Annotated in this window: 203 protein-coding genes, 1 other RNA gene and 1 riboswitch (2 of these 205 cut by a window edge); of the genes, 110 read left to right on the forward strand and 94 right to left on the reverse strand. The window is 69.9% G+C overall.

What is annotated here, in order from left to right:
• Nucleotides 1-168, reverse strand: partial view of a YbhB/YbcL family Raf kinase inhibitor-like protein gene (locus AC1HIL_RS08165; RefSeq protein ID WP_479671553.1) — the 5' portion only. 378 nt of this gene lie to the left of the window's left edge; 168 of the gene's 546 nt are visible here — the first part of the coding sequence; the start codon lies at nt 166-168; the stop codon falls past the left edge of the window.
• Between the two features lie 4 nt (nt 169-172).
• Nucleotides 173-964 (reverse strand): fumarylacetoacetate hydrolase family protein, encoded by a 792-nt coding sequence (locus AC1HIL_RS08170; RefSeq protein ID WP_057593206.1) that lies wholly within the window; start codon nt 962-964, stop codon nt 173-175.
• Nucleotides 965-1,121: 157 nt separating this feature from the next.
• Between AC1HIL_RS08170 and AC1HIL_RS08175 the strand changes: the two genes are divergently transcribed.
• Nucleotides 1,122-2,006, forward strand: a complete 885-nt coding sequence (locus AC1HIL_RS08175) for an AraC family transcriptional regulator (RefSeq protein WP_479672475.1) — start codon at nt 1,122-1,124, stop codon at nt 2,004-2,006.
• A 1-nt stretch (nt 2,007) separates the two neighbouring features.
• Here AC1HIL_RS08175 and nadE read toward each other — a convergent pair whose 3' ends face one another.
• Genes nadE through AC1HIL_RS08195 form a run of 4 tightly spaced genes read right to left on the reverse strand, consistent with a single transcriptional unit; the run spans nt 2,008 to nt 6,578 of the window.
• Complete coding sequence (nadE, locus tag AC1HIL_RS08180) at nt 2,008-2,853, reverse strand: ammonia-dependent NAD(+) synthetase (RefSeq protein WP_261216382.1); 846 nt, start codon at nt 2,851-2,853, stop codon at nt 2,008-2,010.
• 28 nt (nt 2,854-2,881) lie between these two features.
• The gene (locus tag AC1HIL_RS08185) at nt 2,882-4,051 is read right to left on the reverse strand and encodes a phospholipase A (protein WP_479671554.1); all 1,170 of its coding nucleotides are present in this window, start codon (nt 4,049-4,051) and stop codon (nt 2,882-2,884) included.
• Entirely contained in the window at nt 4,048-4,500 is a 453-nt protein-coding gene (locus AC1HIL_RS08190; protein WP_479671555.1) for a hypothetical protein, read from the reverse strand. Before AC1HIL_RS08190 ends, AC1HIL_RS08185 begins: the two co-directional genes overlap by 4 nt.
• Nucleotides 4,497-6,578: an ATP-dependent helicase gene (locus tag AC1HIL_RS08195; protein WP_057593203.1), complete on the reverse strand. Its 2,082-nt coding sequence runs from the start codon at nt 6,576-6,578 to the stop codon at nt 4,497-4,499. The genes AC1HIL_RS08190 and AC1HIL_RS08195 overlap by 4 nt, the downstream gene beginning before the upstream one ends.
• A 184-nt stretch (nt 6,579-6,762) precedes the next feature.
• On the opposite strand from AC1HIL_RS08195, the gene AC1HIL_RS08200 reads away from it, so the two are divergent.
• On the forward strand, nt 6,763-7,785 hold the full coding sequence (locus tag AC1HIL_RS08200) for an AEC family transporter (RefSeq protein WP_479671556.1): 1,023 nt from the start codon (nt 6,763-6,765) through the stop codon (nt 7,783-7,785).
• Nucleotides 7,786-7,791: 6 nt separating this feature from the next.
• Here AC1HIL_RS08200 and AC1HIL_RS08205 read toward each other — a convergent pair whose 3' ends face one another.
• Nucleotides 7,792-8,409 carry a hypothetical protein gene (locus AC1HIL_RS08205; RefSeq protein ID WP_261216379.1) on the reverse strand — a complete coding sequence of 206 codons (618 nt, stop codon included), beginning with the start codon at nt 8,407-8,409 and terminating at the stop codon, nt 7,792-7,794.
• 319 nt (nt 8,410-8,728) lie between these two features.
• Here AC1HIL_RS08205 and AC1HIL_RS08210 point away from each other — a divergent pair, with 319 nt between their 5' ends.
• Entirely contained in the window at nt 8,729-8,947 is a 219-nt protein-coding gene (locus AC1HIL_RS08210) for a hypothetical protein (protein ID WP_261216378.1), read from the forward strand.
• Nucleotides 8,948-8,970: 23 nt separating this feature from the next.
• Here the strand turns inward: AC1HIL_RS08210 and AC1HIL_RS08215 are convergent, their stop codons facing one another.
• From AC1HIL_RS08215 to AC1HIL_RS08240, 6 genes are all read right to left on the reverse strand, one after another.
• The gene (locus AC1HIL_RS08215) at nt 8,971-11,076 is read right to left on the reverse strand and encodes a primosomal protein N' (protein ID WP_479672476.1); all 2,106 of its coding nucleotides are present in this window, start codon (nt 11,074-11,076) and stop codon (nt 8,971-8,973) included.
• 485 nt (nt 11,077-11,561) lie between these two features.
• Nucleotides 11,562-12,677, reverse strand: a complete 1,116-nt coding sequence (hemE, locus tag AC1HIL_RS08220) for a uroporphyrinogen decarboxylase (RefSeq protein WP_479671557.1) — start codon at nt 12,675-12,677, stop codon at nt 11,562-11,564.
• A 35-nt stretch (nt 12,678-12,712) separates the two neighbouring features.
• Nucleotides 12,713-14,023: a tricarballylate/proton symporter TcuC gene (gene tcuC / locus AC1HIL_RS08225; protein WP_479671558.1), complete on the reverse strand. Its 1,311-nt coding sequence runs from the start codon at nt 14,021-14,023 to the stop codon at nt 12,713-12,715.
• A gap of 164 nt (nt 14,024-14,187) precedes the next feature.
• Nucleotides 14,188-14,892 (reverse strand): redoxin domain-containing protein, encoded by a 705-nt coding sequence (locus AC1HIL_RS08230; protein WP_261216376.1) that lies wholly within the window; start codon nt 14,890-14,892, stop codon nt 14,188-14,190.
• 95 nt (nt 14,893-14,987) lie between these two features.
• Nucleotides 14,988-17,228, reverse strand: a complete 2,241-nt coding sequence (locus AC1HIL_RS08235) for a protein-disulfide reductase DsbD family protein (RefSeq protein ID WP_479671559.1) — start codon at nt 17,226-17,228, stop codon at nt 14,988-14,990.
• Between the two features lie 17 nt (nt 17,229-17,245).
• The gene (locus AC1HIL_RS08240) at nt 17,246-18,031 is read right to left on the reverse strand and encodes an alanyl-tRNA editing protein (protein ID WP_479671560.1); all 786 of its coding nucleotides are present in this window, start codon (nt 18,029-18,031) and stop codon (nt 17,246-17,248) included.
• A gap of 143 nt (nt 18,032-18,174) precedes the next feature.
• Here AC1HIL_RS08240 and AC1HIL_RS08245 point away from each other — a divergent pair, with 143 nt between their 5' ends.
• Nucleotides 18,175-19,545: a PQQ-dependent sugar dehydrogenase gene (locus AC1HIL_RS08245; RefSeq protein ID WP_398496509.1), complete on the forward strand. Its 1,371-nt coding sequence runs from the start codon at nt 18,175-18,177 to the stop codon at nt 19,543-19,545.
• A gap of 6 nt (nt 19,546-19,551) precedes the next feature.
• On the opposite strand, the gene AC1HIL_RS08250 is transcribed toward AC1HIL_RS08245, so the two are convergent.
• The gene (locus AC1HIL_RS08250; protein WP_479671561.1) at nt 19,552-20,580 is read right to left on the reverse strand and encodes a substrate-binding domain-containing protein; all 1,029 of its coding nucleotides are present in this window, start codon (nt 20,578-20,580) and stop codon (nt 19,552-19,554) included.
• A 147-nt stretch (nt 20,581-20,727) separates the two neighbouring features.
• On the opposite strand from AC1HIL_RS08250, the gene AC1HIL_RS08255 reads away from it, so the two are divergent.
• Genes AC1HIL_RS08255 through AC1HIL_RS08265 form a run of 3 tightly spaced genes read left to right on the forward strand, consistent with a single transcriptional unit; the run spans nt 20,728 to nt 24,217 of the window.
• Nucleotides 20,728-22,068, forward strand: a complete 1,341-nt coding sequence (locus tag AC1HIL_RS08255; protein WP_479671562.1) for a uracil-xanthine permease family protein — start codon at nt 20,728-20,730, stop codon at nt 22,066-22,068.
• Nucleotides 22,069-22,106: 38 nt separating this feature from the next.
• Nucleotides 22,107-23,507 (forward strand): amidohydrolase family protein, encoded by a 1,401-nt coding sequence (locus AC1HIL_RS08260; RefSeq protein WP_479671563.1) that lies wholly within the window; start codon nt 22,107-22,109, stop codon nt 23,505-23,507.
• Nucleotides 23,504-24,217, forward strand: a complete 714-nt coding sequence (locus AC1HIL_RS08265; protein ID WP_057599064.1) for a sulfite exporter TauE/SafE family protein — start codon at nt 23,504-23,506, stop codon at nt 24,215-24,217. The genes AC1HIL_RS08260 and AC1HIL_RS08265 overlap by 4 nt, the downstream gene beginning before the upstream one ends.
• A 2-nt stretch (nt 24,218-24,219) precedes the next feature.
• Here AC1HIL_RS08265 and AC1HIL_RS08270 read toward each other — a convergent pair whose 3' ends face one another.
• On the reverse strand, nt 24,220-24,792 hold the full coding sequence (locus AC1HIL_RS08270) for a GNAT family N-acetyltransferase (RefSeq protein ID WP_479671564.1): 573 nt from the start codon (nt 24,790-24,792) through the stop codon (nt 24,220-24,222).
• Between the two features lie 100 nt (nt 24,793-24,892).
• Here AC1HIL_RS08270 and AC1HIL_RS08275 point away from each other — a divergent pair, with 100 nt between their 5' ends.
• Complete coding sequence (locus tag AC1HIL_RS08275) at nt 24,893-26,635, forward strand: chloride channel protein (protein ID WP_479671565.1); 1,743 nt, start codon at nt 24,893-24,895, stop codon at nt 26,633-26,635.
• A gap of 7 nt (nt 26,636-26,642) precedes the next feature.
• Here AC1HIL_RS08275 and AC1HIL_RS08280 read toward each other — a convergent pair whose 3' ends face one another.
• Nucleotides 26,643-27,653 carry a zinc-binding alcohol dehydrogenase family protein gene (locus AC1HIL_RS08280; protein ID WP_479671566.1) on the reverse strand — a complete coding sequence of 337 codons (1,011 nt, stop codon included), beginning with the start codon at nt 27,651-27,653 and terminating at the stop codon, nt 26,643-26,645.
• Nucleotides 27,654-27,744: 91 nt separating this feature from the next.
• On the opposite strand from AC1HIL_RS08280, the gene AC1HIL_RS08285 reads away from it, so the two are divergent.
• On the forward strand, nt 27,745-28,662 hold the full coding sequence (locus AC1HIL_RS08285) for a LysR family transcriptional regulator (RefSeq protein WP_057597833.1): 918 nt from the start codon (nt 27,745-27,747) through the stop codon (nt 28,660-28,662).
• 115 nt (nt 28,663-28,777) lie between these two features.
• Here AC1HIL_RS08285 and AC1HIL_RS08290 read toward each other — a convergent pair whose 3' ends face one another.
• Both AC1HIL_RS08290 and AC1HIL_RS08295 read right to left on the reverse strand, forming a co-directional pair.
• A complete protein-coding gene (locus AC1HIL_RS08290; RefSeq protein ID WP_413762712.1) occupies nt 28,778-29,908 on the reverse strand; it encodes an IS481 family transposase in 1,131 nt (376 codons plus the stop codon).
• 649 nt (nt 29,909-30,557) lie between these two features.
• A complete protein-coding gene (locus AC1HIL_RS08295; RefSeq protein ID WP_479671567.1) occupies nt 30,558-31,355 on the reverse strand; it encodes an SDR family oxidoreductase in 798 nt (265 codons plus the stop codon).
• Between the two features lie 64 nt (nt 31,356-31,419).
• On the opposite strand from AC1HIL_RS08295, the gene AC1HIL_RS08300 reads away from it, so the two are divergent.
• Entirely contained in the window at nt 31,420-32,247 is an 828-nt protein-coding gene (locus AC1HIL_RS08300; RefSeq protein ID WP_479671568.1) for a creatininase family protein, read from the forward strand.
• Nucleotides 32,248-32,275: 28 nt separating this feature from the next.
• Here the strand turns inward: AC1HIL_RS08300 and AC1HIL_RS08305 are convergent, their stop codons facing one another.
• The 10 genes from AC1HIL_RS08305 to AC1HIL_RS08350 form a co-directional block, all read right to left on the reverse strand.
• Nucleotides 32,276-33,241 (reverse strand): threonine dehydratase, encoded by a 966-nt coding sequence (locus AC1HIL_RS08305; protein ID WP_479671569.1) that lies wholly within the window; start codon nt 33,239-33,241, stop codon nt 32,276-32,278.
• Between the two features lie 5 nt (nt 33,242-33,246).
• Nucleotides 33,247-33,879, reverse strand: coding sequence for a LysE family translocator (locus tag AC1HIL_RS08310; RefSeq protein ID WP_057590900.1), 633 nt, complete (start codon nt 33,877-33,879; stop codon nt 33,247-33,249).
• Between the two features lies 1 nt (nt 33,880).
• The gene (locus AC1HIL_RS08315; RefSeq protein ID WP_479671570.1) at nt 33,881-34,573 is read right to left on the reverse strand and encodes a VOC family protein; all 693 of its coding nucleotides are present in this window, start codon (nt 34,571-34,573) and stop codon (nt 33,881-33,883) included.
• 17 nt (nt 34,574-34,590) lie between these two features.
• Nucleotides 34,591-35,514 carry a PhzF family phenazine biosynthesis protein gene (locus tag AC1HIL_RS08320; RefSeq protein WP_479671571.1) on the reverse strand — a complete coding sequence of 308 codons (924 nt, stop codon included), beginning with the start codon at nt 35,512-35,514 and terminating at the stop codon, nt 34,591-34,593.
• Between the two features lie 3 nt (nt 35,515-35,517).
• On the reverse strand, nt 35,518-36,159 hold the full coding sequence (locus tag AC1HIL_RS08325) for a glutathione S-transferase family protein (RefSeq protein WP_057590903.1): 642 nt from the start codon (nt 36,157-36,159) through the stop codon (nt 35,518-35,520).
• A gap of 40 nt (nt 36,160-36,199) precedes the next feature.
• The gene (locus AC1HIL_RS08330) at nt 36,200-37,033 is read right to left on the reverse strand and encodes a PhzF family phenazine biosynthesis protein (protein ID WP_479671572.1); all 834 of its coding nucleotides are present in this window, start codon (nt 37,031-37,033) and stop codon (nt 36,200-36,202) included.
• A gap of 10 nt (nt 37,034-37,043) precedes the next feature.
• Nucleotides 37,044-37,682, reverse strand: coding sequence for a LysE family translocator (locus AC1HIL_RS08335; RefSeq protein WP_296736204.1), 639 nt, complete (start codon nt 37,680-37,682; stop codon nt 37,044-37,046).
• Nucleotides 37,683-37,707: 25 nt separating this feature from the next.
• On the reverse strand, nt 37,708-38,910 hold the full coding sequence (locus AC1HIL_RS08340; RefSeq protein ID WP_057590906.1) for an aminotransferase-like domain-containing protein: 1,203 nt from the start codon (nt 38,908-38,910) through the stop codon (nt 37,708-37,710).
• Between the two features lie 76 nt (nt 38,911-38,986).
• Complete coding sequence (locus AC1HIL_RS08345; protein ID WP_057590907.1) at nt 38,987-39,931, reverse strand: DMT family transporter; 945 nt, start codon at nt 39,929-39,931, stop codon at nt 38,987-38,989.
• A 7-nt stretch (nt 39,932-39,938) separates the two neighbouring features.
• Nucleotides 39,939-40,538, reverse strand: a complete 600-nt coding sequence (locus tag AC1HIL_RS08350; protein ID WP_261214941.1) for a LysE family translocator — start codon at nt 40,536-40,538, stop codon at nt 39,939-39,941.
• A 100-nt stretch (nt 40,539-40,638) separates the two neighbouring features.
• On the opposite strand from AC1HIL_RS08350, the gene AC1HIL_RS08355 reads away from it, so the two are divergent.
• From AC1HIL_RS08355 to AC1HIL_RS08365, 3 genes are all read left to right on the forward strand, one after another.
• On the forward strand, nt 40,639-42,081 hold the full coding sequence (locus tag AC1HIL_RS08355) for an aminotransferase-like domain-containing protein (RefSeq protein WP_057590909.1): 1,443 nt from the start codon (nt 40,639-40,641) through the stop codon (nt 42,079-42,081).
• A gap of 70 nt (nt 42,082-42,151) precedes the next feature.
• Nucleotides 42,152-42,928 carry a PhaM family polyhydroxyalkanoate granule multifunctional regulatory protein gene (locus tag AC1HIL_RS08360; protein WP_057590910.1) on the forward strand — a complete coding sequence of 259 codons (777 nt, stop codon included), beginning with the start codon at nt 42,152-42,154 and terminating at the stop codon, nt 42,926-42,928.
• Nucleotides 42,929-42,968: 40 nt separating this feature from the next.
• The gene (locus AC1HIL_RS08365) at nt 42,969-44,249 is read left to right on the forward strand and encodes an FIST signal transduction protein (protein ID WP_261214948.1); all 1,281 of its coding nucleotides are present in this window, start codon (nt 42,969-42,971) and stop codon (nt 44,247-44,249) included.
• Nucleotides 44,250-44,271: 22 nt separating this feature from the next.
• On the opposite strand, the gene AC1HIL_RS08370 is transcribed toward AC1HIL_RS08365, so the two are convergent.
• The gene (locus tag AC1HIL_RS08370; protein ID WP_479671573.1) at nt 44,272-45,579 is read right to left on the reverse strand and encodes a D-amino acid dehydrogenase; all 1,308 of its coding nucleotides are present in this window, start codon (nt 45,577-45,579) and stop codon (nt 44,272-44,274) included.
• 88 nt (nt 45,580-45,667) lie between these two features.
• Nucleotides 45,668-45,785, reverse strand: a riboswitch (glycine riboswitch).
• 260 nt (nt 45,786-46,045) lie between these two features.
• On the opposite strand from AC1HIL_RS08370, the gene rfbB reads away from it, so the two are divergent.
• From rfbB to rfbC, 4 genes are read left to right on the forward strand one after another with little or no spacing between them, the layout of a single operon-like run.
• Complete coding sequence (rfbB, locus tag AC1HIL_RS08375; RefSeq protein ID WP_261214953.1) at nt 46,046-47,116, forward strand: dTDP-glucose 4,6-dehydratase; 1,071 nt, start codon at nt 46,046-46,048, stop codon at nt 47,114-47,116.
• The gene (gene rfbD, locus AC1HIL_RS08380) at nt 47,113-48,003 is read left to right on the forward strand and encodes a dTDP-4-dehydrorhamnose reductase (RefSeq protein ID WP_479671574.1); all 891 of its coding nucleotides are present in this window, start codon (nt 47,113-47,115) and stop codon (nt 48,001-48,003) included. The genes rfbB and rfbD overlap by 4 nt, the downstream gene beginning before the upstream one ends.
• Before the next feature lie 49 nt (nt 48,004-48,052).
• Nucleotides 48,053-48,952, forward strand: a complete 900-nt coding sequence (rfbA, locus tag AC1HIL_RS08385) for a glucose-1-phosphate thymidylyltransferase RfbA (RefSeq protein WP_479671575.1) — start codon at nt 48,053-48,055, stop codon at nt 48,950-48,952.
• A complete protein-coding gene (gene rfbC / locus AC1HIL_RS08390; protein ID WP_479671576.1) occupies nt 48,949-49,497 on the forward strand; it encodes a dTDP-4-dehydrorhamnose 3,5-epimerase in 549 nt (182 codons plus the stop codon). The genes rfbA and rfbC overlap by 4 nt, the downstream gene beginning before the upstream one ends.
• Nucleotides 49,498-49,515: 18 nt before the next feature.
• On the opposite strand, the gene AC1HIL_RS08395 is transcribed toward rfbC, so the two are convergent.
• The 3 genes from AC1HIL_RS08395 to gmd form a co-directional block, all read right to left on the reverse strand.
• The gene (locus AC1HIL_RS08395) at nt 49,516-50,970 is read right to left on the reverse strand and encodes a glycosyltransferase family 4 protein (RefSeq protein WP_479672752.1); all 1,455 of its coding nucleotides are present in this window, start codon (nt 50,968-50,970) and stop codon (nt 49,516-49,518) included.
• Nucleotides 50,957-52,192, reverse strand: a complete 1,236-nt coding sequence (locus tag AC1HIL_RS08400) for a glycosyltransferase (protein ID WP_479671578.1) — start codon at nt 52,190-52,192, stop codon at nt 50,957-50,959. Before AC1HIL_RS08400 ends, AC1HIL_RS08395 begins: the two co-directional genes overlap by 14 nt.
• A 118-nt stretch (nt 52,193-52,310) precedes the next feature.
• Nucleotides 52,311-53,351, reverse strand: a complete 1,041-nt coding sequence (gmd, locus tag AC1HIL_RS08405) for a GDP-mannose 4,6-dehydratase (protein WP_057590919.1) — start codon at nt 53,349-53,351, stop codon at nt 52,311-52,313.
• Nucleotides 53,352-53,494: 143 nt separating this feature from the next.
• Here gmd and AC1HIL_RS08410 point away from each other — a divergent pair, with 143 nt between their 5' ends.
• The 4 genes from AC1HIL_RS08410 to AC1HIL_RS08425 are packed head-to-tail and all read left to right on the forward strand — an operon-like array spanning nt 53,495 to nt 60,239.
• Nucleotides 53,495-55,948, forward strand: a complete 2,454-nt coding sequence (locus AC1HIL_RS08410; protein WP_479671579.1) for a glycosyltransferase — start codon at nt 53,495-53,497, stop codon at nt 55,946-55,948.
• A 5-nt stretch (nt 55,949-55,953) separates the two neighbouring features.
• Nucleotides 55,954-57,093: a glycosyltransferase gene (locus AC1HIL_RS08415; protein WP_057598495.1), complete on the forward strand. Its 1,140-nt coding sequence runs from the start codon at nt 55,954-55,956 to the stop codon at nt 57,091-57,093.
• Between the two features lie 58 nt (nt 57,094-57,151).
• The gene (locus AC1HIL_RS08420) at nt 57,152-58,108 is read left to right on the forward strand and encodes a GDP-L-fucose synthase family protein (protein ID WP_479671580.1); all 957 of its coding nucleotides are present in this window, start codon (nt 57,152-57,154) and stop codon (nt 58,106-58,108) included.
• Nucleotides 58,101-60,239 (forward strand): glycosyltransferase family 4 protein, encoded by a 2,139-nt coding sequence (locus AC1HIL_RS08425; RefSeq protein ID WP_479671581.1) that lies wholly within the window; start codon nt 58,101-58,103, stop codon nt 60,237-60,239. Before AC1HIL_RS08420 ends, AC1HIL_RS08425 begins: the two co-directional genes overlap by 8 nt.
• Nucleotides 60,240-60,275: 36 nt before the next feature.
• Here AC1HIL_RS08425 and AC1HIL_RS08430 read toward each other — a convergent pair whose 3' ends face one another.
• From AC1HIL_RS08430 to AC1HIL_RS08440, 3 genes are read right to left on the reverse strand one after another with little or no spacing between them, the layout of a single operon-like run.
• Nucleotides 60,276-60,998 (reverse strand): ABC transporter ATP-binding protein, encoded by a 723-nt coding sequence (locus AC1HIL_RS08430; protein WP_057590923.1) that lies wholly within the window; start codon nt 60,996-60,998, stop codon nt 60,276-60,278.
• 6 nt (nt 60,999-61,004) lie between these two features.
• Nucleotides 61,005-61,811, reverse strand: a complete 807-nt coding sequence (locus tag AC1HIL_RS08435; RefSeq protein ID WP_057590924.1) for an ABC transporter permease — start codon at nt 61,809-61,811, stop codon at nt 61,005-61,007.
• On the reverse strand, nt 61,808-63,226 hold the full coding sequence (locus AC1HIL_RS08440) for a mannose-1-phosphate guanylyltransferase/mannose-6-phosphate isomerase (RefSeq protein ID WP_057590925.1): 1,419 nt from the start codon (nt 63,224-63,226) through the stop codon (nt 61,808-61,810). Before AC1HIL_RS08440 ends, AC1HIL_RS08435 begins: the two co-directional genes overlap by 4 nt.
• Nucleotides 63,227-63,394: 168 nt before the next feature.
• Between AC1HIL_RS08440 and AC1HIL_RS08445 the strand changes: the two genes are divergently transcribed.
• Genes AC1HIL_RS08445 through AC1HIL_RS08460 form a run of 4 tightly spaced genes read left to right on the forward strand, consistent with a single transcriptional unit; the run spans nt 63,395 to nt 69,323 of the window.
• Nucleotides 63,395-65,338: a glycosyltransferase family 2 protein gene (locus tag AC1HIL_RS08445; RefSeq protein ID WP_479671582.1), complete on the forward strand. Its 1,944-nt coding sequence runs from the start codon at nt 63,395-63,397 to the stop codon at nt 65,336-65,338.
• A complete protein-coding gene (locus tag AC1HIL_RS08450; RefSeq protein WP_479671583.1) occupies nt 65,335-67,236 on the forward strand; it encodes a glycosyltransferase family 2 protein in 1,902 nt (633 codons plus the stop codon). Before AC1HIL_RS08445 ends, AC1HIL_RS08450 begins: the two co-directional genes overlap by 4 nt.
• The gene (locus AC1HIL_RS08455) at nt 67,233-68,261 is read left to right on the forward strand and encodes a glycosyltransferase family 2 protein (protein ID WP_479671584.1); all 1,029 of its coding nucleotides are present in this window, start codon (nt 67,233-67,235) and stop codon (nt 68,259-68,261) included. Before AC1HIL_RS08450 ends, AC1HIL_RS08455 begins: the two co-directional genes overlap by 4 nt.
• Before the next feature lie 18 nt (nt 68,262-68,279).
• A complete protein-coding gene (locus tag AC1HIL_RS08460; RefSeq protein WP_412179369.1) occupies nt 68,280-69,323 on the forward strand; it encodes a glycosyltransferase family 2 protein in 1,044 nt (347 codons plus the stop codon).
• 13 nt (nt 69,324-69,336) lie between these two features.
• Here the strand turns inward: AC1HIL_RS08460 and AC1HIL_RS08465 are convergent, their stop codons facing one another.
• Nucleotides 69,337-70,095 carry a glycosyltransferase family 2 protein gene (locus AC1HIL_RS08465; RefSeq protein ID WP_479671585.1) on the reverse strand — a complete coding sequence of 253 codons (759 nt, stop codon included), beginning with the start codon at nt 70,093-70,095 and terminating at the stop codon, nt 69,337-69,339.
• 43 nt (nt 70,096-70,138) lie between these two features.
• Between AC1HIL_RS08465 and AC1HIL_RS08470 the strand changes: the two genes are divergently transcribed.
• From AC1HIL_RS08470 to AC1HIL_RS08490, 5 genes are all read left to right on the forward strand, one after another.
• Complete coding sequence (locus tag AC1HIL_RS08470; protein ID WP_057590930.1) at nt 70,139-71,236, forward strand: glycosyltransferase family 4 protein; 1,098 nt, start codon at nt 70,139-70,141, stop codon at nt 71,234-71,236.
• A gap of 58 nt (nt 71,237-71,294) precedes the next feature.
• The gene (gene argB / locus AC1HIL_RS08475) at nt 71,295-72,188 is read left to right on the forward strand and encodes an acetylglutamate kinase (RefSeq protein ID WP_057590931.1); all 894 of its coding nucleotides are present in this window, start codon (nt 71,295-71,297) and stop codon (nt 72,186-72,188) included.
• Between the two features lie 14 nt (nt 72,189-72,202).
• Complete coding sequence (locus tag AC1HIL_RS08480) at nt 72,203-73,837, forward strand: hypothetical protein (protein ID WP_479671586.1); 1,635 nt, start codon at nt 72,203-72,205, stop codon at nt 73,835-73,837.
• 103 nt (nt 73,838-73,940) lie between these two features.
• Nucleotides 73,941-74,588 (forward strand): nucleoid occlusion factor SlmA, encoded by a 648-nt coding sequence (slmA, locus tag AC1HIL_RS08485; RefSeq protein ID WP_093353943.1) that lies wholly within the window; start codon nt 73,941-73,943, stop codon nt 74,586-74,588.
• A 121-nt stretch (nt 74,589-74,709) separates the two neighbouring features.
• Nucleotides 74,710-76,233 carry a catalase gene (locus AC1HIL_RS08490; RefSeq protein ID WP_057590934.1) on the forward strand — a complete coding sequence of 508 codons (1,524 nt, stop codon included), beginning with the start codon at nt 74,710-74,712 and terminating at the stop codon, nt 76,231-76,233.
• 5 nt (nt 76,234-76,238) lie between these two features.
• Here AC1HIL_RS08490 and AC1HIL_RS08495 read toward each other — a convergent pair whose 3' ends face one another.
• From AC1HIL_RS08495 to AC1HIL_RS08525, 7 genes are all read right to left on the reverse strand, one after another.
• Nucleotides 76,239-77,300, reverse strand: coding sequence for a malate/lactate/ureidoglycolate dehydrogenase (locus tag AC1HIL_RS08495; RefSeq protein WP_479671587.1), 1,062 nt, complete (start codon nt 77,298-77,300; stop codon nt 76,239-76,241).
• Nucleotides 77,301-77,303: 3 nt separating this feature from the next.
• The gene (locus tag AC1HIL_RS08500; RefSeq protein WP_479671588.1) at nt 77,304-78,236 is read right to left on the reverse strand and encodes an SMP-30/gluconolactonase/LRE family protein; all 933 of its coding nucleotides are present in this window, start codon (nt 78,234-78,236) and stop codon (nt 77,304-77,306) included.
• A gap of 13 nt (nt 78,237-78,249) precedes the next feature.
• A complete protein-coding gene (locus AC1HIL_RS08505; protein WP_479671589.1) occupies nt 78,250-79,776 on the reverse strand; it encodes a UxaA family hydrolase in 1,527 nt (508 codons plus the stop codon).
• Nucleotides 79,777-79,778: 2 nt separating this feature from the next.
• Entirely contained in the window at nt 79,779-81,176 is a 1,398-nt protein-coding gene (locus AC1HIL_RS08510) for a TRAP transporter large permease (RefSeq protein WP_261214998.1), read from the reverse strand.
• A gap of 27 nt (nt 81,177-81,203) precedes the next feature.
• On the reverse strand, nt 81,204-81,761 hold the full coding sequence (locus AC1HIL_RS08515) for a TRAP transporter small permease (protein WP_479671590.1): 558 nt from the start codon (nt 81,759-81,761) through the stop codon (nt 81,204-81,206).
• Nucleotides 81,762-81,854: 93 nt separating this feature from the next.
• The gene (locus tag AC1HIL_RS08520) at nt 81,855-82,865 is read right to left on the reverse strand and encodes a sialic acid TRAP transporter substrate-binding protein SiaP (RefSeq protein ID WP_479671591.1); all 1,011 of its coding nucleotides are present in this window, start codon (nt 82,863-82,865) and stop codon (nt 81,855-81,857) included.
• Between the two features lie 55 nt (nt 82,866-82,920).
• The gene (locus tag AC1HIL_RS08525; RefSeq protein ID WP_057590941.1) at nt 82,921-83,628 is read right to left on the reverse strand and encodes a FadR/GntR family transcriptional regulator; all 708 of its coding nucleotides are present in this window, start codon (nt 83,626-83,628) and stop codon (nt 82,921-82,923) included.
• Between the two features lie 119 nt (nt 83,629-83,747).
• Here AC1HIL_RS08525 and AC1HIL_RS08530 point away from each other — a divergent pair, with 119 nt between their 5' ends.
• The 19 genes from AC1HIL_RS08530 (at nt 83,748) to AC1HIL_RS08620 (ending at nt 103,377) form a co-directional block, all read left to right on the forward strand.
• Entirely contained in the window at nt 83,748-84,482 is a 735-nt protein-coding gene (locus tag AC1HIL_RS08530; RefSeq protein WP_057590942.1) for an SDR family oxidoreductase, read from the forward strand.
• Nucleotides 84,479-85,231, forward strand: coding sequence for an SDR family NAD(P)-dependent oxidoreductase (locus AC1HIL_RS08535; protein ID WP_261215006.1), 753 nt, complete (start codon nt 84,479-84,481; stop codon nt 85,229-85,231). The genes AC1HIL_RS08530 and AC1HIL_RS08535 overlap by 4 nt, the downstream gene beginning before the upstream one ends.
• 47 nt (nt 85,232-85,278) lie before the next feature.
• Nucleotides 85,279-86,127, forward strand: coding sequence for a fumarylacetoacetate hydrolase family protein (locus tag AC1HIL_RS08540; protein ID WP_057590944.1), 849 nt, complete (start codon nt 85,279-85,281; stop codon nt 86,125-86,127).
• 133 nt (nt 86,128-86,260) lie between these two features.
• Nucleotides 86,261-87,043, forward strand: coding sequence for a GntR family transcriptional regulator (locus AC1HIL_RS08545; RefSeq protein WP_479672477.1), 783 nt, complete (start codon nt 86,261-86,263; stop codon nt 87,041-87,043).
• Between the two features lie 23 nt (nt 87,044-87,066).
• Nucleotides 87,067-88,269: an ABC transporter substrate-binding protein gene (locus AC1HIL_RS08550; RefSeq protein WP_261215011.1), complete on the forward strand. Its 1,203-nt coding sequence runs from the start codon at nt 87,067-87,069 to the stop codon at nt 88,267-88,269.
• Nucleotides 88,270-88,330: 61 nt separating this feature from the next.
• Nucleotides 88,331-89,203, forward strand: a complete 873-nt coding sequence (locus tag AC1HIL_RS08555) for a branched-chain amino acid ABC transporter permease (RefSeq protein WP_203204273.1) — start codon at nt 88,331-88,333, stop codon at nt 89,201-89,203.
• Nucleotides 89,200-90,177 (forward strand): branched-chain amino acid ABC transporter permease, encoded by a 978-nt coding sequence (locus AC1HIL_RS08560; protein WP_479671592.1) that lies wholly within the window; start codon nt 89,200-89,202, stop codon nt 90,175-90,177. The genes AC1HIL_RS08555 and AC1HIL_RS08560 overlap by 4 nt, the downstream gene beginning before the upstream one ends.
• Nucleotides 90,170-90,934 (forward strand): ABC transporter ATP-binding protein, encoded by a 765-nt coding sequence (locus AC1HIL_RS08565; protein ID WP_057590948.1) that lies wholly within the window; start codon nt 90,170-90,172, stop codon nt 90,932-90,934. Before AC1HIL_RS08560 ends, AC1HIL_RS08565 begins: the two co-directional genes overlap by 8 nt.
• Entirely contained in the window at nt 90,931-91,641 is a 711-nt protein-coding gene (locus AC1HIL_RS08570; protein WP_261215021.1) for an ABC transporter ATP-binding protein, read from the forward strand. The genes AC1HIL_RS08565 and AC1HIL_RS08570 overlap by 4 nt, the downstream gene beginning before the upstream one ends.
• 38 nt (nt 91,642-91,679) lie before the next feature.
• Nucleotides 91,680-92,636 (forward strand): tripartite tricarboxylate transporter substrate binding protein, encoded by a 957-nt coding sequence (locus AC1HIL_RS08575; protein WP_479671593.1) that lies wholly within the window; start codon nt 91,680-91,682, stop codon nt 92,634-92,636.
• On the forward strand, nt 92,633-93,907 hold the full coding sequence (locus AC1HIL_RS08580) for a 3-isopropylmalate dehydratase large subunit (RefSeq protein ID WP_479671594.1): 1,275 nt from the start codon (nt 92,633-92,635) through the stop codon (nt 93,905-93,907). The genes AC1HIL_RS08575 and AC1HIL_RS08580 overlap by 4 nt, the downstream gene beginning before the upstream one ends.
• Nucleotides 93,904-94,425, forward strand: a complete 522-nt coding sequence (locus AC1HIL_RS08585; protein ID WP_479671595.1) for a LeuD/DmdB family oxidoreductase small subunit — start codon at nt 93,904-93,906, stop codon at nt 94,423-94,425. The genes AC1HIL_RS08580 and AC1HIL_RS08585 overlap by 4 nt, the downstream gene beginning before the upstream one ends.
• On the forward strand, nt 94,415-95,740 hold the full coding sequence (locus tag AC1HIL_RS08590; protein ID WP_479671596.1) for an MmgE/PrpD family protein: 1,326 nt from the start codon (nt 94,415-94,417) through the stop codon (nt 95,738-95,740). Before AC1HIL_RS08585 ends, AC1HIL_RS08590 begins: the two co-directional genes overlap by 11 nt.
• 37 nt (nt 95,741-95,777) lie before the next feature.
• Nucleotides 95,778-96,746, forward strand: a complete 969-nt coding sequence (locus tag AC1HIL_RS08595; RefSeq protein ID WP_057590954.1) for a Bug family tripartite tricarboxylate transporter substrate binding protein — start codon at nt 95,778-95,780, stop codon at nt 96,744-96,746.
• A gap of 2 nt (nt 96,747-96,748) precedes the next feature.
• Nucleotides 96,749-98,443 carry a hydantoinase B/oxoprolinase family protein gene (locus tag AC1HIL_RS08600; protein WP_479671597.1) on the forward strand — a complete coding sequence of 565 codons (1,695 nt, stop codon included), beginning with the start codon at nt 96,749-96,751 and terminating at the stop codon, nt 98,441-98,443.
• Nucleotides 98,440-100,494, forward strand: coding sequence for a hydantoinase/oxoprolinase family protein (locus tag AC1HIL_RS08605; protein ID WP_479671598.1), 2,055 nt, complete (start codon nt 98,440-98,442; stop codon nt 100,492-100,494). The genes AC1HIL_RS08600 and AC1HIL_RS08605 overlap by 4 nt, the downstream gene beginning before the upstream one ends.
• Nucleotides 100,491-101,105 carry a cysteine hydrolase family protein gene (locus AC1HIL_RS08610; RefSeq protein ID WP_479671599.1) on the forward strand — a complete coding sequence of 205 codons (615 nt, stop codon included), beginning with the start codon at nt 100,491-100,493 and terminating at the stop codon, nt 101,103-101,105. Before AC1HIL_RS08605 ends, AC1HIL_RS08610 begins: the two co-directional genes overlap by 4 nt.
• Complete coding sequence (locus AC1HIL_RS08615; protein WP_479671600.1) at nt 101,102-102,517, forward strand: FAD-dependent oxidoreductase; 1,416 nt, start codon at nt 101,102-101,104, stop codon at nt 102,515-102,517. Before AC1HIL_RS08610 ends, AC1HIL_RS08615 begins: the two co-directional genes overlap by 4 nt.
• The gene (locus AC1HIL_RS08620; protein WP_093354010.1) at nt 102,514-103,377 is read left to right on the forward strand and encodes an isocitrate lyase/PEP mutase family protein; all 864 of its coding nucleotides are present in this window, start codon (nt 102,514-102,516) and stop codon (nt 103,375-103,377) included. The genes AC1HIL_RS08615 and AC1HIL_RS08620 overlap by 4 nt, the downstream gene beginning before the upstream one ends.
• Before the next feature lie 3 nt (nt 103,378-103,380).
• On the opposite strand, the gene AC1HIL_RS08625 is transcribed toward AC1HIL_RS08620, so the two are convergent.
• Entirely contained in the window at nt 103,381-104,268 is an 888-nt protein-coding gene (locus AC1HIL_RS08625) for a LysR family transcriptional regulator (RefSeq protein WP_479671601.1), read from the reverse strand.
• Between the two features lie 128 nt (nt 104,269-104,396).
• Between AC1HIL_RS08625 and AC1HIL_RS08630 the strand changes: the two genes are divergently transcribed.
• The gene (locus AC1HIL_RS08630) at nt 104,397-105,155 is read left to right on the forward strand and encodes an SDR family oxidoreductase (protein WP_479671602.1); all 759 of its coding nucleotides are present in this window, start codon (nt 104,397-104,399) and stop codon (nt 105,153-105,155) included.
• A 28-nt stretch (nt 105,156-105,183) separates the two neighbouring features.
• Here AC1HIL_RS08630 and AC1HIL_RS08635 read toward each other — a convergent pair whose 3' ends face one another.
• The 3 genes from AC1HIL_RS08635 to AC1HIL_RS08645 form a co-directional block, all read right to left on the reverse strand.
• A complete protein-coding gene (locus AC1HIL_RS08635) occupies nt 105,184-107,565 on the reverse strand; it encodes a TonB-dependent siderophore receptor (RefSeq protein WP_479671603.1) in 2,382 nt (793 codons plus the stop codon).
• Between the two features lie 128 nt (nt 107,566-107,693).
• A complete protein-coding gene (locus AC1HIL_RS08640) occupies nt 107,694-108,701 on the reverse strand; it encodes a FecR family protein (RefSeq protein ID WP_479671604.1) in 1,008 nt (335 codons plus the stop codon).
• A 70-nt stretch (nt 108,702-108,771) separates the two neighbouring features.
• Nucleotides 108,772-109,284, reverse strand: a complete 513-nt coding sequence (locus AC1HIL_RS08645) for a sigma-70 family RNA polymerase sigma factor (RefSeq protein ID WP_422098097.1) — start codon at nt 109,282-109,284, stop codon at nt 108,772-108,774.
• 251 nt (nt 109,285-109,535) lie between these two features.
• On the opposite strand from AC1HIL_RS08645, the gene AC1HIL_RS08650 reads away from it, so the two are divergent.
• The 11 genes from AC1HIL_RS08650 (at nt 109,536) to AC1HIL_RS08700 (ending at nt 121,295) form a co-directional block, all read left to right on the forward strand.
• Nucleotides 109,536-110,228: a TetR/AcrR family transcriptional regulator gene (locus tag AC1HIL_RS08650; RefSeq protein ID WP_057590965.1), complete on the forward strand. Its 693-nt coding sequence runs from the start codon at nt 109,536-109,538 to the stop codon at nt 110,226-110,228.
• Between the two features lie 59 nt (nt 110,229-110,287).
• Entirely contained in the window at nt 110,288-112,084 is a 1,797-nt protein-coding gene (locus tag AC1HIL_RS08655) for an acyl-CoA dehydrogenase C-terminal domain-containing protein (RefSeq protein WP_057590966.1), read from the forward strand.
• Between the two features lie 41 nt (nt 112,085-112,125).
• Nucleotides 112,126-112,560 (forward strand): DUF2147 domain-containing protein, encoded by a 435-nt coding sequence (locus AC1HIL_RS08660; RefSeq protein WP_296729136.1) that lies wholly within the window; start codon nt 112,126-112,128, stop codon nt 112,558-112,560.
• A 37-nt stretch (nt 112,561-112,597) separates the two neighbouring features.
• The gene (locus tag AC1HIL_RS08665; RefSeq protein WP_479671605.1) at nt 112,598-114,997 is read left to right on the forward strand and encodes a 3-hydroxyacyl-CoA dehydrogenase/enoyl-CoA hydratase family protein; all 2,400 of its coding nucleotides are present in this window, start codon (nt 112,598-112,600) and stop codon (nt 114,995-114,997) included.
• A gap of 60 nt (nt 114,998-115,057) precedes the next feature.
• Nucleotides 115,058-115,474: an endonuclease domain-containing protein gene (locus AC1HIL_RS08670; RefSeq protein WP_479671606.1), complete on the forward strand. Its 417-nt coding sequence runs from the start codon at nt 115,058-115,060 to the stop codon at nt 115,472-115,474.
• Nucleotides 115,471-116,667 carry an acetyl-CoA C-acyltransferase gene (locus tag AC1HIL_RS08675; RefSeq protein WP_413761503.1) on the forward strand — a complete coding sequence of 399 codons (1,197 nt, stop codon included), beginning with the start codon at nt 115,471-115,473 and terminating at the stop codon, nt 116,665-116,667. Before AC1HIL_RS08670 ends, AC1HIL_RS08675 begins: the two co-directional genes overlap by 4 nt.
• 53 nt (nt 116,668-116,720) lie before the next feature.
• Nucleotides 116,721-117,617, forward strand: a complete 897-nt coding sequence (locus AC1HIL_RS08680; RefSeq protein WP_479671607.1) for an alpha/beta hydrolase family protein — start codon at nt 116,721-116,723, stop codon at nt 117,615-117,617.
• 27 nt (nt 117,618-117,644) lie between these two features.
• On the forward strand, nt 117,645-118,484 hold the full coding sequence (locus AC1HIL_RS08685; RefSeq protein WP_479671608.1) for an acyl-CoA thioesterase: 840 nt from the start codon (nt 117,645-117,647) through the stop codon (nt 118,482-118,484).
• 65 nt (nt 118,485-118,549) lie between these two features.
• Nucleotides 118,550-119,143, forward strand: coding sequence for a 2-hydroxychromene-2-carboxylate isomerase (locus AC1HIL_RS08690; RefSeq protein ID WP_057590972.1), 594 nt, complete (start codon nt 118,550-118,552; stop codon nt 119,141-119,143).
• 37 nt (nt 119,144-119,180) lie between these two features.
• The gene (locus AC1HIL_RS08695; RefSeq protein WP_208509310.1) at nt 119,181-119,945 is read left to right on the forward strand and encodes an enoyl-CoA hydratase; all 765 of its coding nucleotides are present in this window, start codon (nt 119,181-119,183) and stop codon (nt 119,943-119,945) included.
• 243 nt (nt 119,946-120,188) lie between these two features.
• Nucleotides 120,189-121,295 carry an ABC transporter substrate-binding protein gene (locus AC1HIL_RS08700; RefSeq protein WP_479672478.1) on the forward strand — a complete coding sequence of 369 codons (1,107 nt, stop codon included), beginning with the start codon at nt 120,189-120,191 and terminating at the stop codon, nt 121,293-121,295.
• A gap of 15 nt (nt 121,296-121,310) precedes the next feature.
• Here the strand turns inward: AC1HIL_RS08700 and AC1HIL_RS08705 are convergent, their stop codons facing one another.
• The gene (locus tag AC1HIL_RS08705; RefSeq protein ID WP_057590974.1) at nt 121,311-121,739 is read right to left on the reverse strand and encodes an acyl-CoA thioesterase; all 429 of its coding nucleotides are present in this window, start codon (nt 121,737-121,739) and stop codon (nt 121,311-121,313) included.
• A gap of 41 nt (nt 121,740-121,780) precedes the next feature.
• On the opposite strand from AC1HIL_RS08705, the gene AC1HIL_RS08710 reads away from it, so the two are divergent.
• Together AC1HIL_RS08710 and AC1HIL_RS08715 are read left to right on the forward strand one after the other, a co-directional pair.
• Nucleotides 121,781-123,625: an ABCB family ABC transporter ATP-binding protein/permease gene (locus tag AC1HIL_RS08710; RefSeq protein WP_057590975.1), complete on the forward strand. Its 1,845-nt coding sequence runs from the start codon at nt 121,781-121,783 to the stop codon at nt 123,623-123,625.
• 39 nt (nt 123,626-123,664) lie between these two features.
• Entirely contained in the window at nt 123,665-124,603 is a 939-nt protein-coding gene (locus AC1HIL_RS08715) for a 2-hydroxyacid dehydrogenase (RefSeq protein WP_479671609.1), read from the forward strand.
• Nucleotides 124,604-124,609: 6 nt separating this feature from the next.
• Here AC1HIL_RS08715 and AC1HIL_RS08720 read toward each other — a convergent pair whose 3' ends face one another.
• Nucleotides 124,610-126,052: an amidase gene (locus AC1HIL_RS08720; protein ID WP_479671610.1), complete on the reverse strand. Its 1,443-nt coding sequence runs from the start codon at nt 126,050-126,052 to the stop codon at nt 124,610-124,612.
• 109 nt (nt 126,053-126,161) lie between these two features.
• Between AC1HIL_RS08720 and AC1HIL_RS08725 the strand changes: the two genes are divergently transcribed.
• The 6 genes from AC1HIL_RS08725 to AC1HIL_RS08750 all read left to right on the forward strand — a co-directional run bounded on the left by AC1HIL_RS08725 (nt 126,162) and on the right by AC1HIL_RS08750 (nt 132,197).
• Nucleotides 126,162-127,148, forward strand: a complete 987-nt coding sequence (locus AC1HIL_RS08725) for a LysR substrate-binding domain-containing protein (protein WP_057590978.1) — start codon at nt 126,162-126,164, stop codon at nt 127,146-127,148.
• A 238-nt stretch (nt 127,149-127,386) separates the two neighbouring features.
• Nucleotides 127,387-128,841, forward strand: a complete 1,455-nt coding sequence (locus tag AC1HIL_RS08730) for an aspartate ammonia-lyase (RefSeq protein WP_057590979.1) — start codon at nt 127,387-127,389, stop codon at nt 128,839-128,841.
• Between the two features lie 168 nt (nt 128,842-129,009).
• Nucleotides 129,010-129,909, forward strand: a complete 900-nt coding sequence (locus AC1HIL_RS08735) for an amino acid ABC transporter substrate-binding protein (protein WP_057590980.1) — start codon at nt 129,010-129,012, stop codon at nt 129,907-129,909.
• A gap of 92 nt (nt 129,910-130,001) precedes the next feature.
• Complete coding sequence (locus tag AC1HIL_RS08740) at nt 130,002-130,730, forward strand: amino acid ABC transporter permease (protein WP_057590981.1); 729 nt, start codon at nt 130,002-130,004, stop codon at nt 130,728-130,730.
• Between the two features lies 1 nt (nt 130,731).
• Nucleotides 130,732-131,421 carry an amino acid ABC transporter permease gene (locus AC1HIL_RS08745; RefSeq protein WP_057590982.1) on the forward strand — a complete coding sequence of 230 codons (690 nt, stop codon included), beginning with the start codon at nt 130,732-130,734 and terminating at the stop codon, nt 131,419-131,421.
• A gap of 38 nt (nt 131,422-131,459) precedes the next feature.
• A complete protein-coding gene (locus AC1HIL_RS08750; RefSeq protein ID WP_057590997.1) occupies nt 131,460-132,197 on the forward strand; it encodes an amino acid ABC transporter ATP-binding protein in 738 nt (245 codons plus the stop codon).
• A 57-nt stretch (nt 132,198-132,254) separates the two neighbouring features.
• Here AC1HIL_RS08750 and AC1HIL_RS08755 read toward each other — a convergent pair whose 3' ends face one another.
• The gene (locus AC1HIL_RS08755; protein ID WP_479671611.1) at nt 132,255-133,316 is read right to left on the reverse strand and encodes an alpha/beta hydrolase family protein; all 1,062 of its coding nucleotides are present in this window, start codon (nt 133,314-133,316) and stop codon (nt 132,255-132,257) included.
• 179 nt (nt 133,317-133,495) lie between these two features.
• On the opposite strand from AC1HIL_RS08755, the gene AC1HIL_RS08760 reads away from it, so the two are divergent.
• Nucleotides 133,496-133,915, forward strand: a complete 420-nt coding sequence (locus tag AC1HIL_RS08760) for a surface-adhesin E family protein (protein ID WP_172705760.1) — start codon at nt 133,496-133,498, stop codon at nt 133,913-133,915.
• Nucleotides 133,916-133,947: 32 nt separating this feature from the next.
• On the opposite strand, the gene gstA is transcribed toward AC1HIL_RS08760, so the two are convergent.
• On the reverse strand, nt 133,948-134,580 hold the full coding sequence (gstA, locus tag AC1HIL_RS08765; protein ID WP_479671612.1) for a glutathione transferase GstA: 633 nt from the start codon (nt 134,578-134,580) through the stop codon (nt 133,948-133,950).
• 140 nt (nt 134,581-134,720) lie between these two features.
• Between gstA and AC1HIL_RS08770 the strand changes: the two genes are divergently transcribed.
• Entirely contained in the window at nt 134,721-135,044 is a 324-nt protein-coding gene (locus AC1HIL_RS08770) for a winged helix-turn-helix transcriptional regulator (protein ID WP_057590986.1), read from the forward strand.
• 30 nt (nt 135,045-135,074) lie between these two features.
• Here the strand turns inward: AC1HIL_RS08770 and AC1HIL_RS08775 are convergent, their stop codons facing one another.
• Entirely contained in the window at nt 135,075-136,052 is a 978-nt protein-coding gene (locus tag AC1HIL_RS08775; RefSeq protein ID WP_479671613.1) for a nucleoside hydrolase, read from the reverse strand.
• Between the two features lie 59 nt (nt 136,053-136,111).
• Nucleotides 136,112-136,942: a dienelactone hydrolase family protein gene (locus AC1HIL_RS08780; protein WP_479671614.1), complete on the reverse strand. Its 831-nt coding sequence runs from the start codon at nt 136,940-136,942 to the stop codon at nt 136,112-136,114.
• Between the two features lie 105 nt (nt 136,943-137,047).
• On the opposite strand from AC1HIL_RS08780, the gene AC1HIL_RS08785 reads away from it, so the two are divergent.
• On the forward strand, nt 137,048-138,013 hold the full coding sequence (locus tag AC1HIL_RS08785; RefSeq protein WP_395348941.1) for a GlxA family transcriptional regulator: 966 nt from the start codon (nt 137,048-137,050) through the stop codon (nt 138,011-138,013).
• A gap of 27 nt (nt 138,014-138,040) precedes the next feature.
• Here the strand turns inward: AC1HIL_RS08785 and AC1HIL_RS08790 are convergent, their stop codons facing one another.
• The 18 genes from AC1HIL_RS08790 to AC1HIL_RS08875 form a co-directional block, all read right to left on the reverse strand.
• Nucleotides 138,041-139,075 (reverse strand): DctP family TRAP transporter solute-binding subunit, encoded by a 1,035-nt coding sequence (locus tag AC1HIL_RS08790; protein ID WP_479671615.1) that lies wholly within the window; start codon nt 139,073-139,075, stop codon nt 138,041-138,043.
• 142 nt (nt 139,076-139,217) lie between these two features.
• Entirely contained in the window at nt 139,218-140,516 is a 1,299-nt protein-coding gene (locus AC1HIL_RS08795) for a TRAP transporter large permease (RefSeq protein ID WP_057590991.1), read from the reverse strand.
• Nucleotides 140,513-141,082: a TRAP transporter small permease gene (locus tag AC1HIL_RS08800; protein ID WP_057598344.1), complete on the reverse strand. Its 570-nt coding sequence runs from the start codon at nt 141,080-141,082 to the stop codon at nt 140,513-140,515. Before AC1HIL_RS08800 ends, AC1HIL_RS08795 begins: the two co-directional genes overlap by 4 nt.
• 745 nt (nt 141,083-141,827) lie before the next feature.
• A complete protein-coding gene (locus AC1HIL_RS08805; protein ID WP_479671616.1) occupies nt 141,828-144,437 on the reverse strand; it encodes a S8 family peptidase in 2,610 nt (869 codons plus the stop codon).
• Nucleotides 144,430-145,452, reverse strand: coding sequence for an AAA family ATPase (locus tag AC1HIL_RS08810; protein ID WP_479671617.1), 1,023 nt, complete (start codon nt 145,450-145,452; stop codon nt 144,430-144,432). The genes AC1HIL_RS08805 and AC1HIL_RS08810 overlap by 8 nt, the downstream gene beginning before the upstream one ends.
• Before the next feature lie 12 nt (nt 145,453-145,464).
• Nucleotides 145,465-145,785 (reverse strand): transcriptional regulator, encoded by a 321-nt coding sequence (locus tag AC1HIL_RS08815; RefSeq protein ID WP_479671618.1) that lies wholly within the window; start codon nt 145,783-145,785, stop codon nt 145,465-145,467.
• Between the two features lie 1,162 nt (nt 145,786-146,947).
• A complete protein-coding gene (locus AC1HIL_RS08820; protein WP_395348931.1) occupies nt 146,948-147,919 on the reverse strand; it encodes an NAD(P)H-dependent flavin oxidoreductase in 972 nt (323 codons plus the stop codon).
• Nucleotides 147,920-147,933: 14 nt separating this feature from the next.
• Entirely contained in the window at nt 147,934-148,866 is a 933-nt protein-coding gene (locus AC1HIL_RS08825; protein WP_479671620.1) for an electron transfer flavoprotein subunit alpha/FixB family protein, read from the reverse strand.
• 14 nt (nt 148,867-148,880) lie between these two features.
• Nucleotides 148,881-149,630: an electron transfer flavoprotein subunit beta/FixA family protein gene (locus AC1HIL_RS08830; RefSeq protein ID WP_208507727.1), complete on the reverse strand. Its 750-nt coding sequence runs from the start codon at nt 149,628-149,630 to the stop codon at nt 148,881-148,883.
• Nucleotides 149,631-149,661: 31 nt separating this feature from the next.
• Entirely contained in the window at nt 149,662-150,678 is a 1,017-nt protein-coding gene (locus tag AC1HIL_RS08835; RefSeq protein WP_261211456.1) for a Bug family tripartite tricarboxylate transporter substrate binding protein, read from the reverse strand.
• Between the two features lie 76 nt (nt 150,679-150,754).
• Nucleotides 150,755-152,716 carry an acyl-CoA synthetase gene (locus tag AC1HIL_RS08840; protein WP_479671621.1) on the reverse strand — a complete coding sequence of 654 codons (1,962 nt, stop codon included), beginning with the start codon at nt 152,714-152,716 and terminating at the stop codon, nt 150,755-150,757.
• 50 nt (nt 152,717-152,766) lie between these two features.
• Nucleotides 152,767-153,765: a Bug family tripartite tricarboxylate transporter substrate binding protein gene (locus AC1HIL_RS08845; RefSeq protein ID WP_057595483.1), complete on the reverse strand. Its 999-nt coding sequence runs from the start codon at nt 153,763-153,765 to the stop codon at nt 152,767-152,769.
• Nucleotides 153,766-153,798: 33 nt separating this feature from the next.
• Nucleotides 153,799-155,007, reverse strand: coding sequence for a CaiB/BaiF CoA transferase family protein (locus AC1HIL_RS08850; protein WP_479671622.1), 1,209 nt, complete (start codon nt 155,005-155,007; stop codon nt 153,799-153,801).
• Nucleotides 155,008-155,080: 73 nt separating this feature from the next.
• On the reverse strand, nt 155,081-155,890 hold the full coding sequence (locus tag AC1HIL_RS08855; RefSeq protein ID WP_479671623.1) for an oxepin-CoA hydrolase, alternative type: 810 nt from the start codon (nt 155,888-155,890) through the stop codon (nt 155,081-155,083).
• The gene (locus AC1HIL_RS08860) at nt 155,887-157,029 is read right to left on the reverse strand and encodes an acyl-CoA dehydrogenase family protein (protein WP_479671624.1); all 1,143 of its coding nucleotides are present in this window, start codon (nt 157,027-157,029) and stop codon (nt 155,887-155,889) included. Before AC1HIL_RS08860 ends, AC1HIL_RS08855 begins: the two co-directional genes overlap by 4 nt.
• Nucleotides 157,030-157,041: 12 nt before the next feature.
• Nucleotides 157,042-158,250 (reverse strand): acyl-CoA dehydrogenase family protein, encoded by a 1,209-nt coding sequence (locus tag AC1HIL_RS08865; protein WP_057595475.1) that lies wholly within the window; start codon nt 158,248-158,250, stop codon nt 157,042-157,044.
• A 10-nt stretch (nt 158,251-158,260) separates the two neighbouring features.
• Nucleotides 158,261-159,451 (reverse strand): acetyl-CoA C-acyltransferase, encoded by a 1,191-nt coding sequence (locus AC1HIL_RS08870; RefSeq protein ID WP_296737913.1) that lies wholly within the window; start codon nt 159,449-159,451, stop codon nt 158,261-158,263.
• A gap of 30 nt (nt 159,452-159,481) precedes the next feature.
• Entirely contained in the window at nt 159,482-161,617 is a 2,136-nt protein-coding gene (locus AC1HIL_RS08875; protein ID WP_479671625.1) for a 3-hydroxyacyl-CoA dehydrogenase NAD-binding domain-containing protein, read from the reverse strand.
• A gap of 144 nt (nt 161,618-161,761) precedes the next feature.
• Between AC1HIL_RS08875 and AC1HIL_RS08880 the strand changes: the two genes are divergently transcribed.
• Nucleotides 161,762-162,664 (forward strand): LysR family transcriptional regulator, encoded by a 903-nt coding sequence (locus AC1HIL_RS08880; RefSeq protein WP_057595471.1) that lies wholly within the window; start codon nt 161,762-161,764, stop codon nt 162,662-162,664.
• Here AC1HIL_RS08880 and AC1HIL_RS08885 read toward each other — a convergent pair.
• Nucleotides 162,648-163,376, reverse strand: coding sequence for a GntR family transcriptional regulator (locus AC1HIL_RS08885; protein ID WP_261211443.1), 729 nt, complete (start codon nt 163,374-163,376; stop codon nt 162,648-162,650). The genes AC1HIL_RS08880 and AC1HIL_RS08885 overlap by 17 nt on opposite strands.
• 113 nt (nt 163,377-163,489) lie before the next feature.
• Between AC1HIL_RS08885 and leuC the strand changes: the two genes are divergently transcribed.
• The 3 genes from leuC to AC1HIL_RS08900 are packed head-to-tail and all read left to right on the forward strand — an operon-like array spanning nt 163,490 to nt 166,589.
• Nucleotides 163,490-164,896 (forward strand): 3-isopropylmalate dehydratase large subunit, encoded by a 1,407-nt coding sequence (gene leuC, locus AC1HIL_RS08890; protein WP_479671626.1) that lies wholly within the window; start codon nt 163,490-163,492, stop codon nt 164,894-164,896.
• A complete protein-coding gene (gene leuD / locus AC1HIL_RS08895) occupies nt 164,893-165,570 on the forward strand; it encodes a 3-isopropylmalate dehydratase small subunit (protein ID WP_057595466.1) in 678 nt (225 codons plus the stop codon). Before leuC ends, leuD begins: the two co-directional genes overlap by 4 nt.
• The gene (locus tag AC1HIL_RS08900; protein ID WP_479671627.1) at nt 165,567-166,589 is read left to right on the forward strand and encodes a tripartite tricarboxylate transporter substrate binding protein; all 1,023 of its coding nucleotides are present in this window, start codon (nt 165,567-165,569) and stop codon (nt 166,587-166,589) included. The genes leuD and AC1HIL_RS08900 overlap by 4 nt, the downstream gene beginning before the upstream one ends.
• Here AC1HIL_RS08900 and AC1HIL_RS08905 read toward each other — a convergent pair whose 3' ends face one another.
• Nucleotides 166,590-167,363: an IclR family transcriptional regulator gene (locus AC1HIL_RS08905; protein ID WP_057595462.1), complete on the reverse strand. Its 774-nt coding sequence runs from the start codon at nt 167,361-167,363 to the stop codon at nt 166,590-166,592.
• A gap of 120 nt (nt 167,364-167,483) precedes the next feature.
• On the opposite strand from AC1HIL_RS08905, the gene AC1HIL_RS08910 reads away from it, so the two are divergent.
• The 5 genes from AC1HIL_RS08910 (at nt 167,484) to AC1HIL_RS08930 (ending at nt 173,051) form a co-directional block, all read left to right on the forward strand.
• A complete protein-coding gene (locus AC1HIL_RS08910; protein WP_057595460.1) occupies nt 167,484-168,467 on the forward strand; it encodes a Bug family tripartite tricarboxylate transporter substrate binding protein in 984 nt (327 codons plus the stop codon).
• A 16-nt stretch (nt 168,468-168,483) separates the two neighbouring features.
• Nucleotides 168,484-169,554 (forward strand): amidohydrolase family protein, encoded by a 1,071-nt coding sequence (locus AC1HIL_RS08915; protein WP_413761475.1) that lies wholly within the window; start codon nt 168,484-168,486, stop codon nt 169,552-169,554.
• The gene (gene ligK, locus AC1HIL_RS08920; protein WP_479671628.1) at nt 169,547-170,230 is read left to right on the forward strand and encodes a 4-carboxy-4-hydroxy-2-oxoadipate aldolase/oxaloacetate decarboxylase; all 684 of its coding nucleotides are present in this window, start codon (nt 169,547-169,549) and stop codon (nt 170,228-170,230) included. Before AC1HIL_RS08915 ends, ligK begins: the two co-directional genes overlap by 8 nt.
• 113 nt (nt 170,231-170,343) lie before the next feature.
• Nucleotides 170,344-171,597 carry a putative DNA modification/repair radical SAM protein gene (locus AC1HIL_RS08925; protein ID WP_261211434.1) on the forward strand — a complete coding sequence of 418 codons (1,254 nt, stop codon included), beginning with the start codon at nt 170,344-170,346 and terminating at the stop codon, nt 171,595-171,597.
• 11 nt (nt 171,598-171,608) lie between these two features.
• Complete coding sequence (locus tag AC1HIL_RS08930) at nt 171,609-173,051, forward strand: UdgX family uracil-DNA binding protein (RefSeq protein ID WP_479671629.1); 1,443 nt, start codon at nt 171,609-171,611, stop codon at nt 173,049-173,051.
• A gap of 6 nt (nt 173,052-173,057) precedes the next feature.
• Here AC1HIL_RS08930 and AC1HIL_RS08935 read toward each other — a convergent pair whose 3' ends face one another.
• A complete protein-coding gene (locus AC1HIL_RS08935) occupies nt 173,058-174,884 on the reverse strand; it encodes an ATP-binding response regulator (protein ID WP_479671630.1) in 1,827 nt (608 codons plus the stop codon).
• A 200-nt stretch (nt 174,885-175,084) separates the two neighbouring features.
• On the opposite strand from AC1HIL_RS08935, the gene pyrC reads away from it, so the two are divergent.
• The 5 genes from pyrC to AC1HIL_RS08960 all read left to right on the forward strand — a co-directional run bounded on the left by pyrC (nt 175,085) and on the right by AC1HIL_RS08960 (nt 179,339).
• Complete coding sequence (gene pyrC, locus AC1HIL_RS08940) at nt 175,085-176,116, forward strand: dihydroorotase (protein WP_479671631.1); 1,032 nt, start codon at nt 175,085-175,087, stop codon at nt 176,114-176,116.
• A complete protein-coding gene (locus AC1HIL_RS08945) occupies nt 176,113-176,949 on the forward strand; it encodes an NYN domain-containing protein (RefSeq protein WP_057593943.1) in 837 nt (278 codons plus the stop codon). The genes pyrC and AC1HIL_RS08945 overlap by 4 nt, the downstream gene beginning before the upstream one ends.
• 11 nt (nt 176,950-176,960) lie before the next feature.
• Nucleotides 176,961-177,713: a DUF3025 domain-containing protein gene (locus tag AC1HIL_RS08950; protein WP_479671632.1), complete on the forward strand. Its 753-nt coding sequence runs from the start codon at nt 176,961-176,963 to the stop codon at nt 177,711-177,713.
• Nucleotides 177,714-177,895: 182 nt separating this feature from the next.
• Nucleotides 177,896-178,768 carry a protease HtpX gene (htpX, locus tag AC1HIL_RS08955; protein WP_057593941.1) on the forward strand — a complete coding sequence of 291 codons (873 nt, stop codon included), beginning with the start codon at nt 177,896-177,898 and terminating at the stop codon, nt 178,766-178,768.
• A 109-nt stretch (nt 178,769-178,877) separates the two neighbouring features.
• Nucleotides 178,878-179,339, forward strand: a complete 462-nt coding sequence (locus tag AC1HIL_RS08960) for a DUF4304 domain-containing protein (RefSeq protein ID WP_296737957.1) — start codon at nt 178,878-178,880, stop codon at nt 179,337-179,339.
• A 10-nt stretch (nt 179,340-179,349) separates the two neighbouring features.
• On the opposite strand, the gene AC1HIL_RS08965 is transcribed toward AC1HIL_RS08960, so the two are convergent.
• The 6 genes from AC1HIL_RS08965 to tehA form a co-directional block, all read right to left on the reverse strand.
• Nucleotides 179,350-180,336 carry a ProQ/FinO family protein gene (locus tag AC1HIL_RS08965; RefSeq protein WP_479671633.1) on the reverse strand — a complete coding sequence of 329 codons (987 nt, stop codon included), beginning with the start codon at nt 180,334-180,336 and terminating at the stop codon, nt 179,350-179,352.
• Between the two features lie 71 nt (nt 180,337-180,407).
• On the reverse strand, nt 180,408-181,034 hold the full coding sequence (locus AC1HIL_RS08970) for a flavin reductase family protein (RefSeq protein ID WP_057593938.1): 627 nt from the start codon (nt 181,032-181,034) through the stop codon (nt 180,408-180,410).
• Nucleotides 181,035-181,057: 23 nt separating this feature from the next.
• Entirely contained in the window at nt 181,058-181,627 is a 570-nt protein-coding gene (locus AC1HIL_RS08975) for a VUT family protein (RefSeq protein ID WP_422098061.1), read from the reverse strand.
• A gap of 7 nt (nt 181,628-181,634) precedes the next feature.
• Nucleotides 181,635-183,281 (reverse strand): NAD(P)/FAD-dependent oxidoreductase, encoded by a 1,647-nt coding sequence (locus AC1HIL_RS08980; RefSeq protein WP_479671634.1) that lies wholly within the window; start codon nt 183,279-183,281, stop codon nt 181,635-181,637.
• A gap of 95 nt (nt 183,282-183,376) precedes the next feature.
• On the reverse strand, nt 183,377-184,297 hold the full coding sequence (gene cysK, locus AC1HIL_RS08985) for a cysteine synthase A (protein WP_057593936.1): 921 nt from the start codon (nt 184,295-184,297) through the stop codon (nt 183,377-183,379).
• 80 nt (nt 184,298-184,377) lie between these two features.
• Nucleotides 184,378-185,379, reverse strand: coding sequence for a dicarboxylate transporter/tellurite-resistance protein TehA (tehA, locus tag AC1HIL_RS08990; protein WP_479671635.1), 1,002 nt, complete (start codon nt 185,377-185,379; stop codon nt 184,378-184,380).
• A gap of 99 nt (nt 185,380-185,478) precedes the next feature.
• Between tehA and AC1HIL_RS08995 the strand changes: the two genes are divergently transcribed.
• On the forward strand, nt 185,479-186,429 hold the full coding sequence (locus tag AC1HIL_RS08995) for a cupin domain-containing protein (RefSeq protein WP_479671636.1): 951 nt from the start codon (nt 185,479-185,481) through the stop codon (nt 186,427-186,429).
• Between the two features lie 6 nt (nt 186,430-186,435).
• Here AC1HIL_RS08995 and AC1HIL_RS09000 read toward each other — a convergent pair whose 3' ends face one another.
• Complete coding sequence (locus AC1HIL_RS09000; protein ID WP_261211412.1) at nt 186,436-187,332, reverse strand: DMT family transporter; 897 nt, start codon at nt 187,330-187,332, stop codon at nt 186,436-186,438.
• Nucleotides 187,333-187,450: 118 nt separating this feature from the next.
• Here AC1HIL_RS09000 and AC1HIL_RS09005 point away from each other — a divergent pair, with 118 nt between their 5' ends.
• From AC1HIL_RS09005 to AC1HIL_RS09040, 8 genes are all read left to right on the forward strand, one after another.
• A complete protein-coding gene (locus AC1HIL_RS09005; protein ID WP_479671637.1) occupies nt 187,451-188,248 on the forward strand; it encodes an AraC family transcriptional regulator in 798 nt (265 codons plus the stop codon).
• Between the two features lie 33 nt (nt 188,249-188,281).
• An RNA gene (gene rnpB, locus AC1HIL_RS09010) (RNase P RNA component class A) lies at nt 188,282-188,639 on the forward strand.
• A 131-nt stretch (nt 188,640-188,770) separates the two neighbouring features.
• Nucleotides 188,771-189,274, forward strand: a complete 504-nt coding sequence (locus tag AC1HIL_RS09015) for a MarR family winged helix-turn-helix transcriptional regulator (RefSeq protein ID WP_479671638.1) — start codon at nt 188,771-188,773, stop codon at nt 189,272-189,274.
• Complete coding sequence (locus AC1HIL_RS09020; RefSeq protein WP_479671639.1) at nt 189,275-191,437, forward strand: FUSC family protein; 2,163 nt, start codon at nt 189,275-189,277, stop codon at nt 191,435-191,437.
• On the forward strand, nt 191,434-191,640 hold the full coding sequence (locus tag AC1HIL_RS09025) for a DUF1656 domain-containing protein (RefSeq protein WP_057593930.1): 207 nt from the start codon (nt 191,434-191,436) through the stop codon (nt 191,638-191,640). Before AC1HIL_RS09020 ends, AC1HIL_RS09025 begins: the two co-directional genes overlap by 4 nt.
• A 7-nt stretch (nt 191,641-191,647) precedes the next feature.
• On the forward strand, nt 191,648-192,619 hold the full coding sequence (locus AC1HIL_RS09030; RefSeq protein ID WP_479671640.1) for an efflux RND transporter periplasmic adaptor subunit: 972 nt from the start codon (nt 191,648-191,650) through the stop codon (nt 192,617-192,619).
• Complete coding sequence (locus AC1HIL_RS09035) at nt 192,619-194,106, forward strand: efflux transporter outer membrane subunit (RefSeq protein ID WP_479671641.1); 1,488 nt, start codon at nt 192,619-192,621, stop codon at nt 194,104-194,106. Before AC1HIL_RS09030 ends, AC1HIL_RS09035 begins: the two co-directional genes overlap by 1 nt.
• Entirely contained in the window at nt 194,103-195,329 is a 1,227-nt protein-coding gene (locus tag AC1HIL_RS09040) for a multidrug effflux MFS transporter (RefSeq protein WP_261211407.1), read from the forward strand. Before AC1HIL_RS09035 ends, AC1HIL_RS09040 begins: the two co-directional genes overlap by 4 nt.
• A gap of 79 nt (nt 195,330-195,408) precedes the next feature.
• Here AC1HIL_RS09040 and AC1HIL_RS09045 read toward each other — a convergent pair whose 3' ends face one another.
• The 3 genes from AC1HIL_RS09045 to AC1HIL_RS09055 all read right to left on the reverse strand — a co-directional run bounded on the left by AC1HIL_RS09045 (nt 195,409) and on the right by AC1HIL_RS09055 (nt 198,493).
• Nucleotides 195,409-195,993, reverse strand: coding sequence for a hypothetical protein (locus AC1HIL_RS09045; protein WP_057593928.1), 585 nt, complete (start codon nt 195,991-195,993; stop codon nt 195,409-195,411).
• 119 nt (nt 195,994-196,112) lie between these two features.
• Entirely contained in the window at nt 196,113-196,829 is a 717-nt protein-coding gene (locus AC1HIL_RS09050) for an RNA pseudouridine synthase (protein WP_479671642.1), read from the reverse strand.
• Nucleotides 196,826-198,493: an MBL fold metallo-hydrolase gene (locus AC1HIL_RS09055; RefSeq protein WP_261211404.1), complete on the reverse strand. Its 1,668-nt coding sequence runs from the start codon at nt 198,491-198,493 to the stop codon at nt 196,826-196,828. The genes AC1HIL_RS09050 and AC1HIL_RS09055 overlap by 4 nt, the downstream gene beginning before the upstream one ends.
• A gap of 118 nt (nt 198,494-198,611) precedes the next feature.
• On the opposite strand from AC1HIL_RS09055, the gene AC1HIL_RS09060 reads away from it, so the two are divergent.
• Nucleotides 198,612-199,619, forward strand: a complete 1,008-nt coding sequence (locus AC1HIL_RS09060) for a Bug family tripartite tricarboxylate transporter substrate binding protein (RefSeq protein WP_057593925.1) — start codon at nt 198,612-198,614, stop codon at nt 199,617-199,619.
• A gap of 24 nt (nt 199,620-199,643) precedes the next feature.
• Here the strand turns inward: AC1HIL_RS09060 and AC1HIL_RS09065 are convergent, their stop codons facing one another.
• Entirely contained in the window at nt 199,644-200,522 is an 879-nt protein-coding gene (locus tag AC1HIL_RS09065; protein WP_479671643.1) for a TorF family putative porin, read from the reverse strand.
• A gap of 155 nt (nt 200,523-200,677) precedes the next feature.
• Here AC1HIL_RS09065 and AC1HIL_RS09070 point away from each other — a divergent pair, with 155 nt between their 5' ends.
• The 4 genes from AC1HIL_RS09070 to AC1HIL_RS09085 all read left to right on the forward strand — a co-directional run bounded on the left by AC1HIL_RS09070 (nt 200,678) and on the right by AC1HIL_RS09085 (nt 204,380).
• Nucleotides 200,678-201,628: a LysR family transcriptional regulator gene (locus AC1HIL_RS09070; RefSeq protein ID WP_479671644.1), complete on the forward strand. Its 951-nt coding sequence runs from the start codon at nt 200,678-200,680 to the stop codon at nt 201,626-201,628.
• Between the two features lie 71 nt (nt 201,629-201,699).
• Nucleotides 201,700-202,779, forward strand: coding sequence for an adenosine deaminase (gene add / locus AC1HIL_RS09075; protein WP_479671645.1), 1,080 nt, complete (start codon nt 201,700-201,702; stop codon nt 202,777-202,779).
• A gap of 11 nt (nt 202,780-202,790) precedes the next feature.
• Nucleotides 202,791-203,780 carry a Bug family tripartite tricarboxylate transporter substrate binding protein gene (locus tag AC1HIL_RS09080; RefSeq protein ID WP_479671646.1) on the forward strand — a complete coding sequence of 330 codons (990 nt, stop codon included), beginning with the start codon at nt 202,791-202,793 and terminating at the stop codon, nt 203,778-203,780.
• Nucleotides 203,781-203,831: 51 nt separating this feature from the next.
• Nucleotides 203,832-204,380 carry a shikimate kinase gene (locus tag AC1HIL_RS09085; protein ID WP_479671647.1) on the forward strand — a complete coding sequence of 183 codons (549 nt, stop codon included), beginning with the start codon at nt 203,832-203,834 and terminating at the stop codon, nt 204,378-204,380.
• On the opposite strand, the gene AC1HIL_RS09090 is transcribed toward AC1HIL_RS09085, so the two are convergent.
• The 3 genes from AC1HIL_RS09090 to AC1HIL_RS09100 form a co-directional block, all read right to left on the reverse strand.
• On the reverse strand, nt 204,377-204,688 hold the full coding sequence (locus AC1HIL_RS09090; RefSeq protein WP_479671648.1) for a DUF1272 domain-containing protein: 312 nt from the start codon (nt 204,686-204,688) through the stop codon (nt 204,377-204,379). The two genes, AC1HIL_RS09085 and AC1HIL_RS09090, sit on opposite strands and share 4 nt — an antisense overlap.
• Before the next feature lie 4 nt (nt 204,689-204,692).
• Nucleotides 204,693-205,634 (reverse strand): DMT family transporter, encoded by a 942-nt coding sequence (locus AC1HIL_RS09095; RefSeq protein WP_479671649.1) that lies wholly within the window; start codon nt 205,632-205,634, stop codon nt 204,693-204,695.
• A gap of 63 nt (nt 205,635-205,697) precedes the next feature.
• Nucleotides 205,698-206,462: a GntR family transcriptional regulator gene (locus tag AC1HIL_RS09100; RefSeq protein WP_479671650.1), complete on the reverse strand. Its 765-nt coding sequence runs from the start codon at nt 206,460-206,462 to the stop codon at nt 205,698-205,700.
• 166 nt (nt 206,463-206,628) lie between these two features.
• On the opposite strand from AC1HIL_RS09100, the gene AC1HIL_RS09105 reads away from it, so the two are divergent.
• The 7 genes from AC1HIL_RS09105 to AC1HIL_RS09135 all read left to right on the forward strand — a co-directional run bounded on the left by AC1HIL_RS09105 (nt 206,629) and on the right by AC1HIL_RS09135 (nt 215,784).
• Complete coding sequence (locus AC1HIL_RS09105) at nt 206,629-206,841, forward strand: DUF3311 domain-containing protein (protein ID WP_057593917.1); 213 nt, start codon at nt 206,629-206,631, stop codon at nt 206,839-206,841.
• Nucleotides 206,838-208,313: a sodium:solute symporter family protein gene (locus AC1HIL_RS09110; RefSeq protein WP_479671651.1), complete on the forward strand. Its 1,476-nt coding sequence runs from the start codon at nt 206,838-206,840 to the stop codon at nt 208,311-208,313. The genes AC1HIL_RS09105 and AC1HIL_RS09110 overlap by 4 nt, the downstream gene beginning before the upstream one ends.
• A gap of 26 nt (nt 208,314-208,339) precedes the next feature.
• Entirely contained in the window at nt 208,340-209,551 is a 1,212-nt protein-coding gene (locus AC1HIL_RS09115) for an amidohydrolase family protein (RefSeq protein WP_479671652.1), read from the forward strand.
• Nucleotides 209,548-210,819: a cyanate transporter gene (locus tag AC1HIL_RS09120; RefSeq protein WP_479671653.1), complete on the forward strand. Its 1,272-nt coding sequence runs from the start codon at nt 209,548-209,550 to the stop codon at nt 210,817-210,819. Before AC1HIL_RS09115 ends, AC1HIL_RS09120 begins: the two co-directional genes overlap by 4 nt.
• A 5-nt stretch (nt 210,820-210,824) precedes the next feature.
• Nucleotides 210,825-211,313, forward strand: a complete 489-nt coding sequence (locus AC1HIL_RS09125) for a nucleoside deaminase (protein WP_057593913.1) — start codon at nt 210,825-210,827, stop codon at nt 211,311-211,313.
• A 282-nt stretch (nt 211,314-211,595) separates the two neighbouring features.
• Nucleotides 211,596-215,399 (forward strand): autotransporter outer membrane beta-barrel domain-containing protein, encoded by a 3,804-nt coding sequence (locus AC1HIL_RS09130; RefSeq protein ID WP_479671654.1) that lies wholly within the window; start codon nt 211,596-211,598, stop codon nt 215,397-215,399.
• Nucleotides 215,400-215,526: 127 nt separating this feature from the next.
• Entirely contained in the window at nt 215,527-215,784 is a 258-nt protein-coding gene (locus tag AC1HIL_RS09135; RefSeq protein ID WP_409976535.1) for a hypothetical protein, read from the forward strand.
• Nucleotides 215,785-215,815: 31 nt separating this feature from the next.
• Here AC1HIL_RS09135 and AC1HIL_RS09140 read toward each other — a convergent pair whose 3' ends face one another.
• From AC1HIL_RS09140 to AC1HIL_RS09150, 3 genes are all read right to left on the reverse strand, one after another.
• Entirely contained in the window at nt 215,816-216,058 is a 243-nt protein-coding gene (locus AC1HIL_RS09140) for a tautomerase family protein (RefSeq protein WP_057593911.1), read from the reverse strand.
• An 11-nt stretch (nt 216,059-216,069) separates the two neighbouring features.
• Nucleotides 216,070-216,831, reverse strand: coding sequence for an SDR family NAD(P)-dependent oxidoreductase (locus AC1HIL_RS09145; protein ID WP_479671655.1), 762 nt, complete (start codon nt 216,829-216,831; stop codon nt 216,070-216,072).
• 125 nt (nt 216,832-216,956) lie between these two features.
• The gene (locus tag AC1HIL_RS09150; RefSeq protein WP_296738080.1) at nt 216,957-217,928 is read right to left on the reverse strand and encodes a LysR family transcriptional regulator; all 972 of its coding nucleotides are present in this window, start codon (nt 217,926-217,928) and stop codon (nt 216,957-216,959) included.
• A gap of 100 nt (nt 217,929-218,028) precedes the next feature.
• Between AC1HIL_RS09150 and AC1HIL_RS09155 the strand changes: the two genes are divergently transcribed.
• Nucleotides 218,029-219,255 (forward strand): YbfB/YjiJ family MFS transporter, encoded by a 1,227-nt coding sequence (locus AC1HIL_RS09155; protein ID WP_479671656.1) that lies wholly within the window; start codon nt 218,029-218,031, stop codon nt 219,253-219,255.
• A 38-nt stretch (nt 219,256-219,293) separates the two neighbouring features.
• A complete protein-coding gene (locus AC1HIL_RS09160) occupies nt 219,294-219,647 on the forward strand; it encodes a hypothetical protein (protein ID WP_057593908.1) in 354 nt (117 codons plus the stop codon).
• Nucleotides 219,648-219,673: 26 nt separating this feature from the next.
• Here AC1HIL_RS09160 and AC1HIL_RS09165 read toward each other — a convergent pair whose 3' ends face one another.
• A complete protein-coding gene (locus AC1HIL_RS09165; protein WP_479672753.1) occupies nt 219,674-220,048 on the reverse strand; it encodes a RidA family protein in 375 nt (124 codons plus the stop codon).
• A 258-nt stretch (nt 220,049-220,306) separates the two neighbouring features.
• On the opposite strand from AC1HIL_RS09165, the gene AC1HIL_RS09170 reads away from it, so the two are divergent.
• A complete protein-coding gene (locus AC1HIL_RS09170) occupies nt 220,307-220,687 on the forward strand; it encodes a hypothetical protein (protein WP_057597225.1) in 381 nt (126 codons plus the stop codon).
• A 96-nt stretch (nt 220,688-220,783) separates the two neighbouring features.
• On the opposite strand, the gene dkgB is transcribed toward AC1HIL_RS09170, so the two are convergent.
• Both dkgB and AC1HIL_RS09180 read right to left on the reverse strand, forming a co-directional pair.
• On the reverse strand, nt 220,784-221,608 hold the full coding sequence (gene dkgB, locus AC1HIL_RS09175; protein WP_479671657.1) for a 2,5-didehydrogluconate reductase DkgB: 825 nt from the start codon (nt 221,606-221,608) through the stop codon (nt 220,784-220,786).
• Nucleotides 221,609-221,734: 126 nt separating this feature from the next.
• Nucleotides 221,735-222,217, reverse strand: the 3' end of a protein-coding gene (locus AC1HIL_RS09180) for an MFS transporter (RefSeq protein ID WP_203204371.1). Its footprint extends 720 nt past the window's final position; 483 of the gene's 1,203 nt are visible here — the last part of the coding sequence; the start codon falls outside the window, past its right edge — the gene reads right to left on this strand; its stop codon occupies nt 221,735-221,737.

Below are 222,217 nucleotides of genomic sequence, written 5' to 3' on the forward strand. Positions count from 1 at the left end.
CGGCGACACGCCCTGGCCGCCGCAGCCCGGCGCGTCGCCCGCATGGATCTTCGGCATGGTCGCGCCGTCGGCGAAGGCGCTCGACGTGACCTTCATGCCCGCGGCCTGGGCGCCGAGCGCGAGGCCGGCCAGCAGGGCCGTGCAGAGGATGCGTGTCGTGTTCCTCATGGCCTCAGACCACCTTGACCGACAGGTTCGGCAGCCCGTCGATGTGGATCTCGATCAGGTCGCCGCGCACCACCGGGCCCACGTTCTCGGGCGTGCCCGCGTAGATGATGTCGCCGGGCTGCAGCTCGAAGGCCTGCGACAGCCGGCTGATCTGCTCGGCCACCGACCAGATCATGTGCTTGAGCGTGGCGCTCTGCTTCGTCTCGCCGTTGACCTTGAGCCAGATCGCGCCGTCGCTGAAATGGCCGACCTGCGCCACCGGATGGATCGGGCCCACGGGCGCCGAATGGTCGAAGCTCTTGCCGATCTCCCAGGGCTTCTTCTGGTCGCCCATGCCGCGCTGCAGGTCGCGCCGCGTCATGTCCAGGCCCAGCGAGTAGCCGTAGACCAGGCCCAGTGCATCGTCGATCGAGACGTCGCGTCCGCCCTTGCCGAGCGCCACCACGAGCTCGGCCTCGTAGTGGTAGTTCTTCGTCAGCGTGGGATAGGGGTGGTCGGCCACGGTGCCGGGCAGCACCACCTGCACCGCGTCGGCCGGCTTCTGGAAGAAGAAGGGCGGTTCGCGCGTCGGGTCGGAGCCCATCTCGCGCGCATGCGCGGCGTAGTTGCGGCCGATGCAGTAGATGCGGCGCACCGGGAACACCTGGTCGCTGCCGGCGATCGGGATGGTCGCGGCTGGCACGTCGAACGGCGTCTTCGCATTGCGCGCGGCGCCCGCGGGCAGCGCGCAGCCGGCGATGGCGCCCGTGGCCATGGCGGCGCCGGCCAGCAGGCCGCGGCGGGAGGAATTGCTCATACGGTGGTCTCCTTCGGTAGTAGCCGGACGATTCTGGGAGCCCGGGTGCGCGCGCTTGCGCACGCATCTACGCAAAAGCAGGACGCAGGCAACACCCGGGGCCCGGGCGTACCATCGCGCGATGCCCGCTTCGAGCTCGAGCCATCGCCTCTACGGCATGCAGGAGCGCGCCGACCACCTCGATTTCGACATCCGCTTCGAGGGCGCGCGCGACGTGCTCGCGCGCCCGCACCGCCACGAGTACTTCCAGATCCAGGTCGGCATCGAGGGCGAGTCGCGGCAATTGATCGGCGGCGCCGCGCGGCCCTTCGGCGCGGGCCACCTGAGCTTCGTGCTGCCGTACCGGCTGCACGTGGTGCCGCATCCGCCGGGCGCGCGCTACGCCATCGTCAACTTCGACCAGTCCTTCCTCTGGCCCGAGCTCGCGGTCGAGCCGCTCGATCTCGAGGAGGTGCCGATCGCGCGCCATCCCGAGCTCGCGCCTTTCCTGTTCCAGGAGTACGTGGACTTCCGCTTCGAGGCCGAGGACTTCGCGCGCATCCTCGGCTGGCTCGAGGAGCTGTCGGCGCTCAACCGCGAAGGGCGCTTCGCGGCCGGCGGCGCGATCCGCGGCATCCTGCTGCAGCTGCTCTCGCTGGCCTGCCGCCGCCACGAGGCGGCGCTGCGCGAACAGGCGGTGCGCCACCGCGGCCACAGCTCGCGGCGCGATGCGCTGCAGCGCGTGCTGCACTACGTGCGCGAGCACCTGGGCGAGGAGATGTCGCTCAACGACGCGGCCGCGGCCGCGATGCTGTCGCCGAACTACCTCGCGCACCTGCTGAAGAAGCAGACCCAGCGCACCTTCACCGAGCTCGTGACCGAAAGGCGGCTGGAGCGCGCGCGCGAACTGCTGCTGGCCTCGGACGGCCGCATCGCCGACATCGCGCGGCAATGCGGCTTCGCCGACGCGGTCTATTTCAGCCGGCGCTTCCGGCAGCACATGGGGCTGACGCCGCGCGAGTTCCGCGCGCAGTCGGTGGCGCGGCCCGGCGGGCCGCCGTAGCTCAGGCCGCCGGCGGCTCGACCGGCAGCGCGCGCTTGTGCGCGCTCTTGCGGTGCGTCGCGAGGATGATCTCGCGCGCCGCGGCCGATACCGGCTTGCCCTCGAGGAAGTCGTCGATCTGCTCGTAGGTCACGCCGAAGGCGTCCTCGTCGGGCTTGCCCGGCACCAGCGACTCGAGGTCGGCCGTGGGCACCTTGTAGACCAGCGCATCGGGCGCGCCGAGCAGCTGCGCCACCGCGCGCACGCGGCGCTTGTTGAGGCCGGTCAGCGGCGTGATGTCGGCCGCGCCGTCGCCGAACTTGGTGAAGAAGCCCATCAGCGCCTCGGCCGCGTGGTCGGTGCCGATCACGATGCCGTTGTGCGCGCCCGCCACCGCGAACTGCGCGATCATGCGCTGGCGCGCCTTGATGTTGCCGAGCACGAAGTCCTCGTGCGCCGCGTCGCGGAAGGCGAGGTCGCCGGCCTTGAGCGCCGCGAGCATCGCGTCGGCCGCGGGCCGCACGTCCACCGTCAGCAGGCGGTCGGGGCGGATCACGGCCAGCGAGGCCTGCGCCTCGGCCTCGTCCTTCTGCACGCCGTAGGGCAGCCGCATCGCGATGAAGGTGGCCTCGCGGCCCTCGGCGCGCAGCCGCTCGACCGCGCGCTGGGCGAGGCAGCCGGCGGTCAGCGAATCCACGCCGCCGCTGATGCCCAGCACGTAGGTCGACAGACCGGTGCGGCGCAGGTAGGCGGCGAGGAACTCGACGCGCCGCTCGAGCTCGGCGGCGGCGTCGAACACGGGCGCGACGGACAGCGCCGCGATGATCTCGCGCTGCGTGGCGTCGACGGGGGACAGTTCGGTGCTCATGGAAAAGGTCTCCGTGGGTTCGCGGACATCAGAAGTCGACCAGGCTCAGGCCGATGCTCAACACCGTGCGCTTGCGGTTGTAGTCCACCAGCGTGTCGCCGTAGCCGTGGAACAGCTGCGTGTGGAAGCGCAGGTTGCTCTTCGTCGGGTCGCCGATCGCCTTCATCCACTCGAGCCGCACCGAGCCGCGCCCGCTGTCGCGCAGGTTGTTGCGCACCGTGATGCCCAGCGTGTTGTTGCGGTCGAGGTTCCAGCGGCCGGTGATCTCGGCGCGGCCGACGTAGTCGGCGATGTCGGGGTTGTCGTCCTTCTCCGGGTTCTCCGACAGGCGTTTCCAGATCCGGCCCGTGATGCTGAAGCGGTCGTCGAGCTCGGCGCCGCCCATCAGGTAGACGCGGTTCCAGCTGCGCGACAGCGGCAGGCTCTGGCCGTTGGACTGGTGCACGATGCCCAGTCCGGTGTAGCGCCAGCGCCAGCCGCCCGGCAGCTTGAAGTCGGTCGGGTAGACATACATCAGCTCGGGTTCGTGGTCGGTGGTGCGGAAGGGCCGCGAGATCGCGCCGTTGAACAGCTGCCAGGTCGACTGCTGCGTGTAGGCGAACCACAGCGAGTCCTTCCTGATCGGGTCGTTCTGCGTCAGCAGGCCCTGCGCGAGCTTGGTGCGCACCGACAGGCCGATGCGCATCTCGTTGGCCTGGTAGGCCACCGGGTCGGCGGTGTGGCCGGCCGAGGGCGAAGTGGGCGTGTCGGGCTTGTGGGTCGCGGCCGAGACCGAGACGTTGAGCGGCCGGTAGCCGCGGAAGCCGAAGGTGCCGCAGTCGGTGGCGGTCTCGAGTTCCCAGAAGCGCGACAGCGCCGAGTACTGCCGGTCGCGGCAGCCCTCGGTGGTGGCGACCGAGACCACGCGCGTGGCCGGGATCGAGCCGTCGACCGGCGGCGCGGGCTGGGTGTTGGCGAGCACCGGCGGCGCGACCGGCACCGACACCGAGGGCAGCGTCTGCTGCTGGGCCCAGCGGTCGTAGCAGGCCAGCCGCGCGGCGTTGTCGGCGCCGAGCGCGGCGCAGCTCTGCCAGGTGAGCTGGTTGTCGGCCAGCGGGCTCTTGGGCTGATCGACGGCCTGCGCCTGCGCGGCGCCGGCCAGCAGCAGCGCCGCGGTGGCCAGGACCGCGCGCAGGCGGCCTTGCATGGTGGTGTTCATTTCCCCGACCCTTCCTTTTTCGTCAGCACGAAGGGATGCGTGCTCTCATCGGTGGCATCGCGCCAGGTGCCGCGGAATTCGCGGCCGCAGCCGCCGGGCGCCATCGCGCCGACCCAGACGCCGCTGATGCTGCGCCCGTCGAGCGATTCGTCGATGGCCAGCGTGCCGTCGTCGCCGATGTCGCCCGCCAGTTGCGCTACCGCGGCCGGCCGGCCGGTGGCGGCGGGGCGCGCGACGGTGCCGCGCACGCCGGCGTATTCGGGATGGCGGCCCAGCTGCACGACGGCCACGGCCGGCAGGCCGTCGAAGCGCGCCTCCCAGCGGCCGTAGAGCGCCTCGGGCGGCAGGTCCTGCACGCTCTCGGGGCAGGCGCTGCCTTGGGCGAGCGCGCCGGCCGAAGCCGCAAGGGCGAGGGCCGCGAGGGCCAGTCCTCGAACGGGCCGCTTCATGGCGCGGTCGACGAGGCCGCGGCGGCGGCCGCGCCTTCCTGTGCCTTGCGCGCGAACTCCGCGCGCAGCGCCTTGAGCTTCTCGCGCGGGTCCTCGCGCGTGGTGCTCTTGTCGAGCGCCATCTCGGCGATGAAGCGGCTGGGCTGCGCGAGCACCATCTCGCGGCCCTTCTTGCGGCGCTTGGTCCAGCTCACCGCGAGGCTGCGCTGCGCGCGCGTGATGCCCACGTACATCAGCCGGCGCTCTTCCTGCAGCCGCTCGAGCGTGCTCTCGCTGACCTGCTGCTGGCGGCCGTCGTCGTCGTCGAGCTTGAAGGGCAGCAGGCCCTCGTTGCAGCCGATCAGCATCACGTGCGGCCACTCGAGGCCCTTGGAGGCGTGCAGCGTCGAGAGCGTGACCACGTTCTGGTCCTGCTCGCGCTCGCTGATGGTCGACAGCAGCGAGATCGTCTGCGCCACCTCGAGCAGGCTCTTGGGCTCGCTGGTGTTGTTGACGCCGGCCGCGTCGTCGAGCTCGCCGCCGCAGCGCTGCGCCATCCAGTCGCAGAACTCCATCACGTTGGTCCAGCGCGTGGCCGCGGCCTGCTCGCTGTCCTCGCCGTCGTAGAGGTGCTTCTCGTACTCGATCTCCTTGAGCCAGGTGTCGAGGAAGGCACGCGCGTTCTCGGCGCCCAGGGTCTGGCGCGCGCGGTATTCGAGGTCGTTGATGTAGCGGCCGAACTCGTGCAGGCTTTCGAGCGCGCGCTTGGGCATCACGCTGGGCAGCGAGGACGAGAACAGCGCCTCGAACAGGCTCAGCTTGTACTGGCTGCCGAAGGTGCCCAGCGCCGCCAGCGTGGTGTGGCCGATGCCGCGCTTGGGCGTGGTGATGGCGCGCAGGAACGCGGGATCGTCGTCGTTGTTGACCCACAGGCGGAACCAGCCGCAGAGGTCCTTGATCTCGGCGCGGTCGAAGAAGCTCTGACCGCCCGAGACCTTGTAGGGCACCTGCGCGCGCCGCAGCGCCTGCTCGAACACGCGTGCCTGGTGGTTGGCGCGGTAGAGGATCGCGAAGTCGCGGAACTCCTTGTGGGTCGAAGTCTCGCGCAGGCTCACGAGGCGCGCCACCGTGCGCTCGGCCTCGTGCATCTCGCTGTCGCAGTCGACCACGCGCACCGGCTCGCCCTCGCCGAGCTCGGAGAACAGCGTCTTCGGGAACAGCTTGGGGTTGGGGCCGATCACGTTGTTGGCCGCGCGCAGGATGGCGCTGGTCGAGCGGTAGTTCTGCTCGAGCTTGATGACCTTGAGCGTGGGGTAGTCGACCGGCAGCTTGCGCAGGTTGTCGAGCGTGGCGCCGCGCCAGCCGTAGATCGACTGGTCGTCGTCGCCCACCGCCGTGAAGTGGCCGCGCGTGCCCGACAGCGCCTTGAGCACCTCGTACTGGGTGGCGTTGGTGTCCTGGTATTCGTCCACCAGGATGTGGCCCAGCGTGGCCTGCCACTTGTTGCGCACTTCCTCGAAGTCGCGCAGCAGCTTGAGCGGCATGCCGATCAGGTCGTCGAAGTCCACGCTCTGGTAGGCGGCCAGGCGCTCCTCGTAGCGCGCCATGATGGTGGCCGTGATGCGCTCGTTGTCGTCGGCCGCGATGGCCTCGGCCTGGGCCGCGTTCAGGCCCATGTTCTTCCACTTGCTGATGGTCCACTGCCAGATGCGCGCGGTGGCGAGGTCGCTGGTGCCGCCCGCGTCCTTGAGGATCTTGGTCACGTCGTCGGCATCGAGGATGCTGAACTGCGACTTCAGGCCCAGCACCGCGCCGTCCTCGCGCATCATGCGCACGCCCAGCGCGTGGAAGGTGCAGATCACCACCTTCTTGGCATCGCGCCCGATCAGCCCCTTGGCGCGCTCGCGCATCTCGGCGGCCGCCTTGTTGGTGAAGGTGATGGCCGCGATCCGCTGGGGCTCGAGCCCGGCCTGGATCAGGCGCGCGATCTTGTGCGTGATCACCCGCGTCTTGCCCGAGCCCGCGCCCGCCAGTACGAGGCAGGGGCCGTGCATGTAGTTGACCGCTTCTTGTTGCGCGAGATTGAGACCGTGGGACATGGAAAGGGGAGGGGGAGCCGGCAGGGGCCGCGGGGCGCGGCGGGCGCGAAAGCGCGCAATGATACGGGGGCCGCAGGGGCCGCGGCGTCGGCCGATACCGCGATGTGGGAAGCGCGGTAAACGCACCGTAAAGGGGCATCGGCGGCCTTCGGCGAGGGCCGGGGCCGGCGGCGACAATCGCGCCGTGCTGCCCGTATTTCTCGTTACCTTTCCCTTCTTCGCGTTGATCGCCGCCGGTTACGGCGCCGCCCGTGCCCGCATCCTTCCGCTCGATGCGATCCCCGGCCTCAACACCTTCGTCCTCTACTTCGCGCTGCCCTGCATGCTGCTGCGCTTCGGCGCCGGCACGCCGATCGGCCAGCTGCTCGACGGCAGCGTCGCGCTGGTCTGGGGCCTGAGCGCGCTCCTGGTGGTGGGCTGCGTGGTGGCGTTCACGCGCAACGCGCGCATCGGCTGGAACGACGCCGCCTTCGGCGCGCTGGTGGCGGCCTTCCCGAACACCGGCTTCATGGGCGTGCCGCTGCTGGTGGCCATCCTCGGCGCGCAGGCGGCCGGGCCGATGATCATCACCATCGCCTTCGACCTCGTGGTCACCTCCTCGCTGTGCATCGCGCTGTCGCGGCTCGACGGCGCCAGCGGGAGCGGGACGCACCACGGGCCGCGGCAGGCCGCGCGCCAGGCGCTGCGCGGCATCCTGGTCAATCCGATGCCGTGGTCGATCCTGCTCGGCGTGCTGCTGTCGGCCGCGCGCTGGAAGTTGCCGGGCCCGGTGGAGCGCACGGTGGCGATGCTGGCCGATGCGGCCTCGCCGGTGGCCCTGTTCACCATCGGCGCGGTGCTCGCGCGCTCGGCGCTGGTGGCGCGCGAGCACGGCGCGAGCGCGGCCGTGGCCCAGGCCATGGGCAGCGGCGCGCGGCCCCTGCCGAAGGCGCCGCTGGCCGACGTGCTGCCGGTGGTGCTGGTGAAGTTGCTCGTGCACCCGCTGCTGGTGTGGGGACTGGGGCTCGCGGCGATCGCGCTGGGCCTGCCGCTGTCGGGGCCGGCGCTGGTGGCGATCGTGCTGGTGGCGGCGCTGCCGAGCGCGAGCAACGTGTCGATGCTGGCCGAGCGCTTCGGCGCCGACAACGGGCGCATCGCGCGCATCATCCTGTGGACGACGGTGGCGGCCTTCTTCAGCTTTCCGCTGGCGGTCGGCTTGCTGAAGTGAAGCGTCTTACGGGCTCAGCACACCGAGCTTGAAAGGATCGGCATCGGGCAGGCGCTCGCACTTCGAGAAATCGCGGCCCTGCGTGCCGTCGCAATAGAAGGCGTTGTAGATGCGGCCGAACAGCGAGGGGCTGGCGGTGAACAGCACGCCGTGCTCGGGCTGCCAGTTGTCGTGCGCGCCACGGCCGTCGGCCGAGGCCTCGATCACCTTGGGCGCATTGGCGCCCGTCGTGAAGTCGGCCGGCGTCCTGTGCGCGTCGTCGCGCCAGCGCACCGCGAGTTCGGCGGCCGTGGGCCGCGCCGCCACCGGCAGCATCAGGCCGTTGACCTGGAAGCCGTCGCTGAAGCGGTGCGTCTTGCCCGCGAGGAAGGCGTAGGCGCAGGCCGCCATGCACTGGCCGCGCACCTCGGTCTCGACGCCGCTCGCGCGGATCGCGTCGGCATAGGCGCCGGCCGCCTCGGCGGTGCCGCCAAGGGAGTCTTCCAGCACCACGGTGCGCACCGTGCCGCTGTTCAGGTGGTCGATGAAGCTCGCGAGCTCGCTGCCGTCGAGCATGCCCGAGACCAGCAGCAGCCGGCCCTGGCGTTCGATCTCGGCGGCGTGCGCGGCCACGGGTGCGAGCATGAGGAAGCAGGCCCAAGCGGAGGCCGCGACAGACAGAATCCCACTTGCGAAATGGAGAGGTTTCACGAGCGACCTTTGCCTTCCGGAGAGCGGGCTCGATGGGCGCCCAGGGCCCGGAGGAGCGCCGCGTCGCGGACTCCTCCACGGAGTCTTTTGCAGCGCCGCTCGCACGGCGTCAACTCTTTTTTCAGAATTTTTCCCGCGCCCCATGCCGGCCGTAAGACATAGCTACCCGATACCACTTCGGATGAATGCTTGAGTTCGCATCCGCGCTGCTAAAGTGGGCCGCAGACCGGAAGATGGCATGGGAGCTCGCACGATGATGGCAACACTGTTCCGAATTCTTTTATGGCTGGCGTGGCTCGCCGGCGCGGGCTGGCTCTGGCAGGCCGGCAAGCTCGGCACGGCGTCGGCGCTCGCGCTCGGCGCGCTGAGCCTGGTGGTGTTCGCCTGGCCCGGCAGCGTCGCGCGGCGGCGCCATGCGGACCGCGAACTGCGCTATGTCGAGATGGGCAAGGAGCCGATGAGCCTGCACTGAGCGCGGGCCCATGGCGACGAGGTTCAGATCCCCTGCGGATCGACGTCGATCAGCCAGCGGATCACGCCCTTGCCCTCGGGCGTGCGCCGCAACGCATGCAGCTGCGGTTGCCACAGCGCGAGCATGCGCTGCAGCGCGGCGCGCGACGCGCTCTCCAGCAGCATCTGCGCGCGCTCCACGTTGGCCACGCGCTGGATCGCCAGCGGCACGGCCGGATAGCGCATCACCTGCGCCGCTCCCTCCAGTCCATCGGCCGCGGCGCTCGCCGCATTGAGAAAGGCCTGCGCCGCCTCCTGCGTGCGCGCATCGGCGCGCACCAGCGCCTGGTAGGCGAAGGGCGGCATCGCTGCGGCCTGCCGCTCCTCGAGCTGCTGCGCCGCGAAGGCCGGGTAGTCGTGCCGGCGCAGCGCCTGGAACAGCGGATGCTGCGCATGGTGCGTCTGGATCCACATCTCGGCCGTGCTGCCCTGCGTGGCCAGGTAGGCGGCATCGCGGCCCGCGCGGCCGGCCGACTGCATCAGCAGGCTGAACAGCCGCTCGGGCGCGCGGAAGTCGCTCGAGAACAGCGCGCCGTCGGGGTTGACCGCGGCCACCAGCGTGATGCGGCGGAAGTCGTGGCCCTTGGCGATCATCTGCGTGCCGACCAGCACGTCGACCTCGCCCGCATGCACCGCCGCGAGCTGCGATTCGAGCGCGCCCTGCTTCTTGGTGCTGTCGGCGTCGATGCGCGCGATGCTCACCGCGCTGCCGTCGGGCCGCTTCACGGCCGAGAACAGCTCGGCCAGGTGCTCCTCGAGCCGCTCGGTGCCGCGGCCCACGGGCGCGATGTCGAGGTTGCCGCAGACCGGGCAGGCGCGCGGCACGCGCTCGGTGTAGCCGCAGTGGTGGCAGCGCAGCGTGCGGTCGATCTTGTGGAACACGCGGTAGGCGCTGCAGTGCGGGCACTCGCTCTTCCAGCCGCAGTCGCCGCAGGCCAGCACCGGCGCATAGCCGCGCCGGTTGAGGAAGATCATGCTCTGCTCGCCGCGCGCGATGCGCTGGCCGATGGCATCGAGCAGCGTGGCCGAGAGCACGGTCTTCGCGGGCTGCAGCGTCATGTCGACCAGCCGCACCGTGGGCAGCTCGCCCGCGCCGATGCGCGAGGGCATGGCCAGCCGCACGTAGCGCCCGCCGAGGTCGCCGTCGGCGGCCGGGCGGCTCTGGTGCCAGCTTTCGAGCGAGGGCGTGGCCGAGCCCAGGATCACCTTGACCTTCTCGCGGTGGCCGCGCCACACGGCGAGGTCGCGCGCCGAATAGCGCGCGCCTTCCTGCTGCTTGTAGCTCGGGTCGTGTTCCTCGTCGACCACGATCAGCGCCAGCTTCGGCATCGAGGCGAACACCGCCATGCGCGTGCCCAGCACGATGCGCGCGGCGCCCGCGTGCGCGGCCAGCCAGCTCGCGAGACGCTGCGGGTTCGTCATGCCGCTGTGCAGCGACACCACCGCCTGCGCGCCGAAGCGCGCCTTGAAGCGGGCCTCGAGCTGCGGCGTGAGGTTGATCTCGGGCACCATCACCAGCGCCTGCGCCTCGGGCGAGCGCGCCAGCAGCGCGGCCACGCAGCGCAGGTAGACCTCGGTCTTGCCGCTGCCGGTGCTGCCGGCCAGCAGGAACGGGCCTTCCTCGGCCTCGATGCGCGCGAGCGCGGCCGCCTGCTCGGGGCTGGGCTCGACCGGGGAGGGCGTGCCGGTGTCGGCCGCGGCCTCGTCGTCGGCCCCCTTGCGCTTGAGCCGGCGCGCGAGCTGCACCGTGCTCAGGTCGCGCAGCTGCGGCGGCAGCGCGGCCAGCGCGATCTCGCCGATCGAGCGCTGGTAGTAGCGCCCGGCGAAGGCCACCAGGTCGCGCCAGGCCGGGCCCAGCGGCGCGAGCGCGTCGAGCGCGGCGCCCACCGGCTTGAGCGCCAGGTCGGGCGCGGCCAGTTCCTCGGCCGTCCGCGCCTCGGCATGCCAGACCACCCCGAGCACCTCGCGCCGGCCCAGCGGCACCCGCACCAGCGTGCCGGCCGGCAGCGGCGCGTCGCCGCCATAGCTCAGCACGTCGCCCAGCGCGCTGTGCGCGGGCGTCTGCACCGCCACGTCGATGCGCCAGGGCAAGGCGGCGCCGGACGTGACTGGGCCGCCGTTCGTCGGCTCGCCGAGCAGGTCTTCGCTGGGAATGGGGCGGCTTGGGATGGTGTCCTCGTTGGCGGGGTTTGTTAAAGCAGTGTTGAGCAAAGTCACTTAAGTCGTTGATTTTTCAGTGCTTTGCGGCCCGTCCAGAGTTTCTGTGGATAACTTTGTTGAAAACCGGGCTGGACTCGTCGCCAGGCCTTGAAAATCAAGGCTCTGGCTGGATTGCCCGCAAAAAGGGCAAAGTTCAAACTCCATATAAATCAACAACTTAGCTTCGCTATTGCTTTGGTAGCGGCGCCAGGACCGCCTAACGCAATCTTGCGCACTGCAACACGCGTTTTGTGCATAAGTCGGTCGCCGAAGCCCGTGTTGGGCCTTGACAAAGCCGCTGCGCCGCATTCTGGCCATCTTCTTTTCCACATCCGCCGCGCTGGCGGGTGGCTGCGGCCGGCGGCTGGCGGGCCGTGTCAGACGGGCTGCCGCAGCCGGCGCGATTGCGCGTGCACCGCCTGCACCAGCGCCGACACGTGTTCGGGCGGCGTGAACTGGCTGATGCCGTGGCCCAGGTTGAAGATGTGGGTCGGCCCGGCGGTCGCGCGGTCGGTGTGCGGCGCGCCGAAGGCCTGCAGCACCTTCGCCACCTCGGCCTCGATGCGCGCGGGCGGCGCGAACAGCACGTTGGGGTCGATGTTGCCCTGCAGCGCCTTGGCCTGGCCGTCGCTGCCCTCGGCCACGCGGCGGCGCGCGGCGCCGAGGTTCACGGTCCAGTCCACGCCGAGTACCTGGCAGTCGAGCGCGCGCATGTCCTCGAGCCAGAGCCCGCCGCCCTTGGTGAAGACGATGCGCGGCACCGGCTGGCCGTCGGGGCCGTGGCGCTTGAGGCCGGCGAGCACGCGCGCGGTGTAGGCCAGGCTGAATTCCTGGAACGCGCCGTCGGCCAGCACGCCGCCCCAGCTGTCGAACACCATCACGGCCTGCGCGCCGGCGTCGATCTGGGCGTTGAGGTAGGCGGCCACGGCATCGGCGTTGATCGCGAGCACGCGGTGCATCAGGTCGGGGCGGCCGTAGAGCATGCTCTTCACGAGCCGGTAGTCGCTCGAGCCCGCGCCCTCGACCATGTAGCAGGCCAGCGTCCAGGGGCTGCCCGAGAAGCCGATCAGCGGCACGCGGCCGTCGAGCGCCTTGCGGATCGAGGCCACGGCGTCGAAGACGTAGCGCAGCTTGTCCATGTCGGGCACCTCGAGCGCGGCCACGGCCGCCTCGTCGCGCAGCGGGCGCGCGAAGCGCGGGCCCTCGCCGGCCTCGAACGAGAGGCCCAGGCCCATCGCGTCGGGCACGGTGAGGATGTCGGAGAACAGGATCGCCGCGTCGAGCGGATAGCGCGCCAGCGGCTGCAGCGTGACCTCGGTCGCGTGGTCGACGTTGGTGGCCAGTCCCATGAAGCTGCCGGCCCGCGCGCGGGTGGCGACGTACTCGGGCAGGTAGCGGCCGGCCTGGCGCATCAGCCAGACGGGCGTGTGGTCGGTGGCCTGGCGCCAGCAGGCTCGCAGGAAGGTGTCGTTTTGCAGGGGGGCGAAGGGCATCGGGCGATTGTCGCAGGGCCCCCGCCGCGCGCCCGTCAGACCGCCGGCACGCGCCGCGCGTCGGCCGGGCTCACGTTGCGCCGGTAGAGCACCAGTGTCGCGACCAGCCCGCAGATCGCGGCCGCCGTCATCCACAGGCCCGGCGCGGCCTTGTCGCCGGTCATCTCGATCAGGCCGGTGGCCACGGCCGGCGTGAAGCCGCCGAACAGCGCGGTCGCGAGGCTGTAGGCCAGCGAGAAGCCGGCGGTGCGCACGCTGACCGGCATCACCTCGGTCAGCGCCACCACCATCGCGCCGTTGTAGCTCGCGTAGAGGAACGAGAGCCACAGCTCGACCTCGAGCATGCGCGCGAAGTTCGGCGCGCCGACCAGCCACTTGAGCGACGGATAGGCCGTGAGGATGGTCAGCACGGTGAACGCGATCAACAGGGGCTTGCGGCCCACGCGGTCCGACAGCGCGCCCATGATCGGCAGCCAGATGAAGTTGGAGATGGCCACGCACAGCGTGACGACCAGCGCGTCGGTGGTGCTCAGGTGCAGCACGGCCTTGCCGAAGGTGGGCGTGTAGACCGTGATCAGGTAGAAGGACACGGTGGTCATCGACACCAGCATCATCCCGGCGATCACCAGGCCCCAGTTGGCGACCATCGAGCGGAAGATCTCGCGCGCGTCGGGGCGGTGCTTGCGCGCCATGAACTCCTCGGTCTCCTGCAGCGAGCGGCGGATCACGAACAGCACCGGCACGATCAGGCAGCCGACGAAGAAGGGCACGCGCCAGTAGAAGTCGCCGATCTCCTGCGCGCTGAAAGTCACGTTGAGCCAGTAGCCGAGCGCGGCCGCCACCACGATGGCGACCTGCTGGCTGGCCGACTGCCAGCTCACGTAGAAGCCCTTGCGGCCCGGCGTGGCCATCTCCGACAGGTAGACCGACACGCCGCCGAGCTCCACGCCGGCCGAGAAGCCCTGCAGCAGCCGCCCGATCAGCACCAGGAGCGGCGCGGCGAAGCCGATGGTGGCGTAGGACGGCACGCAGGCGATCAGCAGCGTGCCCAGCGCCATCAGCGCGAGCGTGACGATCAGGCCCTTGCGGCGGCCCACGCGGTCGACGTAGGCGCCGAGGAAGATCGCGCCCAGCGGCCGCATCAGGAAGCCGGCGCCGAAGGTCATGAAGGTCAGCATCAGCGAGGCGAACTCGTCGCCGGCCGGGAAGAAGGCCTTCGAGATCTGCGTGGCGTAGAAGCCGAACAGGAAGAAGTCGAACATCTCCATGAAGTTGCCGCCGGTCACGCGCAGGACGGTGGCGAACTTGGAGCTGGAGGCAGTCGCGCCTTTGGACGCTGTGGTCATGTGTGGGGTCCCCTGGATGCGCGTGCGAGATGCATGCACCCCAAGGGTAGGAAGGGCTCCCCGACCGCAAGCTGACGCGCGCGGTCAGGTACCTGTCAAAGCCGGCGCCAAAGAAAAAGAGGCGCCGCGGCGCCTCTTGCTGAGCGACGGGCCCGGGGTCGGGCTCAGGTCTTGTACTTGATCGAGCAGCCGTAGGGTCGCGTGCTCGCCGCCGTGATCGGCTTGCTGCCGAAGGCCTCGCCGAGCGCCTGGTTCACGTAGTTGACGGCGGTCTTGATGTCGTCCACGCGCGCCGAGGCGATGGAGTCGATGCCGCCCGCATACACCAGCGTGCCCTTGGGATCGATGATGAAGATGTGCGGCGTGGTGCGCGCGCCGTAGGCCTGGCCGATCATGCCGTCCTCGTCCATCAGCACCGCGGTGGGCGCGGCCGACTGCGACTTCATCCAGTCGGCCAGCGCGGCCGGCTTCAGGTAGTCGCTGGCGGCGCGCTCGGTGGAGTTGATGGCCAGCCAGACCACGCCCTTGTCGGTGGCGGCCTTCTGGGTGGCGGGCATGTTGCCGCTGCCGTAGTGCTTGCGCACGAAGGGGCAGCCGGGGTTGGTCCATTCGAGCACCACGAACTTGCCCGCGAAGTCGGACAGCTTGTGCTTGGCACCGCTGGTATCGACGGCGACGAAGTCGGGCGCCTGCTGGCCCACGGCGGGCGCGGCGAAGGCGTTGTTGCTCACGAGGAAGGTGGCGCCCAGCGCGACGGCGGCGGCCATGACGGCGCGGCGCGAGGCACGGCTGAGGGCGGCGCGGGCTCGGCGCGCGGCGCGCACCGAGCGCGAGTCGGGGCGCAGCTCGGTAGACGGGGGGAGGGACATGGGCTGATCGAACTCCATGGAGATATTTCCGAATGACGGCGACAGCTTAGAGCGGTTTTTTCATGTGCCTGTGACAACCCATGTCACAGCCGTGGTCAAAGCGCGGCGAGGGCCGCGCGGACCTCGTCCTTGCCCAGGATCTCGGTCAGCACCACGGGCGGTTTGCCCGGGGCCTGCAGCACGTAGACCGGCACGCCGCTGCGGCCGAGCGCGGTCAGCGCGGCGGTGATCGCGGGGTCGCGGCGGGTCCAGTCGGCGCGCAGCATCGCGACCTTCTTGGCGTCGAAGGCGGCCAGCAGCTCGGTGTCGGACAGCGTGGTCTTCTTGTTGTATTGGCAGGTCACGCACCAGGCGGCGGTGAAATCGATGAACACCGGGCGGCCGTCGCCGGCCAGCTCGGCCACGCGCTCGGCCGACCAGGGCTGCCAGCGCGCTTCCTTCGAGCCCGCGGCGCTCGCGAGCTTCGCGGGCTCGACGGTGGTCAGCACGTTGCGGCCGATGGCGCTGGTGAGCACCGCGGTGAAGCCGATCAGCACGGTGGCGATCACCAGCCGCGAGCGGCCGCGCAGCGTGAGCGCCCAGACGATCGCCGACAGGCACACCAGCAGCGCCAGCAGGGTGCCGGCGCCGTCGATGCCGGTCTGCTGGCCCAGCACCCAGACCAGCCAGGCGACGGTGGCGAACATCGGGAAGGCCAGCAGCTTGCGCAGCGTGCTCATCCAGGGGCCGGGCTTGGGCAGCAGCCAGGCGATGGCCGGCACGAAGCCCGCCACCAGGTAGGGCAGCGCGAGGCCGAAGCCCAGCGCGGCGAACAGCAGCAGCGCCTGGCCGGCCGGCAGGCCGATCGCGAAGCCCAGCGAGGCGCCCATGAACGGCGCGGTGCAGGGCGAGGCGATGACCACCGCGAGCACGCCCGAGAGGAAGTCGTTGGCGATCGGGTGCTTGGCCTGCGCGCTGCACACCGACGAGGGCACGGTGCGCATGAACTCGAACACGCCCACCAGGTTCAGGCCGATCAGCGTGAACAGCGCGGCCAGCACCACCACCACCGCGGGCGACTGGAGCTGGAAGCCCCAGCCCAGGCCGGCGCCGGCCGCGCGCAGCGCGAGCATGGCGCCGCCGAGCGCGAGGAAGGACAGCATCACGCCGGCCGTGTAGGCCAGCCCGGCCTGCCGGTGCGCGCTGCGGTTGCCGGCCTGGCGAGCGAAGCCCAGCACCTTGATCGCGAGGATCGGAAACACGCAGGGCATGAGGTTGAGAAGCAGGCCGCCGAGGAAGGCGCCGAGCAGCGCGGCCAGCAGCGTGCCCATGGGCTGGGGCGCGATCTCGTTCGAGGCCGCGGCGGTCTTGACGGCATCGGCCGCGTTGGCCGCCAGCGCCGCCTGCAGCGCGGGCGAGACCTGGGCCGCGGGCGCGGCGGCCGCCGCGGGCCAGCTGCCGCTCACGGGCGGTTCGGCGCGCCAGGCGATCGGCTGGCCGGGCTGGCGGTCGGCCTCGGCCAGCGCCACCACCACCGGCATCGCCGTGGGGCTCGCGCTGCGCTGGTCGGCCAGCGGCAGCGTGGCGGTCCAGGTGCCGCCCTGCCAGGATTGGGTCCAGTCCTTGCCGGAGACGGCCGCGGTGCGGATCACCTCGGGGGTCTCGGGGAAGAAGGCCAGCGTCTTTCCCTGGGCGGCCGCCGGCAGGCCCTCGAGGCGCACCTGCAGGTTGTTGCCCTGCACCTCGATCGCGCCCGGCGCGGCGAGCTGTGCCGGCTGGGCGGCCTGGGCGGCGTCGAACTCGGCCTTGTGCAGCGCGGTCGAGCCCTGCACCGGCAGCGCCAGCGAGAACTCGCCTTCCTCGGGAATGCATTCCTTGCGGCAGACCAGCCACGAGGCCTTGAGCCGCACCTGGAGTTCGGCCGGCCCGCCCGCGCCCGTGAGGGCCAGCGGCGGCTTGAAGGTGCTCGCCACCTCGAGCGGCACCGGCAGCAGCACCGTGTCCTCGTAGCCGTAGTTGGCGAGGTTGCCGACCGGGATCTTCTTCGGCACCGGCCAGGCGATGTCGCCGGCCGCCACGCCGGGCGGCAGCGTCCAGCTCAGCTCGGTGGGCAGGCCGGAGTCGCCGGCGTTCTTCCAGTAGGTGTGCCACTCGGGCTGGTGCGCGATCTGCAGGCCGACCCAGACCGGCGCGCCGGGCGTCACGCCATCGGGCGCGTGCGCCACCAGTTCGGCGCGCACATGCGGCGTGGTCACGACCGCGCTCGTCTTCGCTGGAGTCAATTGGGCCAGAGCCGGCATCCAGGCTGCGGATGCTGCTATCAGGAGCGTAGCGAATCGAAGGCGCGGGAAGGTCATGCCGTCAGTCGGAGCGTTCAGGGGAGGCGAAGTTCCGGGCCGGCCTCAGGCCGCGGCCCAGCCCAGCCCAGCACCACGCGCCGGCTGTTGGCGCTCTTCTTCTCGATCTTGGTGACCACCACGGCGCCGATCTCGGCGGTGTTGGCCACGTGCGTGCCGCCGCAGGGCTGGAAGTCGATCTGGGCCTCGCCCTCGCCGCCGATGCGGATGGTGCGCACCGTGCCCGTGCCGCGCGGCGGCTGCACGCTCATGCTCTTGACCAGCGCCGGGTTGGCGTCGAGCTCGGCATCGGTGATGGCGCCGACGGTCAGCGGATGGGCCGCGCCCACCAGCGCCGCGAGGCCCTGGGTCAGCGCTTCCTTGTCGAGCGGGTCGGTCATGTGGAAGTCGAGCCGCGCGTAGTCGGGCGTGATCGAGCAGCCGTTGACCGGCTGCGGCACCAGGTAGCAGAGCAGGTGGGTGGCGGTGTGGAAGCGCATCAGCCGGTGGCGGCGCTCCCAGTCGATGGTCGCGGTGACGCTGTCGCCGGGCTTCAGCGCGGCCAGCAGGACCTCCTGGCCCGGCGCGGGCACGTGCACGATCTCGTCGGTGGCGCGGCCCTCGGCGTCCTTGCCCTTGCGCGTGTCGGCGATCGCGATCCCGCCGCCGCCGGCCGGCGCCAGCACGCCGCTGTCTCCGGCCTGTCCGCCGCCCAGCGGGTAGAACACGGTACGGTCCAGCACGATGCCGGCCTCGTCGATGCGCTCGACGCGCGCTTCGCAGGAGCGCAGATAGGCGTCGGCGCGGAACAGGTCGTGGGTCATCCCGGCGATGGTAGCGGCGATGCGCGAACGGGGTGCGCCCACGCCGGAAAGCGCCCACGACCGACAGCCCCGGGGCCGCCGCCCGCTCGAAGATCGCCCGACGCGCGGCGTCCGGCCGCGCCGCAACGCATGAAGGATGGCGCATGAAGACACGGCAGCAAGCACCCACCCCCAAGACGGCCGCGGCCCTGCTGGCGGCGGTCCTGGTCCCGCTGGTGCTGGCGGGCTGCGGCGAGGCGGCCAAGCTCACGCCCGAACTGACCACCGGCCCGCGGCCGCAGCTGGTGGAGCCCAACAAGACCCTGATCCCCACCGTCAACGTCGCGCCCGTGGTCGGCTGGAACGACACCGCCGCGCCCACGCCGGCCGACGGCCTCAAGGTGGCGGCGCTGGCGCGCGGGCTCGACCATCCGCGCTGGGTCTACACCCTGCCCAACGGCGACGTGCTGGTGGCCGAGAGCAACAAGCCGCCCAAGCCCGAGGGCACGACCGACGGCGGCAGCGGCCTGATGGCCAAGGCGCGCAACTTCGTGATGAACAAGCTGATGGCGCGTGCCGGCGCCGGCGTGCCCAGCGCCAACCGCATCACCCTGCTGCGCGACGCCGACGGCGACGGCGCGGCCGAGGTCAAGCAGGTGTTCCTCTCCAACCTCACCTCGCCCTACGGCATGGCGCTGGTGGGCAACGAGCTCTTCATCGCCAACGCCGATGCGCTCGTGAAGGTGCCCTACACCGAGGGCCAGACCTCCATCGATGCCAAGCCCACCGTGGTGACGCCGCTGCCCGCGGGCATCAACCACCACTGGACCAAGAACGTGATCGCCAACGCCGACGGCAGCAAGCTCTACGTGACCGTGGGCTCGAACAGCAACATCGGCGAGAACGGCCTGGCCGCCGAGGAGGGCCGCGCGGCCATCTGGGAGGTCGACACCAAGAGCGGCGAGAAGCGCCTGTTCGCGAGCGGCCTGCGCAATCCCAACGGCCTGGGCTGGGATCCCGACACGCAGGCGCTGTGGACCGTGGTCAACGAGCGCGACGAGATCGGCAGCGACCTCGTGCCCGACTACCTGACCTCGGTGAAGGACGGCGCCTTCTACGGCTGGCCCTGGAGCTACTACGGCGGCGTGGTCGACGTGCGCGTGCAGCCGCAGAACCCCGAGATGGTGGCCAAGTCGATCGCGCCCGACTATGCGCTGGGCTCGCACGTCGCGCCGCTGGGCCTGGCGTTCTCGCGCCCGGGCGGCATGCCCGAGCAGTTCGCCAGCGGTGTCTTCATCGGCGAGCACGGCTCGTGGAACCGCAAGCCCAAGTCGGGCTACAAGGTGGTGTTCGTGCCCTTCATCGGCGGCAAGCCCAGCGGCCCGCCGGTCGACGTGCTCACGGGCTTCCTCGATGCCCAGGAGAAGGCCCAGGGCCGGCCGGTGGGCGTGGCGCTCGACAAGAGCGGCGCGCTGCTGGTGGCCGACGACGTGGGCAACGTCGTGTGGCGGGTATCGCGCGCGAAGCAGAACTAAGGACGCTCAGCCGCCGCGCACCGACGAGGGCCGCGCCACCAGCTGCGCGGCCGGGCCCTCGACCCGATGCCGCGAGACGTCGCCGCGCAGGTGGTCGAACAGCAGCGCGATCGCCTGCTGCGCCACCTCCTCCAGGTGCAGGTCGACCGCGGTGAGCGGCGGCACGCTGGTGCGCGCGCGCAGGCCGTCGTAGCGGGTCGCGACCATCACGTCGTCGGGCACGCGGCGCCCGCTCTGCACGATCGCGGCCAGCGCGCCGGTGGCGAAGGCGTCGACCGGTACGCAGAAGGCGTCGATGCCGGGATGGGCCGCGAGCAGCGCCCGCGCCGCCTCGTGGCCGCCGGCCTCGCCGCGCACCTCCTCGACCAGCGACAGCAGCGGCGGCTGGCCGCGCGCGGCCATCGCTTCTTCATAGGCCGTGCGCGCCTCGAGGTAGGAGTTGCGCTGCGCCGCGCCCAGGATCATCGCGATCTGGCGCGCGCCCTGGCCGTGCAGGTGCTCGAGCAGCAGCCGCGTGGTGCGGCCCGAATGGATGTCGACGTAGGGCGGCATCACCGGTCCCTCGGCCGGCTTGCCGATGGCCACCACCGGCAGGCCGCGGCGCAGCAGGTTCGCGAGGTTGGGGTCGCCGGCCGAGGGCTCGATGACCAGCGCGCCGTCGACGTCGAGCAGCTCCATCGGCACCAGGCCGTTCTCCATCGCGGGCGCCAGCACCAGCGCGAGCCCGCGGTCGAGCGCCGCCGCCGCGGCCACCGCCGCCACCTCCATCAGGAAGCCCAGCCGCGAGGGCCCGCCCGCCACCGCCAGCGGCATCGAGGACAGCAGGGCGATCATGTGCGCCTGCCCGGTGCGCAGCCGCTGCGCATTGCGGTTCGGCCGGTAGCCCAGCCTGGCGGCCGCGCGTTCGACGCGCGCCCGGGTCTCGGCATCGACCTGCCCGCGCGCGTTGAGGGCGTGCGACACGGTGGTCGGCGAGACGCCGGCCTCGCGCGCCACGTCCTTGATGTTCGCCCGTGGCGTTCGCTCGGTGTTCATCCCGTATTGACCTTCCACGAAAGCGGTGCTTCAATTCCCAAATCGTTTTGGGCGCCTGCCCGGAATGTACTTCACCCGCTGCGGCGGATTTTTTTGCCAGTGCGCCCAAATCGATTTGGGCGCGGACCGATCCAAGGAAAAACGATCATGTCCCGTGCGAACGAGCCAGCGCCCGTCGATGCCGTGCTGCCCTTTTCCCAATTGCTGCTGTTCGGCCTGCAGCACGTGCTGGTGATGGCCGCGGTGCCGATCACCTCGGTGTTCCTGGTGGCCAAGGCGCTGGGCCTGTCGGCCGCGCTCACGGTCAACCTGATCAGCGCCACCTTCCTGCTGTGCGGGCTGGGCACCCTGCTGCAGTCCTTCGGGCCGTGGAAGTTCGGCGCGCGGCTGCCCTTCGTGATGGTGCCGGGCGGCGCGCCGATCGTGATGTTCGTGACCATCGCCCAGCAGCGCGACCTGCAGACCGCCTCGGGCGCGGTGATCCTCACGGCGCTGTTCTATTTCCTGATCCTGCCGGTGTTCGCGCGCTGCCTGCGCTTCTTCCCGAAGATCGTCATCGGCACGCTGCTGCTGCTGGTGTCGATCAACCTGGTGAAGGTCTACGGCGGCATCATCGCCGGCAAGGCCGGCACGCCCACCTTCGGCGATCCGGTGAACATCGGCCTGGCGCTCGCCACCATCGGCTTCACGGTGCTGTTCGCGCGCCTGTTCAAGGGCATGCTGGGCCAGCTCGCGGTGCTGCTGGGCCTCTTGGCCGGCACGCTCTTGGCGGCCGCCTTCGGGCTGATGGACTTCTCGCCCGTGGCCGCCGGCCCGGTGTGGAGCAGCCCGACCTTGCTGCCCTTCGGCCTGCCGCATTTCGACCTCGTGGCCGCGGTGCCGCTGCTGATCTTCAGCGTGATCTCGATGGTCGAGGCCACCGGCCAGACGGTGGCCGTGGCCGAGGTGGTGGGCCGGCCCATCGACCCGCGCGACGCGGTGCCGCGCACCGTGCGCGGCGACGCGCTGGTGTCGCTGCTCGGCGGCCTGTTCGGCACCTCGATGATCATCACCAGCGGCGAGAACATCGGCATCGTGCGCGCCACCAACGTGCGCTCGCGCTACGTCACGGCCATGGCCGGCGCGATCCTGGTGCTGATCGCGCTGTCGGCGCCGCTGGGCCGGCTCGCGAGCGCGATCCCGGCCGCCGTGGTGGGCGGCACCGCGATGGTGGTGTTCGCGATCATCGGCACCATGGGCATCGACATGCTGCGCCGCACCGACCTGCACGAGCGCGGCAACATGTTCGTGCTGGCGGGCGCGCTGACCATGGGCCTGCTGCCGATCCTGGTGCCGGGGCTCTACAGCCGCTTTCCCGACACGCTGCAGCTGGTGCTGGGCAACGGCCTCGCGATGGGCTCGATCACCGCGGTGGTGCTCAACCTGCTGTTCAACCGGCCACCGGCCGAACGCGCGGCGCCCCTGCCGTCGACGGTGCCGCCGCAGTGAGCTTTTCCTTTCCTTCTTCTTCTCTCCCGGATCCAGACATGTCCCCTGACCACGAGGCCGCGCCCTTCGCGGCCCCCGAGCTGCTGCTCGTGCCCGACCACCTGATGCTGCGCGACGGCCCGGCCACCGGCCACGCCGTGCACATCGCCGACGGCCGCTTCGCCGACATCGGCCCCGCCGAGCTGCTGGCCGCGCGCCACCCTCGACTGGTGCCGCAGCGCCTGCCCGGCCGGCTGCTGATGCCCGGCATGATCGACGCGCACCACCACCTCACGCAGTCCTTCGGCAAGTCGCTGGCCTACGGCGAGCCGTCCGAGATCTTCCGGCGCGTGTGGGTGCCGCTGGAATCCAGCCTCGACGACGAGTTCGTCTACCTCGCGACCAAGCTCGCGGCGCTCGAGTCGCTGCGCGGCGGCTTCACCACCGTGTGCGACGCCGGCACCCGCGCGCCCGGCGACATCGGCGCGATGGCGCGCGCGCTGCACGAGACCGGCCTGCGCTGCATGCTCGGGCTGATCTGCAACGACGGCGGCAACGAGAGCAGCGCCGCCGAGCGCCACGCGCTGAAGGCGCAGGCCGAGCGCTTCCTCGCGCGCTGGCAGGGCGATGCGCTGGTGCATCCCTCGCTCGCGATCTCGGTGCCCGAAGCGGCCTCCGACGAGATGCTGACGACCGTCTCCGCGCTGTGCGCCGAGGCCGGCACCGTGTTCCAGACCCACGTCAACGAGCACCTGGCCTCGGTCGAGCGCTCGGTGGTCGCGCGCGGCCGGCGCCCGCTGGAACTGCTCGCGCAGCTGGGCGCGCTCGGCCCGCAGGTGCTGATCGCGCACGGCACGCTGGTGACGCCGCCGGAGCTCATGCTGCTGCGCGACACCGACACCGCCGTCAGCTACAACCCGGTCGCGAGCCAGTGGAAGGGCAACGCGGTGGCGCCGGCCCATCTCATGGCCGCGCTCGGCATCCGCTTCGGCCTGGGCACCGATGCCACGCGCAGCGACGGCTTTCGCCTGATGGATGCGGCCGAGGCCGCGCAGAAGATCGCCTTCGGCCTGGCCGTGGGCGATGCCTCCAGCGGCGGCGGCTGGACCTGGTTCGACCATGCGACGCACGAGGGCGCGCGTGCCGCGGGCCTGGGCGCGCGCACCGGCGAGATCGCCGTGGGCAAGGCCGCCGATTTCCTGCTCGTGGACGTCGACACGCCCGAGATGTGCACCTCGGTCGACCTGACCTGGGACCTGGTGCGCCTGGGCAACCGCGACCAGATCGAGGCGGTGTTCGTCGATGGGCGGCTGCGGCTGTGGAAGGGCTGGCCCACCGACTGGGACGCGCGCGCGCTGCAACGGCAGCTCGCGCGCACCGCCCAGGCCGCGATCGCGCGCGCGCCGATCGTGCGGCTGCATCCCACGGCCGCCGAGCACCGGCGGCAGGCCGCCCGATGAGCGCGCAGCACCTCGTGCTGATGTCGCTGGCCGTGCTGGTCGCCGCCTTCGTGCAGGGCGCGACCGGCGTCGGCTTCGCGCTCATCGCCGCGCCGGTGATCGGCCTCGTGCGCCCCGAGCTGCTGCCGGTGTGCGTGCTGGTGCTGATGCTGCCGTTGAACCTCTACGTGGCCTGGCGCGAGCGCGGCGCGATCGACGGCACCGGCGCGCGCTGGATCACCGGCGGGCGCGTCGCGGGCACCGCGGGCGGCCTGTGGGTGCTGGCGGCGCTCAGCGCGGGCCAGCTCTCGCTGTTCGTCGGCGCCTCGACCGTCGCGGCCGCGCTGGTCACCCTGCTGATGCCGGCCTTCTCGCCGGGGCGCGGCGCTTTCGTCGGCGCCGGGCTGGTCACCGGCATCACCGAAACCGCCACCGGCATCGGCGGCCCGCCGCTGGCGCTGGTCTACCAGCACCAGCCGGCGCCCACCATGCGCTCGACCATCGCGCTGTGCTTCCTGCTCGGCGAGCTGGTCTCGCTGGCCGTGCTGCTGGCCACCGGCCGCGTCGGCCTGCCGCAGCTGCAGGCCGCGGCGCTGCTGCTGCCGGCGCTGGTCGTGGGCGCGGTGCTCAGCCGCCTCGTGCATCGCCGCGTGAACGGGCGGCTGCTGCGCATCTTCGTGCAGGTGTTCGCGATCGTCTCGGGGCTGGTGCTGCTGGTGAAGGCCTTCTGATTTCAGGCGCCTTGTTGCGCCTGCCAGGCCGCGCGGTCGAGCCGGTAGAGGCAATGGCGGCGCAGCGGATGGCCCTCGGCCAGCAGCGGGTGGTCGAACGCGCCGGCCGGGTCCTCGCGCATGCCCAGGCGCTGCATCACCGCGCTCGAGCGCCGGTTGGGCAGCGCGGTGAAGGACACGATCTCGTCCAGCCCGAGCCGCTCGAAGCCCGTGGCCAATGAGGCGCGCGCCGCCTCGCTCGCGAGGCCCTGGCCCCACCATTGGCGCGCGAGCCGCCAGCCGATCTCCACGCAGGGCGAGAAGGGCAGGGGATAGGCCGGCGCATTGAGGCCGGTGAAGCCGATCAGTTCGCCGGACTCCTTGTGCTCGGCGGCCCAGAAGCCCCAGCCGTTCTGCGCGATGCGCTCGACGAAGCGCGCGACCAGCACGTCGCTCTCCGCGCGCGACAGCGTGGCGGGAAAGAATTCCATCACCTTTGGATCGGCGACCAGCGCGGCGAAGGGCGCGAGGTCGCTCTCGCGCCACTGGCGCAGGCGAAGGCGGGGCGTTTCGGGTTCGATGAGCGTGCGGTCCATTAGGCGATTCTGGCGCAGACGCAAGGCGCCGCCGATCGCTCATTTATGTCATGAAGTGATATATTTGCGCGCTTTCGCGCCACCGGCTTCCGGCCCCTCCATGTCCACCTCCACCCATCGCCGCGGCGACTTCGCGCTCGATGCGCGCCTGCTGCGCATCGCCACCCTGGCGGCCGTCATCGGCGCCGCGAGCACCGGGGCCGCGCGCGTGCTGCTCGACCTGATCCGATTCTTCACCAACCTGTTCTTCTTCCAGGACTTCTCGCTGGCCGACCGCTCGCCGGCCGGCCACACGATGGGTGCCTGGGTGATCGCGGTGCCGGTGCTCGGCGGGCTGGTGATCGGGCTGATCGCGCGCTACGGCTCCGAGAAGATCCGCGGCCATGGCATTCCCGAGGCCATCGAGGCGATCCTGTTCGGCCGCAGCAAGATGTCGCCGAAGGTGGCGGTGCTCAAGCCGCTGTCCTCGGGCATCGCGATCGGCAGCGGCGGGCCCTTCGGCGCCGAGGGGCCGATCATCATGACCGGCGGCGCCATCGGCTCCCTGATCGCGCAGCACTTCCACCTGTCGGCGGCCGAGCGCAAGGCGCTGCTGGTGGCCGGCGCCACCGCGGGCATGACGGCGGTGTTCGGCACGCCGGTGGCCGCGGTGCTGCTGGCGGTCGAGTTGCTGCTGTTCGAGCTGCGCCCGCGCAGCCTGCTGCCGGTGGCGATCGCCTGCGCGGTCGCGGGCTTCACGCGGCCGCTGCTGATGGAGGCCGGGCCGCTGTTCCCGTTGCAGACCGCGGCACCGGGCCCGCTCGCGCTGCTGTCGTGCGTGGTGGCCGGACTGTTGTGCGGCGCGCTCTCGGCCAGCCTCTCGCTGTCGCTCTACAAAGTCGAGGACCTGTTCGGCAAGCTGCCGCTGCACTGGATGTGGTGGCCGGCGCTCGGTGGCCTCGCGGTGGGCCTCGGCGGCTGGTTCGAGCCGCGCGCGCTCGGCGTGGGCTACGACGTGATCGGCGACCTGCTGCACAACCAGCTGGCCTGGCAGGCGGTGCTGGCGCTGATCGCGGTCAAGGCGATCATCTGGGTGATCGCGCTCGGCTCGGGCACCTCGGGCGGCGTGCTGGCGCCGCTCCTGATGATGGGCGCGGCGCTCGGCGCGGTGCTCTCGCACCTGCTGCCGGGCGGCGACCCGATGCTGTGGCCGCTGGTCTGCATGGCCGCCACGCTCGGCGGCACCATGCGCGCGCCGCTGATGGCCACCGTGTTCGCCTTCGGTCTCACGCACGACAGCAATGCGCTGCTGCCGCTGCTCGCCACCTCGGCCACCGCCTACGGCTTCACCGTGCTCACCATGCGCCGTTCGATCCTCACCGAGAAGATCGCGCGCCGCGGCCACCACATCTACCGCGAGTACGGCATCGATCCGCTCGAGCGCCAGTTCGTGGAAGAGGTGATGACGCGCGAGGTGCGCACCATCGACGCCGCCCTGCCGGTGGCCGAGGCGCTGGCCATGTACTTCGGCGAAGGCCAGGCGCACCGCGCGTTCCCGGTGCTGCGCGGGCGCGAGCTGATCGGCGTGGCCGACCGCGCCGTGCTCTCTGCCTGGAGCACCGGAACCGTCGGCGATGCCGTGGCCGGCACGCCGCCGGTGGTCGCGCTGCCCGGCGAGAACTGCCGCGCGGTCGCCACGCGGCTCGCGCGCCACGGGCTCGAGCGGCTGCCGGTGGTGCGCGATGCCGATTCGCGCCTGCTGGTCGGCATCGTGGCGCGCAGCGACCTCATCAAGCCCTCGCTCGCGCACTTCCACGAGGAAGAGCAGCGCGAGCGGGTGCGCAGCCTGCGCTGGAGACGCTGAGCTTCGCTCAGAACCCGGCCAGCACCACCTTGCCCTGCGCCTTGCCGCTTTCGATCAGCGCATGGGCGCGGCGCAGGTTGGCGGCGTTGATGGTGCCGAAGCTCGCGTTCGCGGTGGTGCGCACGCGGCCGGCGTCGACCAGCGCGGCCACCTCGGCCAGCAGCGCGCCCTGTTCGGCCATGTCGGTCGTCTCGAAGCGCGAGCGCGCGAACATCATTTCCCAGTGCAGCGACAGGCTCTTGGTCTTCAGCGGCATCGCATCGAGCACCTTCATGTCGTCGATCACCGCGAGCTGGCCCTGGGGCTTGAGGCTCTCGATGATCTGCGCGTAGTGCTGCTCGGTCTGCGTGAGGCTCGCGACCATGTCGACCTCGGCGATGCCGGCGGCCTTGAGCTCGGCCGCGAGCGGTTTCGAATGGTCGATGACGAGGTGCGCGCCCAGTTCCAGGCACCAGGCGCGGGTCTCGGCGCGCGAGGCGGTGGCGACCACGCGCAGTTGCGTGAGCTGGCGCGCGAGCTGGATCAGGATCGAGCCCACGCCACCGGCACCGCCGGTGATCAGCAGGGTCTGGCCCGCGCCGCCGCCCTTGGGCACGCGCAGGCGGTCGAACAGCAGCTCGTAGGCGGTGATGGTGGTCAGCGGCAGCGCGGCGGCCTGGGCATCGTCGAGCGTGCCCGGCGCGATCGCGGCGATGCGTTCGTCGACCGCGTGCAGTTCCGAATTGGCGCCGGGGCGCACGATCGAGCCCGCGTAGTAGACGCGGTCGCCGACCTTGAAGCCTTTCACGCCCGCGCCGATGGCCTCGACCGTGCCGACCGCGTCCCAGCCCAGCACCTTGGCCTGGCCGGCCTCGGGCGCGGCGTTCCTGCGCACCTTGGTGTCGACCGGATTGACCGACACCGCCTTCACGCGCACCAGCAGGTCGCGCGCGCCGGGCTGGGGCGCGGGCAGCTCGATGTCCTGCAGCGCCTCGGGGTTGTCGATGGGGAGGGGCTGGTAGTAGCCGACGGCTTTCATGGCGGTTCCTTTGTGGCGGATCTGGAGATGGATCGAATGTAGGGGGACAATCCTGATTTGATAAGAATGGCTAGGCGAGCAACACTTTCAAATGAAAATTGAAAATACCTCGGACCTGCGGGTGCTGGTGCAGACCGCGCGCGCCGGCACGCTGACGGCTGCGGCCCATGCGCTGGGCATCACGCCCGCGGCCGCCAGCGCCACGCTCAAGCGGCTCGAGACGCAGCTCGGCGCGCGCCTGTTCGAGCGCTCCACGCGCGCGATGCGCCTCACGCCGCAGGGCCAGACCCTGCTCGACTACGCGGTGCGCGCCTTCGAGCTGCTGGCCGAGGGCGAATCGCTGGTCACGGCCGACCGCGGCGAGCTGGTCGGCACCTTGCGCGTGGCCGCGCCCTCGGACCTCACGCGCAGCACCCTCTTGCCCTGGTTCGACGAGTTCCTCGCGCTGCACACGGGGGTGCAGCTGTCGCTGTCGGTGGGCGACCGGCCGCTGGACGTGATGCGCGACGAGGTCGACGTGGCGCTGCGCTACGGCGCGCTGGCCGATTCGCGGCTGGTGGCGCGGCCGTTCGCGATGACCAACCCCTTGTTGACCGCCTCGCCCGACTACCTGCGGCGGCATCCGGCGCCGAAGGTGCCGCAGGACCTGGTGCATCACAACTGCCTGATCTTCAACCGCGGGGGGCGGCTGCATCGGGTCTGGCGATTTGCGCAGAACGGGCAGTGGACGGAGGTGCGGGTCGATGGGAACCGCAGCGTGGACGATGCTTCGCTGGCGCGCGAATGGGCGGTGGCGGGGTATGGGGTGACGTTGAAGTCGGCGCTCGATGTGCGTGGCGATATCGAAGCCGGCCGGCTGGTGCATCTGATGACGGATTGGGAGACGGAGCCTTATCCGTTGCATGCGTTGTTGCCTAGTGGGCGGTTTGTTGCGGCTCGGGTTCGGGCCTTGGTCGATTTTTTGGCGCTGAAGTTCGAGGGGTTGGGGCGGGATGTGTTCTCTGCTTAGGCTGTTGGCCGGGACTCGCCCCGGCGGGCGACTCACTTTTCTTGTCTCGCTGTATGGACCGGGCACATGGTGGACAGGTGTGCGAGGACATGGTGGACACATTCTGCATGGTGGCTCAGGCCTCGCGCAGGTCGATCTCGCGCAGCTTGTGGTGCACGAAGTAGACGTCGTAGCAGCCCTCTCGCCCGGGCTGCGCGCGCAGCGCGATCTCGTGGTCCTTGAGTGCTGCGGACACCTTGAAGCGCTTGCTCTTGAAGCGCACCTCCCCCAGCCAGCCGACCTTCACCACCGTGTCGTTCGGGCCGTACTCGAGCGGTGGCAGCGTCCTCGGATAGGCCCTCTCGCTGGCGCGATACCGGCTCGCCGGGGTGTTCATGCCCAGCGCCTGGTGCGGGCGCTCATGGTTGTAGATACGCCTCCAGCGATCGAACTGCTGCTGTGCCTGCGCCAGATCCTGGAAGCTGCGCCCGGCCAGCAACTCCGCCTTCAGGCTGCGATGGAAGCGCTCGTCCTTGCCGTTGGTCTGCGGGTGATAGGGGCTGCTGAAGCTCACCCGCACGCCCAGGCGGATGAGCCACAGCGCGAGTTCGCTGAGCTGGCCCGGCTCGCGCGGACTGCCCCAGGGTGCGCCGTTGTCCGCATTGATGCGCACCGGCAGACCGTAGCGGGAGAAGACGTCCTGCAACTGCTCCTTCACGCTGGCCGTTTGCTGGCGGGCACAGGCGCGCAGGGCCAGGTTGTAGCGAGAGTGGTCGTCCAGCAGCGTCAGCGGATGGCAGGGCCCCGCTGCGGTGGACACGTAGCCCTTGAAGTCGATCTGCCAGAGGCTGTTGGGCGCCTCGTGCTCGAAGCGCTGCCAGGCGGTGGCCGCACTGCTGGCCTGGGCGCTGATGAGGCCGTGGCGCTTGAGGATGGAGTTGACGGTGCTCGGAGCCAGGCAACCCTGTCCGAGGTCGCTCAGGCGCCGTGCGAGCTTGCGTGCGCCCCAGGCAGGGTGCTGCTGGCGCAGCGAGACGATGGATTGTTGAAGTTCGGGCGAGGTCTCGCCGGGGCTGTGGTGCGGGCGGCGACTGGCATCGCCCAGGCCGGCGGCACCCAGCGTAGCGCTGCGTGCGAGCCATTTGTAGCCGGTCTGTGGGCTGATGCCGAAACGCCGGCACAGCTCACGCCGGTTGGCGCCTTCCTGGCGTGCCAGGGCAACGAACTCTTCTCTCAGGCTCATGGTGTCTCGGGTGCTCCAGGGCATGGTCGTCTTCCGATCGGGCGATACGCCCGATGGTGTCCACCATGTCCTCGCACACCTGTCCACCATGTGCCCGGTCCATACATCTCGCCAAGAAAAGTAAGCAAAAGAAGGCGACCCCACTGTCTGCGACCCTCCGCTTCGCTACGGGCAACCTGCGGTGCTCGCGTTTCGCGGGGTCTCGCAGAACTCGCTTCGCTCAAACAGCTGCGAGCCCTTATCCGCGAAACGCTGCGCTCCTCGGCGCAGCCAGAGGGGAGTGGCTCGGGCCATCGCTGCGCTCGGCCACAAAGACCCAACGGGCCTTCGCTTTGCTCGGCCCCGGTGGAAGAAGACCCCGGACCTTTGCATTCCCCCACCCCACACAAGGACGCGCCACGGCGCGTTGACCCTAGTCCCCTCTGGCTGTGCCGAGGAGCGCAGGAGAAAGCGGGATCAGGGCCGCAGCTGTTTGAGCGAAGCGAGTTCTGCGGACCCCCGCTTTCTCCGAGCACCGCAGGTTGCCCGCAGCGAAGCGGAGGGACACAGACAGCGGGGTCGCCTTCTTTTGCTTACTTTTCTCGGCGAGACAAGAAAAGTAAGTCGCCCGCCGGGGCGAGACCCGGCCAACAGCCTCAACAAAAAACTGACAACCAGGCCGCCAAAACGCCACTCAAATCATCGGCGTAACCGCCCCATCCATCGCCACGATCGCCCCCGTCACATAACTGGCCTTCCCCGAAGCCAGAAACAGCACCGTATTCGCGACTTCTTCCGGCGTAGCAATGCGCCCCAGCGGCAGCCGAGCGGTGGCCCGCTTCAGCGCCTCGTCGGTATCGATGCCCTGCAGCTTCGCATCAGCCTTCATCCCTTCGGCCAGCCGCGCAGTCAGCGTGAGTCCAGGATTCACCGCATTCACGCGCACCCCCTTGGCGGCATAAGCCGCAGCCATGCCAGCACTGACCAGCATCAGCGCCGCATTGGCGGCACCACCGGCCATGTGCACGGGACTCGCGACCTTGCCGCCCTGCCCGATGACATTGACGATGGCCCCCCTGCCGTGCTGCCCCATGCGCTTGACCACCGGGTCGATCATGTGGATGTAGCTGAAGTACTTCGCATCCATCGCGTCGTGCCAGGCGGTGGGCGTGAGGTCGTCGGGCGGGGTGCGGCGCGCGGCGCCGGCCGAGTTCACGAGCACGTCGACGGCACCTAAGGCCTGCTCGGCGGCGTCGAGCGCGGCCAGGGCGGCCGCCGGGTCCTTGAGGTCGGCGGCATGCAGCGAGACGCGGCCCTCGGCCTGCGCGTGGGCCGCGAGCAGTTCCCTGCGGCCCTGTTCCAGGTTGGCCGGATCGCGCGACACCAGGCTCACGCGGGCGCCCTCGCGCAGGAAGCCGAGCGCGCAGGCCAGGCCGATGCCCTTGCTGCCGCCGGTGATGAGTACGTGGCGGTCCTGGAGTTCGAGATCCATCTGAGTGTCCTTGTGGGTGGTTGGCGAAGTCGCGTGGATTGAATCACCGCTCTAAGATCGCCGGATGAACGCTCCCACGGTATCCCTGCCCCGCTTCTGGTCACAGCTGTCCACGCGCGACTTCGCCGCGCTCGATGTGGCAGCCACGGTGGCGGTGCTGCCGCTGGGCGCCACCGAGCAGCACGGGCCGCACCTGCCGCTCGGGGTCGACACGGTGCTGGCCGACGGCATCGTCGCGGCGGCGCTGCCGCTGCTGCCGCCCGAGCTGCCGGTGCTGTTCCTGCCGACCCAGCAGATCGGCCTGAGCCCCGAGCACGCGCGCTTCGCGGGCACGCTCACGCTGTCGGCCGAGACGCTGATCCGCATGTGGAGCGAGATCGGCGCCGGGGTGGCGCGCGCCGGGGTGAAGAAGCTGGTGCTGTTCAACGCGCATGGCGGCCACGTGGGCGCGATGGACATCGTGGCGCGCGAACTGCGCGCCGCGCACGGGCTGATCGTCTATTCCGCGAGCTGGTTCAACCTGCCGCTGGGCGAGGCGGGTGCCCGGTTCAGCGCGCACGAGCACCGCTTCGGCGTGCATGCGGGCGAGATCGAGACCTCGATGATGCTGGCGCTCGCGCCGCAGCTGGTGCGCATGGACGCGGCACAGGATTTCCGCTCCAGCTCCGAACAGCGCGCGGCCGACTACGCGATCCTCGGCAACGGCAGGAGCGCGAAGCTGGGCTGGGCGATCGAGGACTACAACGCGCAGGGCGCGGCGGGCAATGCGGCGGCGGCTACGGCGCCGGCGGGTCAGGCGGTCGTCGATGCCGCGGCGGCGCAGCTCGCGCTGCTGCTGGCCGAGGTGTCGCGCCTGCCGCTGAGCACCGCGAACACCGGCCCGCTGCCCTGAAAAAAAGCGAGAGAAGAGCGGGGGCCGCTCAGGCCTTCGCCAGCACCTCGGCGAACATGCCCGAGTCGACGTTGCCGCCCGTCAGGCTGATGCCCACCGTCTTGCCGCGCCAGCGTTCGCGCTGCTGAAGCGCGCCCGCGAGCGCGGCGGCACCCGCGCCCTCGGCCACGTTGTGGGTGTCGCTGAAGAGGATGCGCATCGCCTCGGCCACCTCCTCGTCGCTGACCGCGATCACGTCGTCGGCCTCGCGCAGCAGCGCCTCGAGCGACTCGGGCACGGGCACGCGGCAAGCCATGCCGTCGGCCAGGCGCGTGCTGACCGGCGACTCGACCGGACTGCGCGCGCGGAACGAATCGAGATAGGCGGTGGCATGGGCCGATACCACGCCGACGATCTTGGTGGCGACGCCGCAGTACGCGCGCGCCGCGGCCGCGCCCGCGAAGCCCGAGCCCAGGCCGATGGGCACGAACAGCACGTCGGGCGGCGCGTGCTTCAGCGCCTCGAAGAACTCGACGTAGGCGGTCGACACGCCGCGCACCAGCTCGCGGTGGAACGAGGGCACGCGGTGCAATCCGTCGCGCTCGGCCAGCACGGCCGCATGCTCGGACGCGGCCTGGAAGTCCTCGCCGTGCTCGACCAACTCGACGCCCAGCGCGCGCATCGCGGCGTTCTTCTCGACCGAGTTGCCGTGCGGCACCACGATGGTCGCGGCCAGTCCATGGCGGCGCGCCGCGAAGCCCAGCGACTGGCCGTGGTTGCCGCGCGTGGCGCTGATCACGTGGCGCGCCCCGGGCTGCTCGCGCGCCAGCGTCTCGAAGTAGGTCAGGCCGCCGCGGATCTTGAAGGCGCCGACGGGCGTGTGGTTCTCGTGCTTGGCCCACAGCTTCGCGCCCAGGCGCCGCTCGAGCAGCGGCCAGGCGTACTGCGGCGTGGGCGGCATGGCCGCGTGCACGGTGGCGAGCGCGGCTTCCATTTCTTCGCGGGTGAATCGCATGGGGATCACTTTCTTTCGGTCAAGGCCACGCGCACCGCCAGCGCGGCCAGCACGCTGCCCATCACGTAGCGCTGCGCGCGCAGCCAGCCTTCGCTCTTCGACAGCACGGCCGTGATGCTCGCGGCGCCGACGATCATCGTGGTGTTGACCACGGCGCTGCTGGCCATCTGCGCGGCGCCGAGCTGCAGGCTCTGCAGCAGCACCGAGCCGCGCTCGGGATGGATGAACTGCGGAAAGAACGAGAGGTAGAACATCGCCACCTTCGGGTTCAGCAGATTGGTGAGGAAGCCCATGCGGAACAGCTTGCCCGGCGGGTCGGCCGGCAGCGCGCGGGCCTCGAAGGGCGCCGCGCCGCCGGGACGCACCGCCTGCCAGGCGAGCCACAGCAGGTAGGCCGCGCCCGCGAAGCGGATCGCGTCGAAGGCCAGCGGCACCGCGAGCAGCAGCGCCGTGAGCCCGAGCGCGGCGGCGCACAGGTGCACCAGGAAGGCCATCAGCACGCCGCCCAGCGAGATCAGCCCGGCGCGGCGGCCCTGGATCAGGGTGCGCGAGACGCAATAGATCATGTTCGGCCCGGGCGTGAGCGCGAGCAGCAGCGAGGCGAGCGCGAACCAGGCGATTTCGGTCAGGGTCAGCATGTCAGAGTCCTCGGGATTCCAGGGTGACGGGGCCGCGCGGCGTGTCGAGCACGGCCACGAGGTTCGGTGGGCCGGCCTCGACCTGCAGCGCGCGCAGGCCGATGGCCGAGAGCGCGGCCGACAGCGCCGGCGCGCGCGGATGCGTGGCGTGCAGCGAGCGCAATGCGAGGCCCGAGGTCGGCATGGCATCGACCGGATGCACCGGGCCCCACTGGATCAGCGTGGGCAGCGCGCCGTAGAACAGCCGCTGGCCGTCGTCGCGCACCGCGATCTGCCATTCGAGCCGGCCGGCCGCGGTGTCGCGCGAGGCCTCGAGCAGGTGGCCGCGGTCGATGTGCGCATGCTCCTCGCGCGCCAGGGCCTGGATGGCGGCGCGCGCATCGGGCACGCGGGCCACGAAGTGGATCAGCCGCGGGCCGTGCCGAGCGAGCCCGGCCTGCAATTCGGCGTCGTCGAGATCGAACCAGCGGCGCGTGTTCGGGCGCGACGGCGTCTTGCCCGGTTCGATCGCGATGATCTCGGCATAGGCGCGCGGAAAGGTCTCGCTCGCGACCTTCAGCAGCCGGTTGTGGGTGCCCATCAGCGGATGCGCGCCGCCGGGCGCGGGCACCACGCCCAGCGTGGCCTCGCACCAGGCCACGCCCTCGGCCAGCGAGGCGGCGGCGATCACGAGGTGGTCGACTTCGGCGTGCATGGCGCGGTCTTCCGGGTTCAGAGCGTGACGTTGCCGTCGATGCAGGTCACGGCATCGCCGCCGACCCAGATCCGGCCTTCGGCGTCGCGCTCGATGTGGACGCGGCCCGCGCGGCCCAGGCACTGGCCCTGCGCGGCCAGGTAGCGCGCGGGCATGTGGCCGTCGGCGATCAGCCATTCGGCCAGGCTCGCGTTGAGGCTGCCGGTGACCGGATCTTCCTGCACGCCGACCGGCTCGGCGAAGGCGCGCACCTCGAGGTCGATCCTCGCGCCGTCGTCCAGCGGCACGGCGGGGCGGTTGCCGAAGGCGCGCGCCTCGCGGTTCGAGCGGCCGATCAAGAGCGAGGTGTCGTGCACCGTGGGCACGCCGGCCACGCCGGCCTTCACGCCCAGTTCCTTCAGCGCGCGATGGTCGGGCGCGAGCGCGAGCACGGCGTCGGCATCCTCGAGCAGCAGGCCGAACCAGACCGGGCCGTTGTCGAGCACCTGCGCGGCGATCACCTGCTGCGCCTTCAGGCCCAGCGCGCCGGCCACCTTGGCCAGCAGCGCGGGGCTCGGCGCGCTGCGCTTGAGCGGCGGCGCCGCGAAGGCCAGCCGCGTGCCCTCGCGCCGCAGCGGCAACAGGCCGGCGCCGCATTGCTGCACCACCTGGCCGGAGGCCTTGGGCTGGCCGCCGGCCTGCAGCCAGGCATGGCAGCTGCCGATGGTGGGATGGCCCGCGAACGGCAGCTCGCCGCCAGGCGTGAAGATGCGCACCCGGTAGTCGGCCGCGGGATCGGTGGGCGGCAGCAGGAAGGTGGTCTCGGACAGGTTGGTCCACTGCGCGAAGCGCTGCATGGCCGCATCGTCGAGTCCGTCGCCGTCGATCACCACGGCCAGCGGATTGCCGAAGTAGGGATGGGCGGTGAAGACGTCGACTTGCTTGAACGGGCGGGATTTCATTTCTTACTCGAGAGGGAGATCGAGCACGCCGCGCGCGCCCGGACGGAGGAGCAGGTCGTTGAACCAGCGCTCGACATTCGGCCAGCCGGGCCGGCGGTACTCGGCGGCCGGCAGGTTGAACCAGCGGTGCGCCTCGCAGCCGATCGGGATGTCGGCCATGGTGAAGCGCTCGCCGGCGATGTAGGGATGGCGCGCGAGATGGGCGTCGAGCAGGCCGAACAGCGCCTCGCTCTCGCGCACCGAGGCCTCGATCAGCGCCGGCTGGCGTTCGGCCGGCGGCGTGCGCACCCATTGCACGAAGGCATCGCGGCTCGCGCGGTTGAGGGTGGTCTGCTGCCAGTCCATCCAGCGCTCGGCGTCGAAGCGCGCGGGCAGGTCGGCCGGGTAGAAGGCGCCGTGCGAGTACTTGGCGCAGAGGTAGCGCACGATCACGTTCGATTCCCAGAGCACCACGCGCTCCGCACCCTCGCCGTCGTCGATGGTGGGCACCATGGCGTTGGGATTCAGCGCCAGGTATTCCTCGGTCTGCACCACGCCGAAGCGGCCGCCGGCCTCGGTGCGCTGGAAGTCCAGCCCGAGTTCCTGCGCGCACCACACCACCTTGCGCACGTTGATCGAGCTGATGCGGCCCCAGATGTTGAGCATGTCGTCGTCTTTCCTTGATGTTTGGGGGTTCGTGTTCGGGTCAGTCCCGCATGATGCGCGCGGTGCCCGAGACGCGGATCGAGCTGCCGGGCGCGGCCGGGATGTCGGCGTGCAGGCGCGACAGCATGCCCATGTCCTCGCCCTGCACCACGTCGATCGCGCCGCCGTGCGGCCAGCCGATGTCGCGCAGGTAGCCCGCCAGCGCGGCGGTGGCGGCGCCGGTCGCGGGGTCTTCGTAGACGCCGCCCGAAGCGAAGGGATTGCGCGTGTGGAAGCGCTGCGCGCTCTCGGCATGCAGCAGCACGATGGTCGTGAGATCGAAGCGGGCCATCAGCGCGCGGCCGGCCTCGAGCTCGTAGCGCATCGCCGCCAGCGCCGCGCGGCTCCCGAGCGCCAGCACCAGGTGATCGGCGCCCGCATGGGCGACGGCCGGCGGAATGCGCGCATCGAGCGCGGCCGCGTCGAGGCCGAACAACGCCAGCGCGGCCGACAGCAGGGCCGGCACGGCGGCGGCGCTGCGCGTGGGCGGCGACTGCAGCGAGGCCTCGACGGTGGCGCCGTTGCGGCGGCCCTCGACCGTGATCCGCGCCTGGTTCAGCGTGAGCGGAAACACGCCGTCGCCGTGCTGCAGCGCGAGCGCCGCGCCGAGCGCGATCGTCGCGTGGCCGCAGAACGGCACTTCGGACTGCGGCGCGAAGTAGCGCACGCGCCAGCCGTCGCCGGTGCGCGCGGCGAAGGCGGTCTCGGAGAAGCCCACGTCGGCGGCGATGCGCTGCATCTGCGCCTCGGGTGGCAGGGCCTCGGCGATGACGACGCCGGCGGGATTGCCGCCTTGCTCGCCATCCGAGAAGGCCGCGATCTTCAGGACATTCATGGGGACCTCTTCAGCGCGGCACGGGCCGGTCGAGGAACAGCAGGCGCACCGCGAGCGCCAGCATCACGCTGGCGAGCAGGCCGCGCTGGAACTTCTCGGCGCCGGGGCGGCGTTGCAGCCAGCGGCCGACCTGTCCGCTGCAGGCGCCCAGCAGGGTGTTGAAGCCCAGCGCCGCCAGCGACAGCACGATGCCGAGCTGCACCAGTTGCAGCGGCACGCTGCCGCGCGCGGGATCGACGAACTGCGGCAGGAACACCATGAAGAACAGCAGCGCCTTCGGATTGACCAGGTTGTTCAGCAGGGCCATGCGCACGATGCGGCCGAAGCCGGCCGGCCGCGCCTGCACGCCCGGGCGCAGGCCGCCGCCGCTGCGCAGCGCCTGCGCGGCGAGCCACAGCAGGTACAGCGCGCCCGCGTAGCGAAGCAGGTCGAAGGACGGTGGCCAGGCGGCCACCAGCGCGGTCACGCCGGTGGCGGCGAACAGCGTGTGCACCAGGTCGGCGGCCGAGATTCCGAGCGCCGCCGCGAAGCCGCCGCGCGGGCCATGGGCCACGCCGTGCGAGAGCACGAAAGCCATGTTCGGGCCCGGCGACAGGAACAGCGCCAGCACCGCGAGCAGGAACAGCGATAAGGTGGCGAGGCCGATCAAGACAGGCTCCGGTGGCTGCGCGCGCTCAGATCTGCGCGGCCGCGAGCTGCTTGTCGCCGGCCAGCGCGAGCTCCTCGCGCACCGTTTGCGCCAGCGCGGCGATCGCGGTGTCGATCTCCTCGACGCTCGCGGTCACGAACGACAGCCGCAGCGTGCGCGCGTCGCCTTCGCCGGCATAGAAGGGCGCGCCGGGCACGAAGGCCACGTTGCGCTCGACCGCCTTGGGCAGCAGGGTCACGGTGTCGATGCCCTCGGGCAGGCGTGCCCACAGGAACATGCCGCCCTTGGGCGCGTTGAACTTCACGTCCAGGCCGGCCATCTCGCGCGTGAGCGCGGCGCTCATCGCATCGCGCTGGCGCTTGTAGAGCGCGCGGATGGTGGGCACGTGGCGCTCGAGGAAGTTGTCCTTCATCACGGCCGACACCATGCGCTGCGTGAAGATCGGCGTGTGCAGGTCGACCGCCTGCTTGGCCTGCAGCAGCTTCGGGTAGATGGACTTGGGCGCCACCAGGAAGCCCAGGCGCAGGCCCGGTGCCAGCACCTTCGAGAACGAACCGAGGTAGATCACGCCCTCGGGGTTGCGCGCGGCCAGCGGCAGCGGCGGGGCTTCGTCGAACCAGAGCTCGCCGTAGGGGTTGTCCTCGACGATCGGCAGGCCGGCCGCGGCGGCGGCGGCCGACACGGCGGCGCGCCGTTCCTCGGTCATGGTGCGGCCGGTGGGGTTCTGGAAGTTGGGCAGCAGGTAGATGAAGCGTGCATCCTTGGCCTTGGCGACCAGGTCCTCGACGATCACGCCGTCGTCGTCGCTGGCCACGCCCACGGGGTTGGGTTCCATCGGGCCGAAGGCCTGCAGCGCGCCGAGGTAGGTCGGGGTCTCGACCAGCACCTTGCTGCCCGGATCGATCAGCACCTTGGCGACCAAGTCGAGGCCCTGCTGCGAGCCGGTGGTGATCAGCACCTGCGAGGGATCGACGTTCCACGGCAGCATGTCGGCCACCGCCTGGCGCAGCGGCGCGAAGCCCTCGCTGGCGGCGTACTGCAGCGCGGCCTGGCCGTCGTTGTGCAGTACCTCGGCGCAGGCGTCGGCGAAGGCCTGGATCGGGAAGGTCTTGGGCGAGGGCAGGCCGCCGGCCAGGCTGATGATGCCGGGGCGCTCGGTGACCTTGAGGATTTCACGCAGCACCGACGGGTTCATCTTGGCGGCGCGGGCGGCGAGTTTCCAGTTCATGGGAGTCTTCTTTCTGACGGTGAGGGGCGATGCGAACGAACGGGGTGCGGATGCGAGGGTAAGACGGCGGGCGCGATCAGTCCACGGCGCCGACGGGCCCGCGAATGGCGGGGGCGGCGGGCGCCGGCGGCTGCGACAGCCGCTTGCCGACCACCACCGTGGCCACCACCGCGGCCGCGAAGCCCAGCGTGACCACGTCGAGCGGCTCGCCCAGGAGCGGGATCGACACCAGGATCGAGAGGAAGGGCTGCAGCAGCTGCGTCTGGCTCACGCGCAGCGCGCCGCCGAGGGCCAGGCCGCGGTACCAGGCGAAGAAGCCGATCCACATCGAGAACATGCCGACGTAGACGAAGCCCAGCCAGGAGGCGGTGGCGATCGGCTGCACGGGCCACAGCACGAGCGTGGCCGGCAGGGTGACCGGCAGCGCCATCACGCAGACCCAGCAGATCACGCGCTCGGCGCCGAGCGCGGGCGTGACCTGCGCGCCGTAGATGTAGCCGAAGGAGGCGGCGATCACGGCGCCGACCAGCAGCAGGTCGGCCCATTCGAAGCCGAAGCCGTGGCCGTTCTGGCTTGCGCGCACCAGCGAGAACACCACCACCAGCAGGCTGCCCGCGATGGCGCAGAGCCAGAAGCCGAGCCGCGCGCGCTGGTGCAGCACCCAGGCCGCGACCGCGGCCGTGACCAGCGGCAGCAGCGCCGTCACCACCGCCGCATGGCTGGCCGTGACCACGCGCAGCGCATAGGCCAGCAGCAGCGGAAAGCCGATGCAGTTGCCGAGCACCGCGATGCCCAGCGGCCTCCACTGGTGGGGCGCCGGCCGCGGCGAGCGCGTGACCAGCAGGAACACGGCCGACAGCAGGCCCGCGAGCGCGGCCCGGCCGAGCGTGACGAACCACGGCGAGAGCTGCGGCTGCGCCTGCGTGCCGGTGGCCAGCCGCGTCATCGGCAGCGTGACCGCGAACAGCGCCACGCCGATCACGCCGAGCCACATGCCGAGGGTTTCGTCCTTGATCTTCATGGCGGACCTAGACGCGCAGCATCCACCAGGCGGTGAGCACCAGCACGGCGGCCATCGCACGGTTGAACCAGGCGAGGCGCTGGCCCTTCGACAGCCATTCGCGCAGCAGCGCGCCGGCCAGCGCATAGGTGAAGTTGCTCGCGAAGGCGTAGACCAGCATCACGGGCGCGACGATCGCGAAGCGGTGCAGCGGCTCGGCCTGGCCCGCGATCCAGCCGGCCACCAGCGTGAGCGCCAGCAGCCAGGCCTTGATGTTGAGGAACTGCAGTGCCACGCCCTGCACGAAGCCGACCGACAGATTGGCATCGTCGGCGCGGCCCAGCGTGGTGCTGGTGGCGAGCTTGAACGCGAGGTACAGCAGGTAGGCGATGCCCAGCGCCTTGATGGCCCAGCGCAGCGCGGGCGCCGCCATCACCAGCGCGCCCAGGCCGGCCGCGCACAGCGCGAGCAGCAGGGTCCAGCCCACGGGCACCGCGACCACGAAGCGCATCGCGCGCGGCAGGCCGCCGTTGGCCGCAAGGGTGGTCGACAGCGTGGTGTTGGGGCCGGGCGAGAAGCTCATCGCCGTGGCCAGCACCAGCAGGGCGGTGAATTCTTGCCAGTTCATGACACACACTCTAAACTTTGGACCATTACAGTTCCAGTACAGATGGCCGTACACACAGCCAATCTGTATCGGGCTTGCGTACAACACAGATCGAACGTCGATGCTGACACGAACCTCGTCCCAGTCGCTGACCGCCCAGCTGGCCGATCGCCTGGCCGAACGCATCCGCAACCGGCTGCTGCTGCCGGGCGCGCGGCTGCCCTCGGTGCGCGAGTGCGCGCGCCAGCAGGGCGTGAGCCCCTACACCGTGGTGGCCGCCTACGACCAGCTCTTGGCGCTCGGGCTGGTGGAGGCGCGGCGCCAGCGCGGCTTCTTCGTGCGCGATTCGGGCCGCGACCCCGGCCGCGACCCGGCCCAGCCGCCCGGCGACCCGCTGCAGGTCAGCGCGCTGTCGATGGTCACGCAGATGATGGCCTCGCGCACGCCGGCCGACGCCAGCTCGCTGATCCGCAGCATGTTCCACCGCCCGAGCGACAAGCCGCAGCCCGGCATGGGCGTGTTCCCGCCCGACTGGCTCGACTCCTCGTTCATGCCGACGGCGGTGCGGCGCATGACCAGCACCGCGATGCTGCAGGAGCTGTCGCTGCAGTACGGCGAGCCCGCGGGCGACGCGGCGCTGCGGCGCAGCCTGTCGCAGAAGCTGGTGGGCATCAACGTGCCGGCCGCGCCCGACCAGATCGTGACCACCATCGGCGCCACCCATGCGCTGGACATCGTGAGCCGCACCATGCTGCGCGCCGGCGATCCGGTGATGGTCGAGGAGCCCGGCTGGGCGCTCGAGTTCGCGCGCCTCGAGGCGCTGGGCATGCGCATCCTGCCGGTGCCGCGCCGCGCCGACGGGCCCGACCTCGACGTGATGGCGCAGTACTGCGCGCTGCACAGCCCGAAGCTGTTCGTCAGCGTGAGCGTGCTGCACAACCCGACCGGCTACAGCCTGTCGCCCAACAGCGCGCACCGCGTGCTCAAGCTGGCCAACGAGCACGACTTCCACATCGTCGAGGACGACACCTACAGCCACCTCGCGCCCGAGCACGCGACCCGGCTCAGCGCGCTCGACGGGCTGCAGCGCACCATCTACGTCAGCGGCTTCGCGAAGATCCTCGCGCCCAACTGGCGCATCGGCTTCCTGGCCGCCTCGCCCGCGCTCAAGGAGCGGCTGCTCGAGACCAAGCTGCTGGCCACCCTGACCTCGCCCGCGCTGTTCGAGCGGGCGCTCTCGTGGTGCATCGACCAGGGCCAGCTGCGGCGCCATTCGGAGCGCGTGCGCATCCGGCTGGAGGGCGCGCGCGCGCGCGCCGCCAAGCTGGTGCTGGCGCACGGCTGCACCTTCGCGTCCGAGCCCGCGGGGCTGTTCGGCTGGGTCGACACCGGCGTCGACACCGACGTGCTGACCCAGCGCATGCTCGACCAGGGCTACCTGCTGGCGCCGGGCTCGCTGTTCCATGCCCGCCGGCCGCCCACCACGCTGATGCGCATCAACTTCGCCAGCTCGCAGGACGCGAGCTTCTGGAAGGTCTTCGCCAGGACGCGCGACGAGCTTTGAGTCGGGCGGGGCGGGCCCTGCCTTGGAGTAAGCTGGCAGCACAACACCCGCCAGACCGGAGACCTGCCGCATGAACAAAGCCAGCCAACCCTTCGATTTCAGCCAGTTCGTACCCGGCTTCGACTTCCTCAAGAACCTCGCGGCCGGCGCGAGCGGCGCCGGTTCCGTGCCCGGCATCCCGAGCATGGCGAGCTGGGTGGCGCCCACCATGAGCGTCGAGGAGGTCGACAAGCGCATCCAGGAACTCAAGACGGTGCAGTACTGGCTCGAGCAGAACGGCCATGCGCTCAAGGCCACGATTCAGGCGCTGGAGGTGCAGAAGATGACGCTGTCCACCCTGCGCGGCATGAACGTGCGCATGGAGGACCTCGCGGGCGCGTTCACGCGGCAGGCGAATGCGGCGGCCGCGGCGGTCAGCCCGGCGCCGGCAGCCGCGGCGCCCGAACCCGAGGTCGAGCTCGAGGACGAAGAGGAACTCGACGCGGAGGAGGAAGAAGAGGAGGAAGAGGCACCGCCGCCGCGCCGCAAGGCCAGGCCGGCCGCCAAGGCCTCGGCCAAGTCCGCCGCGGGCGATGCCGCCGGCGGCGCGGTCGACCCGCTCAAGTGGTGGGGCTCGCTGACCGAGCAGTTCCAGCAGATCGCGAGCACCGCGCTGCAGGACGCGGCCCAGCTCAAGATGCCGGCCGTGACCCAGCCGCTGGCCGACGCCGTGGGCAAGGCCATGGGAACCGCGAGCGCCTCGCGCAAGTCCACCCCCCGCAAGGCCTCGACGGCCGCCAAGCGACCGGCGGCGAAGAAGCCGGCCGCGGCGCCCGCGGCCCGCAAGCGAACGGGCGGCCGACGCTGAGCCGCCTTGTCCTGAACATCGAACGAAGCAGGTTGGCACGATGAAGTTGTTTCCCTCCGGTCACGCCACCCATCCGCAATGGCGCATGGCGGCCGGCCTCGTGCTGGCCCAGCTGCGTGCGCAGATGGCGCTGCCCGACTACGCCTCGGCACCCACCCTCGGGCTGCTCTACATCACCGACCACTATGCGGTCGACGCGCAGGAGATCCTCGACCACCTGAGCGCCGAGCTGCCCGAGGTGACCGACTGGGCCGGCACCGTCGGCGTCGGCGTGTCGGCCAACAATGCCGAGTACTTCGACGAACCCGGCCTGAGCCTGATGCTCTGCGCGCTGCCGAGCGACCAGTACCGCGTGTTCTCGGGCGTGGCGCCGCTCGCCAGCTCCGAGATGAGCGGTTTCGAGGCCCACACGGCGCTGGTGCATGCCGATCCCGCCACCCCCGACCTGACCGAGCTCATCGGCGAGATGGCCGGGCGCACCGACACCGGCTACCTGTTCGGCGGCCTTTCGTCGGGCCGCGGCGGCGCGCTGCAGTTCGCGGTCGGCGGCAACGGCAACATCCGCGGCCAGGGCGCGGCCGGCGGCGTGTTCTCGGGCGGCCTGTCGGGCGTGGTGTTCGGCGAGGGCGTGCGGCTGGTGTCGCGCGTCACGCAGGGCTGCCAGCCGCTGCGCTCGGGCAGCGCGCGCGAGCGCGAGATCACCGAGGCCGACGGCAACCTGGTGCTGCAGCTCGACGGCGAGCCCGCGCTCGACGTGCTGCTGGCCGACCTGCAGGTCTCGCTCGAGCGGCCGCAGGAAGCCATCGAGGCCGTGCGCGCCACCCTGGTGGGCCTGGTCGATGCCGGCAGCGACGGCATCCGCCGCACCGGCGACCTCGGCGCCGACGTGCTGGTGCGCCACATCATCGGCCTCGACCCCACGCGCCGCGGCATCGCGATCGCCGACGTGGCCGAGGCCGGCATGCGCCTGAGCTTCTGCCGCCGCAACGCCCAGGCCGCGCGCGCCGACCTGATGCGCATCTGCGCCGAGATCCGCGAGGAACTCGAGCCCGAGGAACAGACCCTGGCCACCGCGCGCGCCGTCGCCGCCGGCGAGGCCGAGGCGGCACCGCATCCCGCGCGGCGCATCGCCGGCGCCGTCTACGTGAGCTGCTCGGGCCGCGGCGGCCCGCACTTCGGCGCGCCCGGCGCCGAGCTGCAGATCGTGCGCCATGCGCTGGGCGACGTGCCGCTGGTCGGCTTCTTCGCCGCGGGCGAGATCGCGCGGCACCACGTGTATGGCTACACGGGGGTGCTGACGGTGTTCACGGCGGACGACTGAGCGTCCGCCTTGCTTCGGAGGCTCAGCCCAGCGCGGGCTGGGCAACGCCTGCAACGCCCCTGGGCATCCCCGCGAACGCGAAATCCACCTCCGGCGCCAGCCCGCTCACGATGCGCGCGATCGACTTGCCCGAGCCGCAGGCATGGGTCCAGCCGAGCGTGCCGTGGCCGGTGTTGAGGTAGAGGTTCGCGAGCTTGGTGCGGCCGATCAGCGGCACGTTGCTCGGCGTGGCCGGGCGCAGGCCGGTCCAGAACTGGGCTTGCGCGGTGTCGCCGGCGCCGGGGAACAGCTGCTCGACGCGGCGCACGATGGCTTCGCAGCGCACGCGGTTCAGGTCGCGGTCGTAGCCGTTGAGCTCGGCCGTGCCGGCGATGCGCATGCGGTCGCCCGACTCCGAGGTGTAGCGCGAGAACACCAGCTTGTATTCGTCGTCGGTCAGCGAGACCTGGTAGGCCTTGCTCGCGTCCTTGACCGGCAGCGTGACCGAATAGCCCTTGGCCGGATAGATCGGCAGCCGGATGCCCAGCGGCGCCGCCAGCAGCGGGCTCAGCGAACCCATCGCCATCACGAAGGCATCGCCGCGGATGCGCTGGAAGCGGCCCTCGGCATCGGTGGCCTCGACGTGGTCGATGGCGCCGCCCACCTCGCGCAGCGCGGTGATGGTGTGGCTCATCAGGAACTTCACGCCGGCCTCGGCCGCGCGCTTCGCGAGTTCGCGCGCGAAGCGGTTGGCGTCGCCCGATTCGTCCTCGGCCGTGTAGGTGGCGCCGGCGAGCCGGGGCCGGATATGGGCCAGCGCGGGCTCGAGCTTCACGGCCTCGTCGGCCGAGATCACCTGGCGCTCGCAGCCCAGCGCGCGCATCTGCTCGGCGGGCGCGAGGGCGCCGTCGAACTCCTTTTGCGTCGTGTAGAAGTGCAGGATGCCCTGCGTGCGCTCGTCGTAGCGGATGCCGGTGTCGCGGCGCAGCTGCTGCAGGGTGTCGCGGCTGTAGGTGCCCAGGCGCACGATCTGCTCGATGTTGTGGCGCGTGCGCGCGGGCGTGCACTCGCGCAGGAACTGCAGGCCCCAGAGCCACTGGCGCATGTCGGCGCGGATGCGGAACAGCAGCGGGGCGTCTTCCTTGCCCAGCCACTGCAGCACCTTGAGCGGCGCGCTGGGATTGGCCCAGGGCTCGGCATGGCTCACCGAGATCTGGCCGCCGTTGGCGAAGCTGGTCTCGGCGGCCGGCGTGGCCTGCCGGTCGATCACGGTCACGTCGTGGCCGAGTTGCTGGAGGTAGTAGGCCGAGGTCACGCCGAGCAGGCCGGCGCCCAATACGATCACGCGCATTTCAAGTACCTTTCGAGGTCGAAGCGCTTGAACGGCGTGAAGGTTGTGCTACTGAATAGATAGCGCGCAACCGGACGGCCGTCCAATTGCCGCTCCCCCTGTCCTCGGTACCTGAGAGTTTCATCCGCTGCACCTCGCAGCGGACTTGCTCCTTCGGCGCAGCACGGCCGCGATGGGCGATGTGCTGGCTCTCCAGACGGCGTTTCAGTGGTTGCAGTACAGGTCCCGCGCGAAGCGTGGAGCCGACCTGAGCGTTTATGGGAGTTTGCGCCTTCGGTGGGGCTGCCTGCGCGATGCATGCGGCCCGCTCTCCTGCAATGGGTGGCGATTGTAGGCGGGCCGCGGGCACCGGCCAACCCCGGGATTCGGCCTTGCGCACGGGTGGGATAATCCACGCCCGGCCGCGCCCGCGCGGCTTCGGGCTTTCGACCACGCGACTCAGCAATCACACAGCACAGGGGACTCCATGATCCTGGTTACCGGCGGCGCCGGCTTCATCGGCGCCAATTTCGTCCTCGACTGGATCGCGCAAGGCGACGAACCGGTCGTGAACCTCGACAAGCTCACCTACGCCGGCAATCTCGAGACCCTGGCTTCGCTCAAGGGCAATCCGCGCCATGTCTTCGTGCAGGGCGACATCGGCGACAGCGCGCTGCTCGACCGCCTGCTGGCCGAGCACAAGCCGCGCGCGGTGGTCAATTTCGCGGCCGAGTCGCACGTGGACCGCTCGATCCACGGCCCCGAGGATTTCGTGCAGACCAACGTGCTCGGTACCTTCCGACTGCTCGAGTCGGTGCGTGGTTACTGGAACGCGCTGCCGGCCGACCAGAAGGCGGCCTTCCGCTTCCTGCACGTGTCGACCGACGAGGTCTACGGCTCGCTCTCGAAGACCGACCCGGCCTTCACCGAGGAGAACAAGTACGAGCCCAACAGCCCGTACTCGGCCAGCAAGGCCGCCAGCGACCACCTCGTGCGCGCCTGGCACCACACCTACGGCCTGCCGGTGCTCACCACCAACTGCTCGAACAACTACGGCCCCTTCCATTTCCCCGAGAAGCTGATCCCGCTGATGATCGTCAACGCGCTGGCCGGCAAGCCGCTGCCCGTGTATGGCGACGGCATGCAGGTGCGCGACTGGCTCTACGTCAAGGACCACTGCAGCGCGATCCGTCGCGTGCTCGAAGCGGGCCGGCTCGGCGAGACCTACAACGTGGGCGGCTGGAACGAGAAGCCGAACATCGAGATCGTGAAGACCGTGTGTGCGCTGCTCGACGAGTTGCGTCCGCGTGCCGACGGCAAGGGCTACGCCGAACAGATCAGCTACGTCACCGACCGCCCTGGCCATGACCGGCGCTACGCCATCGACGCGCGCAAGCTAGAGCGCGAGCTCGGCTGGAAGCCGGCCGAGACCTTCGACACCGGCATCCGCAAGACGGTCGAGTGGTACCTCGCCAACGGCGACTGGGTGCGCAACGTGCAAAGCGGCGCCTACCGCGCCTGGGTCGAGAAGCAGTACGACGCGAAGGCTTCCGCATGAAGCTGCTGCTGCTGGGCAAGGGCGGACAGGTCGGCTGGGAACTGCAGCGCAGCCTCGCACCGCTGGGCGAGCTGGTCGCGCTCGATTTCGACAGCACCGACTTCCACGCCGACTTCAGCCGGCCCGAGCAACTGGCCGACACCGTGCGGCAGGTGCGCCCCGACGTGGTCGTCAATGCCGCCGCCCACACCGCCGTCGACAAGGCCGAGAGCGAGACCGAGTTCGCGCGCAAGCTCAACGCCACCTCGCCCGGCGTGGTGGCGCAGGCCGCGCAGGAGCTCGGCGCGCTGATGGTCCACTACTCGACCGACTATGTCTTCGACGGCAGCGGCACCGCGCCCTGGAAGGAAACCGACGCGACCGGCCCGCTGAGCGTCTACGGCCGCACCAAGCTCGAGGGCGAGCAACTGGTGGCGCGGCACTGCGCGAAGCACCTGATCTTTCGCACCAGCTGGGTCTATGCGGCGCGCGGCGGCAACTTCGCCAAGACCATGCTGCGGCTGGCCAGGGAGCGCGACAAGCTGACCGTCATCGACGACCAGTTCGGCGCGCCCACCGGTGCCGAGCTGCTGGCCGATATCACGGCCCATGCCATTCGCGCCACCTTGCAGGACCCGTCCAAGGCCGGGCTCTATCACGCGATCGCGAGCGGCGAGACCACCTGGTACGGTTACGCGCGCTACGTGCTCGAACTCGCGCAGCAGGCCGGCGTCGAGCTCAAGGCCGGGCCGCAGCAGGTCGAGGCCGTGCCGACCAGCGCCTTTCCCACGCCGGCCACCCGGCCGCACAACTCGCGCCTCGACACCTCGAAGCTGCAGGCCGCCTTCGGGCTGGTGCTGCCGCCGTGGCAGAACGGCGTCGCGCGCATGCTGCGCGAGATCCTCTGAGTCCGGCATCCGCGCCGAATACGACACCCGAAGAGAAGAGATACCAACGATGACCATCCAGACGACGCAGCGCAAAGGCATCATCCTGGCCGGCGGCTCGGGCACGCGGCTGCACCCGGCCACGCTCGCGATCAGCAAGCAGCTGCTGCCGGTGTACGACAAGCCCATGATCTATTACCCGCTGAGCACGCTGATGCTCGGCGGCATGCGCGACATCCTCGTCATCAGCACGCCGCAGGACACGCCGCGCTTCCAGCAACTGCTGGGCGACGGCAGCCAGTGGGGCCTGAACCTGCAGTATGCCGTGCAGCCCAGTCCCGACGGGCTGGCGCAGGCCTTCATCATCGGCGACAGGTTCGTCGGCAATTCGCCGAGCGCGCTGGTGCTCGGCGACAACATCTACTACGGCCACGACTTCGTGCACCTGCTGTCCGACGCCGATGCGCAGGCCAAGGGCGCGACCGTCTTCGCCTACCACGTGCACGACCCCGAGCGCTACGGCGTGGTGGCCTTCGATGCGCAGGGCAAGGCCAGCAGCATCGAGGAGAAGCCGCTCGAACCCAAGAGCAGCTACGCCGTGACGGGCCTCTATTTCTACGACAACCAGGTCGTCGACATCGCCAAGGCCGTCAAGCCCAGCGCGCGCGGCGAGCTCGAGATCACCGCGGTCAACCAGGCCTACCTCGACCTCGGCCAGCTCAACGTGCAGATCATGCAGCGCGGCTATGCCTGGCTCGACACCGGCACGCACGAGAGCCTGCTCGAGGCGGGCCAGTTCATCGCCACGCTCGAAAATCGCCAAGGCCTGAAGATCGCGTGTCCCGAGGAGATCGCTTGGCGCAACGGTTTCATCGATAGCGCGCAGCTCGAGAAGCTCGCCGCGCCGCTGGCCAAGGGCGGCTACGGCAAGTACCTGCAGCGTCTCTTGAAAGAAGAGGGGCGGCCGTGAAGGTCATTCCCACCACCATTCCCGATGTCCTCGTCATCGAGCCGAAGGTGTTCGGCGACGCGCGCGGCTTCTTCTTCGAGAGCTTCAACGGCAAGGCCTTCGACGAGGCCGTGGGGCGCCATGTCGAGTTCGTGCAGGACAACCATTCGCGCTCGGCCCAGGGCGTGCTGCGCGGCCTGCACTACCAGATCCAGCAGCCGCAGGGCAAGCTGGTGCGCTGCGTGCGCGGCGCGGTGTTCGACGTGGCGGTGGACATCCGCCGCTCGTCGCCGACCTTCGGCCAGTGGGTGGGCAAGGAGCTCAGCGAGCACAACCACAAGCAGCTGTGGGTGCCCGCGGGGTTCGCGCACGGCTTCCTGGTGCTGACGGAGACGGCGGAGTTTCTCTACAAGACGACCGACTATTACGCGCCGGTGCATGAGCGGGCGATCCGCTGGGACGATCCGAGCCTGGCCATCGCCTGGCCCGAACTCGGCGCGGCCTTCACCTTGTCGGACAAGGACCGCGCGGCGTCGACCCTGGACGGCGCCGAACTGTTCGCCTGACGACGTTGCCCGCTGGACTCAGGCGCTGGCGCCCGGCGGCGCGTAGCCGTCGACGACTTCCATGATCTGGTCCGCGGTCACCTCCCACGAGGTGATCCGGTACTGGGTGGCGATCAGCTTTTCCCGCGCTTCCAGCGCCGCGGAATCGGCGCAGTAGTGACGGATCTTCTCGGCCCACTCCGGCACGTTCCACGGGTCCGCATAGTCGATGATGTCGCCCGCGATCTCGGGCACCGAGGCTGCGTGCGACGCGAGGCAGAACTTGCCGTGCGCCAGGCTCTCGGCGACCGGCAGGCCCCAGCCTTCGTACAGCGATGGATAGAGGGTGAACAGGCAACGCTGGTAGAGCAGGTTCAGCTCGACATCAGTGACGTTGTTCAGGATCACGATCCTGTCCTCGACCCGCAGGTCCTGCTGCAGCGAGGCCATGAAGTCGTCGACCCGCCAGCCCTGCATGCCGACGAACACCAGCTTCGGCGCGTCGAAGCCCGATTCGAGCAGGCGCAGGTAGGCCCGGTAGAGCGTTTCGTGGTTCTTCCGGATCTCGACGGTGGAGACGAACAGGAGGAAGCGTTCGCCGGCGAGCTTTCGAACGGCGCTCGAATAGTGTTCCTCTCCCACGACCTTGGGCAGCGTGTCGCCCTCGCGGATCACCGTCATCGGCGGCATCGGCGTTTCGATCTCGCGCAGCAGTGCCTTCAGGTCCCGGGCCGTGCATTGGGAATTGCACAGGATATGGTCCGAGGCCCAGGCCATCGTCGCGTAGAAGCTCGCGAAGAACTGGGCCTTGCCAGCTTGGTAGAAGTGCGGGAACAGGACCGGAATGATGTCGTGGATGACGTTGACGACCTTGAAGGCGCTGCACTTCTTCTCGCGATAGAGGCAGGCCATCTTGTTGCCATGGTCCCAGTCCAGGCCCATCGTGAGATAGAAGTCGCCCGGCTGGAACAAGCCGGGCGAGCTCGGGCCCGCGCCCTGCGCCGGCACGAGTCCCGCGGGACCCTCGGCGGCAACCAGCGGCACCAGTCGTGCCGCCTTCCATTCATGATACGCGAAGGCCAATGTGCGGCGCACCGCGATCATGCGGCGCCGCACGCCCGACTCGTATCTGGCGGGCAGCGCGCTCAAGGTGCCCAGCACCGCCTTGCGCAGGAGCCGTTCCAGCCGCCGTGCCAGGCGCACCGGCGGTGGCCCCGATGCGGCTTCGGGTGCCGCCGGTTGCGAGGCCTTGCGGGTCGCCGCGGCCTGCTCGTCGGAGGCGCGATTCAGGATGGCCCAGGCCTCGCTCTGCGGCATCTCGAAAAACTGCTCCTTGCCCCAGTCGAAGACGCACAGCCGCACCCGGTCCGGCCATTTGGTCAGCATCCAGCGGCAGCATTCCTGCTCCATCCGGACGATGCCCACGGGCGCGCGCGTCCAGTGGAGCGAGGTGGTGAAGTCGAGCCAGAGGGTGCGTCGCTCAAGCATGGGCATGGCGTGCGAAGGTGGCGAGGAGGTGGGCGGGCATCGGTGCGAGTGTCGACTCCCAGAGCAGTCGTCGTCGGTGGTTCAGCTCGGCCTCGCCGATGGCGAGGCGTTCGCGGTGCAGCAGCTCGAACAGCCGGGCGCGGAACGCATGCGGATCGTCCTCGACGAAAACGCCGGGGTCTCCGATGAAGTCCTCGAAGCCGCGGAACGCCGTCGAGGTCCCGATCACGTAGGCGCCGGTCAACAGTGCTTCGGCCGTCTTGATGTTGGACCCGCCGCCGGCCGTGATCGGCAGGATGTAGACGTGGCCGAGGCGGCGCAGCGCCACGATGCCCGCGTCGTCGACGATGCCGAGGCGCAGTGTGCGGTCGTCGTTGATGCCGGCCCAGCGCCTGTACTCGCGATGCTTCTCGAGCAGGCTCGTGACGCCCCCCGCGATGACGAGCTTGCGGTCCGGTGGGAGGAAGGCCAGCGACTGGCTGAAAACCGAAAAGAATCCCACCGCGTTGGGCGGGTGCGCACTGCTCACGAAGACCGCGAACGGTTCCCGCGGCAAGGCACGCTTCCACGTCTCGATCGCGTCGGGCGAGGCGTCCGGTGGCGAAGTACCGTTGGGCGCGAGAACGGCGTCTTCGCGCTGGCCGAGTTCGTTGAGATAGGCCCGGTCGGCGGCGGTGACAGCGAAGACGATCTCCGCTTCCAGCGTGATCTCGCGCTCCAGCGCGAGGATGTCCTCGCCATGCTGCGCGACCAGCGCCTCGGTCGCCCCCGACTGCGCGAGGATCTGCCGCTTCATCGCGTGCTCGATGTTGTGCGCCGAGTGGACGATCCGGGGGCGATGCTCCTGCGGCCCGAGTTCGGCCAGGCAGGCGCGCACCAGCGGCCACAGATAGAGGTGGTCGATCTGGATGAAGTCGTAGGGCTTGCTGCGCAGCACGCGAAGCAGCGCGTCGCGGGCCTGCCGGGTGGTGGCGATGTGCAGTCCCCAGAGATGGTCGTAGACGACGTGCTCGCACTCTTCCAGCGGCCGGCCGCCCAGGGTGCCGGGCAGCACGATGTCCGTCGTCGCATGCCGCGGGTAGGAGCCCTCGGGAAAGAAGCCGACATAGTCCACCTCGATGCCGGCCTTCCTGTACGCCTCGTAGATGTGCCGCGTCCTGAGCTGCCCGCCGTGCCGGGGCTCGATGATCGGGAAGGTGGCAATGATGAGGACTTTGGCTGCGGACATGAAGGCAATGGCTCCTGGCGACGACGGCATGGACTGCCCTTGCGGCGGGCGGGTCAGCGGTCCGCCCCGGACGATCGGATGAAGCGGGCGCACTCCGGCGGTGCGGCCCGCGCGGGAATCAGAAGGACTTGCCTTCGGCGTTGCGCCGCAGATCCGCTTCCACCATCATCGTGCACAGCTGTTCGAGCGTGGTCCGCGGCGCCCATCCGAGCTTTTCCTTGGCGCGCGCCGGATTGCCGATCAGCAGGTCGACTTCGGCCGGGCGATAGAACTTCGGATTCACGCGTACCAGCGTCTTGCCCGACTGGATGTCGATGCCGACCTCGTGCTGTTCCTCGCCTTCGAAGCGCAATTCATAGCCCGCCGCCTTGAACGCCATGTCGACGAACTGGCGAACGGTCTCGGTCCGGTTCGTGGCCAGCACGAAGTTGTCGGGCGTGTCGGCCTGCAACATCATCCACATGCCTTCGACGTACTCCTTGGCGAAACCCCAGTCGCGCTTGGCGCCCAGGTTCCCGAGCTCGAGCACATCGGCCTTGCCGAGCTTGATCTTGGCCACGCCGTCGGTGATCTTGCGCGTCACGAACTCACGACCGCGCAACGGACTTTCGTGGTTGAACAGGATCCCGCTGCAACCGAATATGTCGTAGCTTTCCCGGTAATTGATCGTCATCCAGTGCGCGAAGAGCTTGGCGACGCCATAGGGGCTGCGCGGATAGAACGGCGTGTCCTCGACCTGCGGAATGGCCTGCACCTTGCCGAACATCTCCGAGGTGGATGCCTGGTAGAAGCGGATGCCTGGATTGGTCAGGCGGATCGCCTCGAGCAGGTGCAGCGCACCCATGCCCGTGATCTGCGCCGTGGCATCGGGCTGGTTGAAGCTCACGCCCACGAAACTTTGCGCCGCGAGGTTGTAGACCTCGTCGGGTGCGGTTTCCTTCATCAGCATCAGCGAATTGCCGAGGTCGGTCAGGTCGTATTCGACGAGGTGGAGGTCGGGATGGTCCTGAATGCCCAGTTCCTCGATGCGCCAGAAGTTCACCGAGCTGGTTCGGCGATAGGTGCCGTAGACCACGTAGCCTTTGTTCAGCAGCAACTCGGCCAGATAGGCCCCGTCCTGCCCTGTGACGCCCGTGACGACCGCGCGCTTTTTTGTCATGAATATCCTCTCGAAACGAAGCGGCGCCTTGTTGGCCCGGAACACTCAATTGTGCCCCAACTGCCAGTGCGCTCCGGCCGCCGGAGCCGGTGCGGACTCGCCGTCAGGAAAGTGCGGATCGGCCTGACCTAGAATTTGTCATCGTGCAATCGCTGCCGCTCAGGGTGGCCGAAATTCCAAGAATGACTGAACAAAAACCGCGGCTCGCGCTGGACCTGGATGTCCTGACCGAGGGGGGGAAGACCGGCGCGTACCGGGTGTGCGAGAGACTTTGCGAGGGCTTGGCCCGGTCGCCGCAATTGGCCGTGCAATTCATGGCGGATGCGATGCGCGTGGCAGATGCGGATGCGCGTCTTCGCTCTGCCGGATTCGTTGCTTCGCTGCAGCCGATCGAGGCACTTCCCTCCAGGAAGACCGATATTGCACTGTCGTTCTTTCGGCCGGAATCGCAGGCCTGGCGCGAGGATCGCACCGTTGTGCATGCTCACGTCATTTACGACTTGATTGCAATCGCACGGCCCGAACTCTTTTCTCCGGCCGTAGCAAAAAGCGCTCACGATCTGGTATCGAGCCTCGATCAGCGCTCATTGGTATTCACCTTGTCGGAATTCGCGCGGCGGCAATTGCTGCGCTTCCGGCCCGATCTCAGTCCCGCCCAGGTCGCGGTCATCCCGCCGGCGGTGAGTGCCTGGTTCGAGCCCTGCGAGGATGCCGCGCGCCGGGCTGCTGCGCGCTCGAAACATGGCATTCCCGCGGCCGTGCCCTATGTGGTGGCGAGTGCATCGGCGCAGCCCCCCGAGGTGCTCGATCGACTGGTGCGCGCATTCCTGCAGGCGGCCGACCATGCGTCCGCGAGCGATCTCCACCTCGTGCTCGTGGCCGATCCGGACGAGCAGTCCTCGGCCATCGGGGCCGCGCTCGCTTCCGCCGGCGAGCGGCGGGCGCGAATCCTCGTCGTGCCGGCAGCACGGACCGAGAACGCGGATCTGGCCGCGCTCTATGGCGACGCCCTGTGCTTTGTCGACCTCTTGCATGGCGCGGGCGCTGGCCTGGCACCGCTCGAGGCGATGGCGTGCGGCACGCCCGTCGTGTGCGCTGGCGATGCGGCCTTTGCGGAAACGGTGGCCGATGCCGGCGTGCTGGTGGAGGCCCGCGATGTCGACGCCGCGGCTCGCGCGATCGCGCAGTTCGCGATCTCGCCGGAGGCGCGGCAAGCGGCGGCGGCGAGCGCGCTGCGGCGTGCGCGCACCTTCGATCGCGCGCATTGCATCGAGCGCGTGACAGCGGTGCTGCTGGATGCCTGCGAGCGCTACCGGGTCTGGCCATCGTCCCTCCTGTGGCAACGGCAGACCGGCCCGGTGCGCGAGGGCCGCGCGCCGGTGCTCGAGCAAGGGCCGTCCCCCCTCGCCACTTACCTGGCCTACGAGAACGGCGCCCAGGGACCGGACTTCGGCATCCCCTTGAGCATCCTCGAGGCGCCGGGCCGGGAATGGCCCCTGTGGCGCGACACGCTCGCGGCCTCCGGGGCGGCGGGGCGCGTCGAAGGCGGCCTGCGCACACGCGGTGTCCTGAAGTCCGGCACGCCGGACGAACCCCTGATCAGCTACGTGACCGTGGTGCGCAACAACGTTGCAACACTGGAACGGGCCATCGAGAGCGTGCAGCGCCAGACCTATCGCAACGTGGAGCACATCGTGCTCGACGGTGCATCCACGGACGGCACGGTGGACCTGATCCTGCGCCATGCTGAGCGATTGGACTACTTCGTCTCCGAACCGGACCGCGGACTCTACGACGCCATCAACAAGGCGGTGCCGCTGGCGCGCGGGCAATTGATCTGCATCCTCAATTCCGACGACTGGCTCGAGCCGCATTCGGCGGAGATCGCCGTGCATCGCATGCGAGGCCTGATGGATGCTCCGACGCTGCTGTTCACGGGCGCCCTGGTGCATGAAGTCGGCGGCAAGCCGGTCGTCGAATGGCCGCCGGCTTTCGTCCATCCCGGCAGCTATTTCACTTGCGCCAGCGATTGCCACAACGGCATCTATGCCACGCCCTCGGCCTACGAGCATTCGGGGCCTTACGACGCCAGTTACAAGATCGCGGCGGACTTCAAGTGGATCATGACCAGCCTCGATGCGGGCATCCGCTTCGTCTACACCCAGGAGGTCGCGATCCATTATTCGCTGGGCGGAACCTCGGGTGATGCCGTGGGACACAGCCGGGACTGCCTGCGTGTGGTCAGCGACCGCTTTCCGTTCCTGACGCGCGAAGAGGTGCGCGGTCTCTACGACGGCTACTTCGGTTTCGAGCATCAGTTGCCCGATGAGCCGGTGCCGAGAAGCGAGTCGTTGACGCTCTTCCTGCGGCGCGTCTTCGCGGACCACGTCGACCGCCCCGATTTCCAGACGGCGGTGGCCTGGGCGGCCATGGTCACGCTGCAGCATCCCAAGGACACCCCGGCGGCCGTGCCCATCGCGCCGAACGCGGTGCCTTCCATCCGCCGTTCCGCGAAGGACCTGGCCAAGGGGCTGCTGCATCGTTCTCCGTTCCTCTACAACGTGGCGGTCCGTTGCTACGCCCGGCTCCGGAGGTGAACGAGATGGCGCGCATCGCTTATGTGGACCATTCGTACCACCGCTCGACGCTGTCGACGGGTTTCCTCGTCGAGATCCTGCAGCGTCGCGGGCATGTGGTCGACCGCTTCTGGGACGAGGCCTGGCGCGGGGGCGCGCCGGTGCCCTGGTCCGACGTGCAGGGATATGACGTGGTCATCATGTTCCAGTCCTATTGCACGCCGCCCGCCAGGCATTTCCGGCACGTGCATCCCAACGTGATCTACGTTCCCATGCTGGACCAGTTCGCCTTGTGGCAGGGACCGGTGACGCCCCTCTCGGAATTCTGGGAGCCGTTCCAGGGTTCGAAGGTGCTGAACTTCTCCACGGCATTGCACGGCCTGACGAAGAGTTTCGGCATCGCCAGCCACTTCGTCCGCTACTACCAGCCGACGCGCCCTCCCGTGGCGCCGTCGGAGGGATTGCACGGCTTCTTCTGGGTGCGCCGGCAATCGCAGCTGCCCTGGGACTCGATCCGGCGCCTGATCGGAACGGCGCGCTTCGATTCGATGCACCTGCACCTGGCCGGCGATCCGGGATCGCCGCCGTCCGAAATGCCGCCCGAGGAAGACATCGCGCGGCATCGCATCACCACCTCCACCTGGTTCGAGGACAAGAAGGATCTCGAGGCCGTGCTGGATCGAGCCAATGTCTTCTTCGCGTCCCGCCTCGACGAGGGGATCGGGCAGGCGTTCCTCGAAGCGATGGGGCGCGGTCAATGCGTGGTCGCGCCGAATCAGGGCACGATGAACGAATACATCCTGCCGGGCTTCAATGGCCTGCTCTACGAACTCGATGCATTGCAGCCGCTGGATTTCTCGCAAGTGCATGTCTTGGGCGCGCGCGGCTGGGAAAGCGCGCGAGCCGGCCGCGTGCAATGGGAAGAGGCCGAGGAAGCGCTGATTCGTTTCATTCTGGCGCCGAGCGAGGGCCTCTATGCCGGCAAGTACCAGCATCCTTCCGTTCATGTCCAGGGTGCCGCCGCGGCCGGCGCGGTGAAGGTGGATGTGATGTCGCGCAAGATCGCAACCAGGTTGCGTCGCGTGGCTGGTTACGCTTTTTTCAGAAAGACGCGCTCGCTCTGGCATCCTCTGTTGCAATGGATGCGGCGACTCGTATCGCGCTAAAACCCCAGACCTCGATTCCAGGTACCCTCCAATCCAGAAACCTGGAGAACCCATTGCCATGACAACAAGAAAAGTCTTCGTCGCCGGACACAGCGGTCTGGTCGGATCCGCCACGCTGAAGGCACTCGCCGATCGCCCCGACATCGAACTGGTGACAGCCACCCATGCCCAACTCGATCTCGAGGACCGGGCTGCCACACGCGATTTCTTTCTGCGCGAGCGCCCCACCCATGTGGTGATGAGCGCGGCCAAGGTCGGCGGCATTCTGGCCAATTCGAACTTCCCGGTCGACTTCCTGCACAAGAATTTGCGCATTCAATTGAACGTGTTCGACGCAGCGCACGAAGCGCAGATGGAGCGGATGATCTTTCTCGGTTCCTCCTGCATCTATCCGCGGGACTGTCCGCAGCCGATTCGCGAGGACTATCTGTTGACCGGACCGCTCGAAGCCACCAACCGTCCGTATGCGCTCGCGAAGATTGCCGGCGTCGAATCGTGCTGGGCGTTCAATCGGCAATACGGGACCCGCTATCTCGCGCTGATGCCCACCAACATGTATGGCCCCGGCGACAACTACCACCCGGAACATTCTCATGTGCTTCCCGCGTTGATCCGGCGCTTTCACGAAGCCAAGCTGCGCAACGACCCGTCGGTGATGGTGTGGGGCTCGGGAAATCCGCGCCGGGAATTCATGTACTCGTCGGACCTGGGCGAGGCGATCCTCTTCCTGCTGACCTTGCCGCAGGATCGATTTGCCGAGTTGACGCGTGCCGATGTGACGCCGCTGATCAATGTCGGCGTCGGCACCGACGTCACGATCCGCGAGGTGGCCGAGCGCGTGAAGCAGGCCGTGGGCTATACGGGGGAATTGCGCTTCGATGCGAGCAAGCCCGATGGCACGCCGCGCAAGCTGCTCGACGTCCAACGCATGGCCGCGCTGGGCTGGACCGCGAAGACATCGCTGGAGACCGGTCTGCAGGCAGCGTACGCTGATTTCCTGCAGCGGCATGGGTAAGCCGCAGGGCTCGCTGAAACGCAGCGCCCTCTGGGCCGCCCGGGGAGCATGGTGGCTCGTCACGCCCTGGCGCTGGCCGGAGCGCGTGCGCTTCGTGCGCGCGCGCGCGGCCGCCGAGCTTCGCGAGCTCGAACTCGCCCGGTTGCTTGCGCGCACGACCGAACGCGGCGCATCGGCCGCTTTCATCGAACCGGTCGATCTCTTCGACAACGAGGCCGTCGCACGCCGCGTCGACCTGCCGTTGGATTCGATTTTCTGGCCGCCGGTCTCGGCGAGCGAGGTGGTCGATCTGCCATCGGCGGCGCGCTTCTGCATCGACCTGTGGCGTGAAGACGATCGGCTGCGACAGCGATTTCCACGCGCCTTTTCCGCGGATGCCTCGTCCTTCCTCGCTTCCTTGGGTGAATCGGATGGTCGAGGATTCGGCCTGTCTCCCGCCGCGCTGGCGCAATTGCAGCAGTTGCTGCGGTCGGACTTCGCGAGCCGCGCGCGTCAATACCTGCTCGTCGATTTTCCCGCGCGCGCCGAATTGCCCGACGGCTTGTTGCCGACCGGCAATGCCGAATTGCTGCGCTGGTACCTGCGCCATGCAAGATTCGATGCCAACCTGAGTCTGGAGGAAGTCTGGTGGCTTTTTCTCGAAGCCGCCCAGGACCCGCAGCGTGAACTCACGCGTGCCTATCTGTTCACGCCCGCCTGGCAATCGGAGCGTCCCGATGCCCTGACCGTCTTTGGCCGGGAGGGGTTCGTGGCCTGGTTCAGGTCGGCATTCGGCGCCGATGGGAATTGGCTCGATGTCTCCCATTGGCCCGAATGGCAGGCGCCCGCCATGCAGCTTCGCATCGGCTATGCGGCGCATGGCGATTGGCGCGAAGCATTCCCGGATGCGTTGTTCTCGGCGGATCGCGCGCGCGAATGGCTGTCCTGGCTCGCATCGTTCGAAGGCCCGCTGGACGAGGCGCCGCGCAACTGGTGCCGGCAATTGGACGTCGATGCCACCGTCGAGGCGCTCATGCGGCCGGGCGCCAACATCGTGGGGCACTTCTGCTATCCCTCGGGCCTTCGGGTGTCCGCCGAAAGCCTGGTCCAGGGATTGGCCGCGGTCGGCATTCCCGCCTCGCTGCGCGACCTGCACACGGACTTCACCGACGATCCGCGGCATGTCGATTTCGACGGAATGGAGTGTCATGACGTCACCATCATCCATGCCCAGCCGGTGCCTTTTTTCGAGCGGGCTTTCGAGCTTGCCAATCTGAGCGAACGCGTACCGCGCACCTATCGCATCGCCTACTGGTATTGGGAATTCGACACCATTCCCGTGTCATGGCTCGAGCAGGCCGGAACCGTCGACGAGGTGTGGACCGCCACCGAGTTCGTGGCGCGCGGGCTGCGCGAGCGCCTGCCGGTGCCCGTGCGCACGCTGTTCCCCGGCGTGAAGCTGGCTCCCTTCGAGCCACGCGGCCGCCGACATTTCGGCCTGAGCGATGATCGCTACACCTTCGTCTTCAACTTCCACATGATGAGCGTGATGGAGCGGAAGAATCCGCTGGGTTTGATCCGCGCGTTCAGGCAGGCCTTCCGGCCCGACGAGCCGGTCGAACTGGTGCTCAAGACTTCATCGGGCGAGCGCCATCCGCAGCAGTTCCAGCAGTTGCGCGACGCGGCTGCGCAAGCCGGCGTCACGCTGATCAACGAGGTCTACAGCGCGGCGGACGTGCTCGCGCTGATCGATGCCTGCGATGCCTACGTTTCCCTGCACCGCAGCGAAGGGCTGGGGCTGACGATGGCCGAGGCGATGCTGCTCGGGAAGCCGGTGATCGCCACGAACTTTTCAGGCAATGTCGATTTCATGGACGAGGACAACAGCCTGCTGGTCCCCTATGAGATCGTGACGCTTCACGAGGCCATACCGCCCTACGGTGCCGGACTGAAATGGGCGCAACCGTCGGAAGCGCATGCGGCGCAATTCATGCGCCGGTTGTACGAGAACCAGGCATGGGGCCGCGAGCTCGGCGCTCGTGCACGCGAGAGCGCCAGAACGAGCATGTCCCTCGAGGCCAGCGGCCGGCGCGTACGCGCGCGGCTGGAAGAAATACGCGCGGCCCGCGGCCCCGCGCGGCATCCCGGCTGATCGTCGTCTGGTCCGCCCGCGAGCAGGCGGAGCGGTTCAGGACTCGGGCTCGGATCGGGACTCGGAGACGATCCGGCCGTGCTCGAGGTGGATCACGCGATTGCATTCCTTTGCAATCAGATCGGGCGAATGAGAAGCCAGCACCAGGATGCCCGATTTGGTCACCACTTCGCGCATCCGCTTCTCGGCCTTCTCGGTGAATTCCGCATCGCCGACCGACAGCCATTCGTCCATCAGCAGGATGTCGGACTGGATGCTGGTCGAGATCGAGAACGCCAGCCGCATCAGCATGCCGGTGGAGTAGGTGCGCACCGGCATGTTGACGTACTCGCCGAGGCCGCTGAACTCGCAGATGTCCTGCGTCAGCTTGTCCACCTGCTTGCGGCTCATGCCCATCACGAGGCCGCGCAGCATGATGTTCTCGATGCCCGTGGCATCGACCTCGATGCCGAGCACAGGATCGATCAGGCTGGAGACGGTGCCCTGGCGCGTGAACGAGCCCGAGGTCGGTTCGTAGACGCCCGCGAGGGTGCGCAGCAGGGTCGACTTGCCCGCGCCGTTGTGGCCGACGAGCCCGAGCCGGTCGCCGCTGCGCAGCTCGAAGCTGACGTCGCGCAACGCCTGCACGACCGTCACGCCGGTCTCCTTGCCGAGGCGCCCACCCGTCACCGAGGCGGCCAGGGTGTTGCGAAGCGAACTGGCACCGGCGCCGTAGATCGGGAAGCTGACGGAGACGTTCTGGAGGGAAATCAGGGCCATGGGCAATCAGAGCCAATAAACGACGCGGCGTCGGTACTTCACGAACAACAGGCTGGCGCCCACGATGCTGACGACGGTCCAGCACAGGATGCCGAGCCAGTCATGCACGCTGGCCATGCCGCCCATCAGCGGGGTGCGCAGCAGGTCGAGCATCTGCGCCAGCGGATTCCACAGCACGTAGCGCGCGCGTCCCGGCAGGTTCTCGGGCAGCCAGAACACCGGCGTCAGGAACATCAGCATCTGCATCAGGCTGGTGACGATCTGCGTGATGTCGCGAAAGCGCGTGCAGACCAGGCCCAGCACCAGGCCGATGGCGTGTGCGTTCACCAGCAGCAGCAGGAAGGCGGGAAAGAACAGCAGCACGTGCCACGACAGCGAAATGCCGGCCCACAGCGCCACCGGCACGTACAGCACGATCTGGTGGGCGAACTGGATGATGTTGCGCCCGAGGCTGCGCCACACGAACAGCGTGATCGGGAAGTAGCCCTGCTTCAGGTAGTGCGAGGAATTGACGAAAGTGTGGCAGGCGTCGGTGACGATGCTGGAGAACAGCCCCCAGAAGATCACGCCGAGCGCGAGGTGGGGGAAGAAGCGCGACAGCTCGGTGCCGAACAGCGCGCTGTACAGCGGGCCCATGCCCGCGATCATCACGCCCATGCTCAGCGTGAGCCAGATCGGTCCGAGCAGCGAGCGGCGATAGCGCAGGACGATGTCGAACCAGGCCAGGGTCCACCAGATGTCGACGCGGCGGGATCCTTCCCACCAGTCGGTCCACGCGTTGCGATGAAGATTCGAATGTGCTGTTGCGCTCATGCTCGCCCATAGGTGTCCGCGAGGCGGACGATGTCGTCTTCTCCCAGGTAGCTCCCGCACTGCACTTCGATCAGCACCAGCTCTTCGTGGCCGGTGTTCGTCAGGCGATGTTTTTCCTGGAGTGGAATGTAGCGGTATTGGCCGCGCACGGTCTCGTGCTCGACCTCGCCGATCTGCACGATGCCTTTGCCTTGGACCACGACCCAGTGCTCGGCGCGCTGGTGGTGGTATTGCAGCGAAAGCGACTGGCCCGGCTTGACCGTGATGCGCTTGACCTTGTAGCCGTCTTCTTCCTTGAGCGACGCATAGGTGCCCCAGGGACGATGGACGGTGGCCGGCAGCTGAACGGTCTCGTGCTTGCGCGATTTCAGCAGGTCCACGACCTTTTTGACCTGCTGCGCGCTGTTCTTGTGCGCCACCAGCAGCGCGTCGGGCGTGTCGACGATCACGAGGTCATGGACGCCGAGCGTGGCCACCACCTTGGCGCCATGGCTCTCGACCTGGACGTGCGTGCCGGTGGTGTCCACGGCCACGACGTCATCCGGCAGCGTGTTGCCGTTGGCATCCGCCGGATGGGCACTCGCCACGGCGGGCCAGGAGCCCACGTCGTTCCAGGAGAACTTGGCGGGCACCACGTGCACGTTGTCGGCCCGCTCCATGACGGCGTAGTCGATGCTGATGTCGGGTTGCAGTCCGAAGGTGTGCAGGTTGAAATCGAGGGTGCTGCCGTTGCGCGTGGCATTGCCCATGGCGTTGCGGGCGGCACGCAGAACCTCGGGGGCCTGCTTTTCGAACGCGGCCAGGATGCTGGCGGCGGTGAAGCAGAACATGCCGCTGTTCCAGTAGTAGCGCCCGGTTGCCAGATATTCCTGGGCCGTGGCGAGGTCGGGCTTCTCGACGAAGCGCTTGACCGGCTGGCTCTGGCGCGAGACGCGGTCGACCTCGACGTAGCCGAAGCCGGTTTCGGGCGCGGTGGGCGCGATGCCGAACAGCACCAGCGAGCCCTCGTTGGCCAGTCGGAAGGCTTCGCTCGCGCTGGCGACGAAGGCCTCGACGTCGGGGACGAGGTGGTCGGCGGACAGCACCAGCATCACCGTATCGCCACCGAACTGCTGTTCGCATTGCAGTGCAGCAAGCGCGATCGCCGGCGCGGTGTTGCGGCCCTTGGGCTCGAGCAGATAGGTGGTGTCCGGCGGATCGCTCATGCCGTCGAGCACGTCCTTGGTCAGGAAGAAGTGATCCTTGTTGGTCACGATCATCAGATCGCCCGTGCCGCAGGCCTGGCCCCGCTCGATCGCCTGCTGCAGCAGGGTCGAGCCCCCGAGCTTCATGAAAGGCTTCGGGAAGGCCTGGCGCGAAGCTGGCCATAGTCTCGATCCGGCGCCTCCCGACAGCACGACTGAAAGCACCCGCATTTTTCGAACCCTGTTTCTTTATGGAGCGATAATTTTACCGACCCCTGCCGGGGCGAGCCGTGAGCAGGCGTTCGTTGCGACGCCCCGCGCTGAAAGTGCGCACCACCGGCCTTTTCTTCGCGCGGCCATGGCCTCGGCGCGAGTTTTCGGAATGATCGACCGTATTTTATGAGGCCCACGCTGCCCGCCGCATCCACAGGGAGACGCCGACCCGCACGCCCCGCCGAGCTGACCAAGGCCCAATTGCAGGCCCGGGTGCATGCGCTCGAGCAGCAGGTGGCCGCCATGGAGCGCTCGACCAGCTGGCGGCTCACGGCCCCGGTGCGCTGGGCCAGCCGGGTGGTGCAGCGCCTGCGCGGCGGGCCGCCGCTGCCGGCGGGCATCGCGGGCGGCAACTACGCGGAATGGATCGCGCGGTCGGCGGCGCTGCAGGCGGGGCCGCTGGCGGCACTCGCGGCCGAGACGCAGGGCTGGTCCGAACGCCCGCTGATCTCGGTGCTGATGCCCACCTACAACCCCCAGCCGGCCTGGCTGCGCGAAGCCATTGCCTCGGTGCGCGCGCAGACCTACGACCGCTGGGAGCTCTGCATCGCCGACGATGCCTCGACCGATCCGCAGGTGGCGGCCCTCCTCGAGGCCGCGGCCGCCGAGGACAGCCGCATCCGCTGGGTCCGCCGGCCGGTCAACGGCCACATCTCCGAAGCCTCGAACAGCGCGCTGGCGCTGGCCGGTGGCGACTGGGTGGCGCTGATGGACCACGACGACCTGCTCGCGCCCGATGCGCTGCTGCGCGTCGCGCACGAGCTGCGCGCCCATCCCGAGGCGCGCATGGTCTATTCGGACGAGGACAAGATCGACGCCGCCGGCCGGCGCTACAACCCCTATTTCAAGCCCGACTGGAACCCCGAGCTGTTCCGCTCGCAGAACATGTTCTCGCACCTCGGGGTCTACCAGCGCGCGCTGGTGCTCGAGGTCGGCGGCTTCCGCAAGGGCTTCGAGGGCGCGCAGGACTACGACCTCGCGCTGCGCTGCATCGAGCGCATCGACCCGCTGCGGCAGGTGCGGCACATCCCGCACGTGCTCTACCACTGGCGCGCGCATGCCGAGAGCACGGCCCAGTCGGCCGGCGCCAAGCCCTATGCCGAGATCGCGGGCGAACGGGCCCTCGACGAGCATTTCGAGCGCATCGGCCTGGCCGCGCGCACCGAAAGCACGTCGCATGGCTACCGCACCCGGCTGGCGTCACCCGCGCGCTGGCCGAAGGTGTCGCTGGTGATCCCCACGCGCGATGCGCTGGGCCTGGTGCGTCAGTGCATCGAGAGCATCGTGGCGCTCTCGACCTACCCCGACTACGAGATCCTGCTGGTCGACAACGGCTCCACCGATCCCGAGGCGCTGCGCTACTTCGCCGAGCTGCGCGAGCAGCCGGGCTTCCAGGTGCTGCGCGACGACGGGCCGTTCGACTACGCGGCGCTCAACAACGCCGCGGTGGCACAGGCCCGGGGCGAACTGGTGGCGCTGATCAACAACGACATCGAGGTCATCACCCCCGACTGGCTCGAGGAGATGGTGGCGCTCGCGCTGCAGCCCGACGTCGGCGCGGTGGGCGCGAAGCTGCTCTACCCCGACGGCACGGTGCAGCACGCGGGCGTGGTGCTGGGCATCGGCGGCATCGCCGGCCATGCCCACAAGCACCTGCCGCGCGCGGAGGGCGGCTACTTCAACCGCGCGCAGCTGATCCAGTCCTTCGAGGCCGTGACCGCGGCCTGCCTGGTGGTGCGCAAGGCCGTCTACCGGCAGGTGGGCGGGCTCGATGCCGACCACCTCAAGATCTCGTACAACGACATCGACTTCTGCCTGCGCCTGCGCGAGGCCGGCTACCGCAACGTCTGGACGCCGCATGCGGAGCTCTACCACCATGAATCGGCCACCCGGCCGCGCGACCTGGATCCGGCCCAGCGCGAGCGCGCGGCGCGAGAAGAGAACCACATGAAGACCCGCTGGGCCGCCGTGCTCGACCGAGATCCCGCCTACAACCCGAACCTGAGCCTGGCCTCGGAAGACTTCGCGCTGGCCTGGCCGCCGAGGCCCGTGCCGGAGGTGCGGCCATGAATCGCCTCCTGCGTGCCTTGAGCTTCATCCCGAACGCTCTCTACAAGGGCGGTGGCCTCGGCGGCACCGCGCGCCGCGCCGTGAAGATCCTGCGCCAATCGGGCCTGCGCGGCGTGGTGCGCTCGGTCGGTGTGCTGCTGCGCAACGACGGCCCGCCGCTGATGGCCGATGCCTCTCGGCCCGACCGCTTCCAGTACCGCGAATGGGTCAAGCGCCACGACGCGCCGCTCGCGCCGGCGCAGCGCCAGGCGCTCGAGGCGCAGGCCGGCGGCTGGCCGCGCCGGCCAGGCTTCGTGCTGGTGATGGCGCTCGATGGCGCCGATGCGCAGCAGGCGGAGCGCGCCGTGGCTTCGGTGCGCGACCAGGTCTTCGCGCACTGGCGGCTGGTGCTCGCGGCCGGCCCGGGCACGGCGCAGGAGGTCAAGGTGCTGGCCGGCCGGCTGGCCGCGGCCGAGCCGCGCATCGAGTTCGCCGAGGCGACGCTCGCGCAGGCCTTCAACGCCGCCGACCCCGGTGCCGACGGCTGGCTCGCCGCCTGCGATGCGCGCGATGCGCTGGCCGCCGATGCGCTGTGGCGCGTGGCCGAGGCCGCCGTGGCCCATCCCGAGGCCGCGCTGATCTACACCGACGAGGACCGGATCGCGGCCGACGGGCAGCGCTCGGCGCCGTACTTCAAGCCCGACTGGAACCTCGACCTGCTGCGCTCGCAGGACTTCGTCTCGCGGCTGGCCTTCTTCGCGGCGCCGCTGCTGCGCGAGGTGGGGCGGCTCGACGAGCGCTTCGGCGACGCGGCGCGCTACGACCTGGTGCTGCGCGCGGCCGAACGCCTCGATGCGGCGCGCATCGTCCATGTGCCGAAGGCGCTGTACCACCGCCATGTGGCTTCCGAAGAGGCGGTGCATGCGATGGACCCGGCCGAGTACGCGCCCGAGGGCGGCGAGCGCGCGCTGCAGGCGCACCTGGCGCGCGGCGGCATCGAGGCCACGGCCGAGCGCGCGGGCGCCGGCTTCCGCGTGCGCCATGCGCTGCCGGCCGAGCTGCCGCTGGTGTCGCTGTTCATTCCCACGCGCAACGGCCTGAAGCTGGTGCGCCAGTGCATCGAGAGCATCCTCGAGAAGACCCTCTACCCGCGCTACGAGATCATCCTGATCGACAACGGCTCGGACGACCCCGAGGCGCTGCGCTACTTCGAGGAGATCTCGGCGCGCGCGGGCGTGCGCGTGCTGCGCGACGACAGCCCCTTCAACTACTCGGCGCTCAACAACCAGGCCGCGGCGGTCGCCAGGGGCGAGGTCTTCGGCCTGATCAACAACGACATCGAGGTGATCTCGCCCGACTGGCTCGGCGAGATGGTCTCGATCGCGCTGCAGCCCGGCGTGGGCGCCGTGGGCGCGCGGCTGTGGTATCCCGAGAACACGCTGCAGCATGCGGGCGTGGTGCTGGGCTACCGCGGCGGCGTGGCCGACCATGCGCACCGCCGGCTCGGCCAGGGCGACGCCGGCTACTTCGGGCGCGCGGCGCTGCTGCAGGGCTTCTCGGCCGTGACGGCCGCCTGCCTGATCGTGCGGCGCGCGCTCTACGAACAGGTGGGCGGGCTCGACGAGAAGAACCTCAAGGTCGCCTACAACGACGTCGACTTCTGCCTGCGGCTGCGCGAAGCCGGCTACCGCAACGTCTGGACGCCCCATGCCGAGCTCTACCACCACGAGTCGGCCACGCGGCCCTCGGACCTGTCGGAGGCGCAGATCCAGCGCTTCCTCGGCGAGGAGGGCTACATGAAGCAGCGCTGGGGCGAGTTGCTGTTCAACGACCCGGCCTACAACCCGAACCTGAGCCTCGCGATCGAGGACTTCAGCTATGCCTGGCCGCCGCGCGCGCCGAAGGGGCTGGCGCCATGAGCGAGGTGGCGGCTTCTTCCGCCGGGGCACTGACCGTCTCGGTCGCCCTGTGCACCTACAACGGCGAGCGCTTCGTGCGCGAGCAGGTCCGCAGCATCTGCCTGCAGACCCGGCCGCCGATGGAGATCGTGCTGTCCGACGACGCCTCGCGCGATGCCTGCGTCGAGGTGGCCCGCGCCACTGTCGAGGAATGCCTGCGCGAGCGGCCCGGCCTCGCGATCGCGCTGCGCGTCATCGTCAATCCCGTCGGCCTGCGCGTGGTCAAGAACTTCGAGCAGGCGGTGCGCGCCTGCGGCGGCACGCTGATCGCGCTGTCGGACCAGGACGATGCCTGGGTGCCCGAGCGGCTCGAGCGGCTGGTGGCCGAGTTCGAGCGCCGGCCCGAGCTGCGGCTGCTGCACTCGGACGCGCGCCTCGTCGACGCCCAGGGCGCGCCGCTGGGTGGCACGCTGTTCCATGCGATCGAGGTCACGGCCAGCGAGCTCGAGCGCATGCATGCGGGCCAGGCCTTCGACGTGCTCCTGCGCCGCAACATCGTCACCGGCGCGACCACGGTGTTCCATCGCGAGCTGCTCGACGCGGTGCTGCCGTTCCCGGTCGAATGGGTGCACGACGAGTGGATCGCCACGGTGGCCTCGGCCTTCGCGCGCATCGACACCGTCGAGGCGCAACTGATCGACTACCGCCAACATGGCGGCAACCAGATCGGCGCGCGGCGCGACACCTTCATGGAGAAGGTGCGCAAGGCCCTGGCCTCGCGCGGCACCACCCACGTCGAGCGCGCGCGCAAGGCCGAGCTGCTGCTCGAGCGCCTCGAGCAGGTGGCGCGCGCGGGCCGCCCGGTGACCGCCGACACCCTCGACAAGCTGCGCGGCAAGATCGTGCACCAGCGCTTCCGCACGCAGCTGCCGGCCTCGCGCTGGGCGCGCGTGCTGCCGATCCTGCGCGAGGCCCGGACCGGTCGCTACGACCGCTTCGGCCGCGGTTTTCGCGGCGTGGTGCGCGATCTGTTCGAATCCGTCTGATCCATTCCCGAGCCCTCCGTGAGCCACATCCCCCAGACCCCCGCCTCCGCGCCGCCGACCGTGGTGGTCGTGATCCCGTTCTACAACGGCTCGGCCTTCATCGAGCGCTCGGTGGCGAGCGTGTTCGCGCAGTCGATGCCGGCCAGCGAGGTCATCGTGGTCAACGACGGCTCGCGTCCCGAGGAGCGTGCCAGCCTCGACGCGCTGGCCGCGCGCTTCCCGTTCCGCATCCTCGACAAGGAGAACGGCGGCCAGGGCTCGGCGCGCAACGCCGGCGTGGCGGCCTCGACGGCCGAGTACATCTGCTTCCTCGACCAGGACGACTTCTACCTGTCGAATCACATCGAGATTCTGGTCAAGGGCATCCCGGCCGACGACCCGCGCCTGGGCTTCGTCTACGCCGACCTGGCCGAGGCCGATGGCGAGGGCAACATCATCCGCGCGGCGATGGTCAAGGACCACACGCTGCATCACCCGAAGACCAACATCTTCGAGATGCTGCGCCACGACATCTTCGTGCTGCCCTCGGCCGCGATCGTGACGCGCAAGGCCTTCGACGCGGTGGGCGGCTTCGACACCCAGTTCATGGGCTTCGAGGACGACGACCTGTTCCTGCGCATCTTCCGCAAGGGCTTCACGAACCACTTCATCGACAAGGTGGTCACGGTCTGGTGCATCCACACCGGCAGCACCTCGTTCGACATGCGCATGATCCGCAGCCGCTTCAAGTACTTCAAGAAGCTGGTCGGCATGTTCCCCGACGAACCCCGGCGCAACCGCTACGTGCTGCGCGACTGCCTGATGCCGCGCTTCGGCCGCTTCTTCATGGACCACGTGATCGAGGCGGTGAAGGCCAACGACCCGAACCGCGCCGAGATGAGCGCGGTGCTCGCCGAATACGCGGCGATCGTCTATGCGAGCCCGGCGGTCAGCGGCCGCAAGAAGCTCGAGCTGCGCGCCACCGTCTTCATGGCCGAGCACAGCCCGCCGGGGCTGATCCGCGCCATCGGCAAGCTGACGCGGCTGCCCGGGGTGCGCTCGTTGCGCCGATTGCTGGGCTGAGGGGCGGGGCCGATCAGGCCGCCTGGCGGCGCAGTCGGCGATAGCGCCAGAACGCGCTCGAAGCCCAGATCTTCAGCAGGCTGGTGACATGCCAGTAGAGGTACTTGCCGCTGCGGTGGCTCGCGCGCTGCGCGTCGTGCCGCGCGCGCAGCTGCTCGCCGACCTGCAGCCGCCAGCCAGCCAGCTGCACCCGCGCGCAGATGTCGAAGTCCTCGCCGTACATGAAGAAGCGCTCGTCGAAACCGCGCACGGCGGCATAGGCCTCGGCGCGGAACAGCATGAACAGGCCCGGCACCCAGGCCGGAACCGTGGGGCGTGCATAGCCGGGCTTCTTGCGCGTGAGGATCTCCAGCGGCGTCAGGATGTCGCGGTGCTGCTCGGGCTCGCGCTTGCCGGGCTCCATGATGCGCGGCGTGAGCAGCCCCGCGTCGGGCGCGGCCAGGGCGATCAACGGCGCCAGCACATCGGCATCGAAACGGATATCGGGGTTGAGCACCAGGAACCATGGCGTGGCGCAGCGCTCGAAGGCCTGGTTGTGGTTGGCGCCGAAGCCCTTGGGCTGCGCGTTCTCGATGCGTTCGAGCGCGAAGCCCCAGGCGGCGCCGGCCAGCGGCGCGTCGGACTCGGGGATGTTCAGCGTCAGCACCACCTTGGCCACCTGTTCGCGGCTGAAGCGGTCGATCTGGTCGAGCAGGGGGCGCACGAGTTCGAGCTGCCCGTGGCTCACGATCGAAATCGTGACGGCGGGGGAGGTCGTAGCGGGGATGGCCATGGTCTAATTTCGCCCGGGGATTCTAGGGGCCCCGCTACCACCCATGATTGCCCTGATCGTCATCAGCTTCTTCGTCTCCGCCTTCGCGGTCCAGATCTTCATGCGCCGCGCGCGCCGCCATGCGCGGCTGTACGGCGCCGACATGCCGCAGCGCTTCCACAAGGGCCATGTGCCGCGGCTGGGGGGCGCGGGCATCATCCTCGGCATGGGCGTGGCCTGGCTCGCGGCCGGCATCACCGGCACCGATCCGTTCAACGTCTCGTGGCCCGTGTCGGCCTCGATGCTGATGCTGGTCTGCATCCTGCCGGCCGTGCTCGGCGGCATCGTCGAGGACGTCACGCAGCGCGTGCAGGTGCGCTGGCGGCTGATGCTCACCCTGGGCGCGGCGCTGCTCGTGTGCTGGGTGCATGGCCTGAGCCTCGCGCGCACCGGCATCCCGCTGGTCGACGGCTGGCTCGCGGCCGTGCCCTATGCCTCGGTGCTGTTCGCCGCGCTCGCGATCGGCGGCCTGCCGCATGCCTTCAACATCATCGACGGCTACAACGGCCTCGCGGGCACGGTGGCGGTGCTGGTCTGCCTCGCGATCTCGCACGTGGCACTGCAGCTCGGCGACCGCCAGCTCGCGGCCATGATGGTCTGCCTGGTCGGCGCGACCTTCGGCTTCCTGATCTGGAACTATCCGCGCGGCAAGATCTTCGCGGGCGACGGCGGCGCCTACGTCTGGGGCATGGTGATCGCCGTGGCCTGCGTGACACTGGTGCAGCGCCACCGCGTGGTCTCGCCCTGGTTCCCGATGCTGCTCTTGATCTACCCGGTGTGGGAGACCCTGTTCTCCATCTACCGCAAGCTCGCGCGCGGCCAGTCGCCGGGCACGGCCGACGCGCTGCACTTCCACCAGCTGATCTTCCGCCGCATCGTGCGCGTGGCCTTCGCCGACGACGAGGCGCGCCAGCTGCTCGCGCGCAACAACCGCACCTCGCCCTACCTGTGGATCTTCGCCGCGATGTCGGTGGTGCCGGCGGTGCTGTTCTGGAACAACACCCTGGTGCTGATGTTCTTCTGTCTTCTGTTCGTCACGACCTACGTCGGCGCCTACCTCATGATCGTGCGCTTCAAGGTGCCGCGCTGGCTGCGGCCCTGACCGTTCGTCTTTGCGAGAATCCCGTCCCATCGTCCACCGTCCCGGAGCCTGACCGCCCATGACCGACCCCGTCCTCAACATTCCCCCGCGCGACAAGGCCGAGATCCTGGCCCAGGCGCTGCCGTACATTCGCAAGTTCCACGGCAAGACCATCGTCATCAAGTACGGCGGCAACGCCATGACCGACCCGGCGCTGCAGGCCGACTTCGCCGAGGACGTGGTGCTGCTCAAGCTGGTCGGCATGAACCCGGTGGTGGTGCACGGCGGCGGCCCGCAGATCGAGGCCGCGCTCAACCGCCTGGGCAAGAAGGGCAGCTTCATCCAGGGCATGCGCGTGACCGACGCCGAGACCATGGAAGTCGTCGAATGGGTGCTGGCCGGCGAGGTGCAGCAGGACATCGTGGGCCTGATCAACCAGGCCGGCGGCAAGGCCGTGGGCCTGACCGGTCGCGACGGCGGCCTGATCCGCGCGCAGAAGCTCAAGCTGGCCGACCGCGCCGATCCCAACGTGCAGCACGACGTGGGCCAGGTCGGCGACATCGTCTCGATCGACCCGAGCGTGGTCAAGGCGCTGCAGGACGATGCCTTCATCCCCGTCGTGAGCCCGATCGGCTTCGGCGAGGAGAACGAGAGCTACAACATCAACGCCGACGTGGTGGCCGGCAAGCTGGCCACCGTGCTCAAGGCCGAGAAGCTGATGCTCTTGACCAACACGCCCGGCGTGCTCGACAAGGACGGCAAGCTGCTCACCAACCTGAGCGCGCGCGAGATCGACGACCTGTTCGCCGACGGCACGATCTCGGGCGGCATGCTGCCGAAGATCGAGGGCGCGCTCGACGCGGCCAAGAGCGGCGTCAATGCCGTGCACATCATCGACGGCCGCGTGCCGCACGCGATGCTGCTCGAAATCCTGACCGACCAGGCCTACGGCACGATGATCCGCGCGCGCTGAAGCCGCGCGTGTCGATGACGAACGTGTTCCGGCGCGCCGGCCTGCTGCTGGCGTGCCTGTTGCTGGGCGGTGCCCTGTCGGTGGCGCTCGGGCAGGATGCCAACTGGGACCTGCGCAACTACCACCTCTACAACGCCTGGGCGCTGCTCACCGGCCGTTGGGGGCTGGACATGTACGCGGCTGGCATCCAGACCTATTTCAATCCGCTGCTGGACATTCCCTACTACCACGCAGCGTTCATCCATCTCGTGGACCGCCCGCGGGTCGTGGCCTTCCTGATGGGGCTGCCCTTCGGCCTGCTGGCGTTCGCGACCGCGTCCATTGCCCGTTCCGCGGTACAGGATCTGCCGCTGCGTTCGCCGCGTCCGCTGCTGCTGGCCTTTTGCGCCGCCATCTTCGGCCTGTCGGGCGCCGCGACAGTGAGCCAGCTCGGCACCACCTTCAACGAGATCCAGGTCGCCGCGCTGGTGCTGCTGGGCGTGATGTGCCTGTTGCGCGCGCTGTCCGGCGAGGCCGATGCCCGCGGGCGCGGCCTCGGCTTCGTCCTGCTCGGCGGGCTGTTGTTCGGGCTCGCGGCGGGCGCCAAGCTGACGGCCGCTGTCTATGCGCCGGCAGCCGTGCTGGGGTTGTTCTGGGCCCGGCGCGGCTGGCGCGCCGGGCTGGTCCGCGGCGTCGCCTTTTCCGCGGCCTGGTCGGCGGGCTTCGCGCTCACCTATGGCTGGTGGGGGCTCTTTCTCTATCGGCAGACCGGCAATCCGGTCTTTCCGTTCTTCGAGTCGTTCTTCCGCTCCGGCATGGTGCCGCCGGTCAGCGCCCGCGAGATGCGCTTCATGCCCGAGACGACGCTGGAAGTGCTGTTCTACCCGTTCCACTGGATGGACGACTCGACACTGACGGTGGCCGACGTCGCATTCAAGGATCCGCGCTTCGCGGTCGCCTATGGTGCCTTGATCCTCGCGGGCCTCGGCCTGCTCGCCACGCGCCTGCGGGGTCGCGCGGATGCCGTGCGACCCCGGGTCCTGCTGACCGCTCGCCTGCGCTTCCTGCTGATCTTCTGCGGCAGCGCCTTCCTGGTCTGGATGGGGCTCTTCTCCATCCTGCGCTACCTGGTGCCGGTGGAAGCGCTGCTCGGCGTGCTGCTGCTGGTCGCCGTCGCCGTCCCGTTGGCCCGCGCCACGGGCCGTCCGGCATCGGGAACGGGCATGGTGCTGCTGCTGGTTGGCGCGGGCGTCGTCTCCGCCGCGGTCACGCGCTACCCCGAATGGGGCCGCCTCGAGCATGCGCCGCCGACGGCCGAGTTGGCCAATGTCAATTTGCCGCCGCACAGCCTGGTGCTGGCGTGGGCGCCGCCGCAGGCCTATGCGATGCCGTTCATCGAGCGGGCCAATCCCGGCACGCGTTTCCTCGGCGTGACTGGCGAGCTCGTGAGCGCGCGCGGCTACGGGCTCTGGACGCAATGGACGGCGCGGCTGCGCGCGCACCAAGGACCGGTGTTCATCATGCTGATCGACGACGAATTGCACTGGCCCGAGGTGCTGGGCGAACTGGGCTTCTCGCTGCCGCGCGAGCACTGCCAGAAGTTCAGCAGCCGGGTGTCGGGCGAGCTGAAGCTGTGCCCGCTGGTGCGCGAGGGTGCGGCGCCGGGCTGAGCCCTGGGATCGATGTCCGCCTTTCGGGGCCTCCGGGCGCACCGGAGGATGCGCTCACTGCTGTGCGAGAATCAATTGTTTACATCTTCCGCACGCGCCTCCCATGCAAAACGAAGAGACAGTCGTCCCCGGTGCAGAGACCCAGGCCGAAACCGCGCCGGCCGCCCCGGCGCGCAAGCGTCCCAAGCCCGGCGAGCGGCGCGTGCAGATCCTGCAGGCCCTGGCCGCGATGCTCGAGCAGCCCGGCGCCGAGCGCGTGACCACCGCGGCGCTGGCCGCCCGCCTCGAGGTCAGCGAGGCCGCGCTCTACCGCCACTTCGCGAGCAAGGCGCAGATGTTCGAGGGCCTGATCGACTTCATCGAGCAGAGCGTGTTCACCCTGGTCAACCAGATCCTCGAGCGCGAGGCCACGGGCAAGGAACAGGCGGCCCGCATCATCGCGATGCTGGTGCAGTTCGCCGAGCGCAATCCAGGCATGACGCGCGTCATGGTCGGCGATGCGCTGGTCTACGAGAACGAGCGGCTGCAGCAGCGCATGAACCAGTTCTTCGACAAGATCGAAGCCAGCATCCGCCAGGCGCTGCGCGAGGACCGCGCCGCCGAAGGCTCGGCCACGCCGAGCGTCGATGCGCAGGTGCGCGCGTCGGCGCTGACCTCGCTGGCGGTCGGCCGCCTGCAGCGCTTCGCGCGCTCGGGCTTCCGCCGCGAACCCTCCGAACACCTCGACGCGCTGCTCGCGCTGGTGCTCTGAACCGCTGAGGACAGGGCCGCACAGCGGCCGCGACTTATCGCCGGCATAGGCAATCGCAATCGAAACTGGTCATTCGATTGTTGAAAATAAACGGGCTCCCACAACCGATAGGAAAAGCCCAATGACCGAATCCCGCAAGCTCACCACCGAGAACGGCGCGCCCGTCGAGAACAACCAGCAGTCGCAGACCGCGGGCGTGAACGGCCCCGTGCTGATGCAGGACCATCACCTGATCGAGAAGCTCGCGCGCTTCGACCGCGAGCGCATCCCCGAGCGCGTGGTGCATGCGCGCGGCTCGGGTGCCTTCGGCACCTTCGAGGTGACGGCCGACGTCACGAAGTGGACCAAGGCGAAATTCCTCGGCCAGGTCGGCAAGAAGACCGAGGTGCTGGCGCGCTTCTCGACCGTGGCGCTCGAACTGGGCTCGGCCGACACGGTGCGCGATCCGCGCGGCTTCGCGCTCAAGTTCTACACCGAGGAAGGCAACTACGACCTGGTGGGCAACAACACGCCGATCTTCTTCATCCGCGATCCGCTCAAGTTCCCCGACTTCATCCATTCGCAGAAGCGCGACCCCTACAGCCACGTGCAGGAGCCCGACAACGCCTGGGACTTCTTCTCGCACTCGCCCGAGGCCACGCACCAGTTCACCTGGCTGTTCGGCGACCGCGGCATTCCGAGGAGCTACCGCCACATGGACGGCTTCGGCTCGCACACCTTCCAGTGGGTCAATGCGCAGGGCGAGGCCTTCTGGGTCAAGTACCACTTCAAGACCAACCAGGGCATCGAGACCTTCGTCGCGGAAGAAGCACAGCGCGTGGGCGGCGAGAACCCGAACCACCACCACCTCGACCTGCTGCACTCGATCGAGCGCGGCGAGTTCCCGAGCTGGCGCGTGCAGGTGCAGGTCATGCCGGTGGCCGAGGCGCAGAGCTACCGCTTCAATCCCTTCGATCTGACCAAGGTCTGGTCGCACAAGGACTATCCGAAGATCGACATCGGCATCCTCACGCTGAACCGCAACCCCGACAACTACTTCGCCGAGATCGAGCAGGCCGCGTTCAACCCGGCCAACTTCGTGCCCGGCATCGGCCCCTCGCCCGACAAGATGCTGCAGGGCCGCCTGTTCAGCTACGGCGACACGCAGCGCTACCGCCTGGGCATCAACCACACGCAGCTGCCCGTGAACCGGCCGCATGCGACCACGGCACGGAACTACGGCCGCGATGGCGCGATGCGCGGCGACGGCAACGGCGGCCGCGGCCCGAACTACGAGCCCAACAGCTTCAGCGATGCGCCGAAGCAGAGCAACGAGCCGGTGTATGCGCCACTGCAGATCCACGGCTGGACCGGCAGCCACCAGTGGCAGCAGCACCCCGAGGACACCGATTTCGTGCAGGCCGGCGACCTCTACCGCCTGATGGACGAAGCCGCGAAGCAGCGCCTGGTGAACAACATCGCGGGCGGACTGGGCGCGGTCCGGCGGCAGGACATCATCGACCGTTCGCTGAGCTACTTCCGCCAGGCCGATGCCGACTACGGCGCGCGGCTCGAGAAAGCGATCCGGGCCGTGCAGGCCAGGATCAAGGGCGACGACACCAGCGTGCAGGTCGGCAAGCCTGCGCACGACGCCAGCAAGAGCTAGCGATCTCAGGCGGCGACCGCGACCCCCACCTTCGCGCCCGCCGCCACAATCTCCCCCCAGGTCGCATCGTCGACCCAGATCCCGTCGCGCTGGCGCGCCGCGCGCGCCTTGCGTTCGGGCTCGCCCGCGATCTGCACCGCGTCGAAGCCCTGGCCCGGTGGGCTGCGGCGCAGCCACTCGACGAATTCGCGTGACTCCTGGTCGAAGCTGGCCTGGGTGCCCAGGCGCTCGGGATCGATCAGCACGGTGAGCATGCCGTTGAGCACGCTGCGGCTGGTGTCGGCCGGCCGGTGCCAGGTGCCGCCGCCGGTCAGCGCGCCGCCCAGCAGCTCGCAGGCCAGCGCCATGCCGTAGCCCTTGTGCTCGCCGAAGGTCATGAGCGCGCCGAACAGGCCGTTGCCCTGCGGCACCACCACCACGCCGGGGTCGTCGGTGGGCGCGCCGTTCTCGTCGATGAGGTAGCCCGGGGGCACGCGCTCGCCCTTGTTGTGGGCCACGCGCATCTTGCCCTGCGCCACGCGGCTGGTGGCGTAGTCGAGCACGAAGGGCTCGGCGCCCGCGAGCGGTATGCCGATGCAGCAGGGGTTGGTGCCGAAGCGCCCGTCGCCGCCGCCCCAGGGCGCGACCACCGGGCGCGAGAGCACGTTGACGAAGTGCATCGACACCAGCCCGTGCGAGGTCGCCATCTCGGCGAAGTGGCCGATGCGGCCCAGGTGGTGCGCATGCGCGAGCGTGAGGATGCAGCTGCCGTGGCGGCGCGCGCGCTCGATGCCGAGCTCCATCGCCTGCACGCCCACCACCTGCCCGTAGCCGTGCTGGCCATCGAGCGAGAGCATCGTGCCGATGTCGAGGTTGATGCGCACCGCCGCATTGGGATGCAGGCCGCCTTCGGCCACGGCGTCGATGTAGCGCGGCAGCATGCCCACGCCGTGCGAGTCGTGGCCGCTGAGGTTGGCGATCACGAGGTTGGCCGCGACCTGTTCGGCCTCGGCCTGCTGGCTGCCCGCGGCGCGCAGGATGCTCGCGACGGTGGATTGCAGGCTGTCGGCCTGCAGTGTTCTCGGCATGGTTCAGATTCCTTTGGCGTTCACGGTGATGGCGTAGAGCGAGGTGGTGGCGCAGACGAACAGGCGGTTGCGCTTGGGCCCGCCGAAGCAGACGTTGGCCACGCGCTCGGGCACGAGCAGCTTGCCCAGCAGCGTGCCGTCGGGGTGGTAGACATGCACGCCGTCGGCGGCGCTGGTCCAGATCCGGCCCTCGGTGTCGAGCCGGAAGCCGTCGAACAGGCCCGCGCTGCATTCGGCGAACACCTCGCCGCCGCGCAGGCTCTTGTTGTCGGGGTTGACGAAGAAACGGCGGATGTGCCGCGGCCCGTTGGGGTCATGGCTCGCACCGGTGTCGGCGATGTAGAGCATGTGCTCATCGGGCGAGAAGGCCAGCCCGTTGGGCTTCACGAAATCGTCGGCCACGCGCTCGACCGCGCCGCTGGCCGGGTCGATGCGATAGACATGGCAGGCCCCGATCTCGCTGTCGGCGCGCAGGCCCTCGTAGTCCGACAGGATGCCGTAGCTCGGGTCGGTGAACCACACGCCGCCGTCCGAATGCACCACCACGTCGTTCGGCGAGTTCAGCCGCCGGCCCTGCCAGTGCGAGGCCAGCACGGTGATCGAGCCGTCGTGCTCGGTGCGCACCACGCGGCGCGCCAGGTGCTCGCAGCTCACGAGCCGGCCCTGGCGGTCGACGGTGTTGCCGTTGGTGTTGTTCGCGGGTTCGCGCAGCACCGCGGCCTGGCCGTTGCGCTCGTCCCAGCGCAGCATGCGGTCGTTCGGAATGTCGGACCACACCAGCGTGCGCAGCGCGCCGAACCAGGCCGGGCCCTCGCACCAGCGCCCGCCGGTCCACAGCCGCTCGAGCCGCTCGGGCTTGGGCACCAGGCCCGTGAAGCGCGGGTCCAGCGCCTCGAAGCCGGTGCCTTCCAGTGCACCGAAGGGGAGTGTCGTCATCGGCCGCGTGCTCCTACATCACCGCGCCGACCTGCCAGGGCACGAACTCGTTCTGCCCGTAGCCGTGCTGCTCGCTCTTCGAGGGCGTGCCCGAGGCCGTGGCCAGCACCAGCTCGAAGATGCGCTGGCCCATCTCCTGGATCGAGGCCGTGCCGTCGACGATCTCGCCGCAGTTGATGTCCATGTCTTCCTCCTGCCGCTTCCACAGCGCCGAGTTGGTCGCGAGCTTGAGCGAAGGCGAGGGCGCGCAGCCGTAGGCCGAGCCGCGGCCGGTGGTGAAGCAGATCAGGTTGGCGCCGCCGGCCACCTGGCCCGTGGCGCTGACCGGGTCGTAGCCCGGCGTGTCCATGTAGACGAAGCCGTGCGCCGTCACCGGCTCGGCGTATTCGTAGACCGCCTCGAGGTTGCTGGTGCCGCCCTTGGCCACCGCGCCCAGCGACTTCTCGAGGATGGTGGTGAGGCCGCCGGCCTTGTTGCCCGGCGAGGGGTTGTTGTTCATCTCGCCCTCGTTGATGGCCGTGTAGTGCTCCCACCACTTGATGCGGTCCACCAGCTTCTGGCCCACCTCGCGCCGCACCGCGCGCCGCGTCAGCAGGTGTTCGGCGCCGTAGACCTCGGGCGTTTCGCTGAGGATCGCGGTGCCGCCGTGCGCCACCAGCAGGTCGACCGCCACGCCCAGCGCGGGGTTGGCGCTGATGCCCGAATAGCCGTCGGAGCCGCCGCACTGCAGCCCGATCGTGATGTGGGCCGCGCTGCAGGGTTCGCGCGTCACGGCATTGGCGCGCGGCAGCATCTCCTCGATCAGCGCCACGCCCTTGTCGACCGTCTTGCGCGTGCCGCCCGTGTCCTGGATGTTGAAGACGCGCAGGTTCTCGCCCTCGGCGAGGTTGCCGGTCGCGAGCCAGGCGTTGATCTGGTTGGCCTCGCAGCCCAGGCCCACCACCAGCACGGCCGCGAAGTTGGCATGCGTGGCATAGCCGGTCAGCGTGCGCTCGAGGATCTGCATGCCCGTGCCCTGCGTGTCCATGCCACAGCCGGTGCCGTGCGTCAGCGCGATCACGCCGTCAACGTTGGGATAGGCCGCGAGCGCCGCCGGGTTGGTCTTGCGCGAGAAGTGGTCGGCGATCGCGCGCGCGGCCGTGGCCGAGCAGTTCACGCTGGTCAGCACGCCGATGTAGTTGCGCGTGGCCACGCGGCCGTCGGCACGCCTGATGCCCATGAAGGTCGCCTCGCGCTTCGCGGGCGCGGGCTTCACGTCGGCGCCGAAGGCGTAGTCGCGCGCGAAGTCGCCCTTGTCAGGGCCCATGTCGAGGTTGTGCACGTGCACGTGCTCGCCGGGCGCTATCGCCTTGCTCGCGAAGCCGATGATCTGGTTGTAGCGGCGCACCGGTTCGCCGGCCGCGATGGCGCGCATCGCGACCTTGTGGCCCGGCGGTATCAGGCCGTGGACCTTGACCTCCTCGACGACGGTGCCGCCGAGCAGTTGCGAGCGCGCGATGACGACGTCGTCGGCGGGATGGAGTCTTATGTAGGGATTCATCGTCAGTAGAACATCTTCGGCAGCCACAGCACGAGCTTGGGCATGTAGGTGATCAGGCCCAGGCTCAGCAGCAGCGGCACCAGCCAGGGCAGGATGGCCATGGTCGTGCGCTCGAAGCTCAGGCCGGCCACGCGTGCCAGCACGAACAGCACCATGCCCATCGGCGGGTGCAGCAGGCCGATCATCAGGTTGAGCACCATCACGAGCCCGAAGTGGATCGGGTCGATGCCCAGCTGGGTGGCGATGGGCAGCAGGATCGGGACCAGGATGGTGATCGCGGCGGTCGGCTCCAGGAAGCATCCCACGAACAGCATCAGCAGGTTGGCGAGCAGCAGGAAGACCCAGGCCTCCTTGGTGAATCCCAGCACCCAGCTGGCGATGTCGGTGGTGACGCCGGTGGCCGTCAGCATCCAGCCGAAGATCGAGGCGGCCGCCACGATGAACAGCACCGTGCTCGTGGTCTCGATGGTGTCGAGGCAGACCTTGACGAACATCTTCCACGACAGCGTGCGGTACCAGGCGAAGCCCAGGATCATCGCCCACACGCAGGCCGCGATCGCGCCCTCGGTGGGCGTGAACAGGCCGGTCGTCATGCCGCCGATCAGCAGCACCGGCGTCATGATCGGCAGCAGCGCCTCGAAGCGGAAGAGCTTGTCGAGCACGAACAGCGAGGCCAGCCCGACGAACACCGAGAGCTGCGCCGGCGCGTCGAACTTCGCCACCACCACCCACAGCAGCAGCGGCCAGCCGATCACCACGGCCAGCTCCACCAGGGCCTTGAACAGCCGGGTGCTCGAGAACTTGATGTCCGCGCCCCACTTGTTCTTGTGCGCGTAGTAGGCCACCGTCAGCATCATCAGGATCGCCAGCAGGATGCCCGGCAGGATGCCCGCGAGGAACAGCGCGCCCACCGAGACGTTGGCCATCATCCCGTAGATCACGAAGGGCAGGCTCGGCGGGATGATCGGCCCGAGCGTGGCCGAGGCGGCGGTCACGCCCACCGCGAACTCGGTGGAGTAGCCGTGCTCCTTCATGGCCTTGATCTCGATGGTGCCCAGGCCGGCCGCGTCGGCGATGGCCGTGCCGCTCATGCCCGCGAAGATCACCGAGCCCAGCACGTTCACGTGGCCCAGGCCGCCCTTGAGCCAGCCCACCAGCGCGAGCGCGAAGTTGTAGATGCGCGTGGTGATGCCGGCGTTGTTCATCAGGTTGCCGGCGAGGATGAAGAAGGGCACCGCCAGCAGCGGAAAGCTGTCGATGCCGCCGACCATCCGGTGGATCACCACGAAGGGCGGCAGCGTGCTGTCGCTCACCAGGATGTAGACCAGCGAGGCGCCGGCCATGGCGATGGCCACCGGGATGCCGCCGGCCATGAAGACGAGGAAGATGATTTTCAGCATGGTGTGGGAACCGGGTCTGCCGTGGCCTCAGCGGTCGGCGAGGGTGGATTCGGGACGCTCGAGCACGCTGTAGCCGCGCCGCCAGTGGATGCGCAGCACCTGCAGCGAGCGCCAGGCCATCGCGGCGAAGCCGGCCAGGCACAGGCCGTAGACGATGTTCATCGGCGCATCGACGATGGTCATGCGCGTCTGGTTGCCGATCTTCATCATCATCTGCACCGTCATCACGATGGCCGCGACGAAGAAGGCCACGCGCAGCAGGTCGACCAGCCGCGACAGCCACAGCCCGGGCGCGCCGCGCAGGTAGCGGTAGAAGAAGTCGACCTGGATCTGATTGTTCTTGGCCACGCCGATCGCCGCGCCGATGAACACCACGCCGATCAGCATGTAGCGCGCGACCTCCTCGGTCCAGGCGGCCGAGTCGTTCATCACGTAGCGCGTGACGAACTGGTAGAACACGGTGAGCCCGAGCAGCCAGAACAGCGCGAGGGAGATCCAGCCCTCGGCGATGGTGTCGGAAAGGTCCACGACCTCGTCCTGCGCATGGAAGTGGCCTTCTTCGTCGATGATTTTCTCGTCGCTCAAAACGATCTCCTCGTGGGTGGTCGGCGCTCGCGGCACGGCCCTCCTCGCGCGCGAAAGGAGGCCGGCCGCGCGAAGCGGAAGGGAAGGGCGGGCCTACTTGATCGCCAGGATGCGGTCGTAGTCCTGCTGGCGGTAGCCGTTGTCGGTGGGCTTGGTGGCCTTGAGCACGGCCTCGCGGAACACGTTCTTGTCGACCGTGATCACGTTGTTGCCCTTCTTCTTGAACTCGTCGACCAGCCGCGCCTCCGAGGCGATGATCTCGCGGCCCGTGCGCTCGGCCGCTTCCTCCATCACCTCGCTGAAGATCTTCTTCTCGTCGGCCGACAGCCGGCCCCAGAGCTGGCCTGAGCAGATGGTGAGCAGCGAGTCGACGATGTGACCGGTCAGCGAGATGTTCTTCTGCACCTCGTAGAACTTCTTGGCCTCGATGGTCGGCAACGGGTTCTCCTGCGCGTCGACCGTGCCGTTCTGCAGCGCGAGGTAGACCTCGGCGAAGGCGATCGGCGTCGGGTTCGCGCCCAGCGACTTGGGGAAGGCGAGGTAGGCCGGCGCGTCGGGCACGCGGATCTTCAGGCCCTTCATGTCCTCGGGCTTGCTCACCGGCCGCGCGGCGCTCGAGGTGACGTGGCGCGCGCCGTAGTAGCTCAGCGCCGTGATGTGGTTGCCGCTCTTGTCGTCGTAGCCCTTGGCGAGTTCCCTGAACACGTCGCTCTTCGCATACTTGAGCTGGTGCTCGGCGTCGCGGAAGATGAACGGGAAGTAGGAGATGGCGAGCGGCGTGTAGGTCCGCCCCGCGAAGCTCGCGCCCGACAGGATGATGTCGACCGTGCCCAGCGTCAGGCCCTGGTTGATGTCGGCTTCCTTGCCGAGGCTGGAGGCGGGGAACACCTGGATGTCGTACTTGCCGTTGGTGCGCTTCTTGATCTCCTCGGCGGCCCACAGCGAGTACTTGTGAAAGGGCTCCGAGGTCTCGTAGACGTGGGCCCACTTGAGCTTGGTCTGGGCCGAGGCGAGGCCCGGCGCGCTGAGCGCGCCGGCCGCGAGGGCGCAGGCGGCGAGGGCCTTGAGGGTGGTGCGTTTGCTGTTTCCGCTGCTGCTGATCATGTGGCTTGTCTCCGTTATCGTCGTGGCAGGAAGAAGAAGGAACGCTGGCGAGAAGTCAGGAAGGCTTCGCGCGTCGCCAGCTCGCGCTGAATCGCTGGTGGGACTTGTCCATGTGCTCGTGCATCGCGGCGCGCGCGGCCTCGGCGTCGCGCGCGGCCACCGCGTCGCGGATCGCCTCGTGCTCGGCGATGGCCGAGCGCCACGAGGACACCGTCTCGAAGTAGCCGCCCAGGCGCGTGAAGATCGGGCCCTTGCGCGAGTCCCAGAAGTTCTGCACCGTCTCGATCAGCACCGCATTGCCGCTGGCGCCGACGATCGCGAGGTGGAAGGCGCGGTCGCCCTCGAGCGGCATCACCTTGCGGTCGGCCAGTTCGCGCATGACCTCGATGGCGCGCGTCATCGCGTCGACGTCCTTGCGCTTGCCCATCTGCGCCGCGATGGCCGCGGTCTCGCCCTCGATCACGCGGCGCGCGCGGATCAGCTCGAGCGGTCCCCACTCGGTGGGCGCCACCGGCGCGCTGGCGCGGTGCGAGCGGTCGAGCACGTATACGCCCGAGCCGGTGCGCACCTCGACCCAGCCCTCGACCTCGAGCGCGATCAGCGCCTCGCGCACCGAGGGACGGCTCACGCCGAGCTGCTTGGCCAGGTCGCGCTCGGCCGGCAGGCGCGCGCCCACGGCGAACTCGCCCTGGCCGATCAGCGCACGCAGCTGGTCGGCGATCTGGCGATAGAGGCGTTGGGGTTCGACGGTCTGCAGGGGCACGGAGAAGAGAAGGTGAGCAGGTTTAAGGGTTGTCCTGAATTGGACAAGTGGTAAGGCCAATTCAGAATACGATGCGCGGCCCGTGCCACCCATCGGGCCAAACCCGAATCGGAGACACCATGAGATTGAAGGGAAAGACCGCGCTCGTCACCGCGGCCGGCCAGGGCATCGGCCATGCGAGCGTGCTCGCGCTCGCGGCCGAGGGCGCGCAGGTCTGGGCCACCGACGTCAACGCGCAGCTGCTCGAGCGCTACGCCGGCGTGCCGAACGTCACCGCCGCCAGGCTCGACGTGCTCGACAAGGCCGCCATCGGCGCGCTGGTATCGACCCTGCCGCCGCTCGACGTGCTGTTCAACTGCGCGGGCGTGGTGCACAACGGCACCATCGAGCAGGCCAGCGACGACGACCTCGCCTTCGCCTTCGCGCTCAACGTGCGCGCCCAGATGTGGACCATCCAGGCCGTGCTGCCCGGCATGCTCGCGGCGGGCCGCGGCAGCATCATCAACATGGCGAGCGTGTGCTCGAGCATGAAGGGCCTGCCCAACCGCTTCGTCTACGGCACCACCAAGGCCGCGGTGCTGGGCCTCACCAAGAGCGTGGCGGCCGACTACGTCACGCGCGGCATCCGCTGCAATGCGGTGTGCCCCGGCACGGTCGACACGCCCTCGCTGGGCGAGCGCATCAACGCCAACGCCGACCCCGAGGCCGCGCGCAAGGCCTTCGTCGCGCGCCAGCCCATGGGCCGGCTCGCGCGCGCCGAGGAGATCGCGCCCGTGGTCGTGTTCCTCGCCAGCGACGAATCCATCTTCGCGACCGGCCAGGCCTTCACCGTCGACGGCGGCATCACCATATGAACCAGCTCGACTTCGCCGGCCGCCACGCGGTGGTCACCGGCGGTGCGACCGGGCTGGGCTTCGGCATCGCGCAGCGGCTGGTCGCCTCGGGCGGCACGGTCACGCTGTGGGACCGCGACGAGGCCGCGGCCGCGCGCGCCGCCGAGTCGCTGGGCCCGGGCAAGGCGCGCGCGCTGAAGGTCGACGTCTCACAGCAGCCCTCGGTGGCCAAGGCGGTGGCGGCCACGCTCGCGCATGCGCCGCGCATCGACGCGCTGGTCAACAGCGCCGGCATCACCGGCCCCAACGCCAAGCTCTGGGACTACCCGGTGGACGACTGGCGCCAGGTGATGGAGGTCAACGTCAACGGCGTGTTCCTGTGCTGCCGCGAGGTGGTGGCGCAGATGCGCGCTCAGGGCGGGCAGGGCCGCATCGTCAACATCGCCTCGGTGGCCGGCAAGGACGGCAATCCCAACGCCAGCGCCTACAGCGCCAGCAAGGCCGCGGTGATCGGCCTCACCAAGTCGCTCGGCAAGGAGCTCGCCGACACCGGCATCCGCGTCAACTGCGTGACGCCGGCCGCGGTCAAGACCGCGATCTTCGACCAGATGACGCCCGACCACATCGCCTTCATGCTGTCGAAGATCCCGCAGGGCCGCTTCGGCACCGTCGAGGAGGTCGCGGCGCTGGTAGGCTGGCTGTGCACCGACGACTGCTCGTTCTCGACCGGCGCGGTGTTCGACCTCTCGGGCGGCCGCTCGACCTACTGATCGCCCCTTCTCACAGAACCATCCAACCACCCCAAGGAAAAGCAAGCATGAAACTCGTCCGCTACGGCAACCCCGGCAAGGAGAAGCCGGGCCTCGTCGACGCCAACGGCCAGCTGCGCGACCTGAGCGCCGTCGTCAAGGACATCGGTCCCGAGCAGCTCGGCGATGCCGCCATCGCCAAGCTGCGCAAGCTCAAGACCGACAAGCTGCCGCTGGTCAAGGGCAAGCCGCGCTACGGCAGCCCCGTGGCCCGCGTCGGCAAGTTCATCGCCATCGGCCTCAACTACGCCGACCATGCGGCCGAGTCCGGCCTGCCGGTGCCCAAGGAACCCGTGGTCTTCATGAAGGCCACGAGCTGCATCCAGGGTCCGAACGATCCCGTGATGCTGCCCAAGGGCTCGGTCAAGAGCGACTGGGAAGTCGAGCTCGGCGTGGTCATCGGCACGCGCGCGCGCTACGTCTCGCAGAAGAGCGCGCTCGATCACGTGGCCGGCTACTGCGTCATCAACGACGTCAGCGAACGCGAGTTCCAGATCGAGCGCGGCGGCACCTGGGACAAGGGCAAGGGCTGCGACACCTTCGGCCCCATCGGCCCCTGGCTGGTGACGCGCGACGAGGTCGAGAACCCGCAGAAGCTCGCGATGTGGCTCGACCTCAACGGCCAGCGCGTGCAGACCGGCAGCACCAAGACCATGATCTTCAGCGTGGCGAAGATCGTGAGCTACGTGAGCCAGTTCATGACGCTGGAACCCGGCGACGTGATCACCACCGGCACCCCGCCTGGCGTGGGCATGGGCATGAAGCCGCCGCTGTTCCTCAAGAAGGGCGACGTGATGGCGCTCGGCATCGAGGGCCTGGGCGAGCAGCGCCAGGAAGTGGTGCCCTTCAAGCTCTGAGTCCGGCGGCAGCCGAGCTTCTCGTTTCCTGCCATCGACGGCCCCTTCGGGGGCCGTTTTTCGTTTCCGTGCGCCTTTAAATGTCCCATTGACAGAACATTGAAACTGCAAAAACATCGCTTGCATGTCGCAGATGCCCTTGCCCAAGTACCACCAGATCTACCTGGTGCTGCGGGAGCAGTTGCATGAGGGCCGCTTCGCCGCCGACGGGCTGCCGGGCGAGCTCGCGCTCATGCAGCAGTTCGGCGTGGCGCGCGTCACCGTGCGGCGCGCGCTCGAGCAGCTCGCCGCCGAAGGGCTGATCTCGCGCACGCCGGGCCGCCGCACGCGGCCCATCGGCCCGGTCGCGGGCGAGGCGCCGAGCGCGCCGGCCAGCGAGCGCGCGAACCTGCGCGGCCTGCTCGAGAAGCTCGTCACCATGGGCCTGCACACCTCGGTCAAGGTGCTCGAGGTCGCGACCATCACGGCCTCCTCGCAGGTGGCCGAGGCGCTGCAGCTGCAGCTCGGCGACCCGGTGCAGAAGGCGGTGCGCGTGCGGTCCGCGCGCGAAGGCCCGCTCTCGCACATCACGACCTACGTGCCCGACACGATCGCGCGCCGCTTCGGCCGCCGCGAGCTCTCGAAGAAGCCGATCCTGGTGCTGCTCGAGGAGTCGGGCGTGAAGGTGGGTCGGGCCCACCAGACCATCTCCGCGCGCCTGGCCGACAACGTGCTCGCGCAGCACCTCGACGTCTCGGTCGGCTCGGCCCTGCTCGCGGTGCGCCGCCTGATCTACGACGAAGACGAGCGCCCGGTGCAGTGGCTGCACGGCTTCTACCGTCCCGACCGCTACACCTACGAGATGCAACTGTCCCGCGTCGGCAGCATCGACGCCAAGGTCTGGGTCAGCCGGGACGTGTCGGCCAAGTTCAACTGAAGACAAAGAAAAGGAAACGCCCCATGCAGACCCGCCGCCGCTTCGTTTCGCAGTCCGCCACCCTGGCCTCCGCGCTCGCCTTCCCGCTGATCGGCGGGGCCCAACCCAAGCCGCTGAAGGTGGGCGTGCTGCACCCGGTGACGGGCGCGCTCGCCTACTCGGGCCAGCAGTGCCGGCTCGGCGCGCAGCTCGCGATCGAGGACATCAATGCCGCGGGCGGCATCAAGTCGCTCGGCGGCGCGAAGCTCGAGGCCCTGCTGGGCGACGCGCAGTCGCAGCCGCAGGCGGGCGCGGCCGAGGTCGAGAAGATGAACGAGGCCGGCGTCAGCGCCATCGTCGGCGCCTACGCCTCGGCGATCTGCCTGGCCACCACGCAGGCCGCGGCCAAGTACAACCTGCCGCACGTGGTCGACGTGGGCGTGGCCGACCAGATCGTCGAACGCGGCCTGAAGAACACCTTCCGCTTCGGCCCCGGCTACCGCAAGTCGACCGAGGTCGCGATGGCCAACCTGCTGGTGCTCAACAAGGCCGCGGGCAACCCGGCCAAGACCGTGATGGTGATCCACGAGGAGTCGCTGTTCGGCGCCGGCACCGCGCAGTTGCTGGCGCGCGAGCTGCCGGGCTACGGCTTCGAGGTGAAGGAGGTGGTGAAGCACGCCAACCCCACGCGCGACTTCAACAACATCGTGCTGCGCATGAAGTCGATCAACCCCGACATCGTGATCCCGGCCAACTACTACAACGAGTACGCGCTGCTGGTGCGCACCATGCAGCAGCAGAAGGTGGTGCCCAAGGCGATCTTCTCGGTGCTCGGCGGCGCGGCCTCGAGCTACAAGTTCGTGAAGGAGTTTCCCGACGCGGCCAACGGCATCATCGACTGCAACCACTGGTTCAATCCCAGGGACAAGCGCGCGCAGGAGCTGCGCAAGCGCGTCGAGGCCAAGGGCCAGTTCTTCAGCTACGAGGTCTTCATGACCTATGCCTCGATGTGGCTGCTGGCCGATGCGCTGGAACGCGCCAGGTCGGGCGAGCGCGCCGCGATCGTCGACGCGCTCGAGAAGAGCACCTTCTCGAACCACTTCATGCCCTATGGCCCCACGAAGTTCGTCAATGGCCAGAACGAGGGCGCGCAGCCGCTGATGACGCAGGTGGTGAAGAACGACATCAAGGTCATCATCCCGCGCGACTACCGCGAGGTGGAGCCGCTGTTCCCGCTGAAGGCATGAGCGTGAGGGCAGTGATCTCCCGGGGCCCCTGCGGCCCACAACCCACGCGCGACGAACAAAAATGCTAGACCCCAGCATCCTCTTCCCCTCGGTGCTCAACGGCCTCACGACAGGCGCCGTCTACGCACTGATCGCGCTGGGCCTCACGCTGATCTACGGCGTGCTGCACATCATCAACTTCGCGCACGGCGCCTGCCTGATGGTGGCGCTGTACGCGGTGTACTTCCTCAAGGAGCGGCTGGGCATCGATCCCTACCTCGCGCTGCCCGTGGTGGTGCTGGGCATGTTCGCGCTCGGCTATGCGCTGCAGCGCGTGGTCATCAACCGCGCGGGCCACGGCAAGGACGAGAACATCCTGCTCGCCACGCTCGGCATCGCGATCGTGATGGAGAACCTCGCGCTGCTGTTCTTCAAGTCCGACACGCGCAACATCGACACCGCCTATTCGCTGAGCACCGTGGCCATCGGCCCCGCGATGATCGCCGTGCCCAAGCTGGTGGCCTTCGCGGGCGCGCTCGTGGTCTCGGGCATCCTGTTCTGGATCATGGGCCGCACCGACCTCGGCCGCGCCATCCGCGCCGTCGCCAAGGAGAAGGAGGGCGCCAAGCTCATGGGCATCGACGTCGACCACGTCTACGCCATGAGCTTCGGCATCGGCCTGGCCTGCCTCGGCGCGGCCGCCTGCTTCCTGCTGCCGGCCTACTACGTCAACCCGCAGGTCGGCGGCGGTTTCGTGCTCGTGGCCTTCACCATCGTCGTGCTCGGCGGCATGGGCAGCTTCGTCGGCGCGCTGATCGGCGGCTTCCTGGTCGGCGTGGTGGAGTCGCTCGGCGGCCTCTATCTCGGCGAATCGCTGGGCCAGATCGGCATCTTCGCGATCTTCATCGGCGTGGTGCTGTTCCGGCCCCAGGGCATGTTCGGGGCCAAGGCATGAGCGCAGCGAAGCAACTCGCGGGCATCGCGCTGTTCGCCGTTCTGGTGGCATGCGTGCCGCTGGTCACGACCTCGGGCGTCACGCTCAACTTCGTGATGATGGCGCTCTACGCCACGCTGATCGCGCAGGCCTGGAACATCCTCGGCGGCTTCGGCGGCCAGTTCTCGTTCGGCCACGCGCTGTTCTTCGGCACCGGTGCCTACATCCAGGCCATCGCGCAGCTGCAGGGCGGCATCAACGCCTGGGTCGCGCTGCCGCTGGCCATCGCCGGTGCCGCGCTGGTCGGCCTCTTCATCGGCGCGCTGAGCTTTCGCTACGGCCTCAAGGGCTCGTACTTCGCGCTGGTCACGCTGGCCTTCGCCGAGGTGTTCCGCATCCTCGCGCTGTCGGTCGACTTCACGGGCGGCGGCGTCGGCCTGATGGTGCCGCTGCGCGAATCGGTCGCCAACCTGCAGTTCGCCACGCGTGCCGGCTACCTGTGGGTGGTGCTCGCGATGGTCGTGGTGGCGCTGCTCGTCACCTGCTGGCTGCGCAATGGCCGCTTCGGCGCCTACCTGCAGGCCGTGCGCGACAACGAGGACGCGGCGCGCGCCGTCGGCGTCGACCCCTTCCGCGTCAAGCTCGCGGCCATCGGCCTGTCGGCCGCCTTCATGGGCGCGGCCGGTGCCTTCTACGTGCAGGTGTTCCAGTACATCGATGCCGGCATCGCCTACGGCCCGGCCGTGTCGGTCGAGGCGCTGGTGGCGGCCATCGTCGGCGGCATGGGCACCGTGTGGGGCCCGGTGCTCGGCGCGGTGGTGCTGCACCTGCTGTCGGACTTCACGCGCAACCTGTTCGGCGAGCTGCCGGGCATCAACATGGTGATCTACGGCACCGTGCTCGTGCTGATCGTGATCTTCGTGCCGCGCGGCATCGCGGGCATCGGCCAGTCGGTGCGGCAGCTCTGGAGCGCGAAGGGAGGCCGCGATGAGTGAATCTTCCCTGCTGGTGCTCGAGGGCGTCTCGCGCTCCTTCGGCGGGCTCAAGGCGGTGCAGAACGTGAGCCTCGCCGTGCGCGAGGGCAGCCTCAGCGCGCTGATCGGGCCCAACGGCGCGGGCAAGACCACGCTGTTCGCGCTGATGTCGGGCTTCCTCAAGCCCGACGCCGGCAGCGTGCGCTTCGCGGGCCAGGACATCACCGGCCGCGAGCCGCACCGCAATGCCGCGCTCGGCATGACCCGCACCTTCCAGATCGTGAAGCCCTTCGCCGCGCAGACCGTGCGCGAGAACATCGCGGTCGGCGCGCATCTGCACCTGCGCGGCCGCACCGAGGCCCTGCGCGAGGCCGAGGCCGTGGCGCAGCGCGTGGGCCTCGCGCCGCAGCTCGACAAGCCCGCCTCCGACCTCACCGTGGCCGGCCGCAAGCGCCTCGAGCTCGCGCGCGCGCTCGCCACCCGGCCGCGCCTGCTGCTGCTCGACGAGGTGCTCGCCGGCCTCAACCCGCAGGAGATCGCCGAGATGATGCCGGTGGTGCGCGGCATCGCCGCGAGCGGCGTGACCGTGCTGATGATCGAACACGTGATGCAGGCCGTGATGAACCTCGCCGAGCACGTCTGGGTGCTGGCGCAGGGCCAGCTGATCGCCGAGGGCAGCCCGGCGCAGGTGACCTCCGACGACCGGGTGGTCGAGGCCTACCTGGGCCATGGCACCGCGGCGCGGCTGCGCAAGGCCGCAACGGGAGCCGCAGCATGAGCGCACTGCTGGAAATCGAAGGCCTGCGCGGCGGCTATGGCCGCGTCGAGGTACTGCGCGGCGTCGACCTCAAGGTGAACGCCGGCGAGATGGTCGCGCTGCTCGGCAGCAACGGCGCGGGCAAGTCCACGCTCAACAAGATGGTCTGCGGCCTCACCCCGGCCTGGGGCGGCACGGTGCGCTTCGACGGCAAGGACCTGAGCGGCGCGCACTACCGCGACGTCGTCAAGGCCGGCCTGATCCAGGTGCCCGAGGGCCGCAAGGTGTTTCCCAACCTCAGCGTGCGCGAGAACCTCGAGCTCGGCTCGTTCACGCGGGCGCGCGAGCGCCGCGCGCAGAACCTCGAGAAATCGTTCGCGCTGTTCCCGCGCCTGCGCGAGCGCATGGACCAGCATGCCGGCACCATGAGCGGTGGCGAGCAGCAGATGCTGGCCATCGCGCGCGGGCTGATGGCCGAGCCGGTGCTGCTGATCCTCGACGAGCCTTCGCTCGGCCTCTCGCCGCTCCTGGTCGAGGAGATGTTCACGCTGATCCGCGAGCTGCGCGACGGTGGCCTGGCCGTGCTGCTGGTCGAGCAGAACGTCGGCCAGTCGCTCGAGATCGCCGACCGCGCCTACGTGCTCGAGAACGGCAGCGTGCGCTTCTCGGGCCTGCCCGGCGAGCTGCTCGTGAGCGACGAACTGCGGCGCGCCTACCTGGGACTTTGAGGCGCGCGCTCCCCCCACGATTTTCCGGAGAACAACACATGAAAAGACGCGACATCCTCCTCTCGTCGCTGGCCGCCGCATGGGCCGGCCACAGCCTGGCGCAGATCGGCGGCGCGCCGGTGCGCATCCTGGTCGGCGCGCCCGCGGGCGGCTCCACCGACACGCTGGCGCGCTCGCTCGCCGTGAGCATGGGCCCGGCGCTGGGCCGCAACGTCATCGTCGAGAACAAGCCCGGCGCGGGCGGCAACATCGCGGCCGATGCCGTGGCCAAGGCCGTGCCCGACGGCAACACGCTGCTGATGAGCTTCACCAGCCACGCGATCAATGCGACGCTCTATCCGAGCCTGCCCTTCGATCCGGTGAAGGACTTCACCGCGCTCACCTGCGTCGCGACCTCGCCCTCGATCCTGGTCGCCCATCCCTCGGTGCCCGCGAAGGACGTGCGCGAGCTGATCGCGCTCGCCAAGGCCAAGCCGGGCCAGCTCAACTTCGCGATCGGCGCCGTGGGCTCGTCGCTGCACATGGCGGGCGAGGCCTTCAAGATGCAGTCGGGCGTGGACATCGTGAACATCCCCTACAAGGGCACCTCGCCCGCGGTGCAGGACGTGCTCGCGGGCCAGGTGCAGCTGATGTTCGCGGCCGTGGGCAATGTCAAGGCCCACATCCAGGCTGGCAAGCTCAAGGCGCTGGGCGTGACCACGGCGAAGCGGCTGCCGGCCTTCCCCGAGGTGCCGGCCATCGCCGAGGCGCTGCCCGGCTACGAATCGAGCGCCTGGTTCGGCCTGTTCGGCCCCACGCGCATGCCCGCCGAGCGCATCAAACAGATCGGCGATGCCGCGCGCCATGCGCTGCAGCAGGCCGACATGCGCCAGCGCCTCGAGATCGAGGGCGCGATCCCCGTCGGCAATTCGAGCGAGCAGTTCTCGGCCTTCGTGCAGAGCGAGATCGTGCGCTGGGCCAAGGTGGTCAAGTTCTCGGGAGCCAAGCCCGAATGACCTCGACGGCTTCAGCACAGACCCTGGCGCAGAAGCTCATCGCGCGCGCCAGCGGCCGCGAGCGGGTGGCGGTGGGCGAGATCGTGACCTGCGGCGTCGACCTCGCGATGTTCCACGACTCCTCGGGACCGCGCCGCCTGCAGCCCATGCTCGAGGAACTGGGCGCGCGGATCTGGGACCGCTCGCGCGTGGTGCTCGTGATGGACCACTACGTGCCCGAGCGCGACGACGACTCGCGCCGCATCGTGCGCATCGCGCGCGACTGGGCGCGCGACCAGCAGCTGCCGCATGTCTACGACAGCCAGGGCATCTGCCACGTGGTGGTGCCGCAGCATGGTCACATCCGCCCCGGCATGCTGTGCGTGGGCGGCGACTCGCACTCGCCCACGGGCGGTGCCTTCGGCGCCTACATGTTCGGCGTCGGCAGCACCGAGATGCTCGGCGTGGTGGTCACGGGCGAGATCTGGCTGCGCGTGCCCGAGACCCTGCGCATGTGGTGGGACGGCGCGCTGCCCGCGGGCGTGACCGCCAAGGACATGATGCTGCACATGATCGGCCGCTTCGGCATGAACGGCGGCCGCTACCAGGCCGTGGAGTTCGCGGGGCCGGCGGTGGTCGCGCTGTCGATGCAGGAGCGCATGACGCTCTCGAACATGAGCGCCGAGCTCGGCGCGCAGGCCGGGCTGATCGCACCCGATGCCACCACGGCCGCGTTCCTGGCCGGTGCCGGCGCGCCGCCGGTCGACATGGCGCCGTGGTTCACCGACGCCGATGCCGCGCTCACGGACCATCGCTTCGATGCCACCACGCTCGAACCCCACGTGGCCGCGCCGCACAGCCCGGCCAATGCGCATGGCGTGAGCCGCTTCGCGGGCACGCCGGTCGACGTGGCCTACATCGGCGCCTGCACCGGCGCCAAGCTCGACGACCTGCGCGCCGCCGCGCAGGTGCTGCGCGGCCACAAGGTCGCGAACGGCATCCGCCTGATCGTGGCGCCCGCGAGCCTGCGCGACCAGGAACAGGCGCGCGAGGAGGGTGTGCTGCAGGTGCTGATGGAGGCCGGCGCCGAGCTGTTCCCCACCGCTTGCGGCGCCTGCTCCGGCTATGGCGATCCGATGGGCGACGACATCACCGTCATCTCGACCACCGCGCGCAACTTCAAGGGCCGCATGGGCTCGCCGACCGCGCAGGTCTACCTGGGCTCGCCCTACACGGTGGCGGCCGCCGCGCTGCGCGGCTGCGTGACCGATCCGCGCGAGGTGCTGGCATGAGCGGTCAGGACCTGAATCGGCTGCACCGTGTCTGGCGCCTGGGCGCCGACATCGACACCGACGCGCTCGCGCCCGGCCATGCGATGAAGCATGGCATCGATCGCATCGCGCGGCATTGCCTCGAAGCCATCCGCCCCGAGTTCGCGCGCGAGGTCCGAGCGGGCGACGTGATCGTGGCCGGACCCAACTTCGGCATCGGCTCCTCGCGCGAGCAGGCCGCGGCCGTGCTGGTGCAGCTGGGCGTGGCCGCGGTGATCGCGCCCTCGTACAGCGGGCTCTTCTTCCGCAATGCCTTCAACGTCGGCCTGCTGCTGCTGACCTGCGCCGAAGCCGAGTCGCTGCACGACGGCGAACAGATCGCGCTCGACATCGGCACGCCCGCGCTGCGCGGCGCCGATGGGCGCACCCTGGCCTGCGAGCCCGTGCCGGCCTTCCTGACCGAGATGGTCGAGGCCGGTGGCCTGCTGCCGCTGCTGCGCCGTCGCATGGCGGCGAAGAAGGAAGCCGATGCCGCCTGACATCGATCCACGACGCGCGGTGCTGCAGGCCGTGGTGGCGCTGCATGCGGCGCGACCGGCCGATGCCGAAGCCGCCTCGCAGGCGCGCCGGCTGCTGGTCGACACCGTCGGCTGCGCGCTCGCGGGCCGGCAGGCAGGCGAGGTGCGCCGGCTCGAGGCCGCGCTCGCCGCCTGCGAACCCGGCGGCTTCGCGTTTCCCGCCGGCCCGTCGCTGGCCGTGCAGGCGGCCGCGCAGGTCATCGCCATGGCCGCGACCTGGGACGAGGCCTGCGAAGGCCATGCGCTCGCGCACGGCCGGCCCGGCGTGCCGCTGGTGGCGGCGCTGCTGCCGCTCGCGTTGCGGCGCGATGCCAGCCTCGGCGAATTCGTCGATGCCTTCGTGCTCGGCTACGAGGTCGGCGCGCGCTGCGGCGCCTGGCTGCGCATCCGCCCCGGCATGCACGTCGATGCCAACTGGCCCGCGCTCGGTGTGGCGGCGGGCGCGGCGCGGCTGCTGGGCCTGGCGCCCGAGGCCATCGTGCAGGCCATCGACATCGCGGCCTGCCAGCTGGCCACCAGCCTCTACCTGCCGGTGGCGCAGGGGCGCACGGCCCGCAACACCTACCTGGGCCACAGCGCCTCGCTGGGGCTGCAGGCGGCCTTCGCGAGCGCGGCCGGCATCGACGCGCCCGAGGGCGCGCTGGCCCACTACGCAGCGAACCATGCGGCCGCCGCCGCGCAGCCCTTGCCCGATGCATCGACGCTGCTGCTGCGCGACGCCTACCTCAAGCCCTTCGCGGCCGTGCGCCACGTGCACTACGGCGCGACCGCCGCGCGCGCCCTGCGCGAACGGCTGGGCGGCGACACCACGGGCATCCGCCGCATCGTGCTCACGGTCTACGAGGAGGCGATCGTCTATTGCGGCAACCGCGCGCCGCGCACGCCGATCCAGGCGCAGTTCAGCCTGAGCTTCGGCCTCGCGGCGATGCTGCGCTTCGGCGATGTCGATCCCTCGGTCTATGCCGCGCCGCGCTTCGACGACGCCGAGCTGCGCCGCCTCGAGGCGCTGGTCGAGCTCGAGGTCGACGCCGGTCTCACGGCGCGCCGCGAGCGCGGCGCCACGCTCGCACTGACGCACGACGGCGGCACGCTCGAAGAGACCGTGACCACCATCGCGGGCGATGCCCAGAACCCGCTGGACCGCGCGGCCCTGCTCGCCAAGTTCGCGCACTACGCAGCGCAGTCCGTCGCGCCCGCGCGCGCCCAGGCCTTCTGCGACGGCGTGCTCGACGCGCCCGCCGGCACCGCGCTCGGCGCGCTGTGGCAACGGCTCTGACCCGATTCCTCTTCACCACCTTCACGCCCCACCCACCATGAAACTCCTGCGCTATCTCGCCAGCACGCTGCTCGTGTGCCTGCCGCTCGTCGCCGCCGCCCAGGCCGGCGGCTTTCCCGACAAGGCGATCCGCATCGTCGTGCCCTTCCCGCCGGGCGGCGCCACCGATGCCGCGGCGCGGCTGGTCGCGGTGAAGATGAGCGAGCACTGGGGCCAGCCCGTGGTGGTCGACAACCGCGCGGGCGCGGGCGGCAACGTGGGCTCGGACCTCGTGGCCAAGGCGCCGGCCGACGGCTACACGCTGGTGATGGGCGTGACCGGCTCGCATGCCATCAACACCTCGCTCTACAGCAGGATGCCCTACGACCCGGTGGCCGACTTCGTCGCCATCAGCCAGGTGGCCGTGGTGCCCAACGTGCTGGTGGTGCATCCCTCGGTGCCCGCGAAGAACCTGGCCGAGCTGGTCGCGCTCGCGAAGAAGGAGCCCGGCAAGCTCAACTACGCCTCGCTGGGCAACGGCACGGCCGCGCACCTGGGCATGGAGATGCTCAAGGCCGAGGCCGGCGTCGACATCACGCACGTGCCCTACAAGGGCAGCGCGCCCGCGGTGTCCGACTTGCTGGCCGGCCAGGTGCAGATGATGGTCGACGGGCTGCCCTCGGCGCTGCCGCACGTCAAGGCCGGCAAGCTGCGCGCGATCGCGCTCACCAGCCTGCGCCGTTCGCCTTCGCTGCCCGATCTGCCGACCATCGCCGAGAGCTACCCGGGCTTCTATGCCGATGCCTGGTCGGGCCTGTTCGCGCCCAAGGGCACGCCGCAGCCGGTGGTCGACAAGCTCTCGGCCGAGGTGCAGCGCATCCTCAAGTTGCCCGAGGTGCGCGAGAAGCTGGCCGCGCTCGGCGCCGAACCGGTGGGTTCCACGCAGGCGGAATTCGCCGCCCACGTGAAAAAGGAAATCGACAAGTGGGCCAAGGTCGTGAAGACCAGCGGCGCGAAGGTGGACTGACCATGAACGACACACTCGACCCCGTCACGCTCGCCGTGCTGCGCGGCCGCCTCGAGCAGGTGGCTGACGAGATGGACGCCACGCTCTACCGCAGCGCGTTCAATCCCATCATTGCCGAGGCGCACGACGCCTGCCACGGCCTGTACGACGCGACCAGCGGCGACACGCTGGTGCAGGGCAAGTCGGGCCTGCCGGTGTTCGTCGGCGCCATGGCTTTCGCGGTGCGCGCCACCCTCGCCGCGGCCGAGCCGCGCGGCGGCATGAAGGACGGCGACATCTGGATCAGCAACGATGCCTACGACGGCGGCACGCACGCCAACGACTTCAAGCTGGTCAAGCCCTTCTTCCGCAATGGCAAGCTCTACTGCCACATGGCCTCGGCCGCGCACTGGCACGACGTGGGCGGCGCGGTGCCCGGCAACTACAACCCCGCGGCCACCGAGTGCTGGCAGGAGGCGGTGCAGATCCCGCCGGTGCGCATCGTGCGCGACGGCAAGCTCGATGCCGACGTGCTCGCGATCCTGCAGGCCAACACGCGCCTGCCCGACAGCCTCTGGGGCGACCTCAACGGCCAGCTCGCGGCGCTCGAGCTCGGCGCCAAGCGGCTGCACGGCCTGCTCGACGAGTACGGCGACGACCTGGTGCTGGCCGCGCTCGGCGAGTTGCGCGGCCGCGCGCTGCGGCTGATGCGCTCGCACATCGCCTCGCTGCCCGACGGCCGCTACAGCTTCGAGGACCTGCTCGACAACGACGGCATCGCGAACGAGCCGCTGACCATCGCGCTCGACATGACGGTGGCCGGCGACCGTCTGCTGCTCGACTTCTCGCGCACCTCGGCGCAATGCGCGGGTCCGGTCAACATCTCGCGCGCCACGGCCGTGGCGGCCTGCTACGTCGCGCTCAAGCACCTGTTCCCCGACGTGCCCGCCAATGCCGGCGTGCTCGACGCGGTGGACTTCGATATCCCCGACCGGCTGGTGATCAGCGCCGAGCGCCCGCGCCCGGTCGGCGGCTACACCGAGACCATCCTGCGCATGATCGACGTGATCTTCAGCGCCGCCGCGCAGGCCGATCCCACGCGCGCCGTCGCGCAGGCCTACGGCACCATCAACGCGCTGTCGATCGCGGGCCACCGCAGCGACAAGGGCCGCGAGGGCCAGCGCTGGGTGATGTTCAGCTTCTTCGGCGGCGGCCATGGCGGCCACTCGGGCGGCGACGGGCTCTCGCACGGCAATGCGCCGATCTCGACCGCGACCATCCCGCCGCTGGAGATCCTCGAGGCGGCCTATCCGGTGCGCTTCACCGAATGGTCGCTGCGCGCCGATTCGGGCGGCGACGGCCGGCACCGCGGCGGCCTCGGCGCCGTCTACGAGATCGAGCTGCTCGAGAAGGACGCCGAAGTCTTCGTGTTCGGCGAGCGCGGCACCTCGCCGCCCAAGGGCATCGCGGGCGGCGGCGCAGGCGCGGTCAACGTGTTCCGCTACGAGAACGCGGGCGAATGGCACGTGCCGCCGATGGTCTCGAAGATGCGCGGCATCCGGCTCGAGCGCGGCGAGCGCGTGCGGCTCGAGACGCCGGGCGGCGGTGGCTGGGGCGAGGCCGCCGAGCGGCCCGCGGCGCAGCGCGCGGCCGACCGCGCGATGGGCTATGTGACGACCGGCAACGACAAGAACGACAAGGACGAGGCATCCGAATGAGCTCCCCTGGCAACCCCCGCAATTCCCTGGTCGTCGGCGTCGACGTCGGCGGCACCTTCACCGACCTGTTCGTGCTCGACGAGGCGAACGGCACGGCGCGCATCGTCAAGGTGCCGTCCACGCGCGGCGAGGAAGCGCGCGGCTTCATGAACGGCGTGGCACGCGTGGCCGATTCGGCCGCGGCCATCGCCACCATCGTGCACGGCACCACGGTCGGCACCAATGCGCTGCTCGAGCGCAAGGTGGCGCGCACCGGCATCATCACCACGCGCGGCTTCCGCGACGTGCTCGAGATGCGCCGCCGCGACCGGCCCCAGACCTGGGGCCTGCGCGGCAGCTTCCTGCCCGTGGTGCCGCGCGACCTGCGCCGCGAGGTCGACGAGCGCGTGCTGGCCGACGGCACCCTGCACACCGCGGTCGATCTCGACCAGGTGCGCGCCGAGGCGCGCGCGCTGCTCGAGGCCGGCTGCGAGGCGGTCTGCGTGTTCTTCATCAACACCTATGCCAACCCGGCGAACGAGCGGCTCGCGGTCGCGGCGGTGCGCGAGCTCTGGCCGAATCCGCATGTCACCTCGGCCAGCGAGGTGCTGCCCGAGATCCGCGAGTTCGAGCGCTGCTCGACCGCCACGCTCAATGCCGCGCTGCAGCCGGTGGTGGGCAGCTACCTCGGCCGGCTCGAGTCGGACCTGCGCGCGCAGGGCTTCGCGGGCGAGCTGCTGGTGGTGCAGAGCAACGGCGGCGTGATGTCGCGCCAGACCGCGAGCGACCTGCCGGTGCGCACCGCGCTGTCGGGCCCGGCGGCCGGCGTGATCGCCTGCGCGGCCATCGCGCGCGCGGCCGGCTTCCCGAACGCGATCACCGGCGACATGGGCGGCACCTCGTTCGACGTCTCGCTGGTGGCCAGCGGCGAGGCCGCGCTGGCCGCGCAGACCGCGATCGAGTTCGGCATGGTGATCCGCTCGCCGATGATCCAGATCGAGACCATCGGCGCAGGCGGTGGCTCCATCGCCTCGGTGGATGCGAGCGGCATGCTGCAGGTGGGCCCCGAGTCGGCCGGCAGCGTGCCGGGCCCGGCCTGCTACGGGCGCGGCAACATGCGCCCGACCGTGACCGACGCCAACGTGCTGCTGGGCCGCATCGCCGCGGACCGGCCGCTGGGCGGCGGCCTGCTCGCGGCGCTCGACGGCGAGAAGTCGCGCCAGGCCATCGAGGAACACGTCGCGCGCCCGCTGGGCCTGGACGTGCACGCGGCCGCCGAGGCCATCCTCACGGTTGCCAACGCACGCATGGCCGGCGCCATTCGGCTGGTGTCGATCGAGCGCGGCCACGACCCGCGCCGCTTCGCCTACATGCCCTTCGGCGGCGGCGGCGCGCTGCACGTGTGCGCGATGATGCGCGAGGTCGGCGTGGCCACGGGCATCGTGCCGCGCTATCCCGGCGTGACCTCGGCGCTGGGCTGCGTGATCGCCGACATGCGCCACGACGCGGTGCAGACCCTCAACAAGCCGCTGGCCGAACTCGACGTGGCCGAGGTCCAGCGCCGCATCGACGAGCTGGCCGCGAGCTGCCAGCAGCGCCTCGACTCCTCGGGCGTGCGCTTCGACGAGGTGCGCGAGGTGATCGCGCTCGACATGCTCTACGCGGGCCAGACCCACACGCTGCCCGTGGTGCTCGGCAGCGCGCCGCTCACGGCCGCGGCCATCCGCGCCGCCTTCGAGGCCAGCTACACGGCCGCCTTCGGCCGCGTGCTCGAGGGCATCGCGATCCGCGTGATGAACCTGCGCTATGCGCGCATCGGCGTGCGGCCCAAGTTCGACCTCAAGGTGCTCGCGCCCGAGGGGCAGGGCAGCACCACGCCGCTGGGCACGCAGCGCGTGTTCCACGACGGCCGCTGGCACGAGGCGCAACGCTATGCGCGCCTGGAGCTGCCGGTGGCCGCGCGCATCGAGGGACCCGCGATCCTCGAGCAGGCCGACACCACCGTGTGGCTCGAACCCGGCTTCCATGCCGAGGTCGATGCGCACGGCAACCTTCTCGTGAGGCTGTCATGAGCGAAACCAGGCAACCGACCGCGGCACGGACCGCGCTGGTCGTCATCGACCTGCAGAACGACTTCCTCGATGCCCGGGGCGCCTATGCGCGCGGCGGCGACACCAACCCGCCGGCGCTGCTGCTGCCGGCGCGCGTGGCCGCGGTGGCGCGCGCGCTCAAGGCCGCGGGCGGCATGGTGGTGGCGAGCCAGTTCACGCTGTGGCCCGATGCGGCGGGCGAGCCGATGGTGTCGCCGCACCTGAAAGCGCTGCGCCCCTACCTCGCCAGGGGCGACTTCGCGCCCGGCAGCTGGGGCCAGGCCAACGTCGACGCGCTGTCCGGCCTGGTCGACGTGAACGTGAGCAAGGTCGCGTACTCGGCCTTCTTCAACACCCAGCTCGACTGGGTGCTGCGGCGCGCGGGCATCGACACCGTGGCGGTCTGCGGCATCGTCACCAACGGCGGCGTCGCGAGCACGGTGCGCGATGCGCACATGCGCGACTACCGCACGCTGGTGCTGGCCGACGGCTGCGCGGCCTTCGGCGAGGAGCGCCACCATACCTCGCTGGCCGACATGCGCAACGTGGCCGAGGTGACGGACTGCGCGGCCTTCGCCGCGTCGCTCGCATGAGTTCGAACCCGTCGCGACCGGTGCGCCGCGCGGCCTCGGTCGAGGCCGAGGTGCGCGTGCCGGTGGCGATCGTCGGCGGCGGCGCCTGCGGGCTCACTGCCGCGCTGATGCTGGCCGATGCGGGCGTGGACTGCGTGGTGCTCGAGCGCGATGCGCTGCCCAGCGGATCGAGCGCGCTGTCCTCGGGCTTCATCCCCGCGCCCGGCACGCTCGCGCAGCGCGCGCACGGCGTGCTCGACGACAGCGCCGAGCGCTTCGCCGCCGACATCCAGGCCAAGGCCCATGGCCGCGCGGCACCCGCGCTGGTCGCGGCCTATGCGGGGGCCATCGGCCCGGCGCTCGATGCGCTGCAGGCGCGGCACGGGCTGCGGTGGCTGCTGCTCGATGGCTTCCTCTATCCCGGCCATGGCGTGCACCGCATGCATGCGCTCGAACAGAAGACCGGCGCCGCGCTGATGGCGGCGCTGCAGTCGGCCGCCGAGGCGGCGGGCGTTCCGGTGCTGACGCAGGCGCTGGTCGACACGCTGGTGCTCGATGATGGCGACCGCGTGGTCGGCGTCGAGTACGCGCGCCCCGACGGCAGCCGCGAGACGCTGGGCTGCGATGCGCTGCTGCTGGCCTGCAACGGTTTCGGCGGCAATGCGCGGATGGTGCGCGCGCTGCTGCCCGAGATGGCCGAGGCCGCGTTCGGCGGCCACGTGGGCAACGACGGCAGCGCGATCCTCTGGGGCGAGGCGCTGGGCGCGCGGCTGCGCGACCTCGGCGGCTACCAGGGCCATGGCTCCTGGGTCACGCCGCAGGGCGCGCTGATGTCCTGGGCCGTGATGATGGAAGGCGGCGTGCAGCTCAACTGCGAGGGCCGGCGCTTCCACGACGAGACCCAGGGCTACTCGGAAGCCGCGGTGCATGTGCTCGCGCAGCCGGGCGGCATCGCCTGGAACGTGTTCGACGCGCCGCTGCTCGCGCTGGCGCGCGGCTTTCCCGATTTCTGCGAGGCTGAAGCCGCGGGTGCCGTGCGGCGCTGCGAGTCGGTGACGGCACTGGCCGACTGCATCGGCTGCGAGGCCGCGGTGCTGCAGGCCACGCTCGACGCTATGCGCTCAGGCGAACCCGCACCCGACGGCCGCGTGTTCGCGCGCGGACTCGACGCACCGTACTTCGCGGTCAAGGTCACGGGCGCGCTGTTCCACACCCAGGGCGGTCTCGACACCGCACCCGACATGCGCGTGCTGCGCCACGACGGCACGCCCTTCGACAACCTGCTGGCCGCGGGCGGCGCGGCGGGTGGCGTGTCGGGCGACGCGGTCTGGGGCTATCTCTCCGGCAACGGCCTCCTGAGCGCCGTGGCCGGCGGCTACATCGCGGCGCGCACGCTCGCCGCATCCATCCCAACCAGGACGAACTCCGCATGACGAATCCCTCCTTCAAGACCCGGCTCGCGCGCAACGACATCGTGCTCGCGCCCGGTGTGTACGACGCGCTCAGCGCGCTGGTGGCCGAGCAGGCCGGCTTCGAGGCGCTGTACCTCTCGGGCGCCTCCATCGCCTACACGCGGCTCGGCCGCTCCGACGTCGGCCTCACGACCTTCACCGAGGTGGCCGACACGCTGGCGCGCATCACCGAGCGCGTGCGCGTGCCGGTGATCGTTGATGCCGACACCGGCTTCGGCAATGCGCTCAACACCCAGCGCACCGTGCGCGGCTTCGAGCGCGCGGGCGCGGCCATGGTGCAGATCGAGGACCAGACCTTTCCCAAGCGTTGCGGCCACCTCGACGGCAAGGCCGTGGTGTCCGAGCGCGAGATGGTCGGCAAGCTCAAGGCCGCGCTCGATGCGCGCAGCTCGAGCGAGACCCTGATCCTCGCGCGCACCGACGCGGTGGCGGTCGAGGGCATGGAGGCCGCGCTCGACCGCGCCGAGGCTTATCTCGCCTGCGGCGTGGACGCGCTCTTCATCGAGGCGCTGCGCTCGCCCGAGCAGATGGACGCGGCCTGCCGGCGCTTCGGCGACCGCGTGCCGCTGCTGGCGAACATGGTCGAAGGCGGCAAGACGCCGATCGAGGATGCCGACGCGCTGCAGCGGCACGGCTTTCGCATCGCGATCTTCCCGGGCGGCACGGCGCGCGCCGTGACGCACACGCTGCAGGGCTACTACGCGAGCCTGCACCGCCACCGCACCACGCAGCCGTGGCGGCCGCAGATGCTGGACTTCGATGCGCTCAACGCGGTGATCGGCACGCCCGAGTTGATGCTCGAAGGACAGAAGTACGAGTAGGTCTCAGCGCAGCGCGCGCACGAGTTCGTCGTAGACCAGCCGCACGCGCGCCGGCACCGGCGCGCGCTGCGAGCGGTAGACATGGATCGGCCAGGACTCGGGCGCGTCGGCCTCGAGCACCTCGACCAGCTCGCCCAATGCGATCAGCGGCTCGGCCAGCGGCCCCGCGAGCTGGCCGAAACCCAGGCCAGCGCGCACGGCGGTGCACTCGGCCTCCACGTCGTCGCTGATGAAGGCCGGCGCCGCCACCGGCATCTGCCGCCCCTTGCTGAAGAACCAGGACCAGGGCCGGCCCACGCTGCGGTCGAGCAGCGCGGTGAGCGGAAAGCTCGGCAGCGCCTCGATGTTCTCGGGGATACCGGTGCGCGCGATCAGCGCCGGCGCCGCCACCACGCGCAGCTGCATGCGCCCGACCGTGCGCGCGACGAAGCGCGCATCGCGGATCGGGCCGGCGCGCACGCCGATGTCGATCTGCTCGTCGACCACGTCGGCATGTTCCTCCGACAGCCGCAGGTCGAGCACCAGCCCCGGATGCGCCGCCAGCATCGGCGCCAGCGCCTCGGGAATCAGCCGCCGGCCGTAGACGTTGGGCGCGGTGACGCGCACCGTGCCCGCGTGCTGCGACAGCGCGCGCCGGTCGGTGCGGTGGAACAGCGCATCGACCCCGCCGACCGCGGTGCGCGCGCGCTGCGCGAGCTGGCGGCCGAAGTCGGTGAGCTGCACGCCGCGCGTGCTGCGGTGGAACAGCGGCTCGCCCAGTTCCTCCTCGAGCTCGCGCACGGCGCGCGTGACCACCTGCGGCGAGACCGCCAGGCGCACCGCGGCATCGCGGAAGTTGGCCGCATCGGCGGCGGCGCAGAACACGCGCAGGGCTTCGAGCCGGTTCGACATGGGGGTGGGTTGAGTGTTCCTGAATCAGGAATTCTGAAGTCGTGAGAGTTTCATTTACGGGAACGCCCGGATTTTCCACACTGCATGCACTTCTTCAAGTTCTTCAACGCCCACCCAAGGAAAACACCATGACTTCCGTTCAAGACAACATCCGCGGCAAGGTTGCCATCGTCACCGGCGCCAGCAGCGGCCTCGGCGAATCCACCGCCCGCCACCTGGCCGCCCGCGGCGCGAAGGTGGTGCTGGCCGCGCGCCGTACCGACCGCCTCGAGAAGGTGGTCGCCGAGATCCGCGAAGCCGGTGGCGAGGCCATCGCGGTCGCCACCGACGTGGCGAAGCGCGAGGACCTCGAGCGGCTCGCCGCCGTCACCGTCGAGGCCTTCGGCCGCATCGACGTGCTGGTCAACAACGCGGGCGTGATGCCGCTGTCGCCGATCGAGAAGCTCAAGGTCGACGAATGGGACCGCACCATCGACGTCAACATCAAGGGCGTGCTCTACGGCATCGCCGCCGTGCTGCCGCGCATGCAGGCGCAGGGCAGCGGCCATATCGTCAACGTGGCCTCGATCGCCGGCATCAAGGTGTTCACGCCGATCGGCACCGTCTACAGCGCCACCAAGTACGCGGTGCGCGCCATCTCGGAAGGCCTGCGCGTGGAGGTCGGCAACACCGGCATCCGCGTGACCATCGTCTCGCCCGGCGCGGTCGAGTCCGAACTGAAGTTCGGCACCACCGATGCCGAGACCGCCGCCGGCGTGCAGGCCTTCTACGAGGCCAGCCAGATCCCCTCGGACTCGGTGGCGCGCGCGGTGGTGTACGCGGTGGAGCAGCCCGCGAACGTGGACATCAACGAGGTGGTGCTGCGGCCGGTGGCGCAGGACTTCTGATCCTCGAGCCCGATGGCGCGGATGCCGCTCAGAACGGCATCTGCGCCGAGAAGGCCACGCTGCGCGGCGCGCCCACGTAGTAGCTGTTGAGCCAGTAGCTCTTGTTGGCGACGTTGTTCACGTTCAGCCGCAGGGTCAGCGGACGGCCCGAGAGCTTCATGGCGTAGCGCAGGCCGAGGTCGGCGGTGGTGACGGCGGGCAGGCGGTCGGTGTTGTCGGCATTGGCCCATTGGCGGCCCGTGTAGTAGAGGCCGCCGGTCAGCACCAGGCCGGGCACCGGCAGCTCGTATTCGGCATAGACCTTGGCGATGAGCTTCGCCACGTTCTGCGGCGCCTTGCCGTCGAACTCGGAGCCCCTGACCTTGGCATCGAGCGCGGTCAGGCCGCCCACCACCGTCCATTTGTCGGCCGGCTTGCCCGAGACGTTGAACTCGAAGCCCCGGTGCTTCTGCCGGCCGTTCTGCGTGTAGGTGTTGGCCGTGTCGATGTATTCGTAGGCCTTCTCGATGTCGAACAGCGCGCCGGTCAGCAGCAGTTCGCCGACCGTCGCCTTCAGGCCGATCTCCTTCTGGCGGCTGACCATCGGCGGCAGCACGGCGCCGAAGTTGGCGGCGGTGTCGGGCGCGGTGCCGCCGGCTTCCAGGCCCTCGATGTAGCTCGCATAGGCGGTCAGCCAGGGCACGGGCTTGTACATCAGCGAGACCGAGGGCGAGCTGCGGCTCTTGTCGTAGTCGGGCTGCGATTTCGCGCCCTCGCCGTCGAGCGCGACGGTGCGGATGTTGCTGCGCGTCACGCCCAGCAGCATCGACCATTGCTCGCCGAACTGCAGATGGTCGCCGATCACCTGGTTGCGGTTCATCACGCGGCCCGCGTAATAGGGCGTGTAGATGTTCGGCGTGAAGTAGGGCTCGGGCACGTAGGTCGGCTGCGAGAACGGGTAGGGCCCCTGCCAGCCGGTGTTGGGGCTGCTGCGCGTGGCCCAGGACTTGTCGGAATACATGTAGGCGCCCACCGTGAGCTTGTGCGACACGGGGCCGGTCTCGAAGCGGATGTCGGCCAGCGCCGAGCCGGCCTCGAAGGTGTCCTCGGTGCGGCCCGAGCGGATGCGGATCTGGCTGAAGCCCTCGGCCGAGCTCACGCTGTTCATCGTGTGGTCCTGCACCGGGCGGTCGATGCCGTCGCGCATGTAGGCGGCGCGCAGCGTGATGCGCTCGTCGAGCCGGTAGGTGGCCTTGGCCATCAGCTTGGTGTTCTCGAATTCGTCGCGCACCCAGGGCTGGCTCCAGTTCCTGCGCGCGTCGGGCGCGCGGCCGCGCGGGATTTCGTAGAACCAGTAGGCCGAGGTGCCCGCGCTGCGGTACTTGTTGTAGACCGCGTTCATCTCGACCAGCAGGCGGTCGGTGAGCTGCCAGTCGACGGCCGCGCTGACCAGCGTGCGGTCGATCTTCTGGTCGTCGATGGCGGTGTTGCCGTCCTGGCGGACCACGTTGAGCCGGTAGCCGGCGCGGCCGGCCTCGTCGAGGCGGCCGCCGAAGTCGCCGTGCACGTAGGCCTGGCTGCCGCCGTAGTTGCCCACGGTCATGCTGTTGAGCCGCTCGAGCGTCGGGCGCTTGTAGACGTAGTTGATCATCCCGCCCGGCGAGGCCGCGCCGTAGAGAAAGCCCGAGAGACCGCCGAGGATCTCGACGCGCTCCTTGTCCTCGACCACCGCCGCATGGTTGTAGGCGCGGCGCAGGCCGTCCTCGGCCGTGTCCGAGCTGTTGAAGCCGCGGATGCTGACCACCGGCGTCCAGCTCGAAATCTGCGGCGTGGCGGTGCGCGTGGACGGGTTGAGCTTGTAGATGTCGTCGGGCGACTGCGCCTGGATGTTCTGCACCAGCTCGCGCGGCACCACGCTGATCGAGAACGGCGTGTCCTGCAGCGCCATGCTGCCGAGCGCGCCGACCGAGGAGACGGTCTTGGCGCGGTAGCCGTCGGCGGCGTTGCCGTCCTGCTGCAGTTCGGCGGTCGCGTCGGCGGCGGCGGCGTTCACCACCACCGGCGGCAACGTCGCGCCGCCCGCCGCGGCGGGCAGGGCGCGGATCACGGCCGCGTTGCCGTCGAGGCTCGCACCGAGGCCGCTGCCCGCGAGCACGCGCTCCAGCGCCTGGCTCGCGGTGAACTGGCCCGACACCGCTGGCGCCTGCTTGCCGGCGACCAGCTCGGGATGGACCATCAGCTGCAGCCGGGCCTGGCGCGCGAGTTCGTTGAGCGCCGCGCCCAGCGGCTGGGCGGGCAGCGCGATCGGATAGACGGCCGCGGCCTGCACGGCGGCAGCGGGCTGGGCGCCGACGGATGAGGTGCCCCAGGCGGCGAGGACGAGGGCCGCCGCGAAGGCGGTGGCGGCGGGGCGGAAGCGCGGGTGCGGCATGAAGGCGGACTCCGGAAGGTCGGTGGGTAGAGGAAAAGAACTACCCATGCAGACGCATCAGTTCCGGCGCAGTGGAGGTCCGCCTCGAACTTTTTTGAAAAAACTTTCGCCCGGGGCCTGGCGGGGCCTCAGCGCGGCGCGATCTCGGTCGTGCCCTCGCGCGGCTGCAGCCGTACCGGCAGCACCTGCGGCAGCGCCTTGGCGAAGGCATCGAACTGCCGCAGGTCGAAGCTGCCGTTGATGCGCATCGCGGCCACCGCGGGGTCGCGCACCGTGAGGCCGGTCGGGCCGTAGCGCTCGAACTCGGCCAGCGCCTGCGCGAGCGGCGTGTTCTCGAAGTTGGCGCGGCCTTCGCGCCAGAGCAGGGCGCCCGCGGCGGGCGAGGCGGGCGCGCTGCGCAGCCGGCCGCCCGCGTCCCCGGCGACGGCTTCGCCCGGGCCCAGCAGCCGCGGCTCGGCACCGGCTGCCGGGTCGGCCGGGGCCACGCGCACCCGGCCTTCCTCCACCGTCACGCGCACGCCGCCGGCATCGAGCCCGGCCTGCGTGTGGCGCACCGAGAAGCGCGTGCCGACCACCGTGATGCGCAGCGGGCCGGCCAGCACGTCGAAGGGCCGCTCGGCATCGGCCTGCACGCTGAAGTGGGCCTGGCCTTCGGGCAGCCGCACCTCGCGCCGCTGGCGATAGAGCGTCACCTCGGCGCGCGTGGCGGTGTCGAGCCTGAGCACGCTGCCGTCGGGCAGCGTCACGTCGAGCTGCTGGCCGCGCGCGGTGGCGAAGGTCTTGGCATAGACCGGCTGCTGCTGCCACAGCGCCCAGCCGCCCGCCACCACGAACAGCGCGCAGGCAGCGGCGGCCAGCGGCATCCAGCGGCGCGTGCCCTGCCAGCCGCGGCGCGGTGGCGTGGCGGCCTGCGTGCGCGCGCGCAGCGCGGCCAGCTCGGCGGCGGGCAGCGTGTCGAGCCGCCGCCAGGTGCCTTCGAGCCGCTCGAGCGCGGCGCGGTGCGCGGGCGCGGCCGCGAGCCAGGCCTCGAATTCGGCCGTCTCGTCCGGCGCCAGCCCGTCCTGCCGGCGCACCAGCCAGCGCGCGGCGGCCTGATCGGCATCCGGCGCGGGATCGGTGGGCGGGGTGGCTGTCATGCGGGGAATTTCTCTGTTCTGGATGTAGACGCGCGGGCCGCCTCGAAGTGGAGGTCGGCACGACGCCGCGCTATCGATTGTGGTCGCTGGTCCCGGTGCCGAAGGCGTCCTCGCAGGCCTTGCAGGCCAGCACGCCGCGGATCACGTGCTGCGCCACCATGTTCTTCGAGATGCCCATGCGCTCGGCCACCTCCTGGTGCGACAGGCCCTCGAAGCGGTTGAGCACGAAGGCCTCGCGGCAGCGTGGCGGCAGGGCCTCGATCGCCGCGAGGATCGCCCGCGCATGCTGCGCCGAGGCGTAGGCCTCCTCGGGCTGCGCGTGGACGGGCGCCATCGCATGCGCGGCGTCGGCCAGCGCGTCGATGTCCTCGTGGTCGCGCAGCACGGCGCGGCGATGGCGGTCGATCACCAGGTTGCGCGCCGTGCGATAGAGCAGCGCGCGCACGTTGGAGATCGCCTCGCCCGACTGCCGCAGCGCGAGCACGCGCGCATAGCTCTCCTGCGCGAGGTCGGCCGCGGCATCGCGGTCGTTCACCGTGCGGGAGAGGAAGTTCAGCAGTTCGCGGTAATAGCGCTCGAGCAAGATCGACCCATGCCATGGAGGGGATGCGTTCCGACGACCGGCTGGCGTGGGGATGTGGCGGCGGCTGATCTCGCGCGCGTCGTGGATGGGAACTCTTCTCATTATCAGCGAGCCAAGGCGCGGCAGCCCGGCTTGTCATCCGCCGGTTGCTTTTCGTTGATAACCTTTTCCGGCTCAAGGTCTTTGCCGGCCAAGAATCGAAAGCCCCTGCAAAATAGAACGACCGTTCGTTTTTGTCTGGAAGTCCCACGATGTCCGTCAATGCCGTTTCCGCCAAGCCGGCCCGCGCCGCCCAGAAGGGCCAGCAGACCAAGGCCGTGATCGTCGATGCCGCACTGGCGCTGGCCGCGCAGATCGGGCTCGAGGGCCTGTCGATCGGCGCTGTGGCCGAGATCACCAAGATGAGCAAGTCGGGCGTGTTCGCCCACTTCGGCTCGCGCGAGGAACTGCAGATCTCGGTGGTGCGCGAGTACCACGCGCGCTTCGAGCAGGAAGTGTTCTTCCCCGCCATCGAGGCCGACCGCGGCCTGCCGCGGCTGCGTGCGATGTTCGCCAACTGGATGAAGCGCACCTCGACCGAGATCGACTCGGGCTGCATCTACATCAGCGGCGCTTCCGAATTCGACGACCGCCCGGGCCCGGTGCGCGACGCGCTGGTGGAATCGGTCTCGATCTGGCAGGCCGCCGTGCTGCGCGCGATCGTGCAGTCGAAGGAGGAGGGCCACCTCAACGCCGATGCCGACGAGCGCCAGGTCGCGTTCGAGATCCACGGCCTGATCCTCGCGCTGCACTACGAGGCCCGCTTCCTGCGGGTGCCCGGCTCCATCGGCCGTGCCAACACCGGCTTCGACAACATCCTCGGCCGCTATGCGGCGGCCGGGACGCCCGCGCCGACCGCTGCCGCCGCGCCCTCGCGCGTGCGCCGCCTCAAGACCGTGCGCTGAGCGCGCGGCACCGTTTTTTTCTTCCCTTTCATCTTTCAGTTCGACCAGGAGAGTTCCGGATGCCCAGCTACAACCCGCCCGTGCGCGACATGCAATTCGTGCTGCACGAAGTGCTCAACGTCGCCGAGGAACTCAAGGCGCTGCCCGCGCACGCCGAGACCGACGCCGACACCATCAACGCGGTGATCGAGGAGGCCGGCAAGTTCGCGGCCGAGGTCACCTTCCCGCTCAACATCAGCGGCGACGAGGAAGGCTGCGTGCTCGACAAGGCCACGCACGAAGTCAAGACGCCCACGGGCTTCAAGGAGGCCTACGCCAAGTACGTCGAGGGCGGCTGGCCCGCGCTGTCGTGCGACCCGGCCTTCGGCGGCCAGGGCCTGCCCTTCGTGGTCAACCAGTGCCTGTTCGAGATGCTCAACAGCGCGAACCAGGCCTGGACCATGTACCCGGGCCTCTCGCACGGCGCCTACGAGGCGCTGGTGGCGCACGGCACCGACGAGCAGAAGAAGACCTACCTGCCCAAGCTGGTGAGCGGCGAATGGACCGGCACCATGTGCCTGACCGAACCCCACTGCGGCACCGACCTCGGCCTGCTGCGCACCAAGGCAGAACCGCAGGCCGACGGCACGTACCGCATCACCGGCAACAAGATCTTCATCTCGGCCGGCGAGCACGACATGGCCGGCAACATCATCCACCTGGTGCTGGCCCGGCTGCCCGACGCGCCCAAGGGCAGCAAGGGCATCAGCCTGTTCGTGGTGCCGAAGTTCCACGTCAAGGCCGACGGTTCGCTCGGCGAGCGCAACCCGATCTTCTGCGCCGGCCTCGAGCACAAGATGGGCATCCACGGCAACGCCACCGCGCAGATCGTGATCGAGGGCGCCACCGGTACGCTGGTGGGCGAGCCCAACAAGGGCCTGGCCGCGATGTTCGTGATGATGAACGCCGCGCGCCTGGGCGTGGGCAACCAGTCGCTGGGCCTGACCGAGGTGGCGTTCCAGAACGCGCTGGCCTATGCCAAGGACCGCCTGCAGATGCGCTCGCTGTCGGGCGTGAAGGCCAAGGACAAGGAAGCCGATCCGATCATCGTGCACCCCGACGTGCGCAAGATGCTGCTGACCGCCAAGGCCTATGCCGAGGGCGGCCGCGCGCTGCAGGTGTTCTGCACCCTGCTGCTCGACAAGGAGCACCACCATCCCGACGAGAAGGTGCGCAAGGACAGCGGCGAACTCGTCGCGCTGCTCACGCCGATCGTGAAGGCCTTCATCACCGACAACGGCCACATCGCGACCAATGCCTGCATGCAGGTCTTCGGCGGCCATGGCTTCATCAAGGAATGGGGCATGGAGCAGTACGTGCGCGACAACCGCATCAACATGATCTACGAAGGCACGAACACCGTGCAGTCGCTCGACCTGCTGGGCCGCAAGGTGCTGGGCAACAACGGCGCCTCGCTGAAGAAGTTCGGCAAGCTGGTCGCGAAGCTGGTGGAAGAAGAGGGCGTGAACGAGAAGATGGCCGAGTTCATCAATCCGATCGCGGGCCTGGGCGACCAGCTCACCAAGTTCACGACCGAGATCGGCTTCAAGGGCTTCCAGAACCCCGACGAAGTCGGCGCCGCCGCGGTGGACTACCTGCGCGTGGCCGGCCACTTCGTGTTCGGCTACCTGTTCGCCCGCATGGCGCAGGTCGCGCTGCGCGAGATCGCGGCCGGCAACACCGACCCGTTCTACGTCGCCAAGCTGCAGACCGCGCGCTTCTACTTCGCCAAGCTGTTCCCCGAGACCGCGACGCTGATGCGCACGGCCCGTGCCGGCAGCAAGGTGCTGATGGACACCGACGCCGCGCTGGCCTGAGTCCGCGCCTTCCCTTCCTCGACCACTTCCCGGAGCCGACCATGAAAGCAACGCTTGCAGCCCTCGTCCTCGTCGCGACCTCGGTCACGGCCCTGGCCCAGACCACCCCGGTGGGCCTGTGGCGCAACGTCGACGACAAGACTGGCGAGGCCAAGGCCGAGATCCGCATCGGCGAGACCGGCGGCGCGCTCGTCGGCCGCATCGAGAAGTCGTTGAAGAAGGACGGCAAGCCCGACGCGGTCTGCGACGAATGCTCGGACGACCGCAAGGGCCAGCCGATCGCCGGCCTGGAGATCATCCGCGGCGGCAAGAAGGCCGACGGCAAGGACGTCTGGGAGGGCGGGAAGATCCTCGACCCCGAGAACGGCAAGGAATACCGCGCGAGCTTCACGCCGATCGACGGCGGCAAGAAGCTCGAAGTGCGCGGCTATCTCGGCCCCTTCTGGCGCACCCAAACCTGGAACCGCGTGCAGTAAGCAAGCCTGCGCGCAACCTATCCAAGAAATACCAAACATGTCCCGATTTCAAGTGAAGAAGGTCGCCGTGCTCGGCGCCGGCGTGATGGGCGCGCAGATCGCGGCCCACCTCGTCAACGTGCGCGTGCCGGTGGTGCTGTTCGACCTGGCGGCCAAGGAAGGCCCGAAGAACGGCATCGTCACGCGCGCCATCGACAACCTCAAGAAGCTCAAGCCCGCGCCGCTGGGCGACGTGGCCGACGTGGGCCTGATCGAACAGGCCAACTACGACGACAACCTCGACCTGCTCGGCGAGTGCGACCTGGTGATCGAGGCGATCGCCGAGCGCATGGACTGGAAGCTCGATCTCTACAAGAAGATCGCGCCGCACGTCGCCAGGCACGCGATCCTGGCCTCGAACACCTCGGGCCTGTCGATCACCAAGCTCAGCGAGGCATTGCCCGAAGCGCTGAAGCCGCGCTTCTGCGGCATCCACTTCTTCAATCCGCCGCGCTACATGTTCCTGGTGGAGCTGATCAACACGCCCACCACGCAGCCGCAGGTGCTCGACGACCTCGAGGCCTTCGTCACCAGCACGCTCGGCAAAGGCGTGGTGCGCGCGCACGACACGCCCAACTTCATCGCCAACCGCGTCGGCATCGCCGGCATGCTGGCCACGCTCAAGGAAGTCGAGAAGTTCGGCCTCACGCCCGACGTGGTGGACGACCTCACGGGCAAGAAGCTGGGCCGCGCGAGCTCGGGCACCTTCCGCACCGCCGACGTGGTGGGCCTGGACACCATGGCCCACGTGGTGAAGACGCTGCAGGACAACCTGAGTGCCGAGACCGATCCCTTCTACGCCAACTTCGCGACGCCGCCGGTGCTCGCCAAGCTGCTGGAACTGAAGAACCTGGGCCAGAAGACCAAGGCCGGTTTCTTCAAGAAGGTGGGCCGCGACATCCTGCGCTTCGACCTCCAGAGCGGCGACTACGTGCCCGCCGGCGCCAAGGCCGACGAGGTCTACGGCCGCATGCTCAAGAAGCCCGCGGGCGAGCGCCTGAAGCTCTTGCGCGAGAGCGAAGGGCCGCAGGGCCAGTTCCTCTGGGCGATCCTGCGCGACGGCTTCCATTACGCCGCCGTGCACCTGGGCGACATCGCCGAGAGCGCGCGCGACATCGACTTCGCGATGCGCTGGGGCTTCGGCATGAAGCAGGGCCCGTTCGAGCTCTGGCAGGAAGCCGGCTGGGCGCAGGTCGCGAAGTGGGTGCAGGAGGACATCGACGCCGGCAAGGCGCTGAGCAGCGCGCCGCTGCCGAAGTGGGTGTTCGAAGGCCCGGTGGCCGAGGCCGGCGGCGTGCACACGCCCGAAGGCTCGTGGAGCGCCTCGCAGAACAAGTTTGTGCCGCAGCGCAAGCTGCCGGTGCATGCGCGCCAGCTGTTCCCCGAGAGCGTGCTCGGCGCGAACGCAGCCGATGCCAACACGGCCGGCACCACGATCAGCGACGAAGGCGACGTGCGCGTGTGGACGCTCGACGGCGAGGTGCTGATCGCGAGCATCCATTCGAAGATGCACGCCATCAGCCCCGACGTGGCAGAGGCGCTGGGCGCTGCGGTCGACCTGGCCGAGGCCGAATACAAGGGCCTGGTGATCTGGTCGCCCGACGAGATGTTCTCGGTCGGTGCCGACCTGCAGGCGATGCTGCCGGCCTTCGTGGTCGCGGGCATCGGCGCGGTCGAGGGCGCGGAGGAAGAGCTGCAGAACGTGATGCTCAAGATCCGCTATGCCAACGTGCCGGTGGTCTCGGCCGTGCGCGGCCTGGCGCTGGGCGGCGGTTGCGAACTGGCCGTGTACTCGTCGAAGCGCGTGGCGGCGATGGAAAGCTACATCGGCCTGGTCGAGGTCGGCGTGGGCCTGATCCCCGGCGCCGGCGGCCTGACCTACATCGCGCGCCGCGCGGCCGAGAACGCCTCGGCCTCGACCGGCACCGACCTGCTGCCCTTCCTCACCGAAGGCTTCACGGCCGCGGCGATGGCCAAGGTGGGCACCGGCGCGCTCGATTCGAGGAAGCTCGGCTACCTGCTCGACAGCGACGTGATCGTGCCGAACAAGGACGAGCTGCTCTACGTGGCGCTGCAGCAGGCCAAGGCCATGGCCGACGCCGGCTACCGCCCGCCGCTGCGCCGCACCTTCCGCGTGGCGGGCCGCAGCGGCGCCGCGACGATCAAGGGCCAGCTCGTGAACATGCGCGATGGCGGCTTCATCAGCGCGCACGACTTCCACATCGCGAGCCTGATCGCGAACGTGGTCACCGGCGGCGACGTGGACGCGGGCTCGCTCGTGACCGAGGAATACCTGATGGCGCTGGAACGCAAGGCGTTCTGCTCGCTCATCGTGCACCCCAAGACGCAGGAGCGGATCATGGGGATGCTAAGTACGGGGAAGCCGGTGCGGAACTGATGCGGACCCCTCTTCCTCCTTCCCCCTCTGGGGGAAGGCCGGGATGGGGGCAAGCAGCCCATGCAGAACCAATCCTCTTCCAATGCACAGCGGAACGCCCGCGCCCTGAGGCGCGAGATGACCGACTCGGAGCGCAAGCTCTGGAGCGGTCTGCGTGGCGAGCAATTGGGCGTGAAGTTCCGCCGGCAGCATCCGCTGGGCAATTACATCGCCGACTTCGCATGCCTCGATCCGAAGCTGATCGTCGAACTCGATGGATCGCAGCATCAGGCGCAAGCAGACTACGACGCTCGGCGCGACGCCTTCCTGCGTGCCCAGGGATTCGATGTGCTGCGTTTCGGATCGAACGATCCATTCGTGAATCTTGAAGGGGTGCTGCAGGCGATCGTCAACCGACTCGCCGAATTGACGGCCGCGTGCCCCCATCCCGACCTTCCCCCAGAGGGGGAAGGAGCCAAATCCAGGAGCCTTCCATGAAACAAGTACAAGACGCCTACATCGTCGCGGCCACCCGCACCCCCATCGGCAAGTCGCACCGCGGCTACTTCCGCAACCACCGTCCCGACGACCTGCTCGCGACCACGCTGAAGGCCGCGCTGGCGGCAGTGCCCGGTCTCGACCCGAAGGCCATCGAGGACATCATCTGCGGCTGCGCGATCCCCGAGGCGCAGCAGGGCCTGAACGTCGCGCGCATCGGCGCGGTGCTCGCGGGCCTGCCGACCAGCGTCGGTGGCATCACGGTCAACCGCTTCTGCGCCTCGGGCCTGTCGGCGGTGCAGATGGCGGCCGACCGCATCCGCGTCGGCGAGGCCGACGTGATGATCGCGGCCGGCGTCGAGAGCATGAGCATGGTGCCGATGATGGGCAACTCGCCCTCGCTGTCGCCCTCCATCTTCGAGCGCGACGGCGACGTGGGCATCGCCTACGGCATGGGCCTCACGGCCGAGAAGGTCGCGCAGCAGTGGAAGGTGAGCCGCCAGGCCCAGGACGAATTCGCGCTGGCCTCGCACCAGAAGGCGCTGGCCGCGCAGAAGGCCGGCAAGTTCGCGGACGAGATCACGCCGATCGAGGTGACCGACCGCGCGCCCGACCTCGAGAGCGGCGAAGCGATCGCGACCACGCGCACCGTGAACCTCGACGAAGGCGCGCGCCCCGATACCAGCATCGAAGGCCTCGCCAGGCTGCGCACCGTGTTCGCCGCGCGCGGCACGGTCACGGCCGGCAACAGCTCGCAGACCTCCGACGGCGCGGGTGCGCTGATCCTGGCGAGCGAGAAGGCGGTCAAGCAGTTCGGCCTGACGCCGCTGGCGCGCTTCGTGAGCTTCGCGAGCAAGGGCGTGCCGCCGCACATCATGGGCATCGGTCCGATCGAGGCGATTCCCGCGGCGCTGCGCTATGCCGGCCTGAGCCAGCAGGACATCGACTGGATCGAGCTCAACGAAGCCTTCGCGGCCCAGTCGCTCGCGGTCATCAACACCCTGGGGCTCGACCCGTCGAAGGTCAACCCGATGGGCGGCGCGATCGCGCTGGGCCATCCGCTGGGCGCGACCGGCGCGATCCGCTCGGCCACGGTGGTGCACGCGCTGCAGCGCGAGAAGCTCAAGTACGGCATGGTCACGATGTGCGTGGGCATGGGGCAGGGCGCCGCCGGCATCTTCGAGCGCGTCTGATCGATCACGCGCCAGGCCACGCGACGAGGGCCGGCGCCAGAAGGAGACAAGCCATGCATCAGACGCAGCAGTTGCCGGTCGACGGCGGCACGCACGAACTGGCGGTGCGCCGCTACGAACCCGCGGGCGCGCCGCGCGCCAGCATCGTGATCGGCGGCGCCATGGGCGTGCGCCAGTCCTTCTACGAGGCCTTCGCGCGCTGGCTCGCGGGCCAGGGGCTGCGCGTCTGGACCTTCGACTACCGCGGCTCGGGCGACTCGCGCCGCGCCGCCTCGCTGCGCGGCTTCGAGGCCGACCTGTTCGACTGGGCGCGCGACTACGAAGCGGTCATCGACGCCGCCAAGGCCGCGCTGCCCGCGCAGCCGCTCTACCTGCTGGGCCACAGCCTCGGCGCGCAGCTGCCGGGCTTCCTGCAGCGCCCCGAGCAGGTCGACGGCCTGGTGAGCATCGCGGCCGGCAGCGGCTACTGGCGCGAGAACGCGCCGCGGCTCAAGCGCAGCATCCTCTACTTCTGGTTCGTGCTGGTGCCGCTGGTCACGCGGCTGTGCGGCTACTTCCCGGGCCGCAAGCTCAGGAAGGTGGGCGACCTGCCGCGCGGCGTGATCCTGCAATGGCGGCGCTGGTGCCTGAACCCGCGCTACAGCGTGGGTGCCGAGGGCGAGCTGGCGCAAAGGAGCTACAGCCGCGTGCGCTTCCCGGTGCTCGCGCTGTCGATGACCGACGACGAGCTGATGACGCTGGCCGGCACGCACAGCCTGGTGAGCTTCTACGATCAGGCACCGCGCGCCATCGAACGCATCGCGCCGGCCGACGTGCAGGCGCGGCGCATCGGCCACTTCGGCTTCTTCCGCGAGCAGTTCAGCCAGAGCCTGTGGCCCGCCACGGTCGACAAGCTGCATCGGCTGGGCGCGTTGACGACCGCCCCCGGCGTCCCGCACACGACTGCCTGAGGCCGCGCGCCGGAGCACACTGCGGCCATGAGCACGAGCACTCCCCACCCCTTCGACAAGGCCATCGCGCTGCAGCACAGCGACCTGCGCGCGGGCCACTTCACCGGCACCACCAGCCCCGACTACTGGAACATGGTCGGTCCCTTCGGCGGCACCACCGCGGCGGTCGCGCTGCAGTCGGTGCTGCAGCATCCGGACCTGCTGGGCACGCCGATCGCACTGACCGTGAACTACGCGGCCGCGCTCGAGGCCGGTGCCTTCGACGTGCAGGCGACCGCGGTGCGCACCAACCGTTCGACCCAGCACTGGACCGTGCAGATCACGCAACCCGGCGCGGGTGGCGCGCCGAACATGACGACCACCGCCACCGTGGTGACGGCCGCGCGGCGCGAGACCTGGAGCCGGAGCGACCTCGCCATGCCCGAGGTGCCGAAGCCCGAGGCCGTCGAGCCGATCCGCATCGGCCCGGCCGGCGTGGCCTGGGTGCAGCAGTACGAGATGCGCCCGTTCAGCGGCGGCATTCCCGCGCAGTGGGACGGCAGCCTGCAGCACAGCGAGACCCGCATCTGGGTGCGCGACGCGCAGGCGCGGCCGCTCGACCTGCCCTCGCTCGCGGCGATGAGCGACGTGTTCTATCCGCGCATCTGGCTGCGCCGCGCCAAGCACGTGCCGGCCGGCACCGTGTCGATCACCACCTACTTCCACGCCGACGCGGCGCAACTGGCCGAGGTCGGCACCGGCTTCCTGCTCGGGCAGGCGACGGGGCAGCAGTTCTTCAACGGCTTCTTCGACCAGACCGCGCAGCTGTGGAGCGAGGCCGGCGTGCTGCTCGCGACCTCGAACCAGATCGTCTACTACAAGGAATAGCCTCCGGTTTCGCAAGGCCCGCGGCCGCCCGGAGAGAATCCAGCCCACCCAGGAGACAACGCCGCATGACGAAGACCGTCGAGTTCTATTTCGATTTCGGCAGCCCCGCCGCCTACCTCGCCGCGACCCAGCTGCCCCACGTGTGCGCAGACACCGGCGCCGAGCTGGTCTGGAAACCGATGCTGCTGGGCGGCGTGTTCCAGGCCACGGGCAACCACTCGCCGGCCGAGATCGCGCCCAAGGGGTCGTACATGACGACCGACCTGCAGCGCTTCGCGAAGCGCTACGGCGTGCCCTTCGTGCACAACCCGCACTTCCCGATCAACACGCTGCTCTTGATGCGCGGCGCCACCGGCGTGCAGATGGAACAGCCCGCGCGCTTCGCGGCCTATGTCGACGCGATCTACCACGCGATGTGGGTCGAGCCGCGCAACCTCAACGATCCGGCCGAGGTTGGCGCGGTGCTGCAGGCCGCGGGCTTCGACCCGGCCGCGCTGCTCGCGCTCGCGGGCCGGCAGGACGTGAAGGACCGCCTGAAGGCCGTCACGCAGGAGGCCGTGGCGCGCGGCGTGTTCGGCGCGCCCACCATGTTCGTGGGCAGCGACATGTTCTGGGGCCAGGACCGGCTCGACTTCGTGCGCGAGGCGCTGGCGGCCTGATCCCTTTTCTCTTTCTTCTTTCCACAGGACACAAGCCATGAGCGACATCCTCGTCCACGCCGAAGCCGGCGTGATGACCATCACCTTCAACCGCGTCGACAAGAAGAACTCGATCACCAGCGCCATGTATGCCGAGCTGGCCGATGCGCTGGCCAAGGCCGAAGGCGACGCGGCCGTGCGCTGCGTGCTGATCCAGGGCGACCCGACCATCTTCAGCGCCGGCAACGACATCGGCGACTTCCTCAACGCGCCGCCCGCGGGCAAGGACTCGCCGGTGTTCCGCTTCCTGCGCGGCATCGCGACCTTCCCGAAGCCGATCGTCGCGGCCGTCTGCGGCCCGGCCGTGGGCATCGGCACCACGATGCTGTTCCATTGCGATCTGGTCTACGCGGGCGACAACGCGGCCTTCTCGATGCCCTTCGTCAACCTCGGCCTGTGCCCCGAGGCGGCCTCGAGCCTGCTGGTGCCGCAGATGCTCGGCTACCACCGCGCGGCCGAGGCGCTGCTGTTGGGCGAGCCCTTCATGGCCGAGGCCGCGCTCGAGGTCGGCCTGGTCAACCGCGTGGTGCCGCCGACCGAGGCCAATGCCATCGCCCAGACCCAGGCGCGCAAGCTCGCGGCCAAGCCGCTGAGCGCGCTGGTCGAGACCAAGCGGCTGCTCAAGAAGGCGCAGCTGCCCGCGGTCATCGAGCGCATGGACGAGGAGGGCGCGAGCTTCGGCCGCATGCTGCGCGAGCCCGCGGCGCGCGAGGCCTTCGGCGCCTTCATGGAAAAGCGCAAGCCGGATTTCTCGAAGCTCTGAGCGCGCTGCGGGTCGGTACCTACAACCTGCGTTCTACGGGCTTTCCACAAGCCGCCGGGGCCCCTTCGGCGGGGTCGCACGCGTACACTGATTCGCGTGCCAGTCCTCCAGTTACACACGCCAGCAGCCCGCACCCAGCGGTCGTTCGATGCTACTGAAAAGGTAGCAACTCGACCGACCCGCAGGCAAGCCCTGGGCCTGCTCGGCGCCACATTGGCGGCGCCCTCGGTGGTGCTCGCGCGCGTGCGGCCGCTACGCATCGGCGTCATCGGCCCCTGGTCGGGCGCCTACATCGGTGGCGGGCGGCAGTTCGACGCCGGCATGGCGATCTGGCTCGGTGCGCACAACCAGCAGATCGCGGGCCGCCCGGTCGAACTGCTGCGGCGAGACGTGCCCGTGAGCGCACCCGACATGGCGCGCCGGCTCGCGCTCGACCTGGTGGAGAACGAGCGCGTCGACCTGCTGACCGGCCTGCACTTCAGCTCCAACGCCTATGCGGTGGCGGCCGTCGCCACGCAGGCCAAGGTGCCCACGGTGGTCATGAACGCCGCCTCCTCGGGCATCACCGCGCGCTCGCCCTACACGGTGCGCGTGTCCTTCACCATCGCGCAGGTCACGCTGCCGCTGGCGCGCTGGGCGCTCAAGGAGGGGCTGCGCGAGGTCTGCACCGTGACGGCCGACTACGCCTCGGGCGTCGATGCCGAGACCGCCTTCGTCTCGGGCATCACGGCCGGCGGCGGCAATGTCGGCGCGATGCTGCGCGTGCCGCTGGCCACGCAGGACTACACGGCCTACATGCTGCGGCTGCGCGAACTCAAGCCGCAGGCGGTGTTCTTCTTCCTGCCCTCGGGCCAGATGCCGGCGGGCTTCCTGCGCGCCTGGCGCGACCGCGGCATGGCCGACACCGGCATCCGGCTGCTGTCGACCGGCGAGGCCACCGACGACCACTACCTGCAGAACATCGGCGAGCTGGCCGAGGGGCTGGTCACCAGCCACCACTACTCGTACGCGCACGAGTCGCCCGAGAACCGGCGCTTCGCCGCGGCCTTCGAGACCGAGTACGGCTCGCACCTGCGGCCCGGCTATTTCGCGGTGGCCGCGCACGATGCCTTCGCGGCGCTCGACCTCGCGATGGCCTCGCCGCTGATGCGCGGCGGCGGCAGCCCCGAGAAACTGATCGACGCCTTCCGCGGCCTCAAGCTCGAGAGCCCGCGCGGCCCGATCGAGATCGACGCCTACACGCGCGACATCGTGCAGACGGTCTACATCCGCCGCACCGAGCGCCGCGACGGGCGCTGGATCAACCGGGAGTTCGAGCGTTTCGAGAAGGTGCGCGATCCGGCGCTGTGAGGCTGCCCGGGCCGATCAGGCCGCCGGCTGCTCGATCGCCCGCGGCCGCCCGCTGTCGTCGATCGCCACGTAGGTGAAGGTGGCCTGCGTCACCTTGATGTACTCGCCCTGCGCCCGGAAGCGCTCGGCGAAGACCTCCACGGTCACGGTGATCGAGGTGCGGCCGATGCGCACCAGCTTCGAATAGAAGGACAGGATGTCGCCGATGCGCACCGGCTGCTTGAAGATGAACTCGTTGACCGCCACCGTGGCCTGGCGCCCCTTGGCGTAGCGCGCCGGGATCACCGAGCCGGCCAGGTCGCACTGGGCCATGACCCAGCCGCCGAAGATGTCGCCGTTGGCATTGCAGTCCGCCGGCATCGGGATCACCTTGAGCACCAGCTCCATGTCGGTGGGCAGGCTCTTCAGGGTGGCGGCGGCGTCGGCACTGGGGGAATCGGACATGGGCAACAATCAGGGCAGAAAAACGACCACGATTGTCCCTCATGCGCCGCGCCGGCGAAGCCGTTTCCACCCCCACCTCCTCCCCACCGCACGCCGGCGGCCATGCGCCCGCGCGCGCCGACCGCTCCGACTGGGCCACGCTGCGGCGCCTCTTTCCCTACCTCTGGGACTACAAATGGCGCGTGCTGTTCGCGCTGGGCTTCATGGTGGCGGCCAAGGTGGCCAACGTCGGCGTGCCGCTGCTGCTGAAGAACCTGGTCGACGCCATGACGCCCAAGCCCGACATGGCGCAGGCGCTGCTCGTGGTGCCGATCGCGCTGCTGGTGGCCTACGGGCTGCTGCGCTTCAGCACCTCGCTCTTCAACGAGCTGCGCGAGCTGATCTTTGCCAAGGCCACCGAGGGCGCGGCGCGCCGCATCGCGCTCGAGGTGTTCGGCCACCTGCATTCGCTGAGCCTGCGCTTCCACCTCGAGCGCCAGACCGGCGGCATGACGCGCGACATCGAGCGCGGCACGCGCGGCGTGCATTCGCTGATCTCGATGTCGCTCTACAGCATCGTGCCGACCATCATCGAGCTGGTGCTGGTGCTCGCCATCCTCGGCGTGAAATTCGATGCGCTGTTCGTCTGGATCACGCTGGCGGCGCTGGTGCTCTACATCGGCTTCACGGTCACCGTGACCGAGTGGCGCACCCAGTTCCGCAAGACCATGAACGAGCTCGACTCGCTGGCGCAGAGCCGCGCGGTCGATTCGCTCCTGAACTACGAGACCGTCAAGTACTTCAACAACGAGGCCTTCGAGGCGAAGCGCTACGACGCCAGCCTCGACCGCTACCGCAAGGCCGCGATCACCAGCCAGCGCACGCTGAGCATGCTCAACGCGGGGCAGCAGGCGCTGATCGCGATCAGCCTGGTGCTGATGCTGTGGCGCGCCACCTCGGGCGTGGTCGACGGCCGCATGACCCTGGGCGACCTGGTGATGGTCAACGCCTTCATGATCCAGCTCTACATCCCGCTCAACTTCCTGGGCGTGATCTACCGCGAGATCAAGCAGAGCCTGACCGACCTCGACAAGATGTTCGTGCTGATGGAGAAGGAGCGCGAGGTGCGCGACGCGCCCGGCGCGCAGCCGCTGGCCGGCGCCGACGCCACGGTGCGCTTCGAGGACGTGAGCTTCGCCTACGAGGCCGCGCGGCCGATCCTCAAGCACGTGAGCTTCGAGATCCCCGCGGGCAAGACGGTGGCGGTGGTGGGCCCCTCGGGCTCGGGCAAGTCCACGCTGGCGCGGCTGCTCTACCGCTTCTACGACGTGCAGCAGGGCCGCATCACCATCGGCGGCGAGGACATCCGCGCGGTGCAGCAGTCCAGCGTGCGCCGCGCGATCGGCATCGTGCCGCAGGACACGGTGCTGTTCAACGACACGATCGAATACAACATCGCCTACGGTCGCCCGGGCGCCACGCGCGCGGAGGTCGAGGAGGCGGCCCGCGCGGCGCGCATCCACGACTTCATCGCCGCCACGCCGCAGGGCTATGCCACCACGGTGGGCGAGCGCGGCCTGAAGCTGTCGGGCGGCGAGAAGCAGCGCGTGGCGATCGCGCGCACGCTGCTGAAGAACCCGCCGATCGTGATCTTCGACGAGGCCACCTCGGCGCTCGACTCGGCCAACGAGCGCGCGATCCAGGCCGAGCTCAAGAGCGCGGCGCAGGACAAGACCACGCTGGTGATCGCGCACCGCCTGTCGACCGTGGTCGACGCGCACGAGATTCTGGTGCTCGAGGCCGGCGTGATCGTCGAGCGCGGCACCCATGGCGAACTGCTCGCGAAGCAGGGCCGCTATGCGCAGATGTGGGCTTTGCAGAAGAGCGAGGCGGCGCCCTTGCTCTAGCCCGATCATTCTTTTTTTGACGATTCCAGGAGTTCAGACGTGTCGACCAAGATTCCCCTGCTGGTGCTCAACAGCCTCTCGAGCGCCCACCAGGCCCAGATTGCCGAGGTCTACGACATGACCTATGCCTTCGGCGACGAAGCCCGCGCGGCCGCGATCGCCGCGCGCGGCCATGAATTCCGCGCCGTGCTGACGATCGGCGTGATCGGCATCACGCCGGCCGAGATCGAGGCCATGCCCCAGGTGGAACTCATCTGCTGCCTGGGCGCGGGCTTCGAGGGCGTGCCGCTCGAGGTGACCCGCGCGCGCGGCATCGTCACCGCCAACGGCGCCGGCACCAACGACGACTGCGTGGCCGACCATGCCTTCGGCCTGCTGATCGCCATCGTGCGCGGCTTCCGCACCCTCGACCGCCAGTGCCGCGAAGGCGTGTGGCGCGAGTCGATCCCGCAGCCGCCGAACGTGTCGGGCAAGAAGCTCGGCATCCTCGGCCTGGGCACCATCGGCCAGAAGATCGCCAAGCGCGCGGCGGGCTTCGACATGGAGGTCGGCTATCACAACCGTTCGCCGCGCGAGGGCTCGCCGCACCGCTACTTCGGCGACCTGAAGTCGCTGGCCGCCTGGGCCGACGTGCTGATGCTGGCCGCGCCCGGCGGCGCCGCCACGCGCCACCTGGTGAATGCCGAGGTGCTCGACGCGATCGGCCCCCGGGGCTACCTGGTGAACATCGGCCGCGGCAGCGTGGTCGACACCGAGGCGCTGGCCGCGGCGCTGCGCGAGAACCGCATCGCGGGCGCGGCGCTCGACGTCTACGAGAGCGAGCCGAAGCCGCCGCAACAGCTGATCGGCCTCGACAACGTGCTGCTGACGCCGCACCTGGCGGGCTGGTCGCCCGAGGCGACGCAGAAGTCGGTGGACCATTTCATCGCGAATGCCGAGGGGCACTTCGCGGGACGTGGGGTTCTCACGCCGGTCTGAGCGAACTCAGCCCAGCACGGGTGGCTTGCGGTCGCCCCACCCGCAGGCCTCGTCGTACGCATGCCCGAGCCGCAGCACCTCGAGGTCCGCATGGATCGGCCCCGCGAGCTGCAGCCCCATCGGCAGGCCCGCCTCGCCGAAGCCCGCGCGCACGTTGAGCGTGGGCAGTCCCGCCAGCGTGAACGGCGTGACGATCTCCATCCAGCGGTGGTAGGTGTCGCTCGGCACGCCGGCCACCTGCGCGGGCCAGTGCAGCTCGGCGTCGAAGGGGAAGACCTGCGCGGTCGGCGCCAGCACGAAGTCGAAGCGCTCGAACAGCGCGAGGAAGGCGCGGTAGACGTTCGAGCGCCACACCGAGGCCTGGAACAGCGAGGCGGCATCGAGGTGCCGGCTCTGCTCGATCTCCCAGCGCGCCTCGGGCTTGAGCTGCTCGACCAGCGCGGGCGTGTTCATGTAGGCACCGAGCTTGCCGCCCACCAGCAGCTGGCGCAGGCGCAGCCAGGCGCTCCAGTTGTGGGCGCGCGGCACGTCGAGGGTGCAGGGCTCGACCTCGCAGCCCAGCGCGCGGAAGGTGGCGAGCGCCTGCTCGCCGAGCGCGAGCACGCCGGGCTCGAGCGGCAGGTCGCTCCAGATGCTGCCGAGCCAGCCGATGCGCAGGCCGCGCACCTCGCCCTCGATCCGCAAGTCGTCGGGCGCGGGCAGGGCGTGCGGCGAGGACAGCGGCACGCGGCCGTCGAAGCCGGCCTGCACCGAGAGCAGCCGCGCGGTGTCCTCCACCGTGCGCGCCATCGGGCCTTCGCAACCGAGCTGCTGGAAGAACAGCTCCTCGTCGGGATCGCCGGGCACGCGCCCGCGCGAGGGCCGCATGCCGATCACGTTGTTGAAGGCGGCCGGGTTGCGCAGCGAACCCATCATGTCGCTGCCGTCGGCCACCGGCAGCATGCCGAGCGCCAGCGCCACGGCCGCGCCACCGCTGCTGCCGCCCGCGCTGCGCTCGGGCGCGTAGGCGTTGCGCGTGGTGCCGAACACCGTGTTGTAGGTGTGGGAGCCGAGGCCGAACTCGGGCGTGTTGGTCTTGCCGATGACGACCGCGCCGGCCGCGCGCATGCGCGCCACGTGCAGGCTGTCGGTGCGCGCGGGCGTGCGCGGCGGCAAGGGCGAGCCCTTCGAGGTCGGCAGGCCGGCCGCGTGGCTCAGGTCCTTCACCGCGAGCGGGAAGCCGTGCATCCAGCCGCGGCGCTCGCCGCGCGCCAGCTCGGCGTCGCGCTGGTCGGCCTCGGCCAGCAGCGCGCCGGGGTCCCGCAGCGAGACGATGGCGTTGAAGCGCGGGTTCAGGGCGTCGATGCGCGCCAGCGTGGCTCGCATGAGCTCGCGGCACGAGAGGCCGCGATCGGCGATGCGGCGGGAAAGCTCGGTGGCGCTGAGGTCGAGGAAGTCGTCGGTGGGCATGGCGTGGAGGGAGGAAAGGGCGAGCCGCCAGTATGTGGCAGCCGGGCGCGGGTTGTCCCCGAGCACCGCCGGCCGCGGCTTCGCGCGCGGCGGCAGATAATCGCCCGCCATGGAAACCAAGTGGCTCGAAGACTTCATCAGCCTGGCCGAAACGCGCAGCTTCAGCCGCTCCGCCCAGTTGCGGCACGTGACCCAGCCGGCGTTCTCGCGCCGCATCCAGGCGCTGGAGGGCTGGGCCGGCACCGACCTCGTCGACCGCAGCTCCTATCCCACGCGGCTCACGCCCGCGGGCCAGACGCTCTACAGCCAGGCGATCGAGATGCTGCAGGCGCTGCAGAGCACGCGCGCCATGCTGCGCGGCCATTCGGCCGCCGGGCAGGACGTGATCGAGTTCGCCGTGCCGCACACGCTGGCCTTCACCTTCTTCCCCTCGTGGGTCACCAGCCTGCGCGAGCACTTCGGCCCGATCAAGAGCCGGCTGATCGCGCTCAACGTGCACGACGCCGTGCTGCGGCTGGTCGAGGGCAGCTGCGACCTGCTGATCGCCTACCACCATCCCTCGCAGCCGCTGCAGCTCGACGCCAACAAGTACGAGATGGTGAGCCTGGGCGAGGAGACCGTCGCGCCCTGGGTCAAGGCCGACGCCGAGGGCGCGCCGCGCTACCGGCTGCCGGGCCGCGCCGGCCAGCCGCTGCCCTACCTGGGCTATGCGCCGGGCGCCTACCTGGGACGCGTGGTCGACCAGCTGCTCAAGGAATCGGGCACCGCGATCCACCTCGACCGGGTCTACGAGACCGACATGGCCGAGGGCCTGAAGGTGATGGCGCTCGAAGGCCACGGCATCGCCTTCCTGCCCCAGAGCGCGGTGCGCAAGGAGGTGCGCATGCGCAAGCTGGTGAGTGCGCTGCCGCCCGAGATCGACCGGCTCGAGGCCACGATGGAGATCCGCGCCTACCGCGAGCGCCCGCAGGCGCCGCTGCAGCCGCGCACGGGCGGCCGGGCCGCCGCCAAGTCCGCCGGGCTCGAGTCGCTGCAGCCCAAGAGCTCGGCCGACGCGCTGTGGTCGTACCTCGTCGGGACCCAGCCGCCGCGCTGATTCCGGGAACCCGTAGGGGGAGCGCCGCTGGTCGGGCCGGGCGTTTGGGTATAGCCTTTGGCAACGGGTTTGTGCACTGCACAATCTATAAAAGTCAGGCATAAGTGTTCCCGTAAACAGCATTGGCGTCCGTGCCATGACGCCCCTACAGTCCGGGCAGTTTTTCGGCCGCGGGTCGAACGACCGCAAATCCATGGCACGCGTTCTCGCGTGCTTTTTTTCAGCCGAGAGGTGGGATATGGGCTCCAACTTCAGAACCGAACACGACTTCCTCGGCGAGAAGCAGATTCCCGTTGCCGCCTACTGGGGCGTGCACACGGCCCGGGCGGTCGAGAACTTCGCGATCTCCGGCACCCGCGTGTCGGCCATGCCCGACCTGGTGCGCGCGCTGGCCTTCGTGAAGAAGGCCGCCACGCGCGCCAATGCCGACCTCGGCGCGATCGACCGCGACCGCGCGGCCGCGATCATCCTGGCCTGCGACGACCTGATCGAGGGCAAGCTGCTCGACGAGTTCGTGGTCGACGTGATCCAGGGCGGCGCCGGCACCTCGACCAACATGAACGCCAACGAGGTCATCTGCAACCTCGCGCTCGAGAAGCTGGGCCACGAGAAGGCACGCTACGACGTGCTGCACCCCAACGACCACGTCAACGCCTCGCAGAGCACCAACGACGTCTACCCGACGGCCGTGCGGCTGGCGCTGTGGTTCGCGATCGGCAAGCTGCTCGAGGCCATGGCGGCGCTGCGCCGCAGCTTCGAGGCCAAGGCGCTCGAGTTCAAGGACGTGCTCAAGATCGGCCGCACCCAGCTGCAGGACGCGGTGCCGATGACCCTGGGCCAGGAGTTCCTGACCTACGCCATCATGATCGGCGAGGACGAGGCCCGCCTGGGCGAGGCGCGCGCGCTGATCGAGGAGATCAACCTCGGCGCCACCGCCATCGGCACCGGCATCAACGCGCCGCACGGCTATGCCAACCTGGCCTGCCAGTACCTGGCCGAGCAGACCGGCGTGCCGCTCAAGCAGGCCGCCAACCTGATCGAGGCCACGCAGGACACCGGCGCCTTCGTGCAGTTGTCGGGCGTGCTCAAGCGCGTGGCCACCAAGCTCAGCAAGACCTGCAACGACCTGCGCCTGCTCTCGAGCGGCCCGCAGGCCGGTTTCGGCGAGATCCGGCTGCCCGCGCGGCAGGCCGGCTCGTCGATCATGCCGGGCAAGGTCAACCCGGTGATCCCGGAGGTGATGAACCAGGTGGCCTTCGAGGTGATCGGCAACGACATCACCGTGACCCTGGCGTCCGAAGCCGGCCAGCTGCAGCTCAACGCCTTCGAGCCGATCATGGGCTGGAGCCTGTTCAAGAGCATCAAGCACCTGGGCAACGCCTGCAGGACGCTGCAGCTGAACTGCGTCGACGGCATCGAGGCCAACCGCGAGTTCCTGGCGAAGCGGGTGCGCGAGTCGGTCACGCTGGTCACCGCGCTCAATCCGCTGATCGGCTACGAGAAGGCCGCGCTGATCGCCAAGACCGCGCTGGCCACGGGCGGGCCGATCGACCTGGTCGCCGAGTCGCTGGGCATCATGACGCGCGCCGAGATGGATGCGCTGCTGGTGCCCGAGAACCTGACCCAGCCCGTGCGCCTGTCCGTGCCGGTGCCGCCGGCCGCGGAACCGTCGGGCACAAAGGCTGCTTTGTGAAAGCCCGACAATGCCGAATCCCGTGTCCGCACCAGTGCAGCGCCTTATGCGCCCGCCCGGTGCGTGGCTCGGGGAAAATGCACCGGGTTGGTCCGGGTATTCCCCCGAGACATCATGTCTAGAATTTCGTTGTATCTCTCATTTCCGTCACCCTCAGGAGTTTTCCGTATGAAAAAGCAAGTACTGGCATTGGCAATCGCGGCGCTCGCCGCCGGCGGCGCGATGGCGCAGGCCAATGACACGCTGGCCAAGATCAAGGCATCGGGCGTCATCACCGAAGGTGTGCGCGAATCCTCGGGTCTGTCGTACACGCTGGGCAACGGCCAGTACACCGGCTTCCACTACGACGTCTGCGCCAACATCATCAAGGACCTCGAGAAGGCCGCCGGCAAGAAGCTCGAAGTCAAGTACCAGCCCGTGACCTCGCAGAACCGCATCCCGCTGGTGCAGAACGGCACCGTCGACATCGAGTGCGGCTCCACCACCAACAACGCCACGCGCCAGAAGGACGTGGCCTTCGGCGTGACCACCTACGTCGAGGAAACCAAGATCGTCGTGAAGGCGAACTCGGGCATCAACTCGCTGGCCGACCTGAAGGACAAGACCGTCGCCACCACCACCGGCACCACGCCGCTGCAGACCGTGCGCAAGCAGAAGCGCGCCGAGAACCTGACCTTCAAGGAGGTCTACGGCAAGGACCACTCCGACAGCTTCCTGCTGCTCGAGACCGGCCGTGCCGACGCCTTCGTGATGGACGGCTCGATCCTGGCCGCGCTGGCCGCCAAGTCGAAGTCGCCCAAAGACTACAAGATCCTGCCGGACGTGCTGGCCGTCGAGCCCATCGCCATCATGATCCGCAAGGACGACCCCGCCTTCAAGAAGGCCGTGGACGACAGCATCAAGGCCCAGGCCAAGTCGGGCGAGCTCGCCAAGCTCTACGACAAGTGGTTCCTGAAGCCGATCCCCCCGGCGAACGTCACCATCAACCTGCCGCTGGGCGAAGCCACCAAGAACGCGTGGGCCAACCCGAACGACAAGCCTGCTGAAGAGTACGTCACCAAGGAATAAGCGTCGCGTCGCTGCGTGAATGACGCCCACCTTTCGCGGTGGGCGTTTCTTTTCAGGGACTGATTTTCGGAAGAAGGCGAAGGAGTAAGAAAATGGGCAACTGGGATTGGCAGGTCTTCCTGCAGGACCCCGGGGGGGAATATCCGACCTACCTGCAATGGATGCTGTCGGCCTGGGGCTGGACGGTGTCCGTGGCACTGTTGGCGTTGATCGTCGCGTTGGTGTTGGGCTCGCTGGTCGGCATCGTCCGCACCTTGCCCGACAACCCGTGGCTGGTGCGCCTGGGCAATGCCTGGGTCGAGCTGTTTCGCAACATTCCGCTGCTGGTGCAGATCTTCCTCTGGTACCACGTCATCCCGGCGCTGATTCCGGTCATGAAGGGCGTGCCCAGCTTCATCCTGGTGGTGCTGGCGCTGGGCTTCTTCACCTCGGCGCGTATCGCCGAGCAGGTGCGCTCCGGCATCCAGGCGCTGCCCAAGGGCCAGCGCTACGCGGGCATGGCGGTGGGCTTCACCACGACGCAGTACTACCGCTACGTGATCCTGCCGATGGCCTACCGCATCATCATCCCGCCGCTCACGAGCGAGACGATGAACATCTTCAAGAACTCGTCCGTCGCGTTCGCCGTGTCGGTCACCGAGCTCACCATGTTCGCCATGCAGGCGCAGGAAGAAACCTCGCGCGGCATCGAGGTCTACCTCGCGGTGACGGCGTGCTACGTGGTGTCGGCCCTGGCCATCAACCGGCTCATGGCCTTCATCGAGAAGAAGACCCGCGTGCCGGGCTTCATCGTCTCGGCCAGCGGCGGCGGAGGACACTGACATGATGAATCTCGACCTGTCCTTCTACAACTGGGACGTCATCAGCAACTTCGTCATCAAGGGCTTCTACTTCAGCATCATGCTGACGGTGGTGGCCACGATCGGCGGCGTGATCTTCGGCACGATCCTCGCGCTCATGCGCCTGTCGGGCAAGAAGTGGCTCGATGCGCCCGCGGCGCTCTACGTCAACGGCATGCGCAGCATCCCGCTGGTGATGGTGATCCTGTGGTTCTTCCTGCTGGTGCCGGCCTCGTTCTATTCGCTGTTCGGCTCGGTGGGTTCCAACTACCGCTCCGAGATCTCGGCCGTGATCACCTTCGTCGCGTTCGAGGCCGCCTACTTCAGCGAGATCATGCGCGCGGGCATCCAGTCGATCCCGCGCGGCCAGGTGAACGCGGGCCAGGCGGTGGGCATGACCTACGGCCAGAACATGCGCCTCGTGGTGCTGCCGCAGGCCTTCCGCAACATGCTGCCGGTGCTGCTCACGCAGACCATCATCCTGTTCCAGGACACCTCGCTGGTCTACGCCATCGGCGCCTACGACATGCTCAAGGGCTTCGAGACCGCGGGCAAGAACTTCGGCCGCCCGATCGAGGCCTACCTGCTCGCCGCGGTCGTGTACTTCGTGATGTGCTATGCGCTGTCGTACCTGGTGAAGCGCCTGCACAAGAAAATCGCCATCATCCGCTGACAGAGCACTGAACCGGAGAGAAAGAAATGTCCGAAAAAATGATCGAAATCAAGAACGTCTCCAAGTGGTACGGCCCCGTGCAGGTGCTCAACGACTGCTCGGTCAGTATCGCCAAGGGCGACGTGGTCGTGGTCTGCGGTCCCTCGGGCTCGGGCAAGTCCACGCTCATCAAGACCGTGAACGCGCTCGAACCCTTCCAGAAGGGCGAGATCACCGTCAACGGCATCCCGCTGCACGACCCCAAGACCAACCTGCCGAAGCTGCGCTCCAAGGTCGGCATGGTGTTCCAGCACTTCGAGCTGTTCCCGCACCTGTCGGTGACCGAGAACCTCACGATCGCGCAGATCAAGGTGCTGGGCCGCACGCCCGACGAGGCCAAGACCCGCGGCCTCAAGATGCTCGACCGCGTGGGCCTGATGGCGCACAAGGACAAGTTCCCGGGCCAGCTCTCGGGCGGCCAGCAGCAACGCGTGGCGATCGCCCGCGCGCTGAGCATGGACCCGATCGTGATGCTGTTCGACGAACCCACCTCGGCGCTCGACCCCGAGATGGTCGGCGAAGTGCTCGACGTGATGGTGAGCCTGGCCAAGGAAGGCATGACCATGATGGTGGTCACGCACGAAATGGGCTTCGCCCGCAAGGTCGCGAGCCGCGTGATCTTCATCGACGTCGGCGGCCGCATCCTCGAGGACTGCACGAAGGACGAGTTCTTCGGCCAGCCCGAGAACCGCCAGCCGCGCACCAAGGACTTCCTCAACAAGATCCTGCAGCACTGAACGCTGCGCCTTGCGGCGAACGACGAGGGCCATGCCGGCGACGGCGTGGCCCTTTTTTCATGGCGCCGGGGACTTCGGCAATGCCTCGTCGAAGAAGGCCGGAACCTCCCGCCCCAGGCGCGCCAGCAGCGCCTGCCGGTCGAAACCCGGCGGATCGGCGGCGATGTCGCCGTCGGGCGTCTGGATGGGCATGGACGGCGTGTCCATGAACGCGAAGTGCCAGGCATTCGGGATGCGCCGCAGCTCGGCGGCCGGCATGTTGCGCGCGATCCATTCGGCATGGAAGCGCGGCACCAGGAAGCGGTCCTGCTCGGCTTCGTAGATCCGCGTGGGCACGCGCACCTGCGCCAGCGACGCGGCCGTGAAGGGCACGCCGGCCGGGGCCATGGCCACGACCGCGCGCACGCGCGGGTCGCGCAGCGAAGGCAGCAGCGATGCGGACGGGGCGGTGGGGGCGGTGGGCGTCGCGGCCGTCCCGCCATCGCGGCCCACGCCACAGAAGATCGGATCGGCGGCGCGCTCGCTCGCGCAATGCGTGGCGATGCGCGACAGGTCGGCCTGCGCGCCCGCGAGCGCGAGCACCGTGTAGCCGCCGGCCGAGTGGCCCACGGCGCCGATGCGCGGGCCCTGGTCGTCGCGCGCGATCCGGTCCTTCCACTGCGGGTCCTGCAGCAGGGCGTCGATCACGCGCGATGCCTGCCGCGGCCGTTCGCCGAAGTAGGCGGCCCCGCCCTGCTTCAGCAGCGAGCCGTCCTGCCAGTTGTCGCCCGGATGGCGCAGTGCCGCCACCAGGTAGCCCGCGCGCGCGAGCGCCTCGGCCAGGCTGTTGTGTCCCAGCTCGGTGCCGGCGAGGCCGTGGCTCAGCAGGATCAAGCCCTTGAACTTCTCGTCGGGCGGTGCCTGGATCGCGGCGCGCACGGTGAACGGCCCCATGGCCGTCGTGCGGGGCGCGGCCTGCGTCGGGTAATAGAGCGCGACCACGGTCGGCGCGGCATCGGGCGTGGCGCCCGGAATGCGGAGCTGCCGCCAGCCGGCCTCGGCGGCCAGCAACTGGCAGGACAGCAGCAGGCCCGAGGCGAGCAGCAGGGCGTGGCGAGAGAGGAGGGTGGTGGCGCGCATCGAGGTCTCCGTGGCGAGTCGGTGGAGTGCGCATGGTTGCCGCGAGACGCTGCGGCTGCCAGGCGAATGCGATGAAGTGCGCGAAAGGCGGCGCCAAGCGACGGGAGCGGTCGCGGTCTTCGCATCGCGGGTTTCGTGCGACCATCTTCCGCTGTCGTATTGGCACGGAGGTGAAAAGAATGGGCTTCCATCCATCCAGGTATTGCGCGGCGGCGGTTTGCACGGCGCTCGCGCTGATGACGCTGATGCCGGCGCAAGCCGCCGAGGACTGGACCGAGATCGCGTCCACCGCGCGCAAGAAGGTGCTGCTGCAGCGCGATTCGATCCGTCCGCACGGCGATGCCGTCGAGGCCTGGACGCTCTACCGCTACGACGAACTGCAGACCGATGTCGGCAAGACCCCGTACCGCACTTCGCGCTACCTCTACGACTACGACTGCAAGGGCGCGCGCGAGAAGATGCGCCGCGTCGTGAGCCACAACGGGCCGCTGGAAGCGCACGACATCGACCTGAGCCGGCGCAGCGAGTGGAAGGCGGTGGGTGGGCCGACGACGGTGAGCGGGATCGTGTTCAAGAACGTGTGCGCCAAGGGGCGTTGACCGGTGCGTGACGACGCCACGATGGCGCCGTCCTACCTGAGCCCTTCGGTATCGAGCGCCTTGCGGACCGCGGGCCGTGCCCGCACGCGTTGATACCAGGCCCGCAGGTTGTCCAGCCCATCGAAATGGATGTCGGCCCTGTAGACGGACGCCAGCCACGCGGCCTGGCCCCATTGGGTCAGCGCATAGAGGTACGCGTCGGCCGCCGTGAATGTGTCGCCCATCAGGTAGTCGCGGCCGGCAAGCTGCGCGTCGATCCAGGCATAGCGCTGCTCGAGCTTGGGCTTCGCGGTCTCGACGCCGTACTTTCCGGCGAGCACGGCATAGAGCAGGGGAATGAAGCCCTTGTGGATTTCCGAGGTCAGGAAGCTCAGCCACTCCTGCAGGCGATAACGCTCCAGGGTGCCGTTCTCCGGCGCCAGGCGCGATGCCGGCTTCAGGTCGGCCAGGTACTGGACGATGGCGGGGCCTTCGCGCAGCATCGTGCCGTCGTCGAGCTCGAGCAGCGGGACATAGCCGAAGGGACTGAGTTCGCGGAAGTCGCGGCCGTCCTGCGTCCTGTGCGTCTTGTGGTCGACCTTGACGAAGTCGAAGTCGAGGCCGAGTTCGTTCAGCACGATGTGGGGCGAGAGCGAGCAGGCGCCGGGGATGTAGTAGAGCTTCATGGGTTCTTCGATGGTCGAGGGGCATGGCGCTGGAGAGCGCCTCGGGCCATGTTAGGAACCGGGCGTGGATTTGGAAGAAGGAACATAAACTGCCTCTAGGTTAAAAAAATATACCTGCGGCCCCTTCTCCATCGCGTGCTATGAAATCGAACGTCTCGGGTTGTTCCGTCGAGGAAGCCATGCGCCTCCTGGGCGGCCGCTGGCGGCTTCTGCTGGTGTCCTATCTCGTCGACGGACCCAAGCGATTCAACGAGTTGCGCCGCGACGTGCCCGGCATCTCCCAGCGCTCGCTGACCCTGGACCTGCGCGCGCTCGAAGAGGCTGGGCTCGTGCAGCGAACCGTCCATGCCACGGTGCCGGTCAAGGTCGTGTACCAGCTCACGCCCGATGGGGAACGGCTGAAGCCCGTCGTCAGCGTGATGATGGAATTCGGCCTGTGGCTGAAGGCCAGGGCCGCGGTCTGAGCCGCGCGTTCGAGCGCTGACCCGGCCCTCTCAACGCAAGCGCGATATCCCCTGCGTCAGCAAGTCGAAGAACCCCTGCGCATCCCCCTCCGCGATCCAGCGCACGTTCGCCGGCTTCTTCAACCCTCCGTACCAGTCCACCACCGTCTGCCCGAACCCCAGCCCCTCGCGGCTGTCGATCGCCACGTTGACCCATCGGCCGCCGAACAGCGAAGGCTGCAGCAGGTAGCCGATCACGGTGGCGTCGTGCACCGGCCCGCCGGGCAGGCCGTAGTACTGCATGTCGTGCCGCACATAGGCATCGAGGATGTCGGCCACGATCCGGCCCGCCTCGTTGCCGAGGCCGCGCAGCTGCGCGATGCGCTCGGGGGTGGCCAGCACCTTGTGCGTGAGGTCCAGCGGCAGCATGGTGATCGGCACGCCGCTTCCGAGCACGATCTCGGCCGCATGCGGATCGGCGAAGACGTTGAACTCGGCCGTCGGCGTGATGTTGCCGCCGTTGAAATGCGCGCCGGCCATGAGCACCAGCTCGCGCAGGCCGCGCACGATGTCGGGCGCCTGCGCGAGCGCCAGCGCGAGGTTGGTCTGCGGGCCGAGCATCGCGAGCGTCACGCTCTGCGCGGGCGCGGCGCGCAGGGTGTCGATGAGGTAGTCGACCGCATGCCCCTCGGCCAGCGGCTGCGCGGGCTCGTGCACCTGCACGCCGGTGATGCCCTCGCTGCCGTGGATGTCGGCCGCGTAGATCGGCGTGCGCAGCAGGGGGCGCTGCGCGCCGCCGTAGATAGGAACGTCGGGCCGCCGCCCCCACTCGCGCGCCAGCCGCGCGTTGCGCGAGGTCTTGGCGAGCGGCACGTTGCCGGCCACCGTCGTCAGCGCCTGAATCTTCAAGCGCTCGGGCGAGGCCATGGCGAGCAGCAGCGCGATCACGTCGTCGGCACCGGGGTCGGTGTCGATGATCAGCGTGTGGACGGTGGTGTCGTCGGAAAGCGGGGGCGTGTTCGTCGGCATGCGGGCTCCATGCAGGCACGACGGAGCGCGCGCCTGCGGGCAGCCAGTCTGCCAGAGCTTCAGCCCAGGAGCCGCCTCGCGAAGAAGGCCAGGATCTCGTCGCGCGCCTCGATGGTCGGCTGCCCGGCCTCGTCGATCAGGTGCGCGGTGACCACGCTGTGCGGGCTCGCGACCACCTGGGCGAAGAAGGGCGGCGTGTCGGGGTTGGCCGCGCTGTCGGGCAGCACGCGCGCCACGAAGCGGCCGCCGAGCGCCTGCGAGAAGGCGGCGAAGCGCTCGGCCTTGCAGAACCTGTCGCCATCGAAGCGGTAGGCCATCACCGTCAGGTCCTCGCGTTCCAGCCGCTCGCGCACGGCGGCCAGCTCGTCGGCCGCCACGTTGGTGCCGGCCGGGTCGTCGAGCGGCAGCGAGGGCTGGCACACCACGGGCGCGAGCACGGCGCGCTCGAGCATCATCGACAGCGCGAAGTTGCCGGTGAAGCACATGCCGATCGCGCCCACGCCGGGGCCGCCGCATTCCGCGTGCGCGAGCCGCGCGAGCGCGCGCAGCCACTGCGTGACAGGGCTCGAGGCATTCGACGCGAAGGCGCGGAACTCGGCGCTCACGCAGGCGCGCTTGAACACCGCCGCGCCTTCCTCGGCCTGCGGCACGGCCCCGTCGCGGCCGAACAGCGAGGGCATGTAGACGGTGAAGCCCGCATCGCGCACCCAGCGCGCGAAGCGCGCCACCTGGGGGCTGATGCCGGGCATCTCGGTCATCACGATCACGGCCGGGCCGCGGCCCATGAGGTAGACCTTCTTGGCGACGCCGTCGAGTTCGATCTCGCGTGAGGAGAAATCGTCGAGCGGGTCGTCGCGGTCGAGCGGGCGGGTTGCGGGTGCGTGGGACATGGCGTGGGCAGTGGGGTGGATGAAGCTTGTATTGGGCCCACCGGCCGTTCAGAATGGCAGTGTCCTGTTTGACTGTTTCAGGGCCAAATCGGACAACACCTCCCCATGCATGACTTCACGATCCTGGTGCTTCCCGGCGCCTTCGCCTCCAGCGTCGCCGCCACGGCCGACATCCTCGGCGCCGCGCGCTCGGTGGCCGCGCGCGCCGGCGTGGCGCCGCCGCGCTGGCGGCTGTGCTCGCCGGCCGGCGGCATGGTTGCGCTGCGCTCGGGCATGCACATCGACACCGTGCGCCTGCCGACTCGCGCGCGCGACGACCGCTCGACCTGGGTGGTGCCGGGGCTCGGCCTCGACACGCCCGAGCAGATCCGCCGCTGCCTCGAGAGCGAGGACGCCGCACGCGCCATCGACGGGCTCGCGCGCCATGCACGCGCCGGCGGCCAGGTCGCGGCCTCGTGCTCGGCGGTGTTCCTGCTCAATGCGGCGGGCCTGCTGCAGGGCCGCCGCGCGACCACCTCGTGGTGGTACGCCGCGCTGCTCAAGCGCATGGCACCCGACTGCACGGTCGACGTCGACCGCATGGTCTGCGCCGACGGCCCGGTGGTCACGGCCGGCGCGGCCTTCGCGCAGACCGACCTGATGCTGCACCTGCTGCGCGAACGCTGCGGCAGCGCGCTCACCGACCTGGTGTCGCGGCTGTTGCTGATCGACGGGCGCCAGGCGCAGGCGCCGTTCATCGTTCCCGAGCTGCTGGCCAACGGCAACGACCTGGTGGCGCGGCTCGCGGCGCGCGTCGAGGCGGCGCTGCCCGCGCCGCCCTCGGTGAGCGAGCTGGCGCGCGAGTTCTGCATGTCGGAGCGCACGCTCGCGCGCCACGTGATGAAGGCCACCGGCAAGAGCACGCAGGCGCTGCTGCAGGGCGTGCGGCTGCGGCGCGCGCGGGCGCTGCTCGAGTCCAGCCGCATGACGGTCGACCAGGTGGCCGGCGCCGTCGGCTATCAGGACGCCACTGCGTTGCGGCGCCTGATGAAGAAGGTGGCGGGCGCGAACCCCAGCCGCTATCGCAACTGAGGCGCGCCGGCCTGCGCGGCGCTGCGCTTACTTCTTGCGCGCCGCGATCGCCTTCTCGGCGCGCGCCACGAGGTCGGCGCCCACCGTCGGCTTCCACTTCTCGTACACCGGGCGCGTGGCCTTCACGAAGGCCTCGCGCTCCTCGGGCGTGAGGCTGGTGACCGTCACGCCCATGCCCGCGATGTCCTTGAGCACGGGCTTGTCGGCTTCCACCAGGCCCTTGCGCGCGATGACGATTTCTTCCTTGCCGGCGTCGATCGCGGCCTGGCGCACGATGGCCTGGTCGGCCGGCGTCCACGAAGCCCAGATCTCCTTGTTGACCACGAACACCAGCGGGTCGGCCACGTAGCCCCAGGTGGTCACGAACTTCTGGCCCACGGTGTGCATCTTGAGCACGGTGAACAGGAACAGCGGGTTCTCCTGGCCGTCGACGGCGCCACTCGCGAGCGCGGGCTGCGCATCGGCCCAGCTCATCTGCGTGGGATTGGCGCCCAGCGCGGTGAACATGTCGGAGTAGATCGGCGAGCCGACCACGCGGATCTTCATGCCCTTGACGTCGGCCGGCGACTTGATCGGGCGCTTCGAGTTGGTGATCTCGCGGAAGCCGTTCTCGCCCCAGGCCAGCGGCACCACGCCGGCCTTGTCGAGGGTCTTGAAGATCTCCTGGCCGACCTCGCCCTGCGTGAGGGCGTCGATGGCCGCGTAGTCGGGCATCAGGAAGGGCATCGAGAACAGGTTGAGCTGCTTGACCTGCGGCGACCAGTTGATGGTCGAGCCCACGGCCATGTCGATCACGCCCTGGCGCAGCGCGCTGAACTCGCGCGTCTGGTCGCCTTGAATGAGCGATACGCCCGGGTACAGCTTGATGTTGATGCGGCCCTGGGTGCGCTCCTTCACGAGGTCGGCCCAGATCTTCCCGGCCTGGCCCCACGGCGTGGGCGGGCCCAGCACCAGCGACATCTTGTACTCGGCCTTGTAGGTGGCCTGCGCCATGGCGCCGGTCGTGAATCCGAGAGCGGTGGCGGCCATCGCGAGGCCCAGCAGAGTGCGGCGGAATTTCATCTGATCTATCTCCTCGTTGAAAAAATCGGGCAGCCGGACGCGAAGAACGCGAAGGTTTCGCGAAGGACGCGAAAGGAACATCCTTTTTCTTTTTTGCGTCCTTCGCGAAACCTTCGCGTCCTCTGCGTCCGGCTGTCCGCGTTCAATACCCCAGCTTCCTGGGCAGCCACAGCGCGAGTTCGGGGAAGGCGATCACCAGCACCATCACCACGAACATCGAGAACAGCATCCAGCCGACCCAGCGCACGGTCTCCTCCATGCGCACCTTGGCGATGCGGCACGACACCATCAGGTTGACGGCCAGCGGCGGCGTGAACTGGCCGAGCGCGACCTTGAGCGTGAGGATCACGCCGAACCAGACCGGGTCCCACTTGTAGTACTGCACGATCGGCAGCAAGAGCGGCACGAAGATCAGGAAGATCGAGACACCGTCGAGGAACATGCCGACGGTGATGAGCAGCAGGATCAGCAGCGCGAGCACGCCGTATTCGCCGAGGCCCGAATTGACGATGGCGCGCGTCACCGGATCGATCACGCCGAGCGTCGACAGCGAGTAGGCGAAGATGCCCGCGAGCGAGACCACCAGCAGGATCACCGCCGAGAGTTCGCCCGATTCGCGCAGGATGACGAACAGGTCGCGGACCTTGATGGTGCGGTGGATGCACATGCCGACGAAGAGGCCGTAGAACACGGCGACCACCGCCGCCTCGGTGGGCGTGAACCAGCCCGCGCGCATGCCGCCGAGGATCAGCACCGGCGCCGCCAGGCCCCAGGTGGCTTCGCGGAAGCTCTTCCAGAACGGCGGGCGCGGCAGGGTGGATTCGAGCGCGCCCATCTTGTGCTTGCGCGCCAGCCACACGGCCGGAATCATCAGCGCCAGGCCGGCCAGCACGCCGGGCACCATGCCGGCGGCGAACAGCGCCGGCACCGAAGCGCCGGGCACCAGCACCGAATAGACGATGAAGGCCACCGAGGGCGGGATCAGGATGTCGGTGGCCGCGGCGGCGCCGACCACGCTGGCCGAGTAGGCGGCCGGATAGCCGGCGCGCGACATGGCGGCGATCATCACCGCGCCCACGGCGGCGGCATTGGCCGGACCCGAGCCTGAGATGCCGCCGAGGAACATCGCGACCGCGATCGCCACCAGCGGCAGCATGCCGGAGCCGCGGCCCACGATGGCGATGGCGAAGTTCACGAGGCGCAGCGCGACGCCCGAGCGGTCGAAGATCGAGCCCACCAGCACGAACATCGGAATGGCGAGCAGCGGGTACTTGCCGAGGCCGGCATAGAAGTTCTGCGGCACCGCGAGCAGGCCGAACCACTGGGCGTCGGTGTTGGCGAGCGCGATGCAGGCCGCGCCGGCCAGGCCGAGCGCCGCGCCGATGGGCACGCCCACCAGCATCATCAGCAGGAAGGCGACGAACAGGAGCGTGGCGATCATTCGGCGGCGTCCTGCTGGTCGTTGTTCTTGTGCTTGCGGCCGCGCCGCACGAACAGCCCGATGGCGCGCAGCGCGATGGCCAGCGACACGATCGGCAGCCAGATCGAATACCACCAGGCCGGCACGCCGATGCCCGGCGAGGTCTCCTCGAAGCGGTAGTCGTCCCAGACCATGCGCACGCTGAGCGCGGCGATCAGGCCGAACAGCGCGGCGATCATCAGCGCGCCGAACTGCGCCAGCCGGCGGCGCCGGGCCATCGAGCCGCTCTCGGCGAAGTATTCGATGCGGATGTGGCGGTCGCGCGCGACTGCGGCCGAGCCGGCGACCAGCGCCAGCATGATCATCAGGAACACGGAGAACTCCTCGGTCCAGGCGAAGGAGGAGTCGGTGAAGTAGCGCACCAGGACGTTGGCGAAGGTGATGAGCGCGAGCGCGCCCATGATGAGCACGGTGAGCCAGTCCTCGATGCCCAGGGGCACCTTGGTGGGCTCGTCGGCGGCTTCGATGTCGGGGGGGAGGGGGCTGGCGGCGTCCAGCGTGGGGCCGGACTCAGGAGGAGTGGTCATCGGAGAAAACGGGCAGCTGGGGCAGGCGCCATGTCACCGGGCGGTCGCCGGGACGCGATCCGTACACCTCGACAGGGGAGCTGGCGTCGATTCTGGGGCGTCAATGTCCACTGATATATCGGGGGTTTCCTTTAGCTGTTGTTTGTGCTTTAGGGGCGCTGGAAGGGGCGGTTTTCTGCTTTTTGGCGGCTATGGGCAGTTGCCTGGGGCGTCCGGGGCGTGCACAGGACACCGGGTGCTTCCCTCCGCGAATGTCCCCCGGCCTTCGGCCTCCTCCTTGATTTCGCTGCGGGAAGCACCCGGTGCCCTGTGCATGGTGGGTGCGGCTGTGAGATTGGCGGGTTGGATCGCTGCGGAGGACTGCAGCTGAACGTTTCCACATCGAGAGGCTGGAATCGCTCCTTGATTTACTGAACGGCTACAGTTTCTTGCCTTCGCCCTGAAGCGTCACATCGTTACTGGCGCTGCGAGTTGGGTAGATGGTCTTCTTGATGACGACTTCGTCGAAGCCTACGGGTTGAGAGTTGGCGTAGCTTTTCCGTGAACAATGGCTGGGATGCCTGCCGTCAGATGTCCTACCGCAGACAGAGTGCGCTGTTCTCACCGTACTGGAAATCCTCGACCTCGAGCTGGACCGATGCGATAGCGTTCTTTAGGATCGAAGCCATGCGCCAAATCGATCATGGGGTAGGTAGTCCTAGTTTGGGCCCGAGACGTCATGGGGCAGATAGCTCGTTCATCTCGTTCAAGTTGCGACTCGAACCTGCTGCCTGATGCCTTCACGCAGGTGGGTGTAGATCGGAACTGCCACGCCCTCGCCCACCTCAAGCGTGATCGCAAGCGCGTAGGGAATCCTTTCGTCAAGGCGCGAGGTCGCATCTGGCTTGCATGTGACCCTGAGTGCCAGCGTCTCGCCATCAACGATCGCCGCGATGAGGTCGTCCGCCTCAAGCACTTCATGCTGAACTGTGCCGCGCAGGACCTGATTGTGATCGGCGTTGACGCGGCCAAGTCTCAGCGGCACATCTTCCCACTTGCCGATCGGCTGAACCTCCAGCCGTGCCTCACGAAGGTTGCGATGAGCGAAGTTCATCGGCGAGAACCATGCCAATGTCACGACCAAGCGTCGCCAAAGGGTGCTTGCCGATAGCTCCATCGGCAATGGGAGACGGTATTCGTGGATCTCGTTCTCACTGATATCGTCGCAGGCTATAAGGGTTCCGCGCTGCTCGGTGCATTCAAGTACCCGCTGAAGATCGAGCGCTCCGTAGCCAAGATAACGGCCGGTGATCTCTCGGAACTTGCGTCCGTTCTGTGGAGTATGCAGAGCCGCCCGAAGAAGACTGGCTGTTCCCTCGTCATGTCGTGCGCCATGGACGAGTAGCGCTTTGACGACGACGCTTTCTTTGTCGGCGGGCAGAGGCCGACCATCAACCGTGCTCACCTCCCCCAGCATTTCATGGAGGAGCGAAGCAGCGCGTGTCGCCAGTGCCGCTGCGTTACTGGTCCCGCGTGTGTGCACGATGTGGCTCAGTTCGCCGGGCGCGTCACTATCAAAGGCAACTGGCTGCCCTGGAGGCCGAAATTGAAGCGATGGCACATAGCTCTGGCCTGCTTCGACCGGTGTTTCATAGAGCTGCCGGCCGCCAGGAACAAAGATCTCAGGCTTCATCGATCGCCTGAAGCCGTGACCGAAACGGGTAGCCGGACTGAAGACATTGACCTGATCGATGAGGTCTGCGCGCTGGCCTAGTACATAAGCTCCCGACTCGTCTGCATGAAGGGCTCCGACGGTGACGACGTTGAGTGCTTCGGCTGGTGCTAGGAGCCGCCTTGCACTCAGCTGATTGCTGATCGCGCGGACGACTCGCGAGTGACGCTCCGCGGGCGCGAGCTCCGAAAACGCAGCGTGTGTCAACCCCAGGTCGATGGGGTCTGTGTAGTTGCCAGCGCTCACGCAGAAGAGAACCTTGTACCGCCAGGCGAGATAGTCAAGGAGGCGCGCCAATGGGCTTGGCGAGTGGATGAAGGGGCGGTCCGGATCTCCGATCGAGAGATTGATGAACTTCACACCGGGCGCCTGAGGCGCTAAGTTGCCGTCGCCCTCCAGCATTCGGCGAACCGCCCGTTCAATGCGATCTTCAAGGAACGCTGTGTCCGGCACGTGCTCCCGGCGACGTCCGAAGTCCCTCGCGTGCTCGTCCGGCTGAAGCACAGGCACGTGATAGACCTGCCGCACGAGGGCGCTATCGCCGCCAGGTCGCTCACCGTGAATGACCAGTGAAGCGATCGATGATCCGTGTCGCCGCTCACCTGGTTGATAGAGTCGCACGAGATCGAACGCGTCATCGATTTGTACCCGGCCACGAAGTGCCGCATGCTGGATGTTCGGGACACCATCCAGAATGGCCACAACAGGAGGAGCAATTTCCTCCGCTTCCGCGAACGCCACTTCCTCGGGCGCCGCCTCGCCGTCAAACGGGATCGCCTGTCCGGTTGGGCGGACGTACATCACGCCTTGAAAGTTGAAGAGCTGGGCGTCGACATCGACCCTGCCTTCGTCGAGCGCGCTAATGAGATCCTTCACGCGGCCGGCAGGCAGCCCCACCTTCACGGCATGGAAGTTGATCGGCGGCATGTCGATGAAGCCACCGAGGGGCGTGCCATCAAGCTCGGCCGTCAAACGCCGGATGGCATCTTCGTTGGCCCGCCGCCGATAGGAGCGCTGGCGGTAGAAGAGTTCTATCTGGCAGGGCACGATCGCATCGTCATCGAGCGGCTCGACGAGTTCCCGCCAGCGCGCGAGCATGCCGGTCTCGTCGAGCGTCTCCTGAATACCCCAACGTCGTATGACACGGGTCTGGGCGAAGACATCACGCCATTTGGTGCGTCCGTGCGGTAGCGCTTGGCCTCGCTGCCACGTGTCCCACAGGCCAAGCAGCTCACGCATGCCAGCTTCGTTGACCATGGATATGAAGAGCCTGCCTGTGACAGGCACCTGTCGGGGCTCGCCTCGGGCATTGACCTCGTAGAAATCATCGTCAGCTTCGCCCTCCGCATCCCATTCACCTAACCACTCAAGACCCTCAGTACTATCGACGGCCTGCTTGAAATCTTTCACGCTTCCCGCGATCTCGATCACTAGGACGGTCTCGGGCTCAAGTCCATCGACCGTCTGCCGGATGCTGGCGCTGTAGCGTTGGAATTCATCGCGGAACCGGGCCACCTGCGGTGTCAGTCGTTCGGCCTGACGACCCCGCTCCGGGACGTGTGGTTTGTTGCTCGGGCGGGGACGTCCTGCTTCGGGTTCGACCCGCCGCGCGATCGGGAATACGAGTAGTGGTCGTTCAGGCATCGCGTGCGTCCTTGCCGTTTGCTGCGATCTCGTTCTTCACGTCCTTGGGCTTCAGGCGACTTCGCCACTCGTCGAGCTTTCGCTTTGTAATTGCGAGCGCGTTCTGAGCCTGATGGTCGAGTACGGCGCGACGAACGATGCCGAGGCAAAACTCCTCTACCTCCGCGAAGTTCTGCCCGAGCATGTGCTTGGCGAGCGTCTCCGACGTGTAGCCGAAATCAACCTCGCAGCGCTTGCCGATCGCGTCGATCTGACGAGCAAGCTGCTCGCGCGTCGGTAGAGGTAACTCCAGCCGCAGCTGGAAGCGGCGCCAGACGGCTCGATCAAGAAGCTCGGGATGGTTGCTCGCCGCGACCACCACGACGTAGTCGGGCAGTTCGTCAATCTGCATTAGGAGCGAACTCACCACGCGCTTGATCTCGCCGGTCTCGTGGGTATCACCACGCTCTTTGCCGAGGGTCTCGAACTCATCGAAAAAAAGCACGCAGCGCTGCGTCTTTGCGAATTCGATCAACTGCCTGAGGCGACTAGATGTTTCGCCGAGGAAGCTGCCAACGAGCGTGTCGTAACGCACCACGAGAAGCGGATACATCAGTTCTGAGGCGAGCGCCTCCGCTAGCGTCGTTTTGCCATTTCCCGGTGGCCCAGCGAGCATGACGCGGCTCCGCGCGCGCAGATTGTGCGAGTGCAGGAGTTCGGCCCGATGCTGTTCCTCAACGAACTCAGTCAGTTGGTCCCGGGCGCTGTCAGTGAGAACTAGGCTGTCGAAATTACGCTCCGGCGTCACATCGAAGAAGAGGTCACGAGGGGTGGCGTGGCCGTTCTGTTTTGGGATGACCGTCGGTTTCATGGGCACTACCGTGGGTTCGAGAGACTTCACAAGACGCGTGGCGAGGATGCGGTGACCCTTCGAGCGCTCTTCTTCGATGAGTGCTTGGGCTGTCCGGCGAAACCCGAGTTGGTCGCCATTACTGGCGCTCCGGAAGAGATTGACGAGAAGATCGGCTTGGGCCATGGCGCGTATGCCTTACTGGGATTGCGACGTTACGTGCAACGTGAGCCCAGCCTCGCGCTGCAGATGACTGATGACGGCGAACAGATTGCGAGCCTGCGGATTGCCCCGCGGCCCAAACATGCGGATGAGACTCTTGGCGGACGCGCCGGTCGCGGCCCCTAGCTGCTCGAAGCCGACGACGGCCTTAATGTAGTCGCGTAGCACCGCCTTGCCGGACTCGACATCTCCACCCAACATGCGCTCGACTCCATCGCGCAGGAGCGCATCGCGGAACGGGCGATCTGCACGTACCCGTGCCTGGATTGTTTCCTTAAACTCGCGGGTGAGTGCCACGTTGGTCTCCGGAGGCATGCGACGCGAAGAAGCGTCGTGTTTGGATCATAGGTAACGCAGATGTTACCTTGCGGCAACCGCCAGTTGCCCTGCGTTGCAACCCTTCAGAGCATCGCGCCAGCGCTGCCGCCGCTGGTTAACAGACTTGGCAGGCGCAGGGAGATCGAGTCGGTGGCAAGCGTCGCGGGCGCACCCCGCCACCTCGGGCACGCTTACGCCGCCACACGACCTTCTGCTGCGACTGAATGGATCAGCTTCAGCCCGCCAGCGGGTTGCAGTGCGTTTTGGATCGTGCGTTCGACCGTAGGCGGCGGCCCATCGCCGGCAATCGCAGCAAAAAGATGCTCGCCTTGTATGTCGACGATCAGCACTAAACACATAGCTGCCATTGACGCCCACCCTGCAAAAATCAACCGAACCGAATCCGCTCGATCACGAAGGCTCTAGTGATCGCGCCCAAGAACCCGCTCCACAGAGCGGGCCGCGAACCCGCAGCCCGCAGACCAGCCCTTACCCGCCAGTCTCAAGCGCTCCACGTCGCGCCATCTCGCTCAACTGAAACAGCTCCCCAGCCTTGCGAGCGAGGTCCGCAGCGAGCCACAGCAGGTTGTCCAGTTGGCGAGGCCCGTCACCGCTACACCAATCGATGTCTCTTCCGTGGGAAGCCCACAGAAGCGCTTCGAGTTGGGAGAGGGTGTTTTCGAGGAGATCCGCCGGGCCTTGGGCGTTGTCTCCGGAAGCTACCGGCGTGCGACGCCGGGCTATAGTCTTGGTAGCCATTTTTGTGCGGTTCCTTTCGGGGGTGTGCACGAACTTGGTTAGACGGCCGGGGTGCTCGTTACACCTCGGCCGTCGCCTTTTGATACCTCGCATCCGCATCGCTGCTTTCGCACCGACGACCTGCCGCGAGGCAAGCAGCCTTAGAACATCTCGTTAGTGGATTGGTGTGTTGCGCCTTTCTGCTCCCACGGTTGGGGTAGCGAGTGACAGGGGCATCAACTCTAGGGAAGAAGTGGGCGGGTTGCCGTGCCGTTCGGCACGAAGTCGCGGCAACCGCCAATAAATGCAGCTTCCGCAATGCACGGCGCACGGGCCTCGAAGAGGCCGTGGCGCGAATGTCCCGGTCGGCTTGAGCGCCGCCGGGATGCGGGCAGGAAAAGACTCAGTCCATCCAGGACCGCGCCCGGTCCAGATGCTCGCGGCACTCGCGCACCATGCGTTCCAGCAGTTCCGCGCAAGTCGGGATGTCGTCGATCAATCCGATGCATTGGCCGGCCGAGACCACGCCGTCCTGCACCGCGCCCGACTCCAGCGCCGCGCGGCCGCGCGCGCCTGCCACCAGCGGGCGGATCTCCTCGAACTCGCAGCCGCCCGGACGGTTCTCCGTGGCCACCACCTCTTCGGAGATCGCGTTGCGGAACACGCGCGCGGTGTTGCGCATGGTGCGGAACATCAGCTTGGTGTCGCGCTCGCTCGCATCCACCAACGCCTGCTTGATGTTGTCGTGGATCGGCGCTTCCCTGGTCACGCAGAAGCGCGTGCCCATGTTCACGCCCTCGGCGCCCAGCGCGAGCGCGGCCGCCATGCCGCGGCCGTCGGCGATGCCGCCCGAGGCGATGATCGGAATGCGCAGCTTGCGCGCCGCGATCGGCAGCAGGATCAGGCCCGGCACGTCGTCCTCGCCCGGATGGCCCGCGCACTCGAAGCCGTCGACCGACACGGCGTCGACGCCATTGCGTTCGGCCGACAGCGCATGGCGCACCGAGGTGCACTTGTGGACGATCTTCACGTCGTGGCGCTTGAGCGCCTCGATGAAGTCCTTCGGGCTGTTGCCCGCGGTCTCCACGATCTTCACGCCGCTGTCGATGATCGCCTGCACGTACTCGGCATAGGGCGGCGGCTTCACGGCCGGCAGGATGGTGAGGTTCACGCCGAAGGGCTTGTCGGTGAGCGCGCGGGTGCGCTCGACCTCGCGGCGCAGGTCGTCGGGCGTGGGCTGCGTGAGCGCGGTCACGATGCCCAGGCCGCCGGCGTTGGAGACGGCCGCGGCCAGTTCGGCGCGGCCCACCCACTGCATGCCGCCCTGCACGATCGGGTAGCGGATGCCGAGCAGCTCGGTGATGCGGGTCTTCATGCGGGCGCTTCCTCTTACAGCGTCTTCACCAGTTCCGGCACGGCCGTGAACAGGTCGGCCACGAGGCCGTAGTCGGCCACCGAGAAGATCGGCGCTTCCTCGTCCTTGTTGATCGCCACGATGACCTTCGAGTCCTTCATGCCCGCCAGATGCTGGATCGCACCCGAGATGCCCGCGGCGATGTACAGCTGCGGCGCGACGATCTTGCCGGTCTGGCCCACTTGCCAGTCGTTGGGGGCGTAGCCCGCGTCGACCGCGGCGCGGCTGGCACCGAGGCCCGCGTTGAGCTTGTCGGCGAGCGGGGCCATCACTTCGGTGAACTTCTCGGCGCTGCCCAGCGCGCGGCCGCCCGAGACGATGATCTTGGCGGCCGTCAGTTCGGGGCGTTCGCTCTTCGTGACCTCGCGGCCCACGAAGCTGCTCTTGCCGCTGTCGGCCACGCCTTCGGCGGTTTCGACCGATGCGCTGCCACCGGTGGCGGCCGCGGCATCGAAGCCGGTGGTGCGAACGGTGATCACCTTGGTCGCATCGCTGCTCTGCACGGTGGCGATCGCATTGCCCGCGTAGATCGGACGCTCGAAGGTGTCGGGGCTGTCGACCTTGGTGATGTCGCTGATCTGCGCGACGTCGAGCTTGGCGGCCACGCGCGGCGCGACGTTCTTGCCGTTGGCGGTCGAGGGGAACAGGATGTGGCTGTAGTTGGAAGCGATCGCGAGGACTTGCGCCGCGACGTTCTCGGCGAGGTTCTCGGCGAGGCTGGCGCTGTCGGCCGCGATGACCTTGGAGACACCGGCGATCTGGGCAGCGGCCTTGGCGGCTTCGGCCGCGTTGGCGCCGGCCACGAGCACGTGGACGTCGCTACCGCAGGCGAGCGCGGCGGTCACGGTGTTGAGGGTGGCCGGCTTGATGCTGGCGTGGTCGTGTTCGGCAATGACGAGTGCGGTCATGTTCGTTGTCTTCCTCAGATCACTTTGGCTTCGTTCTTCAGCTTGTCCACCAGGGTCGCCACGTCGGGCACCTTGATGCCGGCACCGCGCTTCGGCGGTTCCGAGACCTTGAGGGTCTTCAGCCGCGGCTTGACGTCCACGCCGAGGTCCTCGGGCTTGAAGGTGTCGAGCTGCTTCTTCTTGGCCTTCATGATGTTGGGCAGCGTGACGTAGCGCGGCTCGTTGAGGCGCAGGTCGGTCGTGATGACGGCCGGCAGCGTGAGCGAGACGGTCTCGAGGCCGCCGTCGACTTCACGCGTCACGTTGGCCTTGTCACCGGCGACTTCGACCTTGCTCGCGAAGGTGGCTTGCGGCAGGTCGGCCAAGGCAGCCAGCATCTGGCCGGTCTGGTTGGCATCGTCGTCGATGGCCTGCTTGCCCAGGATGATGAGCGAGGGCTGTTCCTTGTCGACCAGCGCCTTGAGCAGCTTGGCGACAGCCAGCGGCTGCAGTTCTTCCGAGGTTTCGACCAGGATGCCGCGGTCGGCGCCGATGGCCATCGCGGTGCGCAGGGTCTCCTGCGACTTGGCGTCGCCGCACGAGACGGCGATGACCTCGGTCACCACGCCCTTCTCCTTCAGGCGCACGGCCTCTTCGACGGCGATCTCGTCGAAGGGGTTCATGCTCATCTTGACGTTGGCGATGTCCACGCCCGTGCCGTCGCTCTTGACGCGCACCTTCACGTTGTAGTCGACGACCCGTTTGACGGGAACGAGAATCTTCATGGCTGGTCCTTCAATGAGAAACGGAGGGGGTTCACTCGAGCTTCGCGCCCGACTGCTTGATGAGGCGCTCCCAGATCGGCCGCTCGGCCTTCCAGGCGGCGGCGAAGAGTTCGGGCGAGCTGTCCTTGATCTCGAAGCCCATGGCCGCGATGCGCTCGCGCACGTCGGGCTGCTGCGTGGCCTTGCGCACTTCCTCGGCGATGCGGTCCACGATGGGCTTGGGCGTCTTGGCGGGCACGGCGATGGCGAGCCAGCCGGTGACGCGGTAGGCCTCGTCCTTGAGGCCCTGCTCGGCCAGCGTGGGCACGTTGGGCAGGGTGCTCATCCGGCGCTCGCCGCTCACGCCGATGGCGCGGATCTTCCCGGAGTCGATGTGCGGCTTGGCGACCAGCGCGCTGGCATAGGCCATCTGGATCTGGCCGCCGATCAGGTCCTGCATCATCGGCGCCTCGCCCTTGTAGGCGACGTGGCTCATGTCGGACTGCGTGGCAAGGCTCATGTGCGCGCCGGCCAGGTGCGGATAGGCGCCGATGCCGTACGAGCCATAGGCCACCTTGCCCTTGTTGGCGACGACGTACTTCAGCAGCTCGGGCCCGGTCTTGGCGGGCACGCTGGGATGCACCACCAGCACCAGCGGCGCGGCCGCGATCTGGTAGACCAGCGTGAGGTCGCGCTGCGTGTCGTAGGGCAGCTTCTCGTAGAGGAACTCGTTGGTCATCAGCGAATTGCTCAGCCCCAGCACGATGGTGTAGCCGTCGGGCGCCGACTTGGCGACCGCATCGGTGCCGATGATGCCGGCCGCGCCGGGCTTGTTGTCGACGACGATGGGCTGGCCGAGGCCGGCCGACATCTTCTGGCCCAGCACGCGCGCGAGCACGTCGGTGGCGCCGCCGGCCTGGAAGGGCACGACCATGCGGATCGGCTTGTTCGGATAGGGCGCCTGGGCCTGGGCCGGCGCATGGGCCAGCGCGAACAGGGCGGCAGCACCTGCGGTGGTGGCGGTGGCGCGCAGCAGCGCGCGACGGGTCGGGTGTCGGGTGATGGTCATGGTGTCCCTGATGGTTCTTGGGGTCGGAGAAACGAAAGGCGGCGGGCCGTGCGCTGCGGCCCGCCGTGCGGCGGCTTCAGGCCGTCGCGACGCGGGTCTTGAAAGGCAGTGGCTCGAGCGCCTTCTGCAGCCGCTCCGAGAGAGCAGCGGACTGCGCGCCGGCGGCGGCGGAGTCGATGGTCACGCGCACCAGGCTCTCGCCCTCGTGCGTCACGCCCGGGCGCGCGGCCTCGGGCAGGCCGAGTTCGGTGCACAGCTCGGCCACGGTCGCGGCCACCACGCGGCTCGCGGCCATCGCGCGCAGCTCGGGCTTGTAGATCTTGCCGACGTTGGTCATCGGCAGCGCATCGACCAGCGCCACCCACTTGGGCTTGGCCGGTGCCTCGTCGACGCGCGCGGCGGTGAAGGCCAGCAGCTCGTCCTCGGTGGCGGCGCCGCCGGGCACCAGCGTCGCGAACACCACGGGCAGTTCGCCCGCGTAGGCATCGGGCGCGCCGACCGCGGCGCAGACCTGCACCGCGGGGTGCGCGCTCAGTGCGTCCTCGATCACCTTGGGATCGATGTTGTGGCCGCTGCGGATGATCAGGTCCTTCGAGCGGCCCGTGAGGTTGAGCCGCTCCTCGCTGTCGATCCAGCCGAGGTCGCCGGTGGCGAGCCAGCCGTCGGCCGTGAAGGCCTTGGCGTTGTCGGCCGGGTCGACGAAGCCCGAGAACACGTTGGGCGACTTGAACAGCACCATGCCGGTCTCGCCGCGCGGCACCTCGCGGTCGCTCGCGTTGCCGTTCTCGTCGAGCGCCACCACGCGCATCTGCATGTAGGGCAGCCGAAAGCCGACGCAGCCCGCGGGGCCGTCGACGCCGGGCGGCGTGATGGTCGAGATGCCGGCCATCTCGGTCATGCCCAGGCTCTCGTGCACGTGCAGGCCGAACAGGCGCTCGAAGCGCGCGGCGAGTTCGGGCGAGAGCACGGCCGCGCCGGTGCGGCAGTAGGTGATCGAGGAGATGTCGGCGCCGTCGAGAGGCACGTTGGCCAGCGCCGCGAGCACCGTGGGCACGGCCGACAGCGAGGTCGGGCGGTACTTCGCGACCAGCTTCCAGTAGTTGGCCAGCACCTCCTTGTTGCGCAGCAGCGAGGGCGTGGGGATCACCACCTCCACGCCGGCCGACAGCGAGGCCAGCGAGGCCGGCAGCACGCCGGCCACGTGGAACAGCGGATAGCCGTTGATCGAGATGCCGTGCTCGTTCATGCCCGCGACCTGCACGCTGGCCCAGGCGGTGAACACCTGCGCGCCATGGCTGTGGCGCGCGAGCTTGGGCGCGCCGGTGGTGCCGCCGGTGTGGAAGTAGGCGGCGATGTCGCTCGAGGCGATGTCGCGGCCGCTCACGAGGCGGTCATCGGGCTGAGCCGTACGCAGCGCGTCGAAGTCGGCCACGCCCTCGGGCAGCGCGCCCGCCGCGCCCGGTGCCTCGTCGTGCGGTGCCACGCGCAGCAGGGTGGTGAGCCCGGGCACCTGGCCGCGCAGCCGCAGCGCCTTCGACCACATGCCCGACTCGGCGTCCGAGCCGTAGGCGATCAGCACCTTGGCGCGGGCCGCGGTCATCAGCGCGACCAGCTTCTCGTCGGTGAGCAGCGGATTGAGCGGCTGCACGATGCCGGCCGCCTCGCCGCCCCAGAGCGCGAGGTGGTATTCGAGGCAGCCCGGCAGCAGCACCGCCACCGCGTCGTTCGGGCCCACGCCCAGGCCATGCAGCAGGTTCGCGGTCTGGTGGATGCGCGCGAGCAGTTCGGCATACGACCAGCGGATCGGCGCGTCGTCCGGGTTGCCGGTGCGCAGGAAGGTCAGCGCCGTCTTGTCGCCGAAGGCATGGCCCGCGTTGCGGAAGATCTCGTAGGTGCTGCGCACCGTGAGCGCCTGCGCGAGCGGCGTCTGCTCGAGCGCCTGGATGTCGGCGAGGCTGCGCACGGGGCGCGCGGGCCGGAACGGCGCGCCCACGGGCGTCGCGTAGTCGTTGTCGTGCCGGTCGTTCCTGTCGGTCATGGCCTGTCTCCTTGTTCCCTTGAAATCGTCGCCGTGTCGGCCCGGCTGTTTTACTGGTTCGTGATGTGGTTGTCGCGGATGACCTTGCCCCAGCGCTCGAAGTCCTGGCGCATGCGTTCGGCGGTCTGGTCGGCGGTGCGGTAGGCCGCGAACGAGCCCACGCCCTGCAGCTTGTCCTGCACTTCCTTGTCGGCCAGCGCCTTCTTGAGTTCGGCGCTCATGCGCTCGACCACGTCCTTGGGCGTGCCGGCCGGTGCCAGCAGGCCGCCCCACGAGGTGGCGTCGAAGCCCGGGAAGCCCTGCTCGGCCACCGTCTTCACGTCGGGCAGGAGGCTCACGCGCTGGCCCGAGCCGACCGCGATGGCGCGCAGCTTGCCTGCGCGGATGTGCGGGATCACGGCCACGAGGTCGGAGAACATCGCGGGCACCTGGCCGCCGATCAGGTCGGTCACGGCCGGCGCGCTGCCGCGGTAGGGCACGTGCTGCATCTCGAACTTGCCGATGTTCTTGAGCTGCTCGGTCGTCAGGTGGCCGAAGCTGCCGGCGCCCGCGGTCGTGTAGTTGAGCTTGCCGTTCTCGGCCTTGGCCTTGGCGATCAGGCCCTGCAGGCCGGTCACCTCGGGCAGCGCCTTGGGATTGACCACCAGCACGATCGGCAGGTCGTAGACGCTGCCCACGGGCGTGAAGTTCTTGAAGATGTCGTAGCCGGTCGGGCCGTAGAGGTGCGAGGCCAGCAGCGTGGGCGTGGCCAGCATCACGAAGGTGTAGCCATCGGCCGGCGCGCGCGCGGCGGCGGCCGCGCCCACGGTGCCCGAGGCGCCGCTGCGGTTGTCGATCACGATGTTCTGGCCGAGCGCGGCCGACATCTTCTGCGCCACGATGCGCGAGGCCACGTCGGTGGGACCGCCGGGCGGGAAGGGCACGATCAGCGTGATCGGCTTGGCCGGCCAGGCCTGCGCGAAGGCGGCACCGGCGGCGAGGGGAAGGGCGAGCGCGAGGAGTGCACGGCGAAGGGGACTGCGGAGGGTACGGAGAGAGAGGGAGGCCATGGACTTCTGCTTCAGGGGAACAAAGTGGCGCCGTCAGACGACGCCGCTGCTTTTCAGCGCTGCCAGCTTTTCATCCGACAGGCCGAGCAAGGACTGGAGCACGTCGTGCGTGCCTTCGCCCAGGGTGGGCGGCGCGCTGCGCACCGGCAGGCGCTCGCCATCGAAACGGTAAGGGGGCGCGAGCACGTCGACCGTGCCCGCGACCGGATGCGGCTGGCGCGTGACCAGGCCGGCGTCGGTGGCGCGCTTCGATTGCAGCGCCTCGAGCAGGCCCAGTACCTCGCCGCAGGGAATGCCGGCGGCACTCAGCTTTTCGAGCAGCGCGGCGCGCGGGCGCTTCGCGAGTTCGGCATGCAGCTGCGGCAGCAGCACCGCGCGGTTGGCCGAGCGCAGGATGTTGGTCTTGAAGCGCTCGTCGGCCGCGAGGTCGGGCCGCTCGATCACCTCGGTGCAGAAGCGCGCGAACTGCGCGTTGTTGCCCACGGTGATGACCAGCGGGCCGTCGGCCGCGTCGAACACGCCGTAGGGCACGATCGAGGGATGCGAGTTGCCGTAGCGCGGCGGGTCCTCGCCCAGCAGCAGCGCCTCGAGGCCGTAGTAGGCGGTGATCATCAGGCCGCAGTCGAACAGCGCCATCTCCACGTGCCGGCCGTGGCCGGTCTTCTCGCGCTGGTAGAGCGCGGCGAGGATGGCCTGCGCCGAGTACATGCCGGTGAACAGGTCGACGGCCGCCACGCCGAACTTCAGCGGCGGCTGGTCGGCCTCGCCGTTGAGCGCCATCAGGCCGGCCTCGCCCTGCACCACGAGGTCGTAGCCGGGGCGCGCGGCCTCGGGGCCGGTGCGGTCGTAGCCCGAGATCGAGCAGTAGACGAGGCGCGGGTTCTCCTTGCTCAGCTGCTCGTAGCCCAGGCCCAGCTTGTCGATGCCGCCGAACTTGAAGTTCTGGATCAGCACGTCGCACTGCTTCGCGAGATCGCGCGCGAGCTGCTGGCCCTCGGGCGTCTGCAGGTCGAGCGTGACCGAGCGCTTGTTGCGGTTGACGCTGTTGAAGTAGGCGGTCTCGGTCTTGCCCACGCGCAGGCCCCAGTCGCGCGTGTCGTCGCCGCGGCCCGGGTGCTCGACCTTGATGACCTCCGCGCCCATGTCGGCCAGCACCATGCCGCACCAGGGGCCCGCGAGGATGCGGGAGAGGTCGAGGACGCGCACGCCGGCGAGCGGCAGCGAGGAATTCAGCGAGGGCATGGGGGCTCCGGAAAGACGTGAGGCCTCGGCGCGGGTGCGCGCGAGGCCGGGGAAGAAGCGGTGGCGGCCAGCGTCAGGACTTGTCCTGCCGACGCAGCGCGGCGAAGTCGGCCTTGCGCTTGCCGAGGAAGGCACCGATGCCTTCGGCGGCCTCGGCATCGGCCTGCGACTCGACCATGTAGACGGCCTCGGCCTCGAGTTGTTCCTCGAGCGTGGCGCGATGCGCCTGGCGGCATAGCGACTTGATGCGCGCGCTCGCGCGCTGCGGGCCGTTCGCGACCTTGGCCGCGAGCGCGATCGCCTCGGCGAGTGCCGCGCCCTTGTCGGTCAGGCGGTTGACCGCGCCCAGCGCATGCAGGCGCTCGGCCGGCAGGCGGTCGCCGGTCAGGCACAGCTCGGTCAGCAGCTGGCGCGAGACGAACTCGGCCAGGAAGGCGGTGGCGCCGCCATCGGGCGTGAGACCGACCTTGACGTAGGCCACGGTGTAGAAGGCATCGCGCGCCGACACGAGCATGTCGCAGGCCAGCGCCATCGACAGGCCCGCGCCCGCGGCGCCGCCCTCGACGGCCGCGATCACGGGCTTGCCGCAATCGCGGATCGCGCGGATCAGGTTGTTCAGGCCCTCGAGCTTCTCGCGGCGTTCCGACGCGGGCAGCTCGCGGCGCTTGGCCAGCAGGTTGAGGTCGCCGCCCGAGCAGAAGAAATCGCCGGCACCGGTGAAGACGATGGCGCCGACCTCGGGGTCGTCCTGCGCATCGGCCAGCGCGGCCGCGAGCTCGGCATACAGCGTGGGCGTGATCGCGTTGCGCGCGGCGGGGTTGCTGTTGGTGAGGATGCGCACGGCGCCTTCCTGCGAGATCAGCACGGTCTTGTTGTCGCTCATGCCGCCACCTCCTTGCCGAGTGCGATGTAGCGCTGCAGGTGATGGTCCTCGTCGCCGAGCTGGTGGTCGATCATCACGAGCCGCTTGGCGTAGTGGGGCAGCGGCAGTTCCCAGGTCATGCCGATGCCGCCGTGCATCTGGATGCTTTCCTCCGCCACCAGCGCGCCGATGCGGCCGATGCTGAACTTGGCGGCCGACAGCGCGCGCTCGCGCGCGAGGCGGTCGCCGCCGTCGATGGCGGCCGCGGCGTTGATGACCGCCGAGCGCGCCTGCTCGATCTCGAGCAGCAGGTCGGCCATGCGGTGCTGCAGCGCCTGGAAGCTGCCGATCAGCGTGCCGAACTGCTTGCGCGTGCGCAGGTAGTCGAGCGTCGCGGTCTTGGCCGCTTCCATCGCGCCCACGGCCTCGGCGCACAGCGCGAGCACGCCGCGGCCGATGGCGCGCTCGAGCGTCGCGGCGCCCTGGCCCTCGGCGCCCAGCAGCGCGTCGGCGTTCAGCTTCAGGCCGGCGAACGAGAGTTCGGCGACACGGCCGCCGTCGATCGACGGGCAGCCGCGCACCGTGAGGCCTGCGGTCTTGGCGGGCACGAGGAACAGCGAGATGCCGGCTTCGTCGTCCACGTTGCCCGAGGTGCGGGCCGAGACCAGGAACAGGTCGGCCTGCTCGCCCTGCGGCACCACGGCCTTGGCGCCGTTCAGCACCCAGCCGTCGCCACTGCGCTCGGCCTTCGTCCGCACGCGCGTGCGTTCGTAATGCGTGTCGGCCTCGTCGTGCGCGAAGGCCGCGACGGTCACGCCGTTGATGATGTCGACGAGCTTCTCTTTCTGCGCATCCGTGCCGGCCGCGCCGAGCGCCTCGCCGACCATCACCGCGCCCAGCAGCGGCTCGACCACGAGGCCGCGGCCCAGGGCCTCGAAGACCACGGCGATGTCGAAGCCGCCGCCGCCGAAGCCGCCATCGGCCTCGCCGAACAGCGCGCCGATCACGCCGAGTTCGGCGAACTGCTGGAAGATCTCCTTGCTGAAACCGTGCTCGGACTTCGCGATGCGGTCGCGCGCATCGAAGGCGTACTGCTCGCTGATGAAGCGGTTGAGGCTGTCGGCGAGCATGCGCCGGTCTTCGCTGTGTTCGAAGTTCATTGCATCTCTCCTTTACAGGCCCAGGATCATCTTGCTGATGATGTTCTTCTGGATCTCGTTCGAGCCGCCGAAGATCGACAGCTTGCGGTTGTTGAAGTAGCGCGAGGCGGCGGCCGAGGCGTAGGCCGGGCCGAAGGTCTCGCCGGTGAAGCCGTCCTTCAGCGCCTCGGCGATGAAGGGGCGGCCATGCACGCCCATCGCGCGGCGCGCCAGCGACGAGATCTCCTGGCGGATCTCGGTGCCGCGGATCTTGAGCATCGAGCTCTCGGCGCCCGGCACGCCGCCGCCGGCCACCGCCGCGATCACGCGCAGGTTGGTGGTCTTCATGTTCTCGAGGTCGATCTCCACGCGCGCCATGCGCGCCGCGAAGGCCGGGTCGTCCGACAGCGGCTTGCCGTTCTTCGTCTGCTTGGCGGCAATGCCCTTGAGCTGTTCGAGCGCGGCCACCGAGAAGCCCACGCCCGCGATGTTGGTGCGTTCGTAGGTCAGCAGGTACTTGGCGCAGGTCCAGCCCTTGTTCTCCTCGCCCACGAGGTTCTCGGCCGGCACGCGCACGTCGGAGAAGAACACCTCGTTGACCTCATGCTCGCCGTCGAGCGTGATGATCGGGCGCACTTCGACGCCGGGCGACTTCATGTCGATCAGCAGGAAGCTGATGCCCTCCTGCTTCTTCGCCTCGCGGTTGGTGCGCACCAGGCAGAAGATCATGTTGGCGTGCTGGCCCAGCGTGGTCCAGGTCTTCTGGCCGTTCACGATGTAGTGGTCGCCCTGGGCATCGATGCCGCGCACGGCCGAGGTCTTCACGGCCGCGAGGTCGGAGCCCGCGCCGGGTTCCGAATAGCCCTGGCACCACCAGTCGGCGCCGTTGAGGATGCGCGGCAGCCAGTGCTTCTTCTGCGCCTCGTTGCCGTACTTGATCAGCACCGGACCGAGCATGTTCACGCCGAAGGGCACGATGCGCGGCGCGAAGGCCAGCGCGCATTCGTTCTCGAAGATGAACTTCTCCACCGCCGTCCAGCCCGGGCCGCCGTACTGCTCGGGCCAGTGGTTGGCGAGCCAGCCGCGCGCGTCGAGGATGGCATGCCATTCCTCCATGTCGGCCTTCTCGAGGATCTTGCCGCTGCGCACCTTGTCCGACAGCCGCGCGGGCAGCTTGTCGGCCAGGAAGGCGCGCACCTCGCCGCGGAAGGCTTCTTCTTCGGGAGTGAAGTTCAGGTCCATCGCGCGCTCCTCAATAGATTTCGAACAGGCCGGCCGCGCCCATGCCGCCGGCGATGCACATCGTGACCACGGCGTACTTGGCGCCGCGGCGCTTGCCTTCGATGAGCACATGGCCCGCGAGGCGCGCGCCGGTCATGCCGAAGGGGTGGCCGATCGAGATCGCGCCGCCGTCGACGTTGAGGCGTTCCGAGGGAATGCCCAGCCGGTCCTGGCAGTAGATCGATTGCGAGGCGAAGGCCTCGTTGAGTTCCCACAGGTCGATGTCCTCGACCTTGAGGCCGTGGCGCGCGAGCAGCTTGGGTACGGCGAACACCGGGCCGATGCCCATCTCGTCGGGCTCGCAGCCCGCGACCGCGAGGCCGCGGAAGGCGCCCAGCGGCTTGATGTTGGCGCGTTCGGCGTCCTTGGCTTCCATCAGCACGCAGGCCGAGGCGCCGTCGGAGAGCTGCGAGGCATTGCCCGCGGTGATGAACTTGTCGTCGCCCATCACGGGCTTGAGCTTGGCCAGCGCCTCGTAGGTGGTGCCGCGGCGGTTGCAGTTGTCCTCGGTGGCCGTGACCTCGCGGTGCGTGACCTCCTTGGTCTCCTTGTCGGTCACCGCCATGGTGGTGGTGCAGGCGACGATCTCGTCCTTGTAGCGGCCGGCGAGCTGTGCTTCCTCGGTGCGGCGCTGGCTCTCGGCCGAGAAGCGGTCCTGCGCCTCGCGGCTGATGTTGTAGCGCTGGGCCACGATGTCGGCGGTCTCGATCATCGCCATGTAGAGCGCGGGCTTGTGCTCGACGATCCACGGGTCCATGCCGTTGTCGCCGCTGTCGGTCGCGCTGCGGCTGCGGATCTGCGAGATGCTTTCCACGCCGCCCGCGATCATGGCCGGCGCGCCGTCCACCACGATGCGGCCCGCGGCCATGGCGATCGCCTGCAGGCCCGAGGCGCAGAAGCGGTTGACGGTGGTGCCGGCGATCGAGATCGGCAGGCCCGCGCGCACGATGGCCTGGCGCGCGATGTTGCGACCGGTGGTGCCCTCGGGATAGCCGCAGCCGAGGATGGCGTCCTCGATCAAGGCCGGGTCGAGGCCCGAGCGCTCGACCGCGGCCTTGACCGCGAAGGCCGCCAGCGTGGGGCCGGGGGTGATGTTGAATTCGCCGCGGTGCGCCTTGGTGAGCGGGGTGCGGGCGGTGGAAACGATGACGGCTTCACGCATGGGGATGTCTCCTGGAGGCTGGCTCTGTGATTACTCGGATTGGTTGAGGCTCGCGAAGTCGGCGCCGCGCTCGACCAGCTGCACCAGCAGCGGCGACGGCTTCCAGAAGATCGGGTCTTCCTTCGCGAACTCCTGGATGTCGGCCAGCACCTTCGGCAGGCCCACCATGTCGGCGTACTTCATCGGGCCGCCGCGGTGGCGCGGGAAGCCGTAGCCGTAGAGGAAGGTCACGTCGACGTCGAGGGGGCGCAGCGCGATGCGCTGCAGCACGACGTTGGCGCCCTCGTTGATCATCGCGGCCATGTAGCGGCGCATGATTTCCTCCTCGGTGAAGGCGCGTGGCTTGACACCCGCGCGTTCGCGCTCGGCATCGATGATCGCGAGCACCTCGGGGTCGGGCTGGCCGGTGCGCGCGCCTTCGGGATAGAGGTAGTAGCCGCGCTGCGTCTTCTGGCCGAACCAGCCGCGCTCGCAGATGCGGTCGGCCACCTGCACGTAGCGCGCCTTCGGGTCGCGCGTGGCGGCCTTGCGCTTGCGCGTGGCCCAGCCGATGTCGCCGCCCGCGAGGTCCGAGACCTGGAACGGGCCCATCGGGTAGCCGAAGTTGCGCACGGCGGCGTCGATCTCGTAGGGCGAGGCGCCGTCCTCCATCATGTGGTCGGCGGCCTGGCGGTACACGGCCAGGATGCGGTTGCCGATGAAGCCGTCGCACACGCCCGCGCGCACCGGCACCTTCTTGAGCTTCTTCGCGAGTTCGAAGCCGGTGGCAACCACGTCGGCGCGCACCTTGGCGGGCACCACGATCTCGAGCAGCTTCATGATGTTGGCCGGCGAGAAGAAGTGCAGGCCCACCACGTCCTGCGGCCGCGAGATGCTGGCGGCGATCTCGTCGATGTCGAGGTAGGAGGTGTTGGTGGCCAGCACCGCGCCCTGCTTGCAGACGCGGTCGAGCTCGGCGAACACGGCCTTCTTCACGCCCATGTCCTCGAACACGGCCTCGACCACGATGTCGACGCCGGCGAGCGCGTCGTACGAGGTCGAGCCCGAGAAGCGCGCCATCACGGCGGCCTTGGCCTCGGGCGTGATGCGGCCCTTGGCGATCAGGCCGTCGTAGACCTTCTCGACGTTGGCGCGGCCGCGCGCGAGCTGGGTGTCGTCGCGCTCGATCATGGTCACGGGCAGGCCGGCGTCGAGCATCGCCACCGCGATGCCCGCGCCCATGGTGCCGCCGCCGACGATGCCGGCCGACTCGAGCGGCCGCGGGCTGGCGGAGCGGGTCTCGGGTGCCTTGAGCACTTCGCGCTCGGCGAAGAAGGCGTGGATCAGGCCGGCGCGCTGCGGGCTGTCGATGCACTGCAGGAACAGCTTGCGCTCGAGCGCCATGCCTTCGTCGAAGGGCAGCGTGAGCGCGCCCTCGACCGCCTCGACGATCTTCATCGGCGAGAACAGGCCGCGGCTCTTCTTGGCGGTGTCGGCGCGCGCGGCCTCGAGGGCGGCGCGGCTGGCTTCCTGGTCGGCCAGCGCGCCGGCCTCGCGCGTGCGGCGCACCGGGGCGTTGGCGGCGATCAGTTCCCTGGCATACGCCAGGCCTTCGGTGCGCGCGTCGGCCTCGCTGCCGAGGCGGTCGACCAGGCCCAGCGACAGCGCTTCCTTCGCGAGCGCGTGGCGGCCGCTGAGCATCAGCTCGATGGCGGGCTTCACGCCGATCAGGCGCGGCGTGCGCTGCGTGCCGCCCGAGCCGGGCAACAGGCCCAGCGCGACTTCGGGCAGGCCCAGCTTGGCGGTGGGGGAGGCCAGGCGGTAGTGGGCCGACAGCGCCACCTCGAGGCCGCCGCCGAGCGCGGCGCCATGGATGGCGGCGATCACGGGCTTGCTGCAGTTCTCGATCTTCAGGCAGGCCTCGGGCAGCGAGGGCGGCTGCGGCGCCTGGCCGAACTCGCGGATGTCGGCACCGGCGATGAAGTTGCGGCCCGCGCCGACGATCAGCACGGCCTTGGCCGCGGCGTCGGCCTCGGCCGCGTCGATGGCGGCCACGAGGCCGCGGCGCACGTCCACGCCCAGGGCGTTGACGGGCGGGTTGTCGATGGTCACGACGAAGACGTCGCCCTGGCGCTCGAAGGCGACGGGACCGGAGGACGTGGAGGGGCTGGAGGTCGGGGTGGCCATGTGCGTGTCGCTTGTCTCGGTGACGCGCCGGAGCGGCGCGAGGCTCTGGAGGGGTGAACCCCGCATTCTTTGCACCCATCCCCGTTTTGACAATTGCATAGCCGGTTGACAGACTGTCAAAGGATTTTTGACAAAATCCCGGCCATGGACCTCCAATCGCTGACCCTGCTGGTCGAAATCATCGATGCCGGCAACCTGAGCGCGGCCGCGCGCCGGCTCAAGATGACCCGGGCCAACGTCAGCTACCACCTGAACCAGCTCGAGCGCTCGGTCGGCGCGCAGCTGGTGCGGCGCACCACCCGGCGCGCCGAGCCCACCGAGATCGGCCTGCGCCTGTACCAGCACGGCACCGCGATCCAGGGCGAGCTGCGCGCGGCGCGCGAATCGGTCACCACGCTGGGCGAGGGGCTGCAGGGCCAGGTGCGGCTGAGCGTGCCCAGCGGCTACGGGCAACTGGTCATGGCCGACTGGCTGATCGACTTCAAGCGCCGCTACCCGGGCATCGTGCTCGACGTGGTGTTCGAGAACCGCATCGAGGACCTGCTGCGCGACGAGGTCGACATCGCGATCCGCGTGATCCCCGAGCCGCCGCAGAACCTGGTGGCGCGCGCGATGGGCCCGGTGCGCTACGTGGCCTGCGCCTCGCGCGACTACGCGGCGCGGCATCCGCTGCCCGAGCAGCTCGACGGGCTGCATGGCGCGCCGGTGGTCACGGCCGCGGTCATCGGGCGGCAGCTGCGGGTGTCGGCCTACCAGGGCGAGATCCGGCGCGAGGTGGTGCTCGAGCCGACCCTGATCTCGGAGAACTTCCTGTTCCTGCGCCAGGCCATCCTCGCGGGCCTGGGCATCGGGCTGGTGCCCGACTACGTGGTGGCCGAGGACGTGCGCCGCGGCGAGGTGCTGACCACGCTCGACGACTGGCGGCTGTCGATCTTCGGCACCCAGATGTTCATGCTCTACATGCCGAACCGCCAGCACACGCGCGCGATCCGCACCTTCATCGACTACACGCTGGAGCGCGTGCGCGAGGTCAGCCCCGGATCGTGACGTGCGAGTGGAAGCGGTCCGACGGGCCGCGCAGGCGCTGGAACTCGAAGGGCCGGTCGGCCTCGTCGTGGCCGATGCGCAGCACGTCGACCAGCGCCGAGGCCATCGGCACGCCGAGCAGCGCGGCCAGCGGCGCGTCGGCCAGCGTGGCGCGCGTGAGCATCTCGATGCGGCCGTAGCGGATGCCCTGGCCCTGCAGCAGCTCGGTCAACGACAGCCGCGAGAAATCGGCCCGCGCGAAGCGCCGGCCCACGTCCTCGATGAGGTGGACGATGCTGTGCAGGATCGGCAGCCGCCCGGTGCTGCGCAGCCGCACCACCTGGAGCACCGGCGTGCCTTCCTCCAGCCGCAGCGCGGTGGCCACGTCGGCGGGCGCGGGCACGAAGCCGAACTCCTTCACCGACGGCTTGCTGCGCGAGCGGCGCTCGGCCATGGTCGCGAGGAAGGACTCCATCGGCATCGGCAGCGGCGCCGAGCGCAAGGGCGCCGACACGTAGGTGCCGCGGCCGCGCTGGCGTTTGAGCAGGCCGCGTTCCTCCAGCGACTGCAGCGCGCGCCGCACCGTGACGCGCGAGACGCCGTACTTCTCGCGCAGCTCCTCCTCGGTGGGGAGCTGGTCGCCGTCGCGCAGCCGCCCGCTGGCGACCATGTCCTCGATCAGGGTCGAGATCTGGTGATGCAGTGCCACGCCGGGCTGCCTGTTGAGGTCCATGTCCAAATCTTAGCGGTCGATGACGGGGCGGACCGGGGTGTTGGCTAAAAGTATTGATGTCAATACAATAGTACCAACAACGCTCCACGACGGCTCACGCCGACCGACCCCGCATGCCCGGCCGCACGCTCTTCGAGAAGATATGGGACGCCCACGTGGTGTCCGACCTGGGCGGCGGCTTCTCGCTGCTGCACGTCGACCGCCACCTGGTCAGCGATCCCGGCAGCAAGGCGCTCGCGGCGCTGCGCCGGCGCGGGCTGCCGGTGCGCCATCCCGAGCTGACCTTCGCGATGCCCGACCACACGGTGTCGACCGCGCCGGGCCGCGAGGGCCACACGCCCAACGCCATCCGCTACCTGGCCGATCTGCGCCACGAGACCCGGCTGCAGGGCATCCGCCTGTTCGACGTCGGCCAGCCGGGGCAGGGCATCGTGCACGTGGTCGGGCCCGAGCTCGGACTCACGCTGCCGGGCGCCTCGGTGGTCTGCAGCGACAGCCACACCTGCACCCACGGCGCGCTCGGCGCGCTGGCCTTCGGCATCGGCGCCACCGAGTTCCAGCACGTGGCCGCGACCCAGACCATCGTGCTGCAGCGTCCGCGCCAGATGCGCATCCGCTTCGAGGGCACGCTGCCCGCGGGCACCAGCGCGAAGGACCTGATCCTGCATGCCATCGGCCGGCTCGGCGCCACCGGCGCCTCGGGCTGCGCGGTCGAGTACGCGGGTGCGGCCATCGACGCGCTCGACATCGAGGCGCGCATGACGGTGTGCAACCTGTCGGTGGAGATGGGCGGGCGCTTCGGCATCGTCGCGCCCGACGCGCGCACGCTGGCCTACGTGCGCGGCCGGCCGTTCGCGCCCGGCGGCGCGCAATGGGACCAGGCCGCGGCGCACTGGGCCACCTTGCGCAGCGACGACGACGCGGTGTTCGACCGCGAGGTGAGCATCGACGTCTCGGAGGTCGTGCCGCAGGTCACCTGGGGCACGAGCCCGCAGGACACCATCGGCATCGACGCGCGCATTCCCGACCCGGCCGCCGCCGGCGATCCGGCGCAGCGCGCCGCGCGGCAGGCCGCGCTCGACTACATGGGCCTGCGCGCCGGCGATGCGATCGCGGGCACGCCGGTGGACTGGGTGTTCATCGGCTCGTGCACCAACGCGCGCATCTCCGACCTGCGGCTCGCGGCCGAGACCGTGCGCGGCCGGCGCGTGGCGAGCGGCGTGCGCGCCTGGATCGTGCCGGGCTCGGAGCTGGTCAAGCGCGAGGCCGAGGCCGAAGGGCTGGCGCAGGTGTTCCTCGACGCCGGCTTCGAATGGCGCGAGCCGGGCTGCTCGCTGTGCGTGGCGGCCAACGGCGAGGCCGTGCCGCCGGGCCTGCGCGTGGTGTCGACCTCGAACCGCAACTTCGTCGGCCGCCAGGGGCCGGGCGCGCGCACCCATCTCGCGAGCCCGCAGCTCGCGGCCGCCTCCGCCATCGCGGGCTGCCTGGTCGACCCGCGCGCCATGGAGGTCCGGCCATGAGCCCGTTCGGCGTGCTCACGGCCACCGCCGCGCCGCTCGTGCGCGACAACATCGACACCGACCTGATCGTGCGCGTCGAGCCGCTGTTCGGCGGCGTGCCGCGCGAGGAGCTCGGCCCCCATGCGCTGGCCGCGCTGCGCTTTCGCGCCGACGGCAGCGAAGACCCGGCCTGCGTGCTGAACCAGCCGCGCTACCGCGGCGCGGGCATCCTGCTGGCGGGCGACAACTTCGGCTGCGGCAGTTCGCGCGAAGGCGCGGTGTGGGCGCTGATGGCGCTGGGCATCCGCTGCATCGTCGCGCCGAGCTTCGGCGACATCTTCCAGGGCAACTGCTTCCAGAACGGCTTGCTGCCGGTGCGCCTGCCGCGCGCGCAGGTGGAGGTGCTCGCGCGCGCCGTGGCCGAGGGTGCCGATGCCGTGCTCACGGTCGACCTGCAGGCCTGCACCGTGCGGCGCGAGGGCCTGCCGACGCTGCCCTTCGCCCTGCCGCCGCGGCGCCGCGAGGGGCTGCTGCGCGGCCTCGACGACCTCGAGCTCACGCTCGCGCGCAGCACCGAGATCGACGCCTTCCAGCGCCGCGACCGGGCGCTGCATCCCTGGCTGCACCTCGACGGCGCCCGGCGCCCGAGCCTTGCCGCCGACCCCGCCCCCCATACCGATAAGGAGACACCATGACACCCGAACAACCCCCGCGCCCGCCACCGGCAGCCGCCACCCGCCGCGGCCTGCTGCGCGCCGGCGCCGCCCTCGCCGCGAGCGGCGCGCTGCCGCTGCGCGCGCTGGCGCAGGAGCCCGCTTCCGCCTTCCCCTCGCATCCCGTGCGGATGGTGATCCCGCTGCCGCCGGGCGGTGCCACCGACGTCATCGGCCGCCTGCTCGGGCAGAAGCTCGGCGAGCTCTGGCGACAGAGCGTGATCGTCGACAACAAGCCCGGCGCCGGCACCATCGTCGGCACCCAGGCCATCGCGCGGGCGCCGGCCGACGGCTACACCTTCGGCATCGTCATCAGCGCCTTCACCATCAATCCCTCGCTGCGCAACGACCTGCCGTACGACGCCACGAAGGACTTCACGCCGCTGAGCCTGCTGGGCTTCCCGGTGATCGCGCTGGTCGCCATTCCCTCGTTCCCCGCCAACGACGTGGCCGGGCTGATCGCGAAGGCGCGCGCCAGGCCGGGCTCGGTCAGCTATGCCTCGCTGGGCATCGGCACCGCCACTCACCTGGCGGGCGAGATGATGAACGTGCGCGCCGAGACCGGCATGGTCCACATCCCCTACAACGGCAGCGCGCCCGCGTACAACGACCTGCTCAGTGGTCGGGTGCAGGTGGGCTTCGTGCTGCTCGACTCGGCGCTGCCGCACGTGAAGGCCGGCAAGCTCAAGGTGCTGGCCGTGACCAATGCGAAGCGCAGCCGCATCTATCCCGACTACCCGACCGTCGGCGAGACCATCCCCGGCTATTCGCTCGAGAGCCTGTTCGGCTTCGTCGCGCCGCGCGGCCTCCCCGCACCGATCGCGGCCAGGCTGTCGGGCGACCTCGTCAAGGTGATCCAGCTGCCCGAGGTGCGCCAGCGCCTGGCCGAGCTCAGCGTCGAGCCCGTGGGCTCGAGCGCGTCCGAGTTCGAGGCGACGATCCGCAGCGAGATCGTGAAGTGGGCGCCGGTGGTGAAGGCCGCGGGCGTGAAGGCCGACTAGTTAAGGGTGCCACTGGCTGCGCGCGCGGCCTTCGAGCGGTTCGTAGCGCGTGGCCGCGAGCGCATCCGACAACCTGCGTGCCGCCTCCATCAGCGTGGCCGCATGGCGCGCGAGCTCGCCGGCCGCGGCCGCGTCGGCCGGCACCGCCACGCTGAGCGCGCCCAGCACCGTGCCGCGCGCGGCGAACACCGGCGCGGCCACGCTCGCGGCGGCCGCGTCGGCTTCGCCCACGGTCAGGTGATGGCCACGCTGGCGGATCGCGTCGAGCGCGGCGCCCGGCGCGCCCGAGAACGCGAGGATCACCTGGCCGGCCGCGCCGCGCTCCAGCGGCAGCGGTTCGCCGACGCGGCTCGGGCTCACGAAGCCGTCGGCGCCGCGCACGCGCAGCAGGCGTACGCGCTGGCCTTCCTCGAGCGCGAAGAAGGAAGCGCTGTGGCCGGTCCGCTCGGCCAGTTGCTGCAGGGCCGGCTCGATCACGTTGCGCAGGTCGAAGGCGCGCTGGTAGCGCGCGCCCAGCCGCGCGGCCGCCGGGCCCAGGCGCCAGGCACCGCCCTCGAGCGCCACGAGGTAGCCGGCCGTGGCCAGCGTGCGCGCGAGCCGCAGCGCGGTGGGCTTGGCGAGCGCGGTGCGGCGCGCGATCTCGGCCAGCGCGAGCTGCGCGTCGGCGGTGCCGAAGGCATCGAGGATGGCGAGCGAACGCGCCACCGCGGTCACGCCCTCGGCGCGCGGCACGGGCTTGGCGGTGCGGGTGGGAGCGCGTGCGGAGGAGGCCATCGTTTCGCGGAGTGGAACGGCATTGTGCGGCCGCGTTGCGAATCCTAGGCTCGCGGCTTTCCCGGGGCACTGGGCCCCTTCGCTTCCACGTCGCTTCGAACATCCGCAGGAGACCCGCTCATGACACCCATCGCCCCGCTGCGCCGCCGCCTTGGCGCGCTCTTCCTGGCCTGCCTCGCCGCGCCCTCGCTGGCGCTCGCGCAGGCGCCGTATCCGAGCAAGCCGATCCGCCTGGTCGTGCCCTTCGCGGCCGGCGGCGCGGTCGACACCGTGGGCCGCGTGGTCGGCGAGCGGCTGTCGACGCAGATGGGCCAGCCGGTGATCGTCGACAACCGGCCCGGCGCCAACGCCAACATCGGCACCGAGAACGTCGCGCGCTCGGCGCCCGATGGCTACTCGCTGCTGGTGGCGGCCAACGGCGTGGTGACCAACAACACGCTCTATCCCAAGCTGTCGTTCAACGGCCTGCGCGACTTCGTCGCCGTGGCGCGCCTGGGCTATGCGCCGCTGGTGCTGGTGGTGCCGGCCAGCGCGCCCTACAAGAGCGTGCCCGAGCTGCTCGCGGCCGCGCGCGCCAAGCCCGGCGACATGAGCTACGGCTCGGCCGGCAACGGCAGCTCGGGCCACCTGGCCGGCGCGCTGCTGGCCTCGGTCGGCAAGTTCGATGCGCTGCACGTGGCCTACAAGGGCGGCTCGCCCGCGCTGGTCGACCTGATCGCGGGACGCACCTCGTTCATGCTGCTGAATCCGCTCGAGGTGCTGCCGCACATCCAGTCGGGCCGGCTGCGCGCGCTGGCGGTCAGCGGCGCCCAGCGCGCGCCGATGCTGCCGAACGTGCCCACCATGGCCGAGGCGGGCCTGCCGAACTTCGACGCCAGCGTCTGGTGGACCTTGCTCGCGCCGGCCGGCACCGCGCCCGAGGTGGTCGCGAAGCTCAATGCCGAAACGCGCAAGGCGCTGGCCGATGCCGGCACGCGCGAGAAGCTGGGCGCGCTCGGCGCGGTCATCACGCCCTCGAGCCCGCAGGAGGCCGCGGCCTTCCTCAAGAGCGAATCGGCCAAGTGGGAGCAGGTGATCCGCGCGGCCGACATCAAGGCCGATTGAGCACGGCGCCGACTTCATGATCATCGACTGCCACGGCCACTACACCACCGCGCCGGCCGCGCTCGAGGCCTGGCGCCGGCGCCAGGTCGAGGCCTTCGGCGCGGGGCGGCCCGCGCCGGCCGCGTCCGAGCTGCGCATCGGCGACGACGAGCTGCGCGAATCCATCGAGGGCAACCAGCTGCGGCTGATGGACGAGCGCGGCATCGACCTCACCGTCTTCAGCCCGCGCGCGAGCTTCATGGCGCATCACGTCGGCGACTTCGCCGTGTCATCGGCCTGGGCCGCGATCTGCAACGAGCTGTGCCACCGCGTGAGCACGCTGTTCCCCGAGCGCTTCGCGGGCGCGGCCATGCTGCCGCAGTCGCCGGGCGTGCCGGTCGCCTCGTGCGTCGCCGAGCTCGAGCGCTGCGTGCGCGACTACGGCTTCGTCGGCGTCAACCTCAACCCCGATCCCTCGGGCGGCTTCTGGAACAGCCCGCCGCTGACCGACCGCCACTGGTATCCGCTCTACGAGAAGATGGTCGAGCTCGACGTGCCGGCCATGATCCACGTGAGCACCAGCTGCAACGCCTGCTTCCACACCACGGGCGCGCACTACCTCAATGCCGACACCACGGCCGTGATGCAGTGCATCGAGGGCGACCTGTTCGCGGATTTCCCGACCCTGCGCTTCGTGATCCCGCACGGCGGCGGTGCCGCGCCCTACCACTGGGGGCGCTTTCGCGGCCTGGCGCAGGCGATGAAGAAGCCGCCGCTCGCGCAGCACCTGCTGCAGAACCTGTTCTTCGACACCTGCGTCTACCACCAGCCGGGCATCGACCTGCTCGCGCGCGTGATCCCGGTCGAGAACATCCTGTTCGCCTCCGAGATGATCGGCGCCGTGCGCGGCATCGATCCCGAGACCGGTCACGCCTACGACGACACGCGGCGCTACATCGAGGCCGCCGCGCTGAGCGCCGGCGAGCGCGCGCAGGTCTACGAAGGCAATGCGCGCCGCGTCTTTCCGCGGCTCGATGCGCAACTGAACGCGCGCGGCCGGCTGTTCGATCCCCAATCTCATTCCTCGCAAGGAGCCCGCCATGCATGAACTCGGCGTCGTCCATCGCCACATCGAACGCGCCGACGCGCAGGTCGTCGACGCCCTCGCGGCCCTGGGCTCGGCCACGGTGCACGAGGCCATGGGCCGGGTCGGCCTGCTCGCGCCGTACATGCGGCCGATCTATCCGGGCGCGCAGGTCAGCGGCAGCGCCGTCACCGTGCTGCTGCATCCGGGCGACAACTGGATGCTGCACGTCGCGGCCGAGCAGATCCGCCCCGGCGACATCGTGGTGGCGGCCGTCACCGCGCCGAGCAGCGACGGCTTCTTCGGCGACCTGCTGGCCACCAGCTTCCAGGCCCGCGGTGCGCGCGCGCTGGTGATCGACGGCGGCGTGCGCGACGTGCACACCTTGCAGCAGATGGACTTTCCGGTCTGGAGCAAGGCCATCAGCAGCAAGGGCTGCGTGAAGGCCACGCTGGGCTCGGTCAACATCCCCGTGGTCTGCGCCGGCATGTCGGTGCAGCCCGGCGATGCGATCGTGGCCGACGACGACGGCGTGGTCTGCGTGCCGCGCGCGATGGCCGCGGCCACGCTCGAGAAGGCGCGCCAGCGCGAGGCGCTGGAGACGTCGAAGCGCGAGAAGCTCGCGAGCGGCGTGCTCGGGCTCGACATGTACGACATGCGGCCGGCGCTGGCGGCGGCGGGGCTGCGCTACATCGACTGAAAGGGCGCGGCGGGCAATGCCCGACCCGCGCGCATGGCCGCAGGGCCATCGGGGCGACGGGACGGTTAACATCTGTATAAACGTACAGTGTTTTCCGCCCGCCAGCCCACCCCATGGACCTCCAGCACAAGCTCGCCATCCTGGCCGATGCCGCCAAGTACGACGCCTCGTGCGCGTCGAGCGGCTCGCAGCCGCGCGACTCGGTGGGCGGGCGCGGCATCGGCTCGACCGAGGGCATGGGCATCTGCCACAGCTATGCGCCCGACGGCCGCTGCATCTCGCTGCTCAAGGTGCTGCTGACCAACCACTGCCAGTACGACTGCCTCTATTGCGTGAACCGCGCCTCGAGCAACGTGCCGCGCGCGCGTTTCCGCGCCGACGAGGTGGTGCAGCTCACGCTCGACTTCTACCGCCGCAACTGCATCGAGGGGCTGTTCCTCTCGAGCGGCATCGTCAAGTCGCCCGACCACACGATGGAGCAGGTGGTCGAGGTCGCGCGCTCGCTGCGCGAGGACCACGACTTCCGCGGCTACATCCATCTCAAAACCATTCCCGATGCCAGCGACGAGCTGATCGCGCGCGCCGGCCGCTATGCCGACCGGCTCAGCATCAACGTCGAGATGCCGACCACCGAGGGCCTGCGCTCGCTGGCGCCCGAGAAGGACGAGAGCGCGATCCGCCGCTCGATGGCGCGGCTGCGCTTGCAGATCGACGACACGCGCGAGGAGGCGCGCCGCGTGGTGCCGATCCGCGCGCTGCCGGGCGCGGCGCCCGTGGCCGCGAAGCCGCCGCCGTTCGCGCCCGCGGGCCAGAGCACGCAGATGATCGTGGGCGCCGACGCCACCGACGACCGCGCCATCCTCGCGACCAGCGCCACGCTCTACGGCGCCTACCGGCTGCGCCGCGTCTACTACTCGGCCTTCAGCCCGATCCCCGACGCGGCGCGCGCGCTGCCGCTCGCCGCGCCGCCGCTGCTGCGCGAGCACCGGCTCTACCAGGCCGACTGGCTGATGCGCTTCTACGGCTTCGAGCACGGCGAGATCGTGGCCGAGCGCGACGGCCTGCTGCGGCTCGACGTCGATCCCAAGATGGCCTGGGCGCTCGCGCATGCGGAGCGCTTCCCGGTCGACCTCAACCATGCGCCGCGCGAGCTGCTGCTGCGCGTGCCGGGCCTGGGCGTGAAGGCGGTCGATCGGCTGCTGCAGGCCAGGCGCGTGCGCCGCGTGCGCGCCGACGACCTGCGGCGGCTGCACGTGCCCGCGCGCAAGGTGCTGCCCTTCGTGGTGGCCGATGGGCACCGGCCCGCGGCCGGGGCGATGGCGGCGTCGGCGCGCGCCGAGCCCGCGCGGCAGGCCTCGCTGTTCTGAGCGCCATCGCGATGCAGGTGCGGCTCGACGACGCGGTCGACCTCGACGGTTTCCGGCGCCGCGCGCGGCAACTGCTGACCGACGGCGTGCCGCCCGAGCGGGTCGAGTGGGGCGTGGCGCGGTCCGATGGCGGAGAGGGCCTGTTCGGCGATGCGTCCGAGCAGGCGATCGCACCGCCGACCGCGGCGCTGCAGCCCGTGCCCGCGGCTTTCGTCGCGCTGTGCGCCGACGTGATCCTGCACCGCGATCCCCAGCGCTTCGCGCTGCTCTACCGCCTGCTCTGGCGCCTCGCGCACGAGCCCGCGCTGCGCCACGATCCGCTCGACGCCGACATGATGCGGGCGCAGCGCATGGCCAAGGCCGTGCACCGCGACATCCACAAGATGCGCGCCTTCGTGCGCTTCACGCAGGTGACGGACGACGACGGGCTCGAGCGCCATGTCGCATGGTTCGAGCCCGAGCACCGCATCGTCGAGGCCAATGCCGACTTCTTCGCGCGCCGCTTCGCGCAGATGCGCTGGGCCATCCTCACGCCCGAGCGCTGCGTCGAATGGGACGGCCATGCGCTGTCGTTCCGCGCGGGCGCCGACCGCCGCGAGAAGCCGCCGCCCGATGCGGGCGAGCAGCTCTGGCTCACCTACTACGCCCACATCTTCAATCCCGCGCGGCTCAAGTTCGCGACCATGCAGCGCGAGATGCCGCGCCGCTACTGGCACAACCTGCCCGAGGCCGCGCTGATCCAGCCGCTGGCCGACGCGGCCGACGCGCGCAGCCAGTCGATGATCGAAGCGCCGGCCACGCCCGCGCGGCGCATCCGCGCGCCGATGGCGCTGCACGCGCGGCCGGCCGAGGGCGTGGCGCCGGCCGACCTCGGCGAACTGCGCGCGGCCGCCCATGCCTGTCGCGCCTGCCCGATCGGCGCGCACGCCACCCAGGCCGTGTGCGGCGAAGGGCCGCTCGCGCCGCGCCACATGCTGGTCGGCGAGCAGCCGGGCGACCAGGAGGACCTCGCGGGCCGGCCCTTCGTCGGCCCGGCCGGCCAGCTGCTCGAGCGCGCGATGGCGCAGCTCGGCTGGGCGCGCGAGGGCGTCTACCTCGCCAATGCCGTGAAGCACTTCAAGTACGAGCTGCGCGGCAAGCGGCGCATCCACAAGACGCCGGGGCAGCGCGAAGCCGAGGCCTGCGCCCATTGGCTCGATGCCGAGATCGCGCTGGTGCGGCCGCGCTCGCTGGTCGCGCTCGGCGCCACGGCCGCGCGCGCGTTGCTGGGCCGGCCGGTGGCGGTGCAGGCCGAGCGCGGCGCCTGGCTGCGCGAGCGCGCGGACGGGCGGCCGGTGTTCGTCACGCTGCATCCGTCGGCGCTGCTGCGGCTGCCCGACGCGGAGCGCGAGGCGGCCCAGGCGCGCTGGCGCGAGGAGCTGGCCCGCGCGCGCGACACGGCGCCGGTTGCCTGAAGGGGCTCAGGTGCCGGGCTCTTCCGCGCGGCGTTCGGCCGGCACCAGCTCGGCCATGGCCTGCATCAGCATGGCCGCGGTCACGGGCTTGAACAGCACCGGCACGCCCGAGGCGCGCACGCGCTGCAGCCGCTCGGGCGCGGTCTCGCCGGTGATCAGCAGCATCGGCGCGTCGAGCCGGAAGCGCTCGCGCAGCCGCAGGCCGAGCTCCAGCCCGTCGACGCCGCTCGACAGCCGGTAGTCGCACAGCAGCAGCGCGACCGGCGGGTCCTGCGCCGCGGGCCCGGTCAGCAGGGCCACCGCCTCGGCCTCGTCGGCCACCGCCGCGACCTCGATGCCGTAGGCGCTCATGAGCTCGGTCATGGCCTTGCGGATCTCCTCCTCGTCGTCGATCAGCAGCACGCGGCCGCGCAGCGCCGGCACCTCGAAGCGCTGGCGCACCGGCAGCTCGAGGTCCTGCGGACTGAAGGCGCCCGCCGAGCCTTCCGAGGCCTCGGCGAGCGGCAGCACGACCCGAAAGCGCGTGCCGCGCCCGATGTGGGAGCGCAGCTCGATGCGGTGGCCGAGCAGGCGCGAGAGCCGCTGCACGATCGACAGGCCGATGCCCAGGCCGCGCGAGCGGTCGCGCCCGAGGTTGTCGACCTGGTAGAACTCCTCGAAGATGCGGTCGCGCTGCTCGGGCGCGATGCCGATGCCGGTGTCGCGCACCTCGATCCACGCCTGGTCGCCGCGCGGGCGCGCGATCACCGTGACGCCGCCCTGCGTCGTGTACTTGAGCGCGTTGTCGACCAGGTTCGACAGCATGCGGTAGAGCAGTTGCGGATCGCTGTGGATCCACAGGCCGCTGGCGCGCACGCGCAGCTGCAGCCGCTTGCGCTCGGCCTGTGCCGAGAAGGTGTGGTGCAGCGGGATCAGCAGGGCATCGAGCGACAGCGCGCGCGGTGCCGCCTGGACCACGCCCGCGTCGAGGCGCGAGATGTCGAGCATGGTGTCGAGCGAGGCGCCCAGCGCATCGACCGCGCGCATCAGCCGTTCCACGTTCTGGATCTCGGGCCGCCGCCGCAGCGTGCTGCCCAGCGCCGCGCCGAACAGCGCGATCGCATGCATGGGCTGGCGCAGGTCGTGGCTGGCGGCGGCCAGGAAGCGGGTCTTCTCGGCGCTCGCGCGCTCGGTGGCCGCGACCTGCTCGCGCAGCTGGGCGGCCAGCGCCTCGTTCTCGAACTGCAGGATCAGCGAGGCCGTCAGGCGCTCGTTCTGCTTCACGCCCTCGCGCAGCGTGAGCACCAGGTTGAGCAGCGCGAAGCCGGCCAGGAACCAGTTCAGCATGTGGCCGTACCAGACCAGCGCGGCGATCAGCCCGCTCATCATCGGGATGCCGTAGCCGAACATCGCGCCCTTGAGCGGCCAGCGCGCCTGCACCGCGCGGGTCCAGCTGCCCATGATCACGACCGTCACGAAGGTGGTCATGGCGGGGCTCTGCAGCGCCACCAGGAACAGGCTGGCCGGCGCGGTCACCGTGCTGACCAGCGTGACGTGGACGGTGTAGCGGCGCGCCCAGCGCGGGCTGTCGGCCAGCGGCACCTCGGGCGTCCAGCGCTTCGACAGCAGCACGTACAGGTCCATCAGCACGATGGCCGAGACGATGCCCAGCACCAGCGCGCGGTGCTCGGGCAGCACGTTGAAGTAGCCGAAGACGCCGATCGCGAGCGCGAAGACGCCGTGCGCCGCGATCGCGGTCGTGTGGCCGGCATAGACCGAGGCCAGGTGCTCGCGCAGCACGCGCAGCTCGAGCGTGGCGTCCCGTGCCAGGCGTCCCGGCATCGTGTCTTTCATCAAGCAGTCTCCCCGCGGGGTGGTTCCCCCGTCTCGCGTTCGCGGCCCGGCCGGGCCCATGGCCGGCTGCCGATGGTGCCCGCCGGCATGGTCATCGGCGCATCCTAGGCGACCCCCTCGCCCCATGGTAAGTGCCCAAAGTCATGCCCGGCCCGGGCGTCCACACGGTGCGTGAGGGCGGGTGCGACAATCGCCGCGCCATGACTGACACCCTCACGATCACCCGCCCCGACGACTGGCACCTGCACGTGCGCGATGGCGCCGCCCTCGAAGCCGTCGTGCCCCACAGCGCGCGCCAGTTCGGCCGCGCGCTGATCATGCCGAACCTGCGTCCCCCCGTGACCACTGCGGCCCAGGCCGTGGCCTACCGCGACCGCATCCGCGCCGCCGTGCCCGAGGGCAGCGGCTTCGAGCCGGTGATGTCGCTCTACCTGACCGACAAGCTGCCGCCCGAGGAGATCGCGCTGGCCGCCGAGGCCGGCGTGCGCGCGCTCAAGCTCTATCCGGCCGGCGCCACCACCAACAGCGATGCCGGCGTGACCGACATCCGCAAGACCTACAAGACGCTCGAGGCGATGCAGAAGCACGGCCTGCTGCTGCTGGTGCACGGCGAGGTCACCGATCCCGCGATCGACCTGTTCGACCGCGAGGCCGTGTTCGTCGATCGCGTGATGATTCCGCTGCGGCGCGACTTCCCCGAGCTCAAGGTGGTGTTCGAGCACCTGACCACGAAGGAGGGCGCCCACTACGTGCGCGACGCCGGCCGCTTCACGGCCGCCACCATCACCGCGCACCACCTGCTGTACAACCGCAACGCCATCTTCACCGGCGGCATCCGCCCGCATTACTACTGCCTGCCGGTGCTCAAGCGCGAGACCCATCGCGTGGCGCTGGTCGAGGCCGCCACCAGCGGCAGCGACCGCTTCTTCCTGGGCACCGACAGCGCGCCGCACCCGGCGCACCTGAAGGAACACGCGCTGGGCTGCGCCGGCTGCTACACCGCGCTGACCGCCATCGAGCTCTATGCCGAGGCCTTCGACAACGCCGGCGCGCTCGACAAGCTCGAGGGCTTCGCGAGCTTCCACGGTCCCGACTTCTACGGCCTGCCGCGCCATGCCGACAGCATCACGCTGAAGCGCGAGAGCTGGACCGTGCCCGAGACCGTGCCTTACGGCGATGCCACGCTCAAGCCGCTGCGCGGCGGCGAAACCATCCACTGGAGACTCGCATGACCCCCACGCTGCGGGTGATGCTGCTGATCGACGCCGACAACGTCTCGGCCGACGTGATCGAGCAGGCCGTGCAGCGCACGATGGACGAGTACGGCGCCATCCACGTGCGCCGCGCCTACTGCAATGCCGAGATGGCCGTGAACCGGCAGGCGCTGTTCAAGCGGCTGTCGGTGCGGCCGATGGTCAACCTCTCGGCCGGCAAGAACAGCACCGACATCGCGCTGTCGGTCGACGCCATCGACCTCGCGATCGCCGAGCGGCCCGACGTGGTGGTGCTGGTGTCCTCCGATTCCGACTTCGCGCCGCTGGTGATCCGGCTGCGCGAGAAGGGCTGCCGCGTCTGCGGCATCGGCCAGCAGGGCAAGACGGGCGAGGAGACGGTCGGCATCTACGACAGCTTCATGGACCTCGCGCACCACGGCGTGGCGCCGGCCGCGCGCACCGTGCCCGCCAGGAAGACGGCGGCGAAGAAGGCCGCCGCGAAGACCGCGCCGGCCAAGAAGGCGCCGGCGAAGAAGGCGGCCGCCAAGACCGCGAAGAAGACGGCGGCCAAAAAGGTGGCGAAGGCCGCGGCGCCGGCACCCGTGGCCGCCGTGCCGGTGCCGCCGCCCGCGCCCGAGATCTCCGAGGCCGCCGAATTCGTGCTGCGCGCCGTGCCCGCGCTGCGCGCCGGCACCGACGTGCCGCTCAACGAGGTGGCGAAGGCGCTGCGCGAGGCGGGCCTGCTCGGCAAGAACGGCAGCTCGCTCAAGCTGTTCGACAAGCTCACGGCCGAGTTCAGGCACACGCAGCATCCCGACCGCATCCGCTGGACGGGCGCGGACGCCGCCTGATCCTGCCGGCGATGGCGGGCACGGCCGCGATCGACTGGACCCGGCCCTGGCTCGCGCCCTACCGCGCGCAGGGCGAAGCGGCGGCCAGTGCCATCGCGCAAGGCCTGCCGGTGGCGCGGGCGCTGCAAGGCGCGGGGCCGCCGGGCTTCGTGCCGCAGCATGCGCTGCCCGCGGGCCGGGCCTACGAGGCCCACGTCTTCGCGACCGGCACCGTGCCCACGCGCGACAACCTGCACGACTTCTTCAACGGCCTCGTGTGGCGCGCCTTTCCGCGGGCCAAGCGCCGTCTCAACGAACTGCAGGCCGCGGAGATCGAACGCGCCGGCGTCGGTGCCACGCGCGGGCCGCTGCGCGACGCGCTCACGCTGTTCGACGAGAACGGCGCGCTGCTCGAGGCGCCGCCCGAACTGTGGCGCGCGCTGGCGGCGCGCGACTGGCCGGCGCTGTTCGTCGCGCGGCGCGGGCTGTGGGCGCAGGCGCGGCTGCGCGTGTTCGGCCATGCGCTGCTCGAGAAGCTGGTGGCGCCGCGCAAGGCCGCCACGGCGCACGTGCTGCTGACCGAAGGCATCGATGGGCTGGACGACGAGGCGCTCGCGCGTCGCCTCGACCCCGCCTGGCTCGCCGCCAAGCCCTTCGTGCCGCTGCCGGTGCTCGGCGTGCCGGGCTGGTGGGCCGGCAACGAGGCGCCCGATTTCTATGCCGACGCCCAGGTCTTCCGCCCCGCGCGGCCGGCCACCGAATCCCCCGCGCCAGGCCCCGGATAGCGGGCTGCTAGAACTTTTGCTCCTATCATCTGTCTACCCGCCTGCCGCCGCACGGCCGCGCGCGACGCCTTCCTCCAGAACCAACAACAACCCAGGCAGGGAGGCGGACGCGGCAGGAACGGCTTGAAGCGGGCCGCAAGGCCCTCATCTGGTCGGCAGCGTTCCCCCACGGAGAATTCAACTTGAAACGTATCCTTCTGTTCGTCCTGACCAATGTGATGGTCGTCGCGGTGCTCGGCGTGGTCGCCAGCCTGCTCGGCGTCAATCGCTTCCTCACGGCCAACGGGCTGAACCTCACGGCCCTGCTCGGCTTCGCGCTGATCATGGGCTTCGGCGGCGCGATCATCTCGCTGCTGATCAGCAAGCCCATGGCCAAGTGGACCGCGGGCCTGCAGATGATCGACAACCCCCAGACGCCCGACGAGGCCTGGATCGTCGGCACGGTGCGCAAGTTCGCCGACAAGGCCGGCATCGGCATGCCCGAGGTCGGCATCTTCGAGGGCGAGCCCAATGCCTTCGCGACCGGCGCGTTCAAGAATTCCTCGCTGGTGGCGGTGTCCACCGGCCTGCTGCAGAACATGACGCGCGAAGAGGTCGAGGCCGTGATCGGCCACGAGGTGGCCCACATCGCCAACGGCGACATGGTCACGATGACGCTGATCCAGGGCGTGATGAACACCTTCGTCGTGTTCCTCTCGCGCGTGATCGGCTACGCGGTCGACAGCTTCCTGCGCCGCGGCGACGACCGCTCCTCGGGCCCCGGCATCGGCTACTACGTGAGCACCATCGTGCTCGACATCGTGCTGGGCTTCGCCGCCGCGATCGTCGTGGCCTGGTTCTCGCGCCAGCGCGAGTTCCGCGCCGATGCCGGTGCCGCCGCGCTGATGGGCAACCGCCAGCCGATGGTCAACGCGCTCGCGCGCCTGGGCGGCCTGCCGGCCGGCGAACTGCCGAAGGCGGTCGAGGCGATGGGCATCACCGGCGCCATGGGCAAGCTGTTCGCCACCCACCCGCCGATCGAGGAGCGCATCGCGGCGCTGCAGAACGCGCGCTGAGAGCGACCTCGGAACATGCCTCGAGGCATACGGCCGCCACCTTCGGGTGGCGGCTTTTTTCATGGTGCTTCTACACTGCGGCCCCCTCGATTCTCAGGAGTGTCGCACCATGTCCAAGTCGCCCAGCCAGCAGATGTCCGCCGCGCTCAAGGCCGTCCTGGTGCCCGTGTTGAACGAGAGCGGGTTCGACGGCCGCTTTCCGCGCTATCGGCGCGACCGTGCCGAGGTGCTGCATTTCATCAGCATGCAGTACGACAAGGCCGGTACTTCCTTCTTCCTCGAAGCCGCGTGGCAGCCGCCGGGCGACAAGATGACGAGCTGGGGCGAACTGGTGCCGCAGCGCGACCTGCTGCTCGAGCACGCACCGCTCGAGAACCGCGCGCGGCTGCAGCAGGTCGGCGGCCTCAGCAGCCAGCCGTCCGACTGGTTCTCGTACGCGGGGCGGGGCGACGATGCCGCGGGTTACCGGGCGGTCGCCGCCACGGTCGCCGGGTTGCTGCCGCAGGTCGAGGCCTGGCTGGCGCGCGGCGAGGTGGGGCCGAATCTCTCGCCCTACGGCGCGATGCCGTAGGGCCGGGCGCTCAATCCGCGGAGGGCGCGGCTTCCGGAGCGGGCGCCGCCGCCTCGGGCGCAGCCACGGTTTCGGCTTGCGCCACCACCGCCGCAGCGGGCGCCGGTGCCTCGCGTTCCTTGCGCGCGCGCTGCAGCGTGCGCGTCACCTCGCCGGGCTTCATGCCGTACATGTCGGCGAACTCCTGCTCGCCGCGGCCGCTGGCCTCGAAGGCGCGCAGCAGGGCTTCGCGCTTGGCGGCCTGCGCCGCCAGTTCGGCCAGCGCCTCGTCGACCACGGCATTGGCCTTCTCGTCGCGCGAGCGCACGAGCACGGCGTAGGCCTCGCGGTCCAGGCCCGAGCTCTCGATGGCGCGCGCGATGCGCGCCACCAGTTGCGGGCGCAGGTCGCCCTCGGTGCGCTGCGAGCGGCGGCGGTGCAGCTCGAGGATGGCGTGGTGCACGTGCTCGGGCGCGACCGGATCGAGCGCGTTGCCGTCGAGGTCGTGGCGCGGATGGCCGGCGGCCACGCTCTCGAGGTAGCGCGTGGAACGCGCATGCTGGCCCATCGCGACCTTGAGGTCCTCGGCCTTGAAGTCCTCGGGATGGCGCGCGAGCAGGTCCTCGTAGACGCCGAGCTTCAGCGGCACGAAGCGCGCGCCGAACAGCTGCGGATAGAGCTCGAACAGGCGCTCGAGCACCGGGTTGACCTTGCGCGCCGGGCGCTCGGGCTGTTGGGGCTGCGCCTGGGCCAGCGGCTGGCGCTGCGGCGCGGCGCCTTGCGGGCCGCGCGGGCCCTGGCCGCGCTGCGGCCGCTGGGGCTTGCGGCGCGGGTTGTTGTCGCGCTGCGCCTGGCCCTCGGGGCGGGCGCCGGCCGCGGGCGCGGCTTCGGCGCCGGGCTCCTGCGCGGCATCGGCACCGCCGCGCAGTTGCTGCAGCTGGGAGGCCAGGTCCGGGCGAGGGCCACGCGGCTTGTTGCGCGGATTCGTCTTCGGGGCGGTGGTGGGGGCGTCGGTCATGCTCGGGATTCGGCGCGGGGCGCGAAGTCGGAATTAGGGGTTGGAAGTCGGTGGGCGGCGCGCGGTGCGCGTCAGCGGGGCCGGAACATCTTGAACAGATTGTCGTGCCGGATCTCGAAATAGTCCGCCGGGCCGCCGCCGCGCAGGATCGGCTGCGCCGCGGCGGTGTCGTAGATGCCTTCGCGCAGCAGTTCGCGCGCGATGTGCACGCCCACCACTTCGCCGAGCACCAGCCAGGTCTCGATGGCGCGGCCGTCGGCGGCCTGCAGCTGCACGATCTGGGTCAGCCGGCATTCGAAGGACACCGGGCTCTCGGCCACGCGCGGCACCGCGATGCGGCGCGAGGGCGCGGGCGTGAGCCCGGCGAGCGCGAACTCGTCGACCTCGGGCGGCACCGCGGCGCAGCTCTGGTTCATCGGCTCGGCCAGCGGGCGCGTGGCGAGGTTCCAGCCGAACTCGCCGGTCTCGCGGATGTTGCGCAGGCTGTCCTTGGCCGTGATGCTCGCGAAGCCGACGATCGGCGGCGTGTAGTTGAAGCCGTTGAAGAAGCTGTAGGGCGCGAGGTTGAGCACGCCCCGCGCATCGCGCGAGGAGATCCAGCCGATGGGCCGCGGGCCGACGATCGCGTTGAACGGATCGTGCGGCAGGCCGTGGCCCAGCGCGGGCTCGTAGAAATGGAAGCGGTCGTCGTCCTGCATGGAAGGGATCCCGGGTTCTTCGGTCAGCGCAGGGCCGGGCGCATCGCCTGGCGGCCGATCAGCAGGCGGAACGGCAGCAGCATGAACACGCCGACCGCCAGCTTCACGCCGAGGTCGCCGAGCGCCCAGGTGAGCCAGGGGCCCTCGGTGCCCGCGAAGGCAATGCCCCAGAACACGATGCTGTCGAGCACCGCCGCGACCACGGTGGCCACCAGCGGCGCGCGCCACCAGAGGCCGCGGCGCAGGCGGTCGAAGACGCGGATGTCGAGCAGCTGCGAGGCGATGAAGGCGCTGCCCGAGGCCAGCGCGATGCGTGCCGGCGCGAGCAGCAGCGACACCGCCACCGCCACCGCGAAGCCGATCCAGGCCACGCGGCGCGCCATGCCGGGGCCGAAGCGCCGGTTGACGAGGTCGCTCACGAGGTAGGCGACCGGGTAGGTGAAGGCACCCCAGGTCAGCCAGTCGTTGATCGCGAACTGCACCAGGATGTTGGAGGCGAGCACCACCAGCGCCATCGCGCCGATGGCGAGCGCGAGGGCGCCGGTGCCCGGTCGTGCGAAGGCGAGGGGAGCGCGGTCGTGCGTCGTCGTCATGGCGTTCTCAGACGGCGGCGGTGCGCTGCCGTTCGGCCTCGGCACGCAGGCCGCGCGCCACGGCCTCCGCGACCTTGATGCCGTCCACGCCGGCCGACAGGATGCCGCCCGCGTAGCTCGCGCCTTCGCCGGCCGGATAGAGGCCGCGCACGTTGAGGCTCTGGAAGTCCTCGCCGCGCGTGATCTTGATCGGCGAGGAGGTGCGCGTCTCGACGCCGGTGAGCACCGCGTCGTACAGGTCGAAGCCCTTGATCTTGCGGCCGAAGGCCGGGAAGGCCTCGCGCATCGCCTCGATCGCGAAGTCGGGCAGCGCGCGGTGCAGGTCGGTCGGCGTCACGCCGGGCTTGTACGAGGGCATCACCTCGCCGAGCTGGGTGGAGGGCTTGCCGGCGATGAAGTCGCCCACCAGCTGGCCCGGCGCGCGGTAGTCGCCGCCGCCGAGCACGAAGGCATTGGACTCGAGCGCACGCTGCAGCGCGATACCGGCCAGCGGGCCTTCGGGATAGTCACGCGGGTCGATGCCCACCACGATGCCCGCGTTGGCGTTGCGCTCGGCGCGCGAGTACTGGCTCATGCCGTTGGTGACCACGCGGCCCGGCTCGCTGGTGGCCGCGACCACCGTGCCGCCCGGGCACATGCAGAAGCTGTAGACCGAGCGGCCGTTGCTCGCGTGGTGCACCAGCTTGTAGTCGGCCGCGCCCAGCATCGGGTGGCCCGCATGGCGGCCCCAGCGCGCGCGGTCGATCAGGCCCTGCGGATGCTCGACGCGAAAGCCGATCGAGAAGGGCTTGGCCTCGATGTGCACGCCGCGCTCGTGCAGCATCGCGAAGGTGTCGCGCGAGCTGTGGCCGAGCGCCATCACGACGTGGTCGGCGCGCAGCTCGTGGCTCCGGCCGGTGGCCTGGTCGAGCACGGTGAGGCCGCGCAGCTGGCCGTCCTCGATGCGCACGTCGGTCACGCGCTGCTCGAAGCGGATCTCGCCGCCGAGCGCCACGATCTGCTCGCGGATGTTCTCCACCACCTTCACCAGCTTGAAGGTGCCGATGTGCGGATGCGCGACGTAGAGGATCTCGGGCGGCGCGCCGGCCTTGACGAACTCCTCCATCACCTTGCGGCCGAGGAAGCGCGGGTCCTTGATCTGGCTGTAGAGCTTGCCGTCGGAGAAGGTGCCGGCGCCGCCCTCGCCGAACTGCACGTTCGACTCGGGGTCGAGCACGCTCTTGCGCCACAGGCCCCAGGTGTCCTTGGTGCGCTGGCGCACGGTCTTGCCGCGCTCCAGCACGATCGGGCGCAGGCCCATCTGCGCGAGCATCAGCGCCGCGAAGATGCCGCAGGGGCCGAAGCCGATCACCACCGGGCGGCTCGCGCCCGCGGGTACGTCCGCCGGCAGCGTGTGGCGCATGTCGGGCGCGTTCTGGATGTGCGGATGGCCGGCGTGCTTGGCGAGCAGCGCGGCCTCGCGTTTCGCGTCGGCGAGCGCCACGTCGCAGATGTAGACCGTCAGCAGTTCGGCCTTGCGGGCATCGAAGCTGCGCTTGTAGACGGTGTGGGAGGCGATCGCCTCGGGCGGCACCTCGAGGGTGCGGGCGATCAGCGCGGCCAGCGCCTCGGGCGCATGGTCGAGCGGAAGTTTGAGTTCGGAGATTCTCAGCATGTCGTGGGGCTTGTGTTTATCAAGCAGGCCGACGATTTTACGCGTTGGGCCGCTATCAAAGGGATAGCTGGCCGCAACGCGGGGAAGCGAGGGGATCAGGCGGGCAGGAAGCCTTCGACCGACAGGTAGCGCTCGCCGGTGTCGTAGTTGAAGCCCAGCACCACCGCGTTCTCGGGCAGCGAGGGCAGCTTCTGCGCGATGGCCGCCAGCGTGGCGCCCGAGGAGATGCCCACCAGCATGCCTTCCTCGGTGGCGCAGCGGCGCGCCATCTCGCGCGCGGGCTCGGCATCGACCTGCAGCACGCCGTCGAGCAGCGCGGTGTCGAGGTTCTTCGGGATGAAGCCGGCGCCGATGCCCTGGATCGGGTGCGGCGCAGGCTGGCCGCCCGAGATCACGGGCGAGGCCACGGGCTCGACCGCGAACACCTGCAGCTTCGGCCACTTCTTCTTGAGCACGCGCGCCACGCCGGTGATGTGGCCGCCGGTGCCCACGCCGGTGATCAGCACGTCGATGCCCTCGGGGAAGTCGGCCGCGATCTCCTCGGCCGTGGTGCGCACGTGCACCTCGACGTTGGCGGGGTTGTTGAACTGCTGCGGCATCCAGGCGCCGGGCGTGCCCGCGACGATCTCCTCGGCGCGCGCGATCGAGGCCTTCATGCCGCCCGCGCGCGGCGTCAGGTCGAAGGTGGCGCCGTAGGCCAGCATCAGCCGGCGGCGCTCCACCGACATGCTGTCGGGCATCACCAGGATCAGCTTGTAGCCCTTGACGGCCGCGACCATCGCCAGGCCGATGCCGGTGTTGCCCGAGGTGGGCTCGACGATGGTGCCGCCGGGCTTGAGCGCGCCGCTCTTCTCGGCGTCCTCCACCATCGCGAGCGCGATGCGGTCCTTGATCGAGCCGCCGGGGTTGGCGCGCTCGGCCTTGACCCAGACCTGCTGCTTCGCGTTGCCGAACAGGCGCTGGATGCGCACGTGCGGCGTGTTGCCGATGGTCTGGAGGATGTTCTGGGCCTTCATGGATGGAATCTCCTTGGATGCGTTCGGTTCGATGGTTGTCGCAACGACAGCGCGCATTGTGAGACCAGCCCGCGGACCTTTCAGCGCGAAGGTGTTGCAACCGGCAGCAGCCGGCCGCGCACCAGCAGCGCCACGGTGCGCGCCACGAGCAGTCCGACGATCGCGTTGGCGGCCACGAACAGCAGCGGCGCGAGCCAGCGCACCGGCCCCGTGGCGCCGGCCGCCACCAGCCGCATCGCGAGCGTCGGCAGCGCGCCCACGCCGAAGCTGAAGGCCCAGTAGCCGGGCGTGAACGACTGGCGCGAGATCCACGGCAGCAGGCGCAGCAGCAGCAGGGCCTGGTAGAGGCCGTAGCCCAGCAGGATCTGCGCGAACAGGTCGGGCACGCCGCCATTCACCGCGAGCCAGGTGCCGCCGCCGACCACGGCCGGCGCGAGCTGGATGCCCAGCAGCGGGCGCTGCGCCTCGGGCAGCGGCTCCTGCGTGGCCGCGCGGTGCAGGATCAGCGATTCGAGCGCGAGCCACGAGAACAGCCCCGCGCCGAAGAACAGCAGGCCCAGCTGCGGCCAGCCGAAGGCCGCGGCCGCGGTGCCGGCGACGAAGTTCTGCGCCACCGCCGGCAGGTAGATCGCCGGCGTGACCGAGGCCGGCGTGCGGCCGCCCTGCCAGGTGCGGCCATAGAGCCGCAGGCCGAGCGCGAGCTGCGCCGTGACCGCGAGCGCGAACACGGCCAGCGCCACCGGGCGTGCGTAGGGCAGCAGCGCGACCGCCGCCAGCATGCTGGCCACCGGGCCCAGCGCCGCGAACGACGACTGCACCGGGTGTTCGAGCTCGGCGCGCGCCTCGTCGGGATGGCGCAGCCACTTGGCGGCGTAGAGCACCAGCAGCACCAGCCACACGACGATGCCGGCCCAGGTCAGGGCCTGCGCGGCCTCGGGCGGCAGCTGCCACAGCGGCGTCGCCACGCGCCAGGCCGCGGCCAGCGCGAGCAGGCCGACGGCGATGCTGAAGAAGGAGACGGGAATCGGGCCGCGGGCCGATGCGGCGGCCGGTGCGGCGGTGGGGGCGAGATCGGAAGTCATTCTGTTCACCTCGTGGAAGTCGGTGAATCAACTGTAGGCCTGCGTGCTAGGATTTTGAATGCCGATCCGGCTGAAAAAATTGCTCCAACGTCTCACACCATGGATGCCCTGAGCGAACTCGTAGCCTGGCTGGCCCCGCGCGGCCGCATGGACCTGCGCTGCCTGTTCGGCCAGGACTGGGCCGCGCCGCACGAGGCCATCGGCCCGTGGCGCGCGCCCTTCCACATCCTGATGCGCGGGCGCTGCGAGCTGTGGCTGCCGGCCAGCGGCACGCTGCTGCCGCTGGAGGAGGGCAGCCTCGTGATCCTGCCGCGCGGCCAGGCGCACGTGCTGCGCACCGCGGGGCGCGGGCCGGAGCCGCGCGAGCCGCAAGAGGACATGCGCCCGATCCGCCTGCGCAAGGGCGAGCTGGTCGACCTCAAGACCAACCTGCCGCGTCCCGCGAAGGCCGACACCGACATCCTCTGCGGCGAGTTCGAGTTCCCGGGCCGGCGCCGCAGCACCTTGCTCGAGGCGCTGCCCGATCCGCTGGTGATCCCCTTCGGCCAGCGGCCCGAGTACGGCTGGCTGCAGGGCCTGGTGCGGCTGATGGCGCACGAGATCGAGCAGCAGAACGCCGGTGCGCAGGCCATCGTGGCGCAGCTCTCGGGCACGCTGTTCACGCTCGCGGTGCGCGCCTGCCTCGACACCCGGCCCGAGCTTTCGGGCGTGCTGGGTCTCATGGCCAGCCCGCGGCTGGCGGGCGCGCTCAAGGCCATGCTCGACGAACCGCAGCACGACTGGACCGTGGCCTCGCTGGCCGAGCGCTGCCACCTCTCGCGCGCCACCTTCGCGCGCGAGTTCGCGCGCCGCACGGGCACCGGCCCGCTCGAGCTGCTGACCAGCCTGCGCATGGAGCTCGCGTCGCGGCTGCTCGCGCAGGGCGGGCAGGACACGGCCTCGGTCGGCGAGGCCGTCGGCTATCGCTCCGAGGCCGCGTTCAACCGTGCCTTCGCGCGCCATGCGGGCCTCACGCCGGGGCGCTTCCGGCGCGCCGCGGCGGCCGGCTGAAGCGGCTCAGGACCCGGCCAGCACCGGGCGCCGCAGTGGCGCCTTCCACAGCTCGGCCAGCAGCACGCCGGCCACCGTCAGCACGCCGCCGACCGCGTGATAGGCCGCGAGCGATTCGCCGATCACCGCCGCCGCGATCAGCGCGGTGAACAGCGGGATCAGGTTGAAGAACATGCTCGCGCGGCTCGGACCGATGTGGGCCACCGTGTGCATCCACACCAGCGGCGCGAGCATCGAGGCGCCGAGGCCCGCGAAGCCGATCAGCGGCAGGTTGGCGGCCGACAGGCCCATGCGCGGCGTCAGCAGGTACAGCGGCAGCAGCACGATCACCGCGCACACGATCTGCAGGTAGAGCAGCTGCAGCGCGGGCACTTCCTTCATGCCCCAGCGCTTGAGCAGGATCACGTAGACCGCATAGGCCAGCATCGCCAGCAGCATCAGGCCGTCGCCCAGGTTGGCGCCGCTCTCGAGCAGCGTGCCGAGGTTGCCCGACGACACCACCACCGCCACGCCCGCGATCGACACCAGCGAGCCCGCCACCGCGCCGGCCGTGAGCCGCTGGCCCAGCAGCAGGATCGACAGCGCCAGCACCATCATCGGCGTGAGCGAGCCGATGATCCCCATGTGCGTGGCCGTGGTCATGTAGGCCGCGTAGTAGGCCAGGCTCTGGTAGACCACCATGCCCAGCAGGCCGAGCACCGCGATGCGGCCCAGCTGCGGGCGGATCGCGCGCCAGTTGCGCAGCACCGGGCGCAGCGCCAGCGGCGTGAACAGCAGGGCCGCGAGCAGCCAGCGGTAGAAGCTGATCTCGGCCGGCGCGATGGTGCCGGCCGCCATCTTGCTGACGACGGTGTTGCCCGACCAGATGACGACGGCGAGCAGGGGGAAGGCATAGGGCCACATGGGACAGGACTTTCAGGAGGAGGCGGGGCTATCATCGGTGCGTCCGTCCTGCGGCATATAGCTCGATCAGGACAACCGGTCCGGAATTCCGGACGCTCTTTCGAGGAACCGCCCCGCCATGGCCGATCGCGCGCGCTACCTGTCGATCCAGGACGTGGAGCACAAGGCCGGCCCGTTCTATTTCAACTGGGACGAATTCGGCGCCGACACCCTGGCCGCGCCACACAGCCACAGCTGGGGCCATCTCAACTACACCGCGCACGGCACCATGCAGATGGAGGCCGAGGGCCTGCGCTTCCTCTCGCCGCCGCAGTACGCGGTGTGGATCCCGCCGCGGGTGGTGCACAGCTGCACGCTGCGCCATGCGGTGGTCTACCGCACCGTCTACATCGTGCCCGCGCTGTGCGCCGAGCTGCCCGCGCAGCCCTGCACCGTGCGCATCAGCCCGATCATCCGCAGCGTGCTGGCCGACTTCGCCGCGCGCGATGTGAACGAGCCCGTCACGCCGGCCGACCTGCGGCTCGCGCAGGTGGTGGTCGACCAGCTCGCGCGCGCCGAGGTGCTGCGCTGCTACCTGCCGGCCGCGGCCTCGCCCGCGCTGGTCGGCGTGCTCGAGGCGCTGCAGGCCGAGCCGGGCGACCACCGCTCGCTGGCCGAGTGGGCCGCCACCGTGCACATGACCGAGCGCACGCTCGCGCGCCAGTGCCAGCGCGAACTCGGCATGTCCTTCGGCGACTGGCGCCAGCGGCTGCGCTTCCTGCGCGCCATCGATGCGCTGGAGGCCGGCCGCACGGTGCAGGAGATCGCCTTCGACCTCGGCTACAGCACGGCCTCGGCCTTCATCGCGATGTTCCAGCGCGAGGCGGGCACGACGCCCGAGCAGTACCGGCGCGAGTTCTGCGGCATCGCGGGATGAGGGCATGCGCGAAGCGGCGATAATCCGCCCCGTGAAGCGTGCCAGACCGCCGCTGGTGCAAGCCCGCAAGGGGCGATGCCTTCGGGCACCGCGTCGAAAGACCGCACTGGAGGAACGTCCGGACTGCACAGGACAGCGCAGGAGCTAACGGCTCTCCACCGTGAGGTGAGGATCAGAGCAACAGAGACGAGCCGATTCAGTTCGGGTGAAACGGGCAATCTCTGCGCGCAGCAACACCAAGTAGGCCAGTATCGAGGTGGTTCCGCTGAGCTGGCGGGTAGGTGGCATCGAGCCGTCTGGCGACAGACGGCCCAGAGTAATGGCGGTCACGCCGGGCATTTCGCAAGAGATGTCCGGTGCACAGAATCCGGCTTATCGGCGCGCTTCACACTTTTCTTTCTTCCCCCAACGTTCTTCGTCGGGTCATGCCGGGCAGCGCATGACCCGCCCGTCGGCATGGCCGGCACGATCTGGGGTAAACCCGTATAATCGATAGCAAGCTAACTAATTGGGAGCCTTGCCATGGCCGAACCGGTCACTCCGCCCGCCGGCCGGAAGAAGAAAAAGGAAGCGCGCGAAGCCGCGCTGATGAAGCTCGGCATGCAGTTCTCGACCCTGCAGCGCGGCTACCGCGCCGCGGCCGACAAGGCGGTCGCGCACGTGGGCCTGTCGCAGACCCTGGCCTGGCCGGTGGTGATGATCGGCCGCATGGAGCAGGGCGTGCGCCAGGGCGTGCTGGCCGAGGCACTGGGCATCGAGGGACCTTCGCTGGTGCGTTCGCTCGACCAGCTCGTCGAGGCCGGCTATGTCGAGCGCCGCGAGGACCCGGCCGACCGCCGCGCCAAGACCCTGCATCTCACGCCCGCGGGCGAGGCCGCCTGCGAACCCATCGAGGCCGCGCTGAGCCTGATGCGCGCCGCGCTGTTCGAGGGCGTGTCCGACGAGGACCTCGCGGCCTGCCTGCGCGTGTTCGCGGTGCTCGAGGAACGGCTGGGCCGCGGCGCACCGGCCGAGGGGCGACGCTAGATGCCCTCGTTGAGCCTGCCGCGCTTCAGCCGCGCCGAGATCGTCTTCTCCACCAAGAGCTTCGCCGCCGCGATGCTCGCGATGTACCTCGCCAGCCGCGCCGGCCTGCCGCGTCCGTTCTGGGCCCTGATGACCACCTATGTCGTCGCCCATCCGCTGGCCGGCGCGGTGCGCTCCAAGGCGGTCTATCGCTTCTGCGGCACGCTGATCGGCAGCACCGCCACCGTGCTGCTGGTGCCCGCGCTGTCGAACGCGCCCGAGCTGCTGACGCTGGTGCTCGCGCTGTGGGTCGGCCTGTGCCTGTGCATCTCGCTGTTCGACCGCACGCCGCGCTCCTACGTCTTCATGCTCGCGGGCTACACCGCCGCGCTGATCGGCTTTCCCTCGGTGCAGGCGCCCGAGGCGCTGTTCGACACCGCCGTCGCGCGCGTCGAGGAGATCGGCCTGGGCATCTTCTGCGCCACGCTGCTGCACAGCCTGGTGCTGCCGGCCGGCATGGGCCCCACGGTGCTGGGCCTGCTCGACCGTACCCTGCAGGACGCGCGCAAGTGGCTGGGCGACCTGCTGCAGCCGCCCGCGAGCGCCACGGGCACGCCCGCGCGCCGCGCCGATGCCGACCCCAGGCGCCTGGCCGACGACCGGCGCCGCCTCGCGGGCGACATCACGCAGCTGCGCATCCTGTCGACCCATGTGCCCTTCGACACCACGCACCTGCGCTGGACCGCCGGCGCGATCCGCGCGATGCAGGACCGCGTGGCCGCGCTCACGCCCGCGCTGTCGGCGGTCGAAGACCGGCTGCTCGCGCTCGAGCAGGCCGAGGGCGCCATCGCGCCCGACGTGGCCGCGCTGCTCGCGCAGACCGGGCAGTGGCTGCGCGAGGAGGGCGCCGGCACTTCGGACGATGCGCGCCTGCAGGCCCTGCGCGCGACCCTTGCCACGCTCGCCGCCACGCGACCCGATGCCTCCATCTCCCCCTGGGGCCGCGCGCTGCGCATCGCGCTCGCGGGCCGGCTCGAGGAACTGGTCGAAGGCTGGCGCGCCTGCGCGCGGCTGCGCGCCGACATCGACGACGGCCTGAAGGGCGCGGTGCCGCCGCGCCGCATCGCCGCGCTCGGCAACCGCGTGCTGCACCTGGACCGCGGCATGGCGCTGCTGTCGGCGCTCGCGGCCGTGCTCGCCATCTGCCTGTGCGGCGCGTTCTGGATCCTCACCGGCTGGTCGATGGGCTCGGCCGCCACCATGATGGCCGCGGTCTTCTGCTGCTTCTTCGCCACCATGGACGACCCGGTGCCCGCGATCCAGGGCTTCCTCAAGTGGACGCTGTGGTCGATCCCGATCTCCGCGCTCTACGTGCTGGTGCTGCTGCCGCTGGTGCACGACTTCGGCATGCTGGTCGCGGTCTGCGCGCCGGTGTTCCTGGCACTGGGCCTGTACATGGCCCGGCCGGCCTACTTCATGGCCGCGATGGCGCTGCTGTTCGGCGTCGCGGGCACGTTGGCGATGCACGACACCGCCACCGCCGACATCGTGAGCTTCATCAACAGCATGCTGGGCCAGGTCTTCGGCGTGGTGGCCGCGGCCTTCGTCACACGGCTGGTGCGCTCGGTGGGCGCCGACTGGAGCGCGCGCCGCATCCAGCGCGCCACCTGGCGCGAGCTCGGCGAGATGGCCGGCGCGGCCGCGGCCACGCCCGCGAGCCTGTCGCCGTCGGCCCAGCGCCGTGGCGTGCCCGGCGACGCCTACGCGGTGCGCATGCTCGACCGCATCGGCCTGCTGGCACCGCGCATCGCGCAGGCCGGCGGCCGCATCGAGGGCGTGGCCGCCGACGACGCGCTGCGCGACCTGCGCATGGGCGCCGACATCGATGCGCTGCAGCGCGTGCGCGCGCAACTGCCGCTGGCCTCGGCGAGCGCGCTGCTCGGCGACATCGCGCGCTTCTTCCGCCAGCGCGCCGGTGGCCGCGTGGCCGCGCGGCCCGCGAGCCTGCTGGCGCGCATCGACGAGGCGCTGGCCTCGATGCTCGGCACCGCGGGTGCGTCGAGTGCCGACGCGCGCTCGGCCGTCACCGCGCTGGTGGGGCTGCGCCGCAATCTCTTTCCGGAGGCACCGCCGATGCGCGCGGCCTCCGCTGTTCCAGTTCCCGCGCAAGGAGTGTCCCGATGATCGGCGAAGCGAGTTTCTACGGCCTCTACGTGCCCTGGCTGATGCTGCTGGCCGGCGCCGCGCTGCTGGCCCTGTGGGGCGTGCGCCGGCTGCTGGCCGCCACCGGCCTTTACCGCTGGGTCTGGCACCCGGCCCTGTTCGACATGGCGCTCTACCTGCTGCTGCTCTATGCGCTGAGCCGCGCCACGACCTCCCTGCAATGACCACACCATGACCGCCAACACATCCAACGACAACAACAAGGCCGGCGCCCGCACCTGGCCCGCCAGCGCGCTGCGCATCCTCGTCACCGCGGCCGTGGTGGCCGCCGCCGTCTGGGCGGGTTTCCGCCTCTGGGACCACTACGAGCTCGCGCCCTGGACGCGCGACGGCCGCGTGCGCGCCAACGTGGTCCAGATCGCGCCCGACGTCTCGGGCCTGGTCACCGCCGTGCCGGTGCAGGACAACCAGTCGGTGGCCGCCGGCACCCTGCTGTTCGAGGTCGACCGCGCGCGCTACGACCTGGCCGTGCGCCAGGCCCAGGCCGCGCTCGCCGCGCAACGCGCCATGAGCGCGCAGGCCCAGCGCGAGAACGCGCGCAACGCGGGGCTCGAGGCGCTGGTCTCGCAGGAGGCGCGCGAACAGACCCGCGCGCGTGTCGAGCAGGCGCGCGCCGCCGTCGCGCAGGCCGAGGTCGCGCTCGATTCGGCGCGGCTGAACCTGCAGCGCGCCGAGGTGCGCGCGCCGGCCGACGGCCTGGTCACCAACCTCGACCTGCGCCAGGGCAGCTACGCGGCCGCGGGCCGGCCGGTGCTCGCGCTGGTCGATGCGCGCTCCTTCTACGTCGAGGGCTACTTCGAGGAAACCAAGCTGCCGCGCATCCACTTAGGCGACCGCGTGCACGTCATGCCGATGGGCGGCGGCGCGGTGCTCGGCGGCACCGTCGAGAGCGTGGCCGCCGGCATCGCCGACCGCGACCGCTCGACCAGCGCCAACCTGCTGCCGAGCGTGAATCCCACCTTCAACTGGGTGCGGCTCGCGCAGCGCATCCCGGTGCGCGTGAAGCTCGATCCGCTGCCCGCGGGCGCGCGGCTGGTGGCGGGGCAGACGGTGACGGTGCAGGTGCTCGAGCAGGCCCAGGCGCAGCGCGAGAAGACCGCCGCCGATGCCGACGCCAAGACCGGCGCCAGGAAGGAGGGATGATGACCACCGCATCGCGTACCGTGCTGCGCATCGCCACGCTGGCCGCCGCCACGGCGCTCGCGGCCTGCGGCAGCGTCGGCCCCGACTACCGCCAGCCCGACGAGGCCATCGCGAGCCAGCCCGCGGCCGGCCGGCCCTTCGCCGAAGCCGATCCCGCCGCCGGCCTGCAGGCCGTGCCGCTGCCGCCGCACTGGTGGCGGCTGTACCGCGACCCGCGGCTCGACCGGCTGGTGGAGCAGGCGCTCGTGCACAACACCGACCTGCGCCAGGCGGTCGCCAACCTCGAGCGCGAGCGCGCCATCGAGGCCGAGGTGGCCGGCGGCAAGCGCCCCGTCATCGGCGTGAACGGCGGGCCCTCGTTCGGCCATGTCTCGGGCCTGCAGCTGCTGCAGAAGGACTACGAACCGCCGGACCGCTTCAACTACAGCAGCGGCCTGTCGCTGTCCTACCAGGTCGACCTGTTCGGCCAGATCCGCCGCGCCGCCGAGGCCGCCGAGGCCGGCACCGCGTCGGCCGCCGCCGCGCTCGACCTGGTGCGCGTGAACGTCGCGGCCGGCACCGCGCGTGCCTATGCGGAGGCCTGTTCCACCGGCCTGCGGCTGGAGATCGCGCGCAAGTCGGTGCGGCTGCAGCAGGAGGCGGTCGACGTCACCGAGAAGCTGCACGACGCCGGCCGCGCCGGCGCGCTCGACACCGGCCGTGCCCGCGCGCAGCTGCAGCAGCTCACGGCCGCGCTGCCGCCGCTCGTGGCCGAGCGCCAGAACGCGCTCTACCGCCTCGCCACGCTCACGGGCGAACTGCCGCAGGACTTCCCGCGCGAGCTCGCCGACTGTGCCGTGCCGCCGCGCGTGGCCGGCACCGTGCCGGTGGGCGACGGCGCCGCGCTGCTGCGCCGCCGGCCCGACATCCGCCAGGCCGAGCGCAGCCTGGCCCAGGCCACCGCGCGCATCGGCGTCGCCACGGCCGACCTCTATCCGAAGATCACCCTGGGCCTGTCGGCCTCGTCGGCCGGCCCGGCCGAGGACTTCGGCCGCAAGGGCACCTTCGGCTGGAGCCTCGGCCCGCTGATCTCGTGGACCGTGCCCAACACCGGCATCGCGCAGGCCCGCATCGCACAGGCCGAGGCCGGCACGCGCGCGGCGCTCGCGAAGTTCGACGGCACCGTGCTCACCGCGCTGCGCGAGACCGAGTCGGCGCTCGGCAACTACGCGCGCGAGCTCGACCGCCGCGCCGCGCTGCAGGCCGCGCGCGACGAGAGCGCCACCGTCGCCGCGCAGGCGCGCCAGCTCTACCGCAACGGCCGCACCGCCTACCTCGACGCGCTCGATGCCGAGCGTGCGCTGGCCGCGAGCGATGCCGCGCTGGCGGCCAGCGAGGCGCAGCTGTCGGACGACCAGATCGTGCTGTTCATGGCGCTCGGCGGCGGCTGGGAGACGGACGACGGCGACCGGCTCGCCGCCACCGGCAGCGAGGCACGCAAGCAGTGAGCACGAACGCCATTCCCGTGCCGCGCGCCGCGCACGCGCCGCTGTGGCTGCTCGCGCTCGTCACCTTCAGCGGCACCCTGGCCATGCACATCTTCGTGCCCGCGTTGCCGATCGCCGCGCGCAGCCTCGGTGCCGGCATCGGCGAGATGCAGATGACGGTGAGCCTCTACATCTTCGGCCTGGCCGTCGGGCAGCTGGTGTACGGCCCGCTGGCCGACCGCTTCGGCCGCCGGCCGGTGCTGCTCGCGGGCCTCTCCCTCTACACCGCCGCCGGCCTGGCCGCCGCGCTCGCGCCCGAGGTGCATGCGCTGATCACGGCGCGGTTGTTCCAGGCCATGGGCGGCTGCGCGGGCCTGGTGCTCGGGCGCAGCATCGTGCGCGACACCGCCGAGCCGCAGGAGGCCACGCGCCGCCTCGCGCTGATGAACCTGATGGTGACCGTGGGCCCGAGCATCGCGCCGCTGGTCGGCGGCGCGCTCGCCACCGCCCTGGGCTGGCGCTCGATCTTCTACGGCCTGTTCGCGCTCGGCATCGTCGGCCTGCTGTTCACCTGGCGCCTGCTGCCCGAGACCGGCCGGCCCGGCGCCGCCGTCAGCGCGCCCGCGCTCGCGCGCAACTACGCGCGCCTGCTGCGCTCGCCGGCCTTCCTCGGCTTCTCCGTCGGCGGCGGCTGCGCCACCACCTCGATGTATGCCTTCGTCGCCTCGGCGCCGTTCATCTTCGTCGACCAGCTGCACCGGCCCGCGCACGAGGCCGGCATCTACCTCGCCATCCTGGTCTCGGGCGTGTGGCTCGGCAGCTTCCTCACCAGCCACCTGATCGCGCGCGTGCGCGTCGACCGGCTGATGATCCGCTCCAACGCGCTCAGCGTGCTCGCGGCCTTCGTGCTGCTGGGCGCCGCGCTCACCGACCGGCTGTCGGTGCCGCTGATCGTGGCCAGCATGTTCCTGTTCACCGTCGGCGTCGGCATGGCTTCGCCGGCCGCGCTCACGCAGGCCATCGGCGTCAACCCGCAGATCATCGGCTCGGCCTCGGGCCTCTACGGCTTCACGCAGATGGCCGTGGGCGCGCTGTGCACCGCGCTCGCGGGCATGGGGCACCGCAATCCCGCGCTGGCCTCGGCGCTGGTGCTCGCGGGGGCGGGGATCGTGGCGCAGCTGTCGTTCGCGGTGGCGCTGCGGTCGCAGCGCAAGGTGGTGCCCGTTTCAGCTCATTCGGGCTGAGCCATCCCCACCCGTTCGGGCTGAGCCTGTCGAAGCCTCGCGCAAGGCTTCGACAAGCTCAGCCTGAACGGTGACGGGCTCACTTCGCGAACAACCACCCGCCCTTCGGCTGCCGCACCAGCTCGTGCCGCTTCACCGAACGCTCCTCCCCGTCGTCGCCCACGTAGACCACGTCGAAGCGCAGCAGCTTCGGCGACACCATCTTCCAGTTCTGGATCCGCTTGACGGTCACGCAGGCCGTCTTGTCGTGGTACTGCATCTGCGCCATCGGCCCGCCCTGGAAGCCCTGGGCGTCGAACAGCCGGCCCGGCGCCGCGAAGGGGTTGAGCACCGCGCCGTTGCGCGCGGTGATGCAACCCTCGGTGCGCAGGAAGGACTCGATGGTCGGCGAGGCGCTGCGCACCACGCGGCCCACGGCCGGGGTCGGCGGCTTGGCGGCGATCTGCTCGCGAATGCGCTCGACCTGGTCCTCGGTGATCGGCGCCAGGCCGTCCCTCGACACGATGGGCGGCGGCGCGGGAGCCGGCGGCGGCGGGGGCGCGGGCATCAGCGGCTCGAACACCGAGCAGCCGCCGAGCGAGGCGAGGGCGAGGGCCGCCACCGTGGCGGGCAGGCGGCGCGGGAAGGGCGCGGCCTCGGTGGCGGGAATCGATCCGGACTTCATGGCTTGGGGTCTCCTGTCGGCGGCGCGAAGCCGCTGGCTGAAAAAGCAGGCCGCGAACATGCGGTGCGAGGGTGGAAGCGCGCCGGCTTCCCGTTCTTCTTTCTTCTTCTTCGGGGGCGTCAAAAGCGTTCCTGCGGCGCGAGGTAGCGCCACTGGCCGGGCGCGAGGCCGGCCAGCGGCACGCGTCCGATGCGGATGCGGCGCATCGCGAGGATGCGCAGCTCCATGCGGTCGCACAGGTGCGCGACCTGGCCCGGCTGCGCGCCCTTGAGCGCGAAGCGCAGCCCGGTCTGCTCGGGCGTCTGGCGGCCGATGCTCACGCGCGCGGGCGTGCGCTCGAAGCGCGCGAGCTGTTCGGGCGACACGGCACCGGCCACGTCGACCATGATCTCGTGCTCGATGACGGCGGCGTCCTCGTGCAGCTTGCGCTCGATGCGGAATTCCTGCGTGAACGCCACCAGGCCGCTGGCGCCGGTCTCCAGCGGCGTCATGCAGTGCTGGCCGCGTGCGAGCGCGGGCAGGAAGCGCGGCGTTCCGTGCGCGGGCGCGAGGTTGGCGGCCACCAGCAGCGTGTGCGCCTGCTCGATGCGCAGGCCGGCCGGCTTGTGCAGCAGCAGCGTCACCGGCAGCACCGGCTCGGGCCGCGCGCCCGCCTCGATCTCCACCTGCTGGTGCGGCTGCACGCGCGATTGCGGCAGCAGCGCCGGCTGGCCGTCGACGCGCACCGCGCCGTTCTCGATCAGCAGCTCGGCCTCGCGCCGCGAGCAGCCCGCGAGCGCGGCCACGCGCTTGGCCAGTCGGATGCCCTCGGCGTCCTGCCTTTCTGGAGCGCTCATGAACCGACGGCCGCCTGCTGCCGGATGCGCGCCACGTGCGCCGCCAGCGAGCGCGCGGCCACCGGCCACAGCCGCTCGGGCACGTCGTCGTAGGCCAGCGGCAGCCATTGCTCGGGCGTGCCCTCGGGCAGCTTCTGCATGGCGGCCGCGATCTTGGCCTCGCGCTTGAGGCGGTGCGCCTTCAGGTAGGCGATGGCCGTGCGCGCGAAGCCGATCACGTGGCCGTGCGCGGGCAGGATGAATTCGACGCCGCCGGCCTCGCAGTTCGCGTCGAGCTTGTCGAGCGAATCGAGGTAGGCCGTCATGTCGCCGTCGGGCGGATCGACCACCGTGGTGCTGCCGTTGAGGATGTGGTCGCCCGAGAACAGCAGACCGTCCTCCTCGAGCACCAGGCACAGGTGATTGGCCGCGTGGCCCGGCGTGTGGATCACGCGCAGCGTGTGCGTGAGCGGCTGGCCCTCGGCATCGGTGCCCGCGAGCACCAGCCGCTCGCCGTCGGCCAGCTCGCGCTCGGCCGAGAAGCGCGCGCTCGAGCGCGCCGTGGGCGCCGACGACAGCCCCAGGATCGGCGGCTTCGCGGCGCCGGCCAGCGCCTGCAGCGGCGCCGCGCCCGGCGAATGGTCGGCATGCGAATGCGTGCAGACGATCATGCGGATGTCGCCCCTGGCGGCCTGCCACAGCCGCTCGATGTGGGCGGGGTCGTTCGGGCCCGGATCGATCACGATGTGGCCGGTGGCCGCGTCGCCCACGATGTAGCTGTTGGTGCCCGGGCCGGTCATCGCGCCCGGGTTGGGCGCGGTCAGGCGCTGCACGTTCTTCAGCAGCGCCACCGGTGCATCGCTCTTCCAGTCGAGCGAGTGCAGCATCTGGCCGTCGGGGCAGACCAGCGCGAGCTCGCCGAAGGGCGGGTCGTTCTCCATGTAGCGCTCGTCGCGGCCGTTGACGAAGCCGCCGCGCGGGCAACTGGTCCACAGCGGCTGCTCGCTCGCGCAGGCCGCCAGCACCGCATCGACGCTCGCGTACGAGGCCATGCGCTGCAGCGTGCGCACGGTCGGGAAGATCATGAAGAAGCTGCCGGCCGCGTGGCGCGCCAGCGCATCGGCCGGGCGCACCCAGCTCGGCTCGAACTGCTCGCTCTCGTCGGCCGAGGGCTCCTGCCCCTCGGGCATGCGCGCCACCAGGAAAGGCACGTCGAAGCGCTTGGGCAGGTCGCGGTCGGTGATCCAGTGCGCGAAGGTGAACACGCGGTCGGCCTCGAGCACCAGCCCGCGCGCCGCGCACTGCTCGGCGAAGGGCACGGCCGCGTGGCCGTCGCGGTCCATCGCGGCGATGTCCTCGGCGCCGGCCGGGCGGCCGTCGGCATGGTGCGCGAGCAGCACGCCGAGCTCCTCGAAGCATTCGCGGATCGCGGCCACCGCCTGCGTGGCCTGCAGCGGGCTCTGCGTGGGGCGGCGCGCGGCCGTGCGCGCGGCGACCTCGTCGGCCGCGTCGATGTGGCCGCCGGGAAAGACGTAGGCGCCGGGCGCGAAGCTGGCCTTGGCCGAGCGGCGCGTCATCAGCACCTCGATGCCGGACGCGGTATCGCGCAGAAGCAGCACGGTGGCCGCGGCGCGCACCGCCACCGGTTCGCGCTGGGGATGGATGAGTTGTGTGGGACGAACCATGGGGCGATTATGGAGAGGCGGCGCGCCGGAGGTGTGTCGCGCATAAGCACATGCCGAAGCGGGTATGAGCATCGCGCCAGAATCCGGGCCTGCACCGCCCGAACCGAGGACCACCGCCATGCCCCCTTTCCACTTTCCGAGCCGGCACCTGCGCGCGCTGCTGACGGCCGCTGCATTGTGCGCGTCGATCGCGCCCGCGGCGCATGCGCAGGCCGATTGGCCGCAACAGCCCGTAACGCTGATCATGGGTTTTCCCGCCGGCTCCGGTGTCGACGTGGTGGCCCGCACCATCCAGGACCCGCTGACGCGCCAGCTCGGCAAGCCCGTGATCATCGACTACCGCTCCGGCGCGGCCGGCAACATCGCGAGCGAGTACGTGGCCCACGCGAAGCCCGACGGCTACACGCTCTCGTTCGGCACCGCCGCCACCCACGGCAGCAATGCCGCGCTCTACAAGAAGCTGCCCTTCGACGTCGAGGCCGACTTCGTGCCGGTGGCGCCGGTGCTCGACGTGTCGAACGTGCTCACGATCAATCCCGACGTGATCAACGTGAAGACGCTCAAGGAGTTCGTCGCGCTCGTCAAGGCCAACCCCGGCAAGTACAACTACGCCTCCACCGGCAACGGCGCCGGCACCCACATGGCCTTCGCCGAGTTCAATGCGCGGCTCGGGCTCGACATGGTCCACGTGCCCTACAAGGGCGGCCCCGAGGCCATCACCTCGGTGGTGCGCGGCGAGACCTGCTGCATCATGAACCAGGTCCAGACCATCCTGCCGCACTACAAGGCCGGCAAGGTGCGGCTGCTCGGCGTGACCACCGCCACGCCCGTGGCCGCGGTGAAGGAAGTGCCCACCATCGCCTCGAGCGGCCTGCCCGGCACCCAGGGCTTCGACAGCTCGATCTGGTTCGGCATCTTCGCGCCCAAGGGCACCGACGCGCGCATCGTCGAGAAGCTCAACGCCGCCGTGAAGGCGGTGCTCGAGCAGCCCGAGATCCGCGAGAAGTTCGAGAGCCAGGGCAACACCATCCGCATCGAGACGCCCGCGCAGTTCAGGAAGACGGTGCACGACAACCGCGTGAAGTGGGCGGAGGTCGCGAAGACGGCGAACATCAGCATCGATTGATGCCGAGGGCCGCCGGCGTCTTCGTCAGAGCGCCTTGGCCAGCGTGAGGATGAAGCGCGGCTTGTTCGGCGAGTAGACCTGCTGCACGGTGTAGAAGCCGAAGTCGTACAGCGGGCCGGCCGCGGCGTTGAAGGCGTTCTTCTGGTTCGCGCCCTGCACCGAGCCGGCGAGCGTGAGTCCGCCGCCGAAGTCGTAGCTGGCGCCCACGTTGTAGTCGACATAGCTCTTGTAGGCCGTGTTCCTGCGGATGTCGCTCGACAGGGCCGTGTAGCCCACCGCGGCCTTGAGCGTCACCTTGGGCAGGATCTCCTTGCTGTACGACAGGTTCAGGTAGCCGGTGTTGGTGCCCTTGAGGCCCGAGCCCAGCTTGTTGCCGGCGAAGCCGAAGTAGTCCTTCGACACCGTGTGCGAGTACTTCAGGGTGAAGGAACCGAGGCTCTCGTCGGCATAGGTGGCCGCGCCATAGAGCTCGGTGGTGTTGCCGACCGAGTTGCCCGGATAGATGTAGGTCAGCGCACCGATGTCCATGTCCAGCGGGCCGGCCTTGAACTTGTAGCCGCCGTACAGGTCGACCTCGACGCTGTTGCCCTTGAGCCAGTTGACGCTGGAGTTCCAGTTGCCGACGTAGAAGCCGCTGTCGCCGAAGGCGTAGTCGAAGCCGCCCTGGATCGCAGGCTTGACGGCGCGGGTCTTGGCGAAGTCGTTCCGGCCGAGCATGTCCTGGTCCTGGCCGCGGAACTTGTAGTTCGTGGTCAGCGAGATGTTGGCCGTGACCGGCGAGGCGGCCGGTGCCGGCGTATCGCCGGCCGCTTGCGCGAAGGCCGCGCCAGGCAGCGCGAAGGCGGCGGCGATCAAAGTGGGGAGGGTGAGTGCCGAGGAGGCGGCGCGGATCGATCTTTGCATCGAGAGAGCTCGGGGATGAAGGAAGAGCGACAGCGTAGGAGGGGGCGTATCAAAGCCGTGTAAAGACTTCGGGCCGCGGCGCAAAAATCGCGCATGCGGCGGGCGGGCAGAATCGCTGGCCCGCAGACGTTCCATTCCTCTTCGATCCGAACACCATGTCCCTGCCCGACACCGGCGAGCATGACCGCCGACTGGACGAATCGCTGCTGCGCTCACTCCACGCGCTGCTGAGCGAGGCCAGCGTGTCGCAGGCCGCGGCCAAGCTCGGCGTGGCGCAGTCCGCGCTGAGCCGCCACCTCAAGGTGCTGCGCCAGCTCACCGGCGACGAGCTGCTGGTGCGCGTGGGCAACCGCATGGTGCTGACCGAGCGCGCGCAGGCGCTGGCCGCGCCCACGCGGCGCATCCTGGCCGACATGTCGCTGCTGACCGCCGAGGCCGGCCCCGTCGAGCCGCGCGAGCTGCGCCAGAGCTTCCGCATCGCGACCTACGACTTCCTGCCGCGCCAGTTCTTCGCCGACGTCGCCGAGCGCGTGGCGCGCCAGGCGCCCGAGTGCGACGTGGTGATCCGCGGCCTGGGCTCGCGCTTCGAGCACTACCGCCAGCTCGCCGACGGCGAGGTCGACATGGTCATCACCATCTGGCCCGAGCTGCCCGGCCACCTGCGCGCCGCCAGCCTGCTGACCGAGCCCATGGTCTGCCTGGTGCGCGAGGGCCATCCGCTGGCCAGGGCGCCGATGACGCTCGACGACTACCGGCGCGCGCGCCACCTGTCCTCGCTCGAGCACGTGCCGGGGCAGGGCACCATCATCGATGCGCAGCTGGCCGAGCTCGGCGTGTCGGTCCACACGGCGATGCACACCCAGTTCCTCGGCATGGCGCCGGCCATCCTCGCGCGCACCGACCTGGTCTTCACCACCGGCCGCCTGCTGGCCGAGGACTTCGCGCGCCAGTACCCGCTCGCGATCGTGCCCTTTCCCGCGAAGATCAAGCCGCACCGCTACCGCCTCGTGTGGCACGAGCGCACGCACAAGAACCAGGCCATGCGCTGGCTGCGCGGCGAGCTGACGGCGGCCGCGCGCGAGCTGGCGCACCGGCCCAGGTCATGACGGCGCTGTCATAACCTGCTGCACAGCGCTGTGCTGGGCGCGGGCGGTGGGCGTGGCTATCGTCGCCGTCCATGTCCACCCCTTCCTCCCCCGCGCCGGTCCGTCCGGACCTGCTCGCCCGGCTGCCCAAGACCGACCTGCATTTCCACCTGGCCGGCACCCTGCGCCCGGCCACGCTGGTCGCGCTCGCGCGCCAGTACGAACTGCCGCTGCCGCGCCCGGTCGACACGCTCTACAGCTACCGCGACTTCTACGACTTCATCGACGTGCTGCGCATCGCCGCGCAGGCGGTGCGCAGCAGCGCCGATTTCGAGCGCGTGGCCTACGAGGCCGTGGAGGACGCCGCGCGCAGCAGCAACGCGCGCCATGTCGAGCTGTCGTTCAACCCGCAGTACTTCATGCCCACGGGCGTGCCGTACCGCGTGCAGGTCGAGGGGCTGGTGGCCGGCCTGCGCGCCGCGCGGCAGGACTTCGGCTGCTCGGGCCTGCTGATCGCCTCCTTCGACCGCGGCCTGCCGCTCGACAGCGCCGAGCGCGCGATGGACGACATCCTCGGCCTGCGCTCCGACCTCGTCGTCGGCGTGGGCCTCGACGGCCCCGAGCGCGCGGGCCCGCCCGCCAGCTTCGCGGCCCTGTTCGAGCGCGCGGGCCGCGCCGGCCTCCAGCGCACCGCCCATGTCTGCGAGGACAACCAGACGCTCGAGGAGGCGCCGCCTTCGAACGTCGACGACTGCATCCACCTGCTGGGCTGCGACCGGCTCGACCATGGCTACAACCTGCTCGCCAGCGACGACGGCCTGCGGCGCGCGCGCGACCGCGGCGTGCATTTCTGCGTCTGCGGCATCACGAGCGTGGTGCGCAACCAGCGGCGGCGGCTCGACAGCGTGAAGCGCATGGTCGACGCGGGCCTGCCGGTCAGCCTCAACACCGACGACCCCGCGATGTTCCACACCGACCTCAGCCACACCTACGCCACCGTGCTCGAGGGCGGCGGCTGGGGCTGGGAGCAGGCGCGCGCCTTCAGCCTCGCGGGCGTCGACGCCTGCTGGCTCGACGACGACGCGAAGCGCGACCTGCGCGCCGACTTCGAACGCGAGATCGCCGCGCTCGAGCGCGAGCAGGCTGCTCCCCTGGAAACGAACCGCGACTGAAGGACCCCACGATGCACATCGACACCGCACGCCGCCGCGCACTGCTCGCCGCCCTGGCCTTCGCCGCCTGCGCCACCACGGCCCTCGCCGAGCCCGCCTGGCCCGCGCGCCCGATCACCCTGATCGTGCCCTACGGTGCCGGCGGCAACGTCGACGTCATGGCGCGCTGGATCGCGCCCGAGCTCGCCACGCGGCTCGGGCAGCCGGTGGTGATCGAGAACGTGTCGGGTGCCGGCGGCGTCATCGGCACCGAGAAGGCCGTGCGCGCCAGGCCCGATGGCTACACCCTGCTGCTGTCGGTCGAGAGCACAGTCGTCATCGCCAAGATGGTGACGCCTTCCACCGTGCGCTACGACGGCCTCGCCGATCTCGTGCCCGTCACGCTGCTTGGCGCCCAGCCGCTGGCGCTGGTCGGCAAGCCCGCGCTGCAGCCGAAGACCAGCGAGGCGCTGTATGCCGACCTCAAGGCCGCGCCCGGCAAGTACAGCTACGCGAGCTCGGGCGTCGGCACCTCGCTGCACCTGGGCGGCGAGCTGCTCAAGCAGCGCGGCGGCGTCGACATGGTCCATGTGCCATACCGCACCGGCGTGCAGATCGTGAGCGACCTCAGCGGCAACCAGCTCGACCTCGCCGTGCTGCCGCTGTCGATGGTCATCCAGCAGGCGCGCGCGGGCAAGCTGCGCGTGTACGGCGTGATGGCGGAGAGCGCCTCGGCCGCCATGCCCGAAGCGCCGCCGCTGGCCAGCGTGCCCGCATGGCGCGGCGCCGACGTGTCGGTCTGGCAGGGCATCTTCGCGCCCAAGGGAACGCCGCCGCAGATCGTTTCGCAGCTGCATGCCGCGCTGGCGCAGGTGCTCGCGAACCCGGGCGTGCGCAGGAATTTCCAGGAGGGCGGCGTCACGCCGCTGGGCGCGGGGCCGAAGGAGTTCGCGGCCTTCCTGAAGGGCGAGGATGCTAAGTTCGGCGCGATCGTCGCGAAGGGGAACATCAAGGCCGAGTAGCGCGATGCCTCAGAATGCCGCAGCGCCCCAGGCGCTCCTCGTTCCTTCGCATTGATTCCCTTCGTTCATCTCATCGGCCCCGGCGGCGCCGGCAAGACCACCGTCGGCCCGCTGCTCGCGCAACGGCTGGCCCGGCGCTTCGTCGATCTCGACCAGGTCTTCATCGCGCAACAGGGCGATGTCGCGGCCTTCATGGCGCGCCATGGGTACGCGGGCTATGCGGCGCGCAACATCGAAACCTACGAACAGCTTCGCGCCGCGGCGACCGTGCCGACCGTGCTCGCGATGTCCTCGGGTTTCATGACTTATCCGGCCGACGCGAGCAAGCGCTACCCGGCCTTGCGCGACGCGATCGAAGCCGATCCGCTCACCGCGCTGCTGCTGCCATCCTTCGAGTTCGAACGCTGCGTCGAACTCGTGGTCGAGCGCCAGCTGTGCAGGCCCTATCTCCGCGGTGATAGGGCCAGCGAAACGCGGCGCATCCGGGAGCGGCATCCGGTCTTCATGGCGCTGCGGTGCGAGCGCTTCATCAGCGAGGGTGAGCCTGCCGCAATCGCTTGCGAGGTCGAGCACTTCGTGCGCAGCCGCCTGTCGAGCTAGCGTTCGGCCGGCGGAATCCGCCGCACCTTCTCGATGAAGGCCTCCAGCTCCGCCCCGCGCTCCCACTTCAGATGCTTGCGCTGCACCGCGGCCGGCTGCTTGCCCAGGAACACCCCGGGCCGCCTTTCGGTCGCCGGCCGGATCGGCCGCGGCGCAAAGCCGCCGCCGCAGTTGGGGCAGACGTCGTGCAGCACGTGCTGCGCGCAGTCGGCGCAGTAGGTGCATTCGTAGCTGCAGATGCGCGCATCGGTGGCGTTCGGCGGCAGGTCCTTGTCGCAGTATTCGCAGTTGGGCCTGAGTTCGAGCATGGGTTCATCTCCGGAGAAAGGGCAGGGGGATGCCGCCGCGCGCGGGCAGCGTCATCGCGATCACGCCGGCCATGATGCATGCAAGCCCGGCCCACGCGGTGGGCGCGAGCCGCTCGCCGAGGAGCAGCACGCCGATGGCCACGCCGATCGGCACGCGCAGGTAGGCCTGGGCGGAGGTCGACATCGGGCCGAGGGTGCGGATCAGCCGGAAGTAGATCGTGAAGGCCAGCGCGGTCGAGACCACGGCGAGCGCGAGCACGGCGGCCAGCGACGCGGCCGAGGGGGCGAGGGTCCAGGGGCGGTCGATCAGCAGGCTCGCGGGCAGCAGCAGCGCGGCGCCGCTCACGAGCGAGCCCGCGGCCGGCAGCATCGGGTCGAGGCCCTTGAACACGCGGCCGAACATCGCGGCGCAGCCGTAGCAGACCGCGGCCGCGACCAGCGCGAGCTGGGACCACAGCGACCGGCCGAGCCCGCCGAGCGCCTCCACGCCGACGATCAGGCAGATGCCGATCAGCCCCGCCGCCACGCCGAACAGCCGCCGCAGCGTGGGCCGCTCGGCGCCGGCCAGGCCCAGGCTCAGCAGGAAGATGAAGATCGGCGAGGTCGAGTTGAGGATGGTCGCGAGGCCGGCGTCGACGCTGCGTTCGGCCCAGGCGATCAAGGTGAAGGGCAGCACGCTGTTGAGGCCGGCCTGCAGCGCGAAGCGGCGCCAGCTGGCCGCGTCGCGCGGCAGCCGCAGGCCGCGCAGCCGCAGCACGGCCAGCAGCAGCAGGCCCGCGACCAGCGTGCGCGCGGCGATCAGCGTGACCGGCGGAAGGGTCGCGACGCCGATCTTGATGAAGGTATAGGAAGCGCCCCAGCAGGTGGCGAGCAGCACGAGCAGCGCCCATTCGAGGGCGGGGGCCTGGGGTTTGGCTGAAGCGGCGAGGGTGGTGGCGGTCGGCATGGCGCGCCGATCATCGCGAAGGCCGCGCGCGGACACTTCGGCCGCGGCCGAAACGTGCCTGCCTCAGTGGCCGTGCCCGTGGTGCGGGTCGTCGGCGCCGCCGTTGAGCAGCGTCGCGAGGTCGGTCTCCTGCTCGGCCGCCGCGCCCGCGATCACGCGCCGCTCGAGCTCGTCGAGGTGCTCGAGCGCCACGGCCAGTGCCTTGTCGAGCGACTTGCCGGCAGTCAGCGCATCGATGATCTGCTCGTGTTCGCGCGGCGCGCAGCTCGCGGCCTCGGCCGAGTCGTAGAGCGCCTTGTAGAGCTCGGTGTTCGCGATCAGCCGCCCGATGTACGACAGCAGTTCCTCGCTGCCCGCCATCTGCGCGAGCAGCAGGTGGAAGTCGCCGGCCAGGCGCACGGCGTCTTCGCGCCGGCCTTCCTTGAAGGCCTTCTGCTCGGCCTGCACGTGCTTGCGCAGGGTGGCCACCTGCTCGCGCGCGAGCTGGCCGAACAGCGTGGTCACGAGCCCGGCCTCGACGATGCGGCGCGCGCGGTAGGTGCCGCGCATGTCCTCGATCGAGGGGTTGGGCACGAAGGCGCCGCGGTTGTGCTCGAGCACCAGCCGCTTCTCGGAACCCAGCCGCGCCAACACCTTGCGCACCGCGCCGCGCGTGCAGCCCAGCGCCTCGGCCAGCGCGCGCTCGCGCAGCGGCGTGCCGGGCCGCAGCTTGCCGCTGAGCAGCGCCTTGGAGACGGCGGCATAGACGCGTTCGTCCACGTTGGCGCCGTCGGCGTCGGTGGGCTCGGGGGAGGGTGCGGGCGCGGAAGTCTTGCGGGTGGCGGGCATAGGCAGGCGGATTTTGCCTGCGTCGCGCCACCCCGGGGAAAGCCCCCGGATTGACGCGGCCCCGTCCGCTTCGTACCATTCGCGGAAATTTGGTTAACCAAAATAAAATGATATGGTTGACCAAAATACCAGGTATCCACAACCACACACGACAACGGAGACACACATGAAATCCGCCAAATGGCTGGCCGCGCTGCCGGTCGCCGCCTTCTTCAGCGGGGGCTGGCTGTCCTCCGTCGCGCCCACCTTCGTGCTCGGCATGCCCTTCCTGATGGTGTGGAACGTGCTCTGGCTGGTGCTGACCTCGCTGATCATGGTGGTCATCGACCGCGCCGAAGGCGACCTCGACGCACCCGCAACGCAGGGAGACGCGCGATGAACGCCGCGCTCGGCGTGATCGCGCTGTTCGTGGTCGGCGCGCTGGCCCTCGCGGTGCTGGCGCGGCGCGGCCGCACCATGAGCCTCGAGCAATGGGCGCTTGGCGGGCGCGGGCTCGGCGCGATCATGGTGTTCCTGCTGATGGCGGGCGAATCGTTCTCCACCTTCACCTTCCTGGGCGCCAGCGGCTGGTCGTACAGCAAGGGCTCGCCGGCCTTCTACATCCTGGCCTATGGCGGGCTGGCCTACCTCATGGCCTTCTGGATGCTGCCGGCCGTGTGGCGCTACGCCAGCGCGCACAAGCTGGTGTCGTTCTCCGACTTCTTCGCCCACAAGTACGACAGCCGCCCGCTCGGCGTGCTGGTGTCGGTGGTCGCGCTCGGCGGCATGGTCGCGCTGCTGACCATCCAGTTGCGCGGGCTCGGCATCATCGTCTCGGAGGCCTCGTACGGCTCGATCGCGCCGCCGGTGGCGATCTGGATCGGCACGCTGGTGATGGTCAGCTACATCCTGTTCTCGGGCATCCACGGCTCGGCCAGCATCGCCATCGTGAAGGACGTTCTCATCCTCGCGCTCGCCGTGTTCCTCGGCCTCTACCTGCCGTGGCGCTACTACGGCGGCGTGGCGCCGATGTTCACGGCCATCCACGCGGCCAACCCGGGCTTCTTCGAATTCCCGAAGGAAGGCCTCAACCTCAGCTGGTACAACTCGACCATCCTGCTGACGGCGCTGGGCTACTACCTCTACCCGTTCAACCTCACTTCGGTGTATGCCGCGCGCAGCGCGAGCGCGGTGCGCCGCAACACCATCCTGATGCCGCTGTACCAGGTGGTGATCGCCTTCCTGTTCCTGGTCGGCTTCGCGGCCATCCTCCAGGTGCCGGGGCTCAAGGGCTCCGACGTCGACCTGGCCCTGTTCGGCCTCGTCAAGCACAGCTTCGACCCCTGGTTCGTCGGCGTGATCGGCGGCACCGGCGTGCTCACGGCGCTGGTGCCGGGCTCGATGATCCTGCTCACGGCCTCCACCGTGATCGGCAAGAACGTCTACAAGGAAGGCTTCGCGCCGCATGCCACCGACCGCCAGGTGTCGCGCGTGGCGCGCGGCGTGCTGCCGCTGTTCGCGCTGGTGGCGGTGTACTTCGTGCTGCGCGGCGGCACCACCATCGTGGCGGTGGCGATCTTCGCCTCCAGCCTGCTCACGCAGCTGCTGCCCTCGCTGCTGTTCAGCCTCATGAAGAAGCCCTTCGGCAACAAGCACGCGGCCTTCGCGGGCATCGTCGCGGGCGGCGCGGTGCTCGGCTTCCTGATGACCACCGGCGCGAACCTCGCTACGCTGTTTCCCGCGGCGCCGCTGGCCTTCAAGTCGCTCAACACCGGGCTGGTGGCGCTCGCGACCAATGCGCTGGTGTTCGTGATCGTGGCGCTGGTCACGCCGGGCCCGGCGCCGCGCGCGGCCGCGGCGCAGCCCGCCTGATGCTTCGGACAACAAAAGGAATCCCCATGCCATCGCTCCTGATCCGCAATGTTCGCCCGCTGGGTGCCGCGCCGGTCGACGTGCGGGTGCAGGACGGCCGCATCGCCGAGCTCGGCGCCGCGCTCGCCGCGCCGGCCGCGCCGGCCGATGCTGCCGTCGAGGACGGCCGCGGCGCGCTGCTGCTGCCCGGCCTCGTCGAGGGCCACACCCACCTCGACAAGACGATGTGGGGCCTGGACTGGTACCGCAACGAGGTCGGCACGAACCTGATCGACAAGATCGAGAACGAGCGCGCCTTCCGCCATGCCAGCGGCCACGACGCGGCCGCGCAGTCGCTGGTGCTGGCCAAGGCCTTCCTCGCGCTCGGCACCACGCGGCTGCGCACGCACGTCGACGTCGACACGCAGGCCGGCCTGCGTCACCTCGAGGGCACGCTGCGCACGCGCGAGACCCTGCGCGATCTGCAGCAGATCCAGGTCGTCGCCTTCCCGCAGTCGGGCCTGCTCGCGCGGCCCGGCACGGCCGAGCTGCTCGACCGGTCGCTGGCCGCGGGCGCCGACGTGCTCGGCGGGCTCGACCCCTGCGCCATCGACGGCGATCCCGTGAAGTCGCTCGACCTGCTGTTCGACATCGCCCACCGGCACCAGCGCGCTATCGACATCCACCTGCACGAGCCCGGCGCCATGGGCGCCTTCTCGCTCGACCTGATCCTGCAGCGCACCGAGGCGCTGGGCATGCGGGGCCGGGTGGCGATCAGCCATGGCTTCTGCCTCGGCGACGTGAGCGAGCGCGAACGCGATGCCCTGCTCGCGCGCATGGCGAAGCTCGGCGTGGTGCTGATCACCAGCGCGCCGCCCTCGCGCAACGTGCCGCCGCTGCTGGCCTGCCGCCAGGCCGGCGTGACCGTGCTCGGCGGCAACGACGGCATCCGCGACACCTGGTCGCCCTATGGCCGGCCCGACATGCTCGAGCGCGCGATGATCATCGGCCTGCGCTACAACCTGCGCCGCGACGACGAGATCGAGGTCGCGCTCGACACCGTGACGCACGCCGGTGCGCGCGGCTGCGGCTTCGAGGCCTATGGCCTGGGCGTCGGCGACCGTGCCGACCTGGTGCTGGTCGATGCGCAGACCGTGGCGCATGCCGTGGTGGAGCGCCCCGTGCGCCGGCTCGTGGTGGCCGGCGGCCGCATCGTGGCGCGCGACGGCGTGCTGCAGGACGACGTGGCCGCCTTGTGAAGGCGGAGGTTCGCCGCGATGCCGGCACCGCCTTCGCGGCCGTGATCGTTCTGGTGGCGCTGAACCTGCGCGCCTTCCTCACCTCGAGCAGCCCGCTGCTCGGGGCCATTCGCCTCGACACCGGCATCGGCTTCCATGCCGTGGCGCTGTTCACGGTGCTGCCGATGTTCGCGATGGGCGCCACCTCGCTGTGCGGCGCGGCCGTGGGTCAGCGCATCGGCGCGCGCGCCGGTGTCGCGCTGGGCCTCGCGGCCATCGCGCTCGCCTGTGCGAGCCGTTATGGCGCGAACGGCGCGGCGCCGTTGCTCGCCAGCGCGGCGCTCGCGGGCGCTGGTGTCGGGCTGGTGCAGGCGCTGATGCCGGGCGTGGTCAAGCAGGCCTATCCGGCGCGCATCGGCGTGATGACCGGGCTCTATTCGGCCGCGATCATGGGCGGCGGCGGCTTCGGCGCGATCGCCAGCCCCTGGGTCGCGCAGGCGCTCGGCGGCCCGCATCCCGACTGGCACGCGGGCCTCGCGATCTGGGCGCTGCCCGCGGTCTTCGCGCTGCTGTATTGGCTCAACATGCGGCGCATGGAGTTCACGGCCGATGCGCCGCGCCGCGGCCTCTCGTGGCTGCGCTGCTTCGCGAGCCCGCGCGCCTGGCTGCTGGCGATCTGCTTCGGCCTCGTCAACGGCGGCTACACCAGCCTCGTGGCCTGGCTGCCGCACTTCTATGCCCAGCAGGGCTGGAGCGCGCAGCAGGGCGGCTCGGTGCTCGCGCTGATGACGCTCGCGCAGGTGGTGGGCGCGCTCGCCATGCCCGCCATCGCGCGCAGCCGCGGGCGCGATATGCGGCCCTGGCTCGCGCTCACGCTGGCCGCGCAACTCGCTGGCTTCTGCGCGCTCGCACTGCATGCGCCCGTGCCGGCGCCGGCCATCGCGCTCGTGCTGGGCTTCGGCCTCGGCGGCGCGTTCTCGCTGTGCATGGTGCTCGCGCTCGACCACCTGCCCGACCCCGCGCAGGCCGGCGCGCTCGCGGGCTTCATGCAGGGCCTGGGCTTCATGATCGCGGCGCTCGCGCCCTTCGTCACCGGCTGGGTGCGCGAGCACACGGGCGGCTTCGCGCTCGCCTGGGCCTACCTCGGCGCCGTGGTGCTCGTGCTGTCGCCGCTGCTGCTGCGCTTCGATCCGCGCCGCTATGGCGCCGCCACCGCGGAGCTGTTCGCGCCGCGCGCCATGCCATCCTCCTCCCTCGCGCCCGAGGGCGCAGCCACTCGAAAGGTCTGAACACCATGTACCAGGAACGCTTCATGCAACGCGCGCTCGCGCTGTCCGCGCAGGCGCTGCACGAACCCGGCACCGAGCCCTTCGGCGCCGTGGTCGTGAAGAACGGCGCCATCGTCGGCGAGGGCTTCAACCATTCGGTCGCGCACCACGACCCCACCTCGCACGGAGAGGTCGAGGCCATCCGCGACGCCTGCCGCAGGCTCGGCAGCGTCGACCTCTCGGGCTGCGAGCTCTACACCTCGTGCGAGCCCTGCGCCATGTGCGTGGCGGCGATGCACATCGCGGGCATCGCGCAGCTCTACTACGCGGCCTCGCTCGCGCAGTCGGGCGAGGCCTTCGACGGCGTGACCGTGGCCGCGCGCCATCCCATCGACGTGGAGGCGCTGCGCATCGAGTCGGGCGCGACGCTCGCGCAGCGCAGGCTGCCGGCCGAGCAGCGGATGGAGGGGGAGGCGGTGCGGATTCTGGCCGAGTGGGCCGCGACGCGGCGATAGCGTCGCGCCGGCCGACGGCGAAGAAAGTACCAGCCGCCGGACAAGAGCGGCACGACAGGATGCGCCCGATGCAAACCGCCATGCCGCATCCGCATGGGAACTCCAGGTAAGCCTCGATTCCTGGCACATGTATTGCGCCCGACAGTGAGAGCCGCCAACGCAACACGGTGGCGATTTCCTGCCTCCAGGCAGTTCACTTTTGGGAGATATGTAATGCATAAATGCAAAAACGGTCGACGGGATGCGCACTCCAGTTTTAAAAAGCACAGCATCCATGCCGCCGTGGTGCTCGCGTTCGGTCCGGCCCTGTCCCTGCAGGCCGGCGCGCAGAGCTACCTGAACTACGACGGTTCCAGGAGCGGCGACCTCGGCGCGGCCGCCGCCACCTGGGCCAATGCCGCGGAGTTCAAGTCCGACTGGGGCCTCGGCGCCCTGAATGCGCAGTTCGCCTATGCGCTGGGCTTCAGCGGCGCGGGCGTGAAGACCGGCGCGGTGGATTCCGGCTACCTGCCCACGCACCAGGAGTTCGCGAGCCGCGGCATCACGGGCGTGGTGGTGTCGGGCACCTATGCCAACGACGGCCGGCAGCTCGAGAGCGGCGGCGACACCTGGAAGGCCGGCGATCCCTTCCTGCGCAACCCGGTGCCCGGCAGCTACATCCCCGGCGTGAACGACAACCACGGCAACCACGTCTCGGGCACCATCGCCGCCGCGAAGAACGGCCTGGGCATGATGGGCGTGGCTTTCGCAAGCCAGTACTACATCAGCAATTCCAACGGCACCGACGGTTCGATCTACGGATCGAACATGGACTACAACTACTTCCACGCCGCCTACGGCAACCTGGCCGCGGCCGGCGTGCGCGTCATCAACAGCAGCTGGGGTTCGCCGCCGGGCGCCGACGACTACGGCAGCGTGGCCGGCCTGGTGCAGGCCTATGCGCGCATCAACGGCGCGGGCAAGAAGTCCTGGCTGGAAGCGGCCGCCGACGTGACGCGGCAGTCCGGCGTGATGCAGGTGTTCGCGGCCGGCAATGCCGGCAAGGCCAACGTCAACATTCGCTCCGCGCTGCCCTACTTCCAGCCCGAGCTCGAGAAGAGCTGGGTCACGGCCGCGGCGCTGAACCAGAACCTCACGCTCGCGAGCTTCAGCAACCGCTGCGGCATCGCCAAGTACTGGTGCGTGTCCGCGCCGGGCGTGGACATCAACAGCGCCTCGGTGGCCGGCGACGACAAGTACACCAAGTCCTCGGGCACCTCGATGGCCGCGCCGCACGTCACGGGCGCGGTCGGCGTGCTGATGGAGCGCTATCCCTACCTCGGCAACGAGGAGATCCGCACCATCCTGCTGACCACCTCGAAGCACCTGGGCAGCGGTCCGGCGGACCAGCCCGACACCGACTTCGGCTGGGGCATTCCCGACCTGCAGAAGGGCATGGACGGCCCGGGCCAGTTGCTCGGCACCTTCACGGCGAAGCTGTCGGCCGGCAGCGCCGACACCTGGCGCAACGGCATCTCCGACGCCGCATGGCGCCAGCGCAAGACCGAGGAGGCGGCCGAGATCGCCGCCTGGGCCGTCGACAAGGCCGCGCTGCAGGCCAGGGTGCAGGCCGTGCCGGAAGCCGGCGCGCCCACGCCCGACCTGATCGCCGGCATGGCCCGCGGCCGCGCGCTGCTGCAGGAGGCGATCAAGTCGAACACGCGCGAGTTCTACACCGCCGCGCGGCTCGATGCCGCGCTCGCGGCCGCGCGCTCCGACCCCTACGGTGCCGTGCTGCTCGGCATGTACGAGGCGGCCCATCCCAACTGGACGGGTCCCTACAGCACCGCGACCGACTACGCCAACTTCATCGCGGGCCGCAGCGACACCGAGCTCGCGACGGCCAGCGTGAACGCGCAGCGCGACGCGATCCTGGCCGCCAACGCGGCGGCCCGTAGCGAGATCGAGATCCGCGGCGCGCGCATCGCCGCGCTGCAGACCAAGACCGATGCCGACTACGTGGGCCGCCTCGTGAAGGCCGGCGCCGGCACGCTGATCCTCACGGGCGACAACAGCTACACCGGCGGCACGCGGCTGCAGGGCGGCACGCTCGGCGTCGGCAGTTCGACCGCGCTGGGCACCGGCACGCTCGCCATGGCCGATGCCACCACCCTGCAGGCCGCGGCCGACGGGCTGGCGCTGGCCAATGCCATCACGGTGTCCGGCATCGGCAACATCGACACCCAGGCCTTCGGCCTCACCTTGGCGGGCGACATCGCCGACGGGGCCAGCCCGGGCGGCCTCGCCAAGCTCGGCACGGGCACGCTCACGCTGTCGGGCCGCAGCAGCTACTCCGGGCCCACCGGCGTGGTCGAAGGCGGCCTGCGTGCCGGCGCCGCGGGCAGCTTCTCGCCGCGCAGCGCCTTCTACCTGGCGAGCGCGGGCCGGCTCGAGCTGGCCGGCTTCGACCAGACCATCGGTTCGCTCGCGGGCGCGGGCGAGGTCGCGCTCGGCACGGGCACGCTCACCACGGGCGGCGACGGCACGTCGAGCGCCTATGCGGGGCGCATCGGCGGCAGCGGCGGGCTGGTGAAGACCGGCGCGGGCGCGTTCGAACTCGCGGGTGCCAACAGCTACAGCGGCGACACGGTCGTCGCGGCGGGTGCGCTGCGCGCGGGTGCCGCCAACGCGTTCAGCGCCGCGAGCGCGATGCGCGTGCAGTCCGGCGCGGTGCTGGACCTCGCGGGCCACGGCCAGCGCATCGCGGGCATGACCAACGCCGGCCTCGTGTCGCTGCAGGGGGCCGTGCCCGGCACCACGCTCACCGTGGCCGGTCCGTGGGTGGGCCAGAACGGCCTGCTCGGCCTCGGCACGGCCGGCGCCGACCGGCTGCTGCTCAGCGGTTCCACCGCCATCGCCAGCGGCCTCACCACGGTGCGAATCGCCAGCGTGGCGGGCCTGGGCGCACCGACCCTGGGCAAGGGCGTGACGCTGGTGGGCACCGAAGGCGGAGCCAGCGTGCAGGGCAATGCCTTCGTGCTGGCCGGCGAGCATGTCGATGCGGGCGCCTTCCAGTACCGGCTCCACAACGACACCAGCGGCAGCTACCTGAGTTCGTCCACGCCGCTCGGCCTCACGACCTACCGTGTCGAGGCACCGCTGTTCGCGGCGCTGCCCGCGCAGTTGCGCCAGGGTAACCTCGCGATGCTCGGCAACATGCGCCTGCGTGTCGGCGACGACCTGCGCGCCACGGGCGATGCAGCGTCACCCGGTGGCGATCGGCGCGCCTGGGGCCGCGTGATCTCGGCCGACCTCGACATCCGCCAGCGCGGCCCGGTCTCGCCCGAGAGCGAAGGGCGCCTCAACGGCTTCCAGGCCGGCACCGACCTGCTGGCCACGCCGAACTGGCGTGCCGGCCTCTACGTGGGCCAGCTCGAGGGCAATGTCGCGGTGCGCGGTTTCGCGGGCGGCGTCGCGGGACTGGGCGCGGGCTCCAACGACCTGCGCAGCCAGTACTTCGGCCTCTACGGCACCTACACCGCCGAGAGCGGCTTCTACGCCGATGCCGCGCTGCAGGCCGGCCGTCACCGCTACACGCTGCAGCCGCTGCTGAACGCCGGCGTCGCTGGCAAGGGCCGCAGCCTGCTGGCCTCGCTCGAGATCGGCCAGTCGGTGGCCCTCGGCGAGGGCGGCTGGAAGATCGAGCCGCAGCTGCAGCTGATCCACCAGCGCCAGAGCCTCGACGACGCGAACATCGCCGGCGCGCTGGTGCAGCAGCGCCCCGACAGCGGCTGGATCGTGCGCACCGGCGTGCGCGTCAGCGGCACGGTGGCCACCGGCGCGGGCAGCCTGCAGCCCTATGGCCGGCTGAATGTCTACAAGGCCCTCGACGGCAGCGATGTCGCGCGCTACCTCACGCCGAGCGCCGGCGCGGGCATCGCCACGCCCACCGGCGGCACGAGCACCGAGCTCGCGGCCGGCTTCACGCTGGCGCTGAGCCAGACCACCAGCCTCTATGGCGAGCTCGGCAAGCTCTGGGCTTCGGGCGGCGCGGTGCGTGCGCAGAGTGGTATCAACGGGTCGCTGGGTGTGCGCATGCGCTGGTAGCACGGGTCGGGAAGGGGCGAGGCTGTAGGGCAGCCCGCCCAGCGATGCGCGGCTGTCGCCGACAGTCCGCGCATGCCGATGGCATCACCATGGGTTCATCGACAACCTTTGGAGGACGCTTCCCATGATCAACAAGACCCTGCTCGCACTCGCCACCTCGCTGACCCTGCTGGCCGCCGGCACCGCCAATGCACAGATCGGCAAGGCCGCCTCCGAGGCGACCGATGCGGCCCAGCACAAGATCGACGAGAAGCAGGCCGACAGCAAGGCCAAGAAGAGCGGCCCGGTCGGCAAGGCCGTGAACAACGTGAAGTCGGGCTATCACAAGAACCGCTCGAAGGCTTCGGCAGAGAAGGCCAAGCAGTCGCTGAAGAACGCGGGTTGATCCGCGTCCTTCGATACCGCGCGGCGGCGGCTCAGGCCTGACGGGCCTGCCCCGCCGCTTCCTTCGCTTGCGCCGCCTCCCGCGCGCGCACGACCGTCGTCGTCTCGCCCGCATAGCCCCAGTCGTCGGTGTCGATCTCGTCGATCACGATGTGGGTCAGGTGCGGGTCCTTGCCGAGCACGCGCTGCAGCGTGTCGGTGATCTCCGCGATCACGGTGGCCTTCTGTGCGCGCGTGACGCCGTCGCGCGTGATGCGTACGTTGACGTAGGGCATGGCGTTCTCCTTCAGGCGACGTAGTTGCCCGCGCTGCCCGCGCCATCCACCGGCAGCACCGCGCCGCTCGTGAAGCCCGCATCCACCAGGTAGAGCACTGCATCGGCGATCTCGTCGACCGTGCCCAGGCGGCCGGCCGGCTGCAGGGTCTGGAGGAAGCCGTGCGTCTCGGGCGCATGCATCGGGCTGTCGATGATGCCGGGCGCCACCGCGTTCACGCGCACGCCATGCGGTGCGAGCTCGAGCGCCAGCGCGCGCGTGGCCGCGTTCAATCCACCCTTGAGCAGCACCGCCATGAAGGCCGGCACGTTGCCGCGCGGCTGCATCGCGATCGAGGCCGTGATGTTGACGATCGCGCCCGCGCCGCGGCCGATCATGTGGCGCGCCGCGGCCTGCGAGGCGTAGATCGTGCCCTTCACGTTGGTGGCGATCTGCTGCTCGACCTCCTCGGGCGAGAAGTCCACGAAGGGCTTGGCCAGGAAGATGCCCGCGTTGTTGACCAGCGCGTCGACGCCGCCGAAGCGGGTGACCGCATGCTCGACCAGCGCGGTGGCGATGCGCGGATCGGCGATGTCGCCGGCCACGCCGGCAAAGCGGTCGCCGGCGCCGAACTGGCGCGCGGCCTCGACCAGCCGCGCGTCGCTGCGCGCATTGCCGACCACGCTCCAGCCTTCGGCCAGCAGGCGGCGCGCGATCGCGAAGCCGATGCCGCTGCTGGCGCCGGTGACGACGGCGGTGCGGGCCTTGCCGCCTCGGGAATGGTGGGTGCTCATGGTGAAAGTCCTTCCGGTATTGCGCCGTGCGAGATGCGGCGGCGTCGTGGAAGGAAGTGTGGAGTCGCTCGATCGAGGAGTGAATGGCCGCGATTCGGCACTCACTCTTCCGCCGAACGAGCGAATCAGCCGGTGCGGCGCCTGGCGCGCGGGGTTTCGGCCTTGGGCGTGCAGACCCTGCACCAGTCCGCGAAACCCGCGCGCAGCTTGGGCAGCGCGAAGTCGACGAAGGCCCGCACCTTCGGCACCGACAGCCGGCCGTGCGGCACCACCAGGTGCACCGGCAGCGGCGGCGGCTCGTCCTGCGCGAGGATGATGCGCAGCCGCCCGTCGGCCACCTCGTCGGCCACGTGGTACGAGAAGGAGCGCAGCACGCCGCGTCCCTCGGCCGCCGAGGCCACCGCCGCGCGCAGGCTGTTGACCACGAAGCGCGGCGCGAACTGCACCGTGCGCGGCAGGGTGCCGGCACCGCTGTTGCCGCCCGCGGGCGGAAAACTCCACGAGTCGATGCCGAAGTGCGTCATCGCCACCACCTGGTGCTCGGCGAGGTCGGCCGGCACCGCGATGCGCGGATGCTTCGCGAGGTAGCGCGGCGAGGCCGTCGTGACGCGGCGCACCTCGCCCACCGGCAGCGCCACCAGCGTCGAGTCGGCCAGGTGCGCGATGCGCAGCGCCACGTCGATGCCCTCGTCTATCAGGTTGGCCGGGCGGTCCAGCAGGTGCAGCCGCACCGACACCGTGGGGTGCGCGTTCATGAAGGCGTCGAGGATCGGTCGCAGCAGCGCCTCGCCCACCGCGACCGCGGCCGTCACCGTGAGCCGGCCGCGCGGCGCCGAGCGTTCGCCGGCGGCCGCGATGTCCGCTTCCTCGAGGTCGGTGAGGATGCGCCGGCAGGCCACCGCATAGCGCTCGCCGGCATCGCTGAGCCGGATCGAGCGCGTCGTGCGGTGCAGCAGCTCGGCGCCCACATGGGCCTCGAGGAAGGCGATCGCGCGGCTCACGGCGGCGGGCGACTTGCCGAGCTTGCGGCCGGCACCGGCGAGGCTGCCTTCGGCCAGCGCCGCCACGAACACCTTCATGGCGTCGATGCGGTCCATGATTCTTCCTCTTCGCGAAATACTGAATGCCCGAGGATAGGGATTCATTCGCGCACCGGCAATCCGTAGCATCGAATCCATCGATTCGCCGGAGCACATCATGGCCACCCCCCGCAGTGCGGACGCGCGCACTGCCACCGCATCGCACCCGCGCGCCGCCTCCAACTGGCCTGCCATCCTCGCGGGCTTCTGCGCCACGCTCGTGGGCCTGGGCCTCGCGCGCTTCGCCTACACGCCGCTGCTGCCCGCCATCATCGACGCGCACTGGTTCGACGCCTCGGCGGCCACCTACCTCGGTGCCGCCAACCTCGTGGGCTACCTCGCGGGCGCACTGCTGGGCGGCCCGATGTCGGCGCGCTGGCCGGTGCGCGGCGTGCTGCGCGCGATGATGCTCGCCACCGTCGCCTCGCTCGCGGCCTGCGCCTGGCCGCTCGACTTCGCATGGTTCTTCGGCTGGCGCATCGTCTCGGGCATCTCGGGCGGCACGCTCATGGTGCTGGCCGCGCCCACCGTGCTCGCGCACATTCCGCCGCGCCAGCGCGGCCTCGCGAGCGGCCTGGTGTTCGCGGGCATCGGCCTGGGCATCGCGGCCTCGGGCACGCTGGTGCCGCTGCTGCTGCGCCAGGGGCTGGGCGCGACCTGGCTCGGCCTCGCGCTGCTGGCCCTGCTGCTCACCGCGCTCGCATGGAACGGCTGGCCCGCCGCGGCGCCGGCACCCGTGGCCACCGCGCACGCCGCCGTCGCGTGCAAGCCGGCCACCGGCGCGTTGCGCGCGCTCACCGTCTCCTATTCGCTCAATGCCGTGGGCCTCGTGCCGCACATGATCTTTCTCGTCGACTTCGTCGCGCGCGGTCTCGGGCAAGGCCTCGCGGTCGGCGCGCAGTACTGGGTGGTGTTCGGCCTCGGCGCGCTCGTGGGGCCGGTGCTCGGCGGCTGGCTCGCCGACCGCGTCGGTTTCGCCACCGCGTTGCGCATCGCCTTCGTGCTGCAAGCCGGCGCGCTCGCCTTGCCCGCGTTCGGCCTCATCGGCCATGGCGGGCTGATCGTGTCGAGCGCCGTGGTCGGCGCCTTCACGCCGGGCATCGTGCCGCTGGTGCTGGGCCGCGTGCAGGAGCTGCTCGCGCATCACCCTGCGATGCAGAAGCCCGCATGGAGCCGCGCCACCACCGGCTTCGCGGTGCTGCAGGCCAGCGGTGCCTACGGAATGTCGTGGCTGCTCGCGCACGCGGGCGGCGGCTACGCGCTGCTGTTTGCCGTGGGTGGCGTGGCGATCGTGCTGGCGCTTGTCACCGACATCGTCGCGCGGAGGCTGCATCCCACCGCCTGAGCTGGTTTCCCGCGGCGCATCGCTCTTACACTGGGGCGATGAAGCGAGCCCTGGAAGTCGAGCGCACCCTTCAGCCCGTGGTCGAGCTGAAGGAGCAGGGCGCCGCCTACGGCTACTCGGTACGCGCGCCGCGCTCCAAGGGCGTGATCCCGCCGAGCTCCTACCGCGACAGCGGTTTCGCCACGCTGCCCGACTGCCTGCGCGACGTGGCCAAGGCGCTGGGCGGCGACTTCAAGCGCATCTACATCCGGCTCGAAGGGCATTGCGTGGGCGAGCGCGACATCGTCGAGCTGCGCGATGCGCCCGATGCGGTGGCCGAGGCGTTGAAGGCGGCTTGCCTCGAGGCCGATGCGGCGGTGAAGCCCGTGGGCGATGCCGCGTCGAAGGACTGAGGAACCGGCACCGCCGGTGCGCGCATTCAGCCCGCTGCCGCGTCGCGCGCCACCGCGATGCACTTGATCTCCACCAGCAACCCCGCGTGCGCGAGCGAGTGCACGCCGATGCAGGTCCAGGCGCACTGGCCGCGAGGAAAGAGGCGGTCCTTCACCGCGCGAAACACCGGCATGTGCGTGGCCATGTCGACGTGGTAGGTGGTCATCTCGACCACGTCCTCGAAAGTGCAGCCGGCTTCGGCCAGCACCGTGCGCAGGTTGTCCCAGGCCGCGACGAACTGCGCCTCGGGGTCGGCGATGACCTCGAGTTCGGGCGTGCGGCCGACCTGGCCCGCGCAATAGACCGTGGCACCGACCTTGACGGCGGGCGCGTAGCCCGCGCGTTCGGCGAGGCGTTGCATCGAGGCGGGGATGATGAGTTGTCGTTCCGTCATGAGGGGGCGATCGTCGTTCGAGAGGAGCGATGGAGGCTACCGCTTCGGGTCGCGATGCAATTTACTGTGAGCGTTCGCCCCCGCAGATACACAGGCATACGCAACCGCGTTCGCGAGGGGCGTGCCGCTCAAACAATCACTTCCGTCAGCAGCAACAACCCTCTCCTTCCGCCACTGACGACTGTCCGTCTCCTTCTTTTTCTTCAACCTTCGAGAAAGTCCATCATGAAGTCTTCCGTCCTCCTCTCCGTCGCCGTCCTCGCTTCCGTGTTCTCGCTCGGCGCCAGCGCCGAGCAATACCAGGGCGTGCTGCAGTTCCAGTCGACCGCGAGCCGCGCCGATGTGCGTGCCCAGGCCGTGGTCGCCGCCCACAGCGAAGACCCGTACAGCGAAGCCGCCCAGGCCGGCGTGCCGCCGGTGTTCCAGAGCCAGGTCGCCCGTTCGGACGCCCGCTCGCAGGCCGTGGCCGCCGCACGTGCCGGCAACCTCTATGGCGACGTGAGCGGCGATGGCGTGGCCCGCGTCGTGGCCGGCAATGTCGACCGCCAGGCCGTGCGTGCCGAGGCGCGCGCCACGGCGGCGCGTGGCGTCAGCGAAGGTTCTTGATGCGGGCAGCATGCCGCGCCTCGGGCGCAGCAGCTCCAGCGTGCGGGCCGGCCTTCAGGGCGCGGCCCGCCGCGCTTTCTCTTTCTTCTTGTTCCCTCAATCCCACGCCGGCGACAACCCGGCCGGATCCGTCAGCCGCTCGCCACGGTCGAGCGCCGCGATCTGCGTCATCTCCACGTCGCTGAGCCGAAGCTGCCGCGCCTTCAGATTGCTCTCGAGGTTCGCGCGCTTGGTCGACGACGGAATCACCGCATAGCCCAGCTGCATCGCCCAGGCCAGCACCACCTGCGCCGTGGTCGCGCCATGCGCCTTGGCAATCGCCTCGATCGCGGGGTCGTGGATGACCTTGCCGTAGGCCAGCGTCATGTACGAGGTGATGTGGATGCCCTGGCTCTTCGCGAACTCGGCCACCTTGCGGTTCTGCAGGTAGGGGTGCAGCTCGACCTGGTTGGTGGCGATCTGCGCCGCGCCCACGGCCGCGATGGCTTCCTTCATCAGCGCGATGTTGAAGTTCGACACGCCGATGCGTTTGGTGAGCCCCTGCGCCTTGGCGTCGGCCAGCGCGCTCATGAACTCGGCCACCGGCACCGCGTTGCCGGGCGAGGGCCAGTGGATCAGCGTCAGGTCGACGTGATCGGTGCGCAGCTTCGCGAGGCTGTCCTTGAGGCTGGGCACCAGCTTGTCCTTGGCGTAGTTGTCGGTCCAGATCTTGGTGGTGATGAAGAGCTCGCTGCGCGCCACGCCGCTTTCGGCGATGGCCTGGCCCACCTCGGCTTCGTTGCCGTAGATCTGGGCCGTGTCGATGGTGCGGTAGCCGAGCTCGAGGCCGGTCTTCACCGAGTCGATGACCACCTGGCCCTTGAGGCGGAAGGTGCCGAGGCCGAAGGCGGGGATGGGGGAGGGGGTGTTGTCGTTGCTCATGGTTGGGTCCTTGGTTGAGAAGTACGTGGGTCGAATCGATCGACCGGTGAATGGATGGGTGGATGAAGGCGAAAGAAGGGAGAAGACGCCGCGCCCTCGTCGCGCGGCGCAGGCGCGCACCGCGCCTCAGTGTCCGACCGGCACCGGCCCCGAGGCGCGCACCGGGATGCCGCTGCGGCGGTCGAGCACGCCGCTCCACTGCGTGAGCGCCAGCGACACCAGCACCACCAGCGCGCCGATCCAGGGCGTGTGCATCAGGCCGAGGTGCGTGACGATCAGGCCGCCGGCCCAGGCCGCGCCGGCAATGCCGAGGTTGAAGGCCGCGATGTTCAGGCCCGAGGCCACGTCGACCGCCTGCGGCGTGAAGCGTTCGGCCTGCTTCACCACGTAGACCTGCAGGCCCGGCACGTTGCCGAAGGCCACCGCGCCCCACAGCAGCACCGCCACCACGGCAAACCACTTGTGCGGCGCGGCGAAGTTGAACAGCAGCAGCACCGCGGCCAGCAGCGCGAAGATGATCTTCAGCGCCGGGATCGGGCCGAGCCGGTCGGCCAGCTTGCCGCCCCAGATGTTGCCCACCGCCACCGACACGCCGTAGACCAGCATCAC

This window comes from Variovorax sp. ISS6 (assembly GCF_056523145.1).

What these genes read in the sequence shown, in the direction of transcription:
- AC1HIL_RS08170 (WP_057593206.1), bottom strand. Translation starts at nt 964, where the DNA reads ATGAGCAATTCCTCCCGCCGCGGCCTGCTGGCCGGCGCCGCCATGGCC.
- AC1HIL_RS08175 (WP_479672475.1), top strand. Translation starts at nt 1,122, where the DNA reads ATGCAGGAGCGCGCCGACCACCTCGATTTCGACATCCGCTTCGAGGGC.
- nadE (WP_261216382.1), bottom strand. Translation starts at nt 2,853, where the DNA reads ATGAGCACCGAACTGTCCCCCGTCGACGCCACGCAGCGCGAGATCATC.
- AC1HIL_RS08185 (WP_479671554.1), bottom strand. Translation starts at nt 4,051, where the DNA reads ATGAACACCACCATGCAAGGCCGCCTGCGCGCGGTCCTGGCCACCGCG.
- AC1HIL_RS08190 (WP_479671555.1), bottom strand. Translation starts at nt 4,500, where the DNA reads ATGAAGCGGCCCGTTCGAGGACTGGCCCTCGCGGCCCTCGCCCTTGCG.
- AC1HIL_RS08195 (WP_057593203.1), bottom strand. Translation starts at nt 6,578, where the DNA reads ATGTCCCACGGTCTCAATCTCGCGCAACAAGAAGCGGTCAACTACATG.
- AC1HIL_RS08205 (WP_261216379.1), bottom strand. Translation starts at nt 8,409, where the DNA reads ATGCTCGCACCCGTGGCCGCGCACGCCGCCGAGATCGAACGCCAGGGC.
- AC1HIL_RS08210 (WP_261216378.1), top strand. Translation starts at nt 8,729, where the DNA reads ATGATGGCAACACTGTTCCGAATTCTTTTATGGCTGGCGTGGCTCGCC.
- hemE (WP_479671557.1), bottom strand. Translation starts at nt 12,677, where the DNA reads ATGCCCTTCGCCCCCCTGCAAAACGACACCTTCCTGCGAGCCTGCTGG.
- tcuC (WP_479671558.1), bottom strand. Translation starts at nt 14,023, where the DNA reads ATGACCACAGCGTCCAAAGGCGCGACTGCCTCCAGCTCCAAGTTCGCC.
- AC1HIL_RS08230 (WP_261216376.1), bottom strand. Translation starts at nt 14,892, where the DNA reads ATGTCCCTCCCCCCGTCTACCGAGCTGCGCCCCGACTCGCGCTCGGTG.
- AC1HIL_RS08235 (WP_479671559.1), bottom strand. Translation starts at nt 17,228, where the DNA reads ATGACCTTCCCGCGCCTTCGATTCGCTACGCTCCTGATAGCAGCATCC.
- AC1HIL_RS08240 (WP_479671560.1), bottom strand. Translation starts at nt 18,031, where the DNA reads ATGACCCACGACCTGTTCCGCGCCGACGCCTATCTGCGCTCCTGCGAA.
- AC1HIL_RS08245 (WP_398496509.1), top strand. Translation starts at nt 18,175, where the DNA reads ATGAAGACACGGCAGCAAGCACCCACCCCCAAGACGGCCGCGGCCCTG.
- AC1HIL_RS08250 (WP_479671561.1), bottom strand. Translation starts at nt 20,580, where the DNA reads ATGAACACCGAGCGAACGCCACGGGCGAACATCAAGGACGTGGCGCGC.
- AC1HIL_RS08255 (WP_479671562.1), top strand. Translation starts at nt 20,728, where the DNA reads ATGTCCCGTGCGAACGAGCCAGCGCCCGTCGATGCCGTGCTGCCCTTT.
- AC1HIL_RS08260 (WP_479671563.1), top strand. Translation starts at nt 22,107, where the DNA reads ATGTCCCCTGACCACGAGGCCGCGCCCTTCGCGGCCCCCGAGCTGCTG.
- AC1HIL_RS08265 (WP_057599064.1), top strand. Translation starts at nt 23,504, where the DNA reads ATGAGCGCGCAGCACCTCGTGCTGATGTCGCTGGCCGTGCTGGTCGCC.
- AC1HIL_RS08270 (WP_479671564.1), bottom strand. Translation starts at nt 24,792, where the DNA reads ATGGACCGCACGCTCATCGAACCCGAAACGCCCCGCCTTCGCCTGCGC.
- AC1HIL_RS08275 (WP_479671565.1), top strand. Translation starts at nt 24,893, where the DNA reads ATGTCCACCTCCACCCATCGCCGCGGCGACTTCGCGCTCGATGCGCGC.
- AC1HIL_RS08280 (WP_479671566.1), bottom strand. Translation starts at nt 27,653, where the DNA reads ATGAAAGCCGTCGGCTACTACCAGCCCCTCCCCATCGACAACCCCGAG.
- AC1HIL_RS08285 (WP_057597833.1), top strand. Translation starts at nt 27,745, where the DNA reads ATGAAAATTGAAAATACCTCGGACCTGCGGGTGCTGGTGCAGACCGCG.
- AC1HIL_RS08290 (WP_413762712.1), bottom strand. Translation starts at nt 29,908, where the DNA reads ATGCCCTGGAGCACCCGAGACACCATGAGCCTGAGAGAAGAGTTCGTT.
- AC1HIL_RS08295 (WP_479671567.1), bottom strand. Translation starts at nt 31,355, where the DNA reads ATGGATCTCGAACTCCAGGACCGCCACGTACTCATCACCGGCGGCAGC.
- AC1HIL_RS08300 (WP_479671568.1), top strand. Translation starts at nt 31,420, where the DNA reads ATGAACGCTCCCACGGTATCCCTGCCCCGCTTCTGGTCACAGCTGTCC.
- AC1HIL_RS08305 (WP_479671569.1), bottom strand. Translation starts at nt 33,241, where the DNA reads ATGCGATTCACCCGCGAAGAAATGGAAGCCGCGCTCGCCACCGTGCAC.
- AC1HIL_RS08310 (WP_057590900.1), bottom strand. Translation starts at nt 33,879, where the DNA reads ATGCTGACCCTGACCGAAATCGCCTGGTTCGCGCTCGCCTCGCTGCTG.
- AC1HIL_RS08315 (WP_479671570.1), bottom strand. Translation starts at nt 34,573, where the DNA reads ATGCACGCCGAAGTCGACCACCTCGTGATCGCCGCCGCCTCGCTGGCC.
- AC1HIL_RS08320 (WP_479671571.1), bottom strand. Translation starts at nt 35,514, where the DNA reads ATGAAATCCCGCCCGTTCAAGCAAGTCGACGTCTTCACCGCCCATCCC.
- AC1HIL_RS08325 (WP_057590903.1), bottom strand. Translation starts at nt 36,159, where the DNA reads ATGCTCAACATCTGGGGCCGCATCAGCTCGATCAACGTGCGCAAGGTG.
- AC1HIL_RS08330 (WP_479671572.1), bottom strand. Translation starts at nt 37,033, where the DNA reads ATGAATGTCCTGAAGATCGCGGCCTTCTCGGATGGCGAGCAAGGCGGC.
- AC1HIL_RS08340 (WP_057590906.1), bottom strand. Translation starts at nt 38,910, where the DNA reads ATGAACTGGAAACTCGCCGCCCGCGCCGCCAAGATGAACCCGTCGGTG.
- AC1HIL_RS08345 (WP_057590907.1), bottom strand. Translation starts at nt 39,931, where the DNA reads ATGAAGATCAAGGACGAAACCCTCGGCATGTGGCTCGGCGTGATCGGC.
- AC1HIL_RS08350 (WP_261214941.1), bottom strand. Translation starts at nt 40,538, where the DNA reads ATGAACTGGCAAGAATTCACCGCCCTGCTGGTGCTGGCCACGGCGATG.
- AC1HIL_RS08355 (WP_057590909.1), top strand. Translation starts at nt 40,639, where the DNA reads ATGCTGACACGAACCTCGTCCCAGTCGCTGACCGCCCAGCTGGCCGAT.
- AC1HIL_RS08360 (WP_057590910.1), top strand. Translation starts at nt 42,152, where the DNA reads ATGAACAAAGCCAGCCAACCCTTCGATTTCAGCCAGTTCGTACCCGGC.
- AC1HIL_RS08365 (WP_261214948.1), top strand. Translation starts at nt 42,969, where the DNA reads ATGAAGTTGTTTCCCTCCGGTCACGCCACCCATCCGCAATGGCGCATG.
- AC1HIL_RS08370 (WP_479671573.1), bottom strand. Translation starts at nt 45,579, where the DNA reads ATGCGCGTGATCGTATTGGGCGCCGGCCTGCTCGGCGTGACCTCGGCC.
- rfbB (WP_261214953.1), top strand. Translation starts at nt 46,046, where the DNA reads ATGATCCTGGTTACCGGCGGCGCCGGCTTCATCGGCGCCAATTTCGTC.
- rfbD (WP_479671574.1), top strand. Translation starts at nt 47,113, where the DNA reads ATGAAGCTGCTGCTGCTGGGCAAGGGCGGACAGGTCGGCTGGGAACTG.
- rfbA (WP_479671575.1), top strand. Translation starts at nt 48,053, where the DNA reads ATGACCATCCAGACGACGCAGCGCAAAGGCATCATCCTGGCCGGCGGC.
- AC1HIL_RS08395 (WP_479672752.1), bottom strand. Translation starts at nt 50,970, where the DNA reads ATGCCCATGCTTGAGCGACGCACCCTCTGGCTCGACTTCACCACCTCG.
- AC1HIL_RS08400 (WP_479671578.1), bottom strand. Translation starts at nt 52,192, where the DNA reads ATGTCCGCAGCCAAAGTCCTCATCATTGCCACCTTCCCGATCATCGAG.
- gmd (WP_057590919.1), bottom strand. Translation starts at nt 53,351, where the DNA reads ATGACAAAAAAGCGCGCGGTCGTCACGGGCGTCACAGGGCAGGACGGG.
- AC1HIL_RS08415 (WP_057598495.1), top strand. Translation starts at nt 55,954, where the DNA reads ATGGCGCGCATCGCTTATGTGGACCATTCGTACCACCGCTCGACGCTG.
- AC1HIL_RS08420 (WP_479671580.1), top strand. Translation starts at nt 57,152, where the DNA reads ATGACAACAAGAAAAGTCTTCGTCGCCGGACACAGCGGTCTGGTCGGA.
- AC1HIL_RS08425 (WP_479671581.1), top strand. Translation starts at nt 58,101, where the DNA reads ATGGGTAAGCCGCAGGGCTCGCTGAAACGCAGCGCCCTCTGGGCCGCC.
- AC1HIL_RS08430 (WP_057590923.1), bottom strand. Translation starts at nt 60,998, where the DNA reads ATGGCCCTGATTTCCCTCCAGAACGTCTCCGTCAGCTTCCCGATCTAC.
- AC1HIL_RS08435 (WP_057590924.1), bottom strand. Translation starts at nt 61,811, where the DNA reads ATGAGCGCAACAGCACATTCGAATCTTCATCGCAACGCGTGGACCGAC.
- AC1HIL_RS08440 (WP_057590925.1), bottom strand. Translation starts at nt 63,226, where the DNA reads ATGCGGGTGCTTTCAGTCGTGCTGTCGGGAGGCGCCGGATCGAGACTA.
- AC1HIL_RS08445 (WP_479671582.1), top strand. Translation starts at nt 63,395, where the DNA reads ATGAGGCCCACGCTGCCCGCCGCATCCACAGGGAGACGCCGACCCGCA.
- AC1HIL_RS08450 (WP_479671583.1), top strand. Translation starts at nt 65,335, where the DNA reads ATGAATCGCCTCCTGCGTGCCTTGAGCTTCATCCCGAACGCTCTCTAC.
- AC1HIL_RS08455 (WP_479671584.1), top strand. Translation starts at nt 67,233, where the DNA reads ATGAGCGAGGTGGCGGCTTCTTCCGCCGGGGCACTGACCGTCTCGGTC.
- AC1HIL_RS08465 (WP_479671585.1), bottom strand. Translation starts at nt 70,095, where the DNA reads ATGGCCATCCCCGCTACGACCTCCCCCGCCGTCACGATTTCGATCGTG.
- AC1HIL_RS08470 (WP_057590930.1), top strand. Translation starts at nt 70,139, where the DNA reads ATGATTGCCCTGATCGTCATCAGCTTCTTCGTCTCCGCCTTCGCGGTC.
- argB (WP_057590931.1), top strand. Translation starts at nt 71,295, where the DNA reads ATGACCGACCCCGTCCTCAACATTCCCCCGCGCGACAAGGCCGAGATC.
- AC1HIL_RS08480 (WP_479671586.1), top strand. Translation starts at nt 72,203, where the DNA reads ATGACGAACGTGTTCCGGCGCGCCGGCCTGCTGCTGGCGTGCCTGTTG.
- slmA (WP_093353943.1), top strand. Translation starts at nt 73,941, where the DNA reads ATGCAAAACGAAGAGACAGTCGTCCCCGGTGCAGAGACCCAGGCCGAA.
- AC1HIL_RS08490 (WP_057590934.1), top strand. Translation starts at nt 74,710, where the DNA reads ATGACCGAATCCCGCAAGCTCACCACCGAGAACGGCGCGCCCGTCGAG.
- AC1HIL_RS08495 (WP_479671587.1), bottom strand. Translation starts at nt 77,300, where the DNA reads ATGCCGAGAACACTGCAGGCCGACAGCCTGCAATCCACCGTCGCGAGC.
- AC1HIL_RS08500 (WP_479671588.1), bottom strand. Translation starts at nt 78,236, where the DNA reads ATGACGACACTCCCCTTCGGTGCACTGGAAGGCACCGGCTTCGAGGCG.
- AC1HIL_RS08505 (WP_479671589.1), bottom strand. Translation starts at nt 79,776, where the DNA reads ATGAATCCCTACATAAGACTCCATCCCGCCGACGACGTCGTCATCGCG.
- AC1HIL_RS08510 (WP_261214998.1), bottom strand. Translation starts at nt 81,176, where the DNA reads ATGCTGAAAATCATCTTCCTCGTCTTCATGGCCGGCGGCATCCCGGTG.
- AC1HIL_RS08520 (WP_479671591.1), bottom strand. Translation starts at nt 82,865, where the DNA reads ATGATCAGCAGCAGCGGAAACAGCAAACGCACCACCCTCAAGGCCCTC.
- AC1HIL_RS08530 (WP_057590942.1), top strand. Translation starts at nt 83,748, where the DNA reads ATGAGATTGAAGGGAAAGACCGCGCTCGTCACCGCGGCCGGCCAGGGC.
- AC1HIL_RS08535 (WP_261215006.1), top strand. Translation starts at nt 84,479, where the DNA reads ATGAACCAGCTCGACTTCGCCGGCCGCCACGCGGTGGTCACCGGCGGT.
- AC1HIL_RS08540 (WP_057590944.1), top strand. Translation starts at nt 85,279, where the DNA reads ATGAAACTCGTCCGCTACGGCAACCCCGGCAAGGAGAAGCCGGGCCTC.
- AC1HIL_RS08545 (WP_479672477.1), top strand. Translation starts at nt 86,261, where the DNA reads ATGCCCTTGCCCAAGTACCACCAGATCTACCTGGTGCTGCGGGAGCAG.
- AC1HIL_RS08550 (WP_261215011.1), top strand. Translation starts at nt 87,067, where the DNA reads ATGCAGACCCGCCGCCGCTTCGTTTCGCAGTCCGCCACCCTGGCCTCC.
- AC1HIL_RS08555 (WP_203204273.1), top strand. Translation starts at nt 88,331, where the DNA reads ATGCTAGACCCCAGCATCCTCTTCCCCTCGGTGCTCAACGGCCTCACG.
- AC1HIL_RS08560 (WP_479671592.1), top strand. Translation starts at nt 89,200, where the DNA reads ATGAGCGCAGCGAAGCAACTCGCGGGCATCGCGCTGTTCGCCGTTCTG.
- AC1HIL_RS08565 (WP_057590948.1), top strand. Translation starts at nt 90,170, where the DNA reads ATGAGTGAATCTTCCCTGCTGGTGCTCGAGGGCGTCTCGCGCTCCTTC.
- AC1HIL_RS08570 (WP_261215021.1), top strand. Translation starts at nt 90,931, where the DNA reads ATGAGCGCACTGCTGGAAATCGAAGGCCTGCGCGGCGGCTATGGCCGC.
- AC1HIL_RS08575 (WP_479671593.1), top strand. Translation starts at nt 91,680, where the DNA reads ATGAAAAGACGCGACATCCTCCTCTCGTCGCTGGCCGCCGCATGGGCC.
- AC1HIL_RS08580 (WP_479671594.1), top strand. Translation starts at nt 92,633, where the DNA reads ATGACCTCGACGGCTTCAGCACAGACCCTGGCGCAGAAGCTCATCGCG.
- AC1HIL_RS08585 (WP_479671595.1), top strand. Translation starts at nt 93,904, where the DNA reads ATGAGCGGTCAGGACCTGAATCGGCTGCACCGTGTCTGGCGCCTGGGC.
- AC1HIL_RS08590 (WP_479671596.1), top strand. Translation starts at nt 94,415, where the DNA reads ATGCCGCCTGACATCGATCCACGACGCGCGGTGCTGCAGGCCGTGGTG.
- AC1HIL_RS08595 (WP_057590954.1), top strand. Translation starts at nt 95,778, where the DNA reads ATGAAACTCCTGCGCTATCTCGCCAGCACGCTGCTCGTGTGCCTGCCG.
- AC1HIL_RS08600 (WP_479671597.1), top strand. Translation starts at nt 96,749, where the DNA reads ATGAACGACACACTCGACCCCGTCACGCTCGCCGTGCTGCGCGGCCGC.
- AC1HIL_RS08605 (WP_479671598.1), top strand. Translation starts at nt 98,440, where the DNA reads ATGAGCTCCCCTGGCAACCCCCGCAATTCCCTGGTCGTCGGCGTCGAC.
- AC1HIL_RS08610 (WP_479671599.1), top strand. Translation starts at nt 100,491, where the DNA reads ATGAGCGAAACCAGGCAACCGACCGCGGCACGGACCGCGCTGGTCGTC.
- AC1HIL_RS08615 (WP_479671600.1), top strand. Translation starts at nt 101,102, where the DNA reads ATGAGTTCGAACCCGTCGCGACCGGTGCGCCGCGCGGCCTCGGTCGAG.
- AC1HIL_RS08620 (WP_093354010.1), top strand. Translation starts at nt 102,514, where the DNA reads ATGACGAATCCCTCCTTCAAGACCCGGCTCGCGCGCAACGACATCGTG.
- AC1HIL_RS08625 (WP_479671601.1), bottom strand. Translation starts at nt 104,268, where the DNA reads ATGTCGAACCGGCTCGAAGCCCTGCGCGTGTTCTGCGCCGCCGCCGAT.
- AC1HIL_RS08630 (WP_479671602.1), top strand. Translation starts at nt 104,397, where the DNA reads ATGACTTCCGTTCAAGACAACATCCGCGGCAAGGTTGCCATCGTCACC.
- AC1HIL_RS08635 (WP_479671603.1), bottom strand. Translation starts at nt 107,565, where the DNA reads ATGCCGCACCCGCGCTTCCGCCCCGCCGCCACCGCCTTCGCGGCGGCC.
- AC1HIL_RS08640 (WP_479671604.1), bottom strand. Translation starts at nt 108,701, where the DNA reads ATGACAGCCACCCCGCCCACCGATCCCGCGCCGGATGCCGATCAGGCC.
- AC1HIL_RS08650 (WP_057590965.1), top strand. Translation starts at nt 109,536, where the DNA reads ATGTCCGTCAATGCCGTTTCCGCCAAGCCGGCCCGCGCCGCCCAGAAG.
- AC1HIL_RS08655 (WP_057590966.1), top strand. Translation starts at nt 110,288, where the DNA reads ATGCCCAGCTACAACCCGCCCGTGCGCGACATGCAATTCGTGCTGCAC.
- AC1HIL_RS08660 (WP_296729136.1), top strand. Translation starts at nt 112,126, where the DNA reads ATGAAAGCAACGCTTGCAGCCCTCGTCCTCGTCGCGACCTCGGTCACG.
- AC1HIL_RS08665 (WP_479671605.1), top strand. Translation starts at nt 112,598, where the DNA reads ATGTCCCGATTTCAAGTGAAGAAGGTCGCCGTGCTCGGCGCCGGCGTG.
- AC1HIL_RS08670 (WP_479671606.1), top strand. Translation starts at nt 115,058, where the DNA reads ATGCAGAACCAATCCTCTTCCAATGCACAGCGGAACGCCCGCGCCCTG.
- AC1HIL_RS08675 (WP_413761503.1), top strand. Translation starts at nt 115,471, where the DNA reads ATGAAACAAGTACAAGACGCCTACATCGTCGCGGCCACCCGCACCCCC.
- AC1HIL_RS08680 (WP_479671607.1), top strand. Translation starts at nt 116,721, where the DNA reads ATGCATCAGACGCAGCAGTTGCCGGTCGACGGCGGCACGCACGAACTG.
- AC1HIL_RS08685 (WP_479671608.1), top strand. Translation starts at nt 117,645, where the DNA reads ATGAGCACGAGCACTCCCCACCCCTTCGACAAGGCCATCGCGCTGCAG.
- AC1HIL_RS08690 (WP_057590972.1), top strand. Translation starts at nt 118,550, where the DNA reads ATGACGAAGACCGTCGAGTTCTATTTCGATTTCGGCAGCCCCGCCGCC.
- AC1HIL_RS08695 (WP_208509310.1), top strand. Translation starts at nt 119,181, where the DNA reads ATGAGCGACATCCTCGTCCACGCCGAAGCCGGCGTGATGACCATCACC.
- AC1HIL_RS08705 (WP_057590974.1), bottom strand. Translation starts at nt 121,739, where the DNA reads ATGTCCGATTCCCCCAGTGCCGACGCCGCCGCCACCCTGAAGAGCCTG.
- AC1HIL_RS08710 (WP_057590975.1), top strand. Translation starts at nt 121,781, where the DNA reads ATGCGCCGCGCCGGCGAAGCCGTTTCCACCCCCACCTCCTCCCCACCG.
- AC1HIL_RS08720 (WP_479671610.1), bottom strand. Translation starts at nt 126,052, where the DNA reads ATGCCCACCGACGACTTCCTCGACCTCAGCGCCACCGAGCTTTCCCGC.
- AC1HIL_RS08725 (WP_057590978.1), top strand. Translation starts at nt 126,162, where the DNA reads ATGGAAACCAAGTGGCTCGAAGACTTCATCAGCCTGGCCGAAACGCGC.
- AC1HIL_RS08730 (WP_057590979.1), top strand. Translation starts at nt 127,387, where the DNA reads ATGGGCTCCAACTTCAGAACCGAACACGACTTCCTCGGCGAGAAGCAG.
- AC1HIL_RS08735 (WP_057590980.1), top strand. Translation starts at nt 129,010, where the DNA reads ATGAAAAAGCAAGTACTGGCATTGGCAATCGCGGCGCTCGCCGCCGGC.
- AC1HIL_RS08740 (WP_057590981.1), top strand. Translation starts at nt 130,002, where the DNA reads ATGGGCAACTGGGATTGGCAGGTCTTCCTGCAGGACCCCGGGGGGGAA.
- AC1HIL_RS08745 (WP_057590982.1), top strand. Translation starts at nt 130,732, where the DNA reads ATGATGAATCTCGACCTGTCCTTCTACAACTGGGACGTCATCAGCAAC.
- AC1HIL_RS08750 (WP_057590997.1), top strand. Translation starts at nt 131,460, where the DNA reads ATGATCGAAATCAAGAACGTCTCCAAGTGGTACGGCCCCGTGCAGGTG.
- AC1HIL_RS08755 (WP_479671611.1), bottom strand. Translation starts at nt 133,316, where the DNA reads ATGCGCGCCACCACCCTCCTCTCTCGCCACGCCCTGCTGCTCGCCTCG.
- AC1HIL_RS08760 (WP_172705760.1), top strand. Translation starts at nt 133,496, where the DNA reads ATGGGCTTCCATCCATCCAGGTATTGCGCGGCGGCGGTTTGCACGGCG.
- gstA (WP_479671612.1), bottom strand. Translation starts at nt 134,580, where the DNA reads ATGAAGCTCTACTACATCCCCGGCGCCTGCTCGCTCTCGCCCCACATC.
- AC1HIL_RS08770 (WP_057590986.1), top strand. Translation starts at nt 134,721, where the DNA reads ATGAAATCGAACGTCTCGGGTTGTTCCGTCGAGGAAGCCATGCGCCTC.
- AC1HIL_RS08775 (WP_479671613.1), bottom strand. Translation starts at nt 136,052, where the DNA reads ATGCCGACGAACACGCCCCCGCTTTCCGACGACACCACCGTCCACACG.
- AC1HIL_RS08780 (WP_479671614.1), bottom strand. Translation starts at nt 136,942, where the DNA reads ATGTCCCACGCACCCGCAACCCGCCCGCTCGACCGCGACGACCCGCTC.
- AC1HIL_RS08785 (WP_395348941.1), top strand. Translation starts at nt 137,048, where the DNA reads ATGCATGACTTCACGATCCTGGTGCTTCCCGGCGCCTTCGCCTCCAGC.
- AC1HIL_RS08790 (WP_479671615.1), bottom strand. Translation starts at nt 139,075, where the DNA reads ATGAAATTCCGCCGCACTCTGCTGGGCCTCGCGATGGCCGCCACCGCT.
- AC1HIL_RS08795 (WP_057590991.1), bottom strand. Translation starts at nt 140,516, where the DNA reads ATGATCGCCACGCTCCTGTTCGTCGCCTTCCTGCTGATGATGCTGGTG.
- AC1HIL_RS08800 (WP_057598344.1), bottom strand. Translation starts at nt 141,082, where the DNA reads ATGACCACTCCTCCTGAGTCCGGCCCCACGCTGGACGCCGCCAGCCCC.
- AC1HIL_RS08805 (WP_479671616.1), bottom strand. Translation starts at nt 144,437, where the DNA reads ATGCCTGAACGACCACTACTCGTATTCCCGATCGCGCGGCGGGTCGAA.
- AC1HIL_RS08810 (WP_479671617.1), bottom strand. Translation starts at nt 145,452, where the DNA reads ATGGCCCAAGCCGATCTTCTCGTCAATCTCTTCCGGAGCGCCAGTAAT.
- AC1HIL_RS08820 (WP_395348931.1), bottom strand. Translation starts at nt 147,919, where the DNA reads ATGAAGACCCGCATCACCGAGCTGCTCGGCATCCGCTACCCGATCGTG.
- AC1HIL_RS08825 (WP_479671620.1), bottom strand. Translation starts at nt 148,866, where the DNA reads ATGACCGCACTCGTCATTGCCGAACACGACCACGCCAGCATCAAGCCG.
- AC1HIL_RS08830 (WP_208507727.1), bottom strand. Translation starts at nt 149,630, where the DNA reads ATGAAGATTCTCGTTCCCGTCAAACGGGTCGTCGACTACAACGTGAAG.
- AC1HIL_RS08835 (WP_261211456.1), bottom strand. Translation starts at nt 150,678, where the DNA reads ATGACCATCACCCGACACCCGACCCGTCGCGCGCTGCTGCGCGCCACC.
- AC1HIL_RS08840 (WP_479671621.1), bottom strand. Translation starts at nt 152,716, where the DNA reads ATGACCGACAGGAACGACCGGCACGACAACGACTACGCGACGCCCGTG.
- AC1HIL_RS08845 (WP_057595483.1), bottom strand. Translation starts at nt 153,765, where the DNA reads ATGGCCTCCCTCTCTCTCCGTACCCTCCGCAGTCCCCTTCGCCGTGCA.
- AC1HIL_RS08850 (WP_479671622.1), bottom strand. Translation starts at nt 155,007, where the DNA reads ATGCCCTCGCTGAATTCCTCGCTGCCGCTCGCCGGCGTGCGCGTCCTC.
- AC1HIL_RS08855 (WP_479671623.1), bottom strand. Translation starts at nt 155,890, where the DNA reads ATGAGCGACAACAAGACCGTGCTGATCTCGCAGGAAGGCGCCGTGCGC.
- AC1HIL_RS08860 (WP_479671624.1), bottom strand. Translation starts at nt 157,029, where the DNA reads ATGAACTTCGAACACAGCGAAGACCGGCGCATGCTCGCCGACAGCCTC.
- AC1HIL_RS08865 (WP_057595475.1), bottom strand. Translation starts at nt 158,250, where the DNA reads ATGGACCTGAACTTCACTCCCGAAGAAGAAGCCTTCCGCGGCGAGGTG.
- AC1HIL_RS08870 (WP_296737913.1), bottom strand. Translation starts at nt 159,451, where the DNA reads ATGCGTGAAGCCGTCATCGTTTCCACCGCCCGCACCCCGCTCACCAAG.
- AC1HIL_RS08875 (WP_479671625.1), bottom strand. Translation starts at nt 161,617, where the DNA reads ATGGCCACCCCGACCTCCAGCCCCTCCACGTCCTCCGGTCCCGTCGCC.
- AC1HIL_RS08880 (WP_057595471.1), top strand. Translation starts at nt 161,762, where the DNA reads ATGGACCTCCAATCGCTGACCCTGCTGGTCGAAATCATCGATGCCGGC.
- AC1HIL_RS08885 (WP_261211443.1), bottom strand. Translation starts at nt 163,376, where the DNA reads ATGGACCTCAACAGGCAGCCCGGCGTGGCACTGCATCACCAGATCTCG.
- leuC (WP_479671626.1), top strand. Translation starts at nt 163,490, where the DNA reads ATGCCCGGCCGCACGCTCTTCGAGAAGATATGGGACGCCCACGTGGTG.
- leuD (WP_057595466.1), top strand. Translation starts at nt 164,893, where the DNA reads ATGAGCCCGTTCGGCGTGCTCACGGCCACCGCCGCGCCGCTCGTGCGC.
- AC1HIL_RS08900 (WP_479671627.1), top strand. Translation starts at nt 165,567, where the DNA reads ATGACACCCGAACAACCCCCGCGCCCGCCACCGGCAGCCGCCACCCGC.
- AC1HIL_RS08905 (WP_057595462.1), bottom strand. Translation starts at nt 167,363, where the DNA reads ATGGCCTCCTCCGCACGCGCTCCCACCCGCACCGCCAAGCCCGTGCCG.
- AC1HIL_RS08910 (WP_057595460.1), top strand. Translation starts at nt 167,484, where the DNA reads ATGACACCCATCGCCCCGCTGCGCCGCCGCCTTGGCGCGCTCTTCCTG.
- AC1HIL_RS08915 (WP_413761475.1), top strand. Translation starts at nt 168,484, where the DNA reads ATGATCATCGACTGCCACGGCCACTACACCACCGCGCCGGCCGCGCTC.
- ligK (WP_479671628.1), top strand. Translation starts at nt 169,547, where the DNA reads ATGCATGAACTCGGCGTCGTCCATCGCCACATCGAACGCGCCGACGCG.
- AC1HIL_RS08925 (WP_261211434.1), top strand. Translation starts at nt 170,344, where the DNA reads ATGGACCTCCAGCACAAGCTCGCCATCCTGGCCGATGCCGCCAAGTAC.
- AC1HIL_RS08930 (WP_479671629.1), top strand. Translation starts at nt 171,609, where the DNA reads ATGCAGGTGCGGCTCGACGACGCGGTCGACCTCGACGGTTTCCGGCGC.
- AC1HIL_RS08935 (WP_479671630.1), bottom strand. Translation starts at nt 174,884, where the DNA reads ATGAAAGACACGATGCCGGGACGCCTGGCACGGGACGCCACGCTCGAG.
- pyrC (WP_479671631.1), top strand. Translation starts at nt 175,085, where the DNA reads ATGACTGACACCCTCACGATCACCCGCCCCGACGACTGGCACCTGCAC.
- AC1HIL_RS08945 (WP_057593943.1), top strand. Translation starts at nt 176,113, where the DNA reads ATGACCCCCACGCTGCGGGTGATGCTGCTGATCGACGCCGACAACGTC.
- AC1HIL_RS08950 (WP_479671632.1), top strand. Translation starts at nt 176,961, where the DNA reads ATGGCGGGCACGGCCGCGATCGACTGGACCCGGCCCTGGCTCGCGCCC.
- AC1HIL_RS08960 (WP_296737957.1), top strand. Translation starts at nt 178,878, where the DNA reads ATGTCCAAGTCGCCCAGCCAGCAGATGTCCGCCGCGCTCAAGGCCGTC.
- AC1HIL_RS08965 (WP_479671633.1), bottom strand. Translation starts at nt 180,336, where the DNA reads ATGACCGACGCCCCCACCACCGCCCCGAAGACGAATCCGCGCAACAAG.
- AC1HIL_RS08970 (WP_057593938.1), bottom strand. Translation starts at nt 181,034, where the DNA reads ATGCAGGACGACGACCGCTTCCATTTCTACGAGCCCGCGCTGGGCCAC.
- AC1HIL_RS08975 (WP_422098061.1), bottom strand. Translation starts at nt 181,627, where the DNA reads ATGACGACGACGCACGACCGCGCTCCCCTCGCCTTCGCACGACCGGGC.
- AC1HIL_RS08980 (WP_479671634.1), bottom strand. Translation starts at nt 183,281, where the DNA reads ATGCTGAGAATCTCCGAACTCAAACTTCCGCTCGACCATGCGCCCGAG.
- cysK (WP_057593936.1), bottom strand. Translation starts at nt 184,297, where the DNA reads ATGAAGGCCCAGAACATCCTCCAGACCATCGGCAACACGCCGCACGTG.
- tehA (WP_479671635.1), bottom strand. Translation starts at nt 185,379, where the DNA reads ATGACTTCCGATCTCGCCCCCACCGCCGCACCGGCCGCCGCATCGGCC.
- AC1HIL_RS08995 (WP_479671636.1), top strand. Translation starts at nt 185,479, where the DNA reads ATGGATGCCCTGAGCGAACTCGTAGCCTGGCTGGCCCCGCGCGGCCGC.
- AC1HIL_RS09000 (WP_261211412.1), bottom strand. Translation starts at nt 187,332, where the DNA reads ATGTGGCCCTATGCCTTCCCCCTGCTCGCCGTCGTCATCTGGTCGGGC.
- AC1HIL_RS09005 (WP_479671637.1), top strand. Translation starts at nt 187,451, where the DNA reads ATGGCCGATCGCGCGCGCTACCTGTCGATCCAGGACGTGGAGCACAAG.
- AC1HIL_RS09015 (WP_479671638.1), top strand. Translation starts at nt 188,771, where the DNA reads ATGGCCGAACCGGTCACTCCGCCCGCCGGCCGGAAGAAGAAAAAGGAA.
- AC1HIL_RS09020 (WP_479671639.1), top strand. Translation starts at nt 189,275, where the DNA reads ATGCCCTCGTTGAGCCTGCCGCGCTTCAGCCGCGCCGAGATCGTCTTC.
- AC1HIL_RS09025 (WP_057593930.1), top strand. Translation starts at nt 191,434, where the DNA reads ATGATCGGCGAAGCGAGTTTCTACGGCCTCTACGTGCCCTGGCTGATG.
- AC1HIL_RS09030 (WP_479671640.1), top strand. Translation starts at nt 191,648, where the DNA reads ATGACCGCCAACACATCCAACGACAACAACAAGGCCGGCGCCCGCACC.
- AC1HIL_RS09035 (WP_479671641.1), top strand. Translation starts at nt 192,619, where the DNA reads ATGACCACCGCATCGCGTACCGTGCTGCGCATCGCCACGCTGGCCGCC.
- AC1HIL_RS09045 (WP_057593928.1), bottom strand. Translation starts at nt 195,993, where the DNA reads ATGAAGTCCGGATCGATTCCCGCCACCGAGGCCGCGCCCTTCCCGCGC.
- AC1HIL_RS09050 (WP_479671642.1), bottom strand. Translation starts at nt 196,829, where the DNA reads ATGAGCGCTCCAGAAAGGCAGGACGCCGAGGGCATCCGACTGGCCAAG.
- AC1HIL_RS09055 (WP_261211404.1), bottom strand. Translation starts at nt 198,493, where the DNA reads ATGGTTCGTCCCACACAACTCATCCATCCCCAGCGCGAACCGGTGGCG.
- AC1HIL_RS09060 (WP_057593925.1), top strand. Translation starts at nt 198,612, where the DNA reads ATGCCCCCTTTCCACTTTCCGAGCCGGCACCTGCGCGCGCTGCTGACG.
- AC1HIL_RS09065 (WP_479671643.1), bottom strand. Translation starts at nt 200,522, where the DNA reads ATGCAAAGATCGATCCGCGCCGCCTCCTCGGCACTCACCCTCCCCACT.
- AC1HIL_RS09070 (WP_479671644.1), top strand. Translation starts at nt 200,678, where the DNA reads ATGTCCCTGCCCGACACCGGCGAGCATGACCGCCGACTGGACGAATCG.
- add (WP_479671645.1), top strand. Translation starts at nt 201,700, where the DNA reads ATGTCCACCCCTTCCTCCCCCGCGCCGGTCCGTCCGGACCTGCTCGCC.
- AC1HIL_RS09080 (WP_479671646.1), top strand. Translation starts at nt 202,791, where the DNA reads ATGCACATCGACACCGCACGCCGCCGCGCACTGCTCGCCGCCCTGGCC.
- AC1HIL_RS09090 (WP_479671648.1), bottom strand. Translation starts at nt 204,688, where the DNA reads ATGCTCGAACTCAGGCCCAACTGCGAATACTGCGACAAGGACCTGCCG.
- AC1HIL_RS09095 (WP_479671649.1), bottom strand. Translation starts at nt 205,634, where the DNA reads ATGCCGACCGCCACCACCCTCGCCGCTTCAGCCAAACCCCAGGCCCCC.
- AC1HIL_RS09100 (WP_479671650.1), bottom strand. Translation starts at nt 206,462, where the DNA reads ATGCCCGCCACCCGCAAGACTTCCGCGCCCGCACCCTCCCCCGAGCCC.
- AC1HIL_RS09105 (WP_057593917.1), top strand. Translation starts at nt 206,629, where the DNA reads ATGAAATCCGCCAAATGGCTGGCCGCGCTGCCGGTCGCCGCCTTCTTC.
- AC1HIL_RS09110 (WP_479671651.1), top strand. Translation starts at nt 206,838, where the DNA reads ATGAACGCCGCGCTCGGCGTGATCGCGCTGTTCGTGGTCGGCGCGCTG.
- AC1HIL_RS09115 (WP_479671652.1), top strand. Translation starts at nt 208,340, where the DNA reads ATGCCATCGCTCCTGATCCGCAATGTTCGCCCGCTGGGTGCCGCGCCG.
- AC1HIL_RS09125 (WP_057593913.1), top strand. Translation starts at nt 210,825, where the DNA reads ATGTACCAGGAACGCTTCATGCAACGCGCGCTCGCGCTGTCCGCGCAG.
- AC1HIL_RS09140 (WP_057593911.1), bottom strand. Translation starts at nt 216,058, where the DNA reads ATGCCCTACGTCAACGTACGCATCACGCGCGACGGCGTCACGCGCGCA.
- AC1HIL_RS09145 (WP_479671655.1), bottom strand. Translation starts at nt 216,831, where the DNA reads ATGAGCACCCACCATTCCCGAGGCGGCAAGGCCCGCACCGCCGTCGTC.
- AC1HIL_RS09150 (WP_296738080.1), bottom strand. Translation starts at nt 217,928, where the DNA reads ATGGACCGCATCGACGCCATGAAGGTGTTCGTGGCGGCGCTGGCCGAA.
- AC1HIL_RS09155 (WP_479671656.1), top strand. Translation starts at nt 218,029, where the DNA reads ATGGCCACCCCCCGCAGTGCGGACGCGCGCACTGCCACCGCATCGCAC.
- AC1HIL_RS09160 (WP_057593908.1), top strand. Translation starts at nt 219,294, where the DNA reads ATGAAGCGAGCCCTGGAAGTCGAGCGCACCCTTCAGCCCGTGGTCGAG.
- AC1HIL_RS09165 (WP_479672753.1), bottom strand. Translation starts at nt 220,048, where the DNA reads ATGCAACGCCTCGCCGAACGCGCGGGCTACGCGCCCGCCGTCAAGGTC.
- AC1HIL_RS09170 (WP_057597225.1), top strand. Translation starts at nt 220,307, where the DNA reads ATGAAGTCTTCCGTCCTCCTCTCCGTCGCCGTCCTCGCTTCCGTGTTC.
- dkgB (WP_479671657.1), bottom strand. Translation starts at nt 221,608, where the DNA reads ATGAGCAACGACAACACCCCCTCCCCCATCCCCGCCTTCGGCCTCGGC.